Below are 219,743 nucleotides of genomic sequence, written 5' to 3'. Positions count from 1 at the left end.
CCCTACAAGGTGATGTTCCCGGGCCCGACCGGCACCAACGCCGTCGAAGCCGCCCTGAAGCTCGCCCGCAAGGTCACCGGCCGAAAGACGGTCGTCTCCTTCACCAACGCCTTCCACGGCATGTCCCTCGGCTCCCTCGCCGTCACCGGCAACGCCGGCAAACGCGCCGGCGCGGGCGTGCCGCTGACCCACACCACCCAGATGCCGTTCGACCACTACCTCGGCGGCAGGACCCCCGACTTCCTCTGGTTCGAACGCCTCCTGGAGGACTCCGGCTCCGGCCTCGACCACCCCGCCGCCGTCATCGTCGAGACCGTCCAGGGCGAAGGCGGGATCAACGTCGCCCGCGCCGAATGGCTGCGCGGCCTCGCCGACCTGTGCCGCCGCCGGGACATGCTCCTGATCGTCGACGACATCCAGATGGGCTGCGGCCGCACCGGCGACTTCTTCTCCTTCGAAGAAGCCGGCATCACCCCGGACATCGTCACCCTCTCCAAGTCCATCAGCGGCTACGGACTGCCCATGGCCCTGTGCCTGTTCCGCGACGAACTCGACGTATGGCAGCCCGGCGAACACAACGGCACCTTCCGCGGCAACAACCCCGCCTTCGTCACCGCCACCGCCGCCCTCGACACCTACTGGCGCGACTCCACCCTCCGCGACCGCACCCTCCGACAGGCCGGACGCGTCGAGAGCGCCCTGCGTGAGCTCACGGCAGGACATGAGCGCCTCGGGATCTCGTACCGGGGCCGCGGCCTGGCGTGGGGGCTGGAGTTCCTGCACGAAGGGCGGGCCCGGGCCGTCTGCGAACGCGCCTTCGAGCTGGGCCTGCTCGTGGAGACCTCCGGTCCGCGCGACGAGGTCGTCAAGCTGCTGCCGCCGCTGACCGTCACCGACGACGAGCTCGACGAGGGCCTCGGCATCCTCGCCCGCGCCGTCCGCCACACCGCCTGACACGCTGACCGAGCCCGAGGCGGGCGACGCCTGCCCCCCCGATCGACCGCCCCTCCCCCGTACGTACGAGAAAGGCCCGCACCGCGATGACCACCGCCCCCGCCCGCCCCGTCGACCCGTACCCCACCCGCGGCACCGAGGAAGCCCTCGTCTACCGCAAGGAACCCGTCGTCTGGTCCGAGGAGGGCACGCCCGGCCCGTTCTGGCCGCGCGAACTCGAGGACTACGAGCGCAACGGCTTCTTCGCCGTCGACGCCCTCGTCACCCCCGAAGAGGTCACCGAACTCCGCGCGGAACTCGACCGCCTGGTCACCGACCCCGAACTCCGCAACGACGAACGGGCCATCGTCGAACCCCGCACCCAGGAAATCCGCTCCGTCTTCGAAGTCCACCGGATCAGCGAGGTCTTCGCCCGCCTCGCCACCGACCCCCGACTCGTCGACCGCGCCCGACAGATCCTCGGCTCCGACGTCTACATCCACCAATCACGGATCAACGTCAAGCCCGGCTTCGGCGCCAGCGGCTTCTACTGGCACTCCGACTTCGAGACCTGGCACGCCGAAGACGGACTCCCCCTGATGCGCACCGTCTCGGTGTCGATCGCACTGACCCCGAACTTCACCACCAACGGCAGCCTCATGATCATGCCCGGCTCCCACCGCACCTTCCTCGGCTGCGCCGGCGAGACCCCCAAGGACAACTACAAGCGATCCCTGCAGATGCAGGACGCCGGCACCCCCTCACGCAAGGCACTCACCACCTTCGCCGAAGCCTGCGGAATCGAACACTTCACCGGCGACGCCGGATCCGCCGTCTGGTTCGACTGCAACGCCATGCACGGCTCCGGCGACAACATCACCCCCTTCCCCCGCAGCAACGTCTTCCTCGTCTTCAACAGCGTCGAAAACGCACCCGAACTGCCCTTCGCCGCCCCCGTCCGCCGCCCCTCCTACATCGCCGCCCGCGAGACCACCCCCCTCGGCTGATCCCGGTGGACCTCCGAGTGAACCTCCGACGCGGAAAGGGCCTCATGGACCGGCTCCCCTCCCTCGACCGCCGCCGATTCCTCACCCGCTCGCTGGGCATAGGAACCCTGGTCGCCGCCCCGGCCCTCCTCGGCGCCTGCACCCGTACCGAGATCGGCGCCGACGGCCCCGGCGGGGACGCGGACCTGCTGGAGAAGCTGCGGAAGCAGGGCCACGTCCGGGTCGGCTTCGCCGGCGAGGCACCGTACGGCTTCCAGGACGGCGGCGAACTCGCCGGCGAGGCACCCACCCTCCACCGGGAGATCTTCACCGCCCTCGGCATACCCGAACTCAAGCCCACCCTCACCGAGTTCGGCGCCCTCATCCCCGGACTGCTCGCCGGACGGTTCGACGTCGTCAGCGCCGGCATGGCCATCACCCCCGAACGCTGCGCCAAAGTCGCCTTCTCCGAACCCGAGTTCGTCTCCCCCACCGCGCTCATGGTCCGCAAGGGCAACCCGAAGGGCCTGAGCGACCTCGCCTCCTGCGCGGCGAAGAACGCGCGCGTAGGTGTCCTCACCGCCGCCGTGGAAGCCTCGTACGCGAAGGCGGCGGGCGTCCCGGAGGGCTCGGTGAGAACGCTGGGCAAGCAGCAGGACGGCCTCGACGCCCTGCTCGCAGGCCGGATCGACGCCTTCGCCCTCACCGGCATCTCGCTGCGCTGGCTCGCCCGCACCAACGAGGGCAAGGCCGTGGAGGTCCTGGAGCCGTTCGTGCCGAAGATCGACGACGTCGAGCAGTACAGCCCTGGCGGGGCCGTCTTCCGGCCGGGCGCCACAACGCTGCGCGACGCGTTCGACACCGAGCTCACCAAGATCGCCGGCGACCCGGCCCGCTACGTACGACTGATCGGGAAGTACGGCTTCACCGAGCGCGAAGTACCGCCGAGCACCCTGCGCACCGCCGATCTCTGCACAGCGTGACGGTCCTGGGCCTGCATGACGCCACCTGCCTCTCCGAGGTGTACCGCGCCGTGCTGAAGAGCTTCACCCTGGCCGCCGCCGTCTTCCTGCCGGCGAGCCGGCCGACGTCCCTGCTCGCCCGCCGACCGGAGGCCCGCCTTGCCCACTGAGATCACCGCCGGAACGCACGTGTCCGGCTCTTCGGACAAGGTCCGCTTCACCCGGGTCACGAAGCGTTTCGGTGAACTCACGGTCCTCGACGGGCTCGACCTGGCGGTCTCCTCCGGAGAGAAGGTGACCCTGATCGGCCCGAGCGGTTCCGGGAAGACGACCATCCTGCGGCTCCTGATGACGCTGGAGCGGGTCACGGACGGCGTGATCCACGTGGACGGGGAGCCCTTCTCGCACATGCAGCTCGGCCCCGGCGGGGAGCTCGTTCCGGCGAGCGAGCGCTATCTGGCCCCGCGCCGCCGACGGATCGGCATGGTGTTCCAGCAGTTCAACCTCTTCCCGTACATGAGCGTCCTGGCGAACGTCATGGAGGCACCGCTGCACGTCCTGGGACTGGACAGGGACGCGGCCGCCGCGCGTGCCCGGGAGCTCCTCGGCCTCGTCGGTCTCGCCGGGAAGGAGGACGCCCACCCGACCAGGCTCTCCGGCGGCCAGCAGCAGCGCGTCGCCATCGCCCGCGCGCTCGCGATGCGCCCGGAGATCCTGCTTCTGGACGAGGTCACTTCCGCACTCGACCCCGAGCTGGCGGCGGAGGTCCTGGACGTCCTGCGGGACGTGGCCGCCGGCACCGACATCACGATGCTCTGCGTCACCCACGAGATGGGCTTCGCCCGGGACGTCTCCGACCGGATCCTGATGTTCGACCACGGGCACGTGCTCGAAGCGGGACCGCCCGGACAACTCCTCGACGCCCCGGAGCACGAGCGGACCCGGGCCTTCCTCGGAACGATCCGGTGAGCGCCCGCTCGCAGAGCCGACCGCCCGGGTGGTGCCGTCCGACGGCGCCGGGCGGTCCTCCCGTCAGATACGTGCGAGGGCGGCGGCGCCGAAGGAGACGTCGAAGCGGTCGCACCAGATGCTGACGCTGGTGTACTGGGACCAGTCGACATCAGCGGGCAGCGCGTAGTTCTGGTCGCCCTTGTTTCCCTTGAGCTTGGCGAGCGTGACGTGACGGCCGTCGTCGAAGACGTGCCAGCCGGCCTTTCCTTCCACGACCGCGGCGTCGCTCAGGACGATCCGGAGGTCGGGTCCGTTGCTCGTGTCGAGCCCCTCGATCCGCAGGGTATGGGTGCCGTCCGCGAGACGGACCACCTTCGCCGTGCCGGAGGTGTCGTGCTCGTGGCTGATGAAGGATCCCTCCGCGACGGTCGTCGGACCGGCCGGTGCCGGGGCGGACGACGTGGTGGCGGAGGCGGTGGGGGCGGTGGGGACCGCTGCCTCGGTGGGGGGCGCGCTCGTGGGAAGAGCCTCGTTCACCGTCTCGTCCACCCACAGGGTCCACGGCTTGAACCACATCAGGGCTGCGGCCGCCACCACCGCGGCGACACCGCCCCACAGTGCCCACTTGCTTCGGCGTCCCACGGTGTTCTCCTCCGGTTCGACATCACTGTTGCCCCCATCCAACGCGACCCGCCCGCTGCGGAGAAGGCGTAGCGGATGACGAATCCCTTACGGCCGGGGCCGGTTCAGAAGTAGTGCTGGAGCAGGGTGGTGGCGTCGACGGTGCCGAGCAGGTGCGGCCGGTCGTCCTCGTAGTCCACGACGACGACGAGCTGGCTCCCGGTGCGTTCCATGACGGCCGCCATGTGCAGGGGCGACGCATCGGGGCTGACGACCGGCGGTACCGGCGAGCGCGCGGGCAGGATGTCGACCAGCAGCAAGGCGGCGGCCCTGGCCCGGACCGTCTCGTCGAAGGCCCGGTCCCCGACTGCGGCGAGCAGGGGGTCGTCCCGCACGGGCCGGGGCAGGGCGGCGCTGAGGATCGTCGTCGGCTGGACGGCGGCCAGCGGGTGGCCGTCCGCGCTGACCACGACGAGCGCCGGGGACCGTTCACGGACCAGCAGCTCCACGACCTCTTCCAGACAGGCGTCGAGAGGGATGGGAGTGCAGGGCCACACGAGATCACGTGCGCGCACGCGGAACCACCTCGCTGGTGCTCACCTTCTTCCCGGAGGAAGACGTGGTGGCGACGCCGGTGTCGACCAGGTCGTCGACGTGGAAGAGACGGGCGATGGGGACGTCGGTGCTGCTGTGGGCGATGATCGAGAAGGCGATGCAGACGGCGATGAGCGTGTACGCCGCCTGGCCCTGCGGGATGCCGGCCTGGAGGACGAGCAGTCCGTAGACGACCGACGCGAAGCCCTTCGGTCCGAACCAGGCGGCGACGAGCTTCTCCCTGCGGTCGATCCGCGTGCCCCACAGGGAGAGCAGCAGCGAGCCGGGCCGGATGAGCACGATGGCGAGGATCGCGGCCACGTAGCCGCCCCACGACAGGTCGCCGAACAGCTGCGGGGTCAGCAGGGCGCCGAAGACCAGGAGTGCGGCGAACTTGGCCAGCTCCGCCAGTGCCTCGCCCAGCGGCTCGAACGCCTTGTGGGACTCCGGGGCGACAGAGGCGAGGACCGCGCCCGCGGAGAAGGCCGCGAGGTAGGGGTTGGCGTGGGTGAGGTGGCAGGCGGCGTACAGGATGACCCCGGTGGCCAGCGGCAGCAGGGGCTGCAGCTTGGGCTCGGCGCCGAGGTGGGGCAGGCGTACGAGCCCGTTGACGATCAGCGGGAGCAGGACGCCGAAGGCCAGACCGAGGCCGAGCTCCAGGGCGATGGATCCGTACGACGCTTCCGCACCCGCGGCGGTCGGCCCGGCGGCGGCGATGAGGATCAGGACCACCGGCAGGGCGAGACCGTCGTTGATGCCGCTCTCCACGTTCAGCAGCTCCCGCAGGCGGGCCGGGACCTCCTTGCGGCCCACGATCGCGGAGGCGAACACCGGGTCCGTCGGCGCCAGGACCGCACCGACGAGGAACGAGGTCGTCCAGTCGAGGCCCACGAGGTAGTGGGTGACCAGCGCCATGCCGACGCAGGCGAGCGGCATGCCAAGGCCGAGCGCCCGGGCCGGGTTGCGCCAGTTGGCCCGCAGCTTGGCGAAGGAGACGTGCATGCCGTCGGTGAAGAGGACGGCGAAGAGGGCGAGGTCGGCGGTGACCGACACGATCTCGCTCTCCGGTGTGATGTGGATCAGTCCGAGAAAGCCGTCACTGACCAGTGCTCCGCCCACGAGGAAGAGCAGCGATGTCGACAGGACGGTGCGGGCTGCGAGCCCGGACAGCAGGACCGCGACGAGCAGCGCGGCCCCGAAGACGGCGACGAGCACCATGGCAGGAGGTCCCCCGATCGGCAGAAAAGACACGTGTCCCTGGTTCGCCGACCAGACTTCCCGGCACACCTCAGGGAAACTTACACCTTCCCTACGCGGCATTGACAGGGCCCTGATCCGCATCACACGCGCATGCTGATTGCCGGGGAACGGCAGGCTGGGAGACCTGGAACCGCCTGTGACCGCCACCTCCTCGGATCTTCGGGGGATCCACGGGTGCCACCGGAGTCCGGCGGGAACACGCCTGTCAGGAAGCCCATCGCGGCAGTCGGTGGAGGGGCACCATGAGTCACTTCCCGGATGACCGAAGGAGCCTGGCGGCGATCGAGCGCGATCTCTCGCGGGACGATCCGGATCTCGTCGCCCGCATGGACACGCTCAATCAGCGGTTGGCCGAGCAGCAGGGCGCCCGGCTCGCCGAACCGACGCCTCGACGTGACCGTCGGGTGGTCCTGGCCGTCGTCCTCGGCGCCGTCGCCCTGCTGGCCCTGCTGCTGACCGCGGTGCTCGGCTCGTCGTCCTCCCGGGGAGGGGACGAACCCGGTGGCCGGCCGGCGGCCGTCTCCACGACATCGAGCCGGGCCCGCGTCATGCCCGCGGGCTTCTGAAGATCTGTGCCACGAGCAACCCCGCGAGCAGAGCCCAGGGCAGGTACGCGGGGCCTGCGGCGGTCCAGGTGACGGCGGACAGCCCGCAGACGACCACGAACACCGTCACCAACCCGCGTGGCTCGCGCAGGAACCCCCATGCCTCGCGGGCGCTCCCAGGCGTCTTCGCTTCACGGAAGGCGGTACGCATCACGAGGACGGCCACGACCACGGCTGTCCCCAGCAGGGCCGAGGCGAACTCGCCTGTCACCTGCCGCGCCCGGGAGCAGCGTCCGTCTGGTAGCAGTCGGGGATGCCGTCGCCGTCCTCGTCACGGTTCTCGGCCTCGTACAGCCGTTTGTAGGTGCGGTTGCGGCGGCGCAGGAGGAAGGCGGCGAGGGCGGCGGCGGTGAGGGAGCCGATGAGGACGGCGGCCTTGACGTGTTCGGCCTGGGCCGGGTCGGGGAAGGCGAGTTCGCCGATGAGGAGGGCGACGGTGAAGCCGATGCCGGCGAGGGTGGCGAGCCCGAGGACGTCGGCCCAGGCGAGGCCGGGGTTGAGCTCGGCGCGGGTGAAGCGGGCGGCGAGGTAGGTGCCGAGGAAGATGCCGAGGATCTTGCCGACGACAAGGCCGATGAGGACGGCCAGGGGTTCGGGGTCGGTGAAGACGTGCCGGAGGGCGTCGCCGGAGACGCTGACGCCGGCAGCGAAGAGGGCGAAGAGGGGAACGGCGACGCCGGCGGAGAAGGGGTGGACGAGGTGGGAGACCCGGCCGCCCGGCGACGCGTCCTCTCCCTTGTCACGGACGGTGCGCAGGATGAGGCCCATGGCGACGCCGGCGACGGTGGCGTGGACACCGGAGTTGTACATCAGTGCCCAGATCACGACGCCGAGCGGCACGTACCACCACCAGCCGCGGACCCGGAAGCGCTGGAGGACGTAGAAGAGGACGAGGCCCGCGAACGCCCCGCCGAGGGCCCAGAGGTTCAGGTCGGAGGTGAAGAAGATCGCGATGATGACGATGGCGCCGAGGTCGTCGACGACCGCGAGGGTGAGCAGGAAGGCGCGCAGGGCAGAGGGGAGGTGGGTGCTGATGACCGCGAGGACGGCGAGGGCGAAGGCGATGTCGGTCGCCATCGGCACGGCCCACCCCTCCAGCGAGCCGCCACCCGCCCTCGCGGTGAGCACGTAGAGGACGGCGGGGACGGCCATGCCGCACAGGGCGGCGACGACGGGCAATGCGGCGGTGGCAGGGGTCCGCAGCTCGCCGACGACGAGTTCGCGCTTCAGCTCGATGCCGGCGACGAGGAAGAAGACCGCCAGGAGGCCGTCGGCGGTCCAGTGGCCCACGGAGAGGTCGAGGCCGAGGGCCGGTATGCCGAAGTGGAAGTCCCGTATCGACTCGTAGGCGTCGCTCCACGGGCTGTTCGCCCAGACCAGGGCGACCACGGCAGCGGCAAGGAGCACCAGTCCGCCGACGGTCTCGGTGCGCAGCGCCTCGGCGATCGCCTGGCGTTCGGGCCAGGGCAGGAGTCCGAAGACGGTCTTGCGGGGGCGCGCCTGAGTCATGGGGAGAGTTCCTCCGGGGCGTATCGGCAGACGGGCGCACAGGCCCACGGACGCCGACCAGACTTCCCGGCACACCAGCATCGTGAATCTTGATGCGTTCTTCACAGCCTATCGGCTGACTGTGGCTCTCACCAGGGCGTCCTGCGGTGGGTGACGGAAGCGAAAAGGTGAGGGTGCCCGTGTCCTCCAAGGCGCGAGGTGGACACGGGCACCCTCGGGAGCCGGGCCGCCGGGGGGGCGGTCAGACGGTGGTCTTCACCGGCTCCTGGTCGGTGTCCCCGTCGGTGTCCTCGTCGGTGCCGAGGCCGGCGTCGCGGCGCTTGGCGAAGGCGAGGAAGGAGTTCAGCTCCCGCTTGACGACGGGGGCGAGGAGGTACAGGCCGATGATGTTGATGACGGCGAGCATGAAGAGCACGGCGTCGGCCATGTCGATCAGGGTCTTCAGGGTGAGCAGCGCACCCGCGACGGCGAAGACCGTGTAGACGACCTTGTAGGTGATCTCGCTGGCGCGGCTGCGGCCGAAGAGGTGCGTCCACGCCTTGAGGCCGTAGTAGCCCCAGGTCAGCACGGTGGAGATCGCGAACAGGATGACCGCGATGGTGAGGATGTACGGGAACCAGGGCAGGACCGTGCCGAAGGCGTCGGAGGTGATGGTGACGCCGCCGATGGAGTCGCCGCCGCTGCGGACCTCGACGTAGCTGGCGGGGTTGGCGATGACGATGGTCAGCGCGGTCATGGTGCAGATGACGACGGTGTCGATGAAGGGCTCCAGGAGGGCGACCAGGCCCTCGCTGGCGGGGTGCTTCGTCTTGACCGCGGAGTGGGCGATCGGGGCGGAGCCGAGGCCGGCCTCGTTGGAGAACGCGGCCCGCTTGAAGCCGATGATCAGCGCGCCGAGGACACCGCCGGCGACGCCCTGGGGGTTGAAGGCGCCCTCGATGATCGTGGAGACGGCGGCGGGGACGGCCGTGACGTTGACGGTGATGACCACGAGGCAGGCGGCGATGTAGATGCCGGCCATGGCGGGGACGAGCTTGCTGGTGACGGAGGCGATGGAGCGGATGCCGCCGAGGAGCACGATGCCGACGATGGCGGCGATGAGGATGCCGAAGAACAGGGCGCCCGCGGAGGAGCCCATGATGCCGTTCTCGCCGCCGGTGACGGAGACGAGCTGGGCGTAGGACTGGTTGACCTGGAAGAGGTTGCCGCCGAAGAGGCCGAAGAACAGGACCATGAAGGAGGCGAGGACCGCGAGGACCTTGCCGAGGGTCTTGCCGTTCTTGCCGAAGCGTTCGGCCAGGCCCTTGGGCAGGTAGTGCATCGGGCCGCCGGAGACGGTGCCGTCGGCGTGCACCTCGCGGTACTTCACGCCGAGGGTGACCTCGACGAACTTGGTGGCCATGCCGAGCAGGCCGCACAGGACCATCCAGAAGGTGGCACCGGGGCCACCGATGGACACGGCGACGGCGACACCGGCGATGTTGCCGAGGCCGACCGTGCCGGAGACGGCGGCGGTGAGGGCCTGGAAGTGGTTGACCTCGCCCGCCGATCCCTTCTCGTCGTACTTGCCGCGCACCACGTTCACGGCGAGGCGGAACTTGCGCAGCTGGATGAAACCGAACCAGCCGGTGAAGACGAGGCCGGCGACGACGAGCCAGGCCACGATGAGCGGAAGCTCGGCGCCGGCGACGGGCACGGAGTAGAAGACGCGCTCGCCGAGCCAGGTGGCTATCGGCTCGAAGAATCCGCTGACGGCTTCGTCGACGGACTGGGTGAAGGAATCGAGTGACACGGTGGGGACCTCAGGTGCGCAGGACCGGCGTGCGGGAGGCGTGCCGGTATGGGTGTGCGGTCTGTGAGCGAACGCCGTTGTCCGATCGGCGAGCGGGTGAAGGTCTCCGCGGACTCGGAGAGTGATCACCTCGGTCGTACGGCCGGGTCTCGCCCGGCCGCCCCCGAAGGTGGCGAGGGGTGGTGCCACCTGCGGAGTTGCGCATTCCTAACACAGACCACACACCTTTACCTGTGAGGCAAATCACAGAACTGTCAGTGACATGGAGAATTGCCTGCAGGCGTGATGCGACCGTTATGCGGACACCGTGATCCGTTCAGAGGGCATGTATTTCTGCACGTCAGCAGCGTGCGAGGGATACGCGCCTGTCTCCCGCACGGCTCGCGGCCGCGTCGGTGAAGGGCCGGCTCATCCTGCGAGCGCGCCGCTATCGCCCAGGCCCGGTCGCAGAGCCGTCCTCCGTGCCGTCGTGCTCGTCCGGCGCCCGTCCGGGGACGAAGGGAAGCGTCTCGGCATCGGCGTCGGCGGCGTCGGCGAGGGCCTCGGCGGCGGCTTCCGCCGCCTTCGCCGCGTCGTCCGCGGCTTCGGCCGCGGCCTTGTCCTCGGCGGACGTCTTCCGGGTCGCCGGGGACTGGGGCAGTGCCTCGTTGAAGGCGCGCGACACGCCCTGGAGCGCGGTGGTGACCTCGCCGGGGATCACCCAGAACGTGCTGCCGGCGCCCTGGGCGAGCTGGGGCAGCGTCTGCAGGTACTGGTAGGCGAGGAGCCCCGGGTCGGGGTCGTTGCGGTGCACGGCCTGGAAGACCTCGTCGATCGCGCGGGACTGCCCCTCCGCCTTCAGGATCTCGGCGGTGCGGTTGCCCTCCGCCCGCAGGACCGCGGCCTGCTTGTCCCCCTCCGCCGTGAGGATCTGCGACTGCCGCTGCCCCTCCGCGCCCAGGATCGCCGCCCGCTTGTCCCGCTCGGCGCGCATCTGCTTCTCCATCGCGTCCTTGATGGACTGCGGAGGGTCGATGGCCTTGATCTCCACCCGGTTCACCCGCAGCCCCCACTTGCCGGTGGCGTCGTCGAGCACGCCGCGCAGCTGGCTGTTGATGGTGTCGCGCGAGGTCAGGGTCCTCTCCAGGTCCATCGAGCCCACGACGTTGCGCAGGGTGGTGACCGTGAGCTGTTCGACGCCCTGGAGGAAGTCGGCGATCTCGTAGGCGGCCGCTCGCGGGTCGGTGACCTGGAAGTACAGGACGGTGTCGATCTCGACGACCAGGTTGTCCTCGGTGATGACCGGCTGCGGCCTGAAGGAGACCACCTGTTCCCTCAGGTCGATGACCGGGTAGACCCGGTCGATGTAGGGGATGACGAGGTTGAGCCCCGGCCTCAGCGTGCGCCGGTAGCGGCCGAGGCGTTCGACGTTGCGGGCGCGGGCCTGCGGCACGATGCGTACCGCGCGTATGACGGTGAACACGGCGAGTGCCGCGAGGATCAGGCCGGCGACGAGCACTCCGGACACGTCCATGGCTCTCACTCCCTGGGGTAGACGACGGCCGTTGCTCCGTCGATCTCCATGACGTCGACGGTCGCGCCCGGCGGGATCACCAGCGCCTCGTCGTAGGCGCGCGCCGTCCACTCCTCGCCGCCGATCCGGACCCGGCCGCCCGCCCCCGTGACCTCCGACACGACGTGGGCGGGCTGCCCCACCAGCGCGTCCACGCCGAACCTCTCGGACGGGGTCCTGCCCAGGCGGCGCACCGCCGCGGGGCGTACGAACAGCAGGCTGACAGCGGCGAGGACGGCGAAGACCACGAACTGCAGCGGGGGCGGGAGGCCCAGAGCGGCGGTTCCCGCCGTGACGGCGGCAGCGGCGCCGAGGATTCCGAGCGCGGCGGTGAGGGTGAAGATCTCCGCCACGGCCAGCGCCCCCGCGACGATCAACCAGACGAGCCAAGGATCCATGACGCACTCCCGGCAGGATGCGGCCCTGTGAGGGGTTCACCTGAGCAGCACCTTTTGTGTCGGTTTACCCCGCTTGATGCCGCCGCACGCCTGGCCGCCCCGTCTCGCCGTGCTCAGCGGACGTCGCCGTGCCGACGGCCGACGCGGCGTGCCGTCCGGCGGGGCGGGCGAGCAGGTGACGGGGGTCGGTCGCCCGGGTGATCGCCGTTTCCACCGCGGTGATGCGGTCGGCGAGCAGGCCAAGGGCGGCGACCGCCCGGGACAGGGGGTCGTCGGAGGCGCCGCCCAGGGCCCGGGTGCGGGCGTGGGCGGCGGTGATCTCGGCCCATCGGGCGGCCTGTGCCGGGGTGAGGGTGCCGCGGAGCTCGGCGAGCTTGAGGAGGTTGGCCTCGGCGTCGGTGGTGAGGGTCTGGGCCTCGGCGGTGTAGTGGTCGTCGACGAGCGCGGAGAGTTCGGCGTCGTTCATGGCGGGCGAGAGGCGGGCGGCGATCTTGTTCATGCTGCGGTACGAGCCCTGGAGCCGGAAGGGCGGTTCGGTACGGGCCTCGTCGGAGCGGGCGGCGGAGGCGATGTACTCGGCGTTGACGGCCAGGACGGTCTCGCGCGCGGTCAGCAGATGCCGGAGGACGGCGAGGATCTGGTCGAGCTCGGCCGGGGCGTAGGGGTGGGCGAGGCGGTCGCGGCGCGCGGTCGGGTCCCCCGCCGCCAGGCGGACGAGCAGCTCCACGTCCGTGCGCTCGCGGCCGGTGAGCGGGGCGAGCACCGGGTTCGAGGTGAGGGCGTTCTCGACGAAGCTGAGGGCGAAGGCGTCCTCCTTGCCGGTGAGGACGTCGCCGAGGTTCCAGACGTCGGCGCGGTTGGCGAGCATGTCGGGGACGCGGAAGGCGTGCCCGGACTCGGTGTACGGGTTGCCGGCCATGCAGACGGCGAAACGCTTGCCGCGCAGGTCGTGGCCGTCGAGCGTACGGGTGGTGTCGCACAGGGGGATGAACCTCTGCAGGAACTCCGGCGAGCAGTGCTGGATGTCGTCGAGGTACAGCAGGACGTTGTTGCCCGCCGCGAGCGCGAAGGCGATCTTCTCCAGTTCCCGGCGGGCGGCGGCGTCGGGTGCCTCGGCGGGGTCGAGGGTGACCGTGCGCTGCCCCAGCGCCGGGCCGTCGATCTTGACGAGGAGCAGCCCGAGGCGGTCGGCGACGTACTCGATGAGCGTGGTCTTTCCGTAGCCGGGCGGGGACAGGAGCAGCAGGAGGCCGTGTGAGTCGCTGCGCTTGCCGTCGCCCGCCGCGCCGAGCTGCTTGGCGAGGTTGTCTCCGACGAGCGGGAGATAGACGTCGTCGACGAGCCGGTTGCGGACGAAGGACGGCATGACCCGGGGGCGGTACTCGTCCAGGCGGAGCCGGGCGTGTTCCGCGTCGACGAGGGCCCGCCGTCGCTGCTGGTAGGCACGATGGGCGGGTACGTCGTCGGCGGCGAAGGCCGCCGTCCTGGCCAGGAACTCGTCGAGACGGATGTCCAGGGTGCGGTCCGTCAGCCTCGGGTGGCTGCCGAGGAGGCCGGTGACCTTCGCCGTGGCCGCGCCCCCGCTCTCGTAGCGTTCGAGGGCCGGGCACAGTTCGACGGCGACCGCCTCGGCGAGCACGTCCGCGTCGAGGTCGTCGCCGGACGCGGACGCGTAGGCCGTGAGCCAGGCTTCGACGTGCTGCCGGCGGGCGCCGGGCGTGGTCAGAGCGGCGAGGGAGTCGTCGTACCCGGAGGCGGCGACGGCGTGGCGGAACTTCTCCAGGAGCGCGCGGACCGGAGTGGATACGACGAACCCGGCCGGTTCGGCGGCGAGTTCCTCGACGAGGTACGCGGCGGCGGCCGGATCGCCGATCTCCTCGGTCAGGTCCCGCCGCAGGCCGTCGAGGACCGACCCGGAGCCGAAGAGGTCGCGGGCCCGGGTGAGGGAGGTCGCCCGCTCGGCCCACTGGACGCGGTCCTCGGCGGTCGCGGCGTGGGCCCAGTGGAGCTGGGCGGCCGCCCTTGCCCGGCCCGGGTGCCTCAGCAGTCCCGCCATCCCGTGGACGCCGAGGAGCGCCTTCAGGATGAGCGCCGCGTCATGGTCGTGGACGCCCCGCTCGTACCCCTCGTCGTAGGCGCCCTCCGCCGCCCGCAGGGCGAGCGCGTGGAGGTCCTCGGCGGCGAGGCGGTCGGCACCGTGCTCGGCGAGGAGGCGGGCGGCCAGGTGCTCGGAGCGGTAGACCTCCGGGGACTCGGAGGGCAGGGGGCGGTTCCAGAAGCGGCCGGTGTCGGCGAGGGCCGGGTCGGTGACGGGCACCCGGTAGTCCGTGCCGGTCAGGGCGACGACCAGGGTGTCTCCCGACGGGACGACGGTGAGTTCGGTCGTCCGGCGGTTGACGGCGAACCGGTGCCGGCCGAGCCGGATCGTGTCCCCTCCGTCGGAGTACAGGTCGGTGCGGTCCCGCAGCGCGCGTCCGGCCTCCTGCCGGGCGGCGGCGAGCCGGCTCTCCAGCTCCTCCGCCCGCGTCCCGTCCCCGAGGTCCCGCAGCGCGGCCGCGGTGCGCCTGACCTTGGCGACCATCGGGTCGGACGCGAAGTACGCGTGGACCTCGTCCCGGTCCTTCAGGGCCACGGAACGGCGGGCGACCGCCTCCAGCACCCTCCCGGCCGAGTCGGCGAGCCGCTCCGCCTGCCGGGCACGGGCGTCCTGGAGGGACTCTCTCCGCGCCGAAAGGGCTTCGTGGATCTCCGCGCGCTTCTCGGCCAGCTCGTCGAGGAGCCCTTCGGATTCGGAGAACCGCGCCTCCAGGTTCTCCAGCTGGACCATCAGGCGGCCCAGCTGCTCGTCGCACGCCTCGGGGGTGTCGGCCGCGGCAAGGGCGCTGGTGACGGTCTGCCCGAGCAGCGCGAGTTCGGCGGCGAACTCCGCGGCGCCTTCCCGGTCGAGGAGTTCGGCGCGCCGGGTGGTGAGGACGGCACGGGCGCGGTTCAGGGCTCCGAGGACGTCGGCGATCCGGGCGAGGATCGAGGTACGGACGGTGGCGTCCGCGATGTCGAGGCCGGTGATGATCTCGCTGAGGGCCCGCAGCGCGAGGGCCTGTCCGTCGATCCGGTCGCCGACGGGGCCGGCGTCGGCGGCGGTGACCAGCTCCCCTGCCTGGACGGCGAGTTCTTCGGCCTCCGCGTGCTGAGGGGCGAAGGCGTCGTCACGGCCGAGGAAGAGCACGGCCCGCCCGGCGGCGGAGACGATGTCGCCCTCGATCTCGGCCGCCAGGGACTCGATCGCGTCGGCGTCCGCGTACCGCATCTCCTTGAGCGTCACCACATGGCCCTGGGCCTGGCGCAGTTCGGTGATGCGGGAGATCCATTCCGCCGCCGTGGCGGGGGCTTCGCCGTGGATCCGCCGCGACAGCCGGGCGGCCCCTTCGGCGGCCTCCGCGAGGGCTTCCGCCGCCTGGCGGGTGAGGGCGGTGACGGTCTCGAACTCGTCGAGGACCTGCGTGAGGGTGTCGAGCAGTCCGGTCAGCGGGGTGCGGAGGTCTCCGGCCGCCGGATCCCCCAGCCAGTGGTGGACATCGCCCGCGCGGACGCACGCGGCGAGGAGCACCTCGTACACCTCGCCGGCGGGTGCCGGCTCGGTGGCCTGCCGGGCGATCGACAGGCAGTCGGAAATGCCCCGGACGAGATCGGCGTTGCCGATGCGCCCCAGGGGCCCGTCGCCGGTGGGTGTCGCGCCGACGTCGGAGAGGTACGGCGTCCTCCAGACCTGCACCTGGTGGACGCGTCCGGGCTCTCCACCGCCGTCGCGCAGGAGCAGCATCGTCCCGTCGTCGAGCAGCGCGTGCCCGTGACCGGAAAGGGGAGTGGTGACCTCCTTCCGGATCAGGTTGTACGGCAGGAGCAGGACACGGCCCTCGGCCTGGTCCTCGAAGACGTACAGGAGGTCCTCGCCGTTGGGGGAACGGATCACCCGGTCGAAGGCGAGGCCTTCGGTGTCGGCGTCGAAGGTCTTCACGGTGCCGGTGGCGAGGCAGTAGCCGCCGGGGAACACGAGGCCGGCGTCCTCGGGCAGGCGCAGGCACGCCTGCCCGAGGCCGTCGAGGCGGGAGACCGTCCCGGTGAGGGTGTTGAAGACGAGGTGCCGCCGGACCTCTTCCTTGTAGGGGCGCACCCGCACGAGGAGCAGCGGGCCGACGGTCGCGTGGGCGACCTCCGCGTCGGCCAGGGACTGCAGCGGCTCCTCGACCGGCTCGGTGTGGATGCCTTCGGCGGTCTCGGTGTCGTTCTCCGTCTTCAGGGTCAGGGCCCCGCCGACCGTGGAGACGAAGAGGCGGCCGCCGCCGACCGCGATGTGCGGGAAGCGGCCGGGTACGTGGTCCTCGCGGCCGGCCTCGACCCAGTCGACCTCCTGGGAGGCGGGCAGGACGTGGTCGCGTTCACCCCGGGCGTCGAGGAACCGCGGCACGCCGGAGGGGCCGATCGACCAGCGCAGGACGCGCAGGTCCCCCGGCTTCTCCCCCACCTGGAAGACGGCGAGCAGACGACCCTCGACGCGGCGCAGCCGCAGCAGGCGGGCACCCCGGAAGTAGCGGTGCAGGGCCCCGAACTCCCGGCGGAAGCCGGGGTCGTCGAGGAGGCCGGGGACGGCGTCCTCGGGCAGCGGGTTCAGGTCCCGGTCGTACAGGGTGAAGACGTCGGCGACGGCGGGCCCTGAGCCGTCCGAGGCCGCGGTGTGGCGGCCCAGGAGGAGCAGGTCGCCCCCGACGGCGACCGCGTCCCGGGGCACGGAGGCGTGCTCGGTCCGGAGGCTTCCCGTACGGACGAGGGTCAGCTCTCCCGACCCGAACTCCGCGATCCGCGCGGCGTTCAGGGCCTCGGCGCGCCGGGCGAGTTCGCCCGCCTGGGCGGTGAGGCGGTCGCGCAGCACCGCGTACGTGTCCCGGTCGATTCCGGTGCTCATCCTCGTCTGCTCCCTGTACCGTGATGATGGGCGGGTCCGGCGCCGGTGACTCCCCCGTTCGCCGGCACCGGACCCGTTCTGACCGTCCCCCCGTGGGCGGTCAGCTGGTGGCCGCGCCGTTCAGCGCGGCGGTCTCCGCCGGAGCGGCGCCCTGCGTGGGCACCTCCAGCAGGCCGGAGTTCATGACCTTGGTGAGGAGCGCGGAGACGCTCAGGTTCTGCACGTCGGTCGTGGACAGGGATCCGAGCACCTTGGTGAGGTCCTCGGTGAAGGAGCCTTCGCCGTTCAACCAGGGCCCTGCGAGGGCCTGCGCCGTCCTGGAGTGGTCGACGAAGCCGTCCACGGACTTGCCCAGGGCGATGGACTGCACGAGCCGGTCGAGGAAGACGGACTCCCCGCCGACGATGTTGATGTCCGCGTTCTCCAGACCGGTGGCCAGGACGGTGGCCTGCGCCTCGGCCACCTGGCGCTGGACGTCGAGCCCGGCGAGCCGGATGTCCTTCTCGGCCTCCAGGCGGAGGCGGTACTCCTCGTGGGTGCGGGACGCCTCGTCGAAGGCGGCGACGGCGACGGCCTTCTGGTTGAGGCCCTCGGCCTCCGCCTTCAGCTTCTCGCCGATCGCGGTGGCCTCGGCCAGTGCCTTGGCCCGCAGGCCCTCGGCCTCGGCGCGCAGCCGGGCCTCGGTGGCGTCGGCCTCGGCGCGGCCGGCCTTCTCGATGGCGCCGGCCTCCTTCTCCCGGACCTGGACGGCGGCGAGACCTTCGGCCGCCGCCTCGGCCTGGATGCCCTCGGCGAGCCGGATCTTGGCGCGGGCGTCCATGTCGGCGGCCTTGTGACGGGCCTCGGCCAGGGTCAGTTCCTCGGCGGCCCGGTGGACCGCGGCCTGCTCGGCGGCCTCGGCGGCCTTGATGTCCTTGACGAGCTTCTCCTGGGCCTCGGCCTCCGCGGCGATGACCAGCGCCTGCCGCTCCCGCTCCGCCTCCTCCACGGTCCGCAGCCGCTTGATGGACTCCTCCTGCTCGGCCACGGTCCGGTCGACCGCGACCCGCTCCCGGATCACCTCGGCGATGTCCCGGCGCTCGGCCTCCACCTCCTTCTCGGCGGCGATCCGGGTCAGCTCGGTCTCCCGGTCACGGGCGATGACCTCCAGGAGGCGGTCCTTCTCGATCCGCTCGTTCTCGACCGCGATGACCCGCTCGCGGTTCTTCTGCGCGACGACGACCTCGCGGGCCTGGTTCTCCCGCTGCACGCCGAGCTGCTCCTCCGTACGCAGGAACGCGCTCTGGGCCCGCAGCCGCTCCTCCTCCACGACCTTCGCGGTCTCGGCTTCCTCCCGGGCCCGTACGGTCTCGATCTCGCGCTTCTGCTTGATCTCGGCGTCCGCCTGGCGGCGCTCCAGCTCCAGGATCGCCTCGCGGGCGTCCACGTTCTGGCGGGTGATCTCCTTCTGCTCGTGCTGCCGCAGTTCGTTGGTGCGGACGTTCTCGACGGCCGTGAGCTCGGTGATCTTGCGGATGCCCTGGGCGTCGAGGATGTTGCCGGCGTCGAGCTGGGCGAGCGGGGTCTGCTCCAGATAGTCGATCGCCGCGTCCTCCAGGCTGTAGCCGTTGAGGTCGATCCCGATCAACTCGATGATCCGGAACCGCAGTTCCTCGCGCTTGGTGTAGAGATCGGTGAAGTCCATCTGCTTGCCGACCGACTTGAGCGCCTCGGAGAACTTGGCGTTGAACAGCTCCTGGAGCGTGGTCTGGTCGCTGGCGCGGGCCGTGCCGATGGCCTGGGCGACCTTGATGACGTCCTCGACCGTCTTGTTGACCCGTACGAAGAAGGAGATCCGGATGTCGGCCCGGATGTTGTCCCGGCAGATCAGCCCGTCACGGCCCGTCCGGGAGATCTCGATGGTCTTCACCGAGATGTCCATGACCTCGGCCTTGTGCAGCACGGGCAGCACGACCTGCCCGGTGAAGGTGACGTCGACCTTCCGCATCTTGGAGACGATCAGCGCCTTGCCCTGCTCCACCTTGCGGAACAGCCTGCCGACCAGGAACAGCGCCGCCACGGCGACGAGCAGGACAACGGCGACGAGTACGCCGATGCCCGAGGTGATGGCATCCATGAGTGAACCCCGTGTCGATCGAAGAAGAGGACGTACCGGCTCAGACGGAGGTACGAGCGGAATCCGGGTCGGGCACGGCGCTGTCGGCAGCGCCCCGGCGCGGGCCGGCGGACGGCATCCGTCGCCGCCGGCCGAACAGCCGCTTCGTGAGCAGCCAGGACAGCGACAACGCCACCGGAAGCAGGGCCACGGAGAGCAACAGCGACACGGCCCCGGCCAGCCCCGCCCGCTCCAGCAGCACCATGCCGATCAGGTCGAGCACCCAGCCGGTGGCGATCGCGACGGACGCGGCCACCGCGACCGGGACGCCGAACCCCAGCGTCGCCCCATCAGCGTCGAACGCGTCCGGAGTGACGGCACGGCAGAGGACCAGAACCCAGAATCCGATCACTGCGGCAACGGCGGCCGTCAGAACCAGGGAAGGGAATCCGATGGCCGCTCCGACAAACTCGTCCATCCCGCCTCCCCCATGAGCTCCCTGCCGGGTACCGGCATCAGCGCTGCAACGCCTCCGGCCCTGGCAGCATTGTGAAGGGCCGGCAGCGGGTGGCGCATTGCCGAGAACCGGCAATCTTGACGGCGCCTTGATGCCGAGTCACCGATCGGGGCGTCCCCTCAGAAGTCCTTCTTGGGCCAGCCGAGCAGGCGGGCCCCGATCACGGCGGTCTGGAGGGTGTAGCGGCTCGCGGGGTCGGCGGGGTCGGTCCCGGTCAGCCGGTGGATGCGCTCCAGGCGGTAGCTGACGGCCCGCACCGAAAGGTTCAGGTCCTGGGCGGTCCTGGTGGTCACGCACCCGCTGTCGAAGTAGGCGGTGAGCGTGTCGAGGAGCGGTTCGGCGCCTCCGCGGGAGGAGCGCAGGGGGCCGAGGGTGCTGCGGACGAGGTCCTCCATCGCCTGCCGGTCACGGGTGAGGACGGGATAGACGAGGAGGTCGACGGCGTGCAGGACGGGCGCGTCGAGACCGAGGCGGTCGGCGAGCTCGAGGGCGCCCAGCGCCTCCTCGTACGAGTGCACGACGCCCCTGGGCCCGGGCTGGGGCCGGCCGATCGCGGCCTGGCCTCCTCCGGTGGCGGCGAACGCCTGCTTGGCGAAATGGGCGAGGACCTCGGGCTGGTCGCCGGGCGCGACACAGACCATCCGGCCGCCCTTCGTCGTCAGGAGGATGTGCCGGTCACCGAACCTTCCGATCAGGGCCCGCTCGACCTGCTGCGGCACCGGATCCGCCTCCGTGTACGCCTTCGGTCCGCGCGCGACGGCGACCGCGTGCGCCTGGGACAGGCGCAGCCCGAAGCGCTCGGCCCGTTCCGCCGTGCGGCCCAGGTCACTGCGCCCGTACAACAGGTCGTCGATGAACTCCCGGCGCTCGGCCTCCTCCTGCCGGACGGCGAGCCGCTGGGCCCGTTCGAACCCCGTCGAGAAGGCGTCGACGGACTGCTCGACCGCGGCGAGCAGATCCAGGGCGGTCCGTCGGTTCAGCGACTGCTCCGGCCAGGCGGACCTGACCGCGGCCAGATGGCCGCCGATGAGCTCCCGCAGGGCGTGCCCCTCGCGGGCGGCCTCCTCGCCTGCTTCCCGGTTCCGTTCGATCTCCCCCTTGTTCAGGCGTCTTCCGGTGGCCGCCACCTCCGCGAACAACGTCGCGTACTCGGGTGTGTAGTCGTCTGTCATTTTCCGCCCCGCTTCACTTCCGTGCTCGCCGGTCCGCGCCGCCGAGGACGTCGTAGAGGATGAACAGGCCGACGGCTGTGCCCATCAGCCCCAGCCCGATGTAGGCGCACGTGGCGCGCACACCGGAAGAAGCTCCGGTCACCCGGGGAATCTCGTCGACCAGGACGGCCGCGTACACGCACAGGCCGGTGATGCCGAGCAGCGGGGTCGGCCCCCGTGAACCACGCAGGAAGCCCGGCCGCCGGCCGGTCAGCACGGCAACGCTCGGAACGAGGATCACCACAGCGCCACCGGCAAGGAACCCCCAGCTCTGCAGGTTGCTCACGCGGCCGCACCCGGACTCGCACGTCGCCGGCGTTGCCGGTCCACCTCGCACCCGCCGAGCGGCGCCGTGGCCGCCTCCAGGAGGGCGGGCGGGGCGATCGGAATCAGGGCGAGGGGCACGGCCGGGCTCTTTCGGGGCAGGCGGAAGACTGTGCCGACCAGACTTCCCGGCTCACCAGCCCACGATCCTAGTTCAGGGCAGCTCGGTGAAGGCCTCGACCGCCCTGGTCTTGCCGGTCACGACGATGATGTCGCCCGTCGCGACGACCGTCTCCGCCGTCGCGTAGGTGAAGTCCTCGCCGGCTCGCTTGATGCCGACGACCGTCACGCCGTAGCGGCTGCGCACCTGGGACTGGCCCAGGGGCCTGCCGGTCGCCGCGCTCGGGGCGACCGTCTTGACCAGGGCGTAGTCGTCGTCGAACTCGATGAAGTCGAGCATGCGACCGGTGACGAGGTGCGCGACGCGCTCGCCCATCTCGTGCTCGGGCAGGACGACGTGGTGGACCCCGAGACGTTCGAGGATCTGGCCGTGCTGGCGGCTGATCGCCTTCGCCCAGATGTTGGGGACGCCGGCTTCGAGGAGGTTGGAGCTGATGAGGATGCTCGCCTCGATGTCGCTGCCGATGCCGACCACCGCGCTGGTGAACTCGTGGACGCCGAGCTGGCCGAGCACGTCGGGGTCGGTGGCGTCCGCGACGGCGGCGTGGGTGAGCTGGTCGCTGTACTTCTGGACGAGTCGGGAGTCGCTGTCGATGCCCAGGACGTCCCAGCCTCGACGCATCAGCTCGTTGGCGAGGGAGCTGCCGAAGCGGCCGAGCCCGATGACGGCGACGCGTTGGTCCGGCTGCTGCCGCTTGTCGTCCGGACGTCGGGGGGCGCGCTTGCGCAGCCGGTGCAGGAATCTAGCCAATGACAGGTCGCTCCTCGGGGAGTTCGTAACGTCGGGTGCGCTCGCGCAGAGCGAGCGCGGAGACCAGGGTGATCGGGCCGATACGTCCGATGAACATCAGGGCGACCAGGACGAGCTGTCCGCCGCCCGGCAGGTCGGCGGTGATGCCGGTGGAGAGCCCCACCGTCGCGAAGGCGGAGACCACCTCGAAGAGCACCGCCTCGAAGGCCTCCCTGCTCATCGAGAGCATCGTCAGGGTGGCGGCCATGACCAGACCGATGCCGAGCAGGGCGACGGTCAGTGCCTGGCGCAGCACGTGCGGGCCGAGGCGGCGGCCGAGGACGGCGGAGGTGGGCTCGCCGCGGACCTCGGCGAGTATCGCGGCGGCGAGGACGGCGAAGGTGGTGACCTTGATGCCGCCGGCGGTGCCGGCGCTGCCGCCGCCGATGAACATGAGGACGCAGGTCATCAGCAGGGTCGAGGCATGCATGGAGCCGATGTCGAGGGAGTTGAATCCGGCGGTGCGGCTCATCGCCGAGTGGAAGAAGCCGTTGAGCAGTTTGCCCCAGAAGTCCTGGGCCCCGAGGGTGGCGGGGTTCGTCCACTCCAGCAGGCAGGTGAGGAGTGTTCCCGCGGCGAGCAGCGCGACCGTGGTGATGACGGTCAGCTTGGTGTGCAGGGTCCAGCTCTTCCGGCCGGTCGTACGGGCCCGGTTCCGGTGGCGCAGTGTCTCGAGGAGGACGGGGAAGCCGACGCCGCCGAGGATGACGGCGGCCGCGATCGGGAGGGTGACCCACGCGTCCTGTGCGTAGCGGGTCAGGCTGTCGGCGTGGAGGCCGAAGCCGGCGTTGTTGAAGGCGGACACCGCGTGGAAGAACCCGAGGTACACGGAGTCGCCGATGGCGTAGCCGTACCCGAACCGGAGGCGCAGTGCCAGGGCGGCACCGACGGCGAGCTCGACCATGAGCGTCGTGCCGGCGACCCCGAGCAGGACCCGGCGTACGTCGCCGATGCCGAGGCTCTTCGTCTCGGCCTGCGCCGTCAGCTGCAGTCGCAGCCGCAGCCGGCCCGAGACCAGGAGGGCCAGCAGCGAGGCCATGGTCATGATGCCGAAGCCGCCGACCTGGATCAGCGCGAGGATCACTCCTTCGCCGAACCCGCTCCAATAGGTGCCTGTGTCCACGACGGCCAGGCCGGTCACACAGATGGCGGACGTGGAGGTGAACAGCGCGGTCAGCAGGTCGGTCGCCTCACCGTCCTCGGCGGACACCGGCAGCATGAGCAGCCCCGTACCGATGAGGACGGCGGTGGCGAAGGCCAGAACGACGGACCGGGCCGGATGGGTGGAGAAAAAGGAACGAGCCCATCCGCGGGCGGTGATCACCACGATGGCGGGCTCCTTCTCCAGGATCCGCGCGCCAGGCTCACGCAAGCGCGCGTCGGCCTGATAACAGCGATGCGTCAAGAACGGCCGTAACCTTACCCGCAGGTCCGGGCCGGACCTGGCACCCGTCGTGCGACGCGACCATGCCGTCCTCGATCCACCGCAGCCAGGCAGCTCAGGACCGGATCCGCCCCTGGTGCGTACAGCGCAGCCCGGTTCCCGTTCCCGTTCCCGCGTGGACGGGTACTCCGGGTGGCTGACCGCGGCTCGGCGTCGCCTTCCTCCCCCCTCGCCGCCACGGCATGAAGAGCGCGTGAAGACTGCCGAAGTCCGGCAGTGGACGCAGGTCCGGTTCACCGTCACGATGCCACCGGCGGCACAACCGGCCAGGCCGCGGGGGGATCGCGACATGGCCTGGGTTTCCGACCTCGTCACCGCGGGTCCGGTGCTGCGCGTCCTGGCCGCGATCGCTGTCGGGTGCCGGAGGGGCTCTCGTCGATGCGGAGGCGGGTACCACCAGTCCGACAGGGGAACGGCATGCAGAAGAGCTTCACGGTACACGCGGGCTTGCAACTGGCCCTGAGCGCAGTGGCGTTGGGCGCCTCCGCCTACACCGCCGTCCCCCGGCTCCCCTCCGTCCCGCACGAGGAAGTACTGCTCGGGATCGCTTTCGCGTCGCTCTTCCCGCTCCACGCCGCGACGATCTTCCGCAGCATCGCGCTGGAGTCCCGCGTCAGAGGCTACGCGAGCAGCAAGACGCATCAGTGGCGCGCTCTGAAGGCCCTTCCGCACCGGGTGCACGCGCTGCTCGTCGTCCTGTTCCTGGCCGGAGGACTCCTGCTTTCCGGCCTCCTCTCGAACGACTCGGGACTCCAGGCCACCCACGAATCCCGGGGGAGGTATTTCGCCGTCGACACCACGGATCCGCTGCGCCCGGACATCGAGGTCACGAGGAGCCGGTACGAGGAGCTGAGCAAGCAGGGCCAGCGCAGCATGTTCGCGATCTACGGCCTCATAGCGGCCGGCGGTGGTGCCGTGACGCTCGTCCTGGGGAAGCTGCACGGCTGGGCGGGCCGACCGTGACGGGCACTTCGCGGCACGGCGAGCACGGGGCGCGGTGGCGGCTGCGCGTGCGGGCCGCCCTCATCGGGATCGGCGGGCTGATCGCCCTCGCCGCCGGCGTGCTGTTGCTCGTGACGGTTCCCCGGGCGGCGGCCGTGGAGCGGGCGCTCCAGGAGGCTCTCGTGTGCCGCGGATCCGCTGCGCAGGACTGTGTGCGGACGGCGTGGTTCACCGTCGAGTCCGTTCGGATCCACCGCGGCAAGGGGTCGGGCGGCTGGGTCGTGGTCTCGGGCACCGACGAGGCGGCCGGCGAGACACGGTTCAGCGGTATCACCGACTTCCTCGACCAGGTGCGGCCCGGCGACCGGGTCGTCGGCAACGTCTGGCGCGGCCGGATCATCGTTCTCGGAAACGACCGGGCGGCGCAGCGGACCGATTCCCATCCGGTCGGCGACGCGCAGTTCGCCGCCGGTACCGGCACCGCGCTCCTGCTGCTGGGAGGTCTCGGAGTCCATGTGTCGCGGTGGTCGCTCCGGCACCAGGCGGCCTCCGCGTGGCAGCGCTCCACCGCGCTCCGCAGGACGGGGTGGGCTGTGAGTCTGCTGAGTGCGTGGTCGTTCTTCCTGCCGATGCTCCTGCGGAGGCAAAGCGCGGATCTCTCCGTCTACTTCGCGCTGTGGACACCGGCGGCACTGGCTGCGGCGACGTTCCTGGCCCGTGCGCGCCCCGGGCGTCGTACGGCGGCGCGCCGGAGGGGATGATCGGACGGACACACATCGAGTCGCGGGAGTGGGGAATGGTCGCAGTGCCGATTCAGGGGCGGCTGCCGTCGGGCGTCACCGGGCACATGGTGGTCTGTGGTGACGACGGGCTCGCACGTCGGCTCGCGGTAGAGCTGCGCGAGGTGTACCGCCGACGGGTGATCCTCGTGATCCCCGCAGACGAGGCCGAGGAGCCGACGACCGGTCAAAGCACGGCGGAGCCCGCCACCGTGAGCGGTCCCGCCGTCCTTCCCGTGCACGTGGAGACCTCCCCGTCCCCCACGACGGCAGCACTTCTCCGTGCCGGCGTGGACGGGGCCGCCGCGCTGGCCCTGCTGTACGAGGACGACGAGACGAACCTGCGGGCCGCGCTCGCCGCGCGTCGGCTCAACCCGGGACTGCGCCTGGTCGTCCGCATGTACAACCGCAAGCTCGGCCACCACCTGGAGGAACTCCTCGACCAGGCCGCCCTCGTGGCCGCGTCCGGCGGCGACCGTACCCTCCTCGACGCGTCCACGACCGTCCTCTCCGACGCGGACACCGCCGCGCCCGCGCTCGTGGCCACGGCCGTCGCCGACACCAACAAGGTCGTCCAGGCCGACGGGCTTCTGCTGCGCGCCACCGAACGCCCGGTGCCCGGCCGGGGCGAGGTGGCCGACCCGGGCCTGTGCACGCTGGCCCTGCTCTCCTCGACCTCCAGCGACCCCGTCGGCAGTGAGGGCTCGGACGCGAGCGGCTCGCAGGGGCCGGAGCTGCTGCCCGACGACCGGGCCGTCCGGGGGTCGACGGGCCGCGGCACCGTCGTCCTCGAAGCCGTCCGGCGCGCGGGGCCCACCCTGCCGCCGCGCCGGCTCGCCCGGCGCTGCGCCCCGCTCGGCGAGGTGTTCTCCGCCAGCCTGCGCTGGTCGCTCGCCGGGATCGTCGCCGCGGTGCTCGCCCTCACGGCCACCACGGCGGCGCTGACCGACACCGACCCCGTCCACTCCGCGTACCTGACCCTGCTCGACCTGTTCTCGATCAACGACCCCGCTCTGGAGGACTCCCCCACCCGGCAGATCCTCCAGCTGCTCTCCGGCCTGGTCGGCCTCGCCCTCCTCCCCCTCCTCGTCGCCGGCGCCCTGGAAGCGCTCGGCGTCTTCCGCACGACCGGTGCGCTGCGCCGTCCGCCGCGCGGCCTGTCCGGGCACATCGTGCTCCTCGGCCTCGGCAAGATCGGCGCCCGTGTCCTCGCCCGGCTGCGGGAACTCGACATCCCCGTCGTCTGCGTGGAGCAGGATCCCGACGCCCGCGGCATCCCGCTCGCGCGCGACCTGGGTGTCCCCGTGGTCCTCGGGGACGTCACCGAGGACGGGGTGCTCGACGCCGCCCGCGTCCACCGGGCCGACGCCCTGCTCGCCCTGACCAGCTCCGACACCACCAACCTGGAGGCGACCCTCGCCGCCCGCAGCCTCAAGAGCGACCTCCGCGTCGCACTGCGGCTGTACGACGACGACTTCGCCGCCGCCGTCTACCGCACCCTGCGCTCCGCCCACCCGAACGCCGTCACCCGCAGCCGCAGCGTCACCCACCTCGCCGCGCCCGCGTTCGCCGGGGCCATGATGGGCCGTCAGATCCTCGGCGCGATCTCGGTCGAACGCAAGGTCCTCCTCTTCGCCGCCCTCCTCGTCGCGGGACATCCCCAGCTCGAAGGCCGTACCGTCGCCGAGGCCTTCCGTCCCGGCGCCTGGCGCGTCCTCGCCCTCGACACCGCCCGGCCGGAGCTCCGCTCGCCCGACCTTGCCAACACCGGCCACGACGCCACCCAGCAGTCCCTCCTGTGGGACCTCCACCCGGGTCAGGTCCTGCACCCCGCCGACCGCGTCGTCATCGCCGCCACCCGCCGCGGACTGGCCGAACTCCTCGCCACCGGAGAGGACTCGGCCCTCGGCCCCACCCCCGCCCCACCATCGCAGGCCGGTGACACCGGGGCGACCGGCGCCGACGCGTAGCCCACGACGTCACCGTCCGCGTGCCCCACGAACAGCCGGCGGCGCTGGCGCCCCCCCAAGGATCGCCGGCGGCCGCGCACGTCCGCATCTGACAGAACATGGTCATTGCGGCCCAGGCACGAGCACCTGCACCTCAAGGTCCCCCCGTTCGCACCCGACGTGGTCGTGACCGGCGAGACCGACCTGGAGGACTTCGGGATCGCGGCGCGCGTCATGCCCACGCCCGGGCACACCGCCGGATCGACCTCCGTCCTCACCGACGGGGGCGACCTCGTCGCCGGCGACCTGGTCGCCAACTCCCTCTTCGGTCTCGTGCGGGGCCGTCCCGCCGACCCTCCCTTCCACGACGATCCACTGGCCGATCTCGCGAGCCTGCGCAGGATGCTCGCCCTGGACCCCACCAGCCTCCACGTCGGCCACAGCACCCCGCTGGAACCCGACCGGGTCCCCGGCAGCGGGATCACGCCCCCGGGTCAGGCTCCACGGGCCACGGCCGCGATCGCCGCCGTGACGGTGCGGTGCAGGTGCCGGGCGTCCGCCCCGGCACGGGAGCGCAGGTTGACTCCGTGTGCCAGGAGTGCCAGGACGTCGGCGGCGGAGTCCGGGTCGGCGTCCTCGGCGAGCTGTCGCCGCCGCCGCGCCGACAGGAGCGCGGCGTGGAGGGCGGTGCGCAAGCGCTGGTGCTGGCGGTCGAGGAGGGCGCGGACGGCGGGGTCGGCGTTCTCGGCGCCCGCGTGGGCGTTGGAGATCATGCAGCCCCATCCGGCGAACTCGCCGGTGCAGCGGGTCTCGATCAGCGCGGTGAAGAACTCGGTGACGGCCTGCAGTCCGCGGTCGTCCTCCTCGAGCCGGCCGAGTCGCGACCGGTCCCGGACGTACCGTTCGAGGGCCGCGCGGTAGAGCTCCTGCTTGCCGCCGAAGGTCGCGTACAGGCTGGAGCGGTTGAGCCCGGTGGCGTTGACGACGTCCTGGATCCCGGTGGCGGCCACGCCCTGCCGCCAGAACAGCCGGACCACCGTCTCCAGGACCGTGTCGGGATCGAAGTGCTTGACGTCCGCCATGTCCCACCGCCCCATCTTGAATCGATGATTCCAAGATACTTGCTCCACCCGTTGCCCTGGAGTGCACTCCCACCGCTATCTTGAAACGAACGTTCCAAGATTTCTCCGGGAGGAGACCCATGAGCGTCAACGCCGAGCTGCGCGCCTTCTTCGAGAGCCGCCAGGAGCAGATCCCCGACGACATCCGCGCCGTGATGCGGCGGGCAGCGGCGGAACTGGCCGACTCCGGCCAGGCGGACCGGGCCCTGACCGTCGGCGCGAAGGCACCGTCCTTCACCCTGCCCTCGGCCACGGGCCGTACCGTCGACCTGGCCGAACTCCTCGCCGACGGCCCGGTGGTACTGACCTTCTACCGCGGGGCCTGGTGCCCCTACTGCAACATCGCCCTGCGCTCCCTGCAGCAGCACCACGACGCCATCACCGCGCGCGGCGCCCGGCTCATCGCCGTCTCGCCCCAGGTCCCCGACGAGTCCCTGTCGTACGCCGAGAAGAACGGACTGGCCTTCGACGTCCTCAGCGACCTCGGCTGCGAGATCGCCCGGCAGTACGGTCTCGCCTTCGACCTGCCCGACGACCTCGCCGCCGTGTACGCCGGCTTCGGCATCGACCTGGACCGCTCGCACGCCGGCCACCCGCGCACCCTGCCCGTTCCGGCGACCTACGTCATCGACCGCGACGGCACGATCCGTTGGTCCTTCGCCGACACGGACTACACCACCCGCGCCGAACCGTCGGACATCCTGGCCTCGCTCGACCGGCTGAGCTGAGAAGCGGCGGCCGAGGGCGACCGAGGTGCGACCGGCACCCGGTGGTGCCCCGGGACGCGAAGAGCGTTCCGGGGCACCGGTCGTTCGTCCTTCCCTCAGCCGCGCTTCACGGTGAAGGAGCACCAGGCCGTCCAGCCGGAGGACGTCGCGCCGTCCTTCACCCGGACGCGCCAGCGGTAGGCGCCGTCGGCCAGGGTGCCCTCGGGCAGCTGGAGGGCGGCTTGGTGGCTGGTGTCGCTGGTGAGCTGCCGGTGGAGCACGGGCTTGCCGGCGGCGGTGTCGACCTCGAAGGCCACCTTGCGGCGCGGCCCGGGCCGGGTCGGTTCCGAGGTGCCGGGCGGGGCGACCGACTCCAGGGTGGCGGCGAGGGTCGGGGTGCCGGTCGTGACGACCGGGTCCCCGGCGGGGCCGCCGCAGAACTGGAAGCCCGCGTACGAGCCGTCCGAGATCCTCGCCGCCTCGGGCGTCGGCAGCAGCCGGTCGTCCCCGGCGGCAGCCGCGGGGGCACGCTCCGCGGAGGCGGCGGCGAGGGCGATCGGGGTCGCGACGGCGCCGGCGGCGCAGGTCGCGACCAGGGCGACGATCGCCCTCCGCGCCCCCTTCCGGGGCCGCTGGGACCGCTGGGACCGGTGATCCTGCTGGGTCCGCTGGGTGGGCACACGCATGTCCTTGTCTCCTCTCCTCATCGGCCGGCTACTTCACGTACAGCGTGTGGTCGGGATCGGGCGCCTGGACCTGGGTGCACTGGTAGGAGGTCCAGCGGTGTTCGGCGACGAGGCGCTTGCCGACCTCCTGGCAGCCGGCGAGGTTGTGCAGCGTCTCGTAGGCGGTCCAGTTCGCAGCCGCGTTCGCCTTGAGCTTGTTCGTCACCCCGTACGCGGCGGCGTTGCCTCCGGCGGTGACGCCGTCGGTGCCGTCCCACCGGTAGTGCACGCCGAGCCAGACCCGGCCGACGGCGTTCTCGGCCGCCGCGGCGGAGATCGAGGTGAAGGTACGGGTCACTCCGAGGGCATTGGGGTCCTCGGTGGTCGCGGTCCAGGTGACCTGGTCCGTGCCGAACCACGCCTGCGTCGCCTTCGACCACGCGCCCGCGAAGGTGGCGTGGCCGGAGACGTAGGCCGGGAAGGGCGGGGAGAAGTGCTGACCGTTGCGGTCCTGGGACAGCGGCTGCCAGTTGGCGTCGCCGGTGGTGGCCGCGTTGCCGTCGCCGTCGAGGCGGATCGCGCTCTCCGGCCGCCAGAGGTCGACGCTCGTCTGATACTTCTGGTCCCACGCGACGGTCGCGGCGTCCGCCATGGCGAAGGCGGTCAGCGCGAACAGCTTGGCGTTGCCGGCGACGGTCGTGCCGTGCTGGCGGGACAGGATCTGGGTGTGCTCGAAGAGCTGGCCCGGCGGCTTGTAGGTGCCGTCGAGGTCGTTGGCCCAGAACAGCGCCGCCTGGGTCTGGTCGGCGGTGCGGGCCGTGGACTCCGCCCCGCCCAGGCTCTTCACGTCGTTGACCTGGTCCGCGTACGCCTGGCTCGGCAGCAGCGTGCTCATCTGCGAGTGGCCGGCGGGTCCGGTGGCGCGGAACTGGCTGCTGGTCGCCATGCCGAAGGGCTTGACCAGGCCCCACTGCGGGGTCGCGCCGTCGCCGGTGCCGGTGGGCCGCCAGTAGCCGGGCTCGGTCGAGCCGGTGTAGGGGGCGATCGGTGCCGAGCCGTCGCCCTGCCGGGCGGCGATCATCGCGGCGGCGGCCTTCTGCCCGACCTCGGTGCCGGCCGCGCGCTGCGCGGTGGTGACGGCGGCGGGGATGGTGGAGCGGGCGGCGGCGATCTCGTCGTCGAAGTTCAGCGTCGGGTAGACCGACTTCAGCACCTCGAAGGCGGCGTGGTCGATGGCGCTGTTCACATCCGGCACCGCGCCGTTGGAGGCCGTGGCCTTCACCAGATAGGCGTCACCGAGGCACTTGAGCGAGCCCTCGGCGCAGCGGGCGGAGTTGGCCGCGTCGTAGATCGCGCCGTGCACCATGGCACCGGCGCGAGCGAGCGGGCCGGGCGCGCCACCGACCTGCCGGAAGGTCTCCTGCAGTACGTCGTTCCAGTAGACGACGTGGTCCTTGACCGGATCGGGCGGGGTCTCGTAGGTGACGAGGATCGAGGGCGCGGTGGTGGTCTGGGCGGAGGCGAAGATCTTGAACGCCGTGACGTCGTTCTCGTCGGTCGCCCGCAGGCCGATGGTGTCGACCGTGTTGCTCGTCCTGGACCACTGCTTCACCAGCGGGGTGATGTCCTCGGACATCCAGCGCGGGCCGCAGTTCGTGTGTCCGTACGTCTGGGTGGAGGTGGTCACCTTGGAGCGCCAGGCGGGCTGGGTGCCCCAGCGGGTGGCGGCCGACGCGCTGCCGGTGTCCCAGATCTCCCAGGAGCGCGGTTCGCAGTCGTCGGACCAGGTGGCGTAGAGGTTCAGTTCCGCGTTGAGGATGTCCTGGCCGGTGACGGCGGGGTTCCGCGGGAAGTTGACGAAGGAACGGGCTTCTCCCTTCTGCCACTCGCGACCGACCCGCAGGTCGACTCCGGCGGAGAAGTCGGCCGTGTCGCCGTTGCGGACGTAGGTGTCGAAGTCGGTGCCGAAGTAGACGGCCGGGTCGATGGTGACCGGATAGCGGGTGGCCTTGTCGGCCAGGAAGGCCCGGTCCGCCCTGACGGTGAGGTCGAAGCCCTGCCCGCGCTCGGTGACGTCGAGGTCGACGCGGGCGGTACGGGCGCCGGGAGCGTTCTCGCCGCGGGCTCCGGCATCCCACATGTACGGGGTGGCGGCGCGCCCGACCGTGGCGCCGGTGCGGGAATCGGTCAGGGTGAGCGTCTCGTCCTCGCCCTGGCGGACCCCCAGCCCCTTGGAGCGCACCGGCAGCGTCACGGCCGCCGCGCGCTCGGCGGCCCGCCGGTCGTCGACCACCAGATACTGCTCGAAGCCGGTACGGGTGGCCTGGAGGACGAGGTCGGTGCCCGGCATGACGTTCTCGTACGTCGCCTTCGAGCCGCTCAGCCGCGGCTCGGGCAGCGCGCCCTTCCAGCCGAGGGCCAGCTCCTGCTCGCCGCGCCCCAGGGTGGCGAGGTCGCCGCCCTCGGCTCCGGTGCGCCCGGCGAGACGTAAGTCCCGCGGGTGCGCCTTGGGACGGACGGAGCCGTCGGCGTCCTTCACGAGCGTGAGGTCGACTCCGACCCAGCGTCCGTGCTCCTTGAAGCGCACGGGACCGGCGAAGGACTCGACGGACATCGTGCCGTCAGGGTTCGCCCATAAGGTCGTGCTCTCGGTGCGGGCGCCGACGACCTCGATCCTCCGGCCCTGCGCCTGGGCGGTGAGCCGCGCGTTCACCTCCTCGCGGGAGGTCGCCGAGGACGAAGCGGCGGAGGTCTTCACGACCTCCGTCGCCGGAGACGCGGCCGCCGGGGGCAAGGGGCCGGCCACGAGCGCGCCCGCGGGGGCGAGCAGAGCGAGGGGCAGGGCCAGGGACCGGGCCCTGCTGTGCCGAGCCGACCCGCGGGACCGGCCGGTGGTTCTGTGCACGCTGTACTCCTTCTGATCATGAGGAAACAGACGCGCGGCAGCCTGCCAGTAGTGATCTTGCTGTGTCCACGCCGTGTCCCACCGTGACGGTGTGATCATGTCGGCTGCGGAACGAGGAACTCCCCCACCACCCGGGGACGTTGGCCGGCGACATTCCGAACACCTCCCTCGTCGGGGGGCAGGTGCGGACGATCTCCGCGGTGCCGGTCGTCGTGTGTTCGTGACTGATGAACGAGCCCCGCGCCACGGCGGTCGGGCCGACGGGCGCCTCGGCCGGCGTGGCCGCTGCGGAGGACGGGCCCGTGGGCGCCGTGCGCAGCCCGGCCGGCGTGGCCGCGGAAGGCAGCGCCTCGCAGGCCCGTCGGGCGGGAGGGGTTCGGGCTTGCCAGGGGTGAGCACGACGGCGTCCGACCGTCTCTCCACCCCGTACGTCAGGTCACCTCGGCGGGTCCTCGCCCGTGAGCCCGTCGACGGATTCACGGATGAGGTCGGCGTGACCGGCGTGGCGGGCGTACTCCTCGACGAGGTCGAGGAGGATTCGGCGGAGATTGGGGCGCTCGCCGCTACGGGTGGTGTAGGCCCCGAGCTGGTCCAGCCCACCCGTGTCGAGCGCCTTGTCGACGATGGCACGGGAGCGGGCGACTGATTCCTGCCAGAGAGCGCGCAGTTGCTCGGGAGTGTCCTCCGCGGCGGAGCGGTAGTCCCAGTCGGGGACACTGCCCCAGTCGACGCCGTCCCAGGGAGCCCCGACGGGGGAGCCGAGCCACAGCCTCGCGAAGTGACTGTCTTCTACGTGTGCCAGGTGCTTGAGAAGGCCGCCCAGAGTGACGGCGGACGTGCCGAGTGTGGCACGCAGTCCGGAGGCGTCCAGACCGGAGCACTTCCAGGCCAGGGTGGCCCGCTGCCGTTCGAGAGCACCGAGGACGGCTGCTGTTTCGGTGCCGGCGAGTGGAGGTTCCGGCCAAGCTTCGGTCGTCGTGCTCTCGGTCATGACCGCAGACCATAGCGAACGGCACTGACAGCGCAACCGACGGGTGAACCGACAAGATCCGCTGGGCGGTGCCGAGGCGCAGCGGCTCGCACGCGGCTGCCCACCCGGCTGATCACGCAGGGCCGTCGGCGTCGACGGCCCTGAGCCGGTCGGTCACCTGCCCCAGAATCGCCGTGAAGGCGTCGAGCCGATCGGCGGGCACGTCCGCGAACAGCAGGGCAGCCAGTTCGTCGCGCCCGCCCCGCAGCGCCGACGTGACCGAACGCCCCTCGTCCGTGAGCGAGACGAGCGTGGCCCGCCGATCGGTGGGGTGCGCGGCGCGGGCCACCAGTCCGTCCTCCTGCAGTGCGTCGAGGAGTCCGGTCACGTTGCGCGGAGTGACCCCGAGCCGCGTGGCCAGGACCCGCTGCGTCATGGGACCGTCGTGGAACAGGGCCCACAGCACCCCTGCGCGTGCCGTGGTCAGCCCCTTCGCGGCCATCCCGCGTCGCATCACCGCGCCCAGGACCTCGGCGAGCTCGAAGAGCCGGTCGAGCGAGGCCCTGGCGGGAACGGGCCACTCCGGCCTATCGTGAAGTGACTTCATCATGTAGCACCTCCGCAGACTAGGATAGCCCTCAGGGGTTCCCGCAGAGGAGACGGTCGCCGTGACGCAACCGATCAAGCCGCACCCGCTCTTCGCCCGCTTCTACGCCAAGGTCGCCGGCCCGGCCCTGGAGAAGGCGGGCATCACCGAACACCGACGGCGCCTCCTGGCCGGCCTGACCGGTGAGGTGCTCGAGATCGGAGCCGGCAACGGCCTGAACCTCCCCCACTACCCGCCCGAGGTGACACGGCTCGTCGCCGTCGAACCGGAGCCGAATCTGCGCGCGCTGGCCCAGGGCCGGGCCGCCGGCGCCTCCCTCCCGGTCGAGATGAGCGCGGCCCGTGCCGAGCGGCTCCCCTTCCCCGACGCCTCCTTCGACTCGGCCGTGGCCTGCCTGACGCTCTGCTCCATCGCCGACCCCCACGCCGCCCTCGCCGAACTCCACCGGGTCCTCCGCCCCGGGGGACGACTCCGGTTCTTCGAGCACGTCCAAGCCGACTCGTCCGCGATGCGGCGCGTCCAGCGCGCCCTCGACGCCACCGTCTGGCCACGGCTGATGGGCGGCTGCCACACCGGCCGCGACACGCAGACGGCCATCACCGCCGCCGGCTTCACCCTGACCACCGTCGACCGCTTCGACTTCCCGAAGACCAGGATCCCGATGCCGGCCGCCACCCACATCCTCGGCACCGCGGTACGGAACGACCGCGGAGGCACCCCATGACCACCGCGGCCGACAGGACCCAGCCCACTCCACCGGCGGCGTCACCGCCCTCCCCGTCGGCGAAGCTGCTGAGCCTGTCACTCCCTACGCCGTGAGGAAGTCGGCGAGTGCGCGTGCGACCTGGCCGGGTGCGTTCTCCGTGGGGATGTGGCCCGCGTCCGGGACGCGTACGAGGGTGGTGTGCGGGATCTCCGCGGCGAACCGCTCGGCGTACTCGACCTTCTGGAAGCCGTCGTCCTCGCCCCAGATCAGCAGCTTGGGCGTCGCGTTCTGCCGCAGGGCCGGGACGCAGTCACGGGTGTGGCGATCGTCGGCCGCGCCCGCCATCGCCATCCAGGAGCGGCGGACCCGCGCATCGGTCCACGGATCCAGATAGTCCGCGATCCGCTGCTCGGTGGCGGCACCGGCCAGCGCCGCGGTCACGGCCTGTCGGCGCGCGGCGAGAAGCTCGTCGGCGGTGATCGCGGCGACGGCCTCCGGGTCCCGGAAGCGGGCCACACTGGACACCGGCCAGGAGTCATAGGTGACCGAGTTGACCAAGGCCAGCCGGGACACGTACAGCGGACCGTGGACGAGGAGGTGCTGGGCGACGGCGCCGCCGATGTCGTGGCCCGCCACGGCGACCGGCCCGGAGAGCTTCAGCGCGGCAGCGAAGCGCGCCACCCAGTCCGCCAGGGCGGGGACCGCGCCCGTCTCCAGGGTGAGTTCGCCTCCCGAGCGCCCGAGTCCCGGGAGGTCGACGGCGATGGGGCGCAGCCCCGCCTCGGCAAGGGTGTCCAGCACCGGGAGCCAGACCCTGCTCCAATACGTTCCGTGCAGCAGCAGTACGGGCGGACCGGCCCGTTCCACCGTCAGATAGCTGGCCGGCACGCCGTCGACCTGGATCTCGGTCCGCACCACTGCCGATTCGTTGATCTCGTTCATGGGTCCACTCTGACCGGGGCCCCTCACGCCGCCGAGAGTCCGGAACGACACCCTCGGGTACATTCTCGCCATGTCGCTTCACCGTGTCGTGGCCCTGCTGACTCCGCCGCAGTCGCCCTTCGAGCTGGCCTGCGCCTACGAGGTCTTCGGCATCGCCCCGCCGGACGCGCCGCCCCGCTACGACTTCCGGGTCTGCGCCGAGCGTCCTGGTCTCCTGCCGACCGGCGCCGGCTACACGATGCTCGTCGAGGAGGGGCTCACCGCCCTGCGGGAGGCGGACACCGTCGTCGTCCCCGGCCTGCAGCCGCCCGACGCGCCCGTGTCGCCGGACGTCGTCGAGGCGCTGCGAGGCGCCCACCGGCGCGGGGCGAGGATCGTCGCGATCTGCACGGGGGCGTTCGTCCTCGCGCAGGCCGGACTGCTCGACGGCCGTCGCGCCACCACCCACTGGCGCGGCGCCGCCCGGTTCGCCGCCGCCTTTCCCCAGGTACAGGTGGATCCGGACGTCCTCTTCGTGGACCACGGCGACGTGGCGACCAGCGCCGGGACCGGCGCGGGCATCGACCTGTGCCTGCACCTCGTACGGTCCGACCACGGGGCGGCGTACGCGGCGCAGATCGCGCGGCGCATGGTCCTGCCGCCGCACCGGGAAGGCAGTCAACTCCAGTACGCCGCACTGCCCGCACCCGCCAGGGCGGACGAGTCGCTGGCGCCGCTGCTGGAGTGGGCCTCTTCCCACCTCGACGCCCGGCTGACCCTCGACCACCTCGCCGAACGCGCCGGACTGTCCAGCCGCACCCTCGCCCGGCGGTTCACCGAGCAGCTCGGCACCAGCCCGGGACAGTGGCTGCTCGCCCAGCGCCTGGACTCGGCGCGGATGCTGCTGGAACAGACCGACCTTCCGGTGGAAGCCATCGCCACCCGGGTCGGGCTCGCCTCGGCGGTCAACCTGCGTCGCCACTTCCGCGCGCATCTCGGCACCACACCCGGCGCCTACCGGCGCACCTTCGGCGAAGCCTGACGGCTCAGCCCGCCACTCCCACAGGTGAGCAGGCGTGGCACGGATCCGACAGGAGCTCCGCGCCGCCGGAACACAGGCAGGAAGAAGCCCGGGCCAAGGAATCAGGGAACCCGCGCCCCCTTGCACCCACCTGACGCACCCGATCGTCGCCGTCCGCTGACGGTCAAGGGGGGTTGGTCCCCGAGTGGTCCCCAAGTGGTCCCCAACTCCCGTCCGGGCTCAGCCTCATACGGCTCCGCGGTCCTTCCGAGCGACAACGAAGCAGCGAACAGCTCCGCCTGCCAAGGCGGGCGGTCTCCCGATTCCATCCCGTTTCTGGGCTGGGAACTCCACTCATGGGTGTATGTCAGCCTCATGGCGCTCCATCGCAGAAGAGGAACGAACACCCTGTGAGCATCGCTCGCGTAGACGGGCGGGTACAGCCTGCTCGCTCCGGTGCCCCGAAGCGGGTCGGTCCCTACCGGATCATCGGCCGTCTCGGATCGGGCGGTATGGGCACCGTCCGGCCGGCCTCCGTGTCGCCGTGAAGGTGATCCACCCCGCACAGGCCGAGAACGATGAATTCCGGGCCCGCTTTCGCCGAGAGGTCCAGCTTTCCTCCCGCGTACACGGGCCCTGCCTCATCCCCCTCCTCGCAGCAGACCCGGATGCCGAGAACCCCTGGCTGGCCACCGCCTAGGCGCCCGGGCTCACCCTCGACCGGCATCTCGCCGCGATCCACGCCGCCGGAGTCGTCCACCGGGATACGAACCCGCAGAACGTCATCCTCGCCCCGGCTGGCCCCCGAGTCCCGGACTTCGGTATCGCTCATGCCGCCGACGGCACCTCCGCAACCCGGACCGGTGCCATGACCGGTACCCCGGTTGGATCAGCCCCGAGCACTACCGCACAGGTACCGCCGGACCCGAGGGCTCCATGTTCGCCTGGGGCACGCTCGTCGCCTACGACGCCACGGCGCGTCTGCCCGTCGGGACCGGAGCTCCCGACGGGGTCGCCTACCGCGTCATGTCCGAAGAACCCGATCTCGACGGCCTCCCCGACGAACTGCGCGAGCCCCTGACGAAGGAGCTCGCGAAGAATCCCGCCGAGCGAATCGGCGCCGGAGCGGCAGCAGAAGAATGCACGCGGCTCCTGGCCGGTCAGGCGACCCGGGCCCTCGGAGCAGCCGCCGAAGTTGAACCGACGCGGATCAGCGACCGCCTCACCACCGCGTGGAATCCCCCCAGCATGGAGGACCCCGCCTGGGATCTTCCCGCGCCCTCGCGGGGCGAGCGCGCGCTCATCACCATCGCCGTCACACCGCAATCGCCGTCGTGGCCGCCTCGGGTGGAATCGTCGCCTTCTAGGCGACGGCCCGGCGCCGGCCCCCCACCCGGCGCGGGTACGGGAAGAGCCGCGGCGGGCGCTTCGCGGCCAGGTCCTCGACCCAGCCGAAGACCAGCACCAGCAGCCCGATCAGCGGGATCGCCACCATCATCGGGAACCACTGGCTGGCCAGCAGCCACCGGAAGTGCTCGTAGAAGAAGCCGACGGACCAGAGGGGGTCGATCAGGGGAATGGCGGCCACCAACGCGATCTGGTGCCAGAGGTAGACGCTGACGGCGCGTGCGTTGAGCAGACTGATCAGGCCGTTCCAGCGTTCCAGCGGCCGGGGCCACCGCTCCCAGGAAGGACTGACGTGGAGCAGGAGCGCGACGAAACCGAAGGACCACAGGGCCTGGGCGACCGGCCAGCTCTCGATGTCGGTGTGCACGGTCGGGTCGACCGGCCGGGTCTGGAGGTACCACCAGCCGGCCACCATGATCAGTGGCGCGACGGACGGCACGACGTACTGCGGGATCTTCTTGAGCAGGCCCTCCCGGTGGGCCATGCCGAGGATCCAGCAGGAGCCGAAGGTGGCGAAGTCGCTGGTGTTCTCCCAGACCCGGCCGTAGAGGAACTCCTGGTCGATGAAGAACGTGTTCATGACGATCGACAGCGTGAGCGGCATGAACAGCGTCACCACCGGCATCCGCCGCAGCGCCCACAGCATCAGCGGTGACAGCAGGACGAACCACAGATACGCGCGGAGGTACCAGAGCGGGACGATGACCTGCACCGCCCAGCTCTGCCCCACGAGATGGTCGAAACCGTTCAGCGCCTCGGCGTACGGCGGAGTGCTCAGCGGCAGGATCCAGAACAGCAGCTTGCCCCACCACCAGTTGGGGTGCCCCTCGGAGTCGGGCCCTCCGCCGTCGAGGATCTGGGCGGTGACCACGATCACGGCGAACAGCCACATCGCCGGCAGCAGTCGGCGCAGGCGGCCCCGGATGACGCCGAGGGCGGGCCGGCTGAGCGAACGGGCCATCAGCGACCCGGCCAGCGCGAACATCACGCCCATCGACGGGAAGACGACGGGCAGCCAGAACCACCCGAAGTTGTGGTAGAACACCACGCGGACCAGCGCCACGGCGCGCAGCAGGTCGAAGTAGCGGTCCCGGCCGCCCTTGGCCCCGGACGGTGCCGTGGGCTCATGCTCCGGTTTCCCCACCGGTTCCTGCCTCAGGACGGCGGGGACGCGCAGCCGGAGGGTGTCCTGGGCGCTCACGGACTCGAAGGACGCGGTCATGGTCAGGCCTCCACCGGTACGGCGACCTCGCCGGTGCGCCGAAGCTTCTGCCAGCGCAGTCGACCACCGGTCAGCGCCGTGATCGTGGACTGCAGCAGGACGATGTACATCAGCTGCCGATAGACCAGCTGCTGGATCGGCAGGCTGATCAGATGCAGGGGCTTCTCACCGTCGAGCCGGAAGGCGTACCACGACAGCACGGCCTGGAGCAGGATGAAGCCGCCCCAGCTGGCGAGGGTGATCGGGGCGTCCCCGAACAGCACTCCGTACAGCAGGAACATGTCGACCAGCGGCGCGAGCAGCGGGGCGACCACGCCGAACATCACGACGAGCGGCAGCCCGAGCCGGCCGAAGCGTCCGGCCGGGCCGCGGGAGGTCACGGCGCGGCGGTGCTTCCACATCGCCTGCATGCTGCCGTAGCTCCAGCGGTACCGCTGGGACCAGAGCTGCTGGAGGCTGGCGGGGGCCTCGGTCCAGGCGCGGGCGCGCTCGGCGTAGACGATCCGCCAGCCGTCGCAGAGCACCGCCATGGTGATGTCGGTGTCCTCGGCAAGGGTGTCGTCGCTCATCCCGCCGACCCGCCACAGGGCCTCCTTGCGGAAGGCGCCGACCGCGCCGGGGATGGTCGGGATGACGTTGAGCATGTCGTACATCCGGCGGTCCAGGTTGTGGCCGAGGACGTACTCGATGTGCTGCCAGGCGCCGATCAGGCTGTCGCGGTTGCCGACCTTGGCATTGCCCGCGACCGCGCCGATCGTCTCGTCGCCGAAGGGCTGGACCAGCTCGCGCACGGTGGACGGCTCGAAGACGGTGTCGCCGTCCATCATCACGATGATGTCGTGCGACGCGGCCGCGACACCGGTGTTGAGCGCGCTGGACTTGCCGGCGTTGGCCTGGCGGATCAGCCGGACGAACGGCAGGGCCATCGCCTCGACGATGTCCGCCGTGCCGTCCGTGGAGCCGTCGTCGATGACGATGACCTCGATCGGATGGTCACTGGCGGTCAGCGAGTTGAGGGTGTTCGCGATGCACTCGCGTTCGTTGTAGGCCGGGACGAGGACGGTGACCGGCTCGGTGACGGGTGGTCCCCACGCGTCCCGCCGCCGGGAGCGCCGGGCGTGGAGCGGTGCGAGGACGAGCATCAGCGCGAACCGGCCGAAGTTGAGGAAGCCGACCACGGCCAGCAGCACGACGAGAACCGGCAGGGTGAGCACGGCGGCCTGACTGGCCCAGATGAACCCCTTGCCCGCCCACAGCTGGTAGCCGTGCACCGGCACGTTGGCGCTGGTGGCGTCGAGCGCCTCGGAGACGGTGGCGAAACGGTAGCCCTCGCCCTTCAGCTTGGGGATGATCTGCTCGAGCGCGGCGAGGGTCTCGGTGCGGTCGCCACCCGCGTCGTGCAGCAGGACCAGCTCGCCCGCGCCGGGCTTGCGCGGCATTGCCGCCTCGACGATCGCGTCGACGCCGGGAAGCTTCCAGTCGTCGGTGTCGCGGTCGATGAACGCCGTGAGGTAGCCGCGGGACCCCACGTACTTGATCACCGGGTAGTTCCAGTCGTCGAGCGCCGAGGCGTCGGAGGAGTACGGCGGGCGGAACAGCGCGCTGTGGATGCCCGCGACGCCGGCCAGCGCGAGCTGTGTCTGCGCCAGCTCCCAGCTGATCCGGGCTTCGGACTGGTACACCAGATCGGGGTGGGTGAAGGTGTGTACGCCGATCTCGTGGCCGCCCGCGACGATCTGCCGGATCAGCTCCGGGTGGCGCGTGGTCATCGCGCCGGTCACGAAGAAGACCGCGTGGACGTCGTGGGCCTCGAGCACGTCCAGAATCTTCGGGGTCCACTCCGGTGAGGGGCCGTCGTCGAAGCTCAGGACCACGGTGCGGTCGGGGACCCGATAGCTCACCGGGTGGTCGTTCTTGTCGCCGCGCGCGTCGATGATCGGGCCGCCCTTGAGCAGGGTCTCCGGCACGGTCGTCTTGTCGACCGAGACCGCGATCCGGGTGTCGTGGAACGCCTCGTTGGTGGCGAGGCCACGGAGGACGAGGAGCGCGAGCAGGCAGGCCAACAGTGACAGCGGCATGACGAAGCGCAGCGGCGGCGCGGCCAGTCGGCGCGGTCTCAGCAGGGACTGCCGCCGACGCTGGTGGCGTGACAAGAGCACTCCTGGGGAGGGTTGGTGCGGACGATCAGGCACGCTCGACCGGCCCGCAGCGCCGCTGCGGGCGACACGGCGGTCGCGGTATGCCAGGAAGGGCGACTGCGTTCGGCATCACGGCCGAAGGCTTCGGGTGGGGCGGCGCGGACCGCGCCCGCTAGGGCCAGAAGGGAGGCAGGGGTCCCCCGGTGGGCAGGTACGGGGACTTGGGCGGGATGTCCATCGCCGGGGCCTGGGACTGCGTACCGATCAGGCTGCTGCCCATGGCTGCCGCCAGGATCGCGCCGACCGCGGAGACCGGCCAGCCGAAGCGCCGGAACAGACGGCCGCGCAGACCCGACTGGTCGACGAAGACCGGCGCCGGAGCAGGTTCCGGCAGGCTGGATTCAGACACGCCGGACTGCGCCGGGTATGCCGGTTCACGCTCAAAGCGCGTGGAGACTTGGCGCATCTAATGTGGCCTTTTTGTGCAGGGATATGAACGGGCGAAGTGTAGAGCGGACAGTAACGAACGAATCTGAGCAGCTGTTATGACATATCCGACTTTGACATGCCCTGATCGAATGCCGTTACCGGATCGGTATGTTTGACGGGTGCACCCCAGTCCACAGGCGATCGGATCGGCGCACGCGGCGGGATGGCCGAATCCCTTCGCTAGGATGACGCCTCACTTCATGTGATCAGCATGTGACGCCCGCACAAGGGGCGTGACCAGCCATCGCCGCTACGCCCCAAGGAGCTTGTGTGAGCCAGCCCCGCCGCATCCCTCGTCGCCGTGCGTGGACGGCGCTCACGTTGCCCGCCCTGATATGCGCGCTCGCCGCCTGTTCCACCGCCCCCGCGGCCGACGGGGGCACCGACGCCGCCGGGCCCGCGCGGGAGGTTTCGCCGACGCCCACCGGACCGCCGGGCACCCTGTTCGACGATTTCGACTACACCGGCGCCGACGACCCTTCCTTCGCCGCGAACGGCTGGGAGATCCGCACCAGCGGGGGCGGCCCGGGGATCAAGGGCACCTGGAGCACCGAAGGCGCCGCCTTCCCCGCCGATCCGACGGCCGAGGGGGGCAAGGTCCTCCGGCTGCGCTCCTCCACCGACGGCACCGCGCAGGGCACCACGCAGGTCGAGGTCCAGACCACGAGCCGGAACTTCTTCACGGGAACCTTCGCCGCCCGGGTCCACTTCAGCGACGAGCCCACGAGCGGACGCGACGGCGACCACGTCGTCCAGACCTTCTTCCCGATCTCCTCCTCGGGCTCCTCGGAGAACTACAGCGAACTCGACTTCGAGTACCTGCCGAACGGCGGTTGGGGTTCGGTGGGTCCGCGGCTCGACACCGTCAGCTGGTACAAGGCCGACCCTCCGGACCGGGTCCACGACACCCTCAAGCAGCACCTCGAGGGCTGGCACACCCTGATGATCACCGCCATGGACGGAAAGGTCACCTACTCCCTGGACGGCAAGAAGGTGTTCACCAGCTCCGGCAAGTACGTCCCGCGCGATCAGATGGACATCCACTTCAGCAACTGGTTCATCGACCTCCCCTTCACCGGCGGCCCGCGCACCTGGGACATGAAGGTCGACTGGGTTTACCACAAGGCCGACGAGACCGTCTCTCAGGCGGACGTCCAGAAGGCGGTGGACGGCTTCCGCAGCTCCGGCACCGACTACGTCGACACCGTCCCCAAGCCCTGACCCCACACCGCACGGCCCCCGCGAGATCCTCGCAGCCCTTGATCCACTCGCACAGCGGCTGGGGCCGGACCACCGACGTAACCCGCATCGCACCGCCGCGGTCAGGCCGTCGCAGCCGCAGCGTGAACGGTGCGGGGCCGCGTGCGTGCCACGTCTGCGCGCGGCGGCGCGCCGAACTGCCGCTTGTACGCGCGGCTGAACTGCGAGGGGTTGTCGTATCCCACTCGGGAAGCGACGCCGGTCACGTCGTGCGGGCGACAGGCGAGCAGCAGCCGTGCCGCCTGCAAACGGATCCGCTTCTGGAACCGGATCGGACTCATCGCCGTGACCGACTGGAAGTTCCGGTGGAACGCGGCAACGCTCATCCCGGAGGACCGGGCCAGGTCTTCGACGCGGAAGGCCTCGGCGTAGCTGTCACGGATCCAGCCCACGGCTCGAGCGATGTGGGTCAGACCGCCGTCCGCCAGGCCGAGTTGCCGGTCGGCTTCGCCCCGCTCTCCCGTCATCAACCGCCACAGGGTCTCCCGCTTGGCCAAGGGAACCAGCACGCGGCGGTCGCGCGGCCGGTCCAGCAGGCGCAGCATCGCGCCGATCAACTCTGCCGGTGCGTCGCTGACCGTGATCCCGGGCCGGGCCGACCGGGTCGAAGGCGACAGGTCACCCGGCCCCGCCTGCAGCATCGGCTCCGCGATGACGGCGGGCTCCAGCCTCATGCCGAAACCGAGTTCGGGTCCCTGGGCGACGCGTCCGACCAAGGTCGGCCGAGGCGACCAGGTGCTGGCCGACGCCGTACTCGTACACTCTGCCTCCGAGCGCGAGCCGCTTGGCCCCGCGGGCGATGACCGCGAGTATCGCGCCGGGCATCGCGTACTCCGGCTCAGCGCCCGGTCCGGCCCGGCGGATCCGGACACCGTCGATGGCCTTGTTCGGATCGGGCCGCGCGTGGCGGCCCAGCAGGCCGCGGAGCTCGTCGAGGGACGTGCCTCCCATCTCGCCGGGAGACCCGGCAGGATTCCCCGATGGGAGCAGGATCGTGCAAGAACGCGCGGAGATCGGACGAGTCTCGGCGCGACGGGCCGGGAGAGAGGGCGGAACCGGGCTGCCGGGTACGGCTGCGCCCCGGTGCCCTGCTCCTCGCAGCGGGCTACCGGCCGGCCGCGGGCGATTGCGCGGAACCGCAGGTGGAACCCCACCAGGGCCGGCGTCGCGTCCCCGTCCGGGCCCTGCTTCTCCCGGTCGGCGGCGTACACCGTGAACACGTACCGGTGCGGGCCGTCCCCTTCCGGAGGGCCCCGCCGAAGTCCCTGCTGCCGTAGTCGTTCCGTACCTGCACGGCACCAGCAGGCCATCCTTCGAGGTCCCCGTTTCCTGCCCCGCCGGCAGCTCGACGACGTCCGCCGGGATGTCGAAGACCGTCCAGTGCCAGAACCCGTTGCCGGCCGGTTCGTCCGAGGCATAGCACGTGACTGCGTACACATGGGTGTCCGGGAGCGTCCCACCATCGGTCAGGTCCGTGCTGCTCACCGCCAGGTCGGGCACCGGCGGGTGGAAGTCGTGCGGCAGCGGACGCCGTTGCATCTGATCACTCGACTTCTTGGTCCTTCCTTCCTGCCACAAAGGGTGATGGTGCCGACCGGGTCCTGGGACACGTCCCCATCGGAGCACGGATCCGGCACGAGGCGGCTACCGCCGGGAGGTTCATGAAAGACACGCGACCTTCACCCGGAACGAGGCGCAGGAGGCGATCTCTCGGAGGACGTGTACCGTGACGTCGACGCCCAAGATCACCGCCGTCGGCGCCGCCCTCTCCGCACACCTCAACGCGCTCCGCGCACCCCGGTCCCTGCCGAGCCCCGTCGTGGTCGCCCGCTGACCGGTCAAGACGGGTTGGTCCCCAAGTGGTCCCCCCAGCCCCATGCCGTACTGCCATCAGGTGGCCGATGAAGCGTGGCGTCCTGGCCGCACAGCGAGCTGCGATCACTCATCCGCGAACCTGTGGAGACCAGTAGGCGAGGGTGAGGCAGACGGGGGAAGCGTCGAAGGGGACGTTCGCAGGGCCGGTATCGGCTCCTCGTGGAAAAGCGGCTCGGCAGTGGCATAGCGACCGGATCGACGCTCCGGCAGGCGCCGGGGCTTCGTCTGCGAGCCCTCCCCGCGAGGTCGCCCGAACAGCGACGCCTTCGACAGCGCGACCGAGCGCCCGGTCTGAAGCAGAGCGGTCTGCGGGCACGGACGGCCTGGCGGCGCCGCCGGGCCGGGGCAGCCCTGCCTGGTCCTCGCCCGGGCCGGGCACGAACCAACGGGAAGAGCCATCGAGTGGCCTCAGTGGTCTCCAGGCACGGCAGGTCCTCCTGCGGTAGCGGCCTCCACGGTCGGACACGAGGTCCGGCCGGTGCCGAGTGAGGCACTGGCGCGGCCGGTGGCGGTGACGCTCCACGTGGAGCGAACGTCGGTGTCGACACTCCGGCCTCGAAGCTGATCACGGTGCCGTGCAGATCCCGCTCGGACCCGGCCGGGATCATGTGCCGATCAGGATCTGCCCCAGCGTGTGAGGCAGCAGTTCACCGGCATGGTCACGGGCTGTGCCCCTCGGTGATGTCCGTAACCTCCGGCGGTCGGCAGCTCGACACACCGCCCCGACCCAGCCGCGTGACGAGGTCTGGATCGACATCGCTCATACCGGCAGCGTTCGCCACCCTCGTGGCGCGGGCAGGCGGACCGGCGCCGCCAGAGAGCCAAACGGCCCACTCTGGGCTGGCCGCGGCCAGCCGGTTCGCAGACAGTGCGATCCGTGAGGGAAGCACGTGATCGGTACGCCGCGGAGTGGGCAGGTACATGGTGAACAGTGCCGGAATCGACTACCAGGCGGTCTTTGGGGCATTGCCGGGCGCCGTGGCGCTGCTGACCCGTGATCTGGTGTTCGTGGACACCAACGAGGCGTACCTGTCGATGGCGGGCCGGACCCGTGAGCAGGTGGTCGACCGTTACCTGTTCGACGTGTTCCCCGACAACCCCGATGACCCCGCCGCCACCGGGATGCGCAACCTGTACGCCTCGCTCCGGCGCGTCGCGGACACCGGCGAGCCGGACACCATGGCCTTGCAACGGTACGACGTGGAGTATCCCGACCGGCCCGGGGTGTGGGAGGAGCGGTACTGGAGCCCGGTCAACGTGCCCGTCCTCGCCCCCGACGGCACCGTGGCACTGCTGCTGCACCGGGTCGAGGAGGTCACCGAACTCATCCGCGCCCGTGGCGGCCGGTCCGGTGGAGACCGCGCCCAGGTCCTCGAGGCCGAGCTGTACACCCGCGCGCGAGAACTCCAGGAGGTCAACGAGCGCCTTCGCCAGGCCCATGCCCGGGAGCGCGAGGTCGCCCTGCATCTGCAGGAGGCGATGCTGCCCGCGCCCCGCCCACTCGTCCATCACCGGGCGGCGGTGCGCTACCAGCCCGCAGTGGGAGCCCTGAACGTGTGCGGCGACTGGTACGACCTGGTCGACCTGCCCGGTCACGGCCGTACCGCCGTGGCCGTCGGCGACGTCGTCGGCCACGGCCTTCGCGCGGCCGGCGTCATGGGCCAGCTGCGCAGCGCCCTGTCCGCCGCCTCCCGCGTCGCCGACGGCCCCGCCCAGGCCCTGGAGGTCCTCGGCCTGTACGCCCGCTCCGTCGACGGCGCCGAATCCACCACCGCCGTCTCCGTCTTCATCGACTGGAACACCCACACCCTCACGTACAGCAGCGCCGGTCACCCCCCGCCCGTCCTCCGGCACCCTGACGGCACCGTCACCTTCCTCGACCAGGCCACCGACCCTCCGCTCGGCGCACGACCCGAGCACGTCGCCCGCCCTCAGGCCCACACCTCCTTCGCCGAGGGCTCCGTCCTCGTCCTCTACACCGACGGGCTGATCGAGCGCCGCCGCGAGGACATCGATACCGGCCTGGCCCGGCTCGCCGAATCGATCACCCGTCACGGTGCCGCGAACCCGGACACGATCGCCGACACGCTGCTGACCGACCTCATCCCCCCGGCAGGACTCACCGACGACACCGCCCTCGTCGTCATCCGCCTGTGAGGGCCGGGGTCCGCCCCGTCGCGCGGCCGGTTCCGGCCTCCGAAGTCGGCAGCACAGGCCGCGAAGACCCGCGCGGCGGCCGGGTGGCCGGACCCGGTGCAGCAAGGTGTTCTCGTCGCCGTCGTGAAAGCAGCACGATGACGCGCACCGCATGAAGTCGACCGTGGTCGCCGAGAGTTCCGAGGCCGGTACGTCCAGGAGCGCGCTCCCCTGTCGGAGTCGAGTTCCTCGGCGACGGCCCGGCTCCGCCGCGCCCATGACAGGCGCAGCACCATGTCGCGGCGGCGGGCGAGTGACCCGCAACAATCAGGGTCCGGGTAGCGCAGCAGCACGGCCACGCCGTCGCTCAGTCGCAGCTTCCGCCCGGGTACCACGACCAGTTCGGCCCCCCGGGCCGACGAGGGCGCGGGCCAGGGCCGCGTCAGCTCGTTCCTCGCTGGCCTCCCGTATGCCGTAGGAGCGCAGTTCCTGTTCTGTGAGGGCGATCTGGCCGGGTTCCTGGCCCACCCAGAGGCGGAGCGGCGACTCGGGGTGGTTGTTGAGGAAGAGGGCCTTGACCTGGCCGCGCTGCAACGCTGATACGGCGGCGGCGAGGCCCTCCGCGGCGGCTCCGCCGTGGGCGCGCCCGGCGAGGAGGGCATTCAGCAGCGCCTGTTCGTGCGCGGCTATGCGCCCTTCGAAGAGGCCGTCGAGCTGCTGTTGAAGCAAGGCCCGCCCCGGGCTCGGCTCACCGGCGCCTTCGACGGTGGTGACGTGCCTGCGCAGGGAAGCAGGAAGTCGGCGGTTGAGGATGCCGCGGGCCCAGACGTCTCCTGCGACGACCACCGTTTCGACGTCGATGGACCGTGCACGACCTTCCAGTTCCCGGCCGCACTCTGTGGCGGCGTTCAGCCGGTCGGTGGCGGGGACTTCCGCGTGGAGACGGTGTCCGGGCGTGACCCTGGTCAGGGGCCACGTGCCGACTTCGGCGTCGATCCGTCTCCTGGCCATCTCGCCGCCGCCTCCCCTGTTCACGTCCATGGCGAGACCACCACGTCCGCCGACGCGCACGGAGGCGGGGGCCATGGGGCGCACACGCTCGCGGACTGCGCGACCCGGTCAGCCCCCGGCGGGCCTCGACGTCGCTCCCCCGCCTGTGGCACCCCTGACGGTGACTGACCACCCGGTCGCCTTCTGTTCCGGCGTGCCCGCCACCACGTCTGATCCCGGAGTGGCATACGGCCCGGCCCCGGCCGTTCTCCGTATCTGGAAGACACCGTCGCGCCCACGCGCGACGTCACTCGTGGCGCCTCGCCCGCGCCCGCGCGGGCCGCACCCTTGTCCCGCTCGCGCACGGCCGCCGACCGGCCTCGTCCAGAGCGCCCTCGTACGGCTGACCGAGCCCACCGCCGAATCGACGGGCGGAGGGCGCGCCGCCGCGCGCTCGTCGTGATCGGCGCCTCGCTGTTGTTGTCGTTCGGCATCGGCATGCTCAGCGGAGGACTCCAGCACTTCGACGACTTCCCCGCCCGGGGCGCGGTCCTCGTCCCGCTGGGCACCGTGGTCTCGTTCGTGGCCTTCGTCATCAAGGACGCCGAGACGCCTGCCCGCCGCATGCTCAGCCCCCTGGGCCTGGCGGTCGTGCTCGTCGCTGGTGGCAGCTGTCTGGGTCTGAGCACGATCGCCGCCGGTATGGGCGGCGAGTCCGCCGAGGGTGGTGGCCACAGTCACGGGGGCGGTGCGCGAGAGAGCGACGACCACCGAACCGAGCCCGAGCCGACCGCACCGGAAACGGCGAGACCGTGCCGGGCGAGGCTCCCGCCCCGGACGAAGGCGCGCGCCCCGGTCCCTGCCGAGCCCCCTCGCGGTCGCCCGCTGACCGGTCAAGACGGGTTGGTCCCCAACTGGTCCCCAAGAACGATCAAGGGGCTGTTCCAGATCACTCTGGAACAGCCCCTCGATCAACGACTCTCTCGAGTCGGGACGACAGGATTTGAACCTGCGACCCCTTGACCCCCAGTCAAGTGCGCTACCAAGCTGCGCCACGTCCCGTTGCCCGTCTGACCTGGGGTTTCCCCTGGCCGGTCGTGCAAGAGAACCATACCGCACTTCCCCGGGTGGTCACGAACCGCTTTGCCGGGGTCACTCCGGGACGCGATGCGGGACGGCGGCACGTGCCTCCGGAATGTGGCGAGAAATCGACCCTCCGTGAGGGTTCCGGGCGGACGCCAAGGCTCCAGATCGCCCGCAACACAGTCGGAAGTGATCGTCAACAGCACAGGTTTCAGACAAAGACGGGGGCGATATTGATCCACCCCGTAAAGATCAACACCATAAATGGGTCGGCCTGTTCGGGACGGGACCACCGCCGATGCACCACCTGTCCGGACCCCGCCGGGCAGGCGTTTCGCAGGGAGGTACTCGTATGGACAGCTACTTCAGCAGCCGGCTTCATCATCGGCTGCGGGAGACCGTGCGCGATTTCGCCGAACGGGAGGTGCGGCCCCGCATAGCCGAGATGGAGGCCTCCCGCACGGTCCACCACGAGCTGTCCCGGCTCATCGCCGCGCAGGGCTGGCTGGGCGCGACGATCAGTCCCGAGTACGGCGGCATGGGCGCGGGCCACCTCGCCAAGACGATCATCATCGAGGAGCTGTCCCGGGTCAGTGGAGCCATGGGCGCCATGGTCCAGGCCTCCCAGCTGGGCACCGCCAAGATCGTCCACTTCGGCTCCGACGCCCAGCGCAAGACCTGGCTGCCGAAGGTCGCCTCGGGCGAGTGCCTGCCGACCATCGCGGTCACCGAGCCGGAGTCCGGCGGCCACGTCCTCGGCATGGAGGCGAGCGCCGTCCGCGACGGCGACGACTACATCATCAACGGCAGCAAGATCTACGTCGGAAACAGCCACGTCGGCGATCTGCACGGCGTCGTGGTCAGGACCGGGCCCGGGTCGAAGGGGCTCACCGCCTTCCTCGTCGAGGCCGACCGCCCGGGCTTCCGGCTCGGCCCGCAGCAGCCGGCCATGGGTCTGCACGGCTTCAGCTTCGGCGAGCTGATCTTCGAGAACTGCCGGGTTCCGGCCGCCAACCGGCTGGGCGACGAGGGCGACGGCCTCGCCGTCGCGTACTCCTCCAGCGTGCTCTACGGCCGGGCCAACCTCACCGCCGTCTCCCTCGGCATCCACACCGCGATCCTGGAGGAGACCACCCGCTTCGCCAGCGAGCGGATCCGCTACGGCGAGCCGCTGTCGGAGCTGCCCACGGTGAAGCTCAAGCTGGGCCAGATGCAGTCCCGCCTGATGACCGCCCGGCTCGCCGCGTACCACGCGGTGCACCTGCTCGACCAGGGCCGCTCCTGCGACACCGAGCTGATGAACGCCAAGCTGGTGAACGTCGAGTCGGCCATCGACTCCGGCCGCAACGCCATGGAGATCCACGCCGCCGCCGGCCTCTTCACCGACCGCTCCATCGAGCGGTACCTCCGCGACGCGCACCACATCTTCGCGCCGGCCGGCACCTCCGACATCCAGCTCCTCCGGCTCGGCGAGGTCGCCCTGGGCCAGGACAAGGGCAGTTGGTCGGAGCGGCTCTCCGAACTGGTCCGCACCCCGGAACCGGAACCCGCCCCCGCCTGAGACCCGGAAAGGGCGAGGGCCCGTACGGCGTGCCGTACGGGCCCTGCCTCCGCGTGGGTGGACGCGGGTCAGAACCTGCCGTCCTCGCGGCGGTGGATCTGCTCGACCAGCTCCGCCGCCATCTGCTTGATGGTCTCCAGGCCCGAACGGCCCCAGGGCCGGACGTCGGTGTCGACCACGCAGATCGTGCCGAGCGCCACACCGGTCCGGTCGATCAGCGGCGCGCCCATGTAGGAGCGGATGCCGATCTCGTCGACGACCGGGTTGCCCGCGAAGCGCGGGTAGTCGCAGACGTCCTCCAGGACGAGCGCCTTCCGCCGGACCACGACGTGCGGGCAGTAGCCGTGGTCGCGGGCCATGAACCGGCCGACGCCGCCCGTGCCGGCCGCCGCCGCGCCCAGGTCGCTGCCCGAGTGGGAGCCGCCCGGGGTGTGCAGTCCGGCGAAGAACTGCCGGTTCTCGTCGATGAAGTTGACCATCGAGAACGGGGCTCCGGTGATCTCGGCGAGCCGCTGCGCGAACTCGTCGAAGGCCGGGTCCGGGCGTTCCCCGAGGCCCAGTTCGCGCAGCCGCCGGACCCGGTCCGGGGCCTCCTTGTCGATGGGGGTCAGGAGGAGGTGACCGGTCGGGTCGTAGGTCATGGCGTGACTCCGAAGCTCGGCTCGCTGGCCGGTGTCGAGTTGAGGAGGTGCTGGACGAGGGTCAGCAGCGTGCTGATGGCGGAGCTGGAGATCCGGGCGTCGCAGAGGACGATCGGCACCTGGGGGTCGAGGTCGAGGGCCTGCCGGATCTCGTCCCGGTCGTAGCGGAAGGCACCGTCGAACTCGTTGACCGCCACCACGAAGGCGATGCCCCGGCGTTCGAAGAAGTCGATCGCCGAGAAGCACTCCTGGAGGCGCCGGGTGTCGGCGAGGACGACCGCGCCGAGCGCGCCCTCGGACAGCTCGTCCCACATGAACCAGAACCGCTCCTGGCCCGGGGTGCCGAAGAGGTAGAGGACGTTGCGGTCGTCGAGGGTGATCCGGCCGAAGTCCATGGCCACGGTGGTCGTGGTCTTGTTCTCCACGCCCTCCAGGCTGTCGGTGGCGGCGCTGACCGAGGTCAGCAGCTCCTCCGTGCTGAGCGGTTCGATCTCGCTCACCGCTCCGACGAAGGTCGTCTTTCCCACGCCGAAACCCCCCGCCACCAGGATCTTCAGCGCGGTGGGGAAGGGGTCGGCCGCGAGACCGTCATGGCGTTCAGAGCCGCTGTCGTAGGCCATCGAGCACTGCCTCCAGCAAGGAACGGTCGGATGGGTTGGCGTGGAAGCGGGGGGCCCGCGCGGTGAGGGCCCCACAGTCCACGAGGTCGGAGAGGAGGACCTTGGTGACGGCCGCCGGCAGCCTTAAGTGCGCCGCGATCTCGGCCACCGAGGTGGGCCCGGGGCACAGCCCGAGGGCCAGCCCGTGCTCGGGGCCCATGTGCGGCAGCGGTCCTGAGCCGGTCGCCATCACCAGGGAGAGCAGGTCGAGCGAGGTGGTGGGCCGGGTCCGTCCGCCGCTGACGGTGTAGGGGCGGATCAGCCGGCCGGCCGCGTCGTCGAGCCAGGGCCCTTCCTGCGGGGGTGAGGCGTTCACTGACCGGCGCCACCCGCCGCTGCGGCCGCCTGCCGGGCGGGCGTCATCAGGTACGGGCGGACGCTCTTGACCAGCATCGCCATCTCGTAGCCGAGGACGGCGGCGTCGGCCTCCCGCCCGGCGAGGACGGCCAGGCAGGTGCCGGAGCCGGCGGTGGAGACGAAGAGCAGGGTGGAGTCGAGCTCCACGACGACCTGGCGGACCTCGCCGCCGTCGCCGAACCGGACGCCGGCGCTGCGGCCGAGCGAGTAGAGCCCGGAGGCGAGCGCCGCCATGTGGTCGGCGGCGTCGGGGTCGAGCCCGTGGACGGATTTCACCAGGCCGTCGGAGGAGAGCAGGACCGCGCTGCGGGTGTACGGGACCCGCTGGACCAGACCGCTCAGCAGCCAGTCGAGATCCGAGGAATGGCCGTTCGGCACATTGCTCGCCATTGTGTGTCTACTCCTTGTGCGCGTCGCCGTGACGCAGCGACTCCTGGGGGGTGGGCTGGGATTCGGCGAGGCCGATCCCACGCTGGAAGGCGGCCATCAGGCCGGGGTCGTGCAGGGCGTGCTCCTCGGCGGGACGGGCCTGCGGCTCGTCGCGCAGCTGGGGGACGAGGTGCTCCTGGGCGCGCCGCTTGGGCAGGTCGGGCCGGCCGGGCGCCTCCGGCCGTGCCGCCGGCGGCACGGCGCCGAACCCGGCCGGGGCGTAGGGGCGCTCCGGGGCGGGGGGCTGGTAGGCGTACGGGGCCGGGGCCGGGGCCTCCGTGGGTACGGGGGCGGGGGCGGCGTCCGGGACCGGCGCGAGCTGCGCGGTGGGGGCGTCGCCACGGGGGTGCGGCGCCTCGACGTGCCGGGCGTGCTGGGGCTGCGGGGCGGCCTCCGGGGCCGGAGCCTGCTGGGGCTGCGGGGCCGGGGCCTGCTGGGGCTGCGGGGCCGGGGCCTGTGCCGGAATCCGGGGCGGCTGCGGCTGCGGCAGCTGCTGGGGGTGCTGCTGCGGGGTGGCGCCGGTGACGGCGGCGGTCTGGCGCTCGTGCTGGGCGAGGCCTTCGGGGTCGGCGCCGAGGAGGCCCTGCGGGAGGACGAGGACGGCCTGGATCCCGCCGTAGATGTTCGACTGGAGGCGGACGGCGATGCCGTGGCGTCGGGCGAGCGCGGAGACCACGAAGAGGCCGATGCGGCCGTCCTGGAGGAGGTGGGCGACGTTGACCTGGTCGGGATCGGCGAGCAGCGCGTTCATCTTGTTCTGCTCGACGACGGGCATGCCGAGGCCGCGGTCCTCGACCTCGATGGCGAGGCCGGCGGTGACGTACTGGGCGCGCAGCAGCACGGTGGTGTGCGGCGCGGAGAAGACCGTGGCGTTCTCGACGAGTTCGGCGAGGAGGTGGATGACGTCGGCGACGGCGTGGCCGCGCAGGGTGCCGTCGATCGGCGGGACGAGCTTGACGCGGGGGTACTGCTCGACCTCGGCGATGGAGGAGCGGAGCACCTCGGTCATGGTGACCGGGTTGGACCACTGGCGGCGGGAGATCGCGCCGCCGAGGACGGCGAGGTTCTCGGCGTGGCGGCGGATGCGGGTGGCCAGGTGGTCGACCTGGAAGAGGCCCTTGAGCAGGTCGGGGTCCTCGACCTCGTTCTCCAGCTCGTCGAGGAGCTGGATCTCTCGGTGGACGAGGGACTGGAGCCGGCGGGCGAGGTTCACGAAGACCTCGACCTTCTGCTCGTTGCCGACGCTGGAGGAGAGGCGGGAGGCCTGGACCACGGCGGCGACGGCCGCCTCGTGGGAGCGGGCCAGTTCGGCGCCGAGCCGGTCGAACTCGTCGCCGTGGGTGGTGTCGGGGAGGGCGGGCCGGGGGCCCAGGTCCTCGCCGCGGCGCAACTGTTCGACGACCGTACGGAGTTCGCCCTGCGTCTGGGCGGCGTCGCGGCGCAGCGCGCCGACCCGGTCGAGGACGGCCCGGGCGGCGCGGTCGGCGCCGAGCGCGGCGGCCGTCACCGAGGCGACGGTGAGGGCGGCGGCGCCGGCGAGCGCGGCCCACAGGCCGGGCGTCGGGGCGGTGCCGGTGGAGCGGAGGGTGAAGAGCACGGCGGCGGCGCCGCCGAGGGCGACGGCGACGGCGGGCAGGACCGAGGTGCGCAACAGCTGGGGGCGTATGCGGACTTCGACGGGGGTGGCCGCCGCGGGCCTGGTCTGGCCGGCGCCCGTGGTCGTGGTGCGGGCGCCCGAACGGCCGTGCCGCCCGCCCTCGCGGCGGTCGGACCGCGGGGCGGGTGCGCGAAGTTGTGACATGGATGTCCTTGGTACGTGCCCGGGAGATCGGCGTACTGAGGGGATGGGGGGACGGCAGGTGCGATGAGCCTACCGATGATCACCGACCACACACTGTAGTCGCCAACCGTTCACGTGCGGTGCGCAGTTGGCAAACTTGCCCGTAGACCTGGGAAATCTGCTACCGACCCGTCGGTACGCGGCCGAGATCGATTGGCTGAAAGTCGTCGGTTCGACACGGGAGTTGTCGAAGACCGGAACCGTACGAAAGTGGGCGGAGAGGCCAATTGACCTCCCCTCTCTGCGGAAACGCACCCGTCGCGACGACGAGCGGAATCCCCGGGAGGCCTCCGGACGGCCCCTCCCCGACCGCGCCCGTCACGGAGCGTGAATGCTCTGGGGTGGGATCCGGGCGGGGGTACGGGAGGGCTGTCATCCTGGTCCCATGAACGCCGAAGCCGAGCCCTCCCGCCGTCCGCTGCTCGTCGTGGACGGGGCCAACGTCGTGGGCTCCGTCCCGGACGGCTGGTGGCGGGACCGGCGGGGCGCCGCGGAGCGCCTGCGGGACCGGCTGGCCGCGCACGGCGGGCCCTCCGACGGGCCGTTCCCGGGGCCGTACGAGATCGTGCTCGTGGTCGAGGGCCGGGCCCGGGGCGTCGGCTCGGTGCCGGGGGTGCGGGTGGAGGAGGCGCCCGGCAGCGGCGACGACCTGATCGCCGAGCTGGCCCGCCTGGCCCACGGCCGGCCGTGTCTGGTCATCACGGCCGACCGGGAGCTGCGCCGCCGGGTGGAGGAGACGGGCGCCCACTGCGCGGGCCCCCGCAGCCTTCCGGCCGGTTGAACGGTGGCCCCGGTGGATCAGTACCGCTCGGGCAGGTCGCGCTCGGCCGGCAGCGGCGCGGTCCCGGCGGTGTCCGCGCCGGAGGCGGAGCGGGCGGATGCGGTACGGGAGGATGCGGCCGGTGCCGGCTTCGGGCCGCAGAAGGCCGCTTCGAGCGTCCCGCCGAGCGCCGTGTTCGCGGCGCCGTGGTTGGAGGTGTTGGCGACCGCCGCGAGGCTGCGCCGGCCGTCGCGGGTCGAGAAGGCGTACGTGTAGTAGCCCTGGACCGTCCCGGTGTGGCCGAACACCCTGGCCCCGCAGGAGAGGTCGTAGCGGCGCAGCCCGAGCCCGTAGAAGCGGGTGTTCGTGGTGTCGGTCGGGGTGACCGTCGTCATCTCCTCCAGCATCGCCGGGGAGAGGAGCCGGCCGCGCATGAGGGCGCCGGTGAAGGTGTTGAGATCGGCGGCGCTGGAGATGACCGCGCCGGCGGCCTGCGCCCAGGAGACGGTCTGCTCGGTGGAGTCCACCAGCGGCTCGCCGGCCGCGTCCGGGTGCAGATGGCCGCGGACGCGCAGCCCCTTGATGCGGGTGTCGGGGTGGACGTAGGAGGTGTCGCGCAGCTTGAGCGGCTTGAGGATACGGCGCTCGTAGGCGCGGTCCAGGGGCTGTACGGTGAGCTTCTCGATCAGCATGCCGACGACCACGAAGTTCGCGTTCGAGTAGCGGTAGGCGGCGCCGGGCTCGGTGGTGCGCGGCTCGCTCAGGGAGAGGTCGACCAGCTCCTGGTGGGTGAACACCCGGTGGCGCACGGCCTCGAAGCCGGGCACGGTGTCGGCGAACATGGCGTTCGTGTGGTCCGCGAGCCCGCTGCGGTGGGTGAGCAGGTGCCGGACCGTGATCCGGTCGTCGGGCAGCAGCCCCGGCAGGTACCGGACGACCGGCTCGTCGAGGGCGAGGCGCCCCTCGTCCACGAGCTGCAGCAGCACCACGGTGGAGAAGGTCTTGCTGACGCTGCCGATCCGGAAGCGGGCGCGGAGGTCCATCGGCGCGCCGGAGGCCCGGTCCCGGACGCCGACGGCGAGGCTCTCGACCCCGCCGGGCCCGGAGAACCGGGCCATCGCCCCCGGAGCGCCCTCGGCCATCGCGGAGTTCAGCGCGGCGACGATCCCGGCCCGGTCGGGCGCGGGAACCGGCGCGGACGCGGCGGAGGCGGTACGGGCGGTGGCGGGCCCGGCCGCGAGCGCGGCGATCAGGGCAGCGGCGACACCGGCGGTCCGGCGTCGGCGGCGGGTCAGGGGCAGGGGCAGGGTCAGGGTCAGAGTCACGGTGGATCCTCGGCTGCTCGGGTGGGGCGGCGCGGCGCACGCCGGCGGCTCCGCCCGCACGCCCGTCCACCGATCATGAAGGGCACGGACGCCGAAATGCTCCAGGCTCGGGGCGGGTTCGGCCGGACGGGTCGCCCCGCGGAACCCGCCGCGACCCTCCGCCGGTCACCCGCCGCACCCGCACCCCCCGCACCCTCCGCACCCTCCGCCGCACGCGGTTCCGCAGCCGGCCGCTCCGCCGTCCTTGTCCTGCTCCGGAGAGGCGGGCGCGGACGACGAGTTGACAACGGTGCCGACGAACGCGCAGAGCAGCACGACGACGGCGATGCCGATCACCGCATAGCCCATGGTTCCCCCTGCCTCGCGGTGTGTTGTTCCCCTGCCGGATACCTACCCACCGACACGCCCGCCGGTGCCGTTCTGGCGGGGTGACGCGAAGGGGCGCCGGCCGTGGTGGCCGGCGCCCCTTCGTGCGCTGTCGGGCGGGTGGGTGGGTCCAGGTCAGGTCACGTCACGTCACGTCAGGGAGCGGAAGCCCGTGAGGGACGCTCCGGCGGTGGTGCCCGTGCCCTTGATGTCCGCGTAGACAGCAGGTTGCCCGCGGAGTCGGTCGTCCACACCGAGGGCTTGCCGTCGCCCAGGACGTCCGGCACCGAGGTCGACGCTCGTGGTCGTACGACGAGCACACCGGCGAGCTGCTGCGGGTGACGACGGACCGGACCATGGCCCCGCAGCGGGTCGAGGACCAGCGGTACACCTTCGACCCGGCGGGCAACATCACCCGGATCCTCACGGAGACGGGCCAGGACCAGGACCGGCAGAAGGACGCCCAGTGCTTCGTGACCGACGCGCTCCAGCGGCTCACGCAGGCGTGGACGTCGACCGACGACTGCGCGGCCCCGGCGGGGCCGTCCACGGTCGGCGGGCCCCAGCCCTACTGGTTGTCGTACGGCTACGACGCCCTGGGCACCGTACGAAGGAGACCCGCCACGACCTGACCGGCGACACCGCGAAGGACGTGGTCCGCGACTACGCCTACCCCGGTGCGGGCGGTGCCGGGCCGTCGGCGCTCACCTCGGTGACCGCCGCCCAGGGCGGCGGTGCCGGGACGGTCACGGACTCCTTCACCTATGACGCCGCCGGCAACACGGTCACCCGCAAGACGGACGGCCGGGACCAGACCCTGACCTGGAACGCCGAGAACCAGCTCGCCAGGGTCGAGGAGGCGGGCCGGGCCACCACCGACTACACCTACGACGCGGACGGCAACCGTCTGCTCAGGAAGGACGGCGAGGGCACCACCCTCTACCTGCCGGGCGGCAACGAGCTCCTGCTCAAGCCGGACGGCACCACCAGGACCGGGACCCGCTACTACGAGCTCGACGGGGAGACCGTCGCGGCCCGGACCGGCGGCGCCCTGCAGTTCCTCTTCGACGACCACCACGGGACGGCGACGACGGCGATCGACGCCACGACCCAGGAGGTGACGAGCCGTTCCTTCGCGCCCTTCGGCGAGGAGCGCGGTGCGGTCGCCGCCGCGGCCGGCGTGGCCGGGGCCGCCTCCGTGGCCGCCGCTCTGTGGCCGGTGGGCCGGGGCTTCGTCGACGGTACGAAGGACGGCACGGGCCTGACCCAGCTGGGCGCCCGCGCGTACGACCCGAAGCTGGGCCGTTTCCTGAGCGTCGACCCGATGACCGATCCGGGCGAGTCGCAGCGGATGAACCCGTATGCGTACGCCAACAACAACCCGGTCACGTTCTCGGACCCCGACGGCCTCTTCTTCGGAAAGCTGAAGAAGGCCGTCAAGAAGGCGGTCAAGAGGGTCGTCAAGAAGGTCAAGAAGGTCGTCAAAAAGGTCGTCAAGAAGGTCGTCAAGACCATCAAGAAGGTCGTCCGCAAGGTCACCAAGGCGGTCAAGCGGGTGGTCCGCAAGGTGGCCCGGAGCGTCAGGAAGGTCGTCAAGAGAACCATCCGGAGCGTCAAGAAAGCCGTTTCCCGGGTGTCGCGGTACGTGAAGAGAGCGGTCAGCCGAGTCTCGAGAGCGGTGTCGTCCGGAAGCTCGAAGAAATCGAGCGGTGTGTCGGGCGGTGTGACGAAGGCCAGCCTCGTGAGCAACCAGCCGGGCATGGGTGAGCCGCCGGGCGTGAAGGAAGTCGCCGAGTTCCTGAGCTACCGCTCGTGGATGAATTCCTTCGAAAGCGGTGTCCACGCGGCCGGGTCGCTCTTCAGCGGCGACACGGACAAGGCGAAGAAGTACGGCTCCGACGCCTGGAACTACTTCGTGGGAGGCACCCCCTCCTACGCGGGCGGCAAGGCGAGCGACGCCCTGGCCAACGGCGGCGGGGGCAAGCATCGCAAGCCCACGCTCTACGGTGGTCTTGGTAGGGTCGGGTCGAAGGTTTTCGGCTGGCCCGTCGCCCTCGTCGCGACCGGCGTCGATTTCTGGATCACTCCGCCGGGACAGGGCAGCAACGTGCCGCGGGATGTCGTGGCGCCCGGGCCTACGGGCCGGGTCAAGTGGTGACGAGGTAACGGACATGGGAAAGCGCAGAACGTCGTTCGTAGGAAAATGGCGGGTCACTCACCGTGACGTCGTGCTCGCGGTCATGGGCTGCGGAATCGGCTTCGCCGGAGTGGCGAGTTCTCTCGTGAACGTGGCCTTCACCAGCCTCTCCGGTGCTCTGCTGACCCTGGGAGCACTGGCCCTCGGTCTCCTGTCCCTGAAGTTCCTCGTCTACTGCGTCAAGGAACTGTCGGCCAGGAAGTAACGGAAAAGCAGCAAGGAAAGGCGGCAGGGAGTTGTCTCCCTGCCGCCTTTCACGTTCCCGTGGTGGCCCGCCTCCGGGAAATGCCCCGTGCCGACGTCACCGCCCGCCCGCGAGATCGAGATCTTCGCTGCGCGGCTCCGCGACGACCTCGGCGGGTCGGGGGCGGCGCCAGGGGCGGGCGATGGGCTGGGACACGCCGCGCCACCAGGCGTCCGCGGGCACCTTCCCCGCGGGTTCGAACGGCTCGCCGGGGCGGGGAAGCGCCACCGCCTGCCCGGCTTCCTCCGCCGCGTCGCGGGTCCACTCCCCCGGTTCCGCCCACGGGTGGGGGGCCAGGTTGAAGGTGCCCCAGTGGATGGGGAGCAGGAGGCCGCCGGGCGTGCCGCCCTGGAGGTCCAGGTGGGCCCGGACGCCCTCGGCGGGGGTCATGTGGATGTCGGGCCAGAACTCGGAGTAGGCGCCGATCTGGATCATGGTGACGTCGAAGGGGCCGTGGGCGGCGCCGATCTCCCGGAAGCCCTGGAAGTAGCCGGTGTCGCCGCTGTGGAAGATCCGGTGGCGGGGGCCGCGGACGGACCAGGAGGCCCAGAGGGTGTGCTGCTGGTTGCGGATGGCGCGGCCGCAGAAGTGGCGGGCGGGGGTGGCGGTGAGGGTGAGGTCGCCGATCTCGGTGGACTCGTGCCAGTCCAGCTCGCGCAGCCGGGAGGCCGGGACGCCCCAGTGCTCCAGGTGGGCGCCGACGCCGAGCGGGACGGCGAAGAGGGTGTCGGTGGAGGCCAGCGCCTTGATCGTCGGCAGGTCGAGGTGGTCGTAGTGGTCGTGGGAGATCACCACCACGTCGACCGGTCCGAGCGCGGCGAGCGGCGCGGGCGCCGGGTGGAGCCGCTTGGGGCCGACGAAGGAGAAGGGGGAGCAGCGCTCTCCCCAGACCGGGTCGAAGAGGATCCGTACGCCGTCGATCTCGGCGAGCACGCTGGAGTGGCCCAGCCAGGTGATCCGCAGGCCGCTCGCGGCGGGGCGCGCCAGGTCGGCCACGGCCGTCGGGTGCACGGGGATCACCCCGGCCGGGGCCCGGCGGGCCCGCGACTCCCGCTCGAAGTAGACCTTCATCAGGTCGGCGGTGGAGCCGGAGGGTCCCCGGCGGGCCTCCTCGGGGTTCTGGAAGACACCGTCGGCGAAGTGCGGCGAGCGGCGGATGCGGGCCAGCCGCTCCCCCGTGGGCTCGGCGCCGAAGGATTCGGGCCGCAGGGCGCGCAGCCGGGCCCGCAGCGAACGGTCGGAGCCGGTACCGGTCACAAGTCCTCCTGAACTCTGGGGGTCGTTCCATTATGGGCGGACGGAGAGGCGGACGGGCGGGTGACCGGGTGGCGGAACGGGCGGCGGCGACGATCATGACTCTGTCATGTGCTGTGTAGGCTGCTCGGCGTGGAGAGAGTGCGGTTGAGCGTGGCCGAGCGGCGCGAGGAACTGCTGCGGGCCGCCGTCGAACAGATCGAGGCCCGGGGCGCCACCGCCGTCCGGATCGCCGATGTGGCCGCTGCCCTCGGCGTCAGCAACGCGCTGGTGCTCTACCACTTCTCCACCAAGGAACAGCTGGTCGCGGCGGCCTTCGCGCACGCCGCCGAGAGCGAGCTCGCCGAGCTGCGGCGGATCTTCGGGCGCCGCTCGGCGGCGGTGCGGCGGCTGCGCGCCGCCATCCGCTGGTACGCCCCGCAGGGGCAGGCCGATGGATGGCGGCTGTGGATCGAGGCGTGGGCGGCCGGACCGCGCAACCCCGAGCTGCGCCGGGTCGCCGCCTCGCTCGACCAGGAGTGGAGGCGGGCCCTGACCTCCGTGATCGAGGAGGGGGTCGCCGCCGGCGAGTTCCCCTGCCCGGACCCGGCGGGCGCCGCCTGGCGCCTCACCGCCTACCTGGACGGCCTCGCCGTCCAGACGACCGTCTACACCGGCGGCCTCTCCCGCGCGGCGATGCTCCGCTGGGCCGACACGGCCCTCGACCGCGAACTGGGCCTCCCGACACCCGGCGCCTGAGCAGTACGCCCAGGACCTGAGCGGTGCCCGGCCCCTGAACGGAGTCCGGCGCCCGGCGCCCGGTGCCCGGTGCCCGGTGCCCGGTGCCCGAGACGGGCCGGGCGGGAGGCCGAGCGGCGCCCTGCCCGGCCCCGCGGGGTCAGAGCAGTTCGTAGACCGCCGAGACCGTCACCTGCTCCTCGATCTCGCCGGGGGCCAGGGGGACGTTCTGTTCGTCGGCCGGGAGGGACGGGAGGGTGCCCTGGCCGGGGCGCAGGGAGTCGCCCTCGCTGAGGGAGACCAGGCGGCCGAGGCGGTGGCCGCTCAGGCGGGCGTGCTGGGAGGCCTTCTCGTACGCGTCGCGGTACGCGGCCTCGCGGGCCTTGGCGCGCAGGTCCTTCGGGTCGGCCACGTCGAAGACGACTCCGTTGACCCGGCCGGCGTCCCCGGTGGAGCCGTTGACGGCCCCGATGACCTGGCCGGCCCGGTCGATGTCCCGGACCTTCGCGGAGAAGGTCTGGCTCGCCTGGTAGCCGCTCACCTTGGACTCGCCCCCGGTCGTCTGGGTGTAGACGGGGTTGAGGGAGAGGCTGTCGGTGCGGATGTCCCGGTCCTCGACGCCCTGCTCGCGCAGGACCGCGAGCAGCGCCTTCGCCGCGGTGTTCTGCGCCGCCATCGCCTCCTTCGCCGTCGGCTTGGTGACCTCCACGCCCACCGAGAGGATCGCCACGTCGGGGGTGGCGGTGGCGCTGCCGCTGCCCGTGACGGTGACGGTCGCCGGCGCCTCGGCACGGACGGCGGCCGCGCGCGGAGCGGGGCGCTCCGGCGCGGCGGCGAGCGCGGGCGCGGCGGTGCCCAGGAGGAGTGCTCCGAGGACGGCGCTGCCCGCGCCTGCGGCGAGCAGGCGGGCGGCGCGGGCGCGGGCGCGGGCGCCAGGGTTCGGGAGGGTGGGCGGCGCGGGGCGGTGCGGCACGGGGCGGTCCCTTCGACGGTGGGGTGCCGGTGGCTCCGGCGGGCACATCCCAGCACCCGGGGCCCCCGCCTCCCGGGCGCCACTCCTGACGCGCGCCGTCCTTCACCTCTCCGTACCAGCGGATCACCGTACGAACGGCACTCCGCACCCGCGCCGGGACGGTTCAGGTCTGGACGAGCGGTTCGTACACCTCGGCGCCCAGGCCGAAGGTCCAGGCGACGCCCTCGCGGGCGGTCCGGGTGCCGGGCGGCACGCGGAGCCAGTACGTGCGGTGGCTGCCGTCCGGCTCCGGCGTCGAGTTGACCACCTCGACCATGACGACGTCCTCGTCGTCGCCGAGCTCGATCCGCCACAGCACCCCCGCCTCGTCGCGGCCCTCGGGGCGGGCCCCGGAATCGTCGAGGTAGCGCTCGTAGCCGTAGAACTCCAGCATCACGCGGCGCAGTTCGGCGTTGTCCTCGTCGCGGATCCGCTCCGGGGTGAGGTCCGCGAGGCCCGCCAGGAAGCCGGCCGTGACGGGCATGCCGCGCCAGGCGTGGAGGGCGAAGCCGTCCCGGTGGGCGAGCGCCGGTCCGTCGCCCCGGTCGAGCCGCCCGGCCTCGTCCCGGTGCAGGGCGACGGGGCGTTCGCAGACGACCGCGACCTTCTCGTACGGCCACCACCAGCCGGCCTGCTCGGCGACCGCGGCGAGTCCGGCGAGCCGGGTGCCGCGCCCGTCGAAGGCGGCGAGCCAGGCGGCGTCCTGCTGGCCGAGCACCGCGTCGTACAGCAGCTCCCGGCCCGCGAGCTCGGTGAGCGCGCCGGGTTCCTCCCGGTCGCCGAGCACGTCCAGGATCCCGGTCCTGATCCGCTCGGCGAGCGCCCGCGCCGGGTCCCAGAGCCGGGCTCCGGTGGCCTGCCAGTGCGCCGTCCACCCGGCCGGGCCGAGCGTGTCGTGGAGGCGGCGGCGCTCCTCCGCCCAGGGCAGGGTCCGCACCTCCTCCCGCACCGAGCGCCCCCGGTCCGCGAGGCCCGCGACCAGCTCGACCCCGGCGAGCGGCGAGTCCGCCCACACCACCCGCTCCGGCGCGGGCAGCCCCGCGAAGGCGTACGCGAGCCGGACCCCGGCCTCGGCGGCGGTCCGGTCGGCCGGCCCGGTGGCGGCCGCGACGGCCCGCCACTTCTCGTACACGTCACCCTCGTTCATCGTCCTGTCCCCCATGTCCGTCCCTGCCCCATGCCCGTCCCTTCCCCCATGCCCGTCCGTTCCTCCGACACCGCCCGGCACCGCCCGGTCCCGCCTCAGTCCGCCACGATCCGGTACGCGCCCGGCACGTACTCGCGCTGCCGCACCACCCGGTACCAGCCTCTCGGCAGGACGATCGGGGCGTGCTCCTCGTGCACCAGCCGTCCGCCCTCGGGCAGTTCGAGGAGGAACGGGCCGTACGGCCCCGGTTCCCGCACCAGCCGGCCGGGGCCCGGGATCGCGTGGGCGTGTCCGGTGACCTCGCCGAAGGCGAGCACGAGCCGGCCCCGGCCGTCCCTCGGCTCGCTCCGCGCGCCCTTCGCCCGGGCGGGCACGGCCCGCTCGTCGACGGACACGATCAGCACGTCCCCCTGCCGGTACATGGCTCTCCCCTTCCCGTCCGGAACCCGGTGCCCGAACACGAGAACGACGCTAGAGCCCACCACTGACAACGCCCCGCACGCCTCCGGCCCGACCCTCCGACCCGCCCCCCGACCCGACCCTCCGACCCGACCCCCCGCCCCCTCCTGTCGGTGCGGCTTGGTACAACTCTGGGGCGTCACGCCCGTACCGCCGTCCGTCGTCTGGAGCACCGTCATGACCATTGGGGCCTACCTGGAGGAGTTCCACGGCCTCCCCGTCCTCGACCTCCCGGACGCCGAGTCGGGCGTCGCGCTGCCCGACCCGGCGGCCGTCGCCTGGCGCCTGTCCAGCCCGACCTACAACGACGACGACGAGGAGAGCTGGGACGCAGTCTTCGAGCGCTTCCTGAAGACCGTCGACACCGCGCGGGTCCGCGCGATCGTCGTGGGCGGCTGGGAGGACGCGTACGACACCTCCTCCGCCGCCATCGTCACCGCACTCATCGGCGCCAACGACCGGCTGACCGCGCTGGAGGCGGTCTTCCTCGGCGACATGACCATGGAGGACTGCGAGATCTCGTGGATCGTGCAGTCCGACGTGACGCCGCTGCTGGCCGCCTACCCGGCGCTGCGGGAGTTCGGCGTGCGCGGCGGCACCGGGCTCGTCTTCCCGCCGGTGCGCCACACCGGTCTGGAGACGCTGGTCGTGGAGACCGGCGGGCTCGGCGCCGAGGTCGTGCGCGGCATCGCGGGCAGCGACCTGCCGGCCCTGGAGCGGCTCGAACTGTGGCTGGGGACCGACGAGTACGGCGGCGACTCCACGCCCGGCGACCTGGCGCCGCTGCTCTCCGGCGAGGCCTTCCCGGCCCTGCGCAGCCTGGGCCTGTGCAACAGCGTGATCCAGGACCGGGTGGCCGCCGCCGTGGCGAGCGCCCCGGTCGTCGCCCGCCTCGACCGGCTCGACCTCAGCATGGGCGTGCTCACCGACGAGGGCGCGGCCGCGCTGCTCGACGGCCAGCCGCTGACCCATCTGACGGAGCTGGACCTGGAGCACCACTACCTGTCGGAGGCGATGGGCGAGCGGCTCACCGCCGCGCTCGCCCCGCACGGGGTGCGGGTCGTCCTGGACGACCCGCAGACCCCGGAGGACGACGGCGACGGGGACGTCTGGCGCTACGTCGCCATCGCCGAATGACGGCGGGCCCGCGCCTCGTGGTCGTCGGCGATCCGGCGGGGCGTCGCGTCGCGTTCTTCCAGGACGCGGTGCGCGCCGCCGGGCTGCCCGGGGTGCGGGCCGTGCCGTGGACGGACGTCCTGCGCGGCCGGGCCCGCTTCGCGGCGGGCGAGACCGTGCGGGTCGACTCGCCCGGTGAGGTGCCGGAGGTCGAGCTGCTGCTGCGCGGCACGGACGATCCGGCCCGGGTGGAGGGGGGCAGGGTCTGGTACGAGCGGTTCACCGCCGCCCTCGCCGGGCTCGCCGCCGAGGCGGACCGCTCCGGCGCGGTGCTGGTCGACAACCCGGCGGAGACGGCGGTCCTCTTCGACAAACGGCTCACCCACGGCCGGCTCGATGCCGCCGGGGTGCCCGTCCCCGCCTCCCCGACCTCCGGTCCCGGCGGGGCGCCGGTGCGGGGCTGGGACGACCTGGTGGCGCTGATGGCGGGGGCCGGGCTGCGCCGGGTCTTCGTCAAGCCGGCCCACGGCTCCTCCGCTTCCGGGGTGCTGGCCGTGGAGACGGCCGGCGGGGGCCGGGTGCAGGCCGCCACCTCGGTCGAACGGGACGGCGCCGGACGGCTCTTCAACTCGCTGCGGATACGCCGCTACACGGGCGCGCGGGAGGTCGGCGCGCTGGTCGACGCGCTCGCCCCGGACGGCCTGCACGTGGAGCGCTGGCTGCCGAAGGCGGTCCAGGGCGGCCGGGCGGCCGACCTGCGGGTGGTGGTGACCGGCGGGCGCGCCACCCACGCGGTGGTCCGCACCAGCCGTTCGCCGCTGACCAATCTGCACCTCGGCGGCGCCCGCGGCGACCTCGCCGCCGCGCGGACGGCGATCACCGCCGCCGGCGGCCGCTGGGAGGACGCGGTCGCCGTCTGCGAGGGCGCGGCGGCGGCCTTCCCCGGCACCCGGTGCGTCGGGGTGGACCTACTGCCGGGCGCCGGCTGGCGCCGCTTCGCGGTCGGCGAGGTCAACGCCTTCGGGGACCTGCTGCCCGGCCTCACCGGCCTGCCGGGCGGCGGCGCCGAGGGCCTGGACACCTACGGCGCCCAGGTCGCCGACCTGCTCAGACACCCGCCCGTACCCACGCCCGCACCCGCACCCGCACCCGCACCCACTCCCGTACCCGCACCAGCGCGCACCACAGGAACGAGCACCGCCCCGTGAACCACCCCGACATGAACGCGGTCGTCGGCAGTCACGACCTGCTTCTGGTCACCCTCGACACCCTCCGGTACGACGTGGCCGCCGAGCTGGCCGCCGCCGGCCGGATACCGAACCTGGCCCGGCACCTCCCGGGCGGCCGCTGGGAGCGCCGGCACGCGCCGGGCAGCTTCACCTACGCCTCCCACCAGGCGATCTTCGCGGGCTTCCTGCCCACTCCGGCCGCGCCCGGCCCGCACCCGAGGCTCTTCGCGGCCCGGTTCGCGGGCAGCGAGACGACCGCCGACGGCACCTACGTCTACGACGCCCCGGACCTGGTCACGGCGCTCGCCGCCGACGGCTACCGGACGGTGTGCGTCGGCGGGGTCGGCTTCTTCAACCGGCAGCCGCCGCTCGGCTCGGTGCTGCCCGGCCTCTTCCAGGAGAGCCACTGGGAGCCGTCCTTCGGGGTGGCCTCGCCGACCTCCTTCGAGGCGCAGGTGGCCCGGGCCGAGGAGGTGGTGGCCGCGCTGCCGGCCGACCGCCGGCTCTTCCTCTTCGTGAACGTGGCGGCGCTGCACCAGCCGAACTGGTTCCACCTGCCGGGCGCCACCCGCGCGGCGGGCGACACCCGGGCCACCCACGCGGCGGCCCTGGAGTACGTCGACCGGCACATCGGACGCCTCTTCGCGGCGATGAGCAGCCGCCGCCGCTGCTTCGCGATCGTCTGCTCGGACCACGGCACGGCGTACGGCGACGACGGCTACACGGGGCACCGGCTCGGCCACGAGGTGGTGTGGACGGTGCCGTACGCGCAGTTCACGCTGGACGGTCCGGACGGCCGCGCGGAAGGGGCCGCCGCGTGACCGGCACCCCGCTCCCCCGCCCGTACCGCTCGTACGTCTACGCCTACCCGCACAAGACGGCGTACCGTCCGCTGCCCGGGCGGCCGGAGCTCGCGGCGCTCTGGGCGGACGAGCCGAAGGACGCCCTCTCGCTCTACGCGCACGTCCCGTTCTGCGAGGTCCGCTGCGGTTTCTGCAACCTCTTCACCCGGATCGGCGCCCCCGACGAGCTGACCACCCGCTACCTCGACGCGCTCGACCGGCAGGCCGTGGCCGTCCGGGAGGCGCTCGGCGACGCGGCGCCGGTGCGGTTCGCGGCGGCGGCCTTCGGCGGCGGCACCCCCACCTTCCTGACCGCCGCCGAGCTGGACCGGCTCTGCGACATCGCCGAGCACCGCATGGGCGCGGACCTGCGGGCGGTGCCGCTCTCCGTGGAGACCTCCCCGGCGACGGCGACCGCCGACCGGCTCGCGGTGCTCGCGGGGCGGGGCGCGACCCGGCTGAGCATCGGGGTGCAGAGCTTCGTGGACGCCGAGGCGCGGGCGGCGGTCCGGCCGCAGCGGCGGGCGGACGTGGAGGCGGCGCTCGGCCGGATCCGGGACGCCGGGGTGCCGGTGCTCAACATCGACCTCATCTACGGCATCGACGGGCAGACCGAGGAGTCCTGGCGGTACTCGCTGGACGCGGCGCTGGCCTGGCGGCCCGAGGAGCTGTACCTGTACCCGCTGTACGTGCGTCCGCTCACCGGCCTGGGCCGGACGGGGCCCGCCGAGTCGGACGCGGAGTGGGACGCGCGGCGGCTGCGGCTCTACCGGCAGGGCAGGGACCACCTCCTCGCGGAGGGGTACGAGCAGGTGTCGATGCGGATGTTCCGGCGGGCCGGCGCGGCCCCGGAGGGCCCCGACGACCACGCCTGCCAGACGGACGGCATGATCGGCCTGGGCTGCGGCGCCCGCTCGTACACGGCCGCGCTGCACTACTCCTTCGACTACGCGGTCGACATGCGGGAGATCCGCTCGATCATCGACGCCTACACGGAGACCCGGGACTTCTCCCGGGCCGTGGTGGGCCGGTGGGTGGACGGGGCGGAGGCCCGCCGCCGCCACCTCCTCCAGTCGCTGCTGCAGGCGGAGGGCATGGAGCTGGCCGGGTACGAGGAGCGGTTCGGGACCTCGGCGCACGAGGACTTCGCCGCGGAGCTCGGCCGGTTCGCGGCGTACGGCTGGCTGGACGGTTCGGCGCCGGAGGGGCTGCTCAGGCTGTCGCCGGAGGGGCTGGCGTACTCGGACGGGCTCGGCCCGGAGCTGTTCTCCCCCGCCGTACGGGCCGCGATGGCCGCGTACGAGCCGAAGTAGGGCCGGCCGTGGACCTGACGCTGCTGTACCGGGGGCCGCTCGCCTCCTGCGACTACGACTGCCCGTACTGCCCCTTCGCCAAGCGCCGGGACTCGCCGGAGACGCTGCGGGCGGACCGGGCGGCCCTGGAGCGGTTCACCGGCTGGGCGGAGGGGCAGTCGGGCGACCGGCTGCGGATCCTCTTCACCCCCTGGGGCGAGGGCCTGGTCCGCTCCTGGTACCGGCGGGCGATGGTGGAGCTCTCGCGGCTGCAGCACGTGGAGCGGGTGGCGATCCAGACCAATCTGAGCTGCCGGACCTCCTGGCTGGACGACGCGGACCTGGGCGCGCTGGCGCTGTGGTGCACGTACCACCCCGGCCAGACGCCGTACGACCGCTTCCTCGGCAAGGCGCTCGACCTGGCGGCCCGGGGCGTCCGCTTCAGCGTGGGCGTGGTGGGGCTGCCCGAGCACCACGCGGAGGCGCTGCGGCTGCGGGCGGCGCTGCCGGACCACGTGTACCTCTGGGTGAACGCCGCCGAGGGGCACACGTACACCGACGCCGAGGCGGCCGCGTGGACGGGCGTCGACCCGCTCTTCGGCTACAGCCGGCACCCGCACCGCTCGGCGGGGCTGCCCTGCCGGACCGGCGAGTCGGTGGTGTCGGTGGACGGCGAGGGGACGGTGCGCCGCTGCCACTTCGTCAGGGCCGAGCTCGGCAACCTGTACGACGGCTCGTACCGTGCCGCGCTGCGGCCCCGGGCCTGCCCCCTCGCCCTCTGCGACTGCCACATCGGCTACGTCCACCTGGAGTCGCTGCCGCTGTACGACGTCTTCGCCGGCGGGGTCCTGGAGCGGATCCCCGCCGGCCGCCCCGGAACTACAGGGGCATGAGGTCGGGGCGCTTGGCCTCGACGTGGTCGCCGGAGCTCTCGCCGCGCAGCCGCCGCCCGATCCACGGCACCAGGTACTCGCGCGCCCAGTGGATGTCGTCCCTGCGGACCTCCAGCGGCCCGCGGGCGGGCAGCGGCGGCCAGGCCTGGTCCGGGTCGGCCGGCACCGGCAGGCCGAGGACCTGGGCGGCGCGCAGCGCGACCCGGGTGTGGCCCTCGGGCGAGAGGTGCAGCCGGTCGTCGTCCCAGGCCCGCCGGTCCTGGACCGACTTCAGCGACCACAGGTCGAGGACCGGGCAGTCGTAGCGGTCGGCGATGGCGCGGACGTGGGCCGTGTACGTGGCGATCTTGCCGCGCAGGTGCTTGAGCACCGGTACGTCACGGGTGTCGAAGCCGGTGGTCACCATGACGGTGCCGACGGCGGAGGTGAGCTCCCGCACCGCCCGCTCGAACCGCTCGGCGACGTCGTCGGGGTCGGTGCCGGGGCGGATGATGTCGTTGCCGCCCGCGCAGAAGGTGACCAGGTCGGGGGCGAGCTCCTTGGCCCGGGGGACCTGCTCGGCCACGATCTGGTCGAGGAGCCGGCCGCGCACCGCGAGGTTGGCGTAGCGGAACTCCTGGTGGTCCGGCAGCTGGTCGGCGAGGAGCACCGCGAAGCGGTCCGCCCAGCCGACGTAGGCCCCGTCCGGTCCCGGATCTCCGACGCCCTCGGTGAAGCTGTCACCGATCGCCGCGTACGACCCGAATCCCCCGACCGCCCCGAACACGTTCTCTTCTGTTGCTCTCGAATCGTCTGCCACGACAGCACATCCTTCCTTTCCGGATGTGACCTACGCGACCGTAAGGAGGGGTTGACGGCGGGTGATATATGCCACCGATAAAGAATTTGCCAAGCCCGGAATAGGGCGAAGGCCCGGCACTCGGTGCCGGGCCTTCGCTGCGGCCGTTGGGCCGGACGGGTCAGATCGAGACGCCGTGCTGGCGCAGGTAGGCCAGCGGGTCGATGTCCGCGCCGTAGCTCGGCGAGGTGCGGATCTCGAAGTGCAGGTGCGGGCCGGTCGAGTTGCCGGTGGAGCCGGAGAGACCGATCTGCTGGCCGCCGCTCACCGACTGGCCGGCGGAGACGGCCAGGGAGGAGAGGTGGGCGTACTGCGAGTAGTTGCCGTCGGCGTGCTTGATGACGACCTCGTTGCCGTAGGCGCCGCTCCAGCCGGCGGAGACGACCGTGCCGGCGCCGACGGCGCGGACGGTGGTGCCCGAGGCGGCGATGAAGTCGGCACCGGTGTGGTAGCCGGAGGACCACATGGCACCGGCGGTGCGGTACGCGGTGGAGACGCCGCCGGCGACCGGGGCGACCCAGCCGGAGGCGGCCGGGGCGGCGGCCGGGGCCGCGGCGCGCTCGGTGGAGCGGGAGGCGCGGGTCTGCTCGGCGACCTTCGCCGCGGCCTTCGGGGCGGCCTTGACGGCGGCCTTCGGGGCGGCCTTCGGCGCGGCGGGCTTCGGGGCGGCGGCCTTGGCGGGGTTCTTGGCGCCGAGGGTGAGCTTCATGCCCGGGAGGATCAGCGAGGGGTTCTCGCCGACGACCTGGCGGTTGTCGGCGTAGAGCCGCTTCCAGCCGCCGGCGACGTCGTGCTCGGCGGCGATCTTGGACAGGTAGTCGCCGGCGACGACGGAGTACGTGGTCGGGGCGGCGGCCTTGGCGGCCGGGGCGGCCTGGACCTGGGCCTGGACCTGCGCGGCGGCGACCACGGTGCCGGAGACGGCGGCCGGGGCGGCCTGCTCGGCGGCGTGGGCGCCGGTGGCGCCGATCAGCGGCAGCGCGACGACGGCGCCACCGGTGCCGGCGGCGACGAGGCCACGGGTGATCAGGGTGGACTTCTGGCGGCGGTGCTTACCCTTCGCGGGCATGGCGAATTCCTCTCCGGCGCCTGCGAGGTGAGCTGTCGGGTTCGGACTGGAGATGTCCGGCCGCGTTTTCACGCGGCTTCACCCCGAGCCGTCCTGCGTCGCGGGACCGGCGTACTTCCTTGGGTCCCCCGCTCCTGCCACGCGTGGACGGGTGTGAATTCCGGACGGTGGCAGGATTCGGCGGTCCGACCGGATTGACGGCGACGCTAGACGAGCCGGGTCGGCGCGAACAAGCCACGGAATTCGGCGGGCATTCCGGGACGATCTTCGGGCCCGGAATTCCGGTCACCCTCCGTGGATGACGGCCCCTCGATTCCCTTTTCGGGGAGGGTGGTTGGGCCGGGCGGTCGGCCACGATCCGTCACTTCTATGACCCTGCTCACGCGCCGAATTCCATCTCCCCCTCAACCAGGGCGCGTTACCGCAAGGCCTTCCAATACGGACAGATCGCCCATTACCGGCCAGGGGGGTGCGCCGAGCCGCGCCCGACGGGATGATTGCCGAGGGAACCGATCTCGTACGGACCCGTGAACGCCTACCACCAGGAGCATCCGTGACGCAGCAGCTGCCGCAGGTCAAGACCCTCGAACCCGGCGAGCCCGAGCTCGCGGCGGTCCGCAACTTCCGGGACGTGGCCGGCCTGCCGACCGCCGACGGACGCGCGGTCCGGCCCGGCGCCCTCTTCCGCAGCGGTCACCTCGCCGACGCCACCGAGTCCGACGCGGCCTTCCTCTCCGGCCTCGGCCTGCACACGATCTTCGACTTCCGCAACGAGGCCGACGCCAAGATCGAGGGCCCGGACGTGGAGCTCCCGGGCGTGCGGAACGTGAACATACCCCTGAGCGACCCGGCCGACGGCAAGGAGTTCTGGCGGATGGTCCGCGAGGGCGACCTCGACACGCTGCGGGACCTGCTCGGCGACGGCAAGGCGGCGGCGCGGATGGCCTCCTCGTACCGCCGGATGATCGTGGAGCGGACCGCCGAGCACAGCCGGGTCCTGCACTCCCTCGCCGAGGAGTCCGTCCCGGCCCTGATGCACTGCGCGGCCGGCAAGGACCGCGCCGGGCTCTCGATCGCGATCACCCTGCTGGCGCTCGGCGTGGAGCGCGAGGCCATCGAGGCCGACTACGTGAAGTCCGGCGCCCCGCACCGCCGCTACAAGGTGCGTCGCAGCCCCACCGCAGGGGACGCGATGACGCCCGAGGTGATGGAGCTGCTGAGCCCGCTCTTCGACGCGCGGGTGGAGTACCTGCGGGCCGCCTTCGAGGCCATCGACGCGCACTGGGGCTCGGTGGACGCCTACCTCGCGGACGGCCTGAAGCTGGCGCCGGAGACCCGCGAGCGGCTGCGGGAGCGGTTCCTCACGGAGGCGTGAGGCCGCGGGTCCGGCGTCCGGTCACTGGTTCTGCCCGCCCAGCATGAAGAGCAGGTAGAGGAAGCCGGCGAAGAGGTGACCGGCGATCAGGTAGGCGAAGAGGCGGAGCACCAGCCCCTTGGGGAACTTCCCCTCGCCGCGCTCTTCGCCGGTGACCGGGGTGGAATGCAGTGACTTGTCGGACATGTCGACCAGCCTTTCGGGCTCAGCGGGAGTGCGGGGCGCCGCCGCCCAGGCACAGCTCGGCGGCGGGGCTCTGCAGGAGCGTGTGGACGAAGAGCACCTCGGCGCCGGCCCGGCCGGCCGCGCCGATCCGGTGCGGGGTGAGCGAGTCGAAGTGCGCGCTGTCCCCGGGGCCGAGCAGGTGCACGGTGTCGCCGAGGGCGAGCCGGACCTGCCCTTCGAGCACGTGCAGCCACTCCTCGCCGGGGTGGACGCGCACGATGTCGGCCCGGGTGGCGTAGGGCACGTGGACGCGCAGGCACTGCATGGCCCGGCCTGCGCCGCCCGCCTGCCGGTAGATCCAGCCGTCGGCCTCGACCGGATCGGAGCGGTCGGCCCGGATCACCGGGTCGCGTTCGGGCGGGGTCTCGCCGAGCAGCTCGGCGACCGTCGTACCGTAGATACGGGCGAGGGCGAGGAGCATCGGCAGCGAGGGCTGCCGGTTCCCGGTCTCCAGGCGCGAGAGGTGCGCCGGGGAGAGCCCGGCGCGCTGGGCGGCCCCCTCCAGGGTGAGCCCCCGGCGCCGGCGCAGCGCCCGCAGCTGCGGGGCGACGTCGGGCACGAGCTCGGGGGCGGCGGTTTCCGGGGCGGAGCCCCGGGGGACGTGGTCCATGCGTCCATTCCGCCAGGAACATGCCTCTGGGGCAACTTTCTTGCCCCAGAGGCAAAAATCCCGGGAGCAGCGCGGCTCAGCGCTGCGCGACCGCCTGTCTGACCAGCGTCTTCCCGAAGTCCCACAGCAGCCCGCCGCCGCCGTGGGCGTCCTCCATGACCGCCGTGAAGGCGGTGACGAAGCGGTCCACGTCCGCCTCGTCGATCACCAGCGGCGGGATCAGCTTGATCACCTCCAGGTGGTCCCCGGAGACCTGGGTGAGGATCCGGTGCCGCTGGAGCAGCGGGACCACCACCATCTGCGCGAAGAGCCCCTTGCGGGCCGTCTGGAGCATCGCCCACCGACCGCGCAGCGCCAGCGAGCTCGGCCGGCCGAACTCGATGCCGATCATCAGCCCCCGGCCGCGCACGGCGTGCAGCAGCTCGTACCGGGGCACGAGCTCCTCGAGCCGGCCCTTCAGGAGGCCGCCGACCCTCCGCACGTGCGCGACCGTCCCCTCGGACTCCATCACCGAGAGGACCGCGAGCCCGGCGGCCATCGCCTGGGCGTTGCCCCCGAAGCTGGCCGAGTGGACCAGGACCCGGTCCATGGACGAGTAGACCTTCTTGAAGATCCAGTCCTTGCCGAGGGTGGCGCCGACCGGCACGTAGCCGCCGGAGAGCGCCTTCGCCACGCACACCAGGTCCGGCTCGACGCCGTCCTCGTGCTGGTACGCGTAGAAGTCGCCGGTCCGGCCGAGGCCGGTCTGCACCTCGTCGGCGATCAGCAGCGCCCCGTGCCGGTGGAGCAGCTCCTGGGCGGCGGCGAGGAAGCCGGGCGGGGCCTCGTGGACGCCCTTGCCCTGGATCGGTTCGACGACGAAGGCGGCCACGTCGCCCCTGCGGAGCTCGCGCTCCAGGGCGTCGAGGTCGCCGAGGGCGATCGCCGTGTCCGGGAGCAGCGGGTCGAAGCCGGCCCGGAAGCCCTGCTCGCCGTTGACCGAGAGGGCGCCGGTGGTGAGGCCGTGGAAGGCGTGGTCGCAGTAGACGATCCTCGGCCGGCCGGTGGCGTAGCGGGCGAACTTCAGCGCGGTCTCGACGGCCTCGGTGCCGCTGTTGCCGAAGAAGACCCGGTCGAGGTGGGGGCTGTGGGCGAGCAGCCGCTCGGCGAGCAGGCCGGGCAGCGGCGGGCAGTCGAAGCGGGTGAGGTCGGGGAGGTCCGCGTCGAGGACGTCGTGCAGGGCCTTGCGGACGACGGGGTGGTGCCGGCCGAGGCCCATGACGCCGAAGCCGGCGAGCATGTCGAGGTGGTCGTTGCCCTCGGCGTCCCAGAAGTGGGCGCCGGCGGCCCGCTCGTAGACCTTGTCGAAGCCGATGGTGTGCAGCATCCGCGGCAGCTGCGGGTTGAGGTGGCGGGCGTGCAGCTCGTACCGCTCGCCACCGCGCTCGGCGAGCAGCGCCCGCAGGTCGAAGCCGTCGGTCATGGCCCGCCCCTCAGCTCCCCGAGACGGTCTCGCGGACCGCGCGCAGCGACTCCTTGAGGGAGCCCATGGTGGCGAGCACGGCGGTGGGTTCGTAGCCGCAGTGCGCCATGCAGTTGGCGCAGCGCGGGTCCTTGCCGCGGCCGTACTTGTCCCAGTCGGTGTCCTCGACGAGTTCGCGGTAGGTGGGGACGTAGCCGTCGCTCATCAGATAGCAGGGGCGCTGCCACCCGAAGAGGGAGTAGTTGGGGATCGCCCAGGCGGTGCAGGGGAAGTCGGCCTTTCCTTCGAGGAAGTCGAGGAAGAGCGGCGAGTGGTTGAGCCGCCAGCGGCGGCGGTTGCCGCCGGCGAAGGCCTTCTTGAAGAGTTCCCTGGTCTGTTCGACGCCGAGGAAGTGTTCCTGGTCGGGCGCCTTCTCGTAGGCATAGGCGGGCGAGATCATCATTTCGTCGACCTGGAGGTCGTCGTTGAGGAAATTCAGTACCTCGATGATGGTCTGCGGGGTGTCGGTGTTGAAGAAGGTCGAATTGGTGGTGACGCGGAATCCGCGCCGCTTGGCCTCCTTGATCGCCGCCACGGCCTCGTCGAACACGCCCTCCTTGGCGACCGATTCGTCGTGGCGTTCGCGCAGTCCGTCGATGTGGACGGCGAAGGCGAAATACGGCGAGGGCGTGAACTTGTCGAGCTTCTTGCGGAGCAGCATCGCGTTGGTGCAGAGGAAGACGTATTTCCGGCGGGCGACGAGCTGGCGGACGATCTCGTCGATCTGGGGGTGCATCAGGGGTTCGCCGCCGGCGATGGAGACCATCGGGGCGCCGGACTCCAGGACGGCGCCGACCGCCTGGGCGACCGGCATCCGCTGCTTGAGGACGCCGGCCGGATGCTGGATCTTGCCGCAGCCCTCGCACTTGAGGTTGCAGGCGTAGAGCGGCTCCAGTTCGACGATCAGGGGGAACTTGTCCCGCTTGCGGAGCTTCTGTTCGAAGAGATAGGTCCCGACCCGGATGGACTGACGGAGCGGCATGGCCATGACCGGCTCACCTCCTGGGGAGCAGCAGAGAACGGTGCCATTCGAAGAAAGCGGGAAGGACGGCACGGAGGACGCGGAAGGCCGATATTCCCCCGCGTACCGTGCCGATCCGGACCAGTTCGTGTTCGGGGGCGTCCACGACCACCCGTACGGCCGCAAGCGGGCGGGGTCCGGCGGCCCGGGCGGTACGCAGGGTGGCGGCGGACTCCATGTCGACGGCGATCGCCCCGCCGGCGGCCAGCGCGGCCCGCTCGGGGCCCCGCACCACGTGGTCGGAGCCGGTCAGCGGGCCGGTGTGCACGGTCCGCCCGGGCACCGCCCGGGCGAGCGCCTTGACGAGCAGGTCGGTGCCGTCGCAGGCGAGGGCGCCGTCCGGGCCGCGGGTCTCCTCGGCGACGACCAGGTCGCCGGGGTGCATCCCGGGGGCGAGTCCGGCGCAGAAGCCGGAGGCGATGACGGCGGCGCCGCCCCAGCCCTCGCGGGCCAGCGCCCGCTCCACCCCGCGGGCGGCGTGGGCGGGCCCCATGCCCGTCCGCACCACCCGGATGGGTCCCGGCGCCCCGCCGCGCTCGCCGCCGCCGCGCAGGGCGAACCGCTCGATGCCGAGGGCGCAGGCGACGAGGAGGGGCGGCACGGCGGCCTCCGACTCCTCCGGCGGGCGGTCGCGCTCCATCACGGGCTCCCGCCGGGGGTGGGCTCGCCGTGCACGTACCGGCCGAGCGCGGTGAGCGGGAAGACCTGCCGGTAGAGGTGGTAGTTGATGGAGAAGTCCCAGGGGAAGCCGGTGCCGGTGAAGTACGGCTCGTCCCAGGAGCCGTCCTCGCGCTGGGTCTCCACCAGCCAGGCCACGCCCCGCCGGGCGGTCTCGGAGTCGCGCTCCCCGGCGGCGAGGAGGGCGAGGAGCGCCCAGGCCGTCTGGGAGGCGGTGGAGGTGCCGCGGCCGATCCAGGCGCGGTCGTCGTACGAGCGGAGGTCCTCGCCCCAGCCGCCGTCCGGGTTCTGCGCGGCGGCGAGCCAGGCGACGGCCCGGCGGATCGCCGGGTGGGAGGTGGGGAGCCCGGCGGCGGTGAGGGCGGGGAGCACCGAGCCGGTGCCGTAGACGTAGTTGACGCCCCAGCGGCCGAACCAGGCGCCGTTCGGCTCCTGTTCGGCGAGGAGCCAGTCGATGCCCCGGCGGGTGCGGGGGTCGGCGGCCCGGCCTTCCCACGCGAGCATCTCCACGACGTGGGCGGTGACGTCGGCGGAGGGCGGGTCGATGACCTCGCCGAAGTCGCAGAAAGGCAGTTTGTTGGGCAGCACACCCGTGTTGTCGGCGTCGAAGGCGGCCCAGGCGCCGTTGCCGGACTGCATGCCGGCGGTCCAGCGGGCGGCGCGGGCGACGGCCGCGTCGACCCGGGCGGGGTCGGGGTGGCGGACCCGGCGCAGGGCCAGGATCACCTCGGCGGTGTCGTCGATGTCGGGGTAGTTGTCGTTGTGGAACTCGAACGCCCAGCCGCCGGGCGGGAGTCCGGGCCTGCGGACGGCCCAGTCGCCGGGCTTGGTGATCTCCTCGTCGAGCATCCAGTCGACGGCCTTCACCAGCGCCGGGTGGTCGGCGGGCAGGCCGGCGTCGGCGAGGGCGATGGTGGCGAGGCAGGTGTCCCAGACCGGGGACTGGCAGGCCTCGACCATGCGGACCGGGCCCTCGGGCCCCTCGCTCCAGACGGCGAAGCGGTCCAGGGACTCCAGGCCGGCCCGCATGACGGGGTGCTCCAGGTCGTAGCCGAGGAGGTGGAGGGCGATCAGCGAGTAGACGGCCGGCGGCTGGATGCCGCCCCAGCAGCCGTCGTTCTCCTGGCGTTCGACGATCCAGCGGGCGGCGGTGTTCATGGCCGCCCGGCGCGGCCCGCGCGGGGCGAAGCGGTGGTAGACGTGCAGCGCCCGGTCGAGGCGCTGGAAGAGGCCGTCCCAGCCGGTGAGCGGGGCGAGCGGGCGCTTCGGCGCCGGGAGGTCGGGGTCGGTGTGCAGCTCGTCGAGGGGGAAGGGCGCCGGGCGGACCGGGCGCTTCGCCGAGACGACGGTGAGCGGCACGATGGTCTGCCGCGCCCAGCAGCCGAAGTCGTAGATGTTCAGCGGGAACCACTTCGGCAGGAACATCAGCTCGGGCGGCAGCTCGGGCAGGTCCTCCCAGCGCCACCAGCCGAAGAGCGCGAGCCAGATGCGGGTGAAGACGCGGGTGGCGGCGATCCCGCCCTCGGCCCTGGCCCAGGCGGCGGCGCGGGCCATGTGCGGGGCCTCGGGCCGGTCCCCGGCGAGCCGGAGGGCGACGTACGCCTCGACGGTCGCGGAGAGGTCGCCCGGCCCGCCGTGGAAGGTGGGCCAGGTGCCGTCCTCGTACTGCCGGCTCCGGATGTGCCGGGCGGCGGCCGCGGTGGTGTCGGGGTCGGAGATGCCGAGGAAGCGGCGGAGCAGCAGGTCCTCGGCGTCCATGGTGACGTTGGTCTCCAGGTCGCCCTTCCACCAGCCTTCGGGGGCCTGGCGGGCGAGGAGGTGGTCGGTGGCCGCGCGGACGGCGCGCGCGGCGGCCTCGTCGAGGCTCGCGGGTGAGGTGGCGGTGTGCGGTGGAGTGGTGCTGGCCGCGGGCGCGAGGGGGCCGAGAGCCCCGGCGTTTCCGTCGGTCGTCGCTGTCATGGCTTCCCCTTCGTGGCAGTCGGTTCCTTCTGCTCCTGCGGGTCTGCCGTCGGCCGGTGCGGGTGGCACCGGCCGGCGACTGCGCACTCATATCTGGCTGTGGGTGATCATTTCTTCCGTACGACGACGAAGTCGGCGAGGGCGATCAGCTGGTCGCGCACCCGGGCGGGCATGTCCACCTCGTCCAGGGCGCGCAGCGCGATCGCGTGCTGGCGGCGGGCCTCCTCGGCGGTCCACTCGCGGCCGCCGGCCTGCTCGATGAGGGCGGCGCGGTAGGCGAAGTCCTCCTCGGTGAAGGAGTCGAAGTCGGGGTGCTTGGCGTCCTCGGCGAGGAGCCGGCCGAGCCGCTCGGACGCCTCTCCGCCGGCCGCGAGGGCGGCGACGACGGGCAGCGACTTCTTCCGCTGCCGCAGGTCGCTCCAGGTCTGCTTGCCGGTGGCGTCCGGGTCGCCCCAGATGCCGAGGAGGTCGTCGACGGCCTGGAAGGCGAGGCCGAGGTGGTAGCCGTACTCCTCCAGTTTGTCGGCGGTGCGGTCGTCGGCGCCGCCGAGGACGGCGCCGATGGAGACGGCGCAGGCGAGGAGGGCGCCGGTCTTGTTGCCCTCCATCTCCAGGCACTCCTCGACGGTGACCCGGTCGCGGTGCTCGTAGGAGATGTCCTGGGCCTGGCCGTCGATGAGCTTGCGGTTGGCGGTGGTCAGCCGGCGGGTGGCGCGGCCGGCCTCGACGGTGCCGAGCTCCAGGAGGAGTTCGTTGGCGAGGGCGGAGAGCGCGTCGCCGACGAGGATCGCCTGGGCCGGGCCGAACACCTTCCACACGGTGTCGCGGTGGCGGCGCTGCTCGTCGCCGTCCATCAGGTCGTCGTGCAGCAGCGAGAAGTTGTGGACGAGCTCGACGGCGACGGCGCCGGGGACGCCGACCTCGGGCGCGGCGCCGGCGGCCTCGGCGGAGAGCAGGGCGAGCGCGGGGCGCACGGCCTTTCCGCTGTCGGCGTCGGTGGGGTTGCCCTCGGCGTCGATCCAGCCGAAGTGGTAGGCGGCGACGGTGTCCATGGGCGATGCGAGACGGCCGACGGCCGCCCGCATGACGGGGGTGGACAGCGCCCGCCCCCTCTCCAGCAGGGCGCTGACGTCCGCGGTGTCGACGGCCGGGGTCCCCGGGGGCACGGTCGGCACGGTCTCTCCTCTGGTTCCTGTGATCACACTCATGCCGCCTCCTGCAGCGGATGGTCGTGGCGGCGGCCGAAGGCGGAGAGCGCGGCGCCGGCGGCGCTGAAGCCGCTTCGGACGGCACCCTCCATGGTCGCGGGCCAGCCGGTGGCGGTCCAGGCGCCGGCCAGGTAGAGGCCGGGCGCACGGGTGCGGGCGGCGGGGCGGAGGCGCCCGACGCCGGGTGCGGGGGCGAAGGTGGCGGTCCGCTCGCGGGTGACGAAGAAGTCGCGGACCCCGGCGCCCCGGGCGGCGGGCAGCAGCCGCTCCAGCTCCGGGAGGTAGCGCTCGCGGAGCGCGGCGACGGGGGTGTCGATCTCGTCCTGGGCGGCGGACTGCGAGACGGCCAGGTACTGGCCGGGGCCGGTGAGGCCGGAGGACTCGGTGCGGTCGAAGACCCACTGGACCGGGGAGCCGAGCGCGGTGAAGAAGGGCCGCTTCAGGACCTTGCGGTCGTAGACGACGTGCAGGTTGAGGATGGGCGCGGTCTCGATGTCGAGGAGCCGGTCGACGTCGTCGAGGGCGTCCTCGGGGAGCAGGCCGTGGGTCTCGGTCTGGGGCACGGCGAGGACGACGGCGTCGGCGCGCAGGGTCTCGCCGGACGCGTCCACGGCCCACCGGCCGTCGTCGGTGCGGGCGATCCGCTCGGCCTTGGCGCGCAGCAGGGTCCGGACGCCGAGCCCGTCGAGGGTCTTGGCGGCGAGGGTGTCGTGGAGGTGGCCGAGCGGCACGTGGGCCCAGCCGATGTCGGCGGCGCCGGGGTCGGTGAGCAGCCCGGTCTTGAAGACCATGGCGGCGAGCCCCATGGAGGCGTCGGGGGCGGGGGCGTTGAGGGTGGGGATGCCGACGAGGTCCCAGAGGGCCTCGATGGCCCGGGGCGACTGGCCGTGCCGGCCGAGCCAGGTGGCGAAGTCGATGCCGTCGAGGGCGGGGTCGGCGGGGTCGAGCTTCTTGAGGGCGAGCGCGGCGCGGCCGACGGAGGCCCGCTCGGCGAGCGAGAGGTGGGGGTACGTGGCGAGGCTGCGGGCCAGGTGGAGGGGGACCGGCAGCGCGTCGCGCCGGATCCGTCCGAGCCGGGGCCCGCGCGGGTGCGCGACGTCGAGGACGGGCACGTCGAGCCGGTCCTGGAGGGGTGCGAGCCGGGCGCCGTCGACGCGGTCGAGGAACCAGCGGTAGGCGGTGCAGCAGCGCAGGTACACGTGCTGGCCGTTGTCGACGGTCAGTTCCCCGCGCCGGAAGGAGAAGGCGAGCCCCCCGAGCCGGGGCCGCCCTTCGAGCAGCGTGACGCCGACCCCGGCGTCGGCGAGCTGGATCGCCGCGGTGATCCCCGCGAGCCCGCCGCCGACGACGACGGCGGTCGGGCGGGCGTCGCCGCGGTCCTCGCGGCCGGGGGTGCCGGGCGCGTCGGTGGGGGCCATCAGGCGGACCTCCTCGCGGTGCGGCGGGCGATGTGGCGGGCGTCGAGGCCGGAGAGGCCGCGGACGGCGACGTACGCCTTCTCGGGTCCCGGCAGCGAGACCCGGCCGCGGAGCACGGCCTCGGGGTCGCGCTCGATGCGGTCGAGGAGGCGGCGGTAGATGCCGGCCATGGCGGCGACGCAGGCGCCGCTGCGCCGGTCGAGCATCGGCAGCAGCCGGTAGCCCTCGACGAAGAGGGCGCGGGCGCGGCGGACCTCGAAGTGGACGAGGCCGGCGAAGTCGGCGCCGGCCGGCAGGGTCCGGGCGGCGAAGCCGTCCTCGCAGCCGAAGCGGGCGAGGTCCTCGGCGGGCAGGTAGGTGCGGCCGTTGCCGGCGTCCTCGCGGACGTCCCGGAGGATGTTGGTGAGCTGGAGCGCGAGGCCGAGGGTGTCGGCGTACTCGGCGGCCCGCGCGGACTCGGCGGCGCCCGGCTGGGTGCCGAAGACGCCGAGGGAGAGCCGGCCGATGGCGCCGGCGACGCACCGGCAGTAGACCGCGAGCTCGTCCCAGGTGCGGTAGGTGGCGCCGCGGACGTCCATGAGGACGCCGTCGATCAGCTCGTCGAGCCCTTCGAGGGGGATCGGGAAGCGGCGGGCGGAGTCGGCGAGGGCGACCGCGACGGGGTCGGTGTCGTCCTCGGCGACGTCGCCCTTGCGGACCCGGTCGAGCAGCGTCCGGGTGGCCTCCAGGCGCTCGTGCTTCTCCTCGGGGGCGAGCGTGCCGTCGCCGATGTCGTCGACCCGCCGGGAGAAGGCGTACAGGGCCGACATGGCCTGCCGCTTGTCGGCGGGCAGCAGGCGGATCCCGTAGGCGAAGTTGCGGGCCTGCTGTCCGGTGACGGCCTCGCAGTAGCTGTACGCGGCCTGCACGGGCGCGGACGGCCTGGTGGTGTCCTCGACGGTCATGTTCCCCCCTCGGCGCGGGCCCGGAGCAGGACCGCTCCCGTCTGGCGCGCCAGGTTCGGCTTGGTGGGCTTCGGCGGTCCGGCGAGGACGTCGAAGCCGGCGGCGGCGATGGCGTCGAGCGCGGCGAGTCCGCCGCCGGTGAAGCCGGCGAGGAGCAGCCGCAGCCGGCCGTGGACGCTGCCGACGAGCGGCAGGCCGGCGTGGAGCAGGGCGCGGGCGCGTTCGGCCTGGAAGGCGACGAGGGAGCGCACGGCGGATCCGGCGGTGGGCCGGGCGAGCTCCTCCTCGGTGACGTGGAACCGCTTGAGGTCCTCGGCGGGGAGGTAGATCCGGTCGCGGCCGAGGTCCTCGGCGACGTCCTGGAGGTGCTCGACGAGCTGGAGGGCGGTGCAGATCTCGTCGGAGCGGCGGATCCGCTCGGGCGTGGCGGTGCCGGTGATGCCGAGGACGAGCCGGCCGACGGGGTTGGCGGAGAGCTCGCAGTAGGCGAGGAGGTCGTCGTACGTCTCGTACCGGCCGACCAGCTGGTCCTGGCGGTTGGCCTGGATCAGGCCGAGGAACGGGCCGGGGGTGAGGCCGCGGCGCCGCACCGTGGGCTGGAGGGCGCGCAGCAGCGGGTGGCGGGGGGTCCCGTCGAAGACCCGGTGGAGGTCCTCCTCCAGGGCGTCGAGGAGGGGCAGCGGGCCGGCGTCGGGTGCGAGGCCGAAGGGGGCGGCGCCACCGGGGGCGAGGTCGCCGTCGCCGATGTCGTCGACGAGGCGGGCGTAGCCGTAGACGGCCATGAGGTCGTCGCGCCAGTCACGGGGCAGGAAGAAGGGGGCCACGGGGAAGTTCTCGTCCGCGGCCTTGCCGAGTGTGGTGCGCGAGGGGTCGTCGGCGCGCACGTGCCGGGAAGCCGTCACCGGGCGGCGCCCGGCGCGGGGACGGCGACACCCACGTGAAGCTGGAGATTCTGCGTCATGGCCGTCATATCTCCCGTTCTACACTGCCGATCCGATCCATCCTATTTCGGACACGCCGCCGCGCACGGAGCACGCGCCCGCCGGGCGCTCCCGGGGGGCGCCGTGGGCGGTGTGGATCGGACCGGTACAGCTTACGTTGTACGAGGGATGTCGCCATTCGGGGGGTCTGCCGCCGCGCGGGGCGCGTCGGCCGGGCTGACCTGTGGCGATGGGAGGGGCCCGCCGGGGGTCAGCGGTCGCGGGCTCCGGAGACGACCATGGCGAGGGTGGTCTCGACGACGTCGTCGCGGCGCCGGGCGGAGAGCCGGCGGAGCGGGCCTTCGAGGAGGAGCAGCGAGAGGCCGTGCACGGCCGACCAGGCGGCGGCGCCGGCGGCGGAGCGGCGCCCGCCGCTGCGGTCCAGCGCCTCCAGGCTCTCCTTCAGCAGGGTGAAGGCCCTGATCTCGGGCTCCGGGGGCGCGGGGGCGCCGGCCGGCGGTTCCCCGGCGGCGGGGCGGACGGCGCCGAAGGCGGCGCGGTAGAGGCCGGGGTGGTCGACGGCGAAGCCGACGTAGCCGCGGCAGAGGGCGGCGAGCCGGCGCTCGGCGGCGAGCGCGGGGTCGTCGGCGCCGGGCTCGCGGGCGGCGGCCCGCTCCATGGCCTCGGCGAGCCGGGCCCTGGCGTGGCCGCGGACGGTGCGGAGCAGTTCGCCGCGTCCGTCGAAGTGCCGGTAGGCGGCGGTGGGCGAGACGCCGACCCGGCGGGCCGCCTCGCGCAGGACGACCCTCTCGGGGCCGCCCTCGGTGGCGAGGTCGACGGCCGCGCAGATCAGGGCGTTGCGCAGGTCGCCGTGGTGGTAGTTCTTTCCGCCCGAGATCCCTGCCATGGGCTCATCCTGCCCGATGTTGACCGCATGAACATTCCAGGCGGGGGCGGGACCGGCGAAAACCGGAAGGCCCCCCGCCGGTGGGGCGGGGGGCCTGGGCACGGAGTGCGGTGCGCGGACTCAGCGGGCGGTCTCGCGCTCGTACGCCTTGAGCACCTCGTCGGTCGGGCCGTCCATCAGGAGCTGGCCCTTCTCCAGCCAGAGCACCCGGTCGCAGGTGTCCCGGATGGACTTGTTGCTGTGGCTGACCAGGAAGACCGTGCCGGCCTCCTTGCGCAGCTCGCGGATGCGCGCCTCGGACCGGATCTGGAACTTGCGGTCACCGGTGGCGAGCGCCTCGTCGATGAGGAGCACGTCGTGGTTCTTGGCGGCCGCGATGGCGAAGCGGAGCCGGGCGCCCATGCCGGAGGAGTACGTGCGCATCGGCAGGCTGATGAAGTCGCCCTTCTCGTTGATCCCGGAGAAGTCGACGATGTCCTGATACCGCGCGTGGACCTCCTCGCGGCTCATGCCCATGGCGAGGCCGCCGAGGATGACGTTGCGCTCGCCGGTGAGGTCGTTCATCAGGGCCGCGTTGACGCCGAGGAGCGAGGGCTGGCCGTCGGTGTAGACCTTGCCGCTCTCGGTGGGGAGCAGGCCCGCGATGGCGCGCAGCAGGGTGGACTTGCCGGAGCCGTTGGTGCCGATGAGGCCGATGGCCTCGCCGCGGTAGGCGGTGAAGGTGACGCCCCGGACGGCGTGCACCTTGCGGACGCCGCGGGTGACCTCGGCCTTGCCCTTGCCGACGATCCGGCTGAGGGCCGCGGTGGCGCTGCCCTTGCCGCCGCCGCCGGCGTTGACGCGGTAGACGATGTGGACGTCCTCGCAGATGACGGTGGGCGCCAGGGGGTTCTGGGGGGTGTCAGCCACGGCCGTACCTCTCCTCAGCCTTCCAGAAGTAGACGAAGCCGCCGATGCCGAAGAGCAGCGCCCAGCCGAGAGCGGTGGCCCAGACGTGGGCGGGCAGGTTCGAGGCCGCGTAGTCGTCGATGAGCGCGAAGCGGACCAGGTCCATGTAGACCGCCGCCGGGTTGTACATGAGGACGTCCGCGATCCAGGCCGGCTTGTCCGCGAGCATCACGGGGATCGAGAACATGACGCCCGAGGCGTACAGCCAGGTCCGCATGACGAAGGGCATGAGCTGGGCGAGGTCGGGGGTCTTGGCGCCCATCCTGGCCATGATCATCGCCAGGCCGATGTTGAACACGAACTGCAGCAGGAGCGCCGGGATCAGCAGCAGCCAGCTGAGCGAGGGGTAGCTGCCGAAGGCGATCGCGACGGCGGCGAGCACGACCATCGAGAACAGCAGCTGCTGGAGCTGCTGGAGCGAGAAGCTGATCGGGAGGGTGGCGCGCGGGAAGTGCAGGGCGCGGACGAGGCCGAGGTTGCCCGAGATCGCGCGGACGCCCGCCATGACCGAGTTCTGCGTGAACGTGAACACGAAGATGCCGGTCACGAGGAAGGGGACGTAGACGTCCGTACCCATGCCCCGGTCCGCGTTCAGGATCATCCCGAAGATCAGGTAGTAGACCAGGGCGTTGAGCAGCGGGGTCGCCACCTGCCAGACCTGGCCGAGCTTGGCCTGGCTGTACTGGGCGGTCAGCTTCGCCGAGGAGAACGCCAGGATGAAGTGGCGGCGGCTCCACAGCTCGCGGATGTACTCGAACAGTCCGGGCCGGGCGCCGCTGACCGACAGGCCGTACTTGGCGGCGAGGTCGCCCGGGGCCAGGCCCTCGTCGACGGAGGACGGGGGCGCGCTCATCGCGACCGCCCCGCCCTGGTGAATGTCACTCACAGTCGAAACTTTCGTGTTCAAGATGTGCGGCACGTCGGATTACCACGATGTCGGACGGCCGGTGGGCACTCATCGGATCGCCACACCGTACGCCATCGGAGTGGCCGGCCGGCGACGTGGGAGTCCCGGCCGGCACCCGCTCACTTCAGCCGACTGGACGCCATGATCGAGACGAGGTGCAGCACGGTCTGGAGCAGGGCGATGCCCGCGAGGACCGCGACGCCGAGCCGGGAGAAGAACAGGTCACCGCGCGCCTGGTCGGCGATGGCGAGGACCAGGATCAGCAGCGAGGCCTCGATGCCGAGGATCAGCCGGTGGAACTTGAGCGCGCCGGCGGCCCGGCGGGCGAGCGCCATGCCGGAGGAGCGGGGCTCCGAGGCGGCCTCCTTGACCGGGGGCATGCCGTTCTGGTGGCGGGCGACGCCGACCAGGTCGGTCTCGGCCTTGATCAGGATGGCGCCGAGCGCGGCCAGGGTGCCGAGGAAGGCCCACAGCCAGTCGATCCGGCCCTCGCCCCACAGGTCGGCGGCGCGCAGGCCGAAGCCGACGAGGACGGCGGCGTCGCACAGGTAGGCGCCGACCCGGTCCAGGTAGACGCCGGCCAGCGAGTACTGCTTCTTCCAGCGGGCCAGCTCGCCGTCGACGCAGTCGAGCAGCAGGTACATCTGCACGGCGATCACGCCGAGGACGGCGCCCCAGATCCCGGGCAGCAGCAGCGCCGGGGCGGCGAGCACGCCGAAGAGCGTCATCAGATAGGTCAGCTGGTTGGGCGTGACCCTGGTGTTCGCCAGCTGGCGGGTGATCCGGAGGGAGATCTCCCGCATGTAGAGGCGGCCGCCCCAGTGCTCGCCGCTCCGCCGGTCCTTGACGCCCGGCGGGTGGACGACGGGGCGGAGTTCAGCTACCGATGGCTTGGGCATAGTCGGCGTACGCGTCCCTGATCTGTTCGGTGGAGAGGTCGAGGTGTTCCAGGATGGTGAAGCGGCCCGGCCGGGTCTGCGGGGCGAAGTCGACCGCCCGCACGAACTCGTCGACCGTGAAGCCCATCTCCTCCGGCCGTACCGGAAGGCCGTGCCGGCGCAGGGTCTCCACGATGGCGAGGGAGTCGTCGCGGGCCCCGCGCAGGTGCATCGCGAAGGCCGCGCCGAGGCCGCACTGCTCGCCGTGGCTGGCCGCGCGGGCCGGGTACAGCAGGTCGAAGGCGTGGCTGATCTCGTGGCAGGCGCCCGAGGAGGGCCGGGTGTCGCCGCTGATGGACATGGCGATGCCGGACATCACCAGTCCCTCGGAGAGGGTGACGAGGAAGTCGTCGTCGCCGACTCCGCCGGGGTGCCGGAGCACCGCCTCGCCCGCGCTGCGGGCCATGGCGGCGGCCAGGCCGTCGATCTTCTCGCCGGTCTCGCGGTGGGACAGCTCCCAGTCCGCGAGGGCGGAGAGGTTGGAGACCGCGTCGCCGATGCCGGAGCGGACGAAGCGGACCGGGGCGTCCCTGATCACGTCGAGGTCGATGACGAGCGCGATCGGGGTGGGCACCCCGTAGGAGCCGCGCCCGTTGTCGTTGTCCAGGGTGGACACCGGGGAGCACAGGCCGTCGTGCGAGAGGTTGGTGGCGATGGCCACCAGCGGCAGGCCGACCCGGGCCGCCGCGTACTTCGTCACGTCGATGATCTTGCCGCCGCCGAGCGCGACGACGGCGTCGTACCGCTTGCCGCGCATGGCGTCGGCCAGCTCGACGGCCGCGTCGATGGTGCCGCCGGCGACCGTGTACCAGTCGGCGCCGGGCAGCTCGGCGGCGAAGCGGTCGCGCAGGGCGATCCCGGACCCGCCGCTGATCGCGACGGCGATCTTGCCGTTGCTGGAGATCCTCTCGTCCGCCATGAGCGCGGAGAGCCCCTCCAGCGCGCCCCGGCGGATGTCGACGACGACCGGCGACGGGATCAGTCGGGTCAGTACCGGCACGCGATCTCCCGGCCCTTGGCGAGATCGTCGTGGTTGTCGATCTCGACCCAGGAGACCTCGCCGATGGGCTCGACGTCGACGGTGAAGCCGCGGTTCACGAGCTCCTGGTAGCCGTCCTCGTAGTACAGGTCGGGGTCGCGCTCGAAGGTGGCCTTCAGCGCGTCGGCGAGCTCCTCGGCGGCCTCGGGCTCGATGAGGGTGACGCCGATGTACTCGCCGGTCGCGTCGGCCGGGTCCATCAGCTTGGTGATCTTCCGGACGCCGGCGCCCTCGGCGGCGACGACCTTCATCTCCTCGTCGGCGAGCGACTTCACCGTGTCGAGGGCGAGGATGATCCGCTTGCCCTCGCCGCGGGCGGCGAGCAGCGTCTTCTCGACGGAGACCGGGTGCACGGTGTCGCCGTTGGCGAGGATCACTCCGCGCTTCAGAACCTCACGGGCGCACCACAGGGAGTAGGCGTTGTTCCACTCCTCGGCCTTGTCGTTGTCGATCAGGGTGAGGGTGAGGCCGTACGTCGCCTCGAGGTCGGCCTTGCGGGCGTAGACGGCCTCCTTGCGGTAGCCGACGACGATCGCGGCCTCGGTGAGGCCGACCTCGGCGAAGTTCTTCAGCGTGAGGTCGAGGACGGTGGTGTCGCCGTCCACGGGCACGAGGGCCTTCGGGAGGGTGTCGGTGTACGGGCGCAGTCGCCGTCCGGCACCGGCTGCCAGAACGAGGCCGATCATGCTGTTTCTCCTTCGTCATGAACAGCGGGCGCTCCGGAGGAGACCCAGAAGCGGATGGACTCCACGAGCACCACGAGGGCGAGCGCGCCCGCGAGTGCGGTCAGCGCCAGGGTGAAGTCGTCGCCGCGGTCCACCAGGAGGGCGGCGAGGACGGTCACCAGGAGCGTGCGCCCCTCGTGTCCGCCGGTGACGCGCACCAGCCAGGCGGGCGGCGCGCCGGTGCCGCCGCGGATGCGGTACACCGTGTCGTAGTGATGGTAGGCGACCGCCGCGACCAGGCCGAACGCCGCGGGGACGGCCTGCGGCGCATCGGACTTGACCGCGAGGATCAGGATCGTGCCGTACTCGGCGGCGCGGAAGAGCGGGGGGATCAGCCAGTCGAGGGGGCCCTTGAGGGGGGCCGCGATGGCCCAGGCGGACCAGAAGATCGCGTAGGCGACGGCCAGGACCACGACCTGCCGGTCGCCGAACGGCCAGTTCCAGGCCGAAAACAGCATCCCCGCGGCACCGAGGATGGCGAAGGGGAGCCCGAGGCTACGGCCCCGGTGCTCGAAGAAACGGGCCGTGAGCCGGGACAGCGGCCCCGCGTCCGTGAGGTCGTACAGCGCCCGCGCGGCCCGGTCGGAGCGGGGCTCCCGCCGCTTGACCGAGCGCAGCAGCCGGCCGGCCGTGGTGTAGCAGGCGGCGAAGGCGCAGCCGGCGATCAGCGCCCAGAAGACGATCCGGGGGCTGGTGGCGGCGGTGAGGACGGCGATCATCGCCCAGCGCTCGCCGATCGGCAGGATGATCATGCGGCGGGCCCAGACGGTCCAGCCGACGCCGTCGAGGCGGCTGGAGAGGGCCAGGCTGGTCTTGGCCGCGGCACCCGTGCTCTCGGCGTTCGCCTCGTTGAAGGAGAAGTCCACGACGTGGCGGCAGGTCATGAGAATCATCGCGGCGAGCGCGAGCGTCCACACGTCGTCGCCGTTGCGGGCGGCGCCGAGGGCGAGACCGGCGTAGAAGGCGTACTCCTTGGCCCGGTCGAAGGTGGCGTCGAGCCAGGCGCCCATCGTCGAGTACTTGAGCGCGTACCGGGCGAGCTGCCCGTCGGTGCAGTCCAGGACGAAGGAGACGAGCAGCAGCACGCCGGCGGCGATGTAGCCGCCGCGCTCCCCGGTGGCCGCGCAGCCGGCCGCGATCAGGGCGGTGAGCAGCGAGGCGGTGGTGACCTGGTTGGGGGTGAGGCCCCGGCGGGCGCACCAGCGGGCGATGTACCGCGAGTAGGGGCTGATGAAGAAGGTGGTGAAGAAGCCGTCGTGGGCCTTCACGGCGGAGCGGAGGCGGACGGCCTCGTCGTCGACGGCGTCGACGGCGGCGCGGGCCTCGTGGCGGGCCGCGGCGTCGGCGGGCACGGCGGCGACGAGGGTGCCGAGCGCGGGCCGGTGCACGGCGACGCCGTCGGCGTCGAGGACGTCGGCGAGGGTTCCGGCGAGACCGTCGGCGGTCTCGGGGGCCGCCGGGGCGGCGGCCAGCGCGCGGACCAGGGCCGGGCGGGCCTCGGGCTGCGCGGAGAGCGCCCCGGGCACGGCGGCGGCCGGGAAGCGGGGGTCGGTCAGCGCGAGCCGCAGGGCGTGGCGGTGCCCGACGAAGCGGGAGTCGACGAGGGCGACGCGCTCGCCCGCGGGGACGGCGGCCAGGAGGGTACGGGCCTCCTCGGCGCCGGTGGCCCAGCGGACGTGGAAGCCGAGCGACCGCAGATCACCGTCGAGCGAGGATCCGGGTGCCGGCGGGCCGGTGAGGATGGCGGTCGACAGACGAACTCACTCCTTGGAACGGGCAGAGGGCCGGCGGGGCCTGTCGGTCCCGGGCGTGACGGTGCGCCCCGGCACCGGGCGGCGGCACGTCGGCTGAGGCTATCGGATCGACGGAGCGTGAGTTCACCGAGGCTTCGCACGCCGGACGCCCCCCGGTCCGCCCTCCGCCGCCGGGGTGCGCCGCGCTCCGCGCGATCATCATCAGTGATCGGCGGCCCGCCCTCCAAACCGGTGCCGGGGGCCACCCGGACGGCATTGCGGCAGGTGATCGTACGAATGCCGAGCCGGATGGCATCGCCGCAGGTCAGAGCAATGACAACGGTGTTCAGTACCGTGTTGCACATACCCCCCACCCGTAGTTCACTGGCGAATCGGGGCACCGACGGATCAGGACTTGGGAGGCCATGTCATGGGGGCTGGACACGACCACGGGCACAGCCACGGGGGGCCGCCGCCGACGGGTACGGCGGGCGCCGCGTACCGCAGCCGGTTGCGGATCGCGCTCGGGATCACGCTCTCCGTAATGGTGGTCGAGATCATCGGCGGTCTGGTGGCCGACTCGCTCGCGCTGATCGCCGACGCGGCGCACATGGCGACCGACGCGATCGGGCTCGCGATGGCGCTCCTCGCGATCCACTTCGCCAACCGGCCGCCGTCCGGGAACCGCACCTTCGGCTTCGCCCGCGCGGAGATCCTGGCGGCGCTCGCCAACTGTCTGCTGCTGCTCGGCGTCGGCGGATACGTGCTGTACGAGGCGGTCCAGCGGTTCATGGAGCCGGCCGAGACCAAGGGCGGGCTCGCCATCGCCTTCGCCGTGGTCGGTCTGGTGGCCAACGTGATCTCGCTGTCGCTGCTGATGCGGGGACAGAAGGAGAGCCTGAACGTCCGGGGCGCCTATCTGGAGGTCCTCGCCGACGCGCTCGGCTCGGTGACCGTCATCATCTCCGCCGCGATCATCCTGGCGACCGGCTGGCAGTACGCCGACCCGATCGCCTCCCTGGTCATCGGCCTGATGATCGTGCCGCGCACGGTCAAGCTGCTGCGCGAGACCCTGGACGTGCTCCTGGAGGCGGCACCCAAGGGCGTGGACATGGCGGAGGTGCGGGCGCACATCCTGGCCCTGCCGGGCGTCGAGGACGTGCACGACCTGCACGCCTGGACGATCACCTCCGGGATGCCGGTCCTCTCCGCCCACGTGGTGGTGGACGCGGGGGCGCTGGACTCGGTCGGCCACGAGAAGATGCTGCACGACCTCCAGGGCTGCCTGGGCGACCACTTCGACGTGGAGCACTGCACCTTCCAGCTGGAGCCGGCCGGGCACGCGGAGCACGAAGCGAGGCTGTGCCTGTGATCGTCCGTCCGTCCCTGTGAGATGCTGGTCGTACGAACACGTGCGTGAGAGGAGCTGAGGTTGATGACCGTCGCGATGAAGGCCGCTGTCCGCGGCCGCACCCGGTCCAGCTTCAGCTCCCGGGTCTCCGGCTGACCTGATCCCGGTTCTTACACCGGTCCGTCACGTCGTCGGCCGGGACCCTTTCACACCAAGGGTTTCCACGTTGTCCGACAACGACATCCAGCACGCTTCCGCGTCCCACGACGCCTTCTTCGCCCTGCACCACGGTCTTCCGCGGCAGGGTCCCGGCTCCGACGCCACCACCCGCCGCCTCCTCGCGCTCGCCGGGCCGCTCCCCGAGCGTCCGCGCGTGCTCGACCTGGGCTGCGGCCCGGGCCGCTCCGCGCTGCTCCTGGCCGCGGAGGCGGGCGCCGAGGTGACCGCCGTCGACACCCACGAGCCGTTCCTCGACGAGCTGCGGGCGGCCGCCGCCGCCCGCGGTCTCGCCGACTCGGTCCACGCCGTACGCGGCGACATGGGCGCGCTGCCCTACCCGGACGGCTCCTTCGACCTGCTCTGGGCCGAGAGCTCGGTCTTCGTGCTCGGCTTCGACCGGGCGCTCGCCGAGTGGCGCCGGCTGCTCGCGCCGGGCGGGACGCTGGTCCTCACCGAGTGCGTGTGGACCACCGGCACGCCCGCCCCGGAGACCCGTGCCTTCTGGGACGAGCACTATCCGCTGCGTACGGTCGCCGAACTGGCCGCCGTCGCGGTCGGCGCCGGGTACCACGTGCTCGGCACCTTCACCCAGCCCGAGGGCGACTGGGACGAGTACTACGTCCCGCTCGCCGGACACGCCGACGCGGCCGACACCTCTGTGCCGGGCATGGCCGAGGCCGTGGCCGGCGCGCGGGCGGAGATCGCGATGCGCCGCGACCACGGCGGGGACTACGGCTACGCGGGCCTGGTGCTCCGCCCGGCCGACCCCCGCTGGCCCACCCGCCCCGAGCGGGAGTCCGACCACGCGGCGGTACGGGAGGTGACCGCGGCGGCCTTCGGGTCGCCGGCCGAGGCCGAGCTCGTCGACGCCCTGCGCGCCGACGCGGACGCCTGGCTGCCGGGGCTCTCGGTGGTCGCCGAGGCCCCGGACGGCTCGGTCGCCGCGCACGCGCTGATCACCCGCTGCCGGGTGGACGGGGCGCCGGCCGCGGCGCTCGCGCCCGTCTCGGTGGCACCCGGACACCAGCGGACCGGCGCCGGGCAGGCGGTCACCCGGGCGGTGCTCGACGCGGCGCGGCTCGCGGGCGAGCGGCTCGTGCTGGTGCTGGGCCATCCGGAGTACTACCCCCGGTTCGGCTTCGTACGGGCGTCCGCGTATGGAATCAAGCCAGGTTTCGACGTTCCGGACGAAGCGATGATGGCGCTGGTCCTGGACGGTTCCGGGCCGGTTCCGCCGGGCACGATCGCCTATCCGGCGGCTTTCGGCGTCTGACCTGCCCGTGACGGTCGTCCCGTCGCGTCCGCCGCTTCCCCGCACCGGTGTACTCCGGTGCGGTGGGAGCGGCGGGCTCCGGCCGCCGAAGTGCGGACAAGCCGCTTTTGTACGGCACACTGGGGTCGCCCCCAGGGGCCGAGGACCGAAGCGAAGGATGGGTATGCCGACCACACAGGGCACCACGGCCGAAATCGCGCCGGGGCTTGCGTCTCAGCTCACGTCGGACGGCAAGGAGCCGTCCGCCACCCCGGAGCCGATCATGCTGGAACTGGTCGACGAGGCCGGGAACACCATCGGTACGGCGGAGAAGCTCACCGCCCACCAGGCCCCCGGGCAGCTGCACCGCGCCTTCTCGGTCTTCCTCTTCGACGAGGAGGGCCGGCTGCTGCTCCAGCGCCGGGCGCTCGGCAAGTACCACTCCCCCGGCGTCTGGTCCAACACCTGCTGCGGCCACCCCTACCCGGGCGAGGCGCCCTTCGCGGCGGCGGCCCGGCGCACCTTCGAGGAGCTCGGCGTCTCCCCCACCCTGATGGGCGAGGCCGGCACCGTCCGCTACAACCACCCGGACCCGGCCTCGGGCCTGGTGGAGCAGGAGTTCAACCACCTCTTCGTCGGCCTGGTGCAGGCGACCCCGCACCCGGACCCGGAGGAGATCGAGGACTACGCCTTCGTGACCCCGGCCGAGCTGGCCGAGCGGCACGCGGCCGCGCCGTTCTCCGCCTGGTTCATGACGGTGCTCGACGCGGCGCGCCCGGCGATCAGGGAGCTGACGGGTCCTGCCGGGGGCTGGTGACCCGGCCCTCCGCCGTCCCCGGCCCCGGTGCCATCGGGGCCAGGGGCAGCGCCGCCCAGATGATCTTTCCGCCGCCCGCGGTGTGCTCGACGTCGCAGGCGCCGCCCGCCTCCAGGGCGATCTCCTTCACCAGGAGCAGCCCCCGGCCGCCGGTCTGGCCGTAGTCCGCCTCCAGGGCCTTGGGCCGGTAGGGGTGGTTGTCCTCGACGGACACCCGGACCCACTCGGGGCCGATGGCCACCTCGACCGCTATCTCCGGGGAGAGCAGCGCCGCGTGCCGCACGGCGTTGGTGACCAGCTCGGAAACGATCAGCAGCAGCCCGTGCCGGATGTCCTCGTGGACCGGAACTCCCTGGCGGGCCAGCAGGTCGCGTACCGCGTGCCGGGCCTGGGGGACGGAGACGTCGACCGCGGGAGCGGTGAAGCGCCAGACTCCTTCGTAGGACGGTGGCCGGGCGGGGACACCTCCGCGGGTCTCCATGGTCCGGTTCCCACCCTCGTGCTCGATTCTCGCCACACGGGGAGTCTTGGCAATCCGGAGGGACATCCCGACCTACTGACCAGAAGTCGACACCTATCGGCCACCTTCTGATCGATGCCGTATGTCGACGTCAGTTGTGCGACTGATCCTGCGCGTTCTCCGGGGGAATCGCGGGAGGCGCCTCCCCGGCCGGTTCCGGCTTCGGGGTGACCGGCTTCGGGGCGACCATGTCGACGATCCTCCGGCCGCCGACCCCGATCGCGATCAGCCCCAGGCCGTCGAAGAGCAGCGCCAGCGAGAAGAAGCAGCCGATGACGTACCGGCTGCTGTCCGGCCAGTCGAAGAGCACCAGCACGCCCAGGAGCACCCCGAAGGCGCCCTGGAACAGCGTCCAGCCGAACTGCGGGCCGCGCGTCACCACGCTGCCGACCAGCCGGAACACCCCTCCGGTAAGGAAGAGCAGGGCCGCGAACATCGTCAGCGCCTCGGCGGTGCCCTCCGGGTGACGGAGCACCACGCAGCCGGCCGCGAGGTTCACCGCCGCGACCACCGCCGCCAGCCAGAAGTAGCTGGTGCCCCGGGACGCGAACGCCTGGAGGAGGCCCACCAGGCCGCCGACGAGCAGCAGCCAGCCGAAGAGCCACATGGACGTCAGGGTGGCGACCCCGGTGTAGACCAGGCCGACCACCCCGCAGATCACGAGGATCACGCCGAGCGCGGCCAGCCAGCCGAAGCTCCGGCCGAGCCTCTTCCCCTCGCGGGCCATCTCCTGCACGGGATCGAGGCCCTCGTCCCGGTTCTTCCTGGCCATCGTGCCTCCTCGCGGCTGCCTGACGACCCCTTCCCGATCGTACGGTCGGGACCGGTGGATAGCATCCGGCCCATGGAGACCGTGGAGCCCGTGGAGCCGCAGCTCGTCGACACCGTCACGGACGGCGTCGCGACCCTCGTCATCAGCAACCCCGCCAAGCGGAACGCCATGACGGCGGGGATGTGGCGGTCGCTGCCCGCCGTCCTCGGCCGCCTCGCCGCCGACCCGGCGGTCCGGGTCCTGGTGCTGACCGGCGCGGGCGACACCTTCTGCGCCGGCGCCGACATCTCGACGCTGCGCGAACCCGGCGACGAGCAGCAGGCGCTCGCGGTCCGCGCCGAGGAGGCGCTCGCCGCCTTCCCCAAGCCGACCCTCGCCGCCGTCCGCGGCTACTGCGTCGGCGGCGGCAGCCAGCTCGCCGGCGCCTGCGACCTGCGCTTCGCCGCCGAGGGCAGCCGCTTCGGGATCACCCCGGCGAAGCTCGGCATCGTCTACCCCTCGTCCTCCACCCGCCGCCTCACCGCCCTGGTGGGCCCGGCCACCGCCAAGTACCTGCTCTTCTCGGGCGAACTCATCGACAGCGAGCGGGCGCTGCGGACCGGCTTCGTGGACGAGGTGCACCCGGCCGGCGAGCTGGCGAAGCGGGTCGAGGAGTTCGGCCGGATCCTCGCCTCCCGCTCACTGCTCACCCAGGCCGCGGCCAAGGAGTTCGCCGACGGCCGGCTCGACCGGGACGCCCACTGGGCGGCGCAGGCGCACGGCAGCGGCGACACCGCCGAGGGCGTCGCCGCCTTCCTGGAGCGCCGGGCGCCCCGCTTCACGTACGGCCTCTGAGGCTCAGCCCTGCGGCAGGTCCTCGGCGCGCGTGCCGCGCCACTGCTCCACCAGGTGGGCGGGGGCCTTGAGCGGCGAGCCCGCGTCGTACGGCGGCTGGGGGTCGTACTCGGTGAGCAGCTGGACGGTCATCGCGGCCTCGTCGCCGGCGATCCGGCCGAGCAGGTGCAGGCCCATGTCGATGCCGGAGGAGACGCCGGCGGCCGTCACGTACTTGCCGTCGAAGACGACCCGCTCGCCGGTGGGTTCGGCGCCGAGCGCGCGCAGTTCCTCGTAGGCCAGCCAGTGGGTGGTCGCGCGGCGGCCGCCGAGCAGCCCGGCGGCGCCGAGGAGCAGTGCGCCGGTGCAGACCGAGGTGGTCCAGGTGCTGGTGGCGTCGGCGGTGCGCAGCCACTCCTGGATCTCCGGGTCGTACATGGCCTGGCGGGTCTCCGGGCCGCCGGGGACGAGCACGATGTCCGGGTGCGGGACGTCGGCGAGGGCCTTGTCGGCGACGAGCGCGAGGCTGCCCTGGTCGTTGCGGACGGGCCCCGGCTCCTTGGCGACGAGGACGGTCTCCGCCCCGGGGAGCCGGGAGAGGATCTCGTACGGGCCGACGGCGTCGAGCGTGGTGAAGCCCTCGAAGAGGAGGACGGCGATCTGCATGGGTGTGACTCCTATCGGCTGACGGGTCCGGTGACGTGTGCGGTGACCGGTGCGGATACGGGTCCGGTGACCGGTGCGGTGACGGGTGCGTGGAAGCGGCGGCGGTAGTCGGCGGGGGCGGTGTCGAGCGCCTTCACGAAGGCGCGGCGCATCGCCTCCGGGGTGCCGTAGCCGGCGGCGCGGGACACCTCCTCGACGCCGCGGGTGGTCTCCTCCAGGAGCCTGCGGGCGTGTTCGAGGCGGATCCGGTCGACGTACCGGCCCGGGGTGACGCCCGTCTCGGCGTGGAAGGCGCGGGCGAAGTGGCGCGGCGAGAGCCGGGCACGGGCGGCGAGCCGCTCCACCGACAGGTCCCCGTCCGGGTGCTCGGCGATCCACGCCTGGACGTCGCGCAGCGGTTCGCGGCGCGCGGTCTGGGCGGCGAGCTGGGCGCTGAACTGCGCCTGGTTGCCGGGGCGGCGCAGGAAGACCACCAGCATCCTGGCGAGGGCGAGCGCCGCCTCCCGGCCCAGGTCCTCCTCCACCAGGGCGAGGGCCAGGTCGATGCCGGCGGTGACCCCGGCGGAGGTGGCGATCCGGCCGTCCCTGACGAAGATCGGGTCGGGGTCGACCTCGACCGCGGGATGGCGGCGGGCGAGGTGTTCGCAGGCCATCCAGTGCGTGGTGGCCCGGTGCCCGTCGAGGAGCCCCGCCTCGGCCAGCCGCAGCGCCCCGGTGCAGACCGAGACCAGCCGCTCGGCGTGCGGCCCGTGGACGCGCAGCCAGTCGACGAGGGCCGGGTCCGCGCCCCGGGTGCCCTCGCCGCCGGGGACGAGGAGGGTGTGCGGCGGCCCGTCGGCGACGGCCTCCGCCAGGGAGGTGTCGGGCAGGATCCGCAGGCCGCTGGAGGTGCGGACCGGCGCGCCGCCCGGGGACGCGGTACGGATCGGATACGGGTCCCGGGCGGCGCCGGAGGCCCACTGGGCGCCGTGGAACACCTCGACGGGCCCGGTGACGTCGAGGCTCTGCACGCCGTCGAAGAGGACGACGAGGACGGGACGCTGGGTCATGACCCCATCCTTCGGGCCCGGCCGCGACGGCCGCAAGGACGGCCACCCCACCTTTCCTGCCATCGCCGCCCGCCCGGACGCCGGGGGCCATTCCCTCCGTACCAAGCAGTCGGTTAGGTTCTGGTGCCATGACGACCTCTCTGCCGCCGCGGGCCGGGCGCCGCTGCCACAACGCCCTGAACCCGTTCCACTCGACGCTGTACTTCTCCCCCGACCTGGACCGGGAGTTCGGGGCCCTCGGCCTCACCGACCCCGCCGCCATGCGGCTCGCCGCCCGCAGCGCCCCGCTCGGCGCCGTCGGCGCCGGCACGGTCGCCGCCACCTTCTACAACTACCGCTGGGAGCTCCTCGCCGAGCACCTGCCCGCGGTCTGGGGGACCGCCGCCCCCACCGCCGTCCTCGACGCCCGGCTGCGGACCGTCGACGCCACCCTGCGCCGGCTGCTCGGCGAGGAGGCCGTCGCCTCCCCGGAGATGGCCGAGGCCGCCGGGCTCGCCCTGCGGGCCGCCGAGGCCTGCACCCGGCACGCCCGGCCGCTGTACTCCGCCAACGCCGACCTGCCGGTCCCCGAGGAGCCGCACCTCGCCTACTGGCACGCCGCGACCCTGCTGCGCGAGCACCGCGGCGACGGCCACCTGACGGCCCTGCTCTCCGCGGGCCTCGACCCGGTCGAGGCGCTCGCCTCCCACACCGCCACCGGCAAGGGCATGGCGCCGCGCTGGGTCCTCGGAACCCGGGGCTGGGGCCGCGCCGACTGGGAGTCCGCCCGGGAGCGGCTGCGCGAGCGCGGGTACCTCGACGCGGACGGCGAGCTGACGGAGGCCGGCAAGCGGCTGCGGGAGGAGCTGGAGGAGACCACGGACCGCCTGGACGCCGCCCCGTACGAGCACCTCGGCGCGGCCGGTGTGGAACGCCTCACCGAGCTGGGCCGCGGTTTCCTGGCCGCGGCCGCGGGCGCGGGCGCCTTCCCCGCCGATCTCGTCGGCAAGGGCTGAGCCCGGGAACGCCGCGCGGCGCGCGGAACCGGGCCGGTTGCCGCGTACGGGTGACGGACGCGGCAGAATGCACGGGCAAGCCAGTGGTACGAGCAGACGGGTCGGGACACGGTGACGACGTCCATCGAAGCAAGGATCGCCGAGGAGCTCGGCGTACGCGAGCGACAGGTGAAGGCGGCGGTCGAGCTGCTCGACGGCGGCTCCACCGTGCCGTTCATCGCGCGCTACCGCAAGGAAGCGACCGAGATGCTCGACGACGCGCAGCTGCGCACCCTGGAGGAGCGGCTGCGCTATCTGCGGGAGCTGGAGGACCGGCGGACCGCCGTCCTCGACTCGGTGCGGGAACAGGGCAGGCTCACGGAGGAGCTGGCGGCCAGGATCCTGGCCGCCGACACCAAGGCGCGCCTGGAGGACATCTACCTGCCGTTCAAGCCGAAGCGGCGCACCAAGGCGCAGATCGCCCGCGAGGCCGGGCTCGCGCCGCTGGCGGAGGGGCTGCTCGCCGACCCGTCGGTGGAGCCCTCGGCCGCGGCGGCGGCCTTCGTCGACGCGGACAAGGGCGTCGCGGACGCCTCGGCCGCCCTGGAGGGCGCGCGGGCGATCCTCACCGAGAAGTTCTCCGAGGACGCCGACCTCATCGGCGAGCTGCGGGAACGGATGTGGGGCCGGGGCCGGCTCGCGGCGAAGGTCCGGGAGGGCAAGGAGCAGGACGGCGCGAAGTTCGCCGACTACTTCGACTTCGCCGAGCCGTTCACCGCGCTCCCCTCGCACCGGATCCTCGCCATGCTGCGCGGCGAGAAGGAGGACGTCCTCAGCCTGGACCTGGAACCGGAGGAGGCCACCGACGGGCCGTCGTCGTACGAGCCGATCGTGGCGAGCCGCTTCGGCATCGCCGACCGGGGACGCCCCGGCGACAAGTGGCTCCAGGACACGGTCCGCTGGGCCTGGCGCACCCGGATCCTGACGCACCTCGGGATCGACCTGCGGGTGCGGCTGCGGACGGCCGCCGAGGACGAGGCCGTCCGGGTCTTCGCGGCGAACCTGCGGGACCTGCTGCTGGCCGCCCCGGCGGGCACCCGGGCGACGCTGGGCCTCGACCCCGGTTTCCGTACCGGGGTGAAGGTGGCGGTGGTCGACGCGACCGGCAAGGTGGTCGCCACCGACACGATCTACCCGCACGTCCCGGCCAACAAGTGGGACGAGTCGCTGGCGAAGCTGGCCCGGCTCGCGAAGGAGCACGCGGTCGAGCTCGTCGCCATCGGCAACGGCACGGCCTCCCGCGAGACCGACAAGCTCGCCGCCGAACTCATCGCCAAGCACCCCGAGTTGAACCTGACGAAGGTGATGGTCTCGGAGGCCGGCGCCTCGGTGTACTCGGCCTCCGCGTTCGCCTCGCAGGAACTCCCCGGCCTGGACGTGTCGTTGCGCGGCGCGGTGTCCATCGCGCGGCGGCTCCAGGACCCGCTGGCCGAGCTGGTGAAGATCGACCCGAAGTCGATCGGCGTCGGCCAGTACCAGCACGACCTCGCCGAGGTGAAGCTCTCCCGTTCGCTCGACGCGGTCGTCGAGGACTGTGTGAACGGCGTCGGCGTCGACGTCAACACCGCGTCGGCGCCGCTGCTTTCGCGGGTGTCCGGGATCAGCTCCGGCCTCGCCGAGAACATCGTCGCGCACCGCGACGCCAACGGCCCCTTCCGTTCCCGCAAGGCGCTGAAGGACGTGGCCAGGCTCGGCCCGAAGGCGTACGAGCAGTGCGCGGGCTTCCTGCGCATCCGGGGCGGCGACGACCCGCTGGACGCGTCGGCGGTGCACCCGGAGGCGTACCCGGTGGTGCGGCGGATGGCGAAGACCACGGGCGGCGAGGTCGCGGCGCTGATCGGCGACACGGGGACGCTGCGGTCGCTGCGGCCGGCGGACTTCGTCGACGACTCCTTCGGCCTGCCGACGGTCACCGACATCCTGCGCGAGCTGGAGAAGCCGGGCCGGGACCCGCGTCCCGCCTTCAAGACGGCCACCTTCAAGGAGGGCGTCGAGAAGATCGGCGACCTGGTGGCGGGAATGGTCCTGGAGGGCGTCGTCACGAACGTCGCCGCGTTCGGGGCGTTCGTGGACGTCGGCGTCCACCAGGACGGTCTGGTGCACGTCTCGGCCATGTCGAAGACCTTCGTCAGGGACCCGCGGGACGTGGTGAAGCCGGGCGACGTGGTGAAGGTGAAGGTCCTCGACGTCGACATCCCGCGCAAGCGGATCTCGCTGACGCTGCGACTGGAGGACGAGGCGTCCGCCCGGGACGGGGGCGGGGAGCGTGCGCCGCGGCGGGAGCGGGGCGGGCGGCCGCCGCAGCAGCGGCAGGGCCGGAGCCAGGGCCAGGGGCAGGGCGGCCAGGGGCGTGGCCAGGCGGCCGTGCCGGGGAACAGTGCGATGGCGGATGCGCTGCGGAAGGCCGGGCTGCTCGGGGACGGGCGCAAGCGGCGCTGAGGCCCGGCGGGGTGGGCACAACGGAGCGGAGGCGCCCGCAAAGGCGCCGCTCCGGTGTGCCCACAACGAAACGGCTACGGCAGGAAGCGCAAGGCCCAGTCGGAGCGGTTCGCGATGGTGAGGTCGTCGTCGTTCGTCAGGGGGCGGAGGACGCGCTCGGCGGTCTTCGGGTCGGCCTGGACGAGGTCGACGATCTCCGTCGCGAGGCCGTCCTGGTCGTCGCCGAGGTCGACCGCGGAGGCGCGGACCAGGGTCGGGAGGGTGTCGGGGCCGCCGAGGGCGGCGAGGAGGCCGCCGAGGAGTTCGCGGGCGTAGCCGTTGCGCTCGGCGACGGCCCGGTCCAGTTCGGACTCCAGGCGCGGCAGCACCGTCCGGTCGCCGCTCTCCGCGATCTCGTCGGCGAGGTCGATGGTGGCGTCGACGTCCGCGTCGAGGTCGTCCAGCATCGCGAGGAGCCGGGTCACGCTGTCGTCGGTCATGGTGCCTCCGTAAATGCGCCGTCCACGAGGACGGGGACGGCGGTCGACGCGTCGAGTTCGGCGGCCACCTCCACGTCCCGCGGATAGCCGTACTCGTACAGTTCACGGCCCGAGTCGCAGCCGTGCAAGGCGGCGACCGGGTCCTCCGTGGCCGCCCACAGCGTGGCCGCCGCGGTCGCCTCCGGGGTCAGGGGGAGCCCCGGCGCGAGGGTGCGCAGGGCGTCGAGGACCGCGCCGGCCCCGAGGTGGTCCTCCAGGGCGGGGCGCAGCGAGCCGTCGGGCCACCGTTCGCCTGCGGCGACGACGGCGAGCGGGCGGGCCTCGGAGCCGTATCCGCGGCGGTCGAGCCAGTGGGCGACGGCGGTGCGGTTGCGGAGCGAGGCGGCGACGACGGTGGCCGTCCCGGCTCCGGCGGCGATCGTGGAGCCGTTCGGGGACGGCAGGACCAGCCGGTCGGGGGCGGGGGCCGAGCGGAGCGCCGCCGGGGAGAGCGACCACGGGTGGGTGCCGGTGGCCTCGCCGCGGCCGACGGCGAGGACGGCGTCCCGGTCACGGGCGTACGCGTCGGCGGTGGCGTCCCGCCAGCGGTACGGGTAGACGGCCGTGCCGCCCTCGACGGCGACGCCGACGGCCGTCGTGAACGACAGCACGTCCACGACGACCAGGCAGGCCGGGGCGAGGGCCCGCGCCTCGACGGGGCCCCAGCCGAAGGCGACGCCCATCAGAGTTCGGTGACCTTGCCGTCGGCGACCTCGACGCGGCGGTTGACGTGGATCGCGTCGAGCATGCGGCGGTCGTGGGTCACCAGGAGCAGGGTGCCCTCGTAGGCGTCGAGGGCGGACTCCAGCTGCTCGATGGCGGGCAGGTCGAGGTGGTTCGTCGGCTCGTCGAGGACGAGGAGGTTGACGCCCCTGCCCTGGAGGAGGGCGAGGGCGGCGCGGGTCCGCTCGCCCGGGGAGAGGGTGGTGGCGGGGCGCAGCACGTGGTCGGCCTTGAGGCCGAACTTGGCGAGGAGGGTGCGGACGTCGGCCGGTTCGGTGTCGGGGACGGCGGCGCAGAAGGCGTCGAGGAGCGTCTCGGTGCCGTGGAAGAGCTTGCGGGCCTGGTCGACCTCGCCGACGACGACGCCGGAGCCGAGGGCGGCGTGGCCGGAGTCCAGCGGGAGGCGGCCGAGGAGGGCGGCGAGCAGGGTGGACTTGCCGGCGCCGTTGGCCCCGGTGACGGCGACCCGGTCGGCCCAGTCGATCTGGAGGGTGACCGGTCCGAAGGCGAAGTCGCCGCGGCGGACCTCGCCGTCGCGGAGGGTGGCGACGACGGAGCCGGAGCGGGGCGCGGCGGCGATCTCCATCCGCAGCTCCCACTCCTTGCGGGGCTCCTCGACGACGTCCAGGCGCTCGATCATGCGCTGGGTCTGGCGGGCTTTGGCGGCCTGCTTCTCGCTGGCCTCGCCGCGCAGCTTGCGGCCGATCTTGTCGTTGTCGGTCGCCTTGCGGCGGGCGTTGCGGACGCCCTTGTCCATCCAGTTGCGCTGCATGAGCGCGCGGCCCTCAAGGGCGGACTTCTTGTCGGCGTACTCCTCGTACTCCTCGCGGGCGTGCCGGCGGGCGGTGGCCCGCTCCTCCAGGTAGGCGTCGTAGCCGCCGCCGTAGAGGGTGATCTGCTGCTGGGCGAGGTCGAGTTCGAGGACCTTGGTGACGGTGCGGGTGAGGAACTCGCGGTCGTGGCTGACGACGACGGTGCCGGCCCGCAGGCCCTTCACGAAGGCTTCGAGCCGCTCCAGACCGTCGAGGTCGAGGTCGTTGGTGGGCTCGTCGAGGAGGAAGACGTCGTAGCGGGAGAGGAGGAGGGAGGCGAGCCCCGCGCGGGCGGCCTGGCCGCCGGAGAGGCCGGTCATCGGCTGGTCGAGGCCGATGGTGAGGCCGAGGGAGGCGGCGACCTCCTCGGCGCGCTCGTCGAGGTCGGCGCCGCCGAGGTCGAGCCAGCGCTCCAGGGTGGTGGCGTACGCGTCGTCGGCGCCGGGCGTGCCGTCGACGAGGCCCTGGGTGGCCTCGTCCATGGCGGCCTGGGCGGCGGCGACGCCGGTGCGGCGGGCCAGGAACTCCCGTACGGTCTCGCCCGCGCGCCGCTCGGGCTCCTGGGGCAGGTGGCCGACGGTCGCGGTCGGCGGGGAGAGCCGGACCTCGCCCTCCTCGGGGGTGTCGAGCCCGGCGAGCAGCCGCAGCAGGCTGGACTTGCCGGCGCCGTTGACGCCGACGAGGCCGATGACGTCGCCGGGGGCGACGACGAGGTCGAGCCCGGCGAAGAGGGTGCGTTCGCCGTGGCCGGCGGCGAGGTCCTTGGCGACGAGTGTGGCAGTCATCAGACCACGCATCCTACGTGGGCGGCGGAGGCCGTCCGGGTACGGGCGGCGGCGTGATCGTGGTGGGCGTCGAGGCGGTGCGGCCGCCGGGCGGCGGTTCGCCGGTGCACCACGACGGGCACGGTGGCGGCAGAGCCGGTGGCGGGGCGAGGGGGAACGGCCGAAGGCCCCCGTCCGCGCGGGACGAGGGCCTTCGGCGGGACGGCGGGACGCGGAGCGCGCCCCGCGTGGATCACCGTCCGAACGGCGGGGCCACGACCTCGTCGGCGCGCTCGCACTGCTTGGCGCGGCGCTGCAGGGCATCGGCGCGGGCGTAGGCGCGGCGGGACTCGGCGTAGGCCTTGAGGCGCTTGAGCTGGGCGGCCCGGTCGCGCTCGGCGCGGGCCTGGTTGTACAGCTTGGCGGGGTTGCAGGTGCGGCCGGAGGCGGCCTCGGCCGACGGGGCGGCGGCGGTCTGTCCGAGCAGCAGGCCCCCGGCCAGCAGCATCGTGGCGAACAGGGCGGGCAGGGTGCGGCGCGCACGCGTCGCGTGGGACATGTCGTTCTCCAAGTCGGGGCCGTGACGGCCCGTTTGAGGCATGGTCAGTACCGGTCGGTAACTTTACCTGCCCCAACGGGACCGATCGGACATCCCCCTCCTTGCCCACGGAAACGTCAACACTCCTCCACAGGACGCCCACTGACGAGGTGGTAGGCGGCGCGCCCGTCGAGGAGCAGCGGGACCAGGAGCCGCTGCGACTGGCGCAGCGGCACGTAGGCGCCGCCGTCCGGCGTCCGGCTCGACGCCACGCCGTGCAGGGCGAGTTCGTCCCCGACCTCGGCGTACTGGGCGGCGTCGAGGCGGTAGCCGCACGGCGGGTCGGCGATGATCTCGGCGGGCTCGGGCGGGTCGTTGTCGGCGCCGCCGAGGTAGACGGGCCCTTCGTCGGCGAGACCGGCGAGCCGGGCGGCGGAGGTGGCCGCGGTGAGCGGGGCGCGGCGCTCGGAGACGTACGCGAAGACGTCCTTCAGGGCGGTGAGGTGGGTGGCGACCCTGCGCCGCTGGGAGAGGGCCGGGTCGCGTTCCTCGGCCTCGCCGAGCGGGTCCTCGCGGCTCTCGGCGAGGAGGGCGGCCATGTGCTTGATGCCGGCCGTGTTGCGCAGGATGCGCTCCTGGCCGTCGCCCGCGACCTGCTTCACGGGGCGGCCGGTGAGGGGGTCGGTCCAGATGCCGTAGACGCCGTGGGTGCGGCCCGCGCGGCCGGCACCGGGGCGGACGTACTCCTCCGAGAGGATCCGGGACTCGGCGTGGACGCGGGCGTCGGTGTCGAGGCTGCGCGGCCAGAGGGCGAGGAGGTCCTTGTCGTAGTAGCCGGGGGTGGCGCCGTACTCGTGGAGGTCGTGGACGAGGTCGGGCCGGCGGTCGCGGATCACGGCGGCGAGGGCGCGGGCCTCGGCGGTGCGCAGGGCGAGGTGGTCGCGGTTGACGTCGATGCCGGCGGCGTTGCCCCGGGTGTCGGCCTCGCGGCCGTCGGGGTTGGCGTTGGGCACGACGAGGACGGTGGTGCGGGCGAGCAGCCGCAGCGTCCCTGGGTCGCGGGCGAGGGCGAGGTCGCGGACGGTGGTGAGGCAGGCCTCGCGCCCGGCCGGCTCGTCGCCGTGCTGGCTGCAGACGAGCAGCACCGTGGCGGCGCCGCGCGCCGGGCCGAGGGCGGCGAGCCGCAGCGGCCGGCCCTGCTCGGTGGTGCCGAGGGTGGTGACCGTGAGCCGCGCGCTGCGCCGGTCGACGGCGGCGAGGAAGTCCCGCTCCTCCGCGTCCGTCGTCCAGCGGGCGCCGCCGCTCGCCTCGAAGCCGGTCCTGAGCGGGGCCGGCGGTGCGTCGGGGACCGCCGCCTTCGCCGGGACGGCGACGAGGGGCAGTCCGAGGAGGGCCGCGCCGGCGGCGAGGACCAGGGCGCGGCGGGCGGCACGCGCACGCTTCGGCACGGGCGTGGGCATCGGCATGGCGGGACCGTACTCGCCCCGCCAGGGGGGCGGAAGACCGCGTGCGGGAAACGGGTGAACCGGTGCTTCATGTCGGCCGAATGGCGATCGTGTGACGGAAGGCGCCCTTTACGTGACGCTCCGTCGCGTGCTTCATAGAGTCCGAACAAGTCCGGATCAAGGACCGACGCCCGCCCACGCGTCACACGTCTTACGTCACCCACGACTCGGGGAGCCTTCCGTGCACCGCAGAATCATCCTTCCGAGCGCCCTCGCGGCCTCGCTGCTGCTGGCGATCCCGGCTTCGGCGGCCGACTACGTCCCGGGCGCGCCGGGCATCGGCGACTCCTACTACCCCACCGCCGGCAACGGCGGCTACGACGTCTCCCACTACGACCTGCGCCTGAGGTACCAGCCGGCGACCGACCTCCTGGAGGGGACGGCGACGATCCTGGCGACGACCACGCAGAACCTCTCCCGGTTCAACCTCGACCTGGGGCTGAAGGTCAGCGAGGTGCGGGTCGACGGCCGGCGCGCCTCCTTCAAGGCCACCGGGGAGCACGAGCTGGAGATCGTGCCGGCCGTGCCGCTGCCGAAGGACCGGCAGGTCACGGTGGTGGTCCGGTACGCGGGCAAGCCGTCCCGGTTCAAGGTCGCCGGCTGGTCGGCCTGGCACCGCACCCCGGACGGCGGGGTCGCCGCGCAGGAGCCGGACTCGGCCGCGTGGTGGTTCCCGTCCAACGACCATCCGCGCGACAAGGCCACCTTCGACGTGTCGGTCGCAGTGCCGGACGGCACGCAGGCGATCAGCAACGGCGTGCTCCGGTCGCAGTCCTCGCGGCTCGGCTGGACCCGTTTCAACTGGCGTTCCAACAAGCCGCAGGCGCCGTATCTGGCCACGCTCGCGGTCGGGAAGTTCGACATCACGACGGACACGACGGCGAACGGGCTGCCGGTCCTCAACGCCTACAGCAAGGACCTCGGCGACCACGCGGGCGCGGCCCGCGCCTCGATCGAGCGGACCACCGAGGTCGCGGAGTGGCTGGAGGAGGCGTTCGGCCCGTACCCGTTCAACGCGCTCGGCGGCTACGTCCCCAATGTGACCAGCGGCTACGCCCTGGAGACGCAGACCCGGCCGTTCTACAGCCCGCGCCAGTTCGCGAACGGCGCGAACGTGTCCGTGGTCGTCCACGAGCTGGCCCACCAATGGTACGGCGACAGCGTCTCGGTGCGCGACTGGAAGGACATCTGGATCAACGAGGGCTTCGCCCGCTACGCCCAGTGGCTGTGGTCGGAGAAGGAGGGCGAGGGCACGGCCCAGGAGCTCGCCGACTACGTGTACGCCGCGCGGACCGCCGAGGACCCGTTCTGGACGGTGAAGCCGGGCGACCCCGGGCCGGAGAACCAGTTCCACATCGCCGTGTACGACCGGGGCGCGCTCGCGCTGCAGGCGCTGCGGAACGAGATCGGCGACGAGGACTTCTTCACGATCCTCAAGGGGTGGCCGCAGCGGTTCGCCCACGGTGACGCGCGGGTCGCGGACTTCGTCCGGTACGCCGAGGAGGTCTCCGGCAAGCCGCTGGCGGAGCTCTTCGACACCTGGCTGTACGAGCCGGCCAAGCCGGCGGCCGGGCCCGCACCGGCCGCGGGCCCGGCGCGGGCCGCCGCGCCCGCGCCGGCCCCGGTGCAGCCGAAGTCGTGGAAGAAGATCGCGGCGACGAACGGGGTGCACGAGCACCGCTGAGCCGCCGCACGGGAGGCCTGTCCGTCAGCGCGCGGCGCGGCGGGCGGCCTCCCTGGCGCGCCGGGCGAGCGGCAGATAGCGCAGCCGCTCGGGCAGGGCGGGCACGACCAGGCGGACGACCCGCGCGAACCGGCGCAGCCTCCGCTCCTGCTCCGGGGTCCACTCCAGGCCGATCGCCGCGCGGGCGTCCGGCGGCATCAGGCCGACGGTCAGGAAGGCGCGGATCCGCTGGAAGGGGCGGCGGAGCAGCGGCCAGAGGGGGCGGAGGGCGAGCCGGAGGAGGAGCGGGCCCCGGTCGGGGGCGGGGACGGGGGCGTCCGGGTCGATGAGCTCGCGGACGACGGCGGTGGCCTCCAGCTCCTCGGCGAGGACCTTGCGGTAGTAGGGCCAGAACTCCTCGATCGTCTGCGGCATGTCCCGGTCGTGGATGCCGAGGATCCGGCCGACCTGGAGCCACTCGGCGTAGAGCCGGCGGTCCTGGGCCTCGGTGAGCGGCCGGTGCAGCAGGGCGAGGCCGTGCCGGTAGACGGGGTACCCGGTGGCGTGCACCCAGGCGTAGTAGGCGGGCGTGAGGGCGTGGTAGCGGCGCCCGTGGGCGTCGGTGCCCTGGATCTCCCGGTGCAGGGCGCGCAGCCGCCGCCCCTCGGCGGCGGCCTCCGCTCCCCCGTACACCCAGAGCTGCACGGAGCGCAGTGAGCGCTCGCCCCGCCCCCAGGGGTCGGCCCGGAAGACGGAGTGCTCGTCGACGCCCGCCCCGATCGCCGGGTGCGCGACCTGCATGGTGAGCGCGGCGGGCAGCATGAGCAGCGCGCGGACGTCCCCGGCGACGGACCAGAGCACGCCGCCGACGGGCGGCGGGACGGGCTCGGGACCCTTCCGGCCGGTCGCGCGGGCGGCGGGCGTGGCCGAGGTCGTGGAGGAGGTCGTGGAGGAGCCGGTCGCGGTCGGCGTCGCCGGGATCCTCGTCGCCTCGTCGTCGGTGGTCATGCTCGGTCCCCTGCCTCTCGCCTCGGTGGCCGCCCCTCCAGGGTGCGCCTCCAGGGTGCGCCTCCGGGGCGTACGTACGACGGCGGGGCCGGTCCCGGGGGCCTGTCGGCCCCGGGAACGGCCCCGGCGTGGTGGTGTGCGGTGCGGGCGCGGTCAGGCGCGGTCGGCGCCGACCGGCTCGCCGACGATGCGGCCGGCGAGGGCGTGGGCCCAGGCGTCGACGTCGGCGTTGAGCTCGCGCTCGGCGGCCTCGCGCTCGGCGGCGATCTTCGCGGTGCCGGCGGCGAGGATCGCGTCGCGCTCGGCCTGGCCCTCGGCGCGGGCGGCGGCGATGGCGGCGGAGCCCTCCTCGACGGCCTTGGAGCGGATGCGGGCGGCCTCGTGGCGGGCCTCCGCCAGCTCGGCCTCGTACTGGGCGCGGATGTCCGCGGCCTCGGAACGCAGGTCGTCGGCACGCTCGGTGCCGCCGTCGATGGCGTCCTCGCGCTGCTCGATCGTGCGCTTGATCTTCGGGAGGATCACCTTCGCCAGGAAGAAGAAGGTCAGGAAGAAGACGGCGAAGCCGAGGATGAGCTCGGCCCAGACCGGGTTGAGCGGGCCGAGGTCCATGTCGAAGATCTTGGCGTTGGAGGCGAGGGTCGTCATGGCGCGCATCCTACCTGGTCCGGGAACCGGCGGATCGTACACCCCCGTGATCGTTGGCGCGCTCGTACGACGCGGGCAAGATTCCCGGCACCTGGAGGCTACCGGAAGGTAACTACGGCTGGTTGTATGTGCCGCGCCGAGCACAACCCCCCACCACTCGACGGGAGTTCACGTGTCCCTCAGCACGTTCCGCCGCATCCCCGGCGTCGCCGTGTCCCTCGCGCTCGCGGCCGCCGCCCTGTCGGCGACCGCGCCCGCCGCCTCCGCCGCCCCCGAGGCCGCCGCCGCGCCCCGCCTGAAGGTGCTCACCTACAACGCGTTCCTCTTCAGCAAGACCCTGTACCCGAACTGGGGGCAGGACCACCGGGCGCGGGCGATACCCGCCGCCCCGTTCTTCCAGGGCCAGGACGTCGTGGTGCTCCAGGAGGCCTTCGACAACTCCTCCTCCGACGCGCTCAAGGCGAACGCCGCGGCGGCCTACCCGTACCAGACGCCCGTCATGGGCCGCTCGAAGACCGGCTGGGACGCCACCGGCGGGGCCTACTCGGCGATCACCCCGGAGGACGGCGGGGTGACGATCCTCAGCAAGTGGCCGATCGTCCGCAAGGAGCAGTACGTCTACAAGGACGCGTGCGGCGCCGACTGGTACTCGAACAAGGGCTTCGTCTACACGGTCCTCGACGTGAACGGCAGCCGCGTGCACGTCGTCGGCACCCACGCCCAGTCCACCGACCCGGGCTGCTCGGCGGGCGAGGCGGCGCAGACGCGCAGCCGCCAGTTCAAGGCGATGGACGCGTTCCTCGACACGAAGAACATCCCGGCGGGCGAGCAGGTGATCGTCGCGGGCGACATGAACGTCGACTCGCGGACGCCCGAGTACGCGACGATGCTCGCCGACGCCGGCCTCGCCGGGGCGGACGCCCGCACCGGGCACCCGTACTCCTTCGACACCGAGCTGAACTCGATCGCCGCGGATCGCTATCCGGACGACCCGCGCGAGGACCTCGACCACGTCCTGTACCGGGCCGGCAACGCCCGCCCGGCGAACTGGACGAACCACGTGGTCCTGGAGTCGTCCGCGCCGTGGACGGTCTCCAGCTGGGGCACGAAGTACACGTACACCAACCTCTCGGACCACTACCCGGTGACCGGCTTCTGATCCCCGGGCGTCAGTAGCCGGGGCCGCCGAAGAGGGTGTACGCCCAGGCGGCCACGGCGACGCCGACCAGAACCAGCACGATCCAGGAGCCGGCACTCGTGTGCCGGCTCCTGCCCGTGCCCGCCCGGGACGCCTTCGGCGCCTTCCGCGCCTTCGGGGCCTTCGGCTCCTTGCGCGCCTTCGGCTCCTTGCGCGCCTTCCGTCCCTTGCCCGGCCGCCCGCCCCGCGAGGGCCCCGGGTCGGCTCCCCCGCCCGAACCCCCCTCGGCCGCCGCGGCGACCTCGGCGAGCATCCGCCGGCAGACCGTCGCCAGCTCGGCGACCGGCGCCGTCAGGTCGACGACGACCTCGGTACGGGCCGGGGCCGTGGTCCCCCCGTCGAGTATCCGCCCGGCACGCAGCAGCGCCCGGTCCTTGCCGCCCGTCGGGGCGAGGCTGATCCACCGGCGCACGTGCTCGCCGCGGATGACGACGCCCCCGCCCCGCTCCCGGTACACCGTGTGCTCCCGCCACAGGACCCCGGCCAATTCCGCCGCCGTCTCCCTGAGTTGCGCGTACATCCCACTCCCCTGTTCCCGCCCGCCGACGCGGACCGGCCGCCGACTCTAATCCCCCACGGGCACACCTTCCCGGCCCGCCCCCGCCACCCGCCCCTTACGCGCCGAAGTCGTACACGGTGACCGGTATCCCCCGCCCCACCAGCCGCTCCCGCACCAGCGGCTCGACCCGCTCCCACTTCCCGCCGGCGAGTCCGCACCCGATCCTCGGCATGTGCACCGAGGCCCCCAGCTCGACGGCCTTGTCCGCCAGCTTCCCGAGGGCCGCGCCGATCGCCTCGTACCGCACGGGGACGCCGGAGCTCCGCCCGGCGCGTATCCCGCGCTGCCCCACCAGGTTCGCCACCCAGAGGTACGGCGAGACCTGGACGAACTGTGCGGCGCCGAGGCCGAAGTCGTTGCCCGCCCGCTCCCGGTGCCAGCGGCGGTAGGCCGCCTCGGGCTCCGGCCAGCGGCGCGAGACGGCGAGCACGAAGCCCTTCCCCCAGCCTCCCAGGTCGTTGCAGACGTGGGCGACGATCCGGACGCCCTTGCCCCGGGGCTCGGTCGCGTCGCCGCGTACGTACTCGATCTCGGTCATGGGGGCACGGTAGGCGGCGGCACTGACAGAGATGGACGTCAACCAGGGTTGACACTCGTCAGGGTGTCAACTTAGATTGACAGTATGACCGATGCGACCGATCTCGCCGCGCGGGCCGGTGACCGTGATCCCCGGGTGGGGTTGCGGGCCGTTTCCGCTCTGCGGCGGCTGTTGGAACAGTTGGAGGCCGTCCAGGTGCGCAGTGCGCGTCATCAGGGGTGGTCCTGGCAGGAGATCGCCACCGAGCTGGGGGTCAGCCGGCAGGCCGTGCACAAGAAGTACGGGAGGCAGTGATGTTCGAGCGGTTCACGAAGGCGGCCCGGGGCGTGGTGAAGGGGGCGGCCGAGCACGCGGAGCGGGGCGGGGCGGAGGCCGTGACCGCCGAGCATCTGCTGCTCGCGCTGCTCGACCGGGAGGGGACGCGGGCGGCGGGGGTGCTCGGGCGGCTCTGTCCGGCGGAGCGGCGGGGCGCGCTGGTCGCGGCGCTCGGCGAGGCCCGGCGGCGGGCCGGGCTCTCCCGGGCGGACTCCGAGGCGCTGGCGGAGCTCGGGATCGACGTGGGGGCGATCGTCGCGCGCGTCGAGGAGGCGCATGGGACCGGGGCGCTCTCCGGTCGCCGCAGGGGGTCGGGGCGCCGCCCGTTCTCGCGGGAGGCGAAGGCCGTCCTGGAGAAGTCGCTGCGCGTGGCTCTCGCCCGCAAGGAACGGGAGATCGGCGACGAGCATCTGCTCCTTGCGCTCACCACGAACGGGGGCGTCGTCGCCGAGACACTGACCGATCACGGGGTGACGTACGGGGCCGTCGAAGCCGAGCTCGCCGCGTCCTCCGCGCACTGAGGGCTTTTACAGTTCTGGTGAGACAGCAATACTGTTGAACCATGGAGGACGAGAGCGGCGAGGGACTGCCCCCGGGATACACGGTCGACGAGCTGGCGGCCCGCGCCGGGGTGACGGTGCGTACCGTGCGGTTCTACGGGACGCGGGGGCTGCTGCCGCCGCCGGTGATCGGGCCCCGCAGGGTCGGGCGGTACGGGGTCGAGCACCTGGCCCGGCTCGCGCTGATCGAGGAGCTGCAGCGGCAGGGCATGACGCTGGCCGCGATCGAGCGGTACCTGGAGCAGCTGCCGCCCGACCTGAGCGCGCAGGACCTCGCGGTGCACCGGGCGCTGGTGGCGTCCTGGGCGCCGGAGTCCGCCGAGACGATCACCCGGCGGGAGCTGGAGCGGCGCGCCGGGCGGGAGTTGGCCGACCGGGACGTCGAACGGCTCGCCGCCATGGGCGTGTTGGAGGCGACCGGCGACCCCGAGGTGTTCCGGCTCGACGGCTCGCTGCTCCGGCTCGGCGTCGAGATGCTCGACGTGCCGATCGAGCACGACACGATCCTCGCCTCGCGGACGGTGCTCCTCGACCACGCCCGGTCGGCCGCACAGGAGTTGGCGCGGCTGTTCCAGGAGGAGGTGTGGAGCCCGTACCGCGAGAGCGGGGAGGACCCGGACCACCTGACCGCCATGAAGTCGCTGTCCGCGCACATGCAGCCGATCGTGGTCCAGGCCCTCGTCACCGCCTTCCAGCGGTCACTGAGCGAGGAGTTGCGCTCCGCGTTCAGGAACCGCTGAACCGCTAGTCCGTGAACGTCTCGCCGCGCTCGGCCTTCTCCACCAGGAGGGCCGGCGGGGCGAAGCGCTCGCCGTACGTCTCCGCCAGTTCGCGGGCGCGGGCGACGAAGCCGGCGACGCCGCCCTCGTATCCGTTGATGTACTGGAGGATGCCGCCGGTCCAGGCCGGGAAGCCGATGCCCATGATGGAGCCGATGTTGGCGTCGGCGACCGAGGTCAGGACGCCTTCCTCCAGGAGGCGGACGGTGTCCAGGGCCTCGGAGAAGAGCATCCGCTCCTGCATGTCGCGGAAGGGGATCTCGTACCCGGGCTTGGTGAAGTGCTCGCGCAGGCCCGGCCACAGCTTGGCGCGCTTGCCGGACTCGTCGTAGTCGTAGAAGCCCGCGCCGCCGCTGCGGCCGGGGCGGCCGAACTCGTCGACCATGCGGTCGATGACGACCTCGCCGGGGTGGCTGACCCAGGTGCCGCCCTCGTCCTCGATCGCCTTCTTCGTCTCGTTGCGGATCTTGCGCGGCAGGGTGAGGGTCAGCTCGTCCATGAGGGAGAGGACCTTCGCCGGGTAGCCGGCCTGGGCGGCGGCCTGCTCGACGGAGGCGGGCTCGATGCCCTCGCCGACCATCGCCACGCCCTCGTTGATGAAGTGGCCGATGACGCGCGAGGTGAAGAAGCCGCGCGAGTCGTTGACGACGATCGGCGTCTTGTTGATCTGGCGGACCAGGTCGAAGGCGCGGGCCAGGGCCTCGTCGCCGGTGCGCTCGCCCTTGATGATCTCGACCAGCGGCATCTTGTCGACCGGGGAGAAGAAGTGCAGGCCGATGAAGTCGGCCTGCCGCTCGACGCCTTCGGCGAGGACGGTGATCGGGAGGGTGGAGGTGTTGGAGCAGAGCAGGGCGTCGGCGTCGACGACGTGCTGGATCTCCTGGAAGACCTTGTGCTTGAGCGCGGTGTCCTCGAAGACGGCCTCGATGACCGCGTCGCAGCCGGCCAGCACCTGCGGGTCGGCGGTCGGGGTGATCCGGGCCAGGAGGGCGTCCGCCTTCTCCTGGGTCGTACGGCCCCGGGAGACGGCCTTGGCGCAGAGCTTCTCCGAGTACGCCTTGCCCTTGGCGGCGGCCTCGTCGGTGACGTCCTTGAGGACGACCTCGATGCCGGCGCGGGCGCAGGAGTAGGCGATGCCCGCGCCCATCATGCCGGCGCCGAGCACGGCGACCTTGCGGACCTGGCGCTTCTCGACGCCCTTGGGGCGGCTGGCGCCGGAGTTGACGGCCTGGAGGTCGAAGAAGAAGGCCTGGATCATGTTCTTCGCGGTCTGGCCGGTGACCAGCTCGGTGAAGTACCGGGACTCGATGACCTGCGCGGTCTCGAAGTCGACCTGGGAGCCCTCGACGGCGGCGGCCATGATGTTGCGCGGGGCCGGGTAGGGGGCGCCGTTCAGCTGCTTGCGCAGGTTGGCCGGGAAGGCCGGCAGGTTGGCGGCGAACTTCGGGTTCGACGGGGTGCCGCCGGGGATCTTGTGGCCGGGGACGTCCCAGGGCTGGGCCGACTCCGGGTGCGCGTCGATGAAGGCGATGGCCTTGGCCATCATCTCCTCCGGGGTGGCGGCCAGTTCGTGGATCAGACCGCTGTCGAGGGCGCGCTTCGGGGCGTACTGGGTGCCCTGGAGGAGGACCTTGAGGAGGGCGTCGGTGATGCCCATGAGGCGGACGGTGCGGGTGACGCCGCCACCGCCGGGCAGCAGGCCGAGGGTGACCTCGGGCAGGCCGATCTTGGAGCCGGGCGCGTCGAGCGCGATCCGGTGGTGGGAGGCGAGCGCGATCTCGTAACCGCCGCCCAGGGCCGCGCCGTTGAGGGCGGCGACGACCGGCTTGCCGAGGGTCTCGATGCGGCGCAGGGCGCGCTTCATGTCCATCGCGGCCTCGAAGATGGACCGGGCGTGCTCGGGGCCCGCCTGGATCATGTCCTTGAGGTCGCCGCCGGCGAAGAAGGTCTTCTTCGCGGAGGTGTAGATGACGCCCCGGACGGAGTCCTTCTCGGCCTCCAGGCGGTCGGCGACGGCCATGATCGACGTGCGGAACGCCTGGTTCATGGTGTTGGCGGACTGGTTCGGGTCGTCGAGGACGAGGGTGACGATCCCCGTGGCGTCCTGCTCCCAGCGGATGGTGGTGCTCTCGCTCATGACTGATGCTTCTCCGATGGCCGGTATGCCGGTATGAGGGTGCGGACGGGGAGGTCAGACGCGCTCGACGATGGTGGCGATGCCCATGCCGCCGCCGACGCAGAGGGTGGCGAGGCCGTAGCGCTTGTCCTGGCGCTCCAGCTCGTCGACGAGGGTGCCGAGGATGATGCCGCCGGTGGCGCCGAGCGGGTGGCCGAGGGCGATCGCGCCGCCGTTGACGTTGACCTTGTCCAGGGAGACGCCCATGTCCTTGACGAAGCGCAGGACGACCGCGGCGAAGGCCTCGTTGATCTCGATGAGGTCGATGTCGTCGATGGTCAGGCCCGCCTTGGCGAGCGCCTTGCGGGCGGCCGGGGCGGGGCCGGTGAGCATGATGGTGGGCTCGGATCCGGAGACGGCCGCCGCGACGATCCGGGCGCGCGGCGTCAGCCCGTACCGCTCGCCGACCTCCCGGGAGCCGACGGCGAGGAGGGAGGCGCCGTCGACGATGCCGGAGGAGTTGCCGGCGTGGTGGACGTGGTCGATCTCCTCGACCCAGTGGTACTTCTGCAGCGCGACGGCGTCGAAGCCGCCGAGCTCGCCGATGTCCTTGAAGGACGGCTTCAGCCTGGCGAGGGAGTCGGCGGTGGTGCCGGGGCGCATGAACTCGTCGTGGTCGAGGACGGTCAGCCCGGCCCGGTCGACGACGGGCACGACGGAGCGGCCGAAGCGGCCCTCCTTCCAGGCGGTGGCGGCACGCTCCTGGGAGAGGGCGGCGTACTCGTCGACGTCGCGCCGGGTGAAGCCCTCGATGGTGGCGATGAGGTCGGCGCCGATGCCCTGCGGGACGAAGTTCGTCTCCAGGTTGGTCATCGGGTCGGCGAACCAGGCGCCGCCGTCGGAGGCCATCGGGACCCGCGACATCGACTCGACGCCGCCGGCGAGGACGAGGTCCTCCCAGCCGGAGCGGACCTTCATCGCGGCCATGTTGACCGCTTCGAGGCCGGAGGCGCAGAAGCGGTTCTCCTGGACGCCGGCGACGGTGTCGGGGAGGCCGGCGGCGATGCCGGCGATGCGGGCGATGTCGGAGCCCTGGTCGCCGACCGGGCCGACGACGCCGAGGACGATGTCGTCGATGGCGGCCGGGTCGAGGCTCGGGTTGCGGCGCTGGATCTCGCGGATCAGGCCGGTGACGAGGTCGATGGGCTTGGTGCCGTGCAGGGAGCCGTTGGCCTTGCCGCGTCCGCGCGGGGTGCGGATCGCGTCGTACACGTACGCTTCGGTGCTCACGGGAAGCCTTTCGCGGTGAGGGTTTTCGATAAGCCGGGTTCTCGATATGCCGGGAGGTCGGGGGTCAGCCGAGGAGGGAACGGCCGATGATCTCCTTCATGATCTCCGTCGTGCCGCCGTAGATGGTCTGGATGCGGCCGTCGGTGAAGGCGCGGGCCACCGGGAATTCGCTCATGTAGCCGTATCCTCCGTGGAGTTGCAGACAGCGGTCGGCGACCCGCTTCTGGAGTTCGGTCGCCCACCACTTGGCCATGGAGGCGTTGACGGGGTCGAGGCCGAGACCCGTCGGGTCGGCGTGCTCGGCGATGCACCGGTCGACGAAGGTGCGGGTGACGGCGCACTCGGTGGCCATCTCCGCGATCTCGAAGCGCACGTGCTGGAGCCTGGCCAGCGGCCGGCCGAAGGCCTCGCGCTCCTTCACGTACCGGGTGGTCAGCTCCAGGAGGTGCTCGGCGCCCGCGATGCCCGCGACGGCGATGGCCAGGCGCTCCTGGGCGAGGTTGGTCATCAGGTGGACGAAGGCGCCGTTCAGCTCGCCGAGGAGGTTCTCCTTGGGGACGCGGACGTCGTGGAAGAACAGCTCGGCGGTGTCCTGGGACTTCTGACCGATCTTGTCGAGGTTCCGGCCGCGCTCGAAGCCCTCCGTGCCGCGCTCGACGACGAGGAGGGAGAGGCCGTGGGCGCCGCCCTCGGGGGTGGTCTTCGCGACGACGATCACCAGGTCGGCGAGGATGCCGTTGGAGATGAACGTCTTGGAGCCGTTGAGGACCCAGTGGTCGCCGCGGTCCTCGGCGGTCGTACGGATGCCCTGGAGGTCGGAGCCGGCGCCGGGCTCGGTCATCGCGATGGCGGTGACGATCTCACCGGAGCAGAAGCCGGGCAGCCAGCGCCGCTTCTGCTCGTCGGTGGCGAGCTTGGTGAGGTAGGGGCCGATGATGTCGTTGTGCAGGCCGATGGCGAGGCCGGGGGCGGCCGCCCTGGTGAACTCCTCGGCGAGGACGGAGGCGTACCGGAAGTCGGGGTTGCCCCCGCCGCCGTACTCCTCCTCGACGGCGAGCCCGAGGAGGCCCTGGCGGCCGGCGGCGAGCCAGGCCTCGCGGGAGACGATGCCGTCCTTCTCCCACTGCGCGTAGTGGGGCAGCACCTCCTTCTCCAGGAAGGTGCGGACGACCGCCCGGAAGGCTTCGTGGTCCTCGGTGTAGAGCGTGCGCTTCATGCGGTCTTCGACTCCTGGGTGGGCGGGACGTCCTGGGCGGGGTGCAGGGCGGGTACGGCCCAGTCGCGGGCGACCTCGGCGGTGTCGGCGCCGGGCAGGGCGGGGCCGGTACGCAGGGTGCCGGGGGTGGCGGAGAAGCGGGGCGCGGGCGCGGGCTGGACGAGTCCGCCGTGCTCGGCGAAGGTGGCGCGGGCCGCGAGGTGCGGGTGGCCGGGGGCCTCGCGGAGCGAGAGGACGGGGGCGACGCAGGCGTCGCTGCCCTCGAAGACCTCGGTCCACTCGGCACGGGTACGGCTCCGGAAGCGGGCGGCGACGGCCTCGCGCAGCTCGGGCCAGCGGGCGAGGTCGCGGCGGAGGGCGGTGGCGTCGGAACCGGCACCGGCACCGGCCTCGGCACCGGTACCGGCCTCTGCGAGGCCGAGGAGGCGGGCGAACTCGTCGTAGAACCGTTCCTCCAGGGCGCCGACCGCCATGTGGCCGCCGTCGGAGGTCGCGTACACGCCGTAGAAGGGGCAGCCGCCGTCGAGGAGGTTCACCCCGCGCCGGTCCTGCCAGCCGCCGGCCAGGAGCATCGCGTGGATCATGGTGGTGAGGTGGGCGGTGCCGTCCACGATGGCGGCGTCGACGACCTGGCCCTCGCCGTGCGTCCGCGCGTGCTGGAGGGCGGCGAGGACGCCGACGACGAGGTAGAGCGAGCCGCCCGCGTAGTCGCCGAGGAGGTTGGCCGGGATGCTCGGCGGGCCGTCCGGGTCGGGGCCGACGAGGCCGAGGGCGCCGGTGACGGCGATGTAGCCGATGTCGTGTCCGGCGGTGGGGGCGAGCGGGCCGTCCTGGCCCCAGCCGGTCATCCGGCCGTAGACGAGCCGGGGGTTGCGGGCGAGGCACGCCTCGGGGCCGACGCCGAGGCGTTCGGCGACGCCGGGCCGGTACCCCTCGATGAGGACGTCGGCGCGCTCCACGAGGTCGAGGACGGCCGCGGGGCCGTCCGGGGCCTTGAGGTCGACGAGGACCGAGCGCTTGTTGCGGTTGGTGAGGTCCTTGGCCGGGTCGACGCCGAGGCCGGGGCCGCCGGGCCGGTCGACGCGGACGACGTCGGCGCCGAGGTCGGCGAGGAGCATGGCGGCGAAGGGGCCGGGGCCGATGCCGGCGAGCTCCACGACCCGGACACCGGCGAGCGGGCCGGTCCGCTCGGTCTGCGTCGTCTTCATCGAGCCCCCAGAGTATGTGACAGCAATGATGTAACACCAGAGATGCTAGGAACGTGTTCCACTCGGCACAAGCCCCCCGGCCGAGCAAGCGCTTGGAAATTCGACGGGGCGGGCGGGTCCGCTATCCTCCGCCGACGACATCGCCGAGGGACGGGAGTGGGGCTCGATGGAGACAGGGGCGGGCGCGGGAAGAGGACCCGGGCGGGAGTCCGGGCAGGATGCGGTGGAGTCCGGGCGGAGTGGGGTCGGGCGGCCGTACGACGTGGTCCTCTACGGCGCGACCGGGTTCGTGGGCGAGCTCACCGCGGAGTATCTGGCCGAGCACGCCCCCGCCGGGTGCCGCTGGGCGCTCGCCGGCCGCTCGCCCGCGAAACTGGCGGCGCTCCGGGACCGGCTCGCCGCCGGCCGGCCGCACCTCGCCGGCCTGCCGCTGCTGACCGCCGACTCCGGCGACCCCGCCTCGCTGCGGGCGCTCGCCGAGTCGGCGCGGGTGGTGGCCTCCACCGTCGGCCCGTACGTCTGGTACGGCGAGGGCCTGGTCGCGGCCTGCGCGGAGGCCGGCACCGACTACCTGGACCTGACCGGCGAGCCCGAGTTCGTCGACCTCGTGTACGTCCGCCACGACGCCCGCGCCCGGGAGACCGGCGCCCGGATCGTGCACGCCTGCGGCTTCGACTCCGTCCCGCACGACCTCGGCGTGCTCTTCACCGTCGGGCAGCTGCCCGAGGGCGTGCCGCTGCGGATCGACGGCTTCGTCCGGGCCGGCGCCGTCTTCTCCGGCGGCACCGTCGCCTCCGCGCTGACCGCCTTCGGGCGCGGCCCGCAGACGCTGCGGGCCGCCCGCGAACGCCGCCTGCACGCGCCCCGCCTGGTGGGTCGGCGGGCCCACGCGCCGCTGGGCGGGCCCCGGTTCAGCACCGAGACCGGCACCTGGGCGCTGCCGCTGCCCACCCTGGACCCGCGGGTCGTGGCCCGCTCGGCCGCCGCGCTCGAACGGTACGGCCCCGACTTCCGCTACCGCCACTACGCCTCGGTGCGGACGCTGCCGATGGCCCTCGGCGGCACGGCGGCGCTCGCCGCGACCCTCGTCACGGCCCAAGTGCCGCCCGTACGCCGGTGGCTGATGGACCGTTACGCGGCGGGCTCCGGCCCCTCGGCCGAGCGGCGCGCCCGCAGCTGGTTCACGGTCCGCTTCGTCGGCGAGGGCGGCGGACGGCGGGTCTTCACGGAGGTGTCGGGCGGCGATCCCGGCTACGACGAGACGGCGAAGATGCTCGCCGAGTCCGCCCTCTGCCTCGCCCTGGACCCGCTGCCGAAGACGGCGGGCCAGGTCACGACGGCGGTGGCGATGGGCGACGCCCTGATCTCCCGGCTGCGGGCGGCGGGGCTGCGCTTCCGGGTGGCGCACACGGAGTAGCGCCGGTGCGGCGCGCGCCCGGCCCGGTCACCCGGGGGTGTGCTTCACCAGCCGATCATGTCGGGGGCGCCGGCCTCGGCGACGACCGCGTCGATCTCGATCTCGACCAGCCAGGCGGGGTCGATGAAGCGGGACACCTCCACGAAGGTGCAGGCGGGCCGGACGCCGGCGAAGCGCTCGCCGTGGGCCCGGGCCGCCTCGCGCCAGGTCGTGGCGTCGGTGAGCATGACGCGGGTGCGGACGACGTCGGCGAGCACGGCGCCCGCCTCCCGCAGGGCGGCCTCGGCGATGTCGAGGCAGCGGACGGTCTGGGCGTAGACGTCTCCGGGCGCGGCGGTGGTGCCGTCGGGCGCGATCGGGGCCGTACCGGCGACGGAGACGTACGGGCCGAGCCGTACCGCGCGGGAGAAGCCGATCTCCGGTTCGAGCGGGGAGCCGGAGGAGACGAGTCGTCGTCGTGAGGTGGCGTGCAGGTCCATCCGGACATCCTTCCCGCCCCGCACCCGCTCGAAGCGCCGCGGGGAGGCGGCGGCGTCGAGGCGCTCCGCCCCGGGCCTCAAGGCCCCATGAGCCGGAAGGGGTGCCCCGCCGGGTCGGCGTAGACCCGCCACAGCGGTGCGCCGCCCGCCTCGCCCGCGTCGCCGAGGGGTACGGCTCCGAGCGCGAGCACCCGCTCGTGGGCCGCGTCCGGGTCCGGGACCCGGATGTCGAGCAGGAACTGCTGCTCCGGGGCGCCCCACACGGGCGGCTGGTGGTCGGCGACGTCCTGGAAGGCGAGGACCGGTCCGTGCGCGTCGCGCAGCACGGCGGAGCCGGCGCCGACGGCGAGCGCCGGGTCGGGGGACTCGACCTCGCCGCCGAGCAACTCCCGGTAGAAACCGGCGAGTCCGAAGGCGTCGGGGCAGTCGAGCACGACGCAGCGCAGCCGCCCGTTCATCCGGTGGTCCAGTCGGCGAGCACGTACAGGATGGCGCAGGTCCAGGCGAGCGCGGAGAGCGCCGCGACGGCGAGGACGGCGGGCAGCACGCGGTCGCCGGAGCGACGGCCGGCGCCCGTGGTGACGGGGGTTGTCATGGAGCCCACTGTGCCGTGGGGGTCTGACAGCGGGCATCCGTACGGGTACTCAGCCGCTACTCAGCCGCCCGCGCCTCCTTGAGCGCGCGCCGGCAGAGCGCGTCGGCGTGCCGGGTGGTCTCGGGGACGCGGTAGCGCGGGGAGAGCGCGAGGGTGTGGGCGCAGGCGTTGTCGAGGGAGACGCGGTGGCCGACGGAGACGAAGACGGGCTTGATCCCGCGCCGGGTGCGCAACGCCCGCCCGACCTCCTGCCCTTCGGCGAGGAGCGGCGCGAAGTCGCCCCGGGCGGCGCCGGGTTGCTCGTACGTGAAGGCGAAGGGGTTCTTGGCGACGCCGATCGCGGGCCGTCCGGTGAGCACCCCGAGGTGGGAGGCGAGACCGAAGCGGCGCGGATGCGCGAGCCCGTACCCGTCGCACACCAGCAGCCCCGGGTCGGCGGTGAGCGCGTCCAGGGCGGCGAGCACGGCGGGGATCTCCCGGAAGGCCAACAGGCCCGGTACGTAAGGGAAGGAGACCCGGCCGACGGCGGTGGCCTCCTCGACCACCTCCAGCGATCCGGCGTCGAGGACCACGGCGGCCGCGGCGACCAGGTCCCGCTCGTCGTCGTAGGCCACGTCGAGTCCGGTGACGTGCCCCTCCCCCACGGCCGGCCCGTCCTCGTCGAGCACGAGCCGTCCGCGCAGGGCGCGCTGGACGTCCAGCGCCGCCGCCTCGTCGGCGGGCCATCCCGCCGGAACCCCGATGATCCCCATGCGGGCCAGCCTACGGCGGCGGCGTCGGATACCGTGCCCGCCGTGACCTCGATCGACGCGCTCGTACGCCTCTGTCCGCCGCCCGCCGAGGCGCCGCCCGCCGTGGACTGGGCGGCGGCCGAACGCGCCCTCGGGATGCCGCTCCCCGGGGACTACAAGCGGCTGGTGGAGACGTACGGCTGCGGCGTCTTCGACGAGACGGTGTGGCTGCTCGCCCCGGACGCGGGCCGCCCCCACGACGACCTGCTCGCGCAGCGGGAGGAACGGGACGAGATCCTGGAGTCGCTGTGGGAGATCGGCGAGGAGTGCCCCGAGGAGCTGGAGGAGCCCGGCGCGGTCGTGGTGCCGTGGGCGTACGAGGAGGGCTCGGGGGCCTTCCTGTACTGGCTGGTGCGGCCCGGCAGCCACCCCGACACCTGGCCGGTGCTCTACAACGAGGGCCGCGGCCCGCTCTGGGAGCGGCACGGCCCGGGCTGCGCGGCCTTCCTGCACGCGGTGCTCACCGGCACGGCGGACACCGCGTACTTCGGCCACCTGTACGAGGAGCTCAAGCCCACCGCGCACCGCTTCGAGCCGGCCGCGGCGGCGCTCGGGGAGTGAACGGCCCGGCCGGGCACCGCCGGTAGCCTTGCACGCATGTTCGTACTGGAATTGACCTACACCGCGCCCGTCGAGCGGGCGGACGCCCTCATGGACGCGCACATCGACTGGCTGGACGAGCAGTACGCCGCCGGCGTGTTCCTGGCGTCCGGGCGGAAGAACCCGCGCGACGGCGGGGTGATCCTGGCGGCCGGGGTCGACCGGGCCGCGATCGAGCGGATCGCGGCGGCCGACCCCTTCAGCGCCGAGGGCGTGTGCGCCTACCGGATCACCGAGTTCTACGCGTCGAAGACGGTCGAGGGCCTGGCCGGCTACCGCGAGCAGCCGCCGGCCTGACCCCCGGCCGGCCCCGGTCCGTCAGCCCCGGGCGAGCCGGGCGATCCGGCCCTTCTCGCCGGAGGCCCAGCAACCGCCGTCCGGGGTGCAGTCCACGGTGTCGTACGAGCCGGTGTCGACGGTCGACCAGGTCCGGCCGCCGTCCCGGGTGAGGTCGGTGCCGGTCGGGCCGACGGCCAGGGCCGCGGTGCGGGAGTGCGGCAGCCAGGCGACGCCGGAGCGGTACGCGGGCGGGGGCGTGCCGGCCGGGGACCAGGTGCGTCCGCCGTCGCCGGTGACGGCGGCGGCCCGCGGCGAGGGCTGCCCGGCGCGGTAGTCGCCGCCGACCGCGAGACCGTGGTGGCGGTCGCGGAAGGCGAGTGCGAAGACGCCCCGGGCGGGGTCGCCGGCCGGGACCGGGCTGTCGGTGGCGGTCCAGGTGCGGCCCCGGTCCGCTGAGTGGAAGATCCGGGCCGTGGCGGCGCCGCCGGTCGCGAACCAGACGTCCTTCCCGCCGCCGGAGGCGGTGACCAGGCACTGCCCGCTCGCGGCGAAACCGGCCTCTCCGGGCAGGGCGGCCGGCATCCCGGAGTCCGGCAGGACCTCCCAGCTGCGGCCGCCGTCGCGGGTGGCGAGGATCCGGAACCGTCCGTCGACCGGGTCGCTGAGGGCGAGGCCGTGGCGGCGGTCGAGGAAGGTCACGCAGTCGTAGAAGGCGCGCGGGTCGGTGTTGCGGAAGGCCTCGGTCCAGGTGGCGCCGCCGTCCTCGGTGCGCAGCAGCCGGGACGCCTCGCCCTCGCCGATGGCGAGGACGACGGCCCGGCGGGCGTCGAAGGCCTCGACGTCCCGGAGCTCCAGGCCTTCCGCGCCGGGCGGCGAGACGTTTCGCCAGCTGCGGCCGGCGTCGGTGGTGCGCAGGACGGTGCCCTTGGATCCGGCGGCCCAGGCGGTGCTCCGGTCCACGGCCGCCAGTCCACGGAAGCGGACGTCCGTGCCGGTGGGGGTGAGCTGCCAGGCGTCCGCGGAGGCGACGGTCGTGGGGGCTTTGGGGGCTTTGGGGGCCGCGAGAGCCGTGGGGGCCGTGTGAGCCGTGTGAGTGGCGGGGGCCGTGGGGGTCGCCCCGGCCCGCGCGGGGGCCGCGAGGGCGAGCGCCAGCGCCGCCCCCAGCAGTCCCGTCATTCCCGCCAGTCCCGCCCTCGTCGTGCGTCGCGTCGTACGCATCTTTCGCACAGGTGTCATGGCGCCGGAAGCTAGCGGCGGCGGCCCGGCCCGTCCAGAGGGCCTCCCGGACCCCGCAGACCCCGCAGACCCCGTCGCGCCCGCCGGGGTGCGGGGCGTACCGGGCGTTCCTAGGCTGGGCGCATGACCGAGGGAACAGCGGAGCCGGGACCGGAGACCCCGATCGCCGAGAAGCCGCGGCTGAAGGAGTACGACGGCGAGGGCATCACCGTCACGTTCGAGCCGCGCCGCTGTCTGCACGCGGCCGAGTGCGTCCACGGCCTGCCGGAGGTCTTCGACCTCGCCCGCCGCCCGTGGGTGCTGCCGGACGCGGCCACGCCGGAGCGGGTCGCCGAGGTGATCCGGCGCTGCCCCTCGGGCGCGCTCCGGTACCACCCGCCGCAGGGCGGCGGCGCGGAGGAGACGCCGGACGCGCCCACCACCGTGCGGCGCTCGCCGTCCGGGCAGCTGGTGATGCGCGGCGACCTGCTCGTCGTGGGCGCGCGGGGCGCCCGGCACGAGACGCGGGTGATGCTCTGCGGCTGCGGGGCCTCGGCGAACCAGCCGTACTGCGACCACTCGGGGCCGTGCGCGGAGCCGGACGACGACGTGGCCGAGGACCGTTGAACCACTTCTCTCCCCTCCGGTGACGCACCTCACGTGGGGGGTGGGTGCACGTTCCGGCCGTTCCGCTCGTCTTCATGGGTGTCAGGTGCCCTGGTGTCGGGGAGACGCTCAGGATCACAACCGCGCGAGAGGAGTCCGCCGTGTCCGCCGTGATCGAGCAGCCCGTCCAGGCCCGTCTGGTCGCTTCCGCTCCCCGGATGGAGACCGTCCCCGCCACCCTTCGCTACGACCGTGAGGACCCGTACGCGGTCAGCATGGCCTTCCCGCCGCCGGCGACCCTGGAGGGCGTCGAGGTCTCGTGGGCCTTCGCCCGTGAGCTCTTGGCCCAGGGGGTCGAGCGGCCCGCCGGCGACGGCGACGTACGGCTGCGTCCGTACGGCTACGACCGCACGGTGGTCGAGTTCCACGCCCCGGAGGGCGTGGCGATGGTCCATGTGCGCACCTCCGAGCTGCGCCGCTTCCTGGAGCGCTCGCAGCACCTGGTGCCGGCCGGCCGGGAGCACCAGTACCTGGACTGGGACCGGGACCTGGCCGAGCTCCTGGGCGAGTTGCCGTAGTCCGGCTTCCCTAATTCGCTTGCCTCCCCACCGGGCGGCTTCTACGGTCGACGGGTCGCATCGCCTCCCGATCGGAGAAGGAACGTTGTTCATCTGAGGTCCCGAGACACCGTGCCGCGCGTGGCCCCCGTGCCCTGCGCGCCGTTCTCGACCTCGGTGGACGAGCCGTTCCCCACGCTGCCCGCGCCCCGGTGTCTCCACGCGTCGCACCACGCCCACGCTCACACCCGTGCTCGCGGCACGCACCGGAGGCCCTCATGTCATCTCAGCCTGTCTTCCTCTCCGCCACCTCGCTCTCCTTCTCCTGGCCCGACGGCACCGAGGTCTTCGACGACCTCAGGGTGACGGTCGGCCCCGGCCGCACCGGCCTGGTCGGTACGAACGGTTCGGGGAAGTCCACGCTGCTCCGGCTGCTCGCCGGGCGGCTCACCCCCACCGGCGGCGCCGTGACGGCGTCCGGCGAGATCGGCTACCTGCCGCAGAACCTGGTCCTGGACACCGGCCGGCGGGTGGACGCGATCCTCGGGATCGACCGGAAGCGGGCGGCGCTGCACGCCGTCGAGGCCGGGGATCCCGCCGAGGAGCACTTCGCCGTGATCGGCGACGACTGGGACGTGGAGGAGCGGGCCCGCGCCGCCCTCGACCAGCTCGGGCTCGGCGCGATCGGCCTGGACCGCACGGTCGGCGAGGTGTCCGGCGGCGAGTCCGTACTGCTCCGGCTCGCCGCGCTGCTGCTGGCCCGGCCGGACGTGCTGCTGCTCGACGAACCCACCAACAACCTGGACCTGTACGCCCGTTCACGACTCTACGAGGCGGTGGAGCGCTGGTCCGGGGTGATGGTGGTGGTCAGCCACGACCGGGAGCTCCTGGAGCGGGTCGACCGGATCGCCGACCTCCACGACACCACGGTGAGCTGGTACGGCGGTCCCTACTCGGCGTACGAGGAGGCGCTCGCCGCCGAACAGGAGGCGGCGGAGCGGATGGTGCGGGTCGCCGAGGCGGACGTGCAGCGGCAGCGGCGGGAACTGTCCGAGGCCCAGATGAAGTTGGCGCGCCGCAGGCGGTACGCGCAGAAGAGCTTCGAGAACAAGGCCGTGCCGAAGGTGGTGGCGCACACCCGACAGGGCCAGGCGCAGGTGTCGGCGGGCAAGCACCGCAATCTGCACGCGGACCGGCTCGCGGAGGCGCGGGAGCGGCTCGACGTGGCGGTGGAGGCGGTGCGGGACGAGGACGAGATCCGCGTCGAGCTGCCGCGCACCTCGGTGCCGCCGGGCCGCGAGGTGCTGCGGCTCACGGACCTCGAACTGCGGTACGGCGCCCGGGTCGAGGGCGGTTTCGAGCTGAGGGGTCCGGAGCGGGTCGCGCTCGTGGGCCGCAACGGGGCCGGGAAGACGACGCTGCTGCGGACGGTCGCGGGCGAACTGGAGCCGGTGTCGGGGGAGGTGGAGCGGCTGGTGCCGCTCCGTTTCCTGCCGCAGCGGCTCGACGTCCTGGACGACGGGCTGAGCATCGTGGAGAACGTCGCCCGGTTCGCGCCCGCGGCGTCGGGGAACGCGATCAGGGCGCGGCTCGCGCGGTTCCTGTTCCGGGGCGCCCGGGCGGATCAGCGCGTGGGCACCCTGTCGGGCGGCGAGCGGTTCAGGGCCACGCTCGCGGCGCTGCTGCTCGCGGAGCCGGCTCCGCAGCTGCTGCTGCTCGACGAGCCGACGAACAATCTGGACCTGGCGTCGGTGCGGAAGCTGACGGCGGCCCTCCACGCGTACGAGGGGGCGCTGGTCGTGGCCAGTCACGACCTGACGTTCCTGGAGTCGCTGGGGATCACGCGCCGGGTGCTTCTCGACGGCCGCCTGCGGCCGACGTCGGCGGAGGAGCTTCGGGCGTCGTCACTGTCGACGGAACGCTGATGCGGTCAGCACGGCACCGTCGTCATCAACGGTGCTGAAAGGCCCAGGACTTGGTCCCGCCGTCCGCGGTGAGGGCGGGGGCCAGGCCCCAGTCGCCGCCCTGTTCCCCGACCGCCGCGCCCAGCGGCCACATGCTGCGGCGGTCGCGGCAGCGTTCGGCCTCGTCCGGCCGCGCGTGGGCCGGATGCTGGTCGTGGAGGACGATCCGCAGGGCGTCGTACTGCCGGCGGACGCGCAGCGCCGTCTCCCGGTCGGGGGTGAAGCGGTGGGCGGTGGCGACGAGTTCGGAGACGGCAAGGCGGGCGGTGTCGCGGAGCTCGGCGAGACCGTGTCGGATGAGGAGGCCGTCGACGGCCCGGCGGGCGAGGCCCGCGCAGGAGGCGCCACCGGGGAGCAGCATCGCGTAGCCGAGGTGCTCCGGCGGCGCCGGAACGGGGGCGGCAGGGGGCCGCCCGGCAGGACGAGGAGAACGACGTGCCGCCCAGGGCCGGCCCCACCGCGCGCCAGCAGCGGTTCAGGGCAGCACTGCGCAAGCTGCGCGAACAGTCGGGGATGTCGGCCCAGCGGGCCGCCGCCCTCCCGGGGGTCGACCGCACCCGCATCCCCCACATCGAGTCCGGCCGCTTCGACATCAGCCCCGAGCGGGTGCGGACCCTGGCCTTCGACTACGGCTGCCCCGACACGGGGCTCGTCGACCTGCTCGCCGCCATGGCGCAGGAGCGGGACCGGGACCGGGGCTGGTGGGAGGTACCGGGAATCCTGCAGACCGAGGAGCAGGCGCGGGCGTCCTTCGGCACCGCCGCCCCGCCGCTGCCCGAGCCCGACCTGGAGGCGCGGCTCGCGCTGCGGCTGCGCCGGCAGGAGGTCCTGGACCGGCCGGTGCCGTACGAGGCGGTGATCCACGAGGCGGCGCTGCGCATGCGGTTCGGCGGCCCGAAGGTGGCCGCGCGCAGCTGGAGCACATCCTGGAGCAGTCCGAGCGGACGACCGTCGCAGTGTGGGTCACCCCCTTCGCCGCCGGGGGTTTCCCCGGGGCCGGAAAGTCGTCCAGCTGTGCGTCCGCGCCGGTACCGGGGGCTGCTCGGGCGGCTGCGCGGACTCGCCCTGTCCACCGCCGACTCCCGCGCGTTCATCCGCTCGACAGCCCAGGACCCGTGAAGGACCCCCACCATGGACGGCACCAACACCTCCCGCGCACTGATCTCCGCGGTGAAGTCCGGGGCCGCCGATCATCTGCTCTGAGTAGCCGATCAGTTGTTCACGGGTGACCACCACCGAGGTGACCTGCGTCTCTTTTCCCGGCCCGAGCTGCGAACATAACGGAACGTAACCGGACAACGTTCGAGAGGGGCTTGGTCGACCCCTTACGGAGCCTTAACCTACGGTCTCGTAACCTACGAGTCCGTAGGTAGTTCCGTTTGCCCTTTCTCCGTCCCCAGGAGTCCCCGTGACGCTCACCTCTCCCCCCCTCGGCAGCTCGGCAGGGTGGACCGACGCGCGCTTGCTGTACGCGCTGGAAGAGGTGGTGGAGAAGGAGCTGAACCGGCACCTCAAGGTCGTCAAGGACTGGATGCCGCACGAGTACGTGCCGTGGTCGGACGGCCGGAACTTCCCGGGCTTCTTCGAGGACGGCGAGGCCTGGGACCCGGCCCAGTCCAAGGTCACGGACATAGGGAAGATCGCCCTCGTGGTGAACCTCCTGACCGAGGACAACCTCCCCAGCTACCACCACGAGATCGCCAGCCTCTTCGGCCGCGACGGCGCCTGGGGCACCTGGGTGCACCGCTGGACCGCCGAGGAGGGCCGGCACGGCATCGTCATGCGCGACTACCTGCTCGCCTCCCGCGCCGTCGACCCGGACAAGCTGGAGCAGTTCCGGATGTCGCACATGAGCGAGGGCTTCGAGTCGGACAACCGCCACTCGATGCTGCACTCCGTGGCGTACGTGTCCTTCCAGGAGCTCGCCACCCGCATCTCGCACCGCAACACCGGCCACCAGTCCGGAGACCCCGTCTGCGACCGGATGCTCGCCCGCATCGCGCTCGACGAGAACCTCCACATGATCTTCTACCGCAACCTGCTGAAGGCGGCCCTGGAGATCGCCCCCGACCTGGCGATGCAGGCCGTGCGGGACGTGGTCGTGGACTTCCGGATGCCCGGCCACGGCATCCCCGGCTTCGAGCGCGCCGCCGCGCAGATGGCGATCGGCGAGGTCTACAACCTGCGCATCCACCACGACGACGTCCTGGCCCCGGTCATCCGCCACCTGCGGATCCTGGAGCTCGACGGCCTCGGCCCCGACGGGCTGCGCGCCCAGGAGGAGCTGGGCCTCTACATGAACGGGCTCGACACGGAGGCCACGAAGTTCGACGAGAAGCTCGCCGCGCGCAAGGCCCGGATGGCCGCCCGCGCCGCGCGCTGAACGGTCGTACCCCCGGAGCGGTTCAGGAGTTCTGCGTACGCCGCAGCCTGAGCCGCTCCTTCTCGGAGAGCCCGCCCCACACGCCGAACCGCTCGTCGTGTGCGAGCGCGTACTCCAGGCAGGCCACGCGCCCCTCGCAGGCTCCGCAGAGCTGCTTGGCCTCGCGGGTCGAGGAGCCCGGGGCGGGGAAGAAGAACTCGGGCCCGGCCTGGGCGCACAGCGCGTCCTCGCGCCAGGCGAGGTCGGCGGCGGGGCGGGGGGCCGGGAAGGTCAGGACTGCGGTCTCGGTCTGCATGGCTCCACCCTGCCGGGGGCCGCTAAACACACCGTCAACGTCCGATCAATGCGGCGCGTCGGGCGCGCCGGAATCCTTCCCCTCCGGCTTCTCCCTTTCCGGCTTCTCCCCTTCCGGCTTCTTCGCCCGGCTCGGCTGGACCCGCTTCGGCTCCCCGGGCATCTTCGGGTACTCCGGCGGATAGGGCAGGTCCCCGAGGTCGTGCTCGGCCTCGTCGCGCCGGGCCAGTTCCAGCAGCGGCTCCAGGTCGAAGCGCTCGTCGTCCATGTCGGCGTGGACGTCGCCCAGTTCGGCGTACCGGGCCGGCATGGTGCGGATGTCGAAGTCCCGCGGCACCGCGTCGTCGACCTCCTCCCAGCGCAGCGGGGCGGAGACCGGGGCGTGCGGCCGGGGCCGTACCGAGTAGGCGGAGGCGATCGTGCGGTCGCGGGCCGTCTGGTTGTAGTCGACGAAGATCCGCTCGCCGCGCTCCTCCTTCCACCACTTCATGGTCACCCGGTCCGGCATCCGCCGCTCCAGCTCCCGCCCGCAGGCGATGGCGGCCCGCCGCACCTGGACGAAGGTCCAGTCGGGGCGGATGGGGACGAAGACGTGCAGGCCGCGTCCGCCGGAGGTCTTGGGCCAGCCGCGCAGCCCGTACTCGCCGAGGACGGCGCGCAGTTCGTGGGCGGCGCGGACGGCGTCGGCGTAGTCGGTGCCCGGCTGCGGGTCGAGGTCGAGCCGCAGCTCGTCGGGGTGGTCGGTGTCGCCGCGCCGCACCGGCCAGGGGTGGAAGGTGACGGCCCCGAGGTTGGCCGCCCAGAGCACGGCGGCCGGTTCGGTGGGGCACATCTCGTCGGCCGAGCGGCCGCTGGGGAAGGTGATGTGCGCGGTGGGGATCCAGTCGGGCAGGTACTTCGGGGCCCGCTTCTGGAAGAAGGACTCCCCCGCCACCCCGTCCGGGTAGCGCTCCAGGGTGGTGGGCCGGTCCCGCAGGGCGCGGGTGACGCCCTCGCCGACGGCGAGGTAGTAGTTCACCAGGTCCAGCTTGGTGTAGCCGGGCTCCGGGAAGTAGACCTTGTCCGGGTTGGAGACGCGGACGGTGCGCCCGCCGGCCTCCACCTCCACCGCTGCCGTCTTGCCTGCCATGACCGCCACCCTAGGGCTCGCCGACATCTGCCGCATACCGGACAATCGACCCCATGGATCTGCCGGTGATGCCGCCCGTGAAGCCGATGCTCGCCAAGGCCGTGAAGAAGATCCCCCCGGGGATGCAGTACGAGGCGAAATGGGACGGCTTCCGGGCGATCGTCCACCGCGACGGCCCCGAGCTCGTCATCGGCAGCCGTACCGGCAAGCCCCTCACCCGCTACTTCCCGGAACTCGTCGAGGCCCTGCCGGAGCGGCTGCCGGAGCGGTGCGTGGTGGACGGCGAGATCGTCGTCGAGCACGACGGGCGGCTCGACTTCGACCGGCTCAGCGAGCGGATCCACCCGGCCGCGTCCCGGGTCCGGATGCTCGCCGGGGCCACCCCGGCCCGCTTCGTCGCCTTCGACCTGCTCGCCCTCGGCGACGACGCCCTCCTCGACACCCCGCTCGCCGAGCGGCGCGCGACCCTGGAGCGGGTGCTCGCCGGCGCCACCGCCCCGCTCCACCTCGCCCCCGCCACCCGGGACCCGGAGGTGGCCGCGCACTGGTTCGAGCAGTACGAGGGGGCCGGGCTCGACGGCGTGATCGCCAAGCCGCTCGACCTGCCCTACCGGCCCGACGCCCGGCTGATGTACAAGATCAAGCACGAGCGGACCGCCGACGTCGTCGTGGCCGGATACCGCTTCCACAAGAGCGGCCCCGTCGTCGGCTCGCTCCTCCTCGGCCTGTACGACGAGAGGGGCGCCCTCCAGCACGTCGGCGTCTGCGCCGCCTTCACCGCCGAGCGGCGGGCCGAGCTGGTCGAGGAGCTGGAGCCGCTGCGGATGGACCCGCCCGACGGGCACCCGTGGGCGGCCTGGGCCGAGGAGGCCGCCCACGAGGGGGCCCGACTGCCGGGCGCGCCGAGCCGCTGGTCCGGCAAGAAGGACCTGTCGTGGGTGGCGCTGCGGCCGGAGCGGGTCTGCGAGGTCGGCTACGACCACATGGAGGGCGACCGCTTCCGGCACACCGCGCAGTTCAAGCGCTGGCGCCCGGACCGCACCCCGGAGTCCTGCGGCTACGCGCAGCTCGACGAGCCGGTCTCGTACGACCTGTCGGACGTGCTGGGCTGACGCGGCGGGCGGCACGGCTCCGAGACGGCCGACGATCTTGCCGCTCCTGGCGTCCGCGCGCCACGTGATTTCCTTCACATCGACAGTGCCGTCACGGGGCTTGCGCACGCCGCGCCCCGCCCCCGCGCCGCCCCTCCGCGCCCGCGATACGCAGGGTCCGTACGCAATGCGGCGCCCCCGACGCGCCCCGTACCTGCGGGAACGCCGGGGCGGGCGGTCACCGGGGCCACCCGGTCCGGGACGGGTGCGCCCGCGCACCCCGCGCGGGTCGGGCGCCCCGGGCGCACCCCGCCACCGGAGCCGTACCGGAACCGCTTCCGCCGTCCGGTACGTATGGAGGTGAGAGCCCTTCCCGTCCGCCCCCACGAACCGCTAGGACTGATCCGTGATCGCCTCGCCCTCCCCCCTGGTCCCCGTCCCGATCCCCGACCGCGTGGCCGCTCTCATCGGCGCCTGTCTGCCCGCGCACGTCCTCCAGGCGGAGATCGAGGCGGACTGCGCGGCGCGCGAGGTCTACCGCTTCCGCGGCCCGCTCTGCGCGGAGGACCTGGCCGACCGCGAGCACGCCCTCGCCGCGCTCGCCCGCGCCAACAAGATCCTGGCCAAGCACCACCCGACGCTGCCGGTACGGCCCTAGGGTTCGTCCGAGGGCGTCGCCCGTTCGGGCGCATCCCACGGGCAGCGGCGGCGGCGTGGTGTGACGCTGCGAAGGTGACCACGACCAGCGACGCCGCACCCGCCGCCCCGGCCGCGCCCGCACCGCCCGTGCTCGACGGCCGCCGCCGCAACATCGTCTTCGGCACGATCATGCTCGGCGTACTGCTCGCGGCGCTCGACCAGACCATCGTGGGCACCGCCCTGCCCACGATCGTCGCGGACCTCGGGGGCGCCGCCCACATGTCGTGGGTCGTCACCTCCTATCTCCTCGCGGAGACCGTGGCGACCGTGCTGGTCGGCAAGTTCGGCGACCTCTTCGGCCGCAAGCTGATCTTCCAGATCTCCGCGGTCGTCTTCATCACCGGCTCCTTCCTCTGCGGCCTCGCCACCAACATGACGCTGCTGATCGTCTGGCGCGGTCTCCAGGGCATCGGCGCCGGCGGTCTCATGGTCACCTCGATGGCGCTGATCGCCGATGTGATCCCGCTGCGCGAACGCGGCAAGTACCAGGGCGCGATCGGCGCCGTGTTCGGCGTCTCCACGGTCATCGGACCGCTGCTCGGCGGCGTGTTCACCGACCACGCGAGCTGGCGCTGGGCCTTCTACGTCAACGTCCCGATCGCGATCCTCGTCGTCATCGCCGCCGCCCGGACCATCCCCTCCGTACGCTCGGCGAGCCGGCCGGTCATCGACTACCTGGGCATCGCGCTGGTCGCGATCGGCTCCAGCGCCCTGATCCTGGCGACCAGTTGGGGTGGGAACGAGTACGCGTGGGGCTCCGGCGTCATCATCGGGCTCTTCGCAGGCGGCCTGATCGCCCTCGCCCTGTTCTGCCGGGCGGAGATGCGGGCCGCCGAACCCATGCTGCCCATGCGGCTGTTCCGCAATCCGGTCTTCACCGTCTGCTCGGTGCTGAGCTTCGTCGTGGGCTTCGCGATGCTCGGCGCGATGACCTTCCTTCCGACGTATCTCCAGTACGTGGACGGGGATTCGGCGACCGTCTCCGGCATCCGGACCCTGCCGATGGTCGTCGGCCTGCTGATCGCCTCGATCTACAGCGGCAACGTGGTCAGCAAGACCGGGCACTACCGGACCTTCCCCATCATCGGCTGCGCGGTCATGGGCTTCGGGCTCTTCCTTCTCTCCCTGATGGACCAGCACACCGGCGCCTGGCTGGAGTCGCTGTACATGTTCGTGCTCGGCGTCGGCATCGGCCTGTGCATGCAGGTCCTGACGATCGCCGTGCAGAACACCGTCGACTACGCCGACCTCGGCACCGCCACCTCCGGCGTCACCTTCTTCCGCACCCTGGGCAGTTCCTTCGGCACCGCCGTCTTCGGCACGATCTACACCAACGCCCTCAAGCCCCACCTCACCGACGGGGTCGCCGAGGCGTCCGCGCTCGCCGGGCAGGCGGGGCTCGACCCGGCGTCGGTGCCGGGGGCCGCGCAGAGCCCGCAGGGGCTGCACGGACTGCCCGAGGGGGTCGCCGAGCCCATCGTCCAGGCCTACGCCGACACCCTGCACACGGTCTTCCTGTGGACGGTGCCGGTCGCCGTCGTCGGCTTCGTCGTCGCCCTCTTCCTCAAGCAGGTCACACTGCGGGACTCGGCCCGGGAGGCCGCCCCCGACATGGGCGAGGGCTTCGCCTCCCCCACCGCCAGCGGCGACTCGGCGAAGCTCCTCGAACTCTCCGTGGGACGGCTGCTGCGCCGGGTGGACATGGACACCGCCCGCCGGATCGTCGCCGGCTCCGACACCCGCCTCGACACGGCCGGCGCCTGGGCGGTGATGCAGGTGGAGCTGCACACGCGGACGGTCGGGCACGCCAGCCTCGGCCTGATCGCGGCGAGCCGCCGCCTGCCGCCGGAGGTCATCCTCCCCACCTTCGACCGGATGGTCGACGAGGGCTTCCTCACCCGGGACGGCAACCTCCTCTCGCACACCCCGGCCGGCGCCCGCGAGGCCGAGGTCATCACCCACGCCTGGGGCGACTGGCTCTCGGCCCGCCTGGAGAGCGAACGCGGCCGGCCCAGCGGGCCCGAACTCCGCGCCGCCGTCGACGCCATCGCCAAGAAGGCCGTCGCGGAGGACCTCTCCACCGGCATCCCGACCGACCGCCCGGCCGACCGTGCGGCACTCGCCTCCCGGTAGCGGCCCAGGGGGCCGTCATCGACGCCGCCGGGCGCCGGGAGATCCTGGAGTCCCCGCCGGGCGGCGGGGACCTCGCAGGCGTCGAGAGCACCCGCGCCGGGCTGTGGGGCTCCCCCGGGATGCGCGCCCTCGGCACGCGGTTCTTCCCGCGGCTCGACGGCTGCGACCTGCACATCCAGCCGGAGGAGGTCGACGACTTCCTCGCCGAGTGCGAGGCGGTCCGGCCGCACCTGGCCGCCCTCGCGGAACAGGGCGGCTACGCCCCCGACTACGTCGGCGGCGGCGTCCTCGTCTGGTAGCGGCGCCGGGCCGGTCAGGCTTCCGGGAAGTCGCCGTCCACGTAGACCCAGGCACCGTCGTGGCGGGTGAAGCGGCTGTGCTCGGTGAGGGCGCCGGGCTCGCCGGCGTGGACGTAGCGGGCGGTGAAGGTGACGGTGCCCCGCTGGTGGAAGGCGGTGCCGTCGGTGGTGGCGAGGATCTCCAGGCCCGTCCAGCGCATGCCGGGGTCGAGGTCGAGCGTCGCCGGGCGGGTCTCCGGGGCCCAGGTGCGCAGCAGATAGGCCGGGTCGCCGACGACGAAGGCGCTGTAGCGGGAGCGCATCAGGAGTTCGGCGGTCGGCGCGGTGGCTCCCGTACCGGCGTGGAAGCGGCCGCAGCAGGAGCCGTACGCGGCCGGCAGACCGCAGGGGCAGGGAGTGTCGGCGGTGACGGCCGGGGCGGGCGCGGGCGTACGGCGGGGGCCGGTCTTGCGTCGGGACATGCGGTCATTCTCCCCCAGGAGCGGGGCGGCCCCGCGGGGGCGGCCGAGTAGCGTACGGCCCATGCGACTGACGATTCTCGGGGGCGGCGGTTTCCGGGTGCCGCTGGTGTACGGCGCGCTGCTCGGCGACCACGCCGAGGGGCGGATCACCCACGTCACCCTGCACGATCTCGACGGGGCGCGGCTGACGGCCGTCGCGCGGGTCCTCGCCGAGCAGGCCGAGGGGGTGCCGGACGCGCCCCTCGTCACGGCCACCACCGACCTCGACGAGGCGCTGCGCGGGGCCGACTTCGTCTTCTCCGCGATCCGGGTCGGCGGTCTGGAGGGCCGGGCCGCCGACGAGCGGGTGGCGCTGGCCGAGGGGGTGCTCGGGCAGGAGACGGTGGGCGCGGGCGGGATCGCGTACGGCCTGCGGACCGTACCGGTCGCGGTCGCGATCGCCCGGCGGATCGCCGCGCTCGCCCCGGACGCCCGGGTCATCAACTTCACCAACCCGGCCGGCCTGGTGACGGAGGCGATGTCCCGGGTCCTGGGCGACCGGGTCGTCGGCATCTGCGACTCCCCCGTGGGGCTCGGCCGCCGGGTGGCGCGGGTCCTCGGCGCGGACCCGGACCGGGTGTGGATCGACTACGCGGGCCTCAACCACCTGGGCTGGCTGCGCGGGCTGCGGGTGGACGGGCGGGACGAGCTGCCGCGGCTCCTCGCGGACGACGCGCTGCTCGGCTCCTTCGAGGAGGGGCGGCTCTTCGGCACCGAGTGGCTGCGGTCGCTCGGCGCGGTCCCCAACGAGTACCTGCACTACTACTACTTCAACCGGGAGGCGGTCGCGTCCTACCGGGGCGCGGAGAGGACCCGGGGCGCGTATCTCCTGGAGCAGCAGGCCGGTTTCTACGCGGAGGCCGGGAAGCCGGAGGTGCGGGCCCTGGACGCCTGGCACCGCACGCTGGCCGACCGGGAGGCGACCTACATGGCGCACAACCGGGAGGCGGCCGGGGCCGGGGACCGGGCGGAGGAGGATCTGGAGTCGGGCGGCTACGAAAAGGTGGCGCTCGCACTGATGCGGGCGGTCGCGCGCGGCGAGCGGGCCACACTGATCCTGAACGTGCGCAACGGCACGACGCTGCCGGGGCTCGACGCGGACGCGGTGGTCGAGGTGCCGTGCCTGGTGGACGCGAACGGCGCCCGTCCGGTGGCGGTGGACCCGCTCCCTGGCCACGCCATGGGCCTGGTGACGGCGGTGAAGGCGGTGGAGCGGGAGGTGCTCGCGGCGGCGGAGAGCGGGTCGCGGGCGACCGCCGTGAAGGCCTTCGCGCTGCACCCGCTCGTGGACTCGGTGGGCGTGGCCCGCCGGCTGCTCGACGGCTACACGGCGGCGCACCCGGGGCTCGCGTACCTGCGGGCGTGAACGCGCGCCGAGCCCGGAGAGGGACTCCCCGGACCCGTGCGGACGTGCGGACGTGCGGATGTCGAGACGCGCGGACGTACCGGCGTACGGACGGACGGTCAGGGCTTGCGGGCGACCGCGGCCCAGCCCGGGATCGGGTCGTCGCCCTGGACCGGCACCGGCTCGCCCAGCTCGGGGTGCCACTCGGCGGTGAGCGACACTCCGGGCTCGACGAACTCCAGGCCGTCGAAGAAGGCGGCGAGCTCGTCGCGGGAGCGGGGCCGCAGGGTCAGGCCGCGGGCCTTGTACATGCCGACGGCCTTCGCCGCGCCCTCGGGGTCGAAGTCCCCGGTGACCTGGGAGAGGACCAGGTAGCTGCCCGGGGCGAGCTGGTCGACGAGCTTGGCGACGATGTCGTGGGCGCCGTCCTCGTCCCCCAGGAAGTGGAGCAGGGCCAGCATCGACAGCGCGATCGGCTTGTCGAAGTCAAGGACCTTTCCGGCCCTTTCGAGGATGGTCTCCGGGTCGCGGGCGTCCGCCTGGATGTACTCGGTGGCCCCCTCGGGGGTCGAGCGCAGCAGGGCGGCCGCGTGCGCGAGCACGATCGGGTCGTTGTCGCAGTAGACGATCCGGGACTCCGGCGCGGCCTCCTGCGCGATCTGGTGCAGGTTGGGCTCGGTCGGGATCCCGGTGCCGACGTCCAGGTACTGGCGCACGCCGTGGGCGCTGAGCCAGCGGATGGCGCGGTGCATGAAGGCGCGGTTGACCCGGGCCATGTCACGGCCGCGGGCGTCGACGGTGAGGAGCTGGCGGGCCATCTCCTCGTCGACGGGATAGTTGTCCTTGCCGCCCAGGAACCAGTCGTACATCCGCGCGGGATGCGGCTTGCTGGTGTCGATCCGAATCTCGCGGGATGCGGGGTCCTGGGGCATCGTCGGCTCTCCTCGTAGGGACGAACGGGTGGCGCTGCTACAAGAGTTACGTGACGGTACGGGCGCGACGGAAGGGTCAGGTGAGCAGGAAGTCAGCCTGGCCGGATTTGGCCCCCGCGATGAATGCGGCGATCTCCCCGTGGGTGTAGATGAGGGCGGGTCCTTCAGGGTCTGCGGACTGTCGCACGGCGACCCTGCCGTCGGCCAGCTTCATGGCCTCCACGCAGTTGCCCCCGTTCCCGCCGCTCCAGGGCTTGTGCCATCCCTCGGCACCGAGCTCCGCGGCGGGCATGCCGTTGTATATGCGATCCATTCACAGCTCCTTGCGGAGATCCTTGAGGATCTCCTTCGTGCGTTGTGCAGTCGCGGCCTGCGCCGCCATGCGGTCCATGACCTCCAGGTGGGACGCCACCTCGGGGCGCGCGTCGAGGTAGACGGCGCCGGTCAGGTACTCGCTGTAGACCATGTCCGGGAGTTCGGGCATGGCGAAGCGGAAGAGGACGAAGGGACCGTACGTGCCGGGGTGGTGGCCGGACGCGAACTCCGCGATCTGCAGGGTGACGTTCGGCAGCTCGGACGCTTCGAGCAGCCGGTCGAGCTGGTCGCGCATCACCTCGGGCCCGTCGCCGACCGGCCGGCGGAACACCGTCTCGTCCATGATCACCCAGAACTTCGGGGCGTCCTCCCTGGTCAGCAGGGACTGGCGCTCCATCCGCAGGGCTACATGCCGATCGATGTCCTCCTCGCGCGCGGCGTCACCGCCGCCGCCGACCGCTCCGCTGCGCAGGATGGCGCGGGCGTACTCCTCGGTCTGGAGCAGACCGGGGACGAACTGGGGTTCGTAGGCCCGGATGAGGCTCGCGGCCCCCTCCAGGCTGACGTACATGGAGAACCAGCCGGGCAGCACGTCGTGGAACCGCTGCCACCAGCCGGGCAGGTTGGCCTCCTCGGCGAGGGCGACGAAGGCCTCCGCCTCGGGGCCGTCGATGCCGTACGCGCGCAGCAGCAGCTGCACGTACGGGATCTTCAGCGCGACCTCGGCCGTCTCCATGCGGCGGATGGTGGCCGGGGCGACGTGGAGGACCTTGGCGGCCTCCTCCCGCTTGAGGCCCGCGCGCTCGCGCAGGTCCTGCAGTCGCCGACCGAGTACGACCTGTCCCACCGTGGGGGCGGACCGCGGCTCGCTCACTCTCAGACCTCCCCGACGCGCTGTTTCGACGAGTGTGCCACGAAGCTCGGCCAGAGAGAACAAGGCACTCTGCATTTTTCAGAGTGCCACTTGCCAAGTGTCCGAGTCAGGAGGACAGTGTTCCGGTGAACCAGTACGGACTGCCGCCGGTGCCCCCCTCGGGCCCGGCGACAGCGACGTACGGCAGCCCTGCCCACTGTTGTGAGGAACCGGTCGTGGCTTCTGGTAACGCGCAGCCCTCAGGTCTCATGAGCCCCAGAGTCATGGCCCAGCGCCCCCAGGCCCGCCACGATCCCGCTCACCGCTTCGCCTTCGAGCTGCCCGCCCGCACCGAGTCCGTGAGCCGCGCCCGCCACCTCACCGAGGACCGGCTGCTGCTCTGGGGCCGCGGCCCCGAGATACGCGACACGGCCGCCCTGGTCGTCTCCGAGCTGGTCACCAACGCGGTGCTGCACACCGCCAGCAGCCGGATCGTCTGCGAACTCCGCCAGGGCGCCGACAGCATCCGCATCGCCGTACGCGACGAGGGCGGCCCCGCGGGACCGCGGATACGCGACTGCGGCGCGGACGAACGCGGCCGCGGACTCCTCATCGTCGACGCGCTCTGCGAGGCCTGGGGCGCCGAGCGCACCGGCCACGGCACGGCGCAGATCGTCTGGGCGGAGCTCCCGTACTCCCTGGGGGGACCGTGCTGAAGTCGATGGCCGGCCTGCTCTCCCCCCGGACCCCCCGCGCCCGCCGGTCCTCCGAGAACGGCCCCGGCCTCGGCCCCGCCGTCCCCGCCACCCGCCTCGCCGTGCCCACCGGGCTCAGCACCGGACTCGGCTGCGACGCCGTCGGCGTCCCCGCCCGCTTCGGCTTCAAGATCCTCTCCCGGCTCCCCGCCAAGGGCTGCGTGTACGCCGACGCCGACTGGTGGTGGTGGCTGGTGCCGGCCGGCTCCGACCTCGACCTCGCCTGGCCGCTGCCCTCCTGTTACGCCCGGGGCGCCGAGATCCCCGACCGCGGACCGCGCCTCATCCACCACCCGGACGGCACCTCGCCCTACACCCCGCCGATCCCCCTCTACCTCCTGACCTGCCAGCTCACCGGCATCGCCCCCGCCTGGCCGGCCCCCCAGGTGCGCACCGCCCTGTGACGTCCCGGGCCGCCCGCCGCATAGAGTCGGCACCATGTTCACCCCGCAGGGCCCGACCCTCCGCGAACTGACCGTCCAGGCCCTCTCCTCCGTCGAGCACGGCTACGACCTCCTCGCCCCCAAGTTCGAGGCGACGCCCTTCCGCACCCCGGACCGCATCCTCACGGCGGTGGCCCGCGCCCTGAAGGAGCTCGGCCCCTTCGACGCGGGCCTCGACGTCTGCTGCGGCACCGGCGCCGGCCTCCCCGTCCTCCGCTCGGTCTGCACGGGCCGGGTCACGGGCGTCGACTTCAGTACGAACATGCTGGCCGAGGCCCGCCGCCGGCACCCGACCGCGACCCTGGTCCGCGCGGACGCCCTCGCCCTCCCCTTCACCGCCGCCTTCGACCTGGCGGTCAGCTTCGGCGCCTTCGGCCACTTCCTCCCCGACGAGCAGCGCACCCTCTTCGCCGGCGTCCACACCGCCCTCCGCCCCGGCGGCACCCTCGCCTTCCCCCTCCCGGCCCCGCCCCCCGTCGGCTCCCCCGCCTACTGGACCCTCTGGGCCTTCGACACGGCGATGCGCCTCCGCAACGCGGTGTGGCGCCCCCCGTTCGTCATGTACTACCGCACCTTCCGCCTCGCGGACGTCCGCACCCGCCTGGAGGAAACCGGCTTCCACGTCACCCACCACCCCCTGCCCGCCTTCGGCACCCGCCCGGACGGCAGCCCGAACTGCCGGCTGGTGGTGGCGCGGAAGGGATGACGTCACGGCAGCCCGCCACCCCAGAAGGCGGAGTCGCCGGTGAAGCCGACGCCCACCTCGACCTCCAGGACGGAACCCGTCCCGGGCGGCACGTCGAAGCCGTAGGCCGCGACGGCCTTCCGGCCGGGAAGCAGGGTCCCGGTGTGGCCGAACCCCAGGTCCTGGGCCGTGTCGAAGACGCGGTCCGCCTCCCGCCCGTCGCCGTCCCTGCCCCGGACCTGGACGATGCCGAGCTCAAGGCGTTCCCGCGAGGCGTTGCGGACCGTCACCTGCACCGTGACGGCGGTGTACCCGGCGCGGTGGCCGGCCGAGGTGTCCGAAGGGACGAAACGTTCCGGGGCGGAGACCGTCACCTCCACCCCGTCCGCGTACCGGTGGGTCCGGCCGAACGGCAGCGGACCCTCGGGGGCGGGCGCCGCCGTGGTGGCCTCGGGGGTCTCACGGACGGTGGACGCGGGCGGCGCGGGCGGCGAGGTCACCGCGGGACCGCCGTCCCCTCCCCCGTCGTCGTCCCCGAACGCGCCCGTGCCGATGAGGAGGCCGGTGACGCCGACGGCGAGAACCAGGACCCCGATCAGGGCGAGCAGCCAGGTGCGGCGGCGGGGCGGTGTGGGGGGCGGTCCGCTCAGGGGGCCGGGCGGGGGGCCGACGGGTGGGCCGCCGCCCTGGGAGGGCCGTCCGGGACCGCGACCGTTCGCGTCGCTCATGGCACGCCTCCGCTGTCCCCGAGGGGTTTTCCTCAGGGTAGGCGCGGCATGCGGAAAGCGCCGGTCGATGAGATCGACCGGCGCTTCCGTGTGGTGTCCGAGGGGGGACTTGAACCCCCACGCCCGATAAAGGGCACTAGCACCTCAAGCTAGCGCGTCTGCCATTCCGCCACCCGGACAGGGTGTGTGTCGTTCTCGCGGGTGTTCCCCGCGGCGACATGGATAACTCTACCAGGGGTTCGCGGGGGCTTTCACCGGCGTTTTCCGTGGTCAGTCGTGGGGTGGGCGGAGGGGGAGGTCCCGTGCGCCGGTGGACCCCGGGTCGTGACCGGGCGCACGGGGACCGCCCATCCCCTGGAGGATGCCGCCGTGGCGGCCGGGAGCAGGACGCCCCCCGACGCCCGCTCCGGGGAACACGATGGCTCCGAGGGGTTGGTCCAGGCCAGTCGGTGTCCGGAATACGTCAGGTCAGGGGCGGAGGCCGGTGAGGCGGGCGGAGACGACGACGTTGGCGGTGTAGCCGGTGGCGCGGGTGTAGGTGCCGCCGCAGGTGATCAGGCGGAGTTCGGGCGCGCGGGTGGAGGCGTAGACGCGGTCGGCGGGGAAGTCGTCCTTCGGGAGGAGTTCGACGGCGTGGACGGTGAAGACGGCCGTGCGGCCGTCGGCGCGGCGGACCTCCACGGTGCGGCCCCGGGTGAGGGCGCCGAGGGAGTGGAAGACGGCGGGGCCCTCGGGGGTGTCGACGTGGCCGGTGAGGACGGCGGTGCCGGGTTCGCCGGGGGTGGCCGAGCCCGCGTACCAGCCGGCCCGGTCGGGGTGCTCCGGGGGCGGGGCCTCCAGCCAGCCGTCCGCGTCCACGCCGACCTGGGTGAGGGGGGCGTCGACGCCGATCGCGGGGATCGTGACGGCGAGCGGCGCCGAGGCGGGGAGGCCGGCGCGGAGCGGAGGCGGGGGCGCCGCCGAGGCCGGGGCGTCCGCCGCGAGGGGCTGGGGCGGACCGGGGGCGGTGAGCTGATGCGTACCGCCGCGGACGAGGTGGACGCCGACGAGGAGGAGGATCGCGACGACTCCCCAGGCGCCGCGCCGGCCGTACGCGCTGTCCACGGCCACGGCCACGGCCACGGCCTCCTCTCCTCGGGTGCGTGCTGGTCGCCCCTCCGTCCCGGACCTCGTCACACCGGGACGGAGGGGCCGTCTCAGGGGCGGCGGCGGGCGAGGACGAGGGCCGAGCCGGCCGCGGCGGCGATGAGGACGGCGCCGGTGGCCAGTTCGGCGGCGCCCAGCGCGTCGGAGCCGGCGGAGCCGCCGAAGCCCGCCTTCACGCCCTTGTGCGGGGGCGTCGGGTGCGTCGGGGTGACCGGCGCGGGCGTCGGGGACGGCGGGGTGGTGCCGTGGGCGACGGTCAGGGTGGTGGTGCCGCGCTCGCCCTTGCAGTCGAAGGCGATCTCGTACTCGGCGCCGGCCTTGGCGTCGAGGTCGACGGTCGCGCGGCCGGGGCGGCCCTCGGTGAGGGTCACCGTGTCGAAGATCCCGGACGTGACCGTCACGGAGGGCACCTCGCAGCCGTCCGTGGTCAGGGTGACCGTGCCGCCGGGGGCGACGGTGCGGGGCGTGACGGAGAAGCCGAAGGAGGTGATGTTCCCGCCGCCGGTACCCGGCCCGGTGCCGGCTCCGGGTCCGTCGTCGGCGGAGGCCGTGGGGGCGGCGGACAGCGCCAGGGCCGCGGTGACGATCAGGGCGGCGGAAGCGGTACGTATCGCGCGCATGCGGTCCTCCGGTTCGCGGCGGGGGCACGGGCACCCCCACCGCGATCGAAGCTAGGCGCGCCCCGGGGGCGCCGCCACCGGGCTCCGCCCCGCGCTGCGCCGAACGGGGTCGTTCAGGGCAGCCGGACGACCTGGCCGGCGTAGGAGAGGTTGCCGCCGAAGCCGAAGAGGAGGACGGGGGCGCCGGAAGGCAGCTCGCCGCGCTCGACCAGCTTGGCGAGGGCGAGCGGCACGGAGGCGGCGGAGGTGTTGCCGGAGTCGACGACGTCCCGGGCGACGACCGCGTTGACGGCGCCGATCTTCGCGGCGAGGGGTTCGATGATCCGGAGGTTCGCCTGGTGGAGGACGACGCCGGCGAGGTCCTCCGGGGCGATCCCGGAGCGGGTGCAGACCTCGCGGGCGAGGGCCGGGAGCTTCTGGGTGGCCCAGCGGTAGACGCTCTGGCCCTCCTGGGCGAAGCGCGGCGGGGTGCCCTCGATGCGGACGGCGTTGCCCATCTCGGGGACGGAGCCCCACAGGACCGGGCCGATGGCGCCGGTGTCGGTCTCCGTCGCCTCCACGATCACGGCGCCCGCGCCGTCGCCGGTGAGGACGCAGGTGGTGCGGTCGGTCCAGTCGGTGATGCCGGTCATCTTGTCGGCGCCGATGACCAGGGCGCGGCGGGCGGCGCCGGAGCGGACCGCGTGGTCGGCGGTGGCGAGCGCGTGGGTGAAGCCGGCGCAGACCACGTTGAGGTCGAGGGTGGCGGGCGAGGCCATGCCGAGGCGGGCGGCGACCCGGGCGGCCGTGTTGGGCGAGCGGTCGATCGCGGTGGAGGTGGCGACGATGACGTAGTCGATGTCGCCGGGGGCGAGACCCGCGGCGGCCAGCGCCTTGCCCGCGGCGTGCGCGGCGAGCTCGTCGACCGGCTCCTCGGGCCCGGCGACGTGCCGCGTGCGGATGCCGACCCTGCTGAGGATCCACTCGTCGCTCGTGTCGACCAGCTCGGCCAGGTCGTGGTTGGTCAGTACCTTGGCGGGCTGGTAGTGCCCGAGCGCGGCGATGCGAGTGCCCGTCATCCCGGGACCCCCTCGATGGTTCGTTCAGCGGCAGGAACCACCCAGTCTCGCCAGCGACTGATGGGTAACAGGTGACGTAAACCACCAAGATTCACCCGGGTCGCTTGGCCGACCGTGACAAGGGGTCAGGCGGCGCACCGGATCCGGCGGGTCGGGCGGGGGTGGCGCAGAATGGCACGGTCAGGGGCAGGAACACCGGAGGAATCGAAGGCGGCGGGCGGGATGGGACGGGTCACCGAGCGACGGCGGGTCACACGGATCCGGGGCGGCGCGGTGAGTACACGGCCGGACACGCTGGTGGCGGAGGAGCCGCTGGAGATCCGGCTGAACGGCAAGCCGCTCGCGATCACCATGCGGACGCCGGGCGACGACTTCGCGCTGGCCGCGGGGTTCCTGGTGAGCGAGGGCGTGCTGGCCTCCGCCTCCGACGTGCGCTCCATCGTGTACTGCGCGGGGGCGAAGGAGGACGGCACCAACACGTACAACGTGGTGGACGTGCGGCTCGCGCCCGGGGTCGTCGTCCCCGACATCACGCTGGAACGGAACGTCTACACGACCTCGTCGTGCGGGCTGTGCGGCAAGGCGAGCCTGGACGCGGTACGGACGACGGCCCGCTTCCCGATCGCCGACACCCCGCCGGTACGGGTCTCCCCCGCGCTCCTGTCCGAGCTTCCGGACCGGCTGCGGGCGGCGCAGAAGGTCTTCGACACGACGGGCGGGCTGCACGCGGCGGCGCTCTTCACGGAGGACGGCGAGCTGCTCGACGTCCGGGAGGACGTGGGCCGGCACAACGCGGTCGACAAGCTCGTCGGGCGGGCGCTCCGGGAGGGCCTGCTGCCGCTGGACCGGGCGGTGCTGCTGGTGTCCGGGCGGGCCTCCTTCGAGCTCGCCCAGAAGGCCGTGATGGCGGGGATCCCGGTCCTCGCGGCGGTCTCCGCGCCGTCGTCCCTGGCGGTCGACCTTGCGGCGGAGGCGGGCCTGACGCTCGTGGGCTTCCTGCGCGGCCCGGACATGAACATCTACACGGGAGCGCACCGCGTCACGCTGTGACGGCGCCCTTCGCGGGCGCGGCCGGTGCCGACTCCTGCTCCGGCTCCTCGGCCCGGCGCCTGGCCAGGGCGGCGCAGGTCATGAGCTGGAGCTGGTGGAAGAGCATCAGGGGGAGGACCGCGAGCGAGGCGTGCGGGCCGAAGAGGACGCTCGCCATGGGCAGCCCCGCGGCCAGGCTCTTCTTGGAGCCCGCGAACTGGATCGCGATCCGGTCGGCCCGGTCGAAGCCGAGGCGGCGCGCCCCGTACCAGGTCAGCGTCAGCATCACCGCCAGGAGGACGGCCTCCGCCGCGAGGAGGAGGGCGAGCCGGCCGGGCGTCACCAGGTGCCAGATGCCCGCGACCACGCCCTGGCTGAAGGCCGTGTAGACGACCAGCAGGATCGAGGCCCGGTCCACGTGTCCCAGCAGCCGCTTGTGGCGGTGGAGGAGGCCGGCGAGGCGGGGCCGCAGGAGCCGGCCCAGGAGGAAGGGGGCCAGGAGCTGGAGGGCGATCCGGAGGACGGAGTCGGCCGACAGGCCCCCCGTACCGCCGCCCAGGAGCGCCGCCGCCAGCAGCGGGGTCAGCACGATCCCGGCGAGCGAGGAGAAGGAGCCCGCGCAGATCGCGGCGGTCACGTTGCCCCGGGCCATCGACGTGAAGGCGATCGAGGACTGGATCGTCGACGGCACCAGGCAGAGGAAGAGGAAGCCGGTGTACAGCTCGGGGGTGAGGACCGTGGGCACGAGGGCGCGCGCGGCGAGGCCGAGCAGCGGGAAGACGAGGAAGGTGCAGCCGAGGACCGTGAGGTGGAACCGCCAGTGGCGGAGGCCGTCGAGGGTCTCGCGGGTGGAGAGCCGGGCCCCGTAGAGGAAGAAGAGGACCGCGACGACGGCCGTGGCGGCCGTCCCGGCGACGGTGGCACCCGTCCCGGATGCGGGCAGCAGGACGGCGAGGCCGACCGTGCCGAGCAGGGCGAGGAGGTAGCCGTCGACCGGCAGCCAGGGGGGCGGGAAGGAACGGCGGCGGGTGGTCATGGCTCCATCGGGACTCTGCGGATTCGGAGGGGGTGGTTCGGGGTCCATCGGGACTCTGCGGATTCGGAGCGGGGTGGCTAGGGGTCCATCGGTGGTTCGGGGTCCATCCTGGTCCCGCGGCCGGCCATCGGGAATCCCGTACAGTGCACTGACTGTCATCACGGATCGCGATAGCCTCGTGGCGTGTACGAGCCCACCCAGCTGCGCACCTTCCTCGCCGTCGCGCAGACGCTCTCCTTCACCCGGGCCGCCCGCCGGCTCGGGGTGCGGCAGTCGACCGCCAGCCAGCACGTGCGGCGCCTTGAGGAGGCGGTGGGGCGGCCGCTGTTCACCCGGGACACGCACAGCGTGGAGCTGACCGGGGACGGGGAGGCGATGCTCGGGTTCGCCCGGACGATCCTGCGGGCGCACGAGCAGGCGGCTGCTTTCTTCACGGGGACGCGGCTGCGCGGCCGGCTGCGGTTCGGGGCCTCGGAGGACTTCGTCGCGACCCGGCTGCCGGAGATCCTGGAGTCCTTCCGGCGCGCGCACCCCGAGGTGGACCTGGAGCTGACCGTCGAGCTGTCGGGGACGCTGGAGGCGCGGCTCGCGGCGGGCCGGCTCGATCTGGTCCTGGCCAAGCGGGGCGCGGGGGCGGACGCCGACGGCGGGGTCCTGGTGTGGAGCGACGTCCTGGTGTGGATCGGCGCGCCGGGGCTGCGGCTCGACCCGGAGCGGCCGGTGCCGCTGATCGTCTATCCGCCGCCGGGCATCACCCGCGCGCGGGCGCTCGCCGCGCTGGAGGCGGAGGGCCGGTCGTGGCGGATCGCGTGTACGAGTTCCAGCCTGAGCGCCAATGTCGCGGCGGCCCGCGCGGGGCTCGGCGTGATGGCCCACACGCGCGGCCTGGTGCCGCCCGGGCTCGCCCCCGTACCGGCCAGGTCGGGGCTGCCGGAGCTGGGCGGGGTGGACTTCGTGCTCCGGCACGGGCGGCGCGGCGGGGCGACGCAGGAGGCGGCGGACGCGCTGGCGGAGGCGATCCTGGAGGGCGGCGACGGGCTCCGGCGACCCGACGGACGGCAGCCGCCCGGGGTGTGACCGCACGGGCGCCACTGCCTGCGTGTGACCGCACGGGGCGCCACTGCCTGCGTGTGACCGCACGGGGCGCCACTGCCTGGGTGTGGCCGCACGGGCGTCACTGCCTGCGTGTGACCGCACGGACGCGGACCGTTCCGGCCGGGTCCGGGCGCCTTCGTCGGATACCGGCCGGTCACGGTGGCGTGCGAAGGCGGTACAGATTCCGTGGAGACTTCGGGACGACCGGACCTACCGGACGGTACGCAACGGGGGGCTTGCGCCGGTCACTTGCCTGCCCACCTGCCCTGACCTGTACGAACGGGGAATGTCGCGGCTTGGTGAAGGTCCTGCCGCAGGCCCTCCCCGTGGGGTACGGTCACGGCGCCGCAGCCGATACAGCGGCCCCTTTCAGCCACCGAGCCGTCGAGGGAGGAGCAGGTCCGTGCGTGAGTTCACCGTGCCACCCGTCGAGGCGGCCCCGCTCGACGGCGGGCTCGCGGACGCCGTCTTCACCCGCGCCGACACCACCCCCGACGTGATCGCCTTCGGGCGCCGGACGCCGAACGGGGAGTGGGAGGACGTCAGCTGCGCCCGCTTCCGGGACGAGGTGCTGGCCCTCGCGAAGGGGCTCGTCGCGCACGGGGTGCGGTTCGGCGACCGGGTCGCGATCATGTCCCGTACCCGCTACGAGTGGACGCTCTTCGACTTCGCGCTGTGGACGCTCGGCGCCCAGCCCGTGCCCGTCTACCCGACGTCCTCCGCCGAGCAGGTCCACTGGATGCTGTACGACGCCGAGGTCACCGCCGTCGTGGTCGAGCACGAGGACCACGCCATGACGATCGGGTCCGTGGTGGACCGGCTGCCGCGGCTCCAGCGCCTGTGGCAGCTCGACCCGGGCGAGGACGCCGGCCCCGGCGCGGTCGCCGAGCTGACCGCCGCCGGCGCGTCCATCGACGAGGACGTGGTGCACCGGCACCGGCGGGCGGTGACCCCCGAGTCGGTGGCGACGGTCATCTACACCTCGGGCACCACCGGCCGCCCCAAGGGCTGTGTGCTCCACCACGGCCACTTCATGGCCGAGACCGACGCCCTGCTCGCCGGCTGGGAGCCGGTCTTCCGCTCGCGCCCCGGCGACCAGGCGTCCACCCTGCTGTTCCTTCCGCTCGCCCACGTCTTCGGGCGGATGGTGGAGGTGGCGGCCGTCCGCGGCGGGGTGAAACTGGGCCACCAGCCGTCGATGACCGCCTCGGCGCTCCTGCCCGACCTGGTGTCCTTCCGGCCGCGCTTCGTCCTCGCCGTGCCGTACGTCTTCGAGAAGATCTTCCACGCGGCGCGCCGCAAGGCGGAGGCGGACGGCCGGACCGGCGTCTTCGACAAGGCCGTGGACGTGGCCGAGAAGTACGCGGAGGCGCTGGAGCAGAAGGCCTTCGGCCTCGGCCCGGGGCCGTCGGCGGCGCTGCGGATGCAGCACCAGTTCTTCGACAAGACGGTGTACGGCCGGGTCCGCGAGGCGCTCGGCGGGCGGATCCGGTACGCGATGTCGGGCGGTTCGGCGATGGACCGGCGGACGGGGCTGTTCTTCGCGGGCGCCGGCGTCACCGTCTTCGAGGGGTACGGCCTGACGGAGACGACGGCGGCGGCGACCGCGAACCCGCCCGGCCGGGTCCGGTACGGCACGGTGGGCCGGCCGGTGCCGGGCACGACCGTGCACATCGCGGAGGACAGCGAGGTGTGGATCCACGGCGGGCAGGTCTTCGCCGGCTACCTGAACGACCCGGCCGCCACCTCGGCCGTCCTGAACGACGGCTGGCTCGCCACCGGCGACCTGGGCGCGCTGGACGCCGAGGGCTATCTGACGATCACCGGGCGGAAGAAGGAGATCCTGGTGACCTCCGGCGGCAAGAGCGTCGCACCGTCCGGTCTGGAGGAGCGGGTGCGGGCGCACCCGCTGATCGCCCAGTGCCTGGTCGTCGGCAACGACCGGCCGTACATCGCGGCCCTCGTCACCCTGGACCAGGAGGCGGTGGACCACTGGCTGGCGATCCAGGGCCGGGCGGCGCTCTCCCCCGCCGAGCTGGTCCGCGACCCGGACCTGGAGACGGAGATCCGGCGCGGGGTGGTGGCCGCCAACACGCTGGTGTCGCAGGCCGAGTCGATCCGTACCTTCCGCATCCTCGCCCGGCCCTTCAGCGAGGAGCACGGGCTGCTCACCCCCTCGCTGAAGCTGAAGCGGAAGGCGATCGAGCGGGCGTACGCGGCGGAGGTCGACGCGCTGTACGGCTGACGGCACGGCCGTACGGCCGTGGCGCGGTCGCCGGAATGATGTCGGGCGCGTGATCGTTGGGGTCGAGGGGCGGGTGTCTCGCGCGCCCGCCCGCGCAGGAGGGCGGCCGTTCGCGCGCCCGCCCGCGTACGAGCCACGAGCACGACGACGTAAGGATCCCTCCCACGTGAGCACGGACAGCAAGGTCCCCCCGGTCACCCTGAACAACGGCGTGGTGATGCCGCAGCTCGGCTTCGGCGTCTGGCAGGTCCCGGACGACGAGGCGGAGAAGGCGGTGGCCACCGCCCTCGAAGCCGGCTACCGGTCCATCGACACGGCGGCGATCTACGAGAACGAGCGGGGCACCGGCAAGGCGCTCGCCGCCTCCGGGATCCCCCGCGAGGAACTCTTCGTCACCACCAAGCTGTGGAACGCCGACCAGGGGTACGACTCCGCCCTGCGGGCCTTCGACGACTCCCTGGAGCGACTCGGCCTCGACCACGTCGACCTGTACCTGATCCACTGGCCGACGCCGGCGAAGGACGCGTACGTCGACAGCTACCGGGCCCTGGAGAAGATCCTCGGCGAGGGCCGCGCCAAGGCGATCGGCGTCTCCAACTTCCTCCCCGAGCACCTGGAGCGGCTGACGGCCGAGACCGGTGTGGTGCCGGCGGTGAACCAGATCGAGCTGCACCCCCAGCTGGCGCAGGCCGGATCCCGCGCGCTCCACGCCGAGCTGGGCATCGCCACGGAGGCCTGGTCGCCGCTGGGCTCGGGCCGCGGCCTGCTCGACGTGCCCGCGATCGTCGCCGTCGCCCGCAAGCACGGGCGTACCCCCGCGCAGGCGGTGCTCCGCTGGCACCTCCAGACGGGCAACGTGGTCATCCCGAAGTCGGTGACCCCGTCCCGGATCCGGGAGAACATCGACGTCTTCGACTTCGAGCTGGACGCGGAGGACATGGCCGCGATCGCCGCGCTCGACGAGGGCCGCCGCCTCGGGCCGAACCCGGCCGAGTTCAACGCGGGCGCCTGAGGCCGTGGTGGAGGGGAGGGTCGACGGGGGCAGCACCGCCCCCGTCCAGGACGGCCTCTACCGGCTGCGGAACGTGGGCAGCGGCCTGGTCCTGGAGGTGTACGCGGGTTCGCGCCGCGGCGGCGCGAAGGTGCAGCAGGGCGCCGGGACGGACGCGCCGGGGCAGCGCTGGCAGGTGTCCGCGGTGCCGAACGGCGGCGGGCTCTACCACCTGGTCAACGCGGCCAGCGGGAAGCGGCTCGACGTGGTGAACGCCTCCACGGAGCCGGGCGCGCTCATCCAGCAGTGGCGGGCGAACAACTTCGGCGCCCAGGAGTGGATCATCGAGCAGGACGTCGAGTCGCCGGGGACGGTGACGCTGGTGAGCTTCATCAGCGGGCTGCTCCTCGAAGTGGCCGACGGTTCGACGGCCGAGGGCGCCGACATACGCCAGGGCGAGGACACCGACTCGCCGTTCCAGTGGTGGCGGCTGGAGCCGGTGTCCTCCTGAGCGCCCCCGGCGGTCAGCCCTTGCGGGCCGTGTGGACCGTGTGCGCCGTCAGGTGGAACAGGTCCGTGCGGTGGTGCAGGGACTGCTCGTCGGCCGGGTCGAGGAGCCGGTCGAGGGTCGCCCGGTCCTCGGCCTCCAGGTGCTCGCCGAAGCCCTCGCGGAGCCGCCCGAAGTGGCTGACGGCGAGCTCGCGCACGACCTGCGGGACGGGCGCGGGCACGTCCACGAGGAAGGTGCGGGTGCCGGCCGGGGTGAGGCCCGCGGAGACGAAGAGGGCGCGCCAGTCGTCGGGGTCGCGCGTCGAGCCGGGCAGCTCGGCGCGCATCCGGGCGAACCAGTCGGCGTGCTCGGCGTCGAAGCGGGCCTCCAGACCGGGGCGGCCGATGCCGATGTCGCGGGGCAGGTGGCGGGGGGCGAGCCCGCCCTCGACGAGGGCGATCAGGCCGCCCGGGCGGATCAGCTTCGCGAAGTCGGCGAGGGCGGCGCGCTGGTCGCCGATGTGGTGCAGGGAGTTCCCGGCCCACAGCAGGTCGGCCTCGCCCAGGCTGCCGGTCTCCTCCGGGAGTTCGGCGCGCAGGGTGCTGACGCGCGCGCCGAGGCCCTGTGCCTCGGCGCGGGCGCGGGCCCGCTCCAGGAGCTCCGGGGTGCCGTCGACGGCGACGGCCTCCGCGTACGGGAAGGCCTCCGCGAGCACGGCGGTGATGACGCCGGGGCCGCTGCCGACGTCCAGGAGCCGGCGGACGCCGCTCGCGGGGACGAGGGTGCCGAGCCAGGCGGCGGCCTCCCGGTAGGCGCCGCCGGCCACCTCGGCCTGCGCCTCCAGGAGCGGCGCGAGCCGGCCCCAGTCGAGCTCGGCGTCGTGGGTGTGGGAGTGCGACGACGCGTGCGCGTGCGTGTGGGCGTGGCTGTGGTTCTCGCGATGCCGATTCATGACATCAGCGTGCGCCGAGCCATCCGGAAGTGCGAGAAAAGTTGCCGGTACGGCAAACGTGTCGCACCCCCGGGGGAACGCGCCCCGGCGGAAAGGGGGCGGCGGCGGGGCGCGGGCGGCTGTTAGCCTCGGCGTATGGGTGCGTACCACCACTACTTCTTCCTCTGATTCCGGGTGCCGGCCCGGCCGCCGTCGCGGCCGTGGGCCGGTTTCGTGTGCCCTGATTCCACGAACCCACCAGAGGACCACCCATGCGCGAGCGTGCTCAGCTCACCCTTCGTCACGTCGGCGTCGCCTTCGGCGACCGTCGTGTGCTCGACCAGGTCTCGTTCACCGTCCGCCCCGGAGAGAAGGCGGTCGTCGTCGGCGAGAACGGCTCCGGCAAGTCCACCCTGCTCCGGCTGCTCGACGGCGGTCTGGCTCCCGACGAGGGCGAGGTCCTCGTCCGGTTCCCCGGGGCCGTCGCCCGGCTCGCCCAGACCCTGCCGGAGACGTACCCCGTCGGGCCCGACGGCACCGTCCAGGACGTCGTCGACCTCGCCCTGAGTGAACTCCGCTCGTTGGAGGCGGAGTTGCGGACCGCCGAGGAGCGGCTCGGGGAGGCGGGCGCCGAGGAGCTCGCCGCGTACGGGGAACTCCTCGAACGTTTCGAGGAGCGCGGCGGCTACCGCGCCGACGCCGAGGTCGCCGCCTCCCTCCAGGCCCTCGGCCTGGGCCATGTCACCGCCGGCCGGCGGCTCGCCGGGCTCTCCGGCGGCGAGCAGGCCCGCCTCGCCCTTGCCTGCGTGCTCTCCTCCGGCGCCGAGCTGCTGCTGCTCGACGAGCCGACGAACCACCTCGACCGCGACGCCGTCGACTGGCTGCGCGGACGGCTCGCCGCGCACCGGGGCACCGCCCTCGTCGTCACCCACGACCGGTCCTTCCTCACCGGTTTCGCCACCACCGTCCTGGAGGTCGACCGGGACCGGCGGACCGTGCTGCGGTACGGCGACGGCTGGGCCGGCTACCGGGCGGCGAAGGCGGCCGAGCGGCGCCGCCTGGCGCAGGAGCACCAGGAGTGGCGGGAGGAGGTGGCCCGTACGGAGGAGCTGGTCGCGGCGGCCGGGCAGCGGCTCGCGGTGACCGGGAGGGATCCGCGCCAGGGCTTCGGCAAGCACCGCCGCTCCAGCGAGAACAAGCTCTCCGGGCAGGTGCGGACGGCCCGCCGCCGACTCGACGAGCTGCTGCGGGAGCCGGTGGCCGCGCCGCCCGAACCGCTGCGGTTCGGCGGGTGGTTCACCGGGGACGGAACGCTCGCCGAGGTGCTGGTGGAGCTCGACGGGGTCCGGGTCGGCGAGCGGCTCGCCGTGGACGGGGTGCGGATCGGGGCGGGTGAGCGGGTGCTGGTCTCCGGGCCCAACGGGGCCGGGAAGACGACCCTGTTGCGGCTGCTGGCCGGCGAACTCGCCCCGGAGGAGGGGGTGGTGCGCCGCACCGGCCGGGTCGGCTACCTCGCGCAGGAGCTGCCGCACTCCCCCACCCGCCGGACCGCCCTCGCGGTCTGGGCGGAGGGCAGGCCGGGACCGCCCGAGGAACACGCCCCGGAGCTGCTGGCCCTCGGGCTGCTGCGCGAGGAGGACCTCGCCGTCCCCGTGGCCGCCCTCTCCGCGGGCCAGCGCCGCCGCCTCGAACTGGCCCTGCTGGTCTCCCGCCCCGCGGACCTGCTGGTCCTGGACGAGCCCACGAACCACCTGGCGCCCGCGCTGGTGGAGGAGCTGGAGGAGGCGGTGGCCGCCTTCCCCGGCACGGTCGTCGCGGTCTCGCACGACCACGAGTTCCGCGAGCGCTTCGGCGGCCGACCGCTGGAGCTGGCCGGGGGCCGGGTGGCGCTTCAGGGCCTGTCCGGCGGATCAGGGTCGGGTAGGCCGCCGCGTCCGGCGCGGCGAGGTGCCGAGCCGGGCGTCGCGGCCCCGGCCATGAACCGCCGGAGAGACCCTAGGCGCGACCCGGCTTCCTGTACGCCGCCAGGCGGTACTCCGGGGCAGGGCGGGAGCCGGTCTGGTCCGGGAGGGCCGCCAGGGCGGTCGCCAGGGAGTCCGTGACCGCCCGGTCTCCGTGGAACCAGGAGGCGTAGTAGCCGGCGCGGAGCCTGCGGGCGGCGCCTTCCGGGGTGGCGCCCTGGCCGTGGCCGGTGAAGGCGGTCGCGCCGGCGGGGGCGAGGCCGTGCCCGGCGGCGAGGGCGTCGACGCGTCCGGCGCGGTCGTGGGCGGCGCCGGGCGCGCGGTGCGGGCGCAGCAGGGCGTCGATGTCGCTGCCGACGTCGTGGGCGGCGTCCTTGTCGACGGTGACGGCGAGGACGCCGCCGGGGCGGAGCACCCGCGCCGCCTCGGCGACGATCTCCCCGGTGAACGGCACCAGGTGGAGCAGCCACACCGCGCAGACCGCGTCGAGGCTCGCGTCGGGGAACGGGAGGCGGCGGGCGTCGGCGCGCAGGACCCGGCCGGGGAGGCGCCGTCCGGCGGCCAGGAGCATGGCGTGGGCGGCGTCGGCGCCGAGGACCCGCAGGCCGGGCCTGGCGAGCCGTTCGGTGACGAGCCCGGTGCCGCAGGCCAGGTCGAGGAGGGTGCGGGCGCCAGGCGGCACCAGGCGCAGCACGGCCGCGGCCGCCGCCTCCGCCCGGGGCACGCCGCCGCGGGTCTCGTCGTAGTGGGCCGCCTCGGTCTCGTAGTCGAGCAGGGTGTCCGCCATGCCGGACAGCCTACGGAGCGGACGGTGCGTCAGTGTGCGCCGTGGCCGGGGGCGATGGCCTCGACGCGCTCGGCGAGCGCGAAGTCCTTCTCCGTGAGGGCCCCGCCGGCCGAGTGGGTGTGGACGGCGAGGGCGACCGAGTCGTAGCCGAGCGTCAGGTCCGAGTGGTGGTTGAGCTCCTGCTGGATCTGCGCGACGTGGACGACGAGGGCGGTGGCCGCGAAGTGGTCGGGGAGCCGGTAGGAGCGGACCAGGCGGGCGTCCTCGACGGACCAGCCGGGGAGCTCCCGCAGGCGGTCCTCGATCTCCTTCTGCGACAGCGGCTGCGTGGACACAGGCGGGCTCCCTCCGGTCGGTGGTGCGCGGGGTGGGGTTCGTGGTGCGGACGCTCCCCGAGGGTACGTACCCGGGTCGCCCCTCTGGGATACCGTCTGCGCATGACGACAGCGGTGAGCGACACGGGGGTCGGGCCGCTGCTGCGCGGCTGGCGCGAGCGGCGGCGGCTCAGCCAGCTGGAGCTGGCGCTGCGCGCGGACTCCTCGGCCCGGCACATCTCCTTCGTCGAGACGGGCCGGTCGCGGCCGAGCGAGGAGATGATCCTGCGGCTCGCGGAGCACCTGGACGTGCCGGTGCGGGACCGCAACGCGCTGCTCCTCGCGGCGGGTTACGCGCCCCGGTACGCGGAGTCGACGCTGGACGCGCCGGAGCTGGAGACGCTGCGGGAGGGCATCGCGCGGCTGCTCCGGGGGTACGAGCCGTATCCGGCGCTCGTGGTGGACGGCGCGTACACGGTGGTGGCGGCGAACCGGGCGATCGGGCTGATGCTGGGCGGGCTGCCGGAGCACCTGCTGACGCCTCCGATGAACGTCATGCGGATCACCCTGCACCCGGAGGGCCTGGCGCCGCGGATCCACAACCTGCGGGAGTGGCGGGCGCATCTGCTGGCCCAGATGGAGCGTCAGATCGCCTTCGCCCGCTCGGACGCGCTGCGCGCGGTGTACGAGGAGGTGAAGGCGTATCCGCTGCCGGAGCCGCGCCCGGAGGACGTGCCGGACCCGGAGCCGTATCCGTACTTCGCGCTGCCGCTGCGGATCGAGCACGACGGGCGGGTGCTGTCCTTCGTGTCGTCGATCTCGACCTTCAACACGCCGATGGACGTGACCGTCGCCGAGCTGGCCATCGAGACGCTGCTCCCGGCGGACCCGGCGACGGTGGAGTACCTGAAGTCGCTGACTTTCTGACGGTCTTTCAGTCGGTGGAGGCCCGCAGCGCCGCCCACTGGAGGAGGGCGAAGCCGGCGACGGTGGCGGCCTGCGTCGGGGTCCAGACGAGTCCGGCGGTGGTGGGCTCCAGCCAGGCGACGAGGGCGACGACGCTGAGGGCGGCCCACAGCAGGTTGGCGTCGACGACGAGCTTCACGGCGGGCGCCGGGGGCTGCGGACGGCTCGCGAGCCAGGCGACGCCGGCGGCGTACGCGGTGAGGAAGAGGCCGAGTCCGAGGAGCAGTCCGGCGTCCACGCCGAGGAGTTCGCCGAGCGGTCCGGAGGCGAGGGCGTAGGCGAGGCCGTTGGCCCCGGTGACGACGGCGTCGAGGGCGAGGAAGCGGCGGAGCGCTGTGGCCGGCCGGGTGGTGCGGGCGAGACCGGTGAGCAGGGTCTGGGACATGGCGGATCACCCTCCAAGGGAAGTACGGGGGGACCCGGCGCCCGGGCGGAGTGCGCCGCCCGGGTTCCGGTGCTTCAGAGCTTGCCGCCGGGGGCCGGTGCGGGTCGATTACCTGAGAGGTCATGCCGGGGCGACGGTACGCGGCGGCGCGGCGGCCGATGTGGGCGCGGGGGCGGGGGTGCGGGGCTCGGGGTCGGGGCCCGGTCCGGAGGGGGTTCCGGAGGGCCGATCGGGGCGGGCGTGCCGGTCGGTCGAGGTCATCCGGTCAGCCTGGTACGCCCGGACGGCCGCCCGCGATCGGATTCCCGATGCCGGGGGGATCCGGCCGCCGGGCGGCCGGATCCCTCAGGGGTCAGCGGGCCGGGCGCTCCCGGCGCGGGGACGGGGACGGGGATTCCGTGATCGGCGCGGGCGCCGGTTCGGACCGGTGCTCGGCGGCGGGGGTGCGGCGGCTCCGGGCGGCCTCGGCGCGCAGCAGGGCCTGGAGGACGGCGTACGGATCGGTGGGCATGGCGGTGCTCCTCGCGGGGTGCGGGGTGGGTGGGTGAGGGCTGCTGGAGGCGGGGCCTGTCAGCAGCGCAGCACCACCCGCCGGTGCGAGGACGGCCGCGGGGCGGGTACGGGGACGGGGGCGCCGGCCCGTCGGGTGCGGCGGGCGTGGCGGCGGCGCGGGCGGGACGGCACGGGCCGGACGCGGGTCCGGCGCTGCCGGGTGCGGCCGGGAAGCCCCGTCTCGGCGGGCCCCGGCTCGTACGTCTCACCGGCCGGATCGGGCACGGCGGGCGCCCCGGCGGGCAGCGGCTCGGCCCCGGCCCCGGCCCCAGCCCCGACGAGGGCCCCCACCCGGCCGCCCGCGCCGAAGAGCGCGAGGACGAGCAGCACCCCGCAGCACAGCGCGAGGAGCCGCCGGACCCGCGCCGGACGCCCCGGCGAGGGGGCGGGGGCGGCGGGGGCGGCGGGGAGCCGGGGGGCGGGGGTCACGGTGATCCGTACTGCCCCGCGGGGTCGGTGGGTGCTCCGGGTGGGCGGGAGATCCGCCCTCCTGGGCTACGCCTCCGGGGCCGGATTCACCGCCTCGGCCGCACGGGCGGCCGTCGCGCGCTTGCGGGCGGACATCCAGGCGTACACGAGGACGCCGGCGAAGAGGAAGAGGACGCCCTGGTAGACGGCGGCGTAGCCGGAGCCGGCGACGAGCCAGAGGGAGAAGCCGAAGGCGGCGAGGGCGAGGACGGAGTCGCGGACGAGACGGGGAGGGTGGACGCGGTCCGTCCGGCCGGAGAGGAGGAAGTAGACCTGGGCGGCGGCGGAGAGCAGGTAGGGGACGGTCGCGGTGAAGGTGGTGACGAGGACCAGCATCTCGAAGACGCCGCTCGGGCCGGCCGTGTAGTTGTACACGGTCAGGAGGGAGGCGAGGACGACGGTCACGAGCACGCCGACGGTGGGCACTCCGCGCCGCTTCACGGTGAAGACCTGCGGGAAGAGTCCGTCGCGGGCGGCGGCGTACGGGGTCTGGGCGCTGAGCAGGGTCCAGCCGTTGAGGGCGCCGACCATGGAGACCAGGGCCATGCAGGCGACGGCGGCGCCGCCCCAGCTTCCGCCGAACATCAGGTTGACGGCGTCGGCGAAGGGGGCGCTGGAGGAGACGAGCGCGTCGTGCGGGACGGTGCCGAAGACGGAGACCATGGTGAGCAGGTACAGCGTGGCGGCGGCGAGGGTGCCGAGGACGGTGGCGCGGCCGACGTTGCGGCGCGGGTCGCGGACCTCGCCGGCGCTGACGGCGGCGGACTCGACGCCGAGGTAGCTGAAGAGCAGGATCGCAGCGGAGGCGGAGACCGCGCCGAGCGCGCTCTCGCCGCCGGCCCGGAAGGGGCCGAGGTTGGCGCTGTCGAAGAAGAAGAACCCGCCGACGGCGACGAGCAGCAGCGGCACGAACTTGAGCACGGTGGCGACGAGCTGGACGGCGCCGACGTACCGGGTCCCGGCGAGGTTGGCGAGGGCCGGCAGCCACTGGATGAGCAGGGCGGCGCCGATGGTGGCGGCCTTCGCCCCGTGGAGGGGCACGAGGACGTCGAGGTAGCCGACGGCGGCGACGGCGAGGGCCGCGTTGGAGACCCAGGCGGTGATCCAGTACGACCAGGCCGCGAGGAAGCCGGCGAAGTCGCCGAAGGCCTCGCGGGCGTAGACGTACGGGCCGCCGGTCATCGGGTGGCGGTGGGCGAGCCGGCCGAAGACGAGGGCGAGGGCGAGCGCGCCGAGGGTGAGGACGCCGAAGGCGACCAGGCTGATGGTGCCGAAGGGGGCGACGGAGGCGGGCAGCAGGAAGATGCCGCCGCCGATGATGTTGCCCATGACCAGGGCCGTCGCGATCGGGAGCCCGAAGCGGCGGGCGTGCTGCCGGCCGGGACCACCGGGCCCGTCGGTACCGTCCGTGGGGAGCGTCGGGGCCGGGGCGGCGGTGGGGGCCGTGTTCATGGGGTGGTGCGCCTTCCGTCGTGCGGTTCCGGACAAGGCTCCGGAACCGGACCATGGTCGGGTACGGCGAACACCCGTCCAAATCAGTGGTTTTTGTCCGGCGGGACCGGCCACTCCGCCGGAAGAACTGATTCCGTTTCCGTCGCGGACGGGGAAATCTCCGGAGCGTCCGCCGGGTCCGCGGACGGGCCGAGCGGCACCTGCGGCCCGTCGTCCTCGCGCAGCCAGCGCCGCAGCACCCGGTGCACCCGCTCGGCGCCCACCAGTTCCTCCCCCTCCGCGACCGGCGGCGACAGCTCCGGCGGCGACAGCAGGAAGGGGTGCGACTGCTCGCCGCCCAGACCGCCGTGCGAGCCGATCTGCTCCTCGAAGGCGTGCACGGCGCCGGTCGCCGGGTCGTACATCGAGTTCACCATCACGTCCGCGACGTGCGGGAAGCCGTCGGTGCGCCGCACCGCGTCGGCCGCGCCCCGGCCGAAGACCGCCAGCGGCCCGTCGTCGGCCAGCTCGGCCACCGGCACCTCCACGCCGTCCCCCGCAAGCACCACCGAACCGTGCGCCTCGCTCGCCACGAGCAGGAAGCCGATCCCCGGATGCCGGGCGAGGGTCCGCAGCAGCGCCGGATGACGCCGGTCGATCTCCTCCCTCGTCATCCGGCGCGGCACGTCCGGGAAGGAGACCAGGCCCAGGTTGCCGGAGGCGAGGACGACCGGCTCGGACGGCCGGGCGGGCAGCTCCCGCTCCGTCTCCTCGCCCGTCTCCACCGGCCGGTGCAGGGCGCTGCGCAGCGCGTCCCTGGCGGCGTCCCCGGCCTCCGCGCCGCTGCGGGTCCGGCCGGCCCGGCGCGACACCGGCAGCCCGCAGCCCGCCCGCACCAGATCCTTCAGCGTCAGCCCGTACGCGCCCTCGAAGGTCTCCCCCGGGCTCTGCCCGTGGTCCGAGAGGAGCACGATCCGGTACGGCCGCGGGGCGTGCTCGGCGACCCTGGCGATCAGCCCGACGGCCCGGTCGAGACGGCGCAGCACCTGGTCGGTGTCCCGGCCGCGCGGCCCCGAGTGGTGCGCCACCTCGTCGTACGCGACGAGGTCCGCGTAGACGGCGGTGCGACCGGCGAGCATGTCGCCCATCACCGCCGCGACCACCACGTCCCGCTCGACGACGGTCGCGAAGGCGCGCACGAAGGGGTACGTGCCGCCGCGCCGGATCCGGGGCGACTCGCGGCGCAGCCGGGCCCGGGTCGACTGGGCCACCTCGCGGACCACCTCGTTGACGAGGGAGCCGGCGGTACGGACCGCGTTCGCCGGATCGGAGAAGTACGCGAAGTAGCCGGCGCGCGAGCGGTTGCGGCGGCCCCGGCGCGCGGCGACCGTCAGGACCAGGGCCACCTCGTCGGCGCCGCCGCTGAACAGGTTGCCCCGGGAGGCGCCGTCCAGGCTGAGCAGACCGCCGTCGCCGGTGCGGCGCACCGCCCGGCGCTGCAGCTCCACGGCGCTCGCCGGCCGGTTCGACACCATCAGCCGCCCGGTGTCCTTCTCGTACCAGCGGAAGGCCGGCACGTCCTCGTTGCTGCCGTGCAGGATGCCGAGCTGGCTGGCGCCCGTCTGGCTCGACCAGTCCGTGCGCCACGGAGTGAGCCGGTACCCCGCCTCCAGCCACCCCGCCACCGTCGGCATCAGCCCGTCGTCGACGGCCCGCCGCAGCACCTCGTGGCCGACGCCGTCGAGCTGCAGGAAGACCGTGCCGGGCGCGGGCACCGGGACGGAGCGGGGGTCGCGGGGACGGGTCCGCCCCGTCAGCCGGTACAGCCGGCGGCGGTACGCGTCGTCGTCCCGCACGGCGAGCGCGGTCGACGTCGCGGACGCCACGGCGGACATCACGGCCGCGACGACGACGGCCGTCTCCGGGTCCGCCGCGCCCCGGCCGTCCGGGATCAGCCACAGCGCGACGAGCAGCAGCGAACCGTTCAGGAAGAACACGAGCAGTCCGAGGACCAGCGCGGGCACGAGGAGCAGGGCGCGGACGACGAGCGGCCAGACGAGCGCGGTCAGCAGACCGAAGGCGCCGGCGGCCCAGGCGGCGGTGAGGGCCGTACGGGTGAGGGTGTCGCCGTCCGGCGACTGCAGCTGGAAGTCGGGGAGCAGCGCGGCGAGCACGAGCAGGGTCGCGGTCGACACCGCCCACACGCTGACCACCCTGACGGCGGCCCGCCCCGCCCCGCGCCATCGCCCGTACCCCACGCCACCCGACCTTCCACCCAAACGTCCCCCCACCCTGACATACCTCCCCAGAATCGAACCCCGGGCACACCCCCCACCGCACACCCGCCGGCCACCCGTCGCGGGCCGCACCCGCCGCGCCTGCCGGCGCACGGCACCGGGCTCGCGCCCGGCCACTCCATCGTGAGCTGCACCCAGCGGGCCCGCCCGCGCACCGCACCGGGCTCACGCCCGACCACCCCGTCGTGAGCTGCACCCAGCGGGGTGTCGCCGCCGCCGTGTGGGCAGGTGTTCCGCAGGGCGGAACGGGTGGGCACACCCACGGTGCGGGTCCGCGTGTGCGGGGCGTTCAGGCGCGGGAACCTGGGCCCGGTTAGGGGCGCCGTCCGTTGTGCCCACCCTCCCCCAAGCTCTCGGCTTCGCTCGAGCAGGGGGGACCCCCATCGCCCCTGCGGAACGTATGCCCACAACGGGGGGCGACGGGCGCAGCCCGCAACGGGGGCCCGGGCGCGCCCGGCGGGGGGGGTCAGGTGCCGTCGTAGCCGGCGGTGGGCATGGAGAGGCGGCGGTGGACGGCGGCCTTGGCGGCGGAGTCGTAGAGGGGCAGCGGCCCGCCGGCCGTCTCGACCCGCACGCCCCGCCGCGCGCACTCCGCACGGAACTCCGGCACCGAGGTCAGCGCCCGCGCGAGCACCCGCTCGTTCGCCGCGACGAAGACGTCGACCTCGCCGGACTCGACGTCGGCCCAGAGCGCGTCGTGGTCGGGGCGGACGCCGTAGCAGTGGAGCTCGCGCGCGAGGACGTACCCCCGTTCCACCGCCCAGCGGGCGCACACCGCGTGCTGGGCGCGGGTGTCGACGAGGAAGGGGTCGGAATCGAGTTCTTCGAGCGGGGTCAGGCTGGCGATCGCCGCGACCCGGACGTCGTTCATGGGCCGACCCTACTGCCCGGCGCGGCCGCACGGGAGGGGCGCCGGGCCTCTACCCTCGGGAGGGAGAGAGCGCGGGCGAGGGAAGGGCGGCAGGCCGGTGGAGGTCACCTGGTGGGGGCACGCGACCTGCACGGTCGAGGACTCCGGGGTCCGGTTCCTCACCGACCCGCTGTTCGCCCGGCGCCTCGCGCATCTGCGGCGCCGCCGGGGCGCCCCGCCGCCGCCGGAGGCGACCGTGGCGGAGGCGGTGCTCGTGTCGCACCTGCACTCCGACCATCTGCACCTGCCGTCGCTCGCCCGCCTCGCGCCCGGCACCCGGCTGCTCGTGCCGCGCGGCGCGCCCGGAGCCGTACCGGGTCTGCGGAGGCTGGCGGCGGGGGCGGGGCTGCGGCTGACGGAGGTCGTACCGGGCGACGAGGTGACGGTGGAGGGCGTGACCGTGCGGGCGGTGCCGGCGCGGCACGACGGGCGGCGGCTGCCGTTCGGCCCGCACCGCTCCCCCGCCCTCGGGTACGTCGTCGAGGGCGAGGCGCGGACGTACTTCGCCGGGGACACCGGTCTGTTCGACGCGATGGCGGAGGAGGTCGGTCCGGTGGACGTGGCGCTGCTGCCGGTCGGCGGCTGGGGCCCGTACCTGGGGCAGGGGCATCTGGACGCGGGGCGGGCGGCGGAGGCGCTGGCCGCGCTGTCGCCGGCGGCGGCGGTACCGGTGCACTACGGCACGTACTGGCCGATCGGCCTGGACGGGGTGCGGCCGCACGAGTTCCACGCGCCGGGCGACGAGTTCGTGCGCCACGCGGCGCGCCTGGCGCCGAAGGTGACGGTGCACCGGCTCGCCCACGGCGAGCGGGTGCGGCCGGAGGTCGCCCGGTGACGGGTGGGGTGCTCGCCGCGGTCGGCGACCTGCCGCTGGAGTCGACGCAGCAGGCGGTCGGCTATCCGTCGCTGTTCCTCCTGGTGGCGCTGGGTGCCCTGGTGCCGGTGGTGCCGACGGGGGCGATCGTCAGCTCGGCGACGGTGGTCGCCTTCCACCAGTCGTCGCCGTTCTCCCTGCTCTTCGTCTTCCTGCTCGCCTCGTCCGCCGCCTTCCTCGGGGACCTGGCCCTCTACTGGCTGGGGCAGCGCGGCGTGCGGTCGCGGAACGGTTCGCGCTGGCTGGCGACCCTGCGCGCCCGGGTGACCCCGGACCGGCTCGCGCAGGCGCAGGAGCGGCTCGACACCCATCAGGTGTCGGTGCTCGTCCTGTCCCGGCTGGTCCCGGCGGGCCGCATCCCGGTCATGCTGGCCTGCCTGCTGGCCCGCATGCCGCTGCGCCGCTTCGCCCGCGGCGACTCGGCGGCCTGTCTGGCGTGGGCGGCGACGTACCAGCTCATCGGCATCCTCGGCGGTTCGCTCTTCCCCGAGCCCTGGCAGGGCGTGGTCGCCGCGGTCGGCCTGACCGTCCTGATCGGCGCGGCTCCGGCGGTGTGGCGACGGCTGCGGGGCGGCGACCGGGGCGGGGACGGGCGGGGCGGCGACCGGGGCGGGGACGGACGGGGCGGCGACCGGGGCGGTGACGGCGAGGGGCGGGACGGCGACCGGCCGGGCGGGCTACGGCACGAGGACGCGTGAGCCGCCGACCGGGAGGGTCCACAGGTCCTCGGCGGGCAGCCCGGCGTGCGCCCAGGCGGCGCGAACCCGGGTGAGGGGTTCCAGGACGGGTTCGGAGGAGAGGACGAAGGTGGCCCAGTGCATGGGTGCCATCCGGCGGGCGCCCAGGTCCTGGAGGGCGCGGACGGCCTCCTCGGGGTCGGTGTGGACGTCGCGGAGCCACCAGCGCGGGGCGTAGGCGCCGATGGGGAGGAGGGCGAGGTCGATGCCGGGGTGGCGGCGGCCGATCTCGGCGAACCAGTGGCCGTATCCGGTGTCCCCGGCGAAGTGGACGCGGTGCCCGGCGGGGTCGGTGAGCACCCAGCCGCCCCACAGGGAGCGGCAGGTGTCCAGGAGGGTGCGCTTGGACCAGTGGTGGGCGGGGACGAAGTCGAAGCGGACGCCGTCGAGTTCGGCCGCCTCCCACCAGTCGAGCTCGGTGACCCGGGTGAAGCCGCGGCGGACGAACCAGCGGCCGAGGCCGGCGGGGACGAGGACCGGGGTGGCGCGCGGGAGGCGGCGGAGGGTGGGGGCGTCGAGGTGGTCGAAGTGGTTGTGGCTGATGACGACGGCGTCGACCGGCGGCAGGTCCTCCCAGCGGACGCCGACCGGGGTGAGCCGGGCGGGCGTGCCGAGGATCCGGCGGGACCAGACGGGGTCGGTGAGGACGGTGAGCCCGCCGACCCGGAGGACCCAACTGGCGTGCCCGGCCCAGGTGACGGCGACCGTGGACGGCCCGGCGGGCGGCAGCGGCCCGGGTTCGAACGGCAGCAGGGGCGCGTCCCGGAGCCCCTCGGGGCGGGGTCGTACGGCCCCTTCGCGAGCGAGCCGCGCGAGCGCCCGCACACCGGGCAGGGGCGCGGTCAGCCGGTCGGCGAAGCTCCGGGGCCAGTCCACCCGCAACCGCCCGAGCGGCTGCAGCACCGAGGTGGGGAGGACGGCGGCCCCGGTCGGGCGGGGGTGGTCGGCGGTCGCGTCCGGGCGCGGGTGGTCGGGGGGCGCGGAGGCGTGGGGGTGGTCCGGGGGCGCGGACGCGTGGGCGTGGTCGGCGGGCGCGGACGCGTGGGGGTGATCGGCGGGCGCGGACGCCTGGGGGTGGTCGGCGGGCGCGGACGCGTGGGGGTGGTCGGCGGGCGCGGACCGGCGGGAGGTCTCCGCGGGCGCGGCCGGGCGCGAGGGGTCGGCGGGCGCGGTGCGGTGCGGGGCCTCGGGGGGCGCGGCCGGGGGCGGGGCCTGGGTGGCCGGGGCGGGGTCTGCCGTCCGTTCGGTCATCTGCGGGCTCCGTTCTGCGCGGTCGGGTGGGCCAGGTCGTCGAGGACGGCGGTGAGGGCGGCCAGGGCCCGTACCGTCTGGGGCAGTTGTTCGGGTTCGCGGGTGGCGAGGGTCTCGGCGCGTTCGGGCGGGGTGGCGCCGAGCAGCGGCCCGGTGGCGAGGCGGACGCGCAGGGCGCCGATCTCGTCGCCGAAGCGGTGGCCCCCGGGGGCGGGGGCGCCGAGCCGGTCGGTGAGGTACTGCTCCAGTTCCAGGGAGTCGGTGACGCCCCGGGCGGCGAGGCCGGCGCGGAGCGGGCCGAGGTCGGCGTAGAGGTGGCGGCCGGCCTGCGGGGGCCGGGCGAGGGCTCCGGCGGCGAGGACGGCGCGGTGTGCGGCGGCGGCGAGCCGGCCGTGGACGGCGGCGGCGCGCAGGGCCGGTACGAGGACGTCTTCGGGTTCGTCGAGGGCGTGGGCGACGGCGGGCGCGACGGGGGCGGGGAGCACGGCGCCGAGGGCGGTGAGGACGTCGAGGGCACGGGCGCGCGGGTCGCCGTACCGGTCGGCGCGGGTGGGACCGGTGGGCGGGAAGCGGGCGACGGCGCAGGGCCAGGAGGCGGGGACGAGTCCGCCGCCGGCGAGGTCGGCGAGGACGGTGACGTCGTCGGGGCACATCTCGGCGGGGCTGAGCAGGACGGTGTCGCGGGGGTGGTGGAGGGTGTCGCGCCAGGTCTCGTCGCTGATGACGTGGAGGCCCTCGGCGACGGCGGCCTCGCAGCTCTCGCGGACGAGTTCGGGCGGGGGGACGGTGGCGGTCGGGTCGTCGGCGACGGAGAGCAGCAGCACCCGGGGGTCGCCGCCCTCGGCGCGGACCCGGCGGACGGTCTCCAGGAGTGCGTACGGGTCGGGGACGCCGCCCGCCTCGGCGGTGGTCGGCACGTGGTACGCGGGCCGGCCGAGCAGCCGGATCTGCGGGGTCCACCAGGCGGGGCAGGGCCGGGGCAGCAGCACGTCGCCGCCGTGCGCGGCGAGGAGGGCGAGGAGCAGGGCGGGGGCGCCGGGGGCGGCGAGGGAGTCCTCGGCGTGGCCGCGCAGGCCGCGGCGCCACCAGTAGCCGGCGGCCGCCTCGCGCAGCACGGGTCCGCCGCCGGGCGGTTCGGGGTCGGTCCGGCCGGCGGCGGCCGCGAGGAGGGCGGCGAGTCCCGGGGGGACGGGCCGGCCGCTCTCGGGCACGGGGGGTCCGTAGCGCACCGGGCCGCGGCCTTCCGGAGCCGTCTCCCGCATGTCCCGCACCTCCTGAGCGCGCGGGGCTCCGGGTACGGCAGCCCCGTGCCCTTTATACGGAGGTTCGCCCCCGTCCGCCCGTTCAGGCGACGGTGATCGGGTGACGGACGACGGCGTCGACGAGGTAGCCCTGGGTGTTGTGGACGGCGGTGTCGGGCTGGATGTTCCGGGCGACGGCGGTGGTGCGGGAGAGGGAGGTGGCGGGTCCGCCCTGGAGGCGGGCTGCGTGCCGGGTAGCCCCGCCGTCGGTGGAGACGTCGACGGAGCGGACGGGCGCGTGCGCGGACCAGGCGCGGCCGGTGAGCCGGTGGATCCTGCCCGCTTCCGGTGGTGGCGCCGAAGGGCGCTGGAAGCCGGGCTTGAAGGCCCGGCGGGCGATCGGGGCGCTGCCGCCGGCCGGGTGGGGCTCCCCGAAGAGGCGGTACCAGTCGGTGGACCAGGGGCTGGCGAGGGGGCGGATGGAGACCTCGATGTCGCCGAGCCACGTGACGGAGGCGACGCCGCCCCAGTGCGGCACGATGAGCCGGACGGGGCGCCCGTGGTCGTACGGGAGGGGCTCGCCGTTCATCTCGTACGCGAGGATCACGTCGCCCAGCGCCTTGGCGGCCGGCAGCGGGCGGCGGCGGGCGGCCGTGGTCGGCGCCACCGGAGACGTACGGGTCGTCCAGGCCGCGCGGCAGCAGGCCGACGGCGTCGTGGGCGAGTCCGGCGCGGCGCAGCACCTCGACGAGGCGGACGCCGCGCCCCGCGGGCGGCGCCGACGGCGCCGAGCGTCCGGGCGATGCCGGGGACGGGCCATCCCTGCCGGGTGGCGTAGAGGCTGCGGCCGTTACCGACGCATTCGACGAGGGCCGTCCGGGTGACGGAGGGCAGGTCGCGGAGCTGCCCGTGGATGAAGCGGACAGGGGCGCGGCCGTGGAGGCCGTGGAGGCCGTCGCCCCGGAGGGTGAGCCGCCAGTCGGCGGCGTCGAGAACCGGGGGGGGGAGGTGTGGTTGCGGGCGAAGAAGCGGTCGGCGGGGTGAGGAACCCGGTGCCGCCGAAGGCGTCGAACCGGGCTTCGGCGTTGGTGCCGCGCACGGTGAAGTGGGCGTCGGGCAGCGGCTTGACGATGCCGGGCGCGGCGGAGGAGAGCGTGGGGGTGGCGGCGGAGGCCGGGGGCGGAGGCGCCGGGTACGACGGCGGGGCCGGGTCAGAGGTGTTCGGGGGGCGGGCGTGAGCGGGTGCGACACCGGCGGATGCGGCGCAAGCGGGTGCGGTGCGGACGAGTGCGGTACGGGCGGATGCGGTACGGGGCTCCTCGGCACGGTCACGGGTCGGTCCGCCGGGCGGGCGGCGGGCCGATCGTAGGCGCGTGCGGGGCGCCGCGGCCGGGGTGGCGGGGTTCCGTTCACGAGGCTGTCACGAGGACGGCCGAGAAGGACACGGCGGCGGCCCGGTTCCCCCCACGGTCCGGGCCGCCCCGCGCGGCACGCGCCCCCGTTGCGCGTCCCCCCACACGGAACGATATAGAAGTCGTTTCTAGAAACCAACTTCAATCCCTCCACTTCTCGTCACGACCCGGCGAGAAGCCGCCCGAACTCCCCTCGATTCCACGAGCGTTCACCACCCTCCTCTCCACCGAGCGAGTCCACATACCAAGACAGCAGTCTCACTATCCGGTGATCGGTCGTACGGTGGACCCACCACCCACACCGAGGGAGTCGGTTCCATGACGCAGCAGCAGCCCGTCGTCTACACCCATGGCCACCACGAGTCGGTCCTCCGTTCCCACACCTGGCGCACGGCCGCCAACTCGGCGGCGTACCTGCTGGGCGAAGTGCGCCCGGGGCTCGACGTGCTGGACGTCGGCTGCGGGCCCGGCACGATCACCGCCGACCTGGCAGCGCTGGTCACCCCGGGGCGGGTGACCGCCGTGGACACCTCCGAGGAGGTCCTGGACAAGGCGCGCGCTACGGCCACCGAACGGGGCCTGGAGAACGTGGAGTTCAAGGTGGCGGACGTCCATTCACTGGACTTCCCCGACGACTCCTTCGACGTCGTCCACGCCCACCAGGTGCTCCAGCACGTGGGCGACCCGGTGGGCGCGCTGCGCGAGATGCGCCGTGTCTGCCGGCCCGGCGGGATCGTCGCGGCCCGCGACAGCGACTACGGCGCGTTCGCCTGGTATCCCGAACTGCCCGTCCTGGACGGGTGGTTGGAGCTCTACCACCGGGTGGCGCGCGCCAACGGCGGCGAACCGGACGCCGGGCGGCGGCTGTTCGCCTGGGCGCTGAGCGCCGGACTCTCCGACGTCTCCGTCACGACGAGCGCCTGGACCTTCACCACCCCCGAGGAGCGGGCCTGGTGGAGCGGCCTGTGGGCGGACCGCACCACGACCTCCTCTTACGCGGACCTGGCGGTCGGGGGCGGCCACGCCACCCGGGCCGGGTTGGCGGAGATCGCCGCGGCCTGGCGCGAGTGGGGCGCCCGGGAGGACGCCTGCTTCATGGTGCCGCACGGCGAGATCCTCTGCCGCGTCTCCTGAGCCGGGAATATTGGCGCGCGCCCGGTGCAGCCCCCTGCCTAGGGTGGAGGGTCGTCCGCCGTCGGGGCGGGCACCGGGAGCGCCACGGGAGTACGAGAGATGGGCACGCCACACACCTACCGGGTCATCGTGCGGGGCACCTTCGACGGGCTGACGCCGGAGAGCCGGGAGCAGCTGCTCGCCGGGGTGGAGGAGCACGGCCTGGCGGCGATGCGGTTCACCGAGGAGGGCTCGCTCACCTACGACCGGGCGCTGAAGCACTTCTCGTACCGGCTGGTGGTCGTGTCGGACGCCGAGGACGGCGACGAGATGGCCGGGACGCTCGCCGAGGAGCGGGTGGAGGCCGCGCTGGCCGCGCTCGGGCACGGCTACCGGGGGCTGAGGTCCACGGTGACCGACCTCGACACGATGAAGATCAACCGCAAGGGTCGGTGATCGCCCAGCGCTCGTGGTCCCGCCAGGCGCCGTCGATGAACAGCATCGCCGGGGAGAAACCCTCCAGGCGGAAGCCGGCCCGGCGGACCAGGGCGCGCGAAGGGGCGTTGCCCGGCTGGATGTTGGCCTCCAGGCGGTGCAGTCCCATCGGTCCGAAGGCGTGGGCCAGAAGGAGGCCGAGGGCCTCCCCCATCAGGCCGCGCCCGGCGGCGTGCGCGAAGGCGCCGTAGCCGAGGGCGCCGCTGCGGAAGGCTCCGCGGACGATGTTGTTGACGGTGAGGAAGCCGGCGATGCGGCCCGCCTCGCCGTGCTCGCGGCCGTGCTCGCAGACGAGGAAGCCCGCCCGGGCCGGCTCCTCGATCAGGGCGCCCGCGTAGGCGGCGTAGTGCTCGGCCGTCCGGGGCGGGAACAGCCACGGGCGGTGCAGGGCGACGCTCTCCTCGGCCCGGGCGGTGAACTCCTCGGCGTCGTCGAGGCTGAACGGCCGCAGCCCCACGCGGGGCCCGGCCGCGAGGAATTGGTCGAGTCCGTCGGGCATGCGCCCATGCTAACCGGCCCCGACCCGGGCGAGCGCCCGGACCAACCGCCCCCCGGCCCAGACCGGTCCGGTCAACAGACACCCGGACCAACCGACCCCCGAACCAGGCCGATCCGGTCAAGCAAACACCCGGACCAACCGACCCCCGGACCAGCCCGAACCGATCGGGCAGACACCCAGGCCGACGCGGCCGAACCAGCCCGGTCCAGATCGGTTCGACCCAGCTCGGTTCGGCTCGGTTCGGTTCGGCTCGGTTCGGTACGGTTCGGGCTCAGCCCAGCTCGGCCCGGCTCAACCCGACTCAGCCCGGCCCGACTCGGCCCAGCCCGGCTCAACCGGGCTCAACCCGGCTCAACTCGGCTCAGCCCAGCCCGGCTCGGTCCGGCTCAGCCCAGCCCAGCTCGACCCAGCCCAGCTCGGCCCGACTCAGCCCGGCTCGGGCGCAGCCCAGCCCGACTCGGCCCGGCTCGGCTCAGCCCGGCTGGCCCGACTCAGTCCAGCCCCGCTTGGCCCGACTCAGCCCAGCCCAGCCCAGCCCAGCCCGGCCAGGCCCGGCTCGGGCTCGGCTCGACCCGGCTCTGCCGGGCTCGGCCCGGCTCGACGGTGCTGGGCTCGACCCACCGGTCGGACCGCCCCGGAGGCGGAGGCGGCCGGCGCCGGCCGCCTCCCGGCCGTACGCCCTCCGGTCCCGCGCCCGGCCCGCCCCGCCCCGCCCGGCACGGCCCCGCCCGGCACGGCCCCGCCCGGCACGGCCCCGCGCCCGCGCCCGCGTTCGCTCAGCGGCGGGCCGTCGTCACGCGGACCGGGCAGGGTTCGCCCTTGCGGAGGACGCCGATGACGACCGTGGTGCGGCGGTCGAGGTCCGTCCCGGCGGCGGGGTACTGGGTGCAGACGCGCCAGCGCGGCGGCCACAGGACCCGTCGGTCCCGGCCGCTCGCGTCGTGGACGTCGAGCCGGATGCGGTGGTCCAGACGGGTGAAGACCCGCCACAGGCCGCCGCCCAGGAAGTCCGGCATCGGCGGCCGCGCGCCGGCCGCCGCCCGCCGGGCCCGCCGGGTGTCGGTGTCGCCCGCCGCCCCGGCCGCCACGGCGGCGAGGGCAAGGGCCGCGCCCGCCCCGATCAGGGCGCCGCGCTTCACTTGCCCCTCCTCGGGCCCCTCCGGGCCGCGTACCAGCCGCAGGCCGCGCCGAGCAGCGCGGTCGCGAGGAGGGCGAGGTAGAGCGGCATCGTCACCTCGGGGATGAGCAGCCGGATCTTGACGTCGCGGGTGTTCTCGAAGATGAAGACGAGCAGGAGGACCGCGACGACCGCCATCCCGATCCGTCCGGGGGTGACGGCGCCGAGCCTGTCACCTCTCCGCGTGCCCGCCGTGTCCTTGGGACTCATGCCCGCCGCCTCCTCCGTCGTCCGTCACGGGCGTACCCGTGGGACCAGAATGGGGGGACCGGCACGTCGAAGGGGCGGTGGACGACGCCGTCCGGGTGACTTGTCAGACAACCAGGACCGTTACGGTGGTGGGGACCGGGCGCGGGACGAGACGGCACGAGGAGGGGCCTTGGCGGCCAGCGGGCACCGGCGGCGACCTGTGGTGGCGCTCTACGAGCGGATCGCGGACGCCGTCCACGACGGCACCTATCCGCCCGGCTCCACCCTCCCCTCCGAGCCGAAGCTCGCCGCCGAGCTGGGCGTGAGCCGGCCCGCGCTGCGGGAGGCGCTGCTGCTGCTCCAGGAGGACGGGCTGCTGACCGTGCGCCGGGGCGTGGGCCGGACCGTGAACGCGCGGCCGCCGCGCCGGGGCTTCGAGCAGGTCCAGCCGCTGGAGGAGCTGATCGGCGGCGGCGCCGGGCCGCGCGTGCGGGCCCTGCTGCGCACGGTGGAGGAGCCCACCGACTTCACCACCCAGCACCTGCTGGCCCCGGCCCGCGCCGAACTGCGGTTCTGGGAGTCGGTGCTCGGCGGCGAGGCCGGACCCGCGGCGCTCTGCCACGAGTGGGCGGCCGACGACGAGGTCCTGGACCGGGTCCACCCGGCCTTCGCCGCCGCCCTGCGGGAGTGCGGTTCCGCGCCGGCGGCGGACCCCGCCGTGTCGATGCTGTCGGTCCTGCTCGGCGCCTCCCGCGAGGTCGCCCTGCACGCCCACAGCGGGATCACGGCCACCCTCCTCGGGCGACGCCGCGGCGAGCAGCTGGGCCGCCCCGCCGACACCCCCGCCGTCCTGGTCACCCAGGTCGTCCGGGTCGGGGACCTGCCCGTCCTGGCCGCCAAGCACATGCTGCCGACGGGCGCGCCCGCCCTCCCGGTCCTCCAGTCCCACTGAGCCCCGACCCGACCGCCCCGCCCCGATGGCCCGCGACCAGGGCCGGGGCCGGTGGGCCGGGGCGGGCGCGGGACGACCGCCCTCGGAGCCGTACGGAATCGTTCTTCCGGCATCCGTCTCCCTGCCGGGCGGGGCATGACGTACACTTCCCGGCCATGCACTTGTCTGACAACCCTGCCACGCCTGCCCGGGCCGCCGTCTCCGACTGGATCCGCCGCGCCCCGAAGGCCGTCCTCCACGACCACCTCGACGGCGGGCTCCGCCCGGCCACCATCGTCGAGCTGGCCCGGGAGTGCGGCTACACCGCGCTGCCGACCGAGGACCCGGCCGAGCTCGCGGTCTGGTTCCGGGACGCCGCCGACTCCGGCTCGCTGGAGCGCTACCTGGAGACCTTCGCCCACACCTGCGCGGTCATGCAGACCCGCGAGGCGCTGGTCAGGATCGCCGCCGAGTGCGCCGAGGACCTGGCGGCCGACGGGGTCGTCTACGCCGAGGTCCGGTACGCCCCCGAGCAGCACCTGGAGGCCGGCCTCACCCTCGACGAGGTCGTCGCGGCCGTCAACGACGGCTTCCGCGAGGGCGAGCGCAGGACCGGCGGCCGGATCACCGTCCGCGCCCTGCTCACCGGCATGCGGCACACCGACCGCTCCCTGGAGATCGCCGAGCTGACCGTCGCCCACCGCGACAACGGCGTCGCCGGCTTCGACATCGCCGGCGGCGAGATCGGCAACCCGCCGGCCCGCCACCTGGCCGCCTTCCAGCACCTGAAGCGGGAGAACTGCCACTTCACGATCCACGCGGGCGAGGCCGTCGGCGCGGAGTCGATCCACGAGGCCGTGCAGGTCTGCGGAACCGAGCGGATCGGCCACGGCGTGCGGATCACCGACGACATCGCCGAGGACGGCACGCTCGGCCGGCTCGCCTCCTACGTCCGCGACAACCGGATCGCCCTGGAGGTCTGCCCGACCTCCAACCTCCAGACCGGCGCGGCCAAGGACTACGGCTCGCACCCGATCGACGAGCTGCGCCGACTCGGGTTCAGGATCACCCTGAACACCGACAACCGGCTGGTCTCCGGCACCACCATGAGCGAGGAGTTCCAGCACATGGCGGACGCCTTCGGGTACGGCCCCGAGGTCTTCGAGGAGTTCACGGTCGCCGCCCTGGAGGCCGCCTTCCTGCCGCTGCCCGAGCGCGAGCGCCTCATCGAGGAGCTCGTGCGCCCGGGGTACGCGGCGCTCTGACGGAACGGACCGGCCGCGGGAAGGGAGGGCGGCGGCGGCCGCCCTCCCCGATGGAAGAATGGCGGCCATGACAGCTGCTGAGGAGTTCAGGCCCGAGTCGGAGCGGATCACGCGCACCCTGCGCGACCAGATCATCGACGGGACCCGGGCCCCCGGCAGCCGGCTGGTCGAGCGGGAGATCGCGGCCGAGCTGGACGTGAGCCGGCTCCCGGTCCGCGACGCCCTGCGGGACCTGGTGAACGAGGGGCTCGTGACGCCCCGGCCGCGCACTTGGGCCGTGGTCCGCGAGTTCACCGCCTCGGACATCGCCGACCTCGTCGAGGTGCGGTCCGCCCTGGAGATCCTCGCCTTCCGGCTCGCCGCCCAGCGCCGCACCCGCGCGGGCCTCGCCAAGCTGCGCGCCGTCCTCGACGCCGAGCAGGCGGCGGCGGCGCGCGGCGACGGCCCGGAGGCGCGGCGGGCCGCCGCGGACTTCCACGAGACGGTCACCGAACTCGCCGACAACGCCCTGCTCAACGAGTTGGAGGGCACCCTGCGCAGCCGCATGCGGTGGCTGCTCGGGCAGCACGACGACTTCACCGTCGTGGCCGAGGAGCACGAGGAGCTGTTCCGCGGGATCGAGGCGCGGGACGTCGAGCGCGTCGAGGAGCTGGCACTGCACCACCTGGAGACGAGCCAGAGCAAGGCGGCGGAGCACCAGCGGCGACTGGCGGCGGAATAGCCGCCCTCCGCCCTGCGCGGGGCGGTCGTCAGAGCAGGGCGGGTACGTCGAAGGTGAGCGTGCCCGCGTCGGCGTCGAGGACGGCCGGGACGCCGAGCGGCACGGTCGGCGCGGCGGGGTCGTGGCCGAAGCCCAGCCCCTCCACGACCGGCACCCCCAGGCCGCCGAGCCGGTCGGCGAGGAGCGCGCGGACCTCCTCGTAGGGTCCGCACTCCTCCCAGGAGCCGAGGGCGATCCCGGCGACGCCGTCGAGCCAGCCGGAACGCAGCAGTTGGGTGAGGATCCGGTCGAGGCGGTACGGCTCCTCCCCGACGTCCTCCAGGAGGAGCAGCCCGCCGCGGGCGGAGGCTCTGGCGTGCGGGGTGCCGAGGTCGGCGGCGAGCAGGCTGGCGCAGCCGCCGAGGGTGACGCCGGCGGCCCGGCCCGGCACCAGCGTGGTCCCCGTCGCCGGGGTCCGTACCGTCTCGGGCGCGAAGAGCGCGGCGCGCAGGGACTCCCGGGTGCGGGGCTCGCCGAGGAAGGCGGCGGTCGCGATCATCGGGCCGTGCAGGGTGGCGAACCCGGCGCGGACGGCGAAGGCCTCGTGCAGGACGGTGGCGTCGCTGTAGCCGATGAAGGGCTTGGGGCCGGCCGCGCGGATCGCCGGCCAGTCCACCAGGTCGACCATCCGCTGGGCGCCGTAGCCGCCGCGCGCGCAGATGACGGCGGCGACGGAGGGGTCGGTGTACGCCTCCGTGAGGTCGCGGGCCCGGGCCTCGTCGGCGCCCGCGAGGTGGCCGAGGGCCGGGTGGGTGTCGCGGACGTGCGGGGCGACGACCGGTTCGAGGCCGAAGCCGCGCAGCAGGTCGAGGCCGGTGCGGAGCCGGTCCTCGGGGATGGGTCCGCTGGTGGCGACGACGGCGATCCGGTCGCCGGGGCGCAGTCGGCCGGGCCGGGCGAGCGCCGGCACCGGGTCGGCGGGCACGGTGGTCATGTGCGCACCTCCAGTTCCGGCACGTCGGGCCGCTCGAAGCCGAAGACGCGTGCGTAGAGGGCGAGTTCGGCCTCCAGTGCGCGGATCATGGTGTCGGCGTGCCGGAAGCCGTGGCCTTCGCCGGGGAAGGCGAGGTAGGCGTGCGGGACGCCCCGGCCGGCGGCGCGGGCGAGGAACCGCTCGGCCTGGGCGGGCAGGCAGATGACGTCGTCGAGGCCCTGAAGGAGGAGGAAGGGGGCGGTGATCCGGTCGACGTGTTCGACCGGGGAGCGCTCCGCGTACCGCTCGGGCACCTCGTCGAGGCGGCCGACGAGGCCGTCGAGGTAGCGGGACTCGAAGTCGTGGGTCTCGTCGGCCCAGCCCCTCAGGTCGAGGACGGGGTAGATGATCGTGCCGCAGGCGTAGACGTCGGTGCGGACGAGGGAGGCGGCGCTGGTCCAGCCGCCGGCGCTGCCGCCGCGGATCGCGAGCCGTGCGGGGTCGGCGGTGCCCTCGGCGGCGAGGGCGGCGGCGACGGCGGCGCAGTCCTCGACGTCGACGACGCCCCACTCGCCGCGCAGCCGCTCCCGGTAGGCGCGGCCGTAGCCGGTGGAGCCGCCGTAGTTGACGTCGGCGACGCCGATGCCTCGGGAGGTGAAGTAGGCGGTCTCCAGGTCGAGGACGAGGGCGGAGTGGCCGGTGGGGCCGCCGTGGGCGCGGATGACGTAGGGCGGGAGCTCGCCCGCGGGGCCGGTGGTGGCGGGGTTGCGCGGCGGGTGGACGTACGCGTGGATGTCGCGCCCGCCGGGTCCGGTGAAGGTGCGGACGACGGGCTCGGGGTAGTGGGCGGGGTCGACCCGGTCGGTGTGCGGGGAGCCGATGACGCGGGTGCGCCCGGTGCGGGTGTCGAGTTCGACGATCTCGTGGCGCCGGTGCGCTCCGGCGGCGACGCCGAGGACGCGGGTGCCGTGGACGGCGAGGGTGGCGCTCCAGACGGTCCAGGGCCCGGGGGCGTCGGCGAGGGTGCCGGTGTCGGGGTCGAGGATGCCGAGGACGGCGTCGCCCCGGCCGTGGAGGACGGCGACGGGCCCGGTCTCCAGGGCCTTGAACCAGGTGAGGCCGGTCTGCCAGAGGGGTCCGGCGAACTCCTCCTCGCGGGGGCAGAGCGCGGCGAGCGGTCCGAGGGTGCCGTCGGCGGCCACCTCGGCCCGGTAGAGGTTCCACCAGCCGGTGCGGTCGCTCGCGAGGAGCAGCCGGCCCGCCGCGTCCCAGTCGGCCTGCGGCACCGATTCCTCCGGTCCGCCGGCGACGGTCCTGGCGTCCTTGAGGGTGCCGTCGGCGGCGATCTCGGCGAGGACGGCCTCGGTGCCGTCCCACGGCATCCGGGGGTGGTCCCAGCCGAGCCAGACGGCCCGCCGCCCGTCGGGGGAGATCCGGGGGCCGGTGACGAACCGGTGGCGTCCGTCGGAGAGTTCGCGGACGGCGGCCCGGTCGTCGGCGGCGGAGCCGTCGAGCGGGACGGCGGCGAGGACCCGGCGGACGTCGGTGGGCGCGGGGCCGGTGAACTCCTCCAGGACGCACCAGACCTCGCCGCGCCCGGGCACGATCACCGGGTCGGTCCAGCGCAGCCCGCCGCCGAGCCCGGAGACGGGGGTGAGCGGCCGGGGCTCCGCGTCCGGCCGGGCGTCGGGCTCGTAGGCGTACAGCCGCTGGTCGGGGAAGTGGCCGAAGACCACGAGGGGCCCTCCGGCGGGCCGTTCGGCGGCGGCCCAGGGGCGGCCGCCGTATTCGAGGACGCGGTTGCGGACGTTCCATGGCGCGGGCAGCAGGGTCTCCTCGGTGCCGTCGGCGCGCCGTCGGACGAGGGTCCTGCGGCCGCCTTCGGTGGGCCGGGGCGCGGTCCACCACACCTCGTCGCCGACGGCGGCCAGATGATCGGGCCGTCCGTCGTCGCCGGCGGCGAGCGCGGCGGTGACGGGCGACGGCCAGCTGCCGTAGGCGGCCGTGTTCTGCATCCTCGAATCCCCCCAGGGTTCCGGTCGGGTCCTACGCGGTCTTCAGGTAGTGGTCGAGCACCCGCACGCCGAAGTGCAGGGCGTCGACGGGGACGCGTTCGTCGACGCCGTGGAAGAGCGCGCCGTAGTCCAGGCCCGGGGGCAGCTTCAGCGGTGAGAAGCCGTAGCCGGTGATGCCGAGCCGGGAGAACTGCTTGGCGTCGGTGCCGCCGGACATGGTGAAGGGCAGGGTGTGCCCGTCCGGGTCGAAGCGCTCGACGGCGGCCCGCAGCTTGGCGAAGGTCGGGGTGTCGACGGGTGCTTCGAGGGGCACCTCGCGGTGGTGGAACTCCCACTCGACGTCCGGCCCGGTGAGCAGGTCCATGGTGGCCGCGAACTCGTCCTCGGTGCCGGGCAGCATCCGCCCGTCGACGTAGGCGACGGCCTGACCGGGGATGACGTTGCACTTGTACCCGGCCTGGAGCATCGTCGGGTTGGCGCTGTTGCGGACGGTGGCCTCGACGAGGGCGGCGGCCGGTCCCAGCTTGTCGAGCAGGAGCGGCACGTCGAGCTCGGGGTCGCCGGTGTCGATCTCGATGCCGTGCAGCGCGGCCAGTTCGGTGAGGGCGGCGCGGACGGTGGCGGTGAGCCGCACGGGCCACGCGTGGGCGCCGATGCGGGCGACGGCGGCGGCGAGGCGGGTGACCGCGTTCGCCTCGTTGACCTTGGAGCCGTGGCCGGCGCGGCCGTGGGCGGTGAGCCTGAGCCAGGCGGTGCCCCGCTCCCCCGCCCCGATCGGGTACAGCGTCATGCCGGGGTGCGGGTGGAAGCTGAAGGCGCCGGACTCGCTGATGCCCTCGGTGCAGCCCTCGAAGAGCGCGGCGTGCCGGTCGGCGAGGAAGCCGGAGCCGTCCTCTGCGCTGTCCTCCTCGTCGGCGGTGTAGGCGAGGACGATGTCTCGGCGCGGCCGGATCCCCTGGCGGGCCCAGGAGCGGGCGACGGCGAGGACCATCGCGTCCATGTTCTTCATGTCGACGGCGCCGCGCCCCCAGACGACGCCGTCGCGGACCTCCCCGGAGAACGGGTGGACGGTCCACTCGGCCGGGTCGGCGGGCACGACGTCGAGGTGGCCGTGGACGAGGAGCGCGGGCGCGGTGGGGTCGGTGCCGGGGATGCGGGCGACCACGTTGGTCCGGCCGGGGGTGCGCTCCAGGAGGGTCGGTTCGAGCCCGGCGTCGGCGAGCCGTTCGGCGACGTACTCGGCGGCGGGGCGCTCGCGGCAGTCGCCGCCGCCGCGGTTGGTGGTGTCGACGCGGATCAGGTCGGAGGTGAAGGCGACGACCTCGTCGAGCGCCTTCGCGTCGGGCCCCGCGGGGGACGTCGTGCCGTCGGGGGACGACGTGCGGTCGGGGGACGACGTGCGGTCCGGGGACGTGCTGTCGGGGGACGTGCTGCTAGCCATACTGCTCCTCCACGGCGGCCGAGACGATCGTCGTGACCGCTTTGAACGTGCGAATCGCCTCGTACATCGTCGCGCTGGTGTAGGCGACGCGCCGCTCGCCGCTGCGCGCCACGCCGGGAACCACCGTGGCGGCGGCGCCCAGGTGTTCCGCGTCGAACTCCACCTGGACGGTGTGCGGCCCGGCGTGCACCGGCTCGTGACGGACCGCCAGGGCGGCGGCCTCACGGGCGGCGGCCCGGATGTCGGCGGCGGTGCGGGCCGGCGTCCGGCACACCGCCGCGTACCGGGAGACGTGGTCCTTGACGGCGACCTTGAGCGCCTCGGGCGCGTAGTCGAGGGCGTCCTCGCAGGTCAGGTCGTCGCCGGTGACGAGGACGACGGGGACGCCGTACTCGGCGACCACATGCGCGTTGAGCACCCCCTCGCTCGCCCGGAGGCCGTTCAGCCAGACGCCCGTGATCGAGTTGGCGAGGTAGGTGTGGGCGAGGACGCCCTCCGCGCCGGCGCCCGTGTGGTAGCCGACGAACGCGATCCCGTCGACGTCCCCGTGCTGGACGCCCTCGACCATCGACAGCGACTTGTGCCGGCCGGTGAGCATCTGGACGCGCTCGTCCAGCTGCTCCAGGAGCAGGTTCCGCATCGTCCAGTGCGCCTCGTTCACCAGCACCTCGTCGGCGCCGCCGTCGAGGAAGCCGAGCGCCGCCGCGTTCACGTCCGAGGTGAACATCGGGCGGCAGCGCTCCCACTGGGGCGTGCCGGGCAGCACGTCGGCCGGCCAGGTGACGCCGGTGGCGCCCTCCATGTCGGCGCTGATGAGGATCTTCATGACTGGCACCGTACGCTCCGCCCGGCGGCCGTACCACCCCTGTGGATAACTGTCGTTGGAGTGGACCAATGCTGTCGCCAGGGGCGGTATACCGGCACGTCAGGGCCGTTGTGCGAAGGTCCTCGGATCGGTCTCGGCCATGCGGCGCAGCGCTTCGGCGGCGCGCTGCGCGGGCGGTCTCCCGTCGTCGGGCAGGTGCCACCGGAACTGGCGCGGCTCGCCGGGGCCTTCCAGGGGCGGTCCGGTGAAGGTGACGACGGTCGTGTCGGGGTCCTTGTAGTACGTGCTGATCCAACCCTGCCGCAGTCCCCAGCGGGTGAGGAGTCCGGGCCGGTCGCGGAGGCCCGCGGTGATCAGACGGGCGGTGTGCCGGGCCGGCCAGGTCCAGGCGCGGTCGTGCTCGGCGCGGGCGATCTCGGCGTCGTAGGCCTCGGCGTCGAAGCGGTACGCGGGGAGTTCCGGCGGCCGGCCGGGCCGCCGCCAGCCGTCCCACACCACGTGCGGGCCCTCGCGGCGGACGGTGACGTACAGGGCGCCGCAGCAGGCCTCGGCGCAGGAGGTGACGCCGAGCCGCACGGGGTGGGGCTCGGCGCCTGCCCGCAGGGCGCCCGGGTCGAGGAGCTCTTCGGGGGTGTCGCCCCGCCCCTGCGGGAAGGCGACGGGCAGGACCGGGCGCCCGTCGACCAGGATCCGGGTCTCGACGGCGGTCGGCCCGGCCGGGTCGGCGACGGCGACCTCGATCCGCAGCCCGGGCACCGGGTCCGGGCCCGCCGCCCCGCGGAGGTGCCGGGCGGTGCGCCGGATCCAGTCGGCGCGCCGTCCCTCCGACCCGGGTTCGCGCACCGCGTCCAGGAGCTGTCCGAGGACCGCCTCACGGCGGCCGGCCGGCCAGTCGAGCAGGTGGGCGGCGCCGCTGTGGAGGTCCTGGGCGAGGGTGAGCAGCCGGGCCTGGTGGCCGGGGTCCGGGGGCAGCAGGTGGGCGCGGGCGGCCAGCGTCCCGTAGAGGGCGGGGGCGTCGGCGTACGCGAGGATCTCGATCCCGTGGTCGCCCTGGGTGACCGTCCGGGCGAGGAGCCGCAGGGCCTGGCCGAGGAGTCCGGTGTCCTCGGGCGCCCGGCCGAGGAGGTCCGCGAGCCGGGTGGCCTCGGCAACGCGCCGGGCCTCGTCCGGCCCCATGCGCCGGTCGTTCGGAGCGAGCCCGAGGAGCCGTTCCCGTACAAGGGCGTGGTCCCCGGCGGCGACGGCCTCGACGAGCCCGCGCGGTGCGTCGGTGGCGGTGAGGTGCGTCAGCCACAGGAGGGCGGCGGCGGGCCGGTCCAGGGGGTCGAGGGCCTCGACGGCGTACCGGAAGACGTCTTCGAGCCGTCCGAGGGCACGCAGGTACGGGACGTCCTCGGGCTCGCCGAGCCGGGTGAGGAGTCCGAGTCCGGCGGCCACGCCGTGGACGGTCGTCCCGTCGCGGACGAGCCGCCGGGCGAGGGCGCGGGCGGCCGCCGGGTCGGCGGGGTCGAGCGCGGCGGCGGTGGGGAAGACGAGCTGTTCGCGGACGCGGGTGGCGACGAGGGCGCGTTCGGTCTCGGCGGCCGCGCGGGCCGTGTCGGGTTCGGCGAGCCGGGCGTGGAGCAGGCCGGTGACGAGCGCGCGGGCCTGCTTGTACGGGGGCCGGGCGCCCTCGCCGTACGAGGGTCGCGCCGTCTCGGGGAGCGGAAGGCCGCCCCGGGGCGGCGGGGTGTCGCGCCGGCTCCCGGCGGTCGCGTACGCGTACAGGGAGGGAGCGGGCGTCGGCCGCTCGTGCGGGGCGCTCACGGCGCGGGGTGGGACTCGATTCCGTGGATCATGGAGGCATCCTGCCGGGCGATGCCTCCCGGACGCCAGGCCTTTCTCCGACAGGCCTTTCTCCGACAGGCCTTTCTCCGACAGGTCCTTCTCCGACAGGTCCTTCTCCGACAGGTCCTTCTCCGACGATCCGATGACCGAATCGGGCCAACTACCACCAAGGGGTACGTATAGGCTGTCGGCCGCAGTTGTCCCGCCCGACCGACCGGAGTGTTCTCGGTGACCATCGCCCTCGATCCGTCCGACACCACCCCCGCCCCCGCCTCCGAGCCGGAGGAGGGCTTCTGGGTCCCGCAGGCAGCGGACCCGCAGGACACCCCGGCAGCCGAGGAGGAGACCGCCACCGACCCCGCCGACCACGACCCCGTCGTCGTCCGGGACGCCCAGGACTTCGGGGTGTACGCGCGGACCGGCGGCTGGGCGTTCGCGCTCAAGGTGGCGCGCAGTGTGCGGCCCGGCGGCCAGGCGGCCGAGGGCACGGCGGCGCGGAAGGTGTCGGCGCGGGCGTTCGCCGCGCTCGCCGGCTGCTCGGCGGAGCGCGTGATGCGCTACTACAAGGCGTGGGACATGGCGGCGGACGACGGTCTGGTGCCGCAGTTCGAGGTCCTGGAGCCGGGCGCCGACATCGAGCTGCCGGACGCCGACGTGTGGCTGTCGTACTACACCTCCCGCAACAGCGCGTCCTCGGTGCGTGGCCAGGCGATCAGCGCGGCGGCGGAGGCGGAGGGGATCCGGCCGACGAAGGCGCTGGAGGTGGCGGAGAACCCGACGGCGCTGCGGGCCGCGATCCTCGCCGACCCGGGGACGGCGGAGGCGGCGCGCGGGGCGCTCCTCGACCGGATGAAGGAGGACCCGGCGCTCCAGACGGAGATGGCCAGGGCGATCGCCCGCACCGACGATCTGAAGAAGGCGGTGGCGAGCGAGGCGAAGGCCGCCGACCGGGTCGGCTACGTCCGGCAGATCGTGGAGAGCGGGCAGGTCAGGACCCCCGCCGGGCAGACCGTGGAGGCGCCGGCCGAGGTGCGGGCGGAGGCCGAGCGGCATCTGTCGCTGATCGACGAGCTGGATGACTCGGAGGAGGCCGGCGAGTGGGCCGGCGAGGCGTACGAGTCGGTGAAGGGGCTCGTCGCCCGGGCCGTCGAGGAGGATCCGGCGCTTCGGGTGCAGGAGCGCAGGACCCGTTTCTACAGCTCCCTGCAGAAGGCCACGAAGGTCTTCGAGGAGCTGACCCTCGACGAGGTGCTGGAGGAGGAGATCTACGAGGAGGACATGCTCCAGCGCCTCGAAGCCCTCCAGGAGGCGATCGGCGGCTGCATCGCCGCCCTGCGCAAGGCCGCGCCGACCGCCCCCTGACCCGTCACGCCTCCGTCAGTCCTGGTGGCCGAGCTGGAGGTCGCGTTCGGTGCGGCCTCCGCCGGCCACCTGGAGGACGGTGGCGACGGGCGGGTAGCCGGCGGCGATGACGGTGTACTCGCCGGTGGACAGGTCGACGAAGCGGAAGGTGCCGTCGGGGCCGGTGGTGAGGGTGTCGACGACGTTCCCGGCCGCGTCGAGCAGGGTGACGCGGGCGTCCTCCACCGGACGGCCGCCGCCGGCCCTGACCGTGCCCCGGAGGACCGCCCCGCCCGCGAGTTCGATGTCCTGGCGGGTCTCGCGGGAGGACTGGACGCTGACGGGGACGGCGGCGGGCCGGAAGGCGGGGGCGCTGGCGGCGAGGGTGTACTCGCCGGCGACCAGCTCGGTGATCACGTATCCGCCCTCGCGGCCGCTGCGGGTGGAGGCGACGACCTCGCCGCGTACGTCGGTGAGGGTGACGGCGGCGTCCCGGACGGGGGTGCCGTCGGCGGTGAGGACGCTGCCCGCGAGGCGGCCCGCGCCGCCGAGGACCACGTCGAGTTCGACCGGCCGGTCGCCGACGGTCACGGAGACGGCCTGCGGCTGGTGGCCGCCCGCCGCGGCGATGAGCACGTACGAGCCGCCGCCGGGCACGCTGAGCGCGTACCGGCCGTCCTCGCCGCTCGCGCCGCGGCCGATCTGCCGGCCGCCGACGTCGATGAGGGTGAGCGCGGCGCGCGGGACGCGGCTGCCGTCGTGGTGCTGGACGGTGCCGCAGACGGGCACCCCGGTGTGGGGCGGCGCGGCGGCGGGGGCGGGGGCGGCGTGGCGGGCGTGCGGGACGGCCTGGGTGCCGGTGTCGAGGTGGGTGTCGGCGGCCTCGGCGGCGGGGGTGGGGTGGGACACCAGCGGTTTCTCCTTGAGGAAGAAGGCGAGGACGAGGCCGAGCACGAGGACCGGCACGAGGTAGAGGAAGATCCGCGGCATGGCGTCCGCGTACGCCTGGACGTAGAGGTCGCGCAGGGCGGGCGGCAGGGCGTGCACGGTCTGCGGGGTGATCGCCTCGGCGGGCGGAAGCGCGGCTCCCTGGTCGCCGGCTCCCTGGGCACCGGCGTCCTGGACGGCGGGGAGCCGGTCGGCGAGGGCCGAGTCGAGGCGGGCGGCGAAGACGGTGCCGAAGATCGCGGCGCCGACGCTGCCGCCGATCTGGCGGAAGTAGTTGTGGGCGCTGGTCGCGGTGCCGAGGTCGGCGGGCCGGACGCTGTTCTGCACGGCGAGGATGAGCACCGGCATGATCAGGCCGATGCCGGTGCCGAGGACCGCCTGCCAGAGGCTGTGGGTGAGGCGGGGGGTGCCGATGTCCATGCGGGAGAGCAGGGCCATGCCGAGGACGGCGAAGGCGGAGCCGAGCACCGGGTAGATCCTGTAGCGGCCGGTGCGGCTGATGAGCTGTCCCGAGACGACGGAGGCGACGACGATCCCGCCCATGAGCGGGAGCATCAGGAGCCCGGACTCGGTGGCGGTGGCGCCCTCGACCATCTGGAGGAAGCTCGGCAGGTAACTCGCGGCGCCGAAGAGGGCGATGCCGACGACGGCGCCGACGAGGGCGGTGACGGTGAAGACGGAGTCGCGGAACAGCCGCGGCGGGATGAGGGGTTCGGGCGCGAGGTGCTCGACGACCAGGAAGAGCAGGACCGTTCCGGCGGCGCCGCAGCCGAGGGCGATGATGACCCGGTCGTCCCAGTCGTACTCCGTCCCGCCCCAACTGGTCAGCAGGACCAGGCAGGTGGAGGCGGCGGCGAGGAGCAGGGTGCCGAGGACGTCGAAGCGGGCGCGGGCCTTCGGCTTGGGCAGTTTGAGGACGGCGGCGACGACGGCGAGGGTGACGAGCCCGAAGGGGACGTTGAAGTAGAAGCACCAGCGCCAGGAGACGTGGTCGGTGAAGAAGCCGCCGAGGAGCGGTCCGGCGACCGAGGCGAGGCCGAAGGCGGCGCCGATCAGGCCCATGTAGCGGCCGCGTTCGCGGGCCGGGACGATGTCGGCGATGATCGCCTGGACGCCGATCATGAGGCCGCCGGCGCCGACGCCCTGGAGGGCGCGGAAGGCGATGAGCTCGTCCATGCTGCGGGACCAGCCGGCGAGTCCCGAGCCGATGACGAAGACGACGATGGCGAAGAGGAAGACGCTCTTGCGGCCGAGGAGGTCGCCGAGCTTGCCGTAGACGGGCAGGCCGATGGTGGAGGTCAGCAGGTAGGCGGTGATCGCCCAGGACATCCGGTCCAGGCCCTGGAGTTCGCCGACGATCTTCGGCAGGGCGGTGGCGACGATCATCTGCTCCAGGGCGGCCAGGAGCAGCGCGAGCATCAGGCCGAAGAAGACGAGCCGGACGCGGCGGGGGTCGAGCGGGGTCTCGGCCGGGGAGGGCGGCGGGGGGCCGCCGGGCGGGCCGTCCTCGGGGAGCGCGGGGGCTCCCCCGGCGTCCTTCACCAGCGTGATCGCACCCACGTACGGCTCCCCTCGTCATGGCGTCGCCCCGGCGCGGCAGCGGCCTCGGCGCGAAGGCACCCTCGGGGACGGGTCATTCTTCGCATCGGGCGCGAAGCGGGAGCAAGTCGGGCGCGGGGGGCGGGAGGTGGCCCGGCGGAGGTCCGCGGCGGGCGTACGGCGGGGTACGGAGGGGTGCGTGCGGCGCTCATCAGCGCCTTTGCGGAACTCCCCGCGCCCCCGCGGCACTTCGGGCGCCGGTACGGGGGCGGCGGGGAATCCACTCGAATCGGTGAACGCCCGGGGCGTTACTTCTCGGTCTCGGCCGCGAGGTTGGCGAGGATCGCGTCGTAGATCCGGGCGAGGCCCTTGGGGGCGAAGGCCCGCTCGAAGAAGCCGCCGATGCCGCCGGCGCCGTTCCAGACGGAGGTGACGACGGCGCGGGACCTGCCCTCGCCGGCCGGGGTCACGGTCCAGGTGGTGACCATGGAGGAGTTCCGGTCCTTCTCGACGAGCTGCCCGTCGGTGGGCTCGGTGACCTCCAGGAGGCAGTCGCGGACGCGCTTGCTGGTGGCCTGGAGCTTCCAGTGGACGAGGGTGCCCTCGCCGTCGCCGCCCTCGCGCACCTCGTACTCGCTGAAGTGCTCGGGCAGCAGCTTCGCGCGCGCGCCGCTGTAGTCGGCCAGCGTGTCGAACACGGTCTCCGCGTCCGCCGCGATGATCCGTTCCGTCGTGGCCTCGACCTGCGCCATCGCATTTCCTCCAGCTCGTGGTTCTTCGGGGGTGTTTCGGGGGTGTGGGGCCAAGCGAACCACGAGCCTCGCGGGCGGCGAAATCCGGGTTGCGACGATCAAGAGAACAGTTGTTCTATTCTGGGCGCCAGGAGAGTCGAACGTACGAACGAAATCGATCGAGGAGGCGTCCAATGCGCTGGGACCATCTGGGCGACACCCCGCCCGCGCCCGCCGACATCGCCCTGTTCGGCGCGGACGCGGTCACCACCCGGACCTTCGACACCCCCGAGTTCCGCGGCATCACCTTCCACGAGGTCCGGGCCCGGTCCATCCTCAACCGCGTCCCCGGCGCCTCCCGGATGCCCTTCGAGTGGACCGTGAACCCGTACCGCGGCTGCACGCACGCGTGCGTCTACTGCTTCGCCCGCAAGACCCACGGCTATCTGGACCTCGACACCGGCCTCGGCTTCGACTCCCAGATCGTGGTGAAGATCAACGCCCCCGAGCTGCTCACCCGCCAGCTCGCCTCCCGCCGCTGGCAGGGCGCCCACATCGCCATGGGCACCAACGTCGACTGCTACCAGAGGGCCGAGGGCCGCTACCGCCTGATGCCCGGCATCCTCACGGCGCTGCGCGACCGGGCCAACCCCTTCTCCATCCTCACCAAGGGCACCCTGATCCTGCGCGACCTGGAGCTGCTCACCCAGGCCGCCCAGGTCACCGAGGTCGGCGTCTCCGTCTCGGTCGGCTTCACCGACGAGGAGCTGTGGCGGACGATCGAGCCCGGCACCCCCGCCCCGCACCGCCGCCTCGACGTGGTCCGCGCGCTCGGCGAGCACGGCATCGGCTGCGGGGTCCTCATGGCCCCCGTCGTCCCCTTCCTCGGCGACTCCCCCGAGCAGCTGCGCGCCACCGTCCGCGCGATCGCCGAGGCCGGCGCGGTCTCCGTCACCCCGCTCGTCCTCCACCTGCGGCCCGGCGCCCGCGAGTGGTTCACGAGCTGGCTCGAACGCCACCACCCCCACCTGGTCGGCCGGTACGAGCGGATGTACGCCGGCGGGGCCTACGCGCCGACCTGGTACCAGCGCCGCATCACCCGTCAGGTCCACGAGCTGGCCGCCGAGTTCGGCATCGGACCGGCCGACCGGGGCGCCCCGCGCCGCATCGCGCACCCCTCCCCCGAACCGTCCCGGGGCCCGGAGCAGCTCACCCTCCTCTGAGCCCGCCGACACGCCGGAAGGTCACCTGACACGCCGTCGACACCCCCTCCTTTCGGGTCGTTCCCGGGCGCAACAGGTCGTGTCCCGCGCCCCGCGGGGCACTCCAGGCTCCATGACCACCCGCGCAGGAATGCTGATCGCCGCTGGGGCACTGGTCGCCGGGACGGTCACCGTCCTGCCCGCGTCCGCCGCGGGCACCGGTGAACCGGTCCCCCGCCCCCTCCCCCCGCTCGCCTGGACCGACTGCGGCACCAAGGCCTACCCGAAGCTCCAGTGCGGCACCCTCAAGGTGCCGCTCGACCACGACGACCCGGCCGGCCGGAGCATCACGCTCGCGCTCACCCGGATCCCGCACACCGCCAAGACCTCCCAGGGCCCGCTCCTGGTCAACCCCGGCGGACCGGGCGGCAGCGGCCGCGCCATGGCCGGCTACGTCGCCGCCTCGCTGCCCGCGAAGGTCGCCGCCCAGTACGACGTCATCGGCTTCGACCCGCGCGGCGTCGGCAAGAGCGAGCCCGCGCTCGACTGCCGGCCCGGCCACTTCGACCCGGTGCGCCCCGACTCGGTGCCGCGCGGCGCCGAGGCCGAGCGGACCGCCCTGGAGCGCGCCCAGGCCTTCGCCGCCGCCTGCGGCAAGAAGCACGCGGACGTGCTCCCGCACATCGACACCGTCTCCACCGCCCGCGACCTCGACCTGATCCGCGCGGCGCTCGGCGCCGACCGGATCAGCTACCTCGGCTACTCGTACGGCACCTACCTCGGCGCGGTCTACGCCCGCCTGTACCCGGAGCGGGTGCGGCGGATGGCGCTGGACTCCGTGGTCAACCCCAACGGCGTCTGGTACGAGGACAACATCGCGCAGGACTACGCCTTCGACACCCGCCACAAGGACCTCATGGCCTGGGTGGCGAAGCACGACGACGCGTACGGGCTCGGCAAGGATCCGGCGGCGGTCGAGGCCGCCTGGTACCGGATGCGCGAGGAACTGCGCGACTCCCCGGCCGGCGGCAAGGTCGGCCCGGGCGAGCTGGAGGACACCTTCCTGCCCGGCGGCTACTACGACGGCTACTGGCCCAGGCTCGCGAGCGCCTTCTCCGCGTACGTGAACGAGCAGGACCCCGCCCCGCTCGTCGCCGCCTACGAGCGGTACGGCGAGGCCGACTCCGCCGCCGACAACGGCTACTCCGTCTACGCGGCCGTCCAGTGCCGGGACGCCGCCTGGCCCAAGGACTGGAACGTCTGGCGGAAGGACAACTGGGAGGTCCACGCCAAGGCGCCCTTCTCCACCTGGAACAACGCCTGGTACAACGCGCCCTGCGCGTTCTGGCCGGTGGAGCCGCTCACCCCGCCGGACGTCACCAACGACCAGCTGCCGCCGGTCCTCGTCCTCCAGGCCACGGACGACGCCGCCACCCCGTACGAGGGCGGGCTCGCCCTGCACCGGATGCTGCACGGCTCCAGCCTGGTCGTCGAGCAGGGCGGCGGGAACCACGGCGTGACCCTGGCCGGCAACGACTGCCTCGACGAGCACCTGACCACCTACCTCGCCACCGGCACCGTGCCGCGCGCCGAGGGCGGGTCGGAGGTGGACGCGGTGTGCGCCGCGCTCCCGGCCCCCGAGCCCGCGCCGGCCCCCAGGCCGAAGGCGGAGAAGGAGAAGGAGACCAAGAAGGACACGGAGACCCGGAAGGAGACCGGCAAGGAGACGCGGGCCGCGGCCGGCGACGGGGCGGTCGCCGGGACCACCCTCCACGGGCTGCTCGGCCACGTGCGCTGACCTGTGCTCCTCGTCACTCATGACGCCCGCGCCCCCGGAGGGCGCGGGCGTTGTCAGTGGCGTGCGCGAGGATGGCCCGCATGACCAGCCACCTCACCCATGTGTCCGCCCCCGAGGGCCTCGCGCCCAGCCCCCAGTACAGCCACGTCGTCTGGGGGACCGGCCGGTTCGTCGCGATATCCGGGCAGCTGGCGCTGGACGGGGAGGGCGCTCTGGTGGGCGCGGGGGATCCCGCCGCCCAGGCCCGGCAGGTCTTCGCGAACCTGGAGCGCTGCCTGGCCGCCGCCGGCGCGGGCTTCGGGGACGTGGTGAAGCTGACGTACTTCCTCACCGACGTGGCCCACCTCCCGGCCGTGCGGGACGCGCGGGACGCCGCCTTCGCCGGGCTGCCGCTGCCGGCGAGCTCGGCGGTGCAGGTGGGCGCGCTGGTGCGGCCGGAGCTGCTGTTGGAGGTCGAGGCCTTCGCCCTGGTGCCGGAGGAGCGGCCCGAGGAGGAGCGGCCGGAGCTGCGGCTCGTCCGCTGACGCGGGCGGCGGTCGGTCAGACGGCCGGGCCGCCGAGGAGGGTCAGGGAGCGTTCGGCGGCGCGGCCCAGGCGGGGGTGCGGGAGGGCGGCTTCGAGGACGTCCCTGGCGGCCGGGTCGCCGAGGGTGCCGAGGCCCTCGACGCAGGCGAGGCCGACCCGCCAGTGGGGGTCGCCGGCCACGAGGCGGCGCTCCAGGACGGCGACGAGGGCGGGGACGGACTCCGGGGCGCGCAGGTCGGCGAGGAGCCGGACCGGCAGGAGGGCGTAGGCGGCGCGGAGTTCGTTGGTGGCGAGGGCGGCGGCGGCGCGGGCGGTGCGCGGGTCGCCGAGCCGGGCGAGGGCGTGGGCGGCGGTGACGCAGCGCTCGGGGTCCCGGTGGTTGAGGAGGAGGACGAGGGCCTCGAAGGCGCGGGGGTCGCCGGCCGTGCCGAGCCGGTAGGCGGCGATCTCGCGGGCCCAGAGCGGCTGCCCCGGCGCGGTGAGGAGCCGGTGGAGTTCCTCGGGGTCGGTGGTGCGGGCGAGTTCTCCGAATGCGGGGGGAAGGGCTCCCTCTTCGTTCTCGATCTCGTCGCCCAATCGATCGATCATCGAGCAGAATTCGGGATCATCGGAGATTCCCTCGGCGATTTCCATGAATCCGAGGCTATCCGCGATCCACATCACATTTTCCCGACTTCCCAGGACTGGCGCGCTCGTTACCCGCCGGTTAATCTCAAGTGAGCGGGGAACCCCCGCACTTCTCGCCGCGGCCTGGTGACGCAGCCGTGGTGAGCGCTGGTCGGTTCGGCAGTTCGCGACGTGGTTCAGGGACAGAGACCGCGTCCTCCCTTCCTTATTTTCCCTCAAGGCCCTCGCCGTCGTGTGCGCCGGGGCCGCATCCCCGGACACACCGCGGAGCCGTCTCCGTACCCCCCGTGGCGCCGCCCTCCGTGCGGCCGGCCGCGTTCCCCGGTATTTCCCGCGCCCCTTTTCTCCGTGCGCGCGCACCGCCTTCAGTCGTCACTCTTCCTCTCAGGAGTCCCCTGATGGACACCCCTCTCTCCACCATCGCCGTCGTCGGTCTCGGCACCATGGGCACCGGTATCGCCGACGTCCTCGTCCGGGCCGGCCGTGAGGTCGTCGGCATCGACGTCAGCGAGTCCGCGGCCGCCCGTGCCGTCGCCGCCCTGGAGGCGTCCACGGCCCGCGCCGTGGCCCGTGAGCGCATCACCGAGGACGAGCGGCAGGACGCGCTGGCGCGCTTCCGGGTCTACTCGGACCTCCAGGCCGCCGCCGCGGCCGACCTCGTCATCGAGGTGGTCCCGGAGACGTACGAGACCAAGCAGGAGGTCTTCCGGGCGCTCGACGGGATCGTCCGGCCGGACGCCATCCTCGCCACCGGCACCAACGCCCTCTCGGTGACCCGGCTCGCCGCCGACTCCGCCCACCCGGAGCGCGTCCTCGGTCTGCACTTCTTCGCGCCGGTCCAGGCGATGAAGCTGGTCGAGGTGGTCTCCTCGGTGCTGACCGACCCCCGGGCCGTGGAGGCGGTCACCCGGCTCGCCGTGGACCTCGGCAAGGAGCCGGTGGCGGTCGGCGACCGGGCGGGCTTCGTCGCGGACGGGCTGCTCTTCGGCTACCTCAACCAGGCCGCGGCCATGTACGAGGCCCGCTACGCCTCCCGCGAGGACATCGACGCGGCCATGAAGCTGGGCTGCGGCCTGCCGATGGGCCCGCTCGAACTGCTCGACCTGGTGGGCATCGACACCGCCCGTACCGTCCTGGACGCCATGTACCAGGCCTCCCACGACCGGCTGCACGCCCCCGCGCCGATCCTGAAGCAGCTCTCCGAGGCCGGCCTCACCGGCCGCAAGGCGGGCCGCGGCTTCTACACCTACGCGGCGCCCGGCGCGGCCGAGAAGGTCGCCGACGCGCTGACCCCGGCGGCCGCGGGCACCGGGGGCACGGGCCGCGAGGTCCGCTCGGTGGGCGTGGCCGGCTCGGGCACGATGGCCTCCGGCATCGCCGAGGTCTTCGCCAAGGCCGGGTACGACGTCGTCCTCGCCGCCCGCTCGCAGGAGAAGGCGGACGCGGCCAAGGCGTACATCGGCAAGTCGCTGGCCCGGTCCGTGGCCAAGGGCCGGATGACCGAGGAGGCCCGCGAGGAGACGCTGGCCCGGATCGCCCCGGCCGGTTCGCTCGACGCCTTCGCCGAGGTCGACCTGGCGGTCGAGGCGGTCGCCGAGGACCTGGCGGTCAAGCAGGAGCTGTTCGGCCGACTCGACAAGATCTGCAAGCCGGGCGCGGTGCTCGCCACCACCACCTCCTCGCTGCCGGTCGTGGCCTGCGCCAAGGCGACGAGCCGCCCGCAGGACGTCATCGGCATGCACTTCTTCAACCCGGCGCCGGCGATGAAGCTGGTCGAGATCGTCCGTACGGTCCTGACCGCCGACGACGTGCACACCACCGTCCGCGAGGTCACCGCGAAGATCAAGAAGCACGGCGTGGACTGCGGCGACCGGGCCGGCTTCATCGTGAACGCACTGCTGTTCCCGTACCTGAACAACGCGGTCAAGATGGTCCAGGAGCACTACGCGACGCTGGACGACATCGACACCGCGATGAAGCTGGGCGGCGGCTACCCGATGGGCCCGTTCGAGCTGCTCGACGTGGTCGGCCTGGACGTCTCGCTGGCGATCGAGAAGGTGCTGCACCGCGAGTTCCGCGACCCGGGCCTGGCCCCGGCGCCGCTCCTGGAGCACCTGGTGGCGGCCGGCTGCCTGGGCCGCAAGACGGGGCGCGGCTTCCGCGAATATGCCCGGCGCTGAGCCCGTCGAGCCGCGACGGGGGTGGGGAGGGCTCCTGGAGCCCTCCGGCGGTCCGCCCCCGCAGGCGCGTCTTCCTGCACGGATGCAGTACGTTCGGGTCATGCCCAAGGCCGTGAAGACACCCCGTGCCACCTCTTCGTCCGACGCTCAGGAGAGCGCGGCGGGGACCCGTGCCGCCGCGCAGCGGCTGAAGATGCGGCGGGAGCTGGCGGCCGCCGCGATGGAGCTCTTCGCGACGAAGGGGTACGAGGCCACCACCGTCGACGAGATCGCGGCGGCGGCCGGGGTGGCCCGGCGGACCTTCTTCCGCCACTTCCGGTCCAAGGAGGAGGCGATCTTCCCGGACCACGACGACACGCTGGTCCGGGCGGAGGCGGTGCTGAACGCGGCGCCGCCGCACGAGCACCCGCTCGACACGGTGTGCCGGGGCATCAAGGAGGTCATGAAGATGTACGCGGGCGCGCCCGCGATCTCCGTGGCCCGCTACCGGCTGACCCGTGAGGTGCCGACGCTGCGGGAGCGCGAGATCGCCTCGGTGGCCCGGTACGAGCGGCTCTTCACCCGCTATCTGCTGGGCCACTTCGACGAGCGGGACCACCACGACGGCAACGACGACCCGCTGCTGGCCGAGGTGGCGGCCTCGGCGGTGGTCACCGCCCACAACCACGTGCTGCGGCGGTGGCTGCGGGCGGGCGGCCAGGGGGACGTGGAGTCCCAGCTGGACCACGCCTTCGCGATCGTCCGGGAGACCTTCGGCTCGGGCATAGGCGCGGGCCGTCCGGCCCCCTCCTCGCAGACCGACCGGCAGGCCGTCCAGCCGCCGCGGGAGGCTCCGGCGGCACGGGTCTCCGCCTCGGGTGACGTGGTGGTCGCCGTGGCCCGTACCGACGCTCCGCTCGACGAGGTCATGCGGACCATCCAGCAGGCACTCACGAAGGGCTGAGACCCGCTTCTCCCGCACCTTCGAAGGTCCGACAGGAGGGCCGCCCCCGGATTCCCGGGGGCGGCCCTCTTCGCGTTCCCGCAGCTCAGAGCCCCATCAGAGGCCCGTTCGATCGATCATCGCTCATCCGTGAGCACCTTTTCGCATCTGAGAGAAATTGTTGGCACGCAGTGCCTTGTCACGTGACACGGCGTGCCATACGTTGATCTCGTCCGGGTATCCGGAGCGTCGGGAAAGCCCGTGCTCCGGCTGTCCCCACAGCCTCACGGCCGTGCGCCCGGACGCCTGCGTCACAGGCAACCCTCGCGCCCCACCGGGCGCCGCCACAGCACCACCCGAGCCGAACCGACGGCACACCTCCACAGCAGCAGCACTCCCCGACGTAACCCTCAGGCGTCCGCGCCCCGGACGCTCTCCGCCGGAGGCACACCGTGAAGGAAATCCTGGACGCGATCCAGTCGCCGGACTCCACGTCCACCGACTTCGCGAACATCAAGCTCCCCGAGTCGTACCGGGCCGTCACCGTCCACAAGGACGAGACGGAGATGTTCGCCGGCCTCGCCAGCCGCGACAAGGACCCCCGCAAGTCGCTCCACCTCGACCAGGTCCCGATCCCCGAGCTCGGACCCGGCGAGGCGCTCGTCGCCGTCATGGCCAGCTCCGTGAACTACAACTCGGTCTGGACCTCGATCTTCGAGCCGCTCTCCACCTTCGGCTTCCTGGAGCGCTACGGCCGCCTCTCCGAGCTGACCAAGCGCCACGACCTGCCGTACCACATCATCGGCTCCGACCTCTCGGGCGTCGTGCTGCGCACCGGCCCGGGCGTCAACGCCTGGAACCCGGGCGACGAGGTCGTCGCGCACTGCCTCTCGGTCGAGCTGGAGTCCTCCGACGGCCACAACGACACGATGCTCGACCCCGAGCAGCGGATCTGGGGCTTCGAGACCAACTTCGGCGGCCTGGCAGAGCTCGCACTTGTGAAGTCCAACCAGCTGATGCCGAAGCCGAAGCACCTCAGCTGGGAGGAGGCGGCAGCTCCCGGACTCGTCAACTCCACCGCCTACCGCCAGCTGGTCTCCCGCAACGGCGCCGGCATGAAGCAGGGCGACAACGTCCTCATCTGGGGCGCCTCCGGCGGCCTCGGCTCCTACGCCACCCAGTTCGCCCTGGCCGGCGGCGCCAACCCGATCTGTGTCGTCTCCTCCCCCGAGAAGGCCGACATCTGCCGGTCCATGGGCGCCGAGGCGGTCATCGACCGCAACGCCGAGGGCTACAGGTTCTGGAAGGACGAGCGGACCCAGGACCCGCGCGAGTGGAAGCGGTTCGGCTCCAAGATCCGCGAGTTCACCGGCGGCGAGGACATCGACATCGTCTTCGAGCACCCCGGCCGCGAGACCTTCGGCGCCTCCGTCTACGTGACCCGCAAGGGCGGCACGATCACCACCTGCGCCTCGACCTCGGGCTACATGCACGAGTACGACAACCGCTACCTGTGGATGTCGCTGAAGCGGATCATCGGCTCGCACTTCGCCAACTACCGCGAGGCGTGGGAGGCCAACCGCCTGATCGCCAAGGGCAAGATCCACCCCACCCTCTCGAAGACGTACACCCTGGAGCAGACCGGCCAGGCCGCGTACGACGTCCACCGCAACCTGCACCAGGGCAAGGTCGGCGTCCTCGCGCTCGCGCCCGCGGAGGGCCTCGGCGTCCGCGACGAGGAGCTGCGGGCCAAGCACATCGACGCCATCAACCGCTTCCGCAACATCTGAGCCGGGGACCGTACATGACTGAGCGCCAGAAGGACCGGCCGTGGCTCATGCGGACCTACGCCGGTCACTCGACCGCCGAGGCCTCCAACGAGCTGTACCGGCGCAACCTCGCCAAGGGGCAGACCGGTCTGTCGGTCGCCTTCGACCTGCCGACCCAGACGGGCTACGACCCGGACCACGTCCTCGCCCGCGGCGAGGTCGGCCGGGTCGGGGTCCCGGTCTCGCACCTCGGTGACATGCGCCGGCTGTTCCAGGACATCCCCCTGGAGCAGATGAACACCTCGATGACCATCAACGCCACGGCGATGTGGCTCCTGGCGCTCTACCAGGTGGCGGCCGAGGAGCAGGGTGCGGACATCACCAAGCTCCAGGGCACCACCCAGAACGACATCGTGAAGGAGTACCTGTCGCGCGGGACGCACGTCTTCCCGCCCGGCCCCTCGCTCCGCCTCACGACGGACATGATCGCGTACACGGTCAACAACATCCCGAAGTGGAACCCGATCAACATCTGCAGCTACCACCTGCAGGAGGCGGGGGCCACTCCGGTCCAGGAGATCTCGTACGCGATGTCCACCGCCATCGCGGTCCTCGACTCCGTCCGCGACTCGGGCCAGGTGCCCGAGGAGCGGTTCGGCGAGGTCGTCGCCCGCATCTCCTTCTTCGTGAACGCGGGCGTCCGCTTCATCGAGGAGATGTGCAAGATGCGCGCCTTCGGCCGCATCTGGGACAAGATCACGCTGGAGCGGTACGGCATCCGGGACGCCAAGCAGCGGCGCTTCCGCTACGGCGTCCAGGTCAACTCGCTCGGCCTCACCGAGGCCCAGCCGGAGAACAACGTCCAGCGCATCGTCCTGGAGATGCTGGCCGTCACCCTCTCCAAGGACGCCCGGGCCCGCGCCGTCCAGCTCCCGGCCTGGAACGAGGCCCTGGGCCTCCCCCGGCCCTGGGACCAGCAGTGGTCCCTGCGCATCCAGCAGGTCCTCGCCCACGAGTCCGACCTCCTGGAGTACGAGGACATCTTCGCCGGCTCCCACGTCGTCGAGGCCAAGGTCGACGCCCTCGTCACCGAGTGCCTCGCCGAGATCGACCGGATCCAGGAGATGGGCGGCGCGATGGCCGCCGTCGAGTCCGGCTACCTCAAGGCCCAGCTGGTCTCCTCGCACGCCGAGCGGCGCGCCCGGATCGAGTCCGGCCAGGACAAGATCGTCGGCGTGAACGTCTTCGAGACGACGGAGCCCAACCCGCTCACCGCGGACCTGGACACCGCGATCCAGACCGTCGACCCGGCCGTCGAGGCCCAGGTCGTCGGCGCCGTCTCCCGCTGGCGCGCCGAGCGGCAGGAGTCCACGGACCGCCAGGGCGGCGGCGACCCGTTCGTCTTCCCGACCACCCAGCAGGCCCTGGAGCAGCTCAAGGCGGCGGCGCGGGGCACCGAGAACCTCATGGAGGCCACCCTGGAGTGCGCCCGCGCCGGCGTCACCACCGGCGAGTGGGCCGGGGCGCTGCGCGAGGTCTTCGGCGAGTACCGCGCCCCCACCGGCGTCTCCTCCGCCCCGGTCGCCGTGCCGGCCGAGTCCGGCTCGCCGCTGGCCGAGGTCCGCCGCAAGGTCGACCGCACCGCCGAGGACCTGGGCATCGGCAAGCTCCGCTTCCTGGTCGGCAAGCCGGGCCTGGACGGGCACTCCAACGGCGCCGAGCAGATCGCGGTGCGGGCCCGCGACGCCGGGTTCGAGGTGGTCTACCAGGGCATCCGGCTCACCCCCGAGCAGATCGTGGACGCCGCCCTGGAGGAGGACGTGCACGCCGTCGGCCTGTCGATCCTCTCCGGCTCGCACGCCCAGCTGGTGCCCGACGTCCTCGACCGCCTCAAGGACGCCGGCGCCGCCGACATCCCGGTCGTGGTCGGCGGCATCATCCCGAACGCCGACGGCGAGGAACTGCGCCGCGCGGGCGTCGCGGCGGTCTTCACACCGAAGGACTTCGGCATCACCGAGATCATCGGCCGTATCGTCGACGAGATCCGGAAAGCGAACAAGCTCCACCCCCTCGAAAGCACGGAGGTTCCCGCATGACCAGCACCGCCCACCCGTCTCCCACCTCCGCCCTTACCGGAAGCGGCTACGCCGCAGCCCCTTCTGTGAACCGGCTGCGCCCCCGCCGCTCCTGTCTCGCGGTGCCCGGCTCCAACCCGCGCTTCCTGGAGAAGGCCCAGGGTCTCGCCGCCGACCAGGTCTTCCTCGACCTGGAGGACGCCTGCGCCCCGCTGGCCAAGCCCGAGGCCCGGCACACCATCGTCAAGTTCCTCAACGAGGGCGACTGGACCGGCAAGACCCGCGTGGTCCGCGTCAACGACTGGACGACCCACTGGACGTACCGCGACGTCGTCACCGTCGTCGAGGGCGCCGGCCAGAACCTCGACTGCATCATGCTGCCGAAGGTCCAGGACGCCCAGCAGATCGTCGCCCTCGACCTGCTGCTCACCCAGATCGAGAAGACCATGGGCTTCGAGGTCGGCAAGATCGGCATCGAGGCGCAGATCGAGAACGCCCAGGGCCTGACCAACGTCAACGCCATCGCGCAGGCCTCGCAGCGCGTCGAGACGATCATCTTCGGCCCGGCCGACTTCATGGCCTCCATCAACATGAAGTCCCTGGTCGTCGGCGAGCAGCCGCCCGGCTACCCGGCGGACGCGTACCACCACATCCTGATGAGCATCCTGATGGCGGCCCGCGCCAACAACCTCCAGGCGATCGACGGCCCGTACCTCCAGATCCGCAACCAGGAGGGGTACAAGGCGGTCGCGCAGCGCGCCGCGGCCCTCGGCTTCGACGGCAAGTGGGTGCTCCACCCGGACCAGGTCGCCGCCGCGAACGAGATCTTCTCGCCCTCGCAGGAGGACTACGACCACGCCGAGCTGATCCTCGACGCGTACGACTACTACACCTCCGAGGCGGGCGGCAAGAAGGGCTCCGCGATGCTCGGCGACGAGATGATCGACGAGGCCTCCCGCAAGATGGCCCTGGTCATCTCCGGCAAGGGCCGCGCCGCCGGCATGCAGCGCACCAGCAAGTTCGAGATCCCGGAGGCCTGACCCATGCAGTTCGGACGCACCTACGAGGAGTTCGAGGTCGGGGCGGTCTACAAGCACTGGCCCGGGAAGACGGTCACCGAGTACGACGACCACCTCTTCTGCCTCCTCACCATGAACCACCACCCGCTGCACATGGACGTGAACTACGCGGAGAACACGACCGACTTCAAGCGGAACGTGGTGGTCGGCAACTACATCTACTCGCTGCTGCTCGGCATGTCCGTGCCGGACGTCTCCGGCAAGGCCATCGCCAACCTGGAGATCGAGTCGCTGCGGCACGTGGCGCCGACCTTCCACGGCGACACCATCTACGGCGAGACCACGGTCCTCGACAAGACCCCGTCGAAGTCGAAGACCGACCGCGGCATCGTCCACGTCGAGACCAAGGGCTACAAGCAGGACGGCACCCTCGTCTGCGTCTTCCGCCGCAAGGTGATGGTCCCGACCGCCGAGTACATCGACGCGCGCGGCGGCGAGCAGCCCGGCCGCCCCGAGCTCATCGAGCCTTCCAAGAAGTCGGAGAAGTAAGCCATGGCGCGACTCGCCCAGACCCACGGTCTGACCGACGTCCAGCAGGAGATCCTCGCCACCGTGCGGGACTTCGTCGACAAGGAGATCATCCCGGTCGCGACCGAGCTGGAGCACCGCGACGAGTACCCCCAGCAGATCGTGGACGGGCTCAAGGAGCTCGGCGTCTTCGGTCTGATGATCCCCGAGGAGTACGGGGGCCTGGGCGAGTCGCTGCTCACCTACGCGCTCTGCGTGGAGGAGATCGCCCGCGGCTGGATGTCGGTCTCCGGCATCATCAACACCCACTTCATCGTCGCGTACATGCTGAAGCAGCACGGCACCCAGGAGCAGAAGGAGTACTTCCTTCCGCGGATGGCGGCCGGCGAGACGCGTGGCGCGTTCTCGATGTCGGAGCCGGGCCTCGGCTCGGACGTGTCGGCCATCACGTCGAAGGCGGTGAAGGACGGCGACGAGTACGTCCTCAACGGCCAGAAGATGTGGCTGACCAACGGCGGCACGTCAACGCTGGTCGCCGTTCTCGTCCGAAGTGACGAAGGCCACCCCGAGGGCACCGCGCCCCACAAGTCGATGACGACCTTCCTCGTCGAGAAGGAGCCCGGCTTCGGAGAGGTCCGCCCCGGCCTCACCATCCCCGGCAAGATCGACAAGATGGGCTACAAGGGGGTCGACACCACCGAGCTCATCATGGACGGCCTGCGCATTCCGGCCAATAGGGTCCTCGGCGGGGTCACCGGCCGAGGGTTTTACCAAATGATGGACGGCGTCGAGGTCGGCCGCGTGAACGTGGCGGCCCGTGGCTGCGGCGTCGCTCAGCGTGCTTTCGAACTGGGCGTCCAGTATGCCCAACAGCGTCACACTTTCGGAAAGCCGATCGCCCAGCACCAGGCGATCCAGTTCAAGCTGGCCGAAATGGCTACCAAGGTCGAGGCCGCCCATGCGATGATGGTGAACGCAGCACGCAAAAAGGACTCCGGGGAACGAAACGACCTCGAAGCGGGGATGGCGAAGTACCTCGCCTCCGAATACTGCAAGGAGGTCGTCGAGGATGCCTTCCGCATTCACGGCGGCTACGGGTTCTCGAAGGAGTACGAGATCGAGCGTCTCTACCGCGAGGCGCCGATGCTGCTCATCGGTGAAGGTACCGCCGAGATCCAGAAAATGATCATTGGTCGCCGCCTCCTGGAGGAGTACCGCTTCCAGGGCTGATTGTCGGTTTTGAGTCGATTCGGCCGCGAAGAAGATCACACCCCGTGTTCGTCTTCCGGCCGTCGACTCGGTTCCTGGCTTGCCCAGTTGCGCCCCGCAACCGATAGCATCGCCGGAAAGCCGCCGTCCCCCCGTTGCCAACGCGGCATCATCCGCTACGAAGGTCATCCATGCCCCACAGCCCAAACTCTGCACACCGCGACAGCCTCAAGGGCGCACGCATCGCACGCGGAGCATCGCCGTGGCTCCTGCCGACCGTCGCCACGGCGGCCCTCAGCCTCGCGCGCTCCGGCCGTTCGAAGCGCGCCCGGGCCATCGCCGTGCCGACCACCGCGCTCGCGGCCGGCATGCTGTGGTTCTTCCGCGACCCCGAGCGCGAGATCGCTCAGGGCCGGGTCATCTCCCCCGCCGACGGCGTGGTGCAGAGCATCATGCCGTGGAAGGACGGGCGCACCCGGGTCGCCATCTTCATGAGCCCGCTGAACGTGCACGTCAACCGTGCGCCGATGGCCGGCACGGTGACCTCGGTCGAGCACGTCCCGGGTGGCTTCGTCCCGGCCTTCAACAAGGAGTCCGAGAACAACGAGCGCGTCGTCTGGCACTTCGACACCGAGCTCGGTGACATCGAGATGATCCAGATCGCGGGTGCCGTGGCGCGGCGCATCGTGCCGTACATCCCGCAGGGGACGAAGGTCGAGCAGGGTGACCGCATCGGTCTCATCCGCTTCGGCTCGCGCGTCGACATCTACCTCCCGGAGGGTGTCGAGGTCGCCGTCGAGGTCGGGCAGACCACGACCGCGGGGGTGACTCGCATTGACCGTGATTGATCCGGACACACGAGCCGCCGACTGGGCCGCCGACGCCGAGGCGGACGCGGCCGAAGAGGCGGAGGAGATGCCGCTGTCGCTGAGGCTGTCCATAGCGGACGCCCTCACGCTCGGTAACGCCACGTGTGGCTTCATGGCGGTGTACTTCACCACCACGGGCATCCTCATCCCGCACCTCACCGGCAGCACGGAGACCGGGATGGCGCGCAACAGCGCCGCCACCGCGGTGATACTGATGCTCTGCGCGGCGATCTTCGACCTCTTCGACGGCATCGTGGCGCGCAAGCTCCGCAGCTCGCCGATGGGCGCCGAGCTCGACAACCTCTCGGACCTGATCAGCTTCGGTCTGGCCCCGGCGTACTTCGTGCTCGTCTACGGCATGGTCGCGGACGACGCGCAGCAGAAGGTCTCGGCGGTCGCCGCGATCGTGGTGCTGCTGGCGGTGGTGCTGAGGCTGGCGCGGTTCTCCTGCGTGACGATGAAGGACGGCATGTTCCAGGGCATGCCGAGCCCCTTCGGCGCGCTGACCGTCGTCTCGATCATCCTGCTCGAACTCCCCTTCATCCCGACGCTGCTCGCGATCATCGGCACGGCGTGGCTGATGGTGAGCCGGGTCGAGTACCCGAAGCCGCGGGGTGTCCTCGCGGCGGCCATGCTCAGCTGGATCGTCGGGGCGATGGCCATGCTGGCCGCGTGGGCCTTCGATGCCCCCGGCGGTCAGTTCCTGCTCCAGGCCGGCTGCGCCCTCCAGGTCGTGCTGGGCGCCGTGATCCCCCTCTTCGCGACGGCCCGCCGAGTGAACACCTTCCGCGGCAACCGCCGCGAGAGCCGGGAGGCACGGCAGGCGGAGGCGGCGCAGCTGCGCTGACCCGCCGTCGTACGGAACGGCCGAAGGGCCCGGAAGCATCCCGCTTCCGGGCCCTTCGTCATGCGCCGGGCCTACGCCAGGACCTTGTAGTAGAGGGTCGTGGGCCGCAGGACCCCGGCCGGGTCGGCGGCGTACTCCGGGATGGTGCCGGCCGGCGTCCAGCCGGCGCCCCGGTAGAGGCGCTCGGCGGGGCTGTCGGTCTGGGTGTCCAGGACGAGGAGGGTGAGGCCGGTGGCCGCCGCGTGGGCCTCGGCGGCGGCGAGGAGCCGTCGGCCGAGCCCCCGGCCGCGGGCCGAGCGGTGGACGAGGAGCCGGGCGATCTCGCCGCGGTGCCGTCCGTTGGCGGTGTCGGTACGCAGGAGGGTGACGGCCCCGGTGACGGCGCCGTCCGGCCCGAAGGCCGCCCACACGTCCCGGGTGCCGGCGGCCCGGGCCCACCAGGCGGCCGCCTCGGCGTGCTCCAGGGGCGCCGGGAAGCCGACGGAGGCGCCGCCGTCGACGGCGTCCACGAGGAGCGCGCCGAGGCCGTCGGCGTGGGCCCGCACGGCGTCGGGGGCGAGGAGTTCGACGCGGTCGCCGGGGGCGAGCCGCTTCTCCAGGCAGAGCAGGCCGGGACGGTCGTCCCAGGAGTCGGTGAGCGCGAAGCCGAGCTTGCGGTAGAGGGCGAGGGGCCCTTCGCGCCACTCCCAGACCGTGAGCCGTACGGCCGGGGCGCCCGCCGCGGCGGCCCGGCGCAGCGCCTCCCCCGTCAGCGCTCCGGCGAGCCCCTGTCCGCGGGCTTCGGGCTCGACCCAGAGCCGCTTGATCTCGGGCACGGGCCCGGCCTTCAGGACCAGGCAGCCCAGCGCGTCGCCCGTCTCCCCCGCCCGCGCGAGCAGGACGGTGTCGGCGGCGAAGGCGGTGGCGGGGTCCTCGGCCTCGGCGCGGCGGGCGGCCGGGAGGTCGGCGGGGCCGGTCGGCCCGGCGCCCTTCTCGGTCTCGGTGGCGAGGTGGTAGGCGGTGAGCAGGGCGGGCAGGCGGGGGTGGGCGGCGTTCTCCTCGATGAGCACGTTCATGGTCCGAGGATCACACCGGCGGGTTTCGGCGAGGTGACGGCGTCCTCGCCGACCCCACCGTCCCCGCCGGCCCGGCCGGTCAGGAAGGCGGCGAGCGCGGCGCCCTCGTCCGTCACGGCGGTCCGCTCGGCCCGGGACAGGGGCCGCAGCGGGGTGACGACGAGGTCGGAGCCGCGCAGGGTCCAGGTGGCGGAGACCCGGCCGTCGACCAGGGCGACGCGCTCGCCGGCGACGGAGAGCAGCCGGTGGTCGTGGTCGATGATCCGGCTCCGGTCGTGGTAGCCGAGGATCGCGTTGTCGAAGGCGGGCAGGAAGCGGACCGGGGCGGGGGTGTCCGGGTCGGGCCGGGGCGCGTCGGGGAGGTCGAGGAGTTCGCGGCCCCGTTCGTCGCGGAAGGTGACGAGTTCGTCCCGTACGGCCTTGACGGCGGCGGGCAGGCCCGTGAGGCCGCACCAGGCGCGGAGGTCGGCGGAGGCGGCGGGCCCGTGGGCGGCGAGGTAGCGGCGGACCAGGGTCTGGCCGACGGGGTCGGCGGGGTCGTCGGGCAGCGGCGGGACCTCGCGGCCCAGCCAGCCGGAGAGGGTGGCGTTGCGGACCCCCGCGCGGGAGCCCCAGAGGCCGCGCGGGGGCAGCTGCACGGTGGGGAGGACGCCGCCGACGACGAGTTCGCCGAGGGCACGGCGGGACGGTTCGGGCCAGCGGTCGGAGACGGCCTCGACGAGCTCGGCCAGGGTGCGGGGCTCGCCGTCGGCCATGACCGCGTGCGCGGCGGCGGCGAGCTCGTCGGGGTCGACGCCGGCGAGTTCGGCGCGGTAGGTGCCGATCACCCGCTGGCGGAGCATGGCGTCGTGGCGGGCGCGCCAGGTCAGGGCGTCGTCGGCGGTGACGAGGTGGATGGTGCGGCGCATCAGGGGGACGCGGACGACCGCGCGTCCGGTGAGGAGGCCGTCCAGGGTCTCCGGGCGGAAGTCCCCGACCCGCGACCAGAGTCCGGTGAAGGGCTCCTGGGGTTCCTGGGCCTGCATCCCGCACAGGTGGGCGATGACGTCGGCGGCCGGGGTGCCGGTGCGGGCGAGGAGGTGCTGGCGGGCGAGGGTGGCACGGTTGAGGGCGCGGGCGGTCAGGACGGTCATGGCGGTCACGCTCCCATGGAAAGAGGACGGTTCCCGTCCTCTTTCCATGGGGACACGGGCTCGTCAGGGGGTGTACTCCTCCGCCGCCTCGGAGGCGAAGGGCTGCCGGACCGTGCGCATGCCGCCGGGGACCTTCTTGTCGGGCTGGAGGATGACCGACTGGCGGGACGACGGGGCCTTCGGGTCGCTGAAGTCGTGGGTCATGCCGAAGCCGGGGTCGTGGGCGCTGAGGATGAGGAGCGCCTTGGCGATGCCCTCGCGGCTGAGGTCGCCCTTCTCGCAGGCCTTCCTCAGGATCTCGCCGAAGGCGGACGCGGCGGTCCAGCCGGCGACGACGCCGTTGTCGAGGCCGTCGTCCGGGTAGGCGGCGGCGTAGTCGGCGGCGAGCTTCTTCGCGACCGGGGTGTCGGCGCCGATGGGGAGGCTCGGGGAGGCGAACCAGTACATCTTCTCCAGGGCCGGGCCCGCCTGCGTGCCGAGGAGCTGCGGGGCGAAGGCCGAGTTGTTGCCGACGACGGGGACGCGGAGGCCGGTCGCGGCGGCCACGCCGACCAGGGAGGCGGCCTGGCGCGGTCCGGCGCTGACGAGGACGGCCTTCACCCCGGCCTGCTTGAGCGCGGCGACCTGCGCCGACATGTCGTTGTCGGTGGGCTTGATCTTCTGCTCGACGACGGTCAGGCCGGCCTTCTCGGCGGCGTACTTCGAGCCCTTGAGCGCGTTCTCGCCGTAGTCGCCCTCGAAGTAGACGTGCCCGAGCCTGTCGCCCTTCGCGAGGCCCTTCTCGGTGACGAGGAAGTCGACCGCGTTGATCGTCTCGACGTCGTAGGTGGCGCCGAGGACGCGGATGTACGGGGAGCCGAGGAGCGAGGCCGACCACGCCTGGGGCATGACCAGGCCCTTGTCCTGGCCGTCGACGCGCTGCTTGACGGCGGCGACGAACGGGGAGCCGATGAACTGGGGGTAGCCGACGACCTTGGGTTCGAGCTCGGTGTAGGCGGCGAGCGCCTTCTGCGGGTCGTAGCCGTGGTCGCGGACGGTCAGCTCCAGCTTCCGGCCGCAGATGCCGCCGGCGGCGTTGGCCTGCTTCACGTACAGCTGCTGGGCCTGGGTGACGCTCTTGCCGAGGGTGGCGTAGACGCCGGTCATGTCGGTGAGCGCGCCGAGCGTGATGGTGGTGTCGGTGACGCCCTCGCCGGTCTTGATGCCGCCGGCGCCGGTCTCCTTGCCGTCGCCGGTCTTGGCCTTGGAACTGCATCCCGCGGCGGTGAGCGCGACCAGGGCGGCGAGCGCCGCGGCGAGGCCCCGCACGGCCGCCTGTCGTCTGTGGGTCATCGAGTCTCCCCTGAGGGTCGGTGGATCGGGGTTCGCGCGACGAGCCTCGCGAGGCCGCCGGGCAGGAAGAGGACGGTGCCGACGACGGCGGCGCCGTAGAGGTAGCGGGCGGCCTCGCCGGGCGCGATGCCGCCGGTGCCGGGGGCGGAGACCAGCGGCAGGCCTTCGGCGTACCGGTTGAGGAGCTGCGGCAGCAGGGCGACGAAGATCCCGCCCGCGACGGCTCCGGCGACGGAGCCGAGCCCGCCGATGACGATCATCGCCAGGTACTCCAGGGAGAGCGCCATGCCGAAGTACTCGGGCACGGTCCGCTGGAAGACCAGGGCGAGCAGGACGCCGGCGAGGCCCGCGTACATGGAGGACAGGACGAAGACGGCGGCCCGGTGCCGGGCGACGGGGATGCCCATGACTCCGGCGGCGATCCGGTGGTCGCGGATGGCGTTCATGGCGCGCCCGGGGCGGCCCCTGAGCACCCCGCGGGCGAACAGCACCCCGCCGAGGAGCAGGGCGAGGCCCAGGTACCAGAGTTTCTCGACGGAGCCGAACGGCACCTGGAGGACGAGGAGTTCGGTGTCGTCGAAGGTGAGGCCGAAGAGGTTCAGCGGCGGGACGGCACGGCCGTTGTAGCCGCCGGTGAGGTCGTGGGCGTTGAAGAGGACGTGCTGGCCGATGAAGATCAGCGCGAGGGTGGCGATGCCGAGGTACGCGCCGTGCAGCCGGCCCGCGATGGGGCTGAACACCCCGCCCGCGAGCCCGGCGAGGCCGACGGCGAGGACGGCCGCGAGCCAGCCCGGCAGGCCGAGGCCGGAGAGCCCGTCGGTGCCGTCGCCGGCGAGGGCGCAGTAGCCGTAGGCGCCGACGGCGAGGAAGAAGGCGTGGCCCATGGAGAGCTGGCCGGTGGCGCCGGTGAGCAGGTTGATGCCGATGGCGCCGATCGCGGCGGCGATGGCGAAGAGCCCGGCCTGGAGCCAGAACCGCTCCAGGTAGAAGGGGAGGGCGAGGAGGACGACGACGCCGAGGCCGGCGGCGGCCCGGGGGTACGCCTTCGCGGGGATCCTGCGGCGCTCAGACACGGGCGAGCTCCTTCGTGCCGAAGAGGCCGGCCGGGCGGATCAGCAGCACCGCGACCATCACCAGGTAGGGGGCGAGGTCGCCGATCCCGCGGCCGAGGAAGGCCAGGTCGGACTGGTAGCCGGTGGCGAGGGACTCGGTGACGCCGACGATCAGTCCGCCGGCGAGCGCGCCGGTGGTGGAGTCGAGGCCGCCGAGGATCGCAGCGGGGAAGGCCTTGAGGGCGGCGAGCGAGGTGCCGCGTTCGAGGCCCGGGGTGGGGAAGACGGTGAGGAAGAGCGCGGCGACGGCGGCCAGGCCCCCGGCGACCGCCCAGGCGCCGAGCGAGACCCTGCCGAGCCGGACGCCCATCAGGGCGGCGGTCTCCTGGCTCTCGGCGGCGGCCCGCATGGCGACGCCCCAGGAGGTGTGCCGGAAGGCGAGCAGGAAGGCGGTGATGAGGAGGGCGGCGGCGAGCAGGGCCGCGATCCGGGTCTCGGCGATCGTCACCGGGCCGAGGGTGACGACGGCGTCGCCCCACGGGTCGCCGAGGGCGAGGATGTCGGTGCCGATCCGGCGGGTCAGCTCGGTGGCGAGGAGGATGTCGACGCCGATGGTGACGATGGCGAGGACGCTGTGGTCGGTGCCCCGGTGGCGGCGCATCACGAGGAACTCGACGGCGGCGCCGACGACGGCCGCGCCCGCGACGCCCGCGGCGAGCGCGGGCCAGAAGCCGAGCGGTTCGTGGAGGACGGCGACGAGGTAGCCGCCGGCCAGGAGCAGCGAGGCGTGGGCGAAGTTGACGACCTCCGTGGCGCGGAAGATGACGACGAAGCCGAGGGCGATGAGGGCGTAGACGGAGCCCAGCGAGAGCCCGTTGATGAGGAACTCGGCGAAGGTGCTCACGCGGCGGTCTCCTCTCCGAGGTAGGCGCGGACGACCGCCGGGTCGTTCTGTACGTCGGCGGGGCTGCCGTCGGCGATGCGGCGGCCGAATTCGAGGACGGTGACGGAGTCGGCGAGCCGCATGACGAGGCCCATGTCGTGCTCGACGAGGAGCACGGAGATGCCGAGGCCGTCGCGGACGCCGGCGATGACGGCGGCGGTGCGGCGGCGTTCGTCGGCGGTCATGCCGGCGACGGGTTCGTCGAGGAGGAGCAGGGTGGGCTCCATGCAGAGGGCGCGGGCCAGTTCGGCGAGCTTCTGCTGTCCGTACGGGAGCGAGCCCGCGGGTTTCGCCAGCTGGTCGCCGAGGCCGACGAAGTCGGCGATCTCCCGGACGCGGGCCCGGTGCCGGGCCTCCTCGCGGGCGGCGGACGGCAGGCGGAGCCCGGCGGCGAGGAAGCCGGTGCGGGTGAGCCGGTGGCGGCCGAGCATGAGGCTGTCCTCGACGGTGGCGCGCGGCGGCAGCGCCAGGTTCTGGAAGATCCGGCCGACGCCGAGGTCGGCGATCCGGTGCGGGGGCAGCTCGGTCAGCTCGCGGGCGCCGAGGCGTACGGATCCCGAGGTGGCCCGGTACACCCCGGAGAGCACGTTGAAGCAGGTGGACTTGCCGGCGCCGTTGGGCCCGATGAGGGCGTGCACGGTGCCGGGGCGGACGGTGAAGTCGACGCCGTCGAGCGCGGTGAGCCCGGCGAAGCGGACGGTGAGACCGGTGACGGTGAGGGCGGGGACGTCGTCGCGGGCGGACGGCTCGGCGGGGCGCGGGGCGGGGACGATCGGCTCGTCCGGGGTGCTCATCGGTTCTCCTTGCGGCGCGGGGCGCGGGCGGGGGCCGGGGCCCCGGCGTCCCAGCGGGACAGGACGGGGTGGGCGGCGCGGGCCGCGTCGTTGCCGTGGGCGGAGCCCCCCGCGTCGCCGACTCCGAGGTAGCGGCGGCGGACCTCGTCGGAGGCGGCGAGTTCGCCGGCCGGGCCGGAGAGGGTGACCTCGCCGACCTCCAGGACGTACGCGTGGGAGGCGAGCCGCAGCGCGAGCGCCGCGTTCTGCTCGACGAGGAGGACGGCCGTGCCCTGGGCGTTGATCTCGCGGACGGCGTCGGCGATCCGGGCGGCCATCAGCGGGGCGAGGCCGAGCGAGGGCTCGTCGAGGAGGAGCAGTTCGGGGGCGGCCATCAGGGCGCGGCCGACGGCGAGCATCTGCTGTTCGCCGCCGGAGAGCAGGCCGGCGGGCTGCCGGGCGCGCTCGGCGAGGACGGGGAAGAGCTCGTGGACGCGGCGCAGGGCGGCGGCCTTGGCGGCGCGGTCGCCGCGCCGGGCGAGGCCGCCGGCCCGCAGGTTGTCCTCGACGGTCATGCGGGCGAAGACCTGCCGGCCCTCGGGGACCTGGCAGACGCCGGCGGCGACCACCCGGTCGGGCGGCAGCCCGTCGAGCGGCCGGCCGGCCGCCGTGACCGTGCCGGAGACCACGGCGCCGCCGTGGAACCGCAGGGTGCGCGAGACCGCCCGCAGCAGTGTGGACTTGCCGGCGCCGTTTCCGCCGAGGACGGTGACGACGGCCCCCGCGGGCACGGTCAGCGAGACGCGCCTGAGCGCGTGCACCGGTCCGTATCCCGCCGTCAGGTCCGTCACCGTCAGGGCGGGTGCGGTACCTCCCATGACTCCCCATTCCCCGGCCGACGTTGTTACCCGTGCGTGCTACTCGGCCGTTCGGTCGCTCACCCCAGCACCGCGCCGGACCGCCCGTCCACGCCCGGCGCCGCAATCGCTGCCGGTGACCAGCGGGGCCGCCGGAGGGCTGTGCATGCGCACAACACCGCGCGTCAGGGCGTTGCCGTGGGGCGCGGGGCGGTGGATGCTCCCGGCATGGGACGGCGCAGACGGCGGACCGGTGACGACTGGAAGGTGCTCGCCCGCGCGTGCACGGCGCTTCTGGAGCGGGTGCCGGAGCTGGTGGACGAGCATCTGACGGAACTGCACGCGTACGAGCCCGCCTACGGGCGGATCGTGCCGTACGACCAGCACTGGCAGGAGGCGCACGAGGCGATCCGGATCGGCATCGAGATGATCTCGGCACCCCGGCACTCGCCCCGGCGGGACCTGGAGCACGCGGAGCTGATGGGTCGGCGGCGGGCCGAGCAGGGCATGCCCCTGGAGCTGGTGGTGCACGCGTACCGGCACGCGGGGCATCTGGTGTGGGACGCGCTGATCGAGGGCGCGGGCCCCGACGCGGCGCAGCTCGCGGCGCTGATGCAGTCGGCGACGACGGTGTGGTCGGCGGTGGACGCGCAGGCGGACCGGGCCTCGGAGGCGTACCGGGCGACGGAGGCGGAGCTGCGGCGCCGCACGGACGAGCAGCTCCAGGCGCTCCTGGACGCCCTCCTCGAAGGCGAGCGGCTGCCGGAGATGGTGGCGCGGGCGGCGGCGGGCCTGGACCTGCCGGAGCAGGGCCGGTACGCGGTGGTGGTGCTGCGCCCCGACCGCCGGGAGGAGCGCGAGCCGTTCCACCGCCAGGTGCGGGCGGAGGGGCTGCGGTTCCTGTGGCGGATGCGGGCGGACTGCGAGATCGGGGTGGTGGCGCTGGCCGACGGCACGGGCCTCGACGCGCTGGCGGAGCTCCTCGACGGGCGGGCCCCGGGCCCCGGCGGCATCAGCCCGGTCGTCACGGGCCTGACCGAACTGGGCCGCGCCCGCCACCTCGCCGAACTCGCCCTGCGCACCTGCCCGCCCGGCACCCGCCAGGTCGTCCGCCTGGACCGCCGGATGGCGGGCGCCCTGATCGTCGGCCGCCCGGACCTGGCGGAACTCCTCGTCGCGGACGTCCTCGGCGGCCTCCTCGAACTGGACCCGGCGGACCGCGCGGTCCTCCTGGAGACCCTGGACGCCTGGCTGGACTGCGAGGGCTCGGCAGGCCGCGCCGCCGGCCGCCTCTACTGCCACCGCAACACGGTCTTCAACCGCCTCCGCCGCCTGGAACAACTGACGTCGAGGTCCCTGTCCCGGCCGCGGGACCTTACGGAGATGACCCTGGCCCTGGACGCCTTCCGGCTGACGGCGCAGGGGTGAGGCGTGAGGGGCCGGGTGCCCGGCCCCGTGACGCCTACGCCAGGAAGTCCCGGGCGATGTGGGACGCGACGTCCTCCAGGAGGGGGCCGGCGTTCGGGATGGACTTCGCCGGGTCCGGCTCCAGGGCGGAGAGGGGGTAGGCGCGGCGGATGCCGGCGGCGCCGAGGGCCTCGGGCGGGAGGGCCAGGCGGCCGCAGACCGCTACGACCTCCTTGCCGGCCGCCCTCGCCGCCGCGGCGACGCCCGCCGGGGCCTTGCCGTGGAGGGTCTGCTCGTCGAGGGAGCCCTCGCCGGTGATGACGAGGGTGGCGCGCTCCAGGGCGGGGGCGAAGCCGAGGACCTCCAGCATCAGCTCGATGCCGGGGCGGAAGCTCGCGCCGAGGAGGAGGGCGCCGTAGCCGATGCCGCCGGCGCCGCCCGCGCCGGGCGAGGCGGCGAGCTCGGTGGCCTTCGGGCCGATCGCCTTCTCCAGGACCTGGGCGTAGTGGTCGAGGGCCGCGTCGAGGGTCTCGACGTCCTCGGGCGTGGCGCCCTTCTGCGGGCCGTAGACGGCGGGGGCGCCCTTGGGGCCGGTCAGCGGGTTGTCGACGTCGCTGGCGAGGATGAACTCGACGTCGGCGAAGCGCGGGTCGAGGGCGGTCAGGTCGGCGGAGGCCAGCTCCGCCAGGGCCGCGCCGCCGGGGCCGACCGGCTCGCCGGCCGCGTCGAGGAAGCGGGCGCCGAGCGCGGCGAGCATGCCGGCGCCGCCGTCGGTGGTGGCGCTGCCGCCGACGCCGAAGACGATCGTGGTCGCGCCCGCGTCGAGCGCCGCGCGCAGCAGCTCGCCCGAGCCGTACGTCGTGGCGGTCAGCGGGGCGAACGTACCGGCGGGGAGGAGCTGGAGGCCCGACGCCTCCGCCATCTCGACGACCGCCGTGGTGCCGCGCAGCGCGAACGCGGCGGTGACCGGAGTGCCGACCGGCCCCGTGACCCGTACCTCGTGGCGGTCGAAGCCCGCCGCGACGGCCGCCGCGACCGTGCCGTCGCCGCCGTCGGCGACGGGCAGGGCCTCGACCGAGAGGCCGGGGACGACCTTCCGGAGTCCCGCCGTGACCCGCTCCGCGACCTGTACGGCCGTGAGCGAGCCCTTGAACTTGTCGGCCGCCACGAGCACGTGAGCGACCTGAGTTGCTGCTCCGTCCGTCACCTTGCATCCCTTGCTTTCGAACAGGCAGTCGCGCCAGGGCCGACCCTATCCGTCAGGGCGGACGGCGTGCCACCCCCGGATATCCCCCGATGTCAGACCATAGTGGGCCCTCATGAGCACGGATATGAACGAGCGGACGCCCTCCGGTCACGTACCGGAACATCTCGCCCCCGACAAGAAGGTCATCGGGATCGGCATGGCCGCGGTCGTCGCGGTCGTCGCCTGGGCGGCGCTGGCCGGGGACTCCTTCGACACCGCCTCCTCCACGGCCCTCTCCTGGGTCCTGGACAACTTCGCGTGGCTGTTCGTGGTCGCCGCGGACACCTTCCTGGTGCTGTGCGTGGTGATCGCGGTGAGCCGTTTCGGCCGGATCCGGCTCGGCGCGGACGACTCGGAGCCGGAGTTCACCAATCTGGCGTGGATCGCGATGATGTTCAGCGCCGGCATGGGCATCGGCCTGATGTTCTACGGCGTCGGGGAGCCGCTCCAGCACTTCCTGAACCCGCCGCCGGCCAGCGGCGTCCCGGCGGGGTCGGGCGCGGCGGCCCAGACGGCGATGGAGTACTCCTTCTTCCACTGGACGCTGACCCCGTGGGCGATCTACGGCATCGCCGGTCTCGCGCTCGCGTACGCGGGCTACCGCAAGAATCGCGGCAACCGGCTGAGCAGCGCCTTCGTCCCGCTCCTCGGCGCCCGCCGGGCCGTGTCCTGGCAGGGCAAGGTGGTCGATCTCCTCGCCGTCTTCGCGACCGTCTTCGGCACGGCGACCAGCCTGGGCCTGGGCGCGCTCCAGGTGGCGGAGGGGCTGAACATCACGATGGACGTGGAGGACTCCACGGCCACCGAGCTGACCATCATCGCCGTGCTGTCGGCGGCCTTCGTCCTGTCGGCCTTCTCGGGCCTGCACAAGGGCGTGAAGTGGCTGTCCACGCTGAACATCGTGCTGGCCGCCTGTCTGGCGCTGTTCGTCTTCCTGCTGGGCCCGACCGTCTACATCCTGGACACGATCCCGGCCTCGGTCGGCGGCTACCTGCACCAGCTGCTGCCGCTGGCGAGCCGTACCGGCGCGTTCACCGACAGCGAGTGGCTGGGCGCCTGGACGATCTTCTACTGGGCGTGGTGGCTGTCCTGGGCGCCGTTCGTGGGCACCTTCATCGCCCGGATCTCGCGCGGCCGGACGATCCGCGAGTTCCTGGTGGGCGTGCTGCTCGTGCCCTCGGGGGCGACGGTGGTCTGGTTCTGCGTGATGGGCGGCACGGCGATCCGGCTGGAGTCCACGGACGAGGCCGATCTGGCGGGGGCGGTGGCGGACGGGGTGGAGGCGTCGCTGTTCGCGATGCTGGAGGCGCTGCCGCTGGGCACGGTCACCTCGGTGGTGGCGATGCTCCTGGTGATGACGTACTTCGTCACCAGCGCGGACTCGGCCTCCCTCGTCATGGGCTCGCTGACCAGCCGGGGCGCCCTGCACCCGCCGACGTGGCTGGTGGTCGTCTGGGGCGTGCTGATGGCGTCGGTCGCGGCGGTGCTGCTCGTGGTGGGCGGCCTGAACTCGCTCCAGACGGCGACGATCCTGGTGGCGCTGCCGTTCGTGGTGGTCATGCTGGTGCTGTGCTGGGCGCTGATCAAGGAGCTGCGGGAGGATCCGGGCGCCGGCCCGGCCCGGCACCACGCCCTGCACGGTCTCGGCGACGCGGTACGGGCCCTGGTCGGCGAGGTGATGACCGAGCAGGGGGGCGGCACCCGCCACCACCGGCTGCGCCGCGCGGCCCGCTCCCGCGCCGACACGGAGGGCGGCGAGCCGCCGCAGGAGGGCGGGGCGTGACGTACGGGACGGTGAGCGGGCCGGTGCTCGCCGGACCCGACCTCGCCGACCGGATCCTCGGCGGCTGGACGGGCCGGATCGCCGGGAACATGCTCGGCAAGCCGGTCGAGCAGGGCGAGCACTGGACGCGGGAGCGGATCGACGCCTACCTGCGGCTCACCGACGCGCTGCCGCTCACCGACTACCTGCCGCCCCCGCCCGCCGGCGCGGACGGCTTCGTCCTGCGGCCCGAGTGGCCCCGGTGCGTGCGCGGCGGGATCCGGGAGAGCTGCCGGGACGACGACGTCGACTACACGCTGCTCGGGCTGCACCTCCTGGAGACGTACGGCTCCGGCTTCACCACCGAGCAGGTCGGCGAGCTGTGGCTGCTGCGGCTGCCGTACCTCCAGACGTTCACCGCCGAGCGGGCCGCGTACCGGAACCTCGCCAACGGGCTGCGACCGCCGCTCACCGCCACCCGCGACAACCCCTACCAGGAGTGGATCGGGGCGCTGATCAGGGCGGACGTCTACGGCTGGACGAGCCCCGGCGACCCGCGCCGGGCGGCCGGCCTGGCCCGCCGGGACGCGGTGGTCTCGCACACCGGGAACGGGGTGTACGGGGCGATGTGGGCGGCCGCCCTGGTCGCCGCCGCCTTCACCGCGCCCGACGCCCGCTCGGCCCTGGTCACGTCCCTGGAGGTGGTGCCGGCGGGCAGCCGCCTCGCCCGGACCGTACGGGAGACGGTCGCGCTGTACGAGGCGGGGCTCGGCTGGTCGGAGACGCTCGACGAGATGGCGGCGCGCACGGCCGGCCTCGGCTGGATCCACGTGGTGCCCAACGCGGCGGTGCTGACCGCCGGACTGCTCCACGGCGAGGGCGACTTCACCCGCACGATCACGCTGACCGTGCGCGGCGGCCTGGACACGGACTCCAACGGCGCGACGGCCGGATCGGTCGCCGGGGTGCTGTGCGGGGCGGCGGCGATCCCGCCGCGGTGGTCGCGGCCGCTGCGCGACCGGGTGCGCAGCGCGGTGTACGGCTTCGACGGGGCGAGCATCCGCCAACTCGCCGAGCGGACGCTCCGCCTGGCTACGCTGACGCCATGACCGTCACCGATTACGCCACGTGCATCGCCGGCCTCCCCCGGGTCCTGGCCGGTGCCGCCGTACTCTTCCGGGACGCGCGGGGCCGGATCCTCGTCGTGGAGCCCGGCTACCGCGAGGGCTGGGTCCTGCCGGGCGGCACGGTCGAGTCCGACGCGGGCGAGACGCCCCGGCAGGCGGCCCGCCGGGAGACCCTGGAGGAGATCGGCCTGGACGTGCCGCCGGGGCCGCTGATCGCGGTCGACTGGTCGCAGAGCCCGGCCCGGCCGCCGGTGGTGGCGTACCTGTACGACGGCGGGGTGCTCCCCGAGGAGCGGTTCGCGGAGATCCGGCTCCAGGAGGCCGAGCTGCTCTCCTGGAAGCTGATCGAGCCGTCCGAGATCCCCGCGCATCTGCCGGGCAGCCTGGGCCCCCGGGTGCTGGCCGGGCTGCGCGCCCTGGCCGACGGAAGCGGTCCGGCGGAGCTGGTGAACGGCCTCCGGTCCGACGAGGCCTGACGAGGCCTGACGGGGTCCGACGGGGTCCGACGGGGAGTCAGCTCGCCGCCGTGGGTACGGGCCTGGAGTCGCCGCCGTCACGGTCGGAGAAGCCCGTGATCGCCACGGACATCAGCAGCATCGCGACGACGGTCGGCAGGATCCCGGCGACGACGGCGCCGAAGCAGTCACCGATGAGCAGCCGGGCGCGGCGGTCGGAGTCGGGATCCGGGTCCGGGGCCGCCGGGGGGCTCATCCCTGCGGGGGCTCCGGCGGCAGCATCTCGCCGGTGCGGTTCACCTCTTCGCGGGTGGCGGTCCTCGCCTCCGTGCGGTGGCCGCGCGCGATGTAGTCGCGGACGACGGCCTCCACGGCGTCCTGCGGGCTGCCGACGCCCGCCAGGACCATGACTTCCACGACGAGGTCGGCGTCGAGCGCGATGTTCACCTTGGCCATGGACGGAACCTAGCACCGCGAAACCCGGTCGCGGGAGCCGATCCGGGTGCCTACGCTCCCGGCATGACGATGGTCGCGATCCTCAGCGGTGCCGGTATCTCCACAGACTCGGGCATCCCGGACTACCGGGGGCCGAACGGCCTGTGGCGGCGGGACCCCGAGGCCGAACGGCTGGTCACCTACGGGCCGTACATGGCGGACCCCGAGGTCCGCCGCCGCTCCTGGCTGATGCGGCGCGACGCCCCGGTCCTGACGGCGGAGCCCAACGCGGCGCACCGCGCGATCGCGGCGTACGAGCGGACCGGGAACGCGCTGCGGGTGATCACCCAGAACGTGGACGGTTTGCACCAGGCCGCCGGGGTGCCGGACCGGAAGGTGTTCGAACTGCACGGCACGGCCCGCCGGGTGGTGTGCACGGCCTGCCACGCCCGCTCGCCGATGGCGGAGGCCCTGGAGCGCCTGGAGGCGGGCGACCCGGATCCGGCGTGCCGGGCCTGCGGCGGGATCCTGAAGCCGGCGACCGTGATGTTCGGGCAGCGGCTCGACCCGGTGGTGCTCGCGAACGCGATGTCGGTGGCCAAGGCGGCCGAGGTGTTCGTCGCGGTCGGCACGAGCCTCCAGGTGCAGCCGGCGGCCTCGCTGGCCGGGGTCGCGGCCGAGCACGGGGCCCGGCTGATCATCGTGAACGCCGAGCCGACCCCGTACGACCCGCTCGCCGCCGAGGTCCTGCGCGAGCCGATCGGCACGGCGCTCCCCGCGCTGCTCGACCGGCTGGCCTAGAACAGCGCGTCGGGGGCGGCGACGCCCGACTCGAAGGCGAGGAGCCGCTGCTTGCGGTCCAGACCGCCGCCGTAGCCGGTGAGGCTGCCGCCGGAGCCGATGACGCGGTGGCAGGGGACGATGACGCCGACGGGGTTCTTGCCGTTGGCGAGGCCGACGGCGCGGGAGGCGTTCGGGCTGCCGAGGGCCTCGGCGAGTTCGCCGTACGTGCGGGTCTCCCCGTACGGGATGAGCCGCAGCTGTTCCCAGACGCGCAGCTGGAACGGGGTGCCCTCCAGGTGGAGCGGCAGGTCGAACTCGGTGAGCTCGCCGGCGAAGTAGGCGTCGAGCTGGCGGATCGCCTCCCCGAACGGGCGGGGGTCGCGCGCGCCGAAGGTCTCCTCGGGCGGACGGTGGCGCTGGCCGGTCATGTGGACGCGGCTGAGGACGCCGTCGACGGCCACCAGGGTCAGCGGCTCGTAGGGGCTGTCCACGACCGTGTGCACGACCGTGCGGTGCGTGGCGGCGCGGTACGCGGCTGTGCGGGGCATGGCGGAACTTCCTTACGCGGGGAGGTGGTTGATGGGGTGGCTGTCGGTCGCCCACAGGTACTGGACGGCGTACGCGCGCCAGGGCGCCCATGCCGTGGAGCGGGCGGTGAGCGCGCCGGGGGTGGCGGGCAGGCCGAGGCCCTCGGCGGCGCGGCGGACGCCGAGGTCGCCGGGGAGGAAGGCGTCGGGGTCGCCGAGCGCGCGCATGGCGATGATCTCGGTGGTCCAGGGACCGAAACCGGGCAGCGCGAGCAGTCGGGCGCGGGTCTCGGCGCGGTCGGTGTCGGGGCCGAGGGAGAGGGTGCCGTCGGCGAGCGCGCCGGCGAGGGTCAGCAGGGTGGTGCGGCGGCTGCGGGGCAGGGCGAGGGTCTCGGGGTCGAGCCCGGCGAGCGCCCCGGCGGTCGGGAAGAGGTGCGTGAGGCCGCCCTCGGGGTCCTCGACGGGCACGCCGTGGGCGGTGACGAGCCGGGCCGCGTGGGTGCGGGCGGCGGCCGTGGAGACCTGCTGGCCGAGGACGGCCCGGACCGCGAACTCGGCGGGGTCGACGGTGCCGGGGACGCGCCGTCCGGGCGCCTGCTCGACCAGCGGGGCGAGCAGCGGGTCGGCGCGGAGCCGGTCGTCGACGGCGACGGGGTCGGCGTCGAGGTCGAGGAGGCGGCGGCAGCGGCTGATCGCGTGGGTGAGGTCGCGGGTGTCGGTGAGGGAGAGCCGGCAGGCGATGTGGCCGGGGCGCGGGGCGAGGGCGACGATCCCGTGCCCGTACGGGAGGGCGAGGGTGCGGCGGTAGGCGCCGTCGCGCCACTCCTCGACGCCGGGGACGGCGGTCGCGGCGAGGTGGCCGAAGAGGTTCGACGGCTCCAGCGGGGCGCGGAAGGGCAGCCGGAGGCTGATCACGCCGGGCGGGTGGGGCGCGGCGGGCCGGGCGGCGCGGGCGCGCAGTTCGCCGGGGCTGAGGGCGAAGACCTGGCGGACGGTGTCGTTGAAGGAGCGGATGGAGGAGAAGCCGGCGGCGAAGGCGATCTCGCCGAAGGGCAGCGCCGTCGTCTCGACGAGGGTGCGGGCGGTCTGGGCTCGCTGGGCGCGGGCCAGGGCGAGCGGGCCCGCGCCCAGCTCGGCGAGGAGCTGGCGCTCGATCTGCCGGGTGGACCAGCCGAGCCGCCGGGCGAGCCCGGGGACGCCTTCCCGGTCGACGACGCCGTCCTGGATCAGGCGGACGGCGCGGGCGACGGCGTCGGCCCGCACGTTCCACTCCGGGGAGCCGGGGCTGGTGTCGGGGCGGCACCGCTTGCAGGCCCGGAAGCCGGCCCGCTGGCAGGCGGCGGCACTGGGATGGAACTCCATGTTCTCGGGCTTGGGCGAGACGGCCGGGCAGCTGGGGCGGCAGTAGACCCGGGTGGTGCGGACGGCGGTGAAGAAGACGCCGTCGAAGCGGGCGTCCTTGGACTGGACGGCCCGCACACAGCGCTCGGTCTGGGTGTGCATGGATCCAGGATCGAGGATGCGCGGGCCCCGGGCTGGCAGAAAAACGACATGGACCTTCAGGACGACAGGGACCTTCGGCCGGAGACCGGCACCGTCCGGAAGTGGGTGGTGACGCGGCCCTCGTCGTCGAGGACGTGGAAGGCGACCCCGGGCGGGGTGTCCAGGTGGACGTGCGGCCTTTCGGGGCCGGGGTGCTCCCACGGCAGCCGCAGCGTGGAGACCGTACCGGGGGCGACGAGCAGCGGCCGGCCGGCGAAGGTGGTGGCGGCGGCGGTGTGCGCGTGGCCCGCGAGGAAGGCGGTGAGGTGGGGGTGGCGGGCGGCGAGCGCGGCCAGCCGGTCCTCGCCGTACTGCCGGATCTCGTCGACGTACGGGGTGTGCAGCGGCACCGGCGGGTGGTGGAAGGCGACGAGGACGGGCGTGTCGTACGGGGTGTCGGTGAGGACCCGGTCCAGCCACTCCAGGGTGGTGTCCTCCAGGTACCCGTCGTGCTTGCCGGGGATCGAGGAGTCGCAGACGGCGAGGACGAAGCCGTCGCCGCGCAGCACCTGGTCGACGGGGGCGGTGGGCGCCGGGTCGCCGTCCTCGTGGAGCAGCGGCGCGAGACCGGCCCGGAAGGCGGCGCGGTCGTCGTGGTTGCCGGGGCAGACGACGAGCGGGTGGCGGCCGGCGAGGAGGGCGCGGGCGCCGTCGTACTCGGCGGGGGCGCCGTGGTCGGCGATGTCGCCGGAGACGAGGACGGCCGCCAGGTC

At 73.3% G+C, this 219,743-nt stretch carries 209 protein-coding genes, 2 tRNA genes, 4 pseudogenes and 1 riboswitch (1 of these 216 only partly in view); of the genes and pseudogenes, 86 read left to right on the top strand and 129 right to left on the bottom strand.

Annotated elements, in window-relative coordinates; genetic code table 11:
• The 5 genes from HHL19_RS16120 to ehuA all read left to right on the top strand — a co-directional run.
• Window positions 1-954 (top strand): diaminobutyrate--2-oxoglutarate transaminase (locus tag HHL19_RS16120; RefSeq protein ID WP_169090008.1); only part of this gene is annotated, 954 nt, incomplete at its 5' end.
• Between the two features lie 86 nt (window positions 955-1,040).
• Window positions 1,041-1,940: an ectoine hydroxylase gene (gene thpD, locus HHL19_RS16115; protein WP_169090006.1), complete on the top strand. Its 900-nt coding sequence runs from the start codon at window positions 1,041-1,043 to the stop codon at window positions 1,938-1,940.
• Between the two features lie 44 nt (window positions 1,941-1,984).
• A complete protein-coding gene (ehuB, locus tag HHL19_RS16110; RefSeq protein ID WP_169090004.1) occupies window positions 1,985-2,902 on the top strand; it encodes an ectoine/hydroxyectoine ABC transporter substrate-binding protein EhuB in 918 nt (305 codons plus the stop codon).
• The gene (locus HHL19_RS16105) at window positions 2,899-3,051 is read left to right on the top strand and encodes a hypothetical protein (RefSeq protein WP_169090002.1); all 153 of its coding nucleotides are present in this window, start codon (window positions 2,899-2,901) and stop codon (window positions 3,049-3,051) included. The genes ehuB and HHL19_RS16105 overlap by 4 nt, the downstream gene beginning before the upstream one ends.
• On the top strand, window positions 3,041-3,850 hold the full coding sequence (gene ehuA / locus HHL19_RS16100) for an ectoine/hydroxyectoine ABC transporter ATP-binding protein EhuA (RefSeq protein ID WP_169090000.1): 810 nt from the start codon (window positions 3,041-3,043) through the stop codon (window positions 3,848-3,850). The genes HHL19_RS16105 and ehuA overlap by 11 nt, the downstream gene beginning before the upstream one ends.
• A gap of 63 nt (window positions 3,851-3,913) precedes the next feature.
• On the opposite strand, the gene HHL19_RS16095 is transcribed toward ehuA, so the two are convergent.
• The 3 genes from HHL19_RS16095 to HHL19_RS16085 all read right to left on the bottom strand — a co-directional run bounded on the left by HHL19_RS16095 (window position 3,914) and on the right by HHL19_RS16085 (window position 6,265).
• Window positions 3,914-4,408 carry a DM13 domain-containing protein gene (locus HHL19_RS16095; RefSeq protein WP_169090134.1) on the bottom strand — a complete coding sequence of 165 codons (495 nt, stop codon included), beginning with the start codon at window positions 4,406-4,408 and terminating at the stop codon, window positions 3,914-3,916.
• Between the two features lie 170 nt (window positions 4,409-4,578).
• A complete protein-coding gene (locus tag HHL19_RS16090; RefSeq protein ID WP_169089998.1) occupies window positions 4,579-5,028 on the bottom strand; it encodes a CBS domain-containing protein in 450 nt (149 codons plus the stop codon).
• Window positions 5,015-6,265 (bottom strand): cation:proton antiporter, encoded by a 1,251-nt coding sequence (locus tag HHL19_RS16085; RefSeq protein ID WP_169089996.1) that lies wholly within the window; start codon window positions 6,263-6,265, stop codon window positions 5,015-5,017. Before HHL19_RS16085 ends, HHL19_RS16090 begins: the two co-directional genes overlap by 14 nt.
• A 284-nt stretch (window positions 6,266-6,549) precedes the next feature.
• On the opposite strand from HHL19_RS16085, the gene HHL19_RS16080 reads away from it, so the two are divergent.
• On the top strand, window positions 6,550-6,873 hold the full coding sequence (locus tag HHL19_RS16080) for a DUF3040 domain-containing protein (RefSeq protein ID WP_169089994.1): 324 nt from the start codon (window positions 6,550-6,552) through the stop codon (window positions 6,871-6,873).
• Here HHL19_RS16080 and HHL19_RS16075 read toward each other — a convergent pair.
• From HHL19_RS16075 to HHL19_RS16020, 12 genes are all read right to left on the bottom strand, one after another.
• Window positions 6,854-7,123 carry a hypothetical protein gene (locus HHL19_RS16075; RefSeq protein ID WP_169089992.1) on the bottom strand — a complete coding sequence of 90 codons (270 nt, stop codon included), beginning with the start codon at window positions 7,121-7,123 and terminating at the stop codon, window positions 6,854-6,856. The genes HHL19_RS16080 and HHL19_RS16075 overlap by 20 nt on opposite strands.
• A complete protein-coding gene (nhaA, locus tag HHL19_RS16070; RefSeq protein ID WP_169089990.1) occupies window positions 7,120-8,421 on the bottom strand; it encodes a Na+/H+ antiporter NhaA in 1,302 nt (433 codons plus the stop codon). The genes HHL19_RS16075 and nhaA overlap by 4 nt, the downstream gene beginning before the upstream one ends.
• 241 nt (window positions 8,422-8,662) lie before the next feature.
• Window positions 8,663-10,213, bottom strand: coding sequence for an alanine/glycine:cation symporter family protein (locus tag HHL19_RS16065; RefSeq protein ID WP_169089988.1), 1,551 nt, complete (start codon window positions 10,211-10,213; stop codon window positions 8,663-8,665).
• A 427-nt stretch (window positions 10,214-10,640) separates the two neighbouring features.
• A complete protein-coding gene (locus HHL19_RS16060; protein WP_169089986.1) occupies window positions 10,641-11,726 on the bottom strand; it encodes an SPFH domain-containing protein in 1,086 nt (361 codons plus the stop codon).
• Window positions 11,727-11,731: 5 nt separating this feature from the next.
• On the bottom strand, window positions 11,732-12,163 hold the full coding sequence (locus HHL19_RS16055) for an NfeD family protein (RefSeq protein ID WP_169089984.1): 432 nt from the start codon (window positions 12,161-12,163) through the stop codon (window positions 11,732-11,734).
• A gap of 64 nt (window positions 12,164-12,227) precedes the next feature.
• Window positions 12,228-17,123, bottom strand: coding sequence for a DNA repair ATPase (locus HHL19_RS16050; protein WP_169089982.1), 4,896 nt, complete (start codon window positions 17,121-17,123; stop codon window positions 12,228-12,230).
• Between the two features lie 100 nt (window positions 17,124-17,223).
• Window positions 17,224-19,239: a flotillin family protein gene (locus HHL19_RS16045; protein ID WP_169089980.1), complete on the bottom strand. Its 2,016-nt coding sequence runs from the start codon at window positions 19,237-19,239 to the stop codon at window positions 17,224-17,226.
• A 40-nt stretch (window positions 19,240-19,279) separates the two neighbouring features.
• On the bottom strand, window positions 19,280-19,696 hold the full coding sequence (locus tag HHL19_RS16040; RefSeq protein ID WP_169089978.1) for a hypothetical protein: 417 nt from the start codon (window positions 19,694-19,696) through the stop codon (window positions 19,280-19,282).
• 158 nt (window positions 19,697-19,854) lie between these two features.
• Window positions 19,855-20,907: a helix-turn-helix domain-containing protein gene (locus tag HHL19_RS16035; protein ID WP_169089976.1), complete on the bottom strand. Its 1,053-nt coding sequence runs from the start codon at window positions 20,905-20,907 to the stop codon at window positions 19,855-19,857.
• Between the two features lie 13 nt (window positions 20,908-20,920).
• Window positions 20,921-21,232, bottom strand: a complete 312-nt coding sequence (locus tag HHL19_RS16030) for a hypothetical protein (protein WP_169089974.1) — start codon at window positions 21,230-21,232, stop codon at window positions 20,921-20,923.
• A gap of 192 nt (window positions 21,233-21,424) precedes the next feature.
• A complete protein-coding gene (locus HHL19_RS16025) occupies window positions 21,425-22,141 on the bottom strand; it encodes a TrkA family potassium uptake protein (protein WP_169089972.1) in 717 nt (238 codons plus the stop codon).
• Complete coding sequence (locus HHL19_RS16020) at window positions 22,134-23,552, bottom strand: potassium transporter TrkG (protein ID WP_240981608.1); 1,419 nt, start codon at window positions 23,550-23,552, stop codon at window positions 22,134-22,136. Before HHL19_RS16020 ends, HHL19_RS16025 begins: the two co-directional genes overlap by 8 nt.
• Window positions 23,553-24,041: 489 nt before the next feature.
• Between HHL19_RS16020 and HHL19_RS16015 the strand changes: the two genes are divergently transcribed.
• The 4 genes and pseudogenes from HHL19_RS16015 to HHL19_RS16000 form a co-directional block, all read left to right on the top strand.
• A complete protein-coding gene (locus HHL19_RS16015) occupies window positions 24,042-24,587 on the top strand; it encodes a hypothetical protein (RefSeq protein ID WP_169089970.1) in 546 nt (181 codons plus the stop codon).
• Complete coding sequence (locus HHL19_RS16010; protein WP_169089968.1) at window positions 24,584-25,327, top strand: hypothetical protein; 744 nt, start codon at window positions 24,584-24,586, stop codon at window positions 25,325-25,327. The genes HHL19_RS16015 and HHL19_RS16010 overlap by 4 nt, the downstream gene beginning before the upstream one ends.
• Before the next feature lie 35 nt (window positions 25,328-25,362).
• Window positions 25,363-27,315, top strand: coding sequence for a potassium channel protein (locus HHL19_RS16005; RefSeq protein WP_240981607.1), 1,953 nt, complete (start codon window positions 25,363-25,365; stop codon window positions 27,313-27,315).
• A 105-nt stretch (window positions 27,316-27,420) separates the two neighbouring features.
• Window positions 27,421-27,723 (top strand): annotated as a pseudogene (locus tag HHL19_RS16000) (MBL fold metallo-hydrolase); the annotation flags it as partial.
• A gap of 65 nt (window positions 27,724-27,788) precedes the next feature.
• Here HHL19_RS16000 and HHL19_RS15995 read toward each other — a convergent pair.
• Window positions 27,789-28,376: a TetR/AcrR family transcriptional regulator gene (locus HHL19_RS15995; protein ID WP_169089966.1), complete on the bottom strand. Its 588-nt coding sequence runs from the start codon at window positions 28,374-28,376 to the stop codon at window positions 27,789-27,791.
• A 119-nt stretch (window positions 28,377-28,495) separates the two neighbouring features.
• On the opposite strand from HHL19_RS15995, the gene HHL19_RS15990 reads away from it, so the two are divergent.
• Window positions 28,496-29,143, top strand: a complete 648-nt coding sequence (locus tag HHL19_RS15990; protein ID WP_169089964.1) for a peroxiredoxin-like family protein — start codon at window positions 28,496-28,498, stop codon at window positions 29,141-29,143.
• Between the two features lie 95 nt (window positions 29,144-29,238).
• On the opposite strand, the gene HHL19_RS15985 is transcribed toward HHL19_RS15990, so the two are convergent.
• The 4 genes from HHL19_RS15985 to HHL19_RS15970 form a co-directional block, all read right to left on the bottom strand.
• Window positions 29,239-29,808: a hypothetical protein gene (locus HHL19_RS15985; RefSeq protein WP_169089962.1), complete on the bottom strand. Its 570-nt coding sequence runs from the start codon at window positions 29,806-29,808 to the stop codon at window positions 29,239-29,241.
• Window positions 29,809-29,836: 28 nt separating this feature from the next.
• On the bottom strand, window positions 29,837-32,692 hold the full coding sequence (locus tag HHL19_RS15980; protein ID WP_169089960.1) for a DNRLRE domain-containing protein: 2,856 nt from the start codon (window positions 32,690-32,692) through the stop codon (window positions 29,837-29,839).
• A gap of 436 nt (window positions 32,693-33,128) precedes the next feature.
• The gene (locus HHL19_RS15975) at window positions 33,129-33,683 is read right to left on the bottom strand and encodes a DinB family protein (protein ID WP_169089958.1); all 555 of its coding nucleotides are present in this window, start codon (window positions 33,681-33,683) and stop codon (window positions 33,129-33,131) included.
• A 112-nt stretch (window positions 33,684-33,795) separates the two neighbouring features.
• On the bottom strand, window positions 33,796-34,272 hold the full coding sequence (locus HHL19_RS15970) for a MarR family transcriptional regulator (RefSeq protein ID WP_206325006.1): 477 nt from the start codon (window positions 34,270-34,272) through the stop codon (window positions 33,796-33,798).
• Window positions 34,273-34,330: 58 nt separating this feature from the next.
• Between HHL19_RS15970 and HHL19_RS15965 the strand changes: the two genes are divergently transcribed.
• The gene (locus HHL19_RS15965) at window positions 34,331-34,993 is read left to right on the top strand and encodes a methyltransferase domain-containing protein (RefSeq protein ID WP_169089956.1); all 663 of its coding nucleotides are present in this window, start codon (window positions 34,331-34,333) and stop codon (window positions 34,991-34,993) included.
• Window positions 34,994-35,077: 84 nt separating this feature from the next.
• On the opposite strand, the gene HHL19_RS15960 is transcribed toward HHL19_RS15965, so the two are convergent.
• Complete coding sequence (locus HHL19_RS15960) at window positions 35,078-35,917, bottom strand: alpha/beta hydrolase (protein WP_206325005.1); 840 nt, start codon at window positions 35,915-35,917, stop codon at window positions 35,078-35,080.
• Between the two features lie 70 nt (window positions 35,918-35,987).
• Between HHL19_RS15960 and HHL19_RS15955 the strand changes: the two genes are divergently transcribed.
• Window positions 35,988-36,938 carry a helix-turn-helix domain-containing protein gene (locus tag HHL19_RS15955; protein WP_169089952.1) on the top strand — a complete coding sequence of 317 codons (951 nt, stop codon included), beginning with the start codon at window positions 35,988-35,990 and terminating at the stop codon, window positions 36,936-36,938.
• A gap of 457 nt (window positions 36,939-37,395) precedes the next feature.
• On the opposite strand, the gene HHL19_RS15950 is transcribed toward HHL19_RS15955, so the two are convergent.
• The 4 genes from HHL19_RS15950 to HHL19_RS15935 form a co-directional block, all read right to left on the bottom strand.
• The gene (locus HHL19_RS15950) at window positions 37,396-37,749 is read right to left on the bottom strand and encodes a hypothetical protein (protein ID WP_169089950.1); all 354 of its coding nucleotides are present in this window, start codon (window positions 37,747-37,749) and stop codon (window positions 37,396-37,398) included.
• A gap of 531 nt (window positions 37,750-38,280) precedes the next feature.
• Window positions 38,281-39,546, bottom strand: coding sequence for an acyltransferase (locus HHL19_RS15945; protein WP_169089947.1), 1,266 nt, complete (start codon window positions 39,544-39,546; stop codon window positions 38,281-38,283).
• A 2-nt stretch (window positions 39,547-39,548) separates the two neighbouring features.
• A complete protein-coding gene (locus HHL19_RS15940; RefSeq protein ID WP_169090121.1) occupies window positions 39,549-41,624 on the bottom strand; it encodes a glycosyltransferase in 2,076 nt (691 codons plus the stop codon).
• 232 nt (window positions 41,625-41,856) lie between these two features.
• The gene (locus HHL19_RS15935) at window positions 41,857-42,093 is read right to left on the bottom strand and encodes a hypothetical protein (RefSeq protein WP_169089945.1); all 237 of its coding nucleotides are present in this window, start codon (window positions 42,091-42,093) and stop codon (window positions 41,857-41,859) included.
• A 350-nt stretch (window positions 42,094-42,443) separates the two neighbouring features.
• Here HHL19_RS15935 and HHL19_RS15930 point away from each other — a divergent pair, with 350 nt between their 5' ends.
• The gene (locus tag HHL19_RS15930; RefSeq protein WP_169089943.1) at window positions 42,444-43,394 is read left to right on the top strand and encodes a glycoside hydrolase family 16 protein; all 951 of its coding nucleotides are present in this window, start codon (window positions 42,444-42,446) and stop codon (window positions 43,392-43,394) included.
• A gap of 101 nt (window positions 43,395-43,495) precedes the next feature.
• On the opposite strand, the pseudogene HHL19_RS15925 reads toward HHL19_RS15930, so the two are convergent.
• Window positions 43,496-44,384 (bottom strand): annotated as a pseudogene (locus tag HHL19_RS15925) (AraC family transcriptional regulator).
• A 167-nt stretch (window positions 44,385-44,551) separates the two neighbouring features.
• A pseudogene (locus HHL19_RS15920) lies at window positions 44,552-44,972 on the bottom strand (YbhB/YbcL family Raf kinase inhibitor-like protein); the annotation flags it as partial.
• A gap of 1,257 nt (window positions 44,973-46,229) precedes the next feature.
• Here HHL19_RS15920 and HHL19_RS15915 point away from each other — a divergent pair.
• Window positions 46,230-47,465: a SpoIIE family protein phosphatase gene (locus HHL19_RS15915; RefSeq protein ID WP_169089941.1), complete on the top strand. Its 1,236-nt coding sequence runs from the start codon at window positions 46,230-46,232 to the stop codon at window positions 47,463-47,465.
• Between the two features lie 306 nt (window positions 47,466-47,771).
• Here HHL19_RS15915 and HHL19_RS15910 read toward each other — a convergent pair whose 3' ends face one another.
• Together HHL19_RS15910 and HHL19_RS15905 are read right to left on the bottom strand one after the other, a co-directional pair.
• Window positions 47,772-48,485, bottom strand: a complete 714-nt coding sequence (locus HHL19_RS15910; RefSeq protein WP_169089939.1) for a hypothetical protein — start codon at window positions 48,483-48,485, stop codon at window positions 47,772-47,774.
• Between the two features lie 937 nt (window positions 48,486-49,422).
• Window positions 49,423-49,496, bottom strand: a tRNA-Pro gene (locus HHL19_RS15905).
• 373 nt (window positions 49,497-49,869) lie between these two features.
• Here HHL19_RS15905 and HHL19_RS15900 point away from each other — a divergent pair.
• Entirely contained in the window at window positions 49,870-51,078 is a 1,209-nt protein-coding gene (locus tag HHL19_RS15900) for an acyl-CoA dehydrogenase family protein (protein ID WP_169089937.1), read from the top strand.
• 68 nt (window positions 51,079-51,146) lie between these two features.
• Here the strand turns inward: HHL19_RS15900 and HHL19_RS15895 are convergent, their stop codons facing one another.
• Genes HHL19_RS15895 through HHL19_RS15875 form a run of 5 tightly spaced genes read right to left on the bottom strand, consistent with a single transcriptional unit; the run spans window position 51,147 to window position 54,965 of the window.
• Window positions 51,147-51,719, bottom strand: coding sequence for a GAF domain-containing protein (locus HHL19_RS15895; protein ID WP_169089935.1), 573 nt, complete (start codon window positions 51,717-51,719; stop codon window positions 51,147-51,149).
• A complete protein-coding gene (locus HHL19_RS15890) occupies window positions 51,716-52,339 on the bottom strand; it encodes an ATP/GTP-binding protein (RefSeq protein WP_169089933.1) in 624 nt (207 codons plus the stop codon). The genes HHL19_RS15895 and HHL19_RS15890 overlap by 4 nt, the downstream gene beginning before the upstream one ends.
• A complete protein-coding gene (locus tag HHL19_RS15885) occupies window positions 52,317-52,694 on the bottom strand; it encodes a DUF742 domain-containing protein (RefSeq protein ID WP_169089931.1) in 378 nt (125 codons plus the stop codon). The genes HHL19_RS15890 and HHL19_RS15885 overlap by 23 nt, the downstream gene beginning before the upstream one ends.
• Complete coding sequence (locus HHL19_RS15880) at window positions 52,691-53,125, bottom strand: roadblock/LC7 domain-containing protein (RefSeq protein ID WP_169089929.1); 435 nt, start codon at window positions 53,123-53,125, stop codon at window positions 52,691-52,693. Before HHL19_RS15880 ends, HHL19_RS15885 begins: the two co-directional genes overlap by 4 nt.
• 7 nt (window positions 53,126-53,132) lie before the next feature.
• A complete protein-coding gene (locus HHL19_RS15875) occupies window positions 53,133-54,965 on the bottom strand; it encodes an ATP-binding protein (RefSeq protein ID WP_169089927.1) in 1,833 nt (610 codons plus the stop codon).
• Window positions 54,966-55,389: 424 nt separating this feature from the next.
• On the opposite strand from HHL19_RS15875, the gene HHL19_RS15870 reads away from it, so the two are divergent.
• Window positions 55,390-55,785 (top strand): NTP pyrophosphohydrolase, encoded by a 396-nt coding sequence (locus HHL19_RS15870; protein WP_169089925.1) that lies wholly within the window; start codon window positions 55,390-55,392, stop codon window positions 55,783-55,785.
• A 17-nt stretch (window positions 55,786-55,802) separates the two neighbouring features.
• Here the strand turns inward: HHL19_RS15870 and HHL19_RS15865 are convergent, their stop codons facing one another.
• Window positions 55,803-57,065: a serine hydrolase domain-containing protein gene (locus HHL19_RS15865; RefSeq protein WP_169090119.1), complete on the bottom strand. Its 1,263-nt coding sequence runs from the start codon at window positions 57,063-57,065 to the stop codon at window positions 55,803-55,805.
• 746 nt (window positions 57,066-57,811) lie between these two features.
• On the opposite strand from HHL19_RS15865, the gene HHL19_RS37265 reads away from it, so the two are divergent.
• From HHL19_RS37265 to HHL19_RS15855, 3 genes are read left to right on the top strand one after another with little or no spacing between them, the layout of a single operon-like run.
• On the top strand, window positions 57,812-58,087 hold the full coding sequence (locus tag HHL19_RS37265) for a hypothetical protein (protein ID WP_240981606.1): 276 nt from the start codon (window positions 57,812-57,814) through the stop codon (window positions 58,085-58,087).
• 20 nt (window positions 58,088-58,107) lie between these two features.
• On the top strand, window positions 58,108-59,613 hold the full coding sequence (locus HHL19_RS38515) for an RHS repeat-associated core domain-containing protein (protein WP_346768361.1): 1,506 nt from the start codon (window positions 58,108-58,110) through the stop codon (window positions 59,611-59,613).
• A gap of 13 nt (window positions 59,614-59,626) precedes the next feature.
• On the top strand, window positions 59,627-59,857 hold the full coding sequence (locus tag HHL19_RS15855; RefSeq protein WP_169089923.1) for a hypothetical protein: 231 nt from the start codon (window positions 59,627-59,629) through the stop codon (window positions 59,855-59,857).
• Window positions 59,858-59,953: 96 nt separating this feature from the next.
• Here the strand turns inward: HHL19_RS15855 and HHL19_RS15850 are convergent, their stop codons facing one another.
• Window positions 59,954-61,153 carry an MBL fold metallo-hydrolase gene (locus tag HHL19_RS15850; protein WP_169089921.1) on the bottom strand — a complete coding sequence of 400 codons (1,200 nt, stop codon included), beginning with the start codon at window positions 61,151-61,153 and terminating at the stop codon, window positions 59,954-59,956.
• A 129-nt stretch (window positions 61,154-61,282) separates the two neighbouring features.
• Between HHL19_RS15850 and HHL19_RS15845 the strand changes: the two genes are divergently transcribed.
• The gene (locus HHL19_RS15845) at window positions 61,283-61,888 is read left to right on the top strand and encodes a TetR/AcrR family transcriptional regulator (RefSeq protein WP_169089919.1); all 606 of its coding nucleotides are present in this window, start codon (window positions 61,283-61,285) and stop codon (window positions 61,886-61,888) included.
• Window positions 61,889-62,027: 139 nt separating this feature from the next.
• Here HHL19_RS15845 and HHL19_RS15840 read toward each other — a convergent pair whose 3' ends face one another.
• The 3 genes from HHL19_RS15840 to HHL19_RS15830 form a co-directional block, all read right to left on the bottom strand.
• Window positions 62,028-62,840, bottom strand: coding sequence for an SIMPL domain-containing protein (locus tag HHL19_RS15840; RefSeq protein WP_346768360.1), 813 nt, complete (start codon window positions 62,838-62,840; stop codon window positions 62,028-62,030).
• A 163-nt stretch (window positions 62,841-63,003) separates the two neighbouring features.
• Window positions 63,004-64,026 carry a DUF6745 domain-containing protein gene (locus tag HHL19_RS15835; RefSeq protein ID WP_169089915.1) on the bottom strand — a complete coding sequence of 341 codons (1,023 nt, stop codon included), beginning with the start codon at window positions 64,024-64,026 and terminating at the stop codon, window positions 63,004-63,006.
• A 95-nt stretch (window positions 64,027-64,121) separates the two neighbouring features.
• Complete coding sequence (locus HHL19_RS15830) at window positions 64,122-64,448, bottom strand: hypothetical protein (RefSeq protein WP_169089913.1); 327 nt, start codon at window positions 64,446-64,448, stop codon at window positions 64,122-64,124.
• 214 nt (window positions 64,449-64,662) lie between these two features.
• Between HHL19_RS15830 and HHL19_RS15825 the strand changes: the two genes are divergently transcribed.
• The 5 genes from HHL19_RS15825 to HHL19_RS15805 are packed head-to-tail and all read left to right on the top strand — an operon-like array spanning window position 64,663 to window position 69,857.
• The gene (locus HHL19_RS15825; RefSeq protein WP_169089911.1) at window positions 64,663-65,622 is read left to right on the top strand and encodes an STM4015 family protein; all 960 of its coding nucleotides are present in this window, start codon (window positions 64,663-64,665) and stop codon (window positions 65,620-65,622) included.
• Window positions 65,619-66,809 (top strand): STM4014 family protein, encoded by a 1,191-nt coding sequence (locus HHL19_RS15820; protein WP_169089909.1) that lies wholly within the window; start codon window positions 65,619-65,621, stop codon window positions 66,807-66,809. The genes HHL19_RS15825 and HHL19_RS15820 overlap by 4 nt, the downstream gene beginning before the upstream one ends.
• Before the next feature lie 11 nt (window positions 66,810-66,820).
• Window positions 66,821-67,651, top strand: a complete 831-nt coding sequence (locus HHL19_RS15815; RefSeq protein WP_169090117.1) for an STM4013/SEN3800 family hydrolase — start codon at window positions 66,821-66,823, stop codon at window positions 67,649-67,651.
• Window positions 67,648-68,985, top strand: a complete 1,338-nt coding sequence (locus HHL19_RS15810) for an STM4012 family radical SAM protein (RefSeq protein WP_169089907.1) — start codon at window positions 67,648-67,650, stop codon at window positions 68,983-68,985. The genes HHL19_RS15815 and HHL19_RS15810 overlap by 4 nt, the downstream gene beginning before the upstream one ends.
• Window positions 68,986-68,993: 8 nt before the next feature.
• Window positions 68,994-69,857, top strand: a complete 864-nt coding sequence (locus HHL19_RS15805) for an STM4011 family radical SAM protein (RefSeq protein ID WP_169089905.1) — start codon at window positions 68,994-68,996, stop codon at window positions 69,855-69,857.
• On the opposite strand, the gene HHL19_RS15800 is transcribed toward HHL19_RS15805, so the two are convergent.
• Window positions 69,844-70,656 carry an SGNH/GDSL hydrolase family protein gene (locus HHL19_RS15800; protein ID WP_169089903.1) on the bottom strand — a complete coding sequence of 271 codons (813 nt, stop codon included), beginning with the start codon at window positions 70,654-70,656 and terminating at the stop codon, window positions 69,844-69,846. The two genes, HHL19_RS15805 and HHL19_RS15800, sit on opposite strands and share 14 nt — an antisense overlap.
• 160 nt (window positions 70,657-70,816) lie before the next feature.
• Window positions 70,817-71,764 carry a LysM peptidoglycan-binding domain-containing M23 family metallopeptidase gene (locus HHL19_RS15795; RefSeq protein ID WP_169089901.1) on the bottom strand — a complete coding sequence of 316 codons (948 nt, stop codon included), beginning with the start codon at window positions 71,762-71,764 and terminating at the stop codon, window positions 70,817-70,819.
• A 4-nt stretch (window positions 71,765-71,768) separates the two neighbouring features.
• Window positions 71,769-71,924, bottom strand: a riboswitch (cyclic di-AMP (ydaO/yuaA leader).
• A gap of 393 nt (window positions 71,925-72,317) precedes the next feature.
• Here HHL19_RS15795 and HHL19_RS15790 point away from each other — a divergent pair.
• A complete protein-coding gene (locus HHL19_RS15790; RefSeq protein WP_346768358.1) occupies window positions 72,318-73,139 on the top strand; it encodes a tyrosine-protein phosphatase in 822 nt (273 codons plus the stop codon).
• A gap of 21 nt (window positions 73,140-73,160) precedes the next feature.
• Here HHL19_RS15790 and HHL19_RS15785 read toward each other — a convergent pair whose 3' ends face one another.
• From HHL19_RS15785 to HHL19_RS15705, 17 genes are all read right to left on the bottom strand, one after another.
• Window positions 73,161-73,325, bottom strand: coding sequence for a DUF6126 family protein (locus HHL19_RS15785; RefSeq protein ID WP_169089897.1), 165 nt, complete (start codon window positions 73,323-73,325; stop codon window positions 73,161-73,163).
• Between the two features lie 19 nt (window positions 73,326-73,344).
• Window positions 73,345-73,974: a helix-turn-helix domain-containing protein gene (locus HHL19_RS15780; protein WP_169089895.1), complete on the bottom strand. Its 630-nt coding sequence runs from the start codon at window positions 73,972-73,974 to the stop codon at window positions 73,345-73,347.
• Window positions 73,975-74,050: 76 nt separating this feature from the next.
• Entirely contained in the window at window positions 74,051-75,436 is a 1,386-nt protein-coding gene (locus HHL19_RS15775) for an aspartate aminotransferase family protein (RefSeq protein ID WP_169089893.1), read from the bottom strand.
• A 10-nt stretch (window positions 75,437-75,446) separates the two neighbouring features.
• Window positions 75,447-76,463, bottom strand: a complete 1,017-nt coding sequence (gene hpnH, locus HHL19_RS15770; protein WP_169089891.1) for an adenosyl-hopene transferase HpnH — start codon at window positions 76,461-76,463, stop codon at window positions 75,447-75,449.
• 7 nt (window positions 76,464-76,470) lie between these two features.
• On the bottom strand, window positions 76,471-77,136 hold the full coding sequence (locus HHL19_RS15765) for a 1-hydroxy-2-methyl-2-butenyl 4-diphosphate reductase (protein ID WP_169089889.1): 666 nt from the start codon (window positions 77,134-77,136) through the stop codon (window positions 76,471-76,473).
• Complete coding sequence (gene shc, locus HHL19_RS15760) at window positions 77,136-79,133, bottom strand: squalene--hopene cyclase (RefSeq protein WP_169089887.1); 1,998 nt, start codon at window positions 79,131-79,133, stop codon at window positions 77,136-77,138. Before shc ends, HHL19_RS15765 begins: the two co-directional genes overlap by 1 nt.
• A gap of 107 nt (window positions 79,134-79,240) precedes the next feature.
• On the bottom strand, window positions 79,241-80,341 hold the full coding sequence (locus HHL19_RS15755; RefSeq protein ID WP_169089885.1) for a polyprenyl synthetase family protein: 1,101 nt from the start codon (window positions 80,339-80,341) through the stop codon (window positions 79,241-79,243).
• Window positions 80,338-81,759 carry a hydroxysqualene dehydroxylase HpnE gene (hpnE, locus tag HHL19_RS15750; protein WP_169089883.1) on the bottom strand — a complete coding sequence of 474 codons (1,422 nt, stop codon included), beginning with the start codon at window positions 81,757-81,759 and terminating at the stop codon, window positions 80,338-80,340. Before hpnE ends, HHL19_RS15755 begins: the two co-directional genes overlap by 4 nt.
• Complete coding sequence (hpnD, locus tag HHL19_RS15745) at window positions 81,759-82,703, bottom strand: presqualene diphosphate synthase HpnD (protein ID WP_169089881.1); 945 nt, start codon at window positions 82,701-82,703, stop codon at window positions 81,759-81,761. Before hpnD ends, hpnE begins: the two co-directional genes overlap by 1 nt.
• Window positions 82,700-83,605, bottom strand: coding sequence for a squalene synthase HpnC (gene hpnC, locus HHL19_RS15740; protein WP_169089879.1), 906 nt, complete (start codon window positions 83,603-83,605; stop codon window positions 82,700-82,702). Before hpnC ends, hpnD begins: the two co-directional genes overlap by 4 nt.
• Window positions 83,606-83,894: 289 nt before the next feature.
• Window positions 83,895-84,530: a TetR/AcrR family transcriptional regulator gene (locus HHL19_RS15735; RefSeq protein ID WP_169089877.1), complete on the bottom strand. Its 636-nt coding sequence runs from the start codon at window positions 84,528-84,530 to the stop codon at window positions 83,895-83,897.
• Window positions 84,531-84,650: 120 nt separating this feature from the next.
• The gene (locus tag HHL19_RS15730) at window positions 84,651-85,439 is read right to left on the bottom strand and encodes an ABC transporter ATP-binding protein (RefSeq protein ID WP_169089875.1); all 789 of its coding nucleotides are present in this window, start codon (window positions 85,437-85,439) and stop codon (window positions 84,651-84,653) included.
• Entirely contained in the window at window positions 85,432-86,331 is a 900-nt protein-coding gene (locus HHL19_RS15725; protein ID WP_169090115.1) for an ABC transporter permease, read from the bottom strand. The genes HHL19_RS15730 and HHL19_RS15725 overlap by 8 nt, the downstream gene beginning before the upstream one ends.
• A 173-nt stretch (window positions 86,332-86,504) precedes the next feature.
• A complete protein-coding gene (locus HHL19_RS15720) occupies window positions 86,505-87,284 on the bottom strand; it encodes a CDP-alcohol phosphatidyltransferase family protein (protein ID WP_169089873.1) in 780 nt (259 codons plus the stop codon).
• Window positions 87,262-88,323, bottom strand: a complete 1,062-nt coding sequence (locus tag HHL19_RS15715) for an iron-containing alcohol dehydrogenase family protein (protein ID WP_169089871.1) — start codon at window positions 88,321-88,323, stop codon at window positions 87,262-87,264. Before HHL19_RS15715 ends, HHL19_RS15720 begins: the two co-directional genes overlap by 23 nt.
• Complete coding sequence (locus tag HHL19_RS15710) at window positions 88,311-89,048, bottom strand: phosphocholine cytidylyltransferase family protein (protein WP_169089869.1); 738 nt, start codon at window positions 89,046-89,048, stop codon at window positions 88,311-88,313. The genes HHL19_RS15715 and HHL19_RS15710 overlap by 13 nt, the downstream gene beginning before the upstream one ends.
• Complete coding sequence (locus HHL19_RS15705; RefSeq protein WP_169090113.1) at window positions 89,045-90,841, bottom strand: DUF5941 domain-containing protein; 1,797 nt, start codon at window positions 90,839-90,841, stop codon at window positions 89,045-89,047. The genes HHL19_RS15710 and HHL19_RS15705 overlap by 4 nt, the downstream gene beginning before the upstream one ends.
• Before the next feature lie 409 nt (window positions 90,842-91,250).
• Here HHL19_RS15705 and HHL19_RS15700 point away from each other — a divergent pair, with 409 nt between their 5' ends.
• The 3 genes from HHL19_RS15700 to idi all read left to right on the top strand — a co-directional run bounded on the left by HHL19_RS15700 (window position 91,251) and on the right by idi (window position 94,459).
• Complete coding sequence (locus HHL19_RS15700; protein WP_169089867.1) at window positions 91,251-92,192, top strand: cation diffusion facilitator family transporter; 942 nt, start codon at window positions 91,251-91,253, stop codon at window positions 92,190-92,192.
• 205 nt (window positions 92,193-92,397) lie between these two features.
• Entirely contained in the window at window positions 92,398-93,663 is a 1,266-nt protein-coding gene (locus tag HHL19_RS15695; protein ID WP_169089865.1) for a bifunctional class I SAM-dependent methyltransferase/N-acetyltransferase, read from the top strand.
• A 262-nt stretch (window positions 93,664-93,925) separates the two neighbouring features.
• The gene (gene idi, locus HHL19_RS15690) at window positions 93,926-94,459 is read left to right on the top strand and encodes an isopentenyl-diphosphate Delta-isomerase (RefSeq protein WP_169090111.1); all 534 of its coding nucleotides are present in this window, start codon (window positions 93,926-93,928) and stop codon (window positions 94,457-94,459) included.
• On the opposite strand, the gene HHL19_RS15685 is transcribed toward idi, so the two are convergent.
• Together HHL19_RS15685 and HHL19_RS15680 are read right to left on the bottom strand one after the other, a co-directional pair.
• Window positions 94,425-94,940: an ATP-binding protein gene (locus HHL19_RS15685; RefSeq protein WP_169089863.1), complete on the bottom strand. Its 516-nt coding sequence runs from the start codon at window positions 94,938-94,940 to the stop codon at window positions 94,425-94,427. The two genes, idi and HHL19_RS15685, sit on opposite strands and share 35 nt — an antisense overlap.
• 130 nt (window positions 94,941-95,070) lie before the next feature.
• Window positions 95,071-95,751 (bottom strand): DUF308 domain-containing protein, encoded by a 681-nt coding sequence (locus tag HHL19_RS15680; protein WP_206325002.1) that lies wholly within the window; start codon window positions 95,749-95,751, stop codon window positions 95,071-95,073.
• Window positions 95,752-95,832: 81 nt separating this feature from the next.
• Here HHL19_RS15680 and HHL19_RS15675 point away from each other — a divergent pair, with 81 nt between their 5' ends.
• Window positions 95,833-96,585, top strand: a complete 753-nt coding sequence (locus tag HHL19_RS15675) for an enoyl-CoA hydratase/isomerase family protein (protein WP_169090107.1) — start codon at window positions 95,833-95,835, stop codon at window positions 96,583-96,585.
• Window positions 96,586-96,588: 3 nt separating this feature from the next.
• On the opposite strand, the gene HHL19_RS15670 is transcribed toward HHL19_RS15675, so the two are convergent.
• Both HHL19_RS15670 and HHL19_RS15665 read right to left on the bottom strand, forming a co-directional pair.
• Window positions 96,589-97,230: a DJ-1/PfpI family protein gene (locus HHL19_RS15670; protein WP_169089861.1), complete on the bottom strand. Its 642-nt coding sequence runs from the start codon at window positions 97,228-97,230 to the stop codon at window positions 96,589-96,591.
• Between the two features lie 11 nt (window positions 97,231-97,241).
• Complete coding sequence (locus HHL19_RS15665) at window positions 97,242-98,279, bottom strand: GlxA family transcriptional regulator (protein ID WP_169089859.1); 1,038 nt, start codon at window positions 98,277-98,279, stop codon at window positions 97,242-97,244.
• Between the two features lie 128 nt (window positions 98,280-98,407).
• On the opposite strand from HHL19_RS15665, the gene HHL19_RS15660 reads away from it, so the two are divergent.
• Together HHL19_RS15660 and HHL19_RS15655 are read left to right on the top strand one after the other, a co-directional pair.
• Window positions 98,408-99,274, top strand: a complete 867-nt coding sequence (locus HHL19_RS15660) for a hypothetical protein (RefSeq protein WP_169089857.1) — start codon at window positions 98,408-98,410, stop codon at window positions 99,272-99,274.
• Window positions 99,275-99,385: 111 nt separating this feature from the next.
• Window positions 99,386-101,752, top strand: coding sequence for a Tex family protein (locus tag HHL19_RS15655; RefSeq protein ID WP_169089855.1), 2,367 nt, complete (start codon window positions 99,386-99,388; stop codon window positions 101,750-101,752).
• Window positions 101,753-101,826: 74 nt separating this feature from the next.
• Here the strand turns inward: HHL19_RS15655 and HHL19_RS15650 are convergent, their stop codons facing one another.
• The 5 genes from HHL19_RS15650 to HHL19_RS15630 form a co-directional block, all read right to left on the bottom strand.
• Window positions 101,827-102,231, bottom strand: coding sequence for a hypothetical protein (locus HHL19_RS15650; RefSeq protein WP_169089852.1), 405 nt, complete (start codon window positions 102,229-102,231; stop codon window positions 101,827-101,829).
• Window positions 102,228-102,953: a 2-phosphosulfolactate phosphatase gene (locus HHL19_RS15645; RefSeq protein WP_169089851.1), complete on the bottom strand. Its 726-nt coding sequence runs from the start codon at window positions 102,951-102,953 to the stop codon at window positions 102,228-102,230. The genes HHL19_RS15650 and HHL19_RS15645 overlap by 4 nt, the downstream gene beginning before the upstream one ends.
• Window positions 102,953-104,590 carry an ABC-F family ATP-binding cassette domain-containing protein gene (locus HHL19_RS15640; RefSeq protein WP_169089849.1) on the bottom strand — a complete coding sequence of 546 codons (1,638 nt, stop codon included), beginning with the start codon at window positions 104,588-104,590 and terminating at the stop codon, window positions 102,953-102,955. Before HHL19_RS15640 ends, HHL19_RS15645 begins: the two co-directional genes overlap by 1 nt.
• Window positions 104,591-104,822: 232 nt before the next feature.
• Window positions 104,823-105,128 carry a hypothetical protein gene (locus HHL19_RS15635; protein WP_169089847.1) on the bottom strand — a complete coding sequence of 102 codons (306 nt, stop codon included), beginning with the start codon at window positions 105,126-105,128 and terminating at the stop codon, window positions 104,823-104,825.
• Window positions 105,129-105,244: 116 nt separating this feature from the next.
• Entirely contained in the window at window positions 105,245-106,567 is a 1,323-nt protein-coding gene (locus HHL19_RS15630) for a M14 family metallocarboxypeptidase (RefSeq protein WP_169090105.1), read from the bottom strand.
• Between the two features lie 226 nt (window positions 106,568-106,793).
• On the opposite strand from HHL19_RS15630, the gene HHL19_RS15625 reads away from it, so the two are divergent.
• Window positions 106,794-108,296: a M1 family metallopeptidase gene (locus HHL19_RS15625; RefSeq protein WP_169089845.1), complete on the top strand. Its 1,503-nt coding sequence runs from the start codon at window positions 106,794-106,796 to the stop codon at window positions 108,294-108,296.
• A gap of 24 nt (window positions 108,297-108,320) precedes the next feature.
• Here the strand turns inward: HHL19_RS15625 and HHL19_RS15620 are convergent, their stop codons facing one another.
• On the bottom strand, window positions 108,321-109,283 hold the full coding sequence (locus tag HHL19_RS15620; protein WP_169089844.1) for an oxygenase MpaB family protein: 963 nt from the start codon (window positions 109,281-109,283) through the stop codon (window positions 108,321-108,323).
• A 153-nt stretch (window positions 109,284-109,436) separates the two neighbouring features.
• Window positions 109,437-109,928: a hypothetical protein gene (locus tag HHL19_RS15615; RefSeq protein WP_169089842.1), complete on the bottom strand. Its 492-nt coding sequence runs from the start codon at window positions 109,926-109,928 to the stop codon at window positions 109,437-109,439.
• Between the two features lie 172 nt (window positions 109,929-110,100).
• Between HHL19_RS15615 and sph the strand changes: the two genes are divergently transcribed.
• Window positions 110,101-111,087, top strand: a complete 987-nt coding sequence (gene sph / locus HHL19_RS15610; RefSeq protein WP_169089840.1) for a sphingomyelin phosphodiesterase — start codon at window positions 110,101-110,103, stop codon at window positions 111,085-111,087.
• Window positions 111,088-111,097: 10 nt separating this feature from the next.
• On the opposite strand, the gene HHL19_RS15605 is transcribed toward sph, so the two are convergent.
• Together HHL19_RS15605 and HHL19_RS15600 are read right to left on the bottom strand one after the other, a co-directional pair.
• Window positions 111,098-111,646 carry a hypothetical protein gene (locus tag HHL19_RS15605; protein WP_169089838.1) on the bottom strand — a complete coding sequence of 183 codons (549 nt, stop codon included), beginning with the start codon at window positions 111,644-111,646 and terminating at the stop codon, window positions 111,098-111,100.
• A 94-nt stretch (window positions 111,647-111,740) separates the two neighbouring features.
• Window positions 111,741-112,223: a macro domain-containing protein gene (locus HHL19_RS15600; protein ID WP_169089836.1), complete on the bottom strand. Its 483-nt coding sequence runs from the start codon at window positions 112,221-112,223 to the stop codon at window positions 111,741-111,743.
• An 84-nt stretch (window positions 112,224-112,307) separates the two neighbouring features.
• Between HHL19_RS15600 and HHL19_RS15595 the strand changes: the two genes are divergently transcribed.
• The 3 genes from HHL19_RS15595 to HHL19_RS15585 are packed head-to-tail and all read left to right on the top strand — an operon-like array spanning window position 112,308 to window position 113,838.
• Window positions 112,308-112,517: a helix-turn-helix domain-containing protein gene (locus HHL19_RS15595; RefSeq protein WP_043228359.1), complete on the top strand. Its 210-nt coding sequence runs from the start codon at window positions 112,308-112,310 to the stop codon at window positions 112,515-112,517.
• A complete protein-coding gene (locus HHL19_RS15590) occupies window positions 112,517-113,059 on the top strand; it encodes a Clp protease N-terminal domain-containing protein (protein ID WP_169089834.1) in 543 nt (180 codons plus the stop codon). Before HHL19_RS15595 ends, HHL19_RS15590 begins: the two co-directional genes overlap by 1 nt.
• Before the next feature lie 41 nt (window positions 113,060-113,100).
• Entirely contained in the window at window positions 113,101-113,838 is a 738-nt protein-coding gene (locus HHL19_RS15585; RefSeq protein ID WP_169089832.1) for a MerR family transcriptional regulator, read from the top strand.
• Window positions 113,839-113,842: 4 nt separating this feature from the next.
• On the opposite strand, the gene HHL19_RS15580 is transcribed toward HHL19_RS15585, so the two are convergent.
• From HHL19_RS15580 to HHL19_RS15565, 4 genes are all read right to left on the bottom strand, one after another.
• Window positions 113,843-116,014 (bottom strand): 3-hydroxyacyl-CoA dehydrogenase NAD-binding domain-containing protein, encoded by a 2,172-nt coding sequence (locus HHL19_RS15580; protein WP_169089830.1) that lies wholly within the window; start codon window positions 116,012-116,014, stop codon window positions 113,843-113,845.
• A gap of 54 nt (window positions 116,015-116,068) precedes the next feature.
• On the bottom strand, window positions 116,069-117,283 hold the full coding sequence (locus HHL19_RS15575; protein ID WP_169089828.1) for an acetyl-CoA C-acetyltransferase: 1,215 nt from the start codon (window positions 117,281-117,283) through the stop codon (window positions 116,069-116,071).
• 64 nt (window positions 117,284-117,347) lie between these two features.
• A complete protein-coding gene (locus HHL19_RS15570; RefSeq protein ID WP_169089826.1) occupies window positions 117,348-118,499 on the bottom strand; it encodes an acyl-CoA dehydrogenase family protein in 1,152 nt (383 codons plus the stop codon).
• Window positions 118,496-119,707: a CaiB/BaiF CoA-transferase family protein gene (locus HHL19_RS15565; RefSeq protein WP_169089824.1), complete on the bottom strand. Its 1,212-nt coding sequence runs from the start codon at window positions 119,705-119,707 to the stop codon at window positions 118,496-118,498. The genes HHL19_RS15570 and HHL19_RS15565 overlap by 4 nt, the downstream gene beginning before the upstream one ends.
• 223 nt (window positions 119,708-119,930) lie before the next feature.
• On the opposite strand from HHL19_RS15565, the gene HHL19_RS15560 reads away from it, so the two are divergent.
• Window positions 119,931-121,124, top strand: a complete 1,194-nt coding sequence (locus tag HHL19_RS15560; RefSeq protein ID WP_346768357.1) for a saccharopine dehydrogenase NADP-binding domain-containing protein — start codon at window positions 119,931-119,933, stop codon at window positions 121,122-121,124.
• Window positions 121,125-121,168: 44 nt separating this feature from the next.
• On the opposite strand, the gene HHL19_RS15555 is transcribed toward HHL19_RS15560, so the two are convergent.
• From HHL19_RS15555 to HHL19_RS15540, 4 genes are all read right to left on the bottom strand, one after another.
• Window positions 121,169-121,603, bottom strand: coding sequence for a RidA family protein (locus tag HHL19_RS15555; RefSeq protein WP_169089820.1), 435 nt, complete (start codon window positions 121,601-121,603; stop codon window positions 121,169-121,171).
• 77 nt (window positions 121,604-121,680) lie between these two features.
• Window positions 121,681-122,061 carry a VOC family protein gene (locus HHL19_RS15550; RefSeq protein ID WP_169089818.1) on the bottom strand — a complete coding sequence of 127 codons (381 nt, stop codon included), beginning with the start codon at window positions 122,059-122,061 and terminating at the stop codon, window positions 121,681-121,683.
• Entirely contained in the window at window positions 122,058-122,198 is a 141-nt protein-coding gene (locus HHL19_RS15545) for a hypothetical protein (RefSeq protein WP_169089816.1), read from the bottom strand. The genes HHL19_RS15550 and HHL19_RS15545 overlap by 4 nt, the downstream gene beginning before the upstream one ends.
• A 56-nt stretch (window positions 122,199-122,254) precedes the next feature.
• Window positions 122,255-122,950: an endonuclease V gene (locus tag HHL19_RS15540; protein WP_169089814.1), complete on the bottom strand. Its 696-nt coding sequence runs from the start codon at window positions 122,948-122,950 to the stop codon at window positions 122,255-122,257.
• Between the two features lie 42 nt (window positions 122,951-122,992).
• Between HHL19_RS15540 and HHL19_RS15535 the strand changes: the two genes are divergently transcribed.
• Both HHL19_RS15535 and HHL19_RS15530 read left to right on the top strand, forming a co-directional pair.
• Entirely contained in the window at window positions 122,993-123,550 is a 558-nt protein-coding gene (locus HHL19_RS15535) for an SMI1/KNR4 family protein (protein WP_346768356.1), read from the top strand.
• 36 nt (window positions 123,551-123,586) lie between these two features.
• Entirely contained in the window at window positions 123,587-123,886 is a 300-nt protein-coding gene (locus HHL19_RS15530) for a YciI family protein (protein WP_169089812.1), read from the top strand.
• 21 nt (window positions 123,887-123,907) lie between these two features.
• On the opposite strand, the gene HHL19_RS15525 is transcribed toward HHL19_RS15530, so the two are convergent.
• The gene (locus tag HHL19_RS15525; RefSeq protein ID WP_169089811.1) at window positions 123,908-125,044 is read right to left on the bottom strand and encodes an oxidoreductase; all 1,137 of its coding nucleotides are present in this window, start codon (window positions 125,042-125,044) and stop codon (window positions 123,908-123,910) included.
• Window positions 125,045-125,227: 183 nt separating this feature from the next.
• Here HHL19_RS15525 and HHL19_RS15520 point away from each other — a divergent pair, with 183 nt between their 5' ends.
• From HHL19_RS15520 to HHL19_RS15510, 3 genes are all read left to right on the top strand, one after another.
• Window positions 125,228-125,710 carry a (4Fe-4S)-binding protein gene (locus HHL19_RS15520; protein ID WP_169089809.1) on the top strand — a complete coding sequence of 161 codons (483 nt, stop codon included), beginning with the start codon at window positions 125,228-125,230 and terminating at the stop codon, window positions 125,708-125,710.
• Between the two features lie 140 nt (window positions 125,711-125,850).
• On the top strand, window positions 125,851-126,267 hold the full coding sequence (locus tag HHL19_RS15515; protein WP_169089803.1) for an SsgA family sporulation/cell division regulator: 417 nt from the start codon (window positions 125,851-125,853) through the stop codon (window positions 126,265-126,267).
• A 257-nt stretch (window positions 126,268-126,524) separates the two neighbouring features.
• Window positions 126,525-128,171, top strand: a complete 1,647-nt coding sequence (locus HHL19_RS15510) for an ATP-binding cassette domain-containing protein (RefSeq protein WP_169089802.1) — start codon at window positions 126,525-126,527, stop codon at window positions 128,169-128,171.
• A gap of 25 nt (window positions 128,172-128,196) precedes the next feature.
• Here HHL19_RS15510 and HHL19_RS15505 read toward each other — a convergent pair whose 3' ends face one another.
• Window positions 128,197-128,571, bottom strand: coding sequence for an ATP-binding protein (locus HHL19_RS15505; protein WP_240981605.1), 375 nt, complete (start codon window positions 128,569-128,571; stop codon window positions 128,197-128,199).
• Window positions 128,572-128,645: 74 nt separating this feature from the next.
• Here HHL19_RS15505 and HHL19_RS15500 point away from each other — a divergent pair, with 74 nt between their 5' ends.
• Complete coding sequence (locus HHL19_RS15500) at window positions 128,646-129,329, top strand: Scr1 family TA system antitoxin-like transcriptional regulator (protein ID WP_346768355.1); 684 nt, start codon at window positions 128,646-128,648, stop codon at window positions 129,327-129,329.
• A gap of 289 nt (window positions 129,330-129,618) precedes the next feature.
• A complete protein-coding gene (locus HHL19_RS15495; protein WP_169089801.1) occupies window positions 129,619-130,593 on the top strand; it encodes an acyl-ACP desaturase in 975 nt (324 codons plus the stop codon).
• A 22-nt stretch (window positions 130,594-130,615) separates the two neighbouring features.
• Here the strand turns inward: HHL19_RS15495 and HHL19_RS15490 are convergent, their stop codons facing one another.
• Together HHL19_RS15490 and ligD are read right to left on the bottom strand one after the other, a co-directional pair.
• On the bottom strand, window positions 130,616-130,888 hold the full coding sequence (locus HHL19_RS15490) for a WhiB family transcriptional regulator (protein ID WP_169089799.1): 273 nt from the start codon (window positions 130,886-130,888) through the stop codon (window positions 130,616-130,618).
• 45 nt (window positions 130,889-130,933) lie between these two features.
• The gene (ligD, locus tag HHL19_RS15485; RefSeq protein WP_169089797.1) at window positions 130,934-132,016 is read right to left on the bottom strand and encodes a non-homologous end-joining DNA ligase; all 1,083 of its coding nucleotides are present in this window, start codon (window positions 132,014-132,016) and stop codon (window positions 130,934-130,936) included.
• A gap of 53 nt (window positions 132,017-132,069) precedes the next feature.
• On the opposite strand from ligD, the gene HHL19_RS15480 reads away from it, so the two are divergent.
• The 4 genes from HHL19_RS15480 to HHL19_RS15465 all read left to right on the top strand — a co-directional run bounded on the left by HHL19_RS15480 (window position 132,070) and on the right by HHL19_RS15465 (window position 136,238).
• A complete protein-coding gene (locus HHL19_RS15480; RefSeq protein ID WP_169089795.1) occupies window positions 132,070-133,128 on the top strand; it encodes an ATP-dependent DNA ligase in 1,059 nt (352 codons plus the stop codon).
• Between the two features lie 388 nt (window positions 133,129-133,516).
• Window positions 133,517-133,765 (top strand): hypothetical protein, encoded by a 249-nt coding sequence (locus HHL19_RS15475; protein WP_346768364.1) that lies wholly within the window; start codon window positions 133,517-133,519, stop codon window positions 133,763-133,765.
• A gap of 74 nt (window positions 133,766-133,839) precedes the next feature.
• Window positions 133,840-135,939 (top strand): MDR family MFS transporter, encoded by a 2,100-nt coding sequence (locus tag HHL19_RS15470; RefSeq protein WP_346768354.1) that lies wholly within the window; start codon window positions 133,840-133,842, stop codon window positions 135,937-135,939.
• Window positions 135,940-136,058: 119 nt separating this feature from the next.
• Window positions 136,059-136,238, top strand: coding sequence for a hypothetical protein (locus HHL19_RS15465; RefSeq protein ID WP_169089791.1), 180 nt, complete (start codon window positions 136,059-136,061; stop codon window positions 136,236-136,238).
• Window positions 136,239-136,252: 14 nt separating this feature from the next.
• Here HHL19_RS15465 and HHL19_RS15460 read toward each other — a convergent pair whose 3' ends face one another.
• The gene (locus tag HHL19_RS15460) at window positions 136,253-136,699 is read right to left on the bottom strand and encodes a YchJ family metal-binding protein (RefSeq protein ID WP_206325000.1); all 447 of its coding nucleotides are present in this window, start codon (window positions 136,697-136,699) and stop codon (window positions 136,253-136,255) included.
• A 61-nt stretch (window positions 136,700-136,760) separates the two neighbouring features.
• Here HHL19_RS15460 and HHL19_RS15455 point away from each other — a divergent pair, with 61 nt between their 5' ends.
• Window positions 136,761-138,104 (top strand): 6-phospho-beta-glucosidase, encoded by a 1,344-nt coding sequence (locus HHL19_RS15455; RefSeq protein WP_169089790.1) that lies wholly within the window; start codon window positions 136,761-136,763, stop codon window positions 138,102-138,104.
• Window positions 138,105-138,202: 98 nt separating this feature from the next.
• Here the strand turns inward: HHL19_RS15455 and HHL19_RS15450 are convergent, their stop codons facing one another.
• The 3 genes from HHL19_RS15450 to HHL19_RS15440 all read right to left on the bottom strand — a co-directional run bounded on the left by HHL19_RS15450 (window position 138,203) and on the right by HHL19_RS15440 (window position 140,204).
• The gene (locus HHL19_RS15450) at window positions 138,203-139,015 is read right to left on the bottom strand and encodes an SAM-dependent methyltransferase (RefSeq protein ID WP_169089788.1); all 813 of its coding nucleotides are present in this window, start codon (window positions 139,013-139,015) and stop codon (window positions 138,203-138,205) included.
• A 76-nt stretch (window positions 139,016-139,091) separates the two neighbouring features.
• Window positions 139,092-139,328 (bottom strand): DUF397 domain-containing protein, encoded by a 237-nt coding sequence (locus HHL19_RS15445; protein ID WP_030495614.1) that lies wholly within the window; start codon window positions 139,326-139,328, stop codon window positions 139,092-139,094.
• Entirely contained in the window at window positions 139,329-140,204 is an 876-nt protein-coding gene (locus HHL19_RS15440; protein ID WP_169089786.1) for a Scr1 family TA system antitoxin-like transcriptional regulator, read from the bottom strand.
• A gap of 263 nt (window positions 140,205-140,467) precedes the next feature.
• Here HHL19_RS15440 and HHL19_RS15435 point away from each other — a divergent pair, with 263 nt between their 5' ends.
• Genes HHL19_RS15435 through HHL19_RS15425 form a run of 3 tightly spaced genes read left to right on the top strand, consistent with a single transcriptional unit; the run spans window position 140,468 to window position 142,087 of the window.
• Complete coding sequence (locus tag HHL19_RS15435) at window positions 140,468-140,899, top strand: ATP-binding protein (protein WP_169090096.1); 432 nt, start codon at window positions 140,468-140,470, stop codon at window positions 140,897-140,899.
• A complete protein-coding gene (locus HHL19_RS15430) occupies window positions 140,893-141,342 on the top strand; it encodes a hypothetical protein (protein ID WP_346768353.1) in 450 nt (149 codons plus the stop codon). Before HHL19_RS15435 ends, HHL19_RS15430 begins: the two co-directional genes overlap by 7 nt.
• 34 nt (window positions 141,343-141,376) lie before the next feature.
• Window positions 141,377-142,087: a class I SAM-dependent methyltransferase gene (locus tag HHL19_RS15425; RefSeq protein ID WP_169089784.1), complete on the top strand. Its 711-nt coding sequence runs from the start codon at window positions 141,377-141,379 to the stop codon at window positions 142,085-142,087.
• A 2-nt stretch (window positions 142,088-142,089) separates the two neighbouring features.
• Here the strand turns inward: HHL19_RS15425 and HHL19_RS15420 are convergent, their stop codons facing one another.
• The 5 genes from HHL19_RS15420 to HHL19_RS15400 form a co-directional block, all read right to left on the bottom strand.
• Window positions 142,090-142,794: a DUF4352 domain-containing protein gene (locus tag HHL19_RS15420; RefSeq protein WP_169089782.1), complete on the bottom strand. Its 705-nt coding sequence runs from the start codon at window positions 142,792-142,794 to the stop codon at window positions 142,090-142,092.
• 91 nt (window positions 142,795-142,885) lie between these two features.
• Window positions 142,886-142,973, bottom strand: a tRNA-Leu gene (locus HHL19_RS15415).
• A gap of 289 nt (window positions 142,974-143,262) precedes the next feature.
• Window positions 143,263-143,916 carry a class F sortase gene (locus HHL19_RS15410; RefSeq protein WP_169089780.1) on the bottom strand — a complete coding sequence of 218 codons (654 nt, stop codon included), beginning with the start codon at window positions 143,914-143,916 and terminating at the stop codon, window positions 143,263-143,265.
• Between the two features lie 74 nt (window positions 143,917-143,990).
• On the bottom strand, window positions 143,991-144,560 hold the full coding sequence (locus HHL19_RS15405; protein WP_169089778.1) for a hypothetical protein: 570 nt from the start codon (window positions 144,558-144,560) through the stop codon (window positions 143,991-143,993).
• A 113-nt stretch (window positions 144,561-144,673) separates the two neighbouring features.
• A complete protein-coding gene (locus HHL19_RS15400; RefSeq protein WP_169089776.1) occupies window positions 144,674-145,618 on the bottom strand; it encodes a beta-ketoacyl-ACP synthase III in 945 nt (314 codons plus the stop codon).
• Between the two features lie 222 nt (window positions 145,619-145,840).
• Between HHL19_RS15400 and fdhD the strand changes: the two genes are divergently transcribed.
• Entirely contained in the window at window positions 145,841-146,668 is an 828-nt protein-coding gene (fdhD, locus tag HHL19_RS15395) for a formate dehydrogenase accessory sulfurtransferase FdhD (protein ID WP_169089774.1), read from the top strand.
• On the opposite strand, the gene HHL19_RS15390 is transcribed toward fdhD, so the two are convergent.
• Window positions 146,658-147,683 carry a bile acid:sodium symporter family protein gene (locus HHL19_RS15390; RefSeq protein ID WP_169089772.1) on the bottom strand — a complete coding sequence of 342 codons (1,026 nt, stop codon included), beginning with the start codon at window positions 147,681-147,683 and terminating at the stop codon, window positions 146,658-146,660. The genes fdhD and HHL19_RS15390 overlap by 11 nt on opposite strands.
• A 183-nt stretch (window positions 147,684-147,866) precedes the next feature.
• Between HHL19_RS15390 and HHL19_RS15385 the strand changes: the two genes are divergently transcribed.
• The 4 genes from HHL19_RS15385 (at window position 147,867) to HHL19_RS15370 (ending at window position 152,525) form a co-directional block, all read left to right on the top strand.
• Window positions 147,867-148,760 carry a LysR substrate-binding domain-containing protein gene (locus tag HHL19_RS15385; RefSeq protein WP_169089770.1) on the top strand — a complete coding sequence of 298 codons (894 nt, stop codon included), beginning with the start codon at window positions 147,867-147,869 and terminating at the stop codon, window positions 148,758-148,760.
• A 421-nt stretch (window positions 148,761-149,181) separates the two neighbouring features.
• Window positions 149,182-151,023 (top strand): long-chain fatty acid--CoA ligase, encoded by a 1,842-nt coding sequence (locus tag HHL19_RS15380; protein ID WP_346768352.1) that lies wholly within the window; start codon window positions 149,182-149,184, stop codon window positions 151,021-151,023.
• 217 nt (window positions 151,024-151,240) lie between these two features.
• Entirely contained in the window at window positions 151,241-152,035 is a 795-nt protein-coding gene (locus tag HHL19_RS15375) for an aldo/keto reductase (RefSeq protein WP_169090094.1), read from the top strand.
• A gap of 4 nt (window positions 152,036-152,039) precedes the next feature.
• On the top strand, window positions 152,040-152,525 hold the full coding sequence (locus HHL19_RS15370) for an RICIN domain-containing protein (protein WP_346768351.1): 486 nt from the start codon (window positions 152,040-152,042) through the stop codon (window positions 152,523-152,525).
• Window positions 152,526-152,538: 13 nt separating this feature from the next.
• Here HHL19_RS15370 and HHL19_RS15365 read toward each other — a convergent pair whose 3' ends face one another.
• Complete coding sequence (locus tag HHL19_RS15365) at window positions 152,539-153,456, bottom strand: class I SAM-dependent methyltransferase (RefSeq protein ID WP_169089767.1); 918 nt, start codon at window positions 153,454-153,456, stop codon at window positions 152,539-152,541.
• A gap of 251 nt (window positions 153,457-153,707) precedes the next feature.
• On the opposite strand from HHL19_RS15365, the gene HHL19_RS15360 reads away from it, so the two are divergent.
• Complete coding sequence (locus HHL19_RS15360) at window positions 153,708-155,537, top strand: ABC-F family ATP-binding cassette domain-containing protein (RefSeq protein WP_169089766.1); 1,830 nt, start codon at window positions 153,708-153,710, stop codon at window positions 155,535-155,537.
• Here HHL19_RS15360 and HHL19_RS15355 read toward each other — a convergent pair.
• Together HHL19_RS15355 and HHL19_RS15350 are read right to left on the bottom strand one after the other, a co-directional pair.
• Window positions 155,431-156,171 (bottom strand): class I SAM-dependent methyltransferase, encoded by a 741-nt coding sequence (locus HHL19_RS15355; RefSeq protein WP_169090090.1) that lies wholly within the window; start codon window positions 156,169-156,171, stop codon window positions 155,431-155,433. The two genes, HHL19_RS15360 and HHL19_RS15355, sit on opposite strands and share 107 nt — an antisense overlap.
• 41 nt (window positions 156,172-156,212) lie before the next feature.
• Window positions 156,213-156,518 carry a 4a-hydroxytetrahydrobiopterin dehydratase gene (locus HHL19_RS15350; protein WP_169089764.1) on the bottom strand — a complete coding sequence of 102 codons (306 nt, stop codon included), beginning with the start codon at window positions 156,516-156,518 and terminating at the stop codon, window positions 156,213-156,215.
• 102 nt (window positions 156,519-156,620) lie between these two features.
• Here HHL19_RS15350 and HHL19_RS15345 point away from each other — a divergent pair, with 102 nt between their 5' ends.
• Window positions 156,621-157,424 (top strand): helix-turn-helix transcriptional regulator, encoded by an 804-nt coding sequence (locus HHL19_RS15345; protein ID WP_169089762.1) that lies wholly within the window; start codon window positions 156,621-156,623, stop codon window positions 157,422-157,424.
• Between the two features lie 7 nt (window positions 157,425-157,431).
• Here the strand turns inward: HHL19_RS15345 and HHL19_RS15340 are convergent, their stop codons facing one another.
• From HHL19_RS15340 to HHL19_RS15315, 6 genes are all read right to left on the bottom strand, one after another.
• Window positions 157,432-157,848 (bottom strand): hypothetical protein, encoded by a 417-nt coding sequence (locus HHL19_RS15340; RefSeq protein ID WP_169089760.1) that lies wholly within the window; start codon window positions 157,846-157,848, stop codon window positions 157,432-157,434.
• A gap of 352 nt (window positions 157,849-158,200) precedes the next feature.
• On the bottom strand, window positions 158,201-158,359 hold the full coding sequence (locus HHL19_RS15335; protein ID WP_169089758.1) for a hypothetical protein: 159 nt from the start codon (window positions 158,357-158,359) through the stop codon (window positions 158,201-158,203).
• Window positions 158,360-158,418: 59 nt separating this feature from the next.
• Entirely contained in the window at window positions 158,419-158,829 is a 411-nt protein-coding gene (locus tag HHL19_RS15330) for a hypothetical protein (RefSeq protein WP_169089756.1), read from the bottom strand.
• Between the two features lie 66 nt (window positions 158,830-158,895).
• Entirely contained in the window at window positions 158,896-160,320 is a 1,425-nt protein-coding gene (locus tag HHL19_RS15325) for an amino acid permease (protein ID WP_169089754.1), read from the bottom strand.
• A gap of 83 nt (window positions 160,321-160,403) precedes the next feature.
• Window positions 160,404-162,557: a phage holin family protein gene (locus HHL19_RS15320; protein WP_169089752.1), complete on the bottom strand. Its 2,154-nt coding sequence runs from the start codon at window positions 162,555-162,557 to the stop codon at window positions 160,404-160,406.
• 505 nt (window positions 162,558-163,062) lie between these two features.
• A complete protein-coding gene (locus HHL19_RS15315; protein WP_169089750.1) occupies window positions 163,063-163,467 on the bottom strand; it encodes a hypothetical protein in 405 nt (134 codons plus the stop codon).
• Between the two features lie 97 nt (window positions 163,468-163,564).
• On the opposite strand from HHL19_RS15315, the gene HHL19_RS15310 reads away from it, so the two are divergent.
• Together HHL19_RS15310 and HHL19_RS15305 are read left to right on the top strand one after the other, a co-directional pair.
• On the top strand, window positions 163,565-164,341 hold the full coding sequence (locus HHL19_RS15310; RefSeq protein ID WP_169089749.1) for an MBL fold metallo-hydrolase: 777 nt from the start codon (window positions 163,565-163,567) through the stop codon (window positions 164,339-164,341).
• An 8-nt stretch (window positions 164,342-164,349) separates the two neighbouring features.
• On the top strand, window positions 164,350-165,078 hold the full coding sequence (locus HHL19_RS15305; protein WP_169090088.1) for a VTT domain-containing protein: 729 nt from the start codon (window positions 164,350-164,352) through the stop codon (window positions 165,076-165,078).
• Here HHL19_RS15305 and HHL19_RS15300 read toward each other — a convergent pair.
• The 3 genes and pseudogenes from HHL19_RS15300 to HHL19_RS15290 all read right to left on the bottom strand — a co-directional run.
• Window positions 165,058-166,368 carry an MBL fold metallo-hydrolase gene (locus tag HHL19_RS15300; RefSeq protein WP_169089747.1) on the bottom strand — a complete coding sequence of 437 codons (1,311 nt, stop codon included), beginning with the start codon at window positions 166,366-166,368 and terminating at the stop codon, window positions 165,058-165,060. The genes HHL19_RS15305 and HHL19_RS15300 overlap by 21 nt on opposite strands.
• Window positions 166,365-167,630 (bottom strand): aminotransferase class I/II-fold pyridoxal phosphate-dependent enzyme, encoded by a 1,266-nt coding sequence (locus HHL19_RS15295; protein WP_169089745.1) that lies wholly within the window; start codon window positions 167,628-167,630, stop codon window positions 166,365-166,367. Before HHL19_RS15295 ends, HHL19_RS15300 begins: the two co-directional genes overlap by 4 nt.
• Before the next feature lie 82 nt (window positions 167,631-167,712).
• Window positions 167,713-168,780, bottom strand: a pseudogene (locus HHL19_RS15290) (molybdopterin-dependent oxidoreductase); the annotation flags it as partial.
• 559 nt (window positions 168,781-169,339) lie between these two features.
• On the opposite strand from HHL19_RS15290, the gene HHL19_RS15285 reads away from it, so the two are divergent.
• Window positions 169,340-170,155, top strand: coding sequence for a methyltransferase domain-containing protein (locus tag HHL19_RS15285; protein ID WP_169089743.1), 816 nt, complete (start codon window positions 169,340-169,342; stop codon window positions 170,153-170,155).
• A gap of 99 nt (window positions 170,156-170,254) precedes the next feature.
• Window positions 170,255-170,590: a DUF6204 family protein gene (locus HHL19_RS15280; RefSeq protein ID WP_169089741.1), complete on the top strand. Its 336-nt coding sequence runs from the start codon at window positions 170,255-170,257 to the stop codon at window positions 170,588-170,590.
• Here HHL19_RS15280 and HHL19_RS15275 read toward each other — a convergent pair.
• The 3 genes from HHL19_RS15275 to HHL19_RS15265 all read right to left on the bottom strand — a co-directional run bounded on the left by HHL19_RS15275 (window position 170,571) and on the right by HHL19_RS15265 (window position 172,515).
• Window positions 170,571-171,128 (bottom strand): GNAT family protein, encoded by a 558-nt coding sequence (locus tag HHL19_RS15275; RefSeq protein ID WP_169089739.1) that lies wholly within the window; start codon window positions 171,126-171,128, stop codon window positions 170,571-170,573. The genes HHL19_RS15280 and HHL19_RS15275 overlap by 20 nt on opposite strands.
• A gap of 776 nt (window positions 171,129-171,904) precedes the next feature.
• A complete protein-coding gene (locus HHL19_RS15270) occupies window positions 171,905-172,267 on the bottom strand; it encodes a hypothetical protein (RefSeq protein ID WP_169089737.1) in 363 nt (120 codons plus the stop codon).
• Window positions 172,264-172,515: a lipopolysaccharide assembly protein LapA domain-containing protein gene (locus tag HHL19_RS15265; protein WP_169089735.1), complete on the bottom strand. Its 252-nt coding sequence runs from the start codon at window positions 172,513-172,515 to the stop codon at window positions 172,264-172,266. The genes HHL19_RS15270 and HHL19_RS15265 overlap by 4 nt, the downstream gene beginning before the upstream one ends.
• A gap of 169 nt (window positions 172,516-172,684) precedes the next feature.
• On the opposite strand from HHL19_RS15265, the gene HHL19_RS15260 reads away from it, so the two are divergent.
• The 3 genes from HHL19_RS15260 (at window position 172,685) to HHL19_RS15250 (ending at window position 175,411) form a co-directional block, all read left to right on the top strand.
• Complete coding sequence (locus HHL19_RS15260; protein WP_169089733.1) at window positions 172,685-173,446, top strand: GntR family transcriptional regulator; 762 nt, start codon at window positions 172,685-172,687, stop codon at window positions 173,444-173,446.
• Between the two features lie 155 nt (window positions 173,447-173,601).
• Window positions 173,602-174,690 carry an adenosine deaminase gene (locus HHL19_RS15255; RefSeq protein WP_169089732.1) on the top strand — a complete coding sequence of 363 codons (1,089 nt, stop codon included), beginning with the start codon at window positions 173,602-173,604 and terminating at the stop codon, window positions 174,688-174,690.
• 67 nt (window positions 174,691-174,757) lie between these two features.
• Window positions 174,758-175,411, top strand: a complete 654-nt coding sequence (locus HHL19_RS15250; protein WP_169089730.1) for a GntR family transcriptional regulator — start codon at window positions 174,758-174,760, stop codon at window positions 175,409-175,411.
• Window positions 175,412-175,439: 28 nt separating this feature from the next.
• Here HHL19_RS15250 and HHL19_RS15245 read toward each other — a convergent pair whose 3' ends face one another.
• The 5 genes from HHL19_RS15245 to HHL19_RS15225 form a co-directional block, all read right to left on the bottom strand.
• Window positions 175,440-176,384: an LD-carboxypeptidase gene (locus tag HHL19_RS15245; protein WP_169089728.1), complete on the bottom strand. Its 945-nt coding sequence runs from the start codon at window positions 176,382-176,384 to the stop codon at window positions 175,440-175,442.
• On the bottom strand, window positions 176,381-178,378 hold the full coding sequence (locus tag HHL19_RS15240) for a prolyl oligopeptidase family serine peptidase (RefSeq protein ID WP_169089726.1): 1,998 nt from the start codon (window positions 178,376-178,378) through the stop codon (window positions 176,381-176,383). Before HHL19_RS15240 ends, HHL19_RS15245 begins: the two co-directional genes overlap by 4 nt.
• Window positions 178,379-178,409: 31 nt before the next feature.
• Complete coding sequence (locus tag HHL19_RS15235) at window positions 178,410-179,819, bottom strand: M20/M25/M40 family metallo-hydrolase (protein WP_240981604.1); 1,410 nt, start codon at window positions 179,817-179,819, stop codon at window positions 178,410-178,412.
• Complete coding sequence (locus HHL19_RS15230; RefSeq protein ID WP_169089724.1) at window positions 179,812-180,645, bottom strand: M55 family metallopeptidase; 834 nt, start codon at window positions 180,643-180,645, stop codon at window positions 179,812-179,814. Before HHL19_RS15230 ends, HHL19_RS15235 begins: the two co-directional genes overlap by 8 nt.
• Window positions 180,646-180,744: 99 nt before the next feature.
• Complete coding sequence (locus tag HHL19_RS15225) at window positions 180,745-182,451, bottom strand: hypothetical protein (RefSeq protein WP_169089722.1); 1,707 nt, start codon at window positions 182,449-182,451, stop codon at window positions 180,745-180,747.
• Window positions 182,452-182,700: 249 nt separating this feature from the next.
• On the opposite strand from HHL19_RS15225, the gene HHL19_RS15220 reads away from it, so the two are divergent.
• The gene (locus HHL19_RS15220; protein ID WP_169089720.1) at window positions 182,701-183,834 is read left to right on the top strand and encodes a hypothetical protein; all 1,134 of its coding nucleotides are present in this window, start codon (window positions 182,701-182,703) and stop codon (window positions 183,832-183,834) included.
• A 15-nt stretch (window positions 183,835-183,849) separates the two neighbouring features.
• Here HHL19_RS15220 and HHL19_RS15215 read toward each other — a convergent pair whose 3' ends face one another.
• Both HHL19_RS15215 and HHL19_RS15210 read right to left on the bottom strand, forming a co-directional pair.
• Entirely contained in the window at window positions 183,850-186,321 is a 2,472-nt protein-coding gene (locus HHL19_RS15215) for an MFS transporter (RefSeq protein WP_346768350.1), read from the bottom strand.
• 287 nt (window positions 186,322-186,608) lie between these two features.
• Window positions 186,609-187,052: an SRPBCC family protein gene (locus HHL19_RS15210; RefSeq protein WP_169089718.1), complete on the bottom strand. Its 444-nt coding sequence runs from the start codon at window positions 187,050-187,052 to the stop codon at window positions 186,609-186,611.
• Window positions 187,053-187,225: 173 nt separating this feature from the next.
• On the opposite strand from HHL19_RS15210, the gene HHL19_RS15205 reads away from it, so the two are divergent.
• The 3 genes from HHL19_RS15205 to HHL19_RS15195 all read left to right on the top strand — a co-directional run bounded on the left by HHL19_RS15205 (window position 187,226) and on the right by HHL19_RS15195 (window position 190,555).
• Complete coding sequence (locus tag HHL19_RS15205; RefSeq protein ID WP_169089716.1) at window positions 187,226-188,254, top strand: Rv2578c family radical SAM protein; 1,029 nt, start codon at window positions 187,226-187,228, stop codon at window positions 188,252-188,254.
• Window positions 188,255-188,366: 112 nt separating this feature from the next.
• On the top strand, window positions 188,367-190,031 hold the full coding sequence (locus HHL19_RS15200; protein ID WP_169089714.1) for an alpha/beta hydrolase: 1,665 nt from the start codon (window positions 188,367-188,369) through the stop codon (window positions 190,029-190,031).
• An 80-nt stretch (window positions 190,032-190,111) separates the two neighbouring features.
• Complete coding sequence (locus tag HHL19_RS15195) at window positions 190,112-190,555, top strand: RidA family protein (protein ID WP_169089712.1); 444 nt, start codon at window positions 190,112-190,114, stop codon at window positions 190,553-190,555.
• A 16-nt stretch (window positions 190,556-190,571) separates the two neighbouring features.
• On the opposite strand, the gene HHL19_RS15190 is transcribed toward HHL19_RS15195, so the two are convergent.
• Entirely contained in the window at window positions 190,572-191,189 is a 618-nt protein-coding gene (locus HHL19_RS15190; protein WP_206324998.1) for a HEAT repeat domain-containing protein, read from the bottom strand.
• Between the two features lie 392 nt (window positions 191,190-191,581).
• Between HHL19_RS15190 and HHL19_RS15185 the strand changes: the two genes are divergently transcribed.
• From HHL19_RS15185 to pssA, 9 genes are all read left to right on the top strand, one after another.
• Window positions 191,582-193,363: a 3-hydroxybutyryl-CoA dehydrogenase gene (locus tag HHL19_RS15185; RefSeq protein WP_169089706.1), complete on the top strand. Its 1,782-nt coding sequence runs from the start codon at window positions 191,582-191,584 to the stop codon at window positions 193,361-193,363.
• A 100-nt stretch (window positions 193,364-193,463) separates the two neighbouring features.
• A complete protein-coding gene (locus HHL19_RS15180) occupies window positions 193,464-194,306 on the top strand; it encodes a TetR family transcriptional regulator (protein WP_206324997.1) in 843 nt (280 codons plus the stop codon).
• A 431-nt stretch (window positions 194,307-194,737) separates the two neighbouring features.
• On the top strand, window positions 194,738-196,075 hold the full coding sequence (gene ccrA, locus HHL19_RS15175; RefSeq protein WP_169089702.1) for a crotonyl-CoA carboxylase/reductase: 1,338 nt from the start codon (window positions 194,738-194,740) through the stop codon (window positions 196,073-196,075).
• Window positions 196,076-196,089: 14 nt separating this feature from the next.
• Window positions 196,090-198,150, top strand: coding sequence for a protein meaA (locus HHL19_RS15170; protein ID WP_169089700.1), 2,061 nt, complete (start codon window positions 196,090-196,092; stop codon window positions 198,148-198,150).
• A complete protein-coding gene (locus HHL19_RS15165; protein WP_240981603.1) occupies window positions 198,147-199,169 on the top strand; it encodes a CoA ester lyase in 1,023 nt (340 codons plus the stop codon). Before HHL19_RS15170 ends, HHL19_RS15165 begins: the two co-directional genes overlap by 4 nt.
• 3 nt (window positions 199,170-199,172) lie before the next feature.
• Window positions 199,173-199,697: a MaoC family dehydratase gene (locus tag HHL19_RS15160; RefSeq protein ID WP_169089698.1), complete on the top strand. Its 525-nt coding sequence runs from the start codon at window positions 199,173-199,175 to the stop codon at window positions 199,695-199,697.
• Window positions 199,698-199,700: 3 nt separating this feature from the next.
• Complete coding sequence (locus HHL19_RS15155) at window positions 199,701-200,906, top strand: acyl-CoA dehydrogenase family protein (RefSeq protein ID WP_031004478.1); 1,206 nt, start codon at window positions 199,701-199,703, stop codon at window positions 200,904-200,906.
• 170 nt (window positions 200,907-201,076) lie between these two features.
• Entirely contained in the window at window positions 201,077-201,733 is a 657-nt protein-coding gene (locus tag HHL19_RS15150) for a phosphatidylserine decarboxylase (protein WP_169089696.1), read from the top strand.
• Complete coding sequence (gene pssA, locus HHL19_RS15145) at window positions 201,726-202,601, top strand: CDP-diacylglycerol--serine O-phosphatidyltransferase (RefSeq protein WP_169090080.1); 876 nt, start codon at window positions 201,726-201,728, stop codon at window positions 202,599-202,601. Before HHL19_RS15150 ends, pssA begins: the two co-directional genes overlap by 8 nt.
• A 71-nt stretch (window positions 202,602-202,672) precedes the next feature.
• Here pssA and HHL19_RS38510 read toward each other — a convergent pair whose 3' ends face one another.
• The 7 genes from HHL19_RS38510 to HHL19_RS15110 form a co-directional block, all read right to left on the bottom strand.
• The gene (locus tag HHL19_RS38510) at window positions 202,673-203,656 is read right to left on the bottom strand and encodes a GNAT family N-acetyltransferase (protein WP_169089694.1); all 984 of its coding nucleotides are present in this window, start codon (window positions 203,654-203,656) and stop codon (window positions 202,673-202,675) included.
• Window positions 203,653-204,789, bottom strand: coding sequence for a winged helix DNA-binding domain-containing protein (locus HHL19_RS15135; protein WP_169090077.1), 1,137 nt, complete (start codon window positions 204,787-204,789; stop codon window positions 203,653-203,655). The genes HHL19_RS38510 and HHL19_RS15135 overlap by 4 nt, the downstream gene beginning before the upstream one ends.
• A 63-nt stretch (window positions 204,790-204,852) precedes the next feature.
• The gene (locus HHL19_RS15130; RefSeq protein ID WP_169089692.1) at window positions 204,853-206,121 is read right to left on the bottom strand and encodes an ABC transporter substrate-binding protein; all 1,269 of its coding nucleotides are present in this window, start codon (window positions 206,119-206,121) and stop codon (window positions 204,853-204,855) included.
• On the bottom strand, window positions 206,118-207,176 hold the full coding sequence (locus tag HHL19_RS15125; protein ID WP_346768363.1) for a branched-chain amino acid ABC transporter permease: 1,059 nt from the start codon (window positions 207,174-207,176) through the stop codon (window positions 206,118-206,120). The genes HHL19_RS15130 and HHL19_RS15125 overlap by 4 nt, the downstream gene beginning before the upstream one ends.
• 10 nt (window positions 207,177-207,186) lie before the next feature.
• Window positions 207,187-208,077 (bottom strand): branched-chain amino acid ABC transporter permease, encoded by an 891-nt coding sequence (locus HHL19_RS15120; RefSeq protein ID WP_169089687.1) that lies wholly within the window; start codon window positions 208,075-208,077, stop codon window positions 207,187-207,189.
• The gene (locus HHL19_RS15115) at window positions 208,074-208,910 is read right to left on the bottom strand and encodes an ABC transporter ATP-binding protein (RefSeq protein WP_240981602.1); all 837 of its coding nucleotides are present in this window, start codon (window positions 208,908-208,910) and stop codon (window positions 208,074-208,076) included. Before HHL19_RS15115 ends, HHL19_RS15120 begins: the two co-directional genes overlap by 4 nt.
• Window positions 208,907-209,767 carry an ABC transporter ATP-binding protein gene (locus HHL19_RS15110; protein WP_169089685.1) on the bottom strand — a complete coding sequence of 287 codons (861 nt, stop codon included), beginning with the start codon at window positions 209,765-209,767 and terminating at the stop codon, window positions 208,907-208,909. Before HHL19_RS15110 ends, HHL19_RS15115 begins: the two co-directional genes overlap by 4 nt.
• A 207-nt stretch (window positions 209,768-209,974) precedes the next feature.
• On the opposite strand from HHL19_RS15110, the gene HHL19_RS15105 reads away from it, so the two are divergent.
• Window positions 209,975-211,174: a helix-turn-helix domain-containing protein gene (locus HHL19_RS15105; protein WP_169089683.1), complete on the top strand. Its 1,200-nt coding sequence runs from the start codon at window positions 209,975-209,977 to the stop codon at window positions 211,172-211,174.
• A 34-nt stretch (window positions 211,175-211,208) separates the two neighbouring features.
• Here the strand turns inward: HHL19_RS15105 and HHL19_RS15100 are convergent, their stop codons facing one another.
• Complete coding sequence (locus HHL19_RS15100; RefSeq protein WP_169089681.1) at window positions 211,209-212,360, bottom strand: glycerate kinase; 1,152 nt, start codon at window positions 212,358-212,360, stop codon at window positions 211,209-211,211.
• Between the two features lie 112 nt (window positions 212,361-212,472).
• Here HHL19_RS15100 and HHL19_RS15095 point away from each other — a divergent pair, with 112 nt between their 5' ends.
• The 3 genes from HHL19_RS15095 to HHL19_RS15085 are packed head-to-tail and all read left to right on the top strand — an operon-like array spanning window position 212,473 to window position 215,764.
• A complete protein-coding gene (locus HHL19_RS15095; RefSeq protein WP_169089678.1) occupies window positions 212,473-214,182 on the top strand; it encodes a BCCT family transporter in 1,710 nt (569 codons plus the stop codon).
• Entirely contained in the window at window positions 214,179-215,270 is a 1,092-nt protein-coding gene (locus HHL19_RS15090) for an ADP-ribosylglycohydrolase family protein (protein WP_169089676.1), read from the top strand. The genes HHL19_RS15095 and HHL19_RS15090 overlap by 4 nt, the downstream gene beginning before the upstream one ends.
• Entirely contained in the window at window positions 215,267-215,764 is a 498-nt protein-coding gene (locus HHL19_RS15085; RefSeq protein ID WP_169089674.1) for an NUDIX hydrolase, read from the top strand. Before HHL19_RS15090 ends, HHL19_RS15085 begins: the two co-directional genes overlap by 4 nt.
• Window positions 215,765-215,801: 37 nt before the next feature.
• Here the strand turns inward: HHL19_RS15085 and HHL19_RS15080 are convergent, their stop codons facing one another.
• Complete coding sequence (locus tag HHL19_RS15080) at window positions 215,802-215,999, bottom strand: hypothetical protein (protein ID WP_169089672.1); 198 nt, start codon at window positions 215,997-215,999, stop codon at window positions 215,802-215,804.
• Window positions 215,996-216,199 (bottom strand): type II toxin-antitoxin system VapB family antitoxin, encoded by a 204-nt coding sequence (locus HHL19_RS15075; protein ID WP_169089670.1) that lies wholly within the window; start codon window positions 216,197-216,199, stop codon window positions 215,996-215,998. The genes HHL19_RS15080 and HHL19_RS15075 overlap by 4 nt, the downstream gene beginning before the upstream one ends.
• A gap of 63 nt (window positions 216,200-216,262) precedes the next feature.
• On the opposite strand from HHL19_RS15075, the gene HHL19_RS15070 reads away from it, so the two are divergent.
• Window positions 216,263-216,979 carry a Sir2 family NAD-dependent protein deacetylase gene (locus tag HHL19_RS15070; protein ID WP_169089668.1) on the top strand — a complete coding sequence of 239 codons (717 nt, stop codon included), beginning with the start codon at window positions 216,263-216,265 and terminating at the stop codon, window positions 216,977-216,979.
• On the opposite strand, the gene HHL19_RS15065 is transcribed toward HHL19_RS15070, so the two are convergent.
• The 3 genes in view from HHL19_RS15065 to HHL19_RS15055 are tightly spaced (at most 56 nt apart) and all read right to left on the bottom strand, a layout consistent with a single transcriptional unit that may run on beyond the window.
• The gene (locus HHL19_RS15065; RefSeq protein ID WP_169089666.1) at window positions 216,976-217,509 is read right to left on the bottom strand and encodes a methylated-DNA--[protein]-cysteine S-methyltransferase; all 534 of its coding nucleotides are present in this window, start codon (window positions 217,507-217,509) and stop codon (window positions 216,976-216,978) included. The two genes, HHL19_RS15070 and HHL19_RS15065, sit on opposite strands and share 4 nt — an antisense overlap.
• Before the next feature lie 12 nt (window positions 217,510-217,521).
• On the bottom strand, window positions 217,522-218,991 hold the full coding sequence (locus tag HHL19_RS15060; RefSeq protein ID WP_169089664.1) for an AlkA N-terminal domain-containing protein: 1,470 nt from the start codon (window positions 218,989-218,991) through the stop codon (window positions 217,522-217,524).
• A gap of 56 nt (window positions 218,992-219,047) precedes the next feature.
• Window positions 219,048-219,743, bottom strand: the 3' portion of a protein-coding gene (locus HHL19_RS15055; RefSeq protein WP_169089662.1) for a metallophosphoesterase. 102 nt of this gene lie beyond the right edge of the window; the window shows 696 of its 798 coding nt (coding positions 103-798); the start codon falls outside the window, past its right edge; its stop codon occupies window positions 219,048-219,050.

The sequence above is a fragment of the Streptomyces sp. R302 genome, assembly GCF_012927245.1.
Taxonomy (GTDB): domain Bacteria; phylum Actinomycetota; class Actinomycetes; order Streptomycetales; family Streptomycetaceae; genus Streptomyces.
Note: the sequence above shows the minus strand (reverse complement) of the source record. Positions and strands in the feature narration are given on the sequence as shown.

Coding starts and splice junctions, on each gene's coding strand:
- HHL19_RS15510 (WP_169089802.1), top strand. CDS start 126,525: ATGTCATCTCAGCCTGTCTTCCTCTCCGCCACCTCGCTCTCCTTCTCC.
- HHL19_RS15585 (WP_169089832.1), top strand. CDS start 113,101: ATGGAGGACGAGAGCGGCGAGGGACTGCCCCCGGGATACACGGTCGAC.
- HHL19_RS15080 (WP_169089672.1), bottom strand. CDS start 215,999: ATGAGCCCCCCGGCGGCCCCGGACCCGGATCCCGACTCCGACCGCCGC.
- HHL19_RS15555 (WP_169089820.1), bottom strand. CDS start 121,603: ATGGACCTGCACGCCACCTCACGACGACGACTCGTCTCCTCCGGCTCC.
- HHL19_RS15425 (WP_169089784.1), top strand. CDS start 141,377: ATGTTCACCCCGCAGGGCCCGACCCTCCGCGAACTGACCGTCCAGGCC.
- HHL19_RS15360 (WP_169089766.1), top strand. CDS start 153,708: ATGCGCGAGCGTGCTCAGCTCACCCTTCGTCACGTCGGCGTCGCCTTC.
- hpnD (WP_169089881.1), bottom strand. CDS start 82,703: ATGACCGTCGAGGACACCACCAGGCCGTCCGCGCCCGTGCAGGCCGCG.
- HHL19_RS15600 (WP_169089836.1), bottom strand. CDS start 112,223: ATGACCGAGATCGAGTACGTACGCGGCGACGCGACCGAGCCCCGGGGC.
- HHL19_RS15160 (WP_169089698.1), top strand. CDS start 199,173: ATGCAGTTCGGACGCACCTACGAGGAGTTCGAGGTCGGGGCGGTCTAC.
- HHL19_RS15165 (WP_240981603.1), top strand. CDS start 198,147: ATGACCAGCACCGCCCACCCGTCTCCCACCTCCGCCCTTACCGGAAGC.
- HHL19_RS15300 (WP_169089747.1), bottom strand. CDS start 166,368: ATGACCGAACGGACGGCAGACCCCGCCCCGGCCACCCAGGCCCCGCCC.
- HHL19_RS15915 (WP_169089941.1), top strand. CDS start 46,230: ATGGTGAACAGTGCCGGAATCGACTACCAGGCGGTCTTTGGGGCATTG.
- HHL19_RS15945 (WP_169089947.1), bottom strand. CDS start 39,546: ATGACCGCGTCCTTCGAGTCCGTGAGCGCCCAGGACACCCTCCGGCTG.
- HHL19_RS16085 (WP_169089996.1), bottom strand. CDS start 6,265: ATGGTGCTCGTCGCCGTCTTCGGGGCCGCGCTGCTCGTCGCGGTCCTG.
- nhaA (WP_169089990.1), bottom strand. CDS start 8,421: ATGACTCAGGCGCGCCCCCGCAAGACCGTCTTCGGACTCCTGCCCTGG.
- HHL19_RS15950 (WP_169089950.1), bottom strand. CDS start 37,749: ATGAGCGATACCGAAGTCCGGGACTCGGGGGCCAGCCGGGGCGAGGAT.
- HHL19_RS15170 (WP_169089700.1), top strand. CDS start 196,090: ATGACTGAGCGCCAGAAGGACCGGCCGTGGCTCATGCGGACCTACGCC.
- HHL19_RS15460 (WP_206325000.1), bottom strand. CDS start 136,699: ATGTCCCGACGCAAGACCGGCCCCCGCCGTACGCCCGCGCCCGCCCCG.
- HHL19_RS15435 (WP_169090096.1), top strand. CDS start 140,468: ATGGCCCAGCGCCCCCAGGCCCGCCACGATCCCGCTCACCGCTTCGCC.
- HHL19_RS15825 (WP_169089911.1), top strand. CDS start 64,663: ATGACCATTGGGGCCTACCTGGAGGAGTTCCACGGCCTCCCCGTCCTC.
- HHL19_RS15620 (WP_169089844.1), bottom strand. CDS start 109,283: ATGACCACCGACGACGAGGCGACGAGGATCCCGGCGACGCCGACCGCG.
- HHL19_RS16035 (WP_169089976.1), bottom strand. CDS start 20,907: ATGACAGACGACTACACACCCGAGTACGCGACGTTGTTCGCGGAGGTG.
- HHL19_RS15275 (WP_169089739.1), bottom strand. CDS start 171,128: ATGCCCGACGGACTCGACCAATTCCTCGCGGCCGGGCCCCGCGTGGGG.
- HHL19_RS15565 (WP_169089824.1), bottom strand. CDS start 119,707: ATGAAGACGACGCAGACCGAGCGGACCGGCCCGCTCGCCGGTGTCCGG.
- HHL19_RS16055 (WP_169089984.1), bottom strand. CDS start 12,163: ATGGATCCTTGGCTCGTCTGGTTGATCGTCGCGGGGGCGCTGGCCGTG.
- HHL19_RS37265 (WP_240981606.1), top strand. CDS start 57,812: ATGGCCCCGCAGCGGGTCGAGGACCAGCGGTACACCTTCGACCCGGCG.
- HHL19_RS15995 (WP_169089966.1), bottom strand. CDS start 28,376: ATGGCGGACGTCAAGCACTTCGATCCCGACACGGTCCTGGAGACGGTG.
- HHL19_RS15635 (WP_169089847.1), bottom strand. CDS start 105,128: ATGTCCCACGCGACGCGTGCGCGCCGCACCCTGCCCGCCCTGTTCGCC.
- HHL19_RS15155 (WP_031004478.1), top strand. CDS start 199,701: ATGGCGCGACTCGCCCAGACCCACGGTCTGACCGACGTCCAGCAGGAG.
- HHL19_RS15815 (WP_169090117.1), top strand. CDS start 66,821: ATGAACGCGGTCGTCGGCAGTCACGACCTGCTTCTGGTCACCCTCGAC.
- idi (WP_169090111.1), top strand. CDS start 93,926: ATGCTGGAACTGGTCGACGAGGCCGGGAACACCATCGGTACGGCGGAG.
- HHL19_RS15855 (WP_169089923.1), top strand. CDS start 59,627: ATGGGAAAGCGCAGAACGTCGTTCGTAGGAAAATGGCGGGTCACTCAC.
- HHL19_RS15685 (WP_169089863.1), bottom strand. CDS start 94,940: ATGGAGACCCGCGGAGGTGTCCCCGCCCGGCCACCGTCCTACGAAGGA.
- HHL19_RS15105 (WP_169089683.1), top strand. CDS start 209,975: ATGGGACGGCGCAGACGGCGGACCGGTGACGACTGGAAGGTGCTCGCC.
- HHL19_RS15490 (WP_169089799.1), bottom strand. CDS start 130,888: ATGCAGACCGAGACCGCAGTCCTGACCTTCCCGGCCCCCCGCCCCGCC.
- HHL19_RS16080 (WP_169089994.1), top strand. CDS start 6,550: ATGAGTCACTTCCCGGATGACCGAAGGAGCCTGGCGGCGATCGAGCGC.
- HHL19_RS15150 (WP_169089696.1), top strand. CDS start 201,077: ATGCCCCACAGCCCAAACTCTGCACACCGCGACAGCCTCAAGGGCGCA.
- HHL19_RS15940 (WP_169090121.1), bottom strand. CDS start 41,624: ATGCCGCTGTCACTGTTGGCCTGCCTGCTCGCGCTCCTCGTCCTCCGT.
- HHL19_RS15570 (WP_169089826.1), bottom strand. CDS start 118,499: ATGAAGCGCACGCTCTACACCGAGGACCACGAAGCCTTCCGGGCGGTC.
- HHL19_RS15545 (WP_169089816.1), bottom strand. CDS start 122,198: ATGACAACCCCCGTCACCACGGGCGCCGGCCGTCGCTCCGGCGACCGC.
- HHL19_RS15580 (WP_169089830.1), bottom strand. CDS start 116,014: ATGAGCGAGAGCACCACCATCCGCTGGGAGCAGGACGCCACGGGGATC.
- HHL19_RS15550 (WP_169089818.1), bottom strand. CDS start 122,061: ATGAACGGGCGGCTGCGCTGCGTCGTGCTCGACTGCCCCGACGCCTTC.
- HHL19_RS15265 (WP_169089735.1), bottom strand. CDS start 172,515: ATGAGTCCCAAGGACACGGCGGGCACGCGGAGAGGTGACAGGCTCGGC.
- HHL19_RS15110 (WP_169089685.1), bottom strand. CDS start 209,767: ATGGGAGGTACCGCACCCGCCCTGACGGTGACGGACCTGACGGCGGGA.
- HHL19_RS15820 (WP_169089909.1), top strand. CDS start 65,619: ATGACGGCGGGCCCGCGCCTCGTGGTCGTCGGCGATCCGGCGGGGCGT.
- HHL19_RS15985 (WP_169089962.1), bottom strand. CDS start 29,808: ATGCGTGTGCCCACCCAGCGGACCCAGCAGGATCACCGGTCCCAGCGG.
- HHL19_RS15665 (WP_169089859.1), bottom strand. CDS start 98,279: ATGACCCAGCGTCCCGTCCTCGTCGTCCTCTTCGACGGCGTGCAGAGC.
- thpD (WP_169090006.1), top strand. CDS start 1,041: ATGACCACCGCCCCCGCCCGCCCCGTCGACCCGTACCCCACCCGCGGC.
- HHL19_RS15595 (WP_043228359.1), top strand. CDS start 112,308: ATGACCGATGCGACCGATCTCGCCGCGCGGGCCGGTGACCGTGATCCC.
- HHL19_RS15785 (WP_169089897.1), bottom strand. CDS start 73,325: ATGTCCGACAAGTCACTGCATTCCACCCCGGTCACCGGCGAAGAGCGC.
- HHL19_RS15540 (WP_169089814.1), bottom strand. CDS start 122,950: ATGGGGATCATCGGGGTTCCGGCGGGATGGCCCGCCGACGAGGCGGCG.
- HHL19_RS15605 (WP_169089838.1), bottom strand. CDS start 111,646: ATGTACGCGCAACTCAGGGAGACGGCGGCGGAATTGGCCGGGGTCCTG.
- HHL19_RS15250 (WP_169089730.1), top strand. CDS start 174,758: ATGACAGCTGCTGAGGAGTTCAGGCCCGAGTCGGAGCGGATCACGCGC.
- HHL19_RS15445 (WP_030495614.1), bottom strand. CDS start 139,328: ATGGATCGCATATACAACGGCATGCCCGCCGCGGAGCTCGGTGCCGAG.
- HHL19_RS15955 (WP_169089952.1), top strand. CDS start 35,988: ATGTCGCTTCACCGTGTCGTGGCCCTGCTGACTCCGCCGCAGTCGCCC.
- HHL19_RS15710 (WP_169089869.1), bottom strand. CDS start 89,048: ATGATCGGCCTCGTTCTGGCAGCCGGTGCCGGACGGCGACTGCGCCCG.
- fdhD (WP_169089774.1), top strand. CDS start 145,841: ATGGGACGGGTCACCGAGCGACGGCGGGTCACACGGATCCGGGGCGGC.
- HHL19_RS15630 (WP_169090105.1), bottom strand. CDS start 106,567: ATGCCCACGCCCGTGCCGAAGCGTGCGCGTGCCGCCCGCCGCGCCCTG.
- HHL19_RS15235 (WP_240981604.1), bottom strand. CDS start 179,819: ATGGCTAGCAGCACGTCCCCCGACAGCACGTCCCCGGACCGCACGTCG.
- HHL19_RS15700 (WP_169089867.1), top strand. CDS start 91,251: ATGGGGGCTGGACACGACCACGGGCACAGCCACGGGGGGCCGCCGCCG.
- HHL19_RS15405 (WP_169089778.1), bottom strand. CDS start 144,560: ATGCGCGCGATACGTACCGCTTCCGCCGCCCTGATCGTCACCGCGGCC.
- HHL19_RS15680 (WP_206325002.1), bottom strand. CDS start 95,751: ATGGCCAGGAAGAACCGGGACGAGGGCCTCGATCCCGTGCAGGAGATG.
- hpnE (WP_169089883.1), bottom strand. CDS start 81,759: ATGGCCCCCACCGACGCGCCCGGCACCCCCGGCCGCGAGGACCGCGGC.
- shc (WP_169089887.1), bottom strand. CDS start 79,133: ATGACAGCGACGACCGACGGAAACGCCGGGGCTCTCGGCCCCCTCGCG.
- HHL19_RS15085 (WP_169089674.1), top strand. CDS start 215,267: ATGACCGTCACCGATTACGCCACGTGCATCGCCGGCCTCCCCCGGGTC.
- HHL19_RS15200 (WP_169089714.1), top strand. CDS start 188,367: ATGACCACCCGCGCAGGAATGCTGATCGCCGCTGGGGCACTGGTCGCC.
- HHL19_RS15095 (WP_169089678.1), top strand. CDS start 212,473: ATGAGCACGGATATGAACGAGCGGACGCCCTCCGGTCACGTACCGGAA.
- HHL19_RS15245 (WP_169089728.1), bottom strand. CDS start 176,384: ATGACCACCGTGCCCGCCGACCCGGTGCCGGCGCTCGCCCGGCCCGGC.
- ligD (WP_169089797.1), bottom strand. CDS start 132,016: ATGGCAGGCAAGACGGCAGCGGTGGAGGTGGAGGCCGGCGGGCGCACC.
- HHL19_RS15365 (WP_169089767.1), bottom strand. CDS start 153,456: ATGAATCGGCATCGCGAGAACCACAGCCACGCCCACACGCACGCGCAC.
- HHL19_RS15775 (WP_169089893.1), bottom strand. CDS start 75,436: ATGACCGACGGCTTCGACCTGCGGGCGCTGCTCGCCGAGCGCGGTGGC.
- HHL19_RS16060 (WP_169089986.1), bottom strand. CDS start 11,726: ATGGACGTGTCCGGAGTGCTCGTCGCCGGCCTGATCCTCGCGGCACTC.
- HHL19_RS15455 (WP_169089790.1), top strand. CDS start 136,761: ATGCGACTGACGATTCTCGGGGGCGGCGGTTTCCGGGTGCCGCTGGTG.
- HHL19_RS15345 (WP_169089762.1), top strand. CDS start 156,621: ATGACGACAGCGGTGAGCGACACGGGGGTCGGGCCGCTGCTGCGCGGC.
- HHL19_RS15230 (WP_169089724.1), bottom strand. CDS start 180,645: ATGAAGATCCTCATCAGCGCCGACATGGAGGGCGCCACCGGCGTCACC.
- HHL19_RS15075 (WP_169089670.1), bottom strand. CDS start 216,199: ATGGCCAAGGTGAACATCGCGCTCGACGCCGACCTCGTCGTGGAAGTC.
- hpnH (WP_169089891.1), bottom strand. CDS start 76,463: ATGGCCATGCCGCTCCGTCAGTCCATCCGGGTCGGGACCTATCTCTTC.
- HHL19_RS15400 (WP_169089776.1), bottom strand. CDS start 145,618: ATGACGGGCACTCGCATCGCCGCGCTCGGGCACTACCAGCCCGCCAAG.
- HHL19_RS15990 (WP_169089964.1), top strand. CDS start 28,496: ATGAGCGTCAACGCCGAGCTGCGCGCCTTCTTCGAGAGCCGCCAGGAG.
- HHL19_RS16050 (WP_169089982.1), bottom strand. CDS start 17,123: ATGAGCACCGGAATCGACCGGGACACGTACGCGGTGCTGCGCGACCGC.
- HHL19_RS38510 (WP_169089694.1), bottom strand. CDS start 203,656: ATGAACGTGCTCATCGAGGAGAACGCCGCCCACCCCCGCCTGCCCGCC.
- HHL19_RS15960 (WP_206325005.1), bottom strand. CDS start 35,917: ATGAACGAGATCAACGAATCGGCAGTGGTGCGGACCGAGATCCAGGTC.
- HHL19_RS16005 (WP_240981607.1), top strand. CDS start 25,363: ATGGTCGCAGTGCCGATTCAGGGGCGGCTGCCGTCGGGCGTCACCGGG.
- HHL19_RS15185 (WP_169089706.1), top strand. CDS start 191,582: ATGGACACCCCTCTCTCCACCATCGCCGTCGTCGGTCTCGGCACCATG.
- HHL19_RS15720 (WP_169089873.1), bottom strand. CDS start 87,284: ATGCCCAAGCCATCGGTAGCTGAACTCCGCCCCGTCGTCCACCCGCCG.
- HHL19_RS15205 (WP_169089716.1), top strand. CDS start 187,226: ATGCGCTGGGACCATCTGGGCGACACCCCGCCCGCGCCCGCCGACATC.
- HHL19_RS15735 (WP_169089877.1), bottom strand. CDS start 84,530: ATGGCAGGGATCTCGGGCGGAAAGAACTACCACCACGGCGACCTGCGC.
- HHL19_RS15340 (WP_169089760.1), bottom strand. CDS start 157,848: ATGTCCCAGACCCTGCTCACCGGTCTCGCCCGCACCACCCGGCCGGCC.
- HHL19_RS15520 (WP_169089809.1), top strand. CDS start 125,228: ATGACCGAGGGAACAGCGGAGCCGGGACCGGAGACCCCGATCGCCGAG.
- HHL19_RS15660 (WP_169089857.1), top strand. CDS start 98,408: ATGACGACCTCTCTGCCGCCGCGGGCCGGGCGCCGCTGCCACAACGCC.
- HHL19_RS15190 (WP_206324998.1), bottom strand. CDS start 191,189: ATGGAAATCGCCGAGGGAATCTCCGATGATCCCGAATTCTGCTCGATG.
- HHL19_RS15615 (WP_169089842.1), bottom strand. CDS start 109,928: ATGACGACCCTCGCCTCCAACGCCAAGATCTTCGACATGGACCTCGGC.
- HHL19_RS15130 (WP_169089692.1), bottom strand. CDS start 206,121: ATGACCCACAGACGACAGGCGGCCGTGCGGGGCCTCGCCGCGGCGCTC.
- HHL19_RS15115 (WP_240981602.1), bottom strand. CDS start 208,910: ATGAGCACCCCGGACGAGCCGATCGTCCCCGCCCCGCGCCCCGCCGAG.
- HHL19_RS15180 (WP_206324997.1), top strand. CDS start 193,464: ATGCCCAAGGCCGTGAAGACACCCCGTGCCACCTCTTCGTCCGACGCT.
- HHL19_RS15285 (WP_169089743.1), top strand. CDS start 169,340: ATGACGCAGCAGCAGCCCGTCGTCTACACCCATGGCCACCACGAGTCG.
- HHL19_RS15910 (WP_169089939.1), bottom strand. CDS start 48,485: ATGGACGTGAACAGGGGAGGCGGCGGCGAGATGGCCAGGAGACGGATC.
- HHL19_RS15895 (WP_169089935.1), bottom strand. CDS start 51,719: ATGACCTACGACCCGACCGGTCACCTCCTCCTGACCCCCATCGACAAG.
- HHL19_RS15900 (WP_169089937.1), top strand. CDS start 49,870: ATGGACAGCTACTTCAGCAGCCGGCTTCATCATCGGCTGCGGGAGACC.
- HHL19_RS15880 (WP_169089929.1), bottom strand. CDS start 53,125: ATGGCGAGCAATGTGCCGAACGGCCATTCCTCGGATCTCGACTGGCTG.
- HHL19_RS15280 (WP_169089741.1), top strand. CDS start 170,255: ATGGGCACGCCACACACCTACCGGGTCATCGTGCGGGGCACCTTCGAC.
- HHL19_RS15240 (WP_169089726.1), bottom strand. CDS start 178,378: ATGCAGAACACGGCCGCCTACGGCAGCTGGCCGTCGCCCGTCACCGCC.
- HHL19_RS15640 (WP_169089849.1), bottom strand. CDS start 104,590: ATGACTGCCACACTCGTCGCCAAGGACCTCGCCGCCGGCCACGGCGAA.
- HHL19_RS15335 (WP_169089758.1), bottom strand. CDS start 158,359: ATGCCCACCGATCCGTACGCCGTCCTCCAGGCCCTGCTGCGCGCCGAG.
- HHL19_RS15650 (WP_169089852.1), bottom strand. CDS start 102,231: ATGACCGACGACAGCGTGACCCGGCTCCTCGCGATGCTGGACGACCTC.
- HHL19_RS15780 (WP_169089895.1), bottom strand. CDS start 73,974: ATGGACCACGTCCCCCGGGGCTCCGCCCCGGAAACCGCCGCCCCCGAG.
- HHL19_RS16095 (WP_169090134.1), bottom strand. CDS start 4,408: ATGTGGTTCAAGCCGTGGACCCTGTGGGTGGACGAGACGGTGAACGAG.
- HHL19_RS15390 (WP_169089772.1), bottom strand. CDS start 147,683: ATGACCACCCGCCGCCGTTCCTTCCCGCCCCCCTGGCTGCCGGTCGAC.
- HHL19_RS16045 (WP_169089980.1), bottom strand. CDS start 19,239: ATGGATGCCATCACCTCGGGCATCGGCGTACTCGTCGCCGTTGTCCTG.
- HHL19_RS15195 (WP_169089712.1), top strand. CDS start 190,112: ATGACCAGCCACCTCACCCATGTGTCCGCCCCCGAGGGCCTCGCGCCC.
- HHL19_RS15590 (WP_169089834.1), top strand. CDS start 112,517: ATGTTCGAGCGGTTCACGAAGGCGGCCCGGGGCGTGGTGAAGGGGGCG.
- HHL19_RS15765 (WP_169089889.1), bottom strand. CDS start 77,136: ATGGAGCGCGACCGCCCGCCGGAGGAGTCGGAGGCCGCCGTGCCGCCC.
- HHL19_RS15325 (WP_169089754.1), bottom strand. CDS start 160,320: ATGAACACGGCCCCCACCGCCGCCCCGGCCCCGACGCTCCCCACGGAC.
- HHL19_RS15065 (WP_169089666.1), bottom strand. CDS start 217,509: ATGCCCCGCACAGCCGCGTACCGCGCCGCCACGCACCGCACGGTCGTG.
- HHL19_RS15420 (WP_169089782.1), bottom strand. CDS start 142,794: ATGAGCGACGCGAACGGTCGCGGTCCCGGACGGCCCTCCCAGGGCGGC.
- HHL19_RS15505 (WP_240981605.1), bottom strand. CDS start 128,571: ATGCTGCTCCCCGGTGGCGCCTCCTGCGCGGGCCTCGCCCGCCGGGCC.
- HHL19_RS15830 (WP_169089913.1), bottom strand. CDS start 64,448: ATGTACCGGCAGGGGGACGTGCTGATCGTGTCCGTCGACGAGCGGGCC.
- HHL19_RS15480 (WP_169089795.1), top strand. CDS start 132,070: ATGGATCTGCCGGTGATGCCGCCCGTGAAGCCGATGCTCGCCAAGGCC.
- HHL19_RS15530 (WP_169089812.1), top strand. CDS start 123,587: ATGTTCGTACTGGAATTGACCTACACCGCGCCCGTCGAGCGGGCGGAC.
- HHL19_RS15975 (WP_169089958.1), bottom strand. CDS start 33,683: ATGACCGAGAGCACGACGACCGAAGCTTGGCCGGAACCTCCACTCGCC.
- HHL19_RS15465 (WP_169089791.1), top strand. CDS start 136,059: ATGCGCGCCCTCGGCACGCGGTTCTTCCCGCGGCTCGACGGCTGCGAC.
- HHL19_RS15795 (WP_169089901.1), bottom strand. CDS start 71,764: ATGCCCGCGAAGGGTAAGCACCGCCGCCAGAAGTCCACCCTGATCACC.
- HHL19_RS15875 (WP_169089927.1), bottom strand. CDS start 54,965: ATGTCACAACTTCGCGCACCCGCCCCGCGGTCCGACCGCCGCGAGGGC.
- HHL19_RS15525 (WP_169089811.1), bottom strand. CDS start 125,044: ATGACGGGACTGCTGGGGGCGGCGCTGGCGCTCGCCCTCGCGGCCCCC.
- HHL19_RS15970 (WP_206325006.1), bottom strand. CDS start 34,272: ATGATGAAGTCACTTCACGATAGGCCGGAGTGGCCCGTTCCCGCCAGG.
- HHL19_RS15670 (WP_169089861.1), bottom strand. CDS start 97,230: ATGCAGATCGCCGTCCTCCTCTTCGAGGGCTTCACCACGCTCGACGCC.
- HHL19_RS15725 (WP_169090115.1), bottom strand. CDS start 86,331: ATGAGCGCGCCCCCGTCCTCCGTCGACGAGGGCCTGGCCCCGGGCGAC.
- HHL19_RS15295 (WP_169089745.1), bottom strand. CDS start 167,630: ATGCGGGAGACGGCTCCGGAAGGCCGCGGCCCGGTGCGCTACGGACCC.
- HHL19_RS15890 (WP_169089933.1), bottom strand. CDS start 52,339: ATGGCCTACGACAGCGGCTCTGAACGCCATGACGGTCTCGCGGCCGAC.
- HHL19_RS15645 (WP_169089851.1), bottom strand. CDS start 102,953: ATGGGCGTCGCCTTCGGCTGGGGCCCCGTCGAGGCGCGGGCCCTCGCC.
- HHL19_RS15315 (WP_169089750.1), bottom strand. CDS start 163,467: ATGAACGACGTCCGGGTCGCGGCGATCGCCAGCCTGACCCCGCTCGAA.
- HHL19_RS15135 (WP_169090077.1), bottom strand. CDS start 204,789: ATGACCGTCCTGACCGCCCGCGCCCTCAACCGTGCCACCCTCGCCCGC.
- HHL19_RS15835 (WP_169089915.1), bottom strand. CDS start 64,026: ATGAACGAGGGTGACGTGTACGAGAAGTGGCGGGCCGTCGCGGCCGCC.
- HHL19_RS15210 (WP_169089718.1), bottom strand. CDS start 187,052: ATGGCGCAGGTCGAGGCCACGACGGAACGGATCATCGCGGCGGACGCG.
- HHL19_RS15060 (WP_169089664.1), bottom strand. CDS start 218,991: ATGCACACCCAGACCGAGCGCTGTGTGCGGGCCGTCCAGTCCAAGGAC.
- HHL19_RS15870 (WP_169089925.1), top strand. CDS start 55,390: ATGAACGCCGAAGCCGAGCCCTCCCGCCGTCCGCTGCTCGTCGTGGAC.
- HHL19_RS15450 (WP_169089788.1), bottom strand. CDS start 139,015: ATGCCCCAGGACCCCGCATCCCGCGAGATTCGGATCGACACCAGCAAG.
- HHL19_RS15070 (WP_169089668.1), top strand. CDS start 216,263: ATGACGATGGTCGCGATCCTCAGCGGTGCCGGTATCTCCACAGACTCG.
- HHL19_RS15755 (WP_169089885.1), bottom strand. CDS start 80,341: ATGAGTGTGATCACAGGAACCAGAGGAGAGACCGTGCCGACCGTGCCC.
- HHL19_RS16040 (WP_169089978.1), bottom strand. CDS start 19,696: ATGGACGAGTTTGTCGGAGCGGCCATCGGATTCCCTTCCCTGGTTCTG.
- HHL19_RS15255 (WP_169089732.1), top strand. CDS start 173,602: ATGCACTTGTCTGACAACCCTGCCACGCCTGCCCGGGCCGCCGTCTCC.
- HHL19_RS15375 (WP_169090094.1), top strand. CDS start 151,241: ATGCCGCAGCTCGGCTTCGGCGTCTGGCAGGTCCCGGACGACGAGGCG.
- HHL19_RS16015 (WP_169089970.1), top strand. CDS start 24,042: ATGCAGAAGAGCTTCACGGTACACGCGGGCTTGCAACTGGCCCTGAGC.
- ehuB (WP_169090004.1), top strand. CDS start 1,985: ATGGACCGGCTCCCCTCCCTCGACCGCCGCCGATTCCTCACCCGCTCG.